Here is a 226,694-nt window from a genome sequence, read left to right as displayed (position 1 = left end):
CGTTGACGGGCGTGACGGCGAGCACCAGGGCGAGGGCGGTGGTACTGGCCCAGGAAATGGCCATGTAATGGGATTTTGCCGGTCTTGGACGGCAAGCCGGATTCCGTTCCAAATTCTTTGAAGTGAAGCCCCGGCATGGTCGGCGCGGGATACAGAAGGGATGGGCGCGGACCGATATCCGGGGAGAGATTCATGCCGACACCTGACGACGGCAGCGAGCGGGATGACACCAGGGACGGCCTCGGCCTCCCGAGAGAGCAGCGCATTGGCGTCGAGTCGGGCGAGGACGGGAGGGTCTACGAGACACAGCTGGACCCCATCAACACCGAGGAAGAGTACACCGACTACCTGCAGGATTACGGGACCGGAACATACCCGCCGACCGCCCGGCCACGGGTCTCCGAGACGACGCGCGATGAGTTGCTGACCCGATACCGCGTCGATCCGGGCACCGCGAAGAAGGAGATGTTCATCAAGATCGCCGACTTCGTGGACCCGGAGACCGGGAAACCGCGTCCCGACTCGCCCGTCGAGAAGCTCCGCGCCGACCTGGACCGGCTCAGGGGACTGGGCGGCACACCGAGCCTGGAGGTGCTCGTCACCCGCTCCACACTGACCGAGCGCGACCTGGGCACCTGGCAGGCCGCCACTGACCTGAAGCTGACCACCGACAAGGCGCAGAACAGCCTCAACGGCGCCGTCACCCAGCTCTGCTCGGTTTACGAGGCCATCCTGGAAACGCTCGACCAGACGGTGAAGGCGGCCATGGACGCCGACCAGGCCGTGGCCGACGGCCTGCGCGGGACGGCGACATGACCGGCAGCTATACCCTTTACCAGCTCAGGGACGGCACCCGTCCCTTGCCTGACGACATCGCCACGACCAAGGGTGACAGCGAGAACAGCCAGGGCATCGTCGACCTCATCCGCAACCACACCAACCCGCGGAAGATCGAGGACGCCGGCCACAACTACGACACCCTGGCCGCGAGCTGCGAGGAAGCGATGAAGAACCTGCAGACGGAGGCGCAGCGCATCGCCGCCTCCCTGGGCGGGGAACCCCTGGAGGGCGTCTTCAAGAAGATCGGCGAGCTCCAGAAGGACCTGGCCGCGGTGAACTACAGTGCCCAGACCATCGCCAAGCCCCTCATCTGGTACGGCCGTGATGTGCTGCCCTTCTTCCGGGACAACGTTCCCCAAGTCGGGAGCGCGGGCTGGGACGACGATCTCCGTGACAGTGTGTTCGGCACCGACGGCAACGCGCACGCCCTTGCCCGCCACCATCTGCGGCAGCTCAACAGGTTCATGGGCGTGGTCTACGACAGGATCGCCCCCGAGATGGAGCAGCGCGCGGCACCGCCACCCGGTGCCGGTGTCACTCCCGCGCACTTGCCTGGCCTCGACGGCCTGGGCGGCAACGGCCGGCTCGGCGGCGTCTCCGACCCGTACTCGGGCCTCGGCAGCCCGTACTCCAGCCTGCCCGGCATGGACGATCCCAGCCTGTCCGACGTCGGCGCCCAGAACCCGAGCCTTCCCGACCCCAGCGGTGCCCAGAACCCGAGCGTCCCGACCGTCCCCGGCCTGGACCAGCCCAGCACCAAGACCCCCGACCTCCAGACCCCCGACCTTCAGACGCCCCAGACCCCCGACCTCCAGACACCCCAGACTCCGGATCTGAAGAACCCCGGCGACCTCAAGACCCCGGCCCTGCCCGACACCAAGGCGAACCTGGCCGGCTTCCCGGACACCATGACCCCCGACCTGGCCAACCGGGTGAACACCGGCGTGCCCTTGACCGGCCCGTTGACCCCGTCAGGGATCGGCACCGCCACGACGGCCGCACAGGGCGCGGGCGGGCTGACGGGCGGCGGCGCGGGCGTGCGGGCCGGGGCCGGCGGCATGGGGATGGGCATGTACCCGCCGGGCATGGGCGGCGCCAACGGGCAGGAGCAGGATCGCGAGCGGACCAGGTTCCCGATGATCGAGGACGAGGCGTTCGAGACCGATGACCTGGGCGGTCCCGCAGTGATCGCATGACGGTGACGGAGAAGGTCCGCGGCTACCGGCTCCAGGAGCGGGCCGGGCAGGACGGGCCGTGGAGCGTGTACCTCGCGACGGCCGACCGCGACGGCGCCTCGGTGCTGCTGCGGACGCTGGCCTGCCGCCGGGTGGACAAGCGCAGGCTCAAGCCACTGCTGCGCGGCTTCCGCTTCCCCGACGCGCTCGCCGCCCACCCGAACGTGATCCCCGTACTCGACCTGGGCACCACCGCCGACGGCCGCCCGTACCTGGTGACCCACCTGCCCGGAGGCTGCACCCTGGCCGAACGGCCCGGCCGGAGCTTGCCCGCGCCCCCCGCCGAGGCACTGCGCATCGCCCGCGCCGTGGCGAGCGCGCTCGCCGCCACCCACGCGGCGGGCGGCGTACACGGCGACATACGCCCGGAGAACGTGGTCCTGCCCGAACACGGCGAACCCGCACTGACCGGGTACGGCATGAGCGGCCTGATGTCGCTGGCCGAACTGCCCGACGGCACGTCCGTCTCCGTCCACACCCCACCCGAACTGCTCGAAGGCCGCGCGGCCAGTCCCGCGTCGGACGTGTACGCGTTCGGGTCGATGCTGTACGAACTGCTGGCCGGGCGGCCCGCGTTCGCCCTGGACGGGCCGGACACCTCGGCCCGGTTCGTCTTCGGCGTCCTGAGCGAGGAACCGCCGCCCCTGACGCACCGCAGCCTGCCGCCTGACCTCGTGACCGCCGTCCACCAGGCAATGTCCAAAACCCCCGACACCCGCCCCACGGCCGCCGACCTCGCCACCCGATTCGCCCAGACGGCCCTCCCCACCCTCAAGCTGGTCGCCCCTCAGTCTCTCCTGCCACCGCCACAGACCGGACCGGGCCCTTCGTGTGGCGGACCGCCGCTCGCGCTGGGCCTGTCGCAGACCGGTCCCGGGCCCTTGCCGGGCGCCGGTCAAAGCGGGGCGGGTGCTCTGTCGGCCGGACCGGGACCCCTACCGGGCGCCTCGCAGGCTGGGCCGCCGACGCCGACGCCGACGCCGACGCCGACGCCGACGCCGACGCCGACGCCGTCGGCGCCGGTGGCCGCTGAGGCGTCGGTGCCGCGTGCTCTCGTGTGGACCGTCGACCCCGACCGCTCGGCGTCGCTTCCTGCCCCGCCCCGGCCGCTCTACCCGTCCTCCTACCAGCCTCAGCCGGGTACGGCGGAGCCCCAGACACCGGCGGAGCCACGGCGCAGGAGCAAGAAGGTCCCCCTGTTCATCGCCGGCACCTCCGGCCTGGCCGTACTGATCGGCGCGGTCAGCGTCGCCGCCGCCATGAACGGCCGCCCGCTGACCCCACCGCGGATCACCCTGGAGCCCCAGTCCGCCACAACCGGAGGCACCGCCCCCACGACAACCGCCAACCCACCCGACTCGACACCGCCACCCAGCGCCCTGCCTTCCACCGCGCCGTCCACCGGAGCTTCCACCGCCCGCCCCGCCAAGACCCTGGACGCGGCGGCGATGAGCGCGCAGCGGCCCAAGGACCTCACGCTGGTGACCGACAACGGCTCGACAGTGACGCTGTCGTGGAAGCAGCAGCGCAAGAGCGACTTCCCCATGGTCATCCAGCAGTCTCCCGGCGAGCGCATGATGTCGATGCGGAGCGGCAGCAGCACGTTCACGGTCGGCGGCCTGGACGCGGCCACGGGCTACTGCTTCAAGGTCGGCACGGTGGTGCGGCTCGGCCAGCCGTCGTCCGTCGCCTGGTCACCGTCCCTGTGCATCCGCGGCGCGGTCGAAACCGACCCAGGCAGCCGGTACGAGGAGGTCCAACCACCCATCGTCCTCCCACTGGCCACCCCACCCACCTGAACGATCGGCTTCAGCTATGTCGTCGGGCTGGTCAGGGCCGCCGCGAACGCGAACTCAACGGGCCGGGACCAGTAGCTGATCATGGTGCAGCGGTCGGCTCGCCGCCGGCTCGCTCACGCGCGAGGAGCCCGCCGAGGGCGGCGGCGAGGACGGGCAGCCCGACGACCACGGCCGCGATCGTCAGCCACGGAGTTTCGAAGGGTACCCGTGGTGGTGACTCCCATGTGCTCCTCGCCGTCAAGGGCCATATCAGCAACATCCCGATGGGGCACCCGGCGACCGCGCCCAACACCGTTCCGCACAGCGTGCTCAGCCCCGCATGGGAGGCGCCGAACCACCGGAAAGACGCGGCCGATCCGCCACCGGCCCGCCTCAGCACACGACCCGGTCGCGAACTCGTGATCTTGCCGACCCCGGCGGCCAATGAACCGCAGACGACGATGAGGAGCGCCGCCGCGGCGACGACCAGCCAACCGGTCGAAGTCTGGAATCCCCGCTCGACATAGGTGTTCGCGACGTCGCCCAGTCGGCTGTCGAGCCGCTCCTGCTCGCTCGCCGAGGTTCGATGGAGGGAGGGATCGACGATCAGCTCGTCTGGCTCCAACTGATAGCCGATGTCCCGGACGACCTTCGCCGGAACGAAGATCGTCTCCCTGTGGGGGTCGACGGTTCTGACGACGATCGCCGCAATGGTCTTGCTCGTCAACGGACCGTCGTTCCCGGTCACGTTGTAGTTGATCACGACCGAGTCGACCTTCACGTCGGCGGTCGTGACCACCACGGCCTTGCCCTCGTCGTACGGCGTCGACTGGTCACCCGTGATATACCGCAGCAGCGTCTCGTCACCGATGACCTGGGTCGAGTAGACGGACTCATCCGGCAGGTCGACGTTCTCGGCATACACCCCGAGGTATCGGTATTGACGCGGAATCTCACTTTGGGCGATGGGCACTCCTGGTAACTCCCGCTGGATCGCCGCACGTACGGCACCGGCCTGCTCCGCCGGGAAAGACCGCACCACGAGGGTGCCGGGCCGGGCGCTGGGGGAGTAGGCAGCCCTGTCCTGCGCCGTCATGCCGACCGCGACGATCGTCAGCGCAATGCCGAAGCTCGTCGCCATTGCGGTCATCATGATCGCGGGAGCCGTAGTCGCGCGACGACCGGCCAGGTCGCGGGCCGCCAAGCGAACGGGCAGCGGCAGCCGTTCCGTGCACCGGCCGAGGATTTCCAGCAGCCACGAGGCGAACGGGCCGAAACCGAGAAGGAGCAGACCTCCGCCTATGAGGATCACCAGCAGCAGCCCAATCAAGACGAGGCCGCCGTAGCGCGAATCTTCACGCGCCGACCACGCACCGAATGCCATCATCCCGACGCCGATGAACGACAGGAACAAACCTCCGACCACATATCGCCGGTGTATGCGCACGTGGCGATTCTGTGGGGCTGACAGCGCCGCGACCGTCACAGATGTGCATGCGAACACCGCGGGAATGGCCATGACCAGGCCGATTCGCAGGAGTACCGAAAGGTCGAAGATCATGGCCGAACAGTAGTGAGTTCCAGCCGGCGCCGTACGGGCGAGAAAGTCGAAATAAGGCGCGGCTCCCGGAGCCTGCTCATAAGAGCCGTACTCACGCGCCGAATGGATCCCACCTCCCACGATTACCGAGGCAGTCAGCCTGCCGGGTTCACCACCCGAGATCAATTACCCGGTCGAGGTTCAGTGGCGGGCCACTAGCGGGTGCCGGCCGTAGAGCCGGGCCCGGTTGCGGAGGTCCCTGACCCGTCCGATGTCGGCAGCAGGCCGACGAACATCGTCCGATGCAGGACGTCGACGTGCGCGCGGGCGATCCTGACGGCCTCGACAGGGTCCTGCCGTTCGAGGGCTGTCACCAGGGCCGCGTGCTCCCGGTTCGACTCGCGCAGGTAGTCGAGCGGGTAGGGCAGGTAGTAGCGGTAGAGCTGGTGCAGGACGGGAGCGTAGTGGTCGGCCGCGGAGTCCACGCCGATGGATGAGGCCAGCACCAGGTGGAAGCGTTCGTCGTTGGCGTGGAAATCGGCCCAGCTGGTGGCCTGATCCATGGTCTCGACCAGCGTCTTCAGCTCGGCGAGCTGTTCGGCTGTGACAGCGGTGGCGGCCAGGTGGGCGATGCCGCACTCCAGCATCAGCCGGTGGTCGATGAGGCGGTGGACCTCGGCGGTGGCCGCCCGGTAGGCCTCGATCTCGGCCACCTGCCCGACAGTGGGTGCGTCGGCGACCATGGTGCCGCCGGTCCTGCCGCGGCGCCGTACCAGGACACCCTCCTCGCACAGCGCGATGAGCGCGCGGCGCACGGTGATCTCCCCGACGTCCAGAGCGCGCGCGACCTCAGCCGTCGGCGGCAGGCGCTCGCCCGGTTTGAGCAGGTGCAGGTCGACGGCCAGCGCGATGCGCGCGCGGACGGTGTCGAGCGCGCTGAGTCGGCGAAGCCCCTCCAGGGCCTGGGAGTTGAGCGCGGTAAGGGCCTCCATGGCACTACCGTACGTTGCTTTAAAAGCTCAATATGAGCTATTTTGTCGCCACGGCATAGAAGTGCTGGTCAGAAGGCAGGTTGAGCAATGCGACAGCCACTACCCCTCGCGCTCGCGCAGGCCACTCCGGTTCCCGCCGGGGCACCGGTGTCCCAGTTCGCCGAGCAGGTGGAGGACCTGCTGGCCAACTTCCCCGGCACCCGGCTCGTGGTCTACCCGGAGCTGCACCTGACCGGCAGCCGGGTACGGCCTGCCGAGCGGGACGCCGAGCTGGCCGACGCCGCCGAACCGCTGGACGGACCGCGAGTCGCGGAACTCGCCGCGCTCGCCGGAGACCTGGGCGTCTGGCTGGTGCCCGGCAGCGTCTGCGAGCGCGGCGAGGACGGCGCGCTCTACAACACCGCGCTGGTTTTCTCCCCCGAGGGAAAGCTGGCTGCCTCCTACCGCAAGATCTTTCCGTGGCGGCCGCGCGAGCCGTACCGTCCGGGCGACCGATTCGTCGTGGTCGACCTTCCCGAGCACGGCAGGATCGGCCTGTCCATCTGCTACGACGCGTGGTTCCCCGAGGTGGCCAGGCACCTGGCCTGGCTGGGCGCCGAGGTGATCGTCAACCCCGTGCTGACCACCACCTCCGACCGCGCCCAGGAGCTGGTGCTCGCCAGGGCGAACGCGATCGTCAATCAGGTCTTCGTGGCCTCCGTCAACGTCGCCGCGCCCACCGGCACGGGACGCAGTCTCGTGGTCGACCCCGAAGGGCGGGTCAGGACGGAGGCCGGCGAGGCGAACACCGTCCTCACCGACGTGCTCGACCTCAGCGAGGTGAGCAGGGTCAGGCGGTACGGCACCGCCGGGCTCAACCGCATGTGGTCGCAGTTCACCGACAGCGACGTCTCCCTGGAGCTCCCCCTCTACCAGGGGCGCCTCGACCCCGCCCGATGGACTCCGGACGGCACCTTCCCACCCCCTGATAAGGAGTGATCGACATGCAACCCACCCTGAAGCGCACGCTGGGCCTGCGCTCCGTGGTCCTGTTCGGGCTGGCTTACCTGACGCCGCTGATCGTCCTGGGCATCTTCGGCGTGGTCGCTGAGACCACGAGGGGCGCCTCGCCGTCCGCCTACCTGATCGCGCTGGTCGCCATGCTGTTCACGGCGCTCAGCTACGGCCGGATGGCCGCCGCCTTCCCTGTCGCGGGCTCGGCCTACACCTACGTGCGGCGCACGGTCGACTCGCGGGTGGGCTTCCTGGTCGGCTGGGCGGTCCTGCTCGACTACTTCTTCCTGCCGATGGTCATCTGGCTCATCGGCGGCTCCTACCTGTCGGCGCAGTTCCCCGGCGTGCCCTCATGGCTGTGGATCGTCGCGTTCGTCGTGCTGACCAGCGGGCTCAACCTGGCGGGGATCAAGGTGGCCGACCGGGCCAACTCGGTGCTCATGCTCTTCCAGGTCCTGGTGCTGGCGTTCTTCGTGCTGCTGTCCGTCGGCCACCTGGTCGGCGGCAGGGGCGTCGGCTCGCTGTTCGACCTGGCGCCCTTCACCGGCACCGGCGCCACGCTCTCGACGGTCGCCGCGGGCGCCGCCATCGCCGCATACTCCTTCCTGGGCTTCGACGCCGTCACCACGCTGACCGAGGAGACGATCGAGCCGAGGCGGACCATCCCGCGGGCGATCCTGCTCGTCGCGCTGATCGGCGGCGGCATCTTCGTGCTGACCTCCTACGTGACCCAGCTCGTCCACCCCGGCGGCGCGTTCGCCGACTCCTCCGCGGCGGCCGCGCAGATCGCCGAGACCATCGGGGGCAGCCTCTTCGGCGCGATCTTCCTGGCGGGTCTGGTGGTCGCGCAGTTCACCTCCGGCCTGGCAGCCCAGGCAAGCACCACCCGCCTGCTGTACGCCATGGGCCGCGATTCGGTGCTCCCCCGTCGTGTCTTCGGCTACCTCCACCCGCGCTTCCGCACCCCGGTCTTCTCCATCCTGCTCACCGGCCTGGTCGGGCTGATCGCCGTGCGCATGGACGTGGCCACCTCGACCTCGTTCATCAACTTCGGCGCCTTCACCGCTTTCACCTTCGTGAACCTGGCCGTCATCGCCCTCTACCTGCGCGAGCGCCGTGAGGGCCGCAGGCTCGGGCCGGTGGCGTACGTGGTGGCCCCCGCGATCGGGGCCGTCATCGACCTGTGGCTGCTCACCCAGCTGGACGGGCACGCCATCACGCTCGGCTTGGTCTGGCTCGCCATCGGCGTCGTCTACCTCGCCTACCTGACCCGGCTGTTCCGCGTCCCGCCGCCCGAAATCGACTTCAGCGAGCAGCAGGGCACGGAGTCCGCCTCCCACGCCTGACCTCTCCCGGCGCACTGTGCCCTACGGCAGGTGCTGACGACGGTCTCACCCGAGCCGGGGCGTCGGCATCGCGGAAGTACCCGACGGTGATGGACAGCCCACTTGCGCGGTCCGTCACGTTCCGGCGCGCAGCTGCGGATCGGTGACCCCGCCGGGGCAGGCGAGCCGGGCGATGTCCCAGCCGACGCGCCGGGCTCCGGCCTGGTAGGCACTGTCGTAGAAGGCGAGGACGGCGGCGCGCGGATCGGCCTCGGACCGGGCGTCGGCGTGGCGCAGTACGGCCAGATGGCCGCCTCGCTGCTCGATCCACCGCGCGGCCGCGGGCTTCAGAGGCTCTTTGTCCAGCCCTTCCGGCTCGGGAGCGGTGTAGGAGTAGAAGGCCGGCTCCGTGAAGGCGTCGTCGCCGAACCAGAAGCCCGAGCTGATCACCTCCCGCGAGTACGCTTCCCGCGTCACCGGGTCGGCTCCGGGCGGCTGGTCGATCACGCGGTCGGAGAAGCGGGTGCAGGCGATGTCGAAGGTGTGCCAGAAGTGGTGCACCGGGCTGATCTTGCCCGCGAAGCCCGCGGCGAACTCCTCCAGCAGGAGGTTCACCTGGCTGAGGACCTGCCAGTAGCGGGTGACCTCGACCGGATCGTAGTGCGCGTGCTCGGTGTCGTCGGCGAACGGCCGGTCGGAGTCGGGCAGGTCGAACGGCCGCGGTACGGGGATGTCCACCCGCACGTCCAGGGCCGCCAGTGCCCGCATGGTCTGGTGGTAGAAGGACGCCACCGACTGGCCCGGGAGCGCGAACGACACCGCCCGGCCGTCCACCGTGGAGAGCAACAGCTGGTGGCCGACGAAGTCGAAGTCGATCGTGAAGATCGGGTTGCCGTCGGCCTGCCCCATCGGACGGGTGGTGATCCCTCGCCCGGTGACATGGAACGGCGCGTTCCACCAGTGGTTGCGCCGAGCCGCCGAGGCGAGCCGAATCTTGCCCACTACCTGGCAGAACCGGTGCAGAGTCGCCTTGGTGTCCTGCCACTCGGCCGACGGTACGGCGGTGAACAACTCCATGACGCCATCGTTCCCTCGCGTTCGCGACACTACCCACGCGATGGCAGGAGCCCGACCTGAAGGCAGCGACGCGCGTCGTAGGCGGTGATGCGGTGTCGTGTCAGCGGCCGCGTCAGGACGGCAACGGCCCGGTATCAGAGCGGTCGACGATGGTTGACCCATGAACGGTTCAGCGATCGCGGCCCCAAGGCCGGGCGACCTGACCTGAGCAACCTCGATACCCCTCCACCAGCCGTTCGTCCACTTTAATGTCAGCTTCGAAGGAGCACGCCACCATGTCCGTCACCCTTACCGACCAGGACAAGCTCACCCTGCGCACCGCCGCGTGGGGCGCCGTCTCACTGATGTCCGCCGCCGGTGCCGCCGGCTCGGCCCACAAGGTCGCCACCCACGGCTCCATCGCCCTGACCTCCGCGACCGGCCTGGTCGGGCACGTGCTCACCAAGGCGCCCAAGGGCGTGAAGTACGGCAAGACCGTAGCCGAACTCGCCGACCAGGTCCTGCCCGCCCTGACCGCAGCCATCAGCCTGCTCAAGCAGCAGGACCCGGCCGAGGCCGACAACTTCCGCAGCACCGTCACCGTCGCCATCGAAGCCGCCGCCCACACCCACCAGGGCCAGCCCAGCCCCACCCTGACCGACATGGCGCGCAAAATCACCGAAGCCCTCGACGCGGCTTGATGGGATGTCGACCCGCGCAGTTACACCTGGTCGCCGGGGTCCTGTTCGGACCCCGGCCCATCCCCACCGACCCCGAGTTGCTCGGCGGGCTCTTCGCCTGGCGCGGTTTGAGCCGGGGACGGACCAGAGCTACGCCAACACCTACTACCTTCAGCCTCCTCAGCGCACCAGGTCTGACCTGGTCAAACACAAGACAAAGCTCCAGCTCGCGGTCTAGATCGTGGGTCTGGGGCTTCCTGTTGTTCCGGCTTGATCGCGGGTGTTGTCAGCACCGGTGCTGACGTTGTACTGACACGGCCAAGGGCTACTTTGCTGGCACTCCCTTGACGGTGTTCGCCTCGACGTTCAGGCTCATGAGTGCAAGTTCGAGCACACTCGGAGTAGCGGAGGGCACCATGGCGCTACGGTTCATTGGCATCGATCCGAATACGGACGGGAACAACTGCCCATCCGTATGGGTGGACGAGACGGACGGCAGCATCGTCATCCAAGGGTGGGAACTGACCAATCCGGAAGATCTTGCCCAAGTCGCCGCCCGTAGCCCCATCCCCGACAATGAGAAGGTCGTCCGCGTCCCACGACGCATGGCCAATCTGCTGATGGAGGCGTGCAGTGGAAGCCCTCATGACCTTTGAGGAGATGCTGGCGAGCGCTCAGCGTTCAGCGGTTCACCTGGAGATGCGGGATGCCTACGTACCCGACGACCCGTCGTTCATCGCCTGGCAGGGAGGACCACCGTACGACCGTACGGAGCGAGAGCGTGACTGGCACCAACTCATAGGAAGCACGAGGGAAAGAGACGTCACGGTGCGCCGTGCCCGCATCGTGTCCGAGCCGGTCACCGACTACATCCGTTTCGAGCACTCAGTCACCGACTCAATGAACATCAAGGCGGGAGAACAGGTCAGGTGGCTCCCTCGACGGCAAGCGTCCGACCTACTGCTACCCGGAAACGATCTGTGGGTGTTCGATGACCACCTGATTCGCTTCGGGTTCTTCGCCGGGGATGGCCGCTATCTGGGTGATGAACTGGTCCGGAATCCAGACACGATCAAGCGCTGCCTGACCGCCTTTGAGGCGGTCTGGGAGCGCGCTACTGACCACGCGGAATACAGGCTCGTCTGAATCAGCACACATGCGCACCTCGCCATCTTCAAGTGCACAGCAGGCACGTCAAGGCATAGCTCAGCGCCTACGAGAGATCCGGCTCGACGCCGGGATGACGGCCCGTGCTGTCGCCCAGGCGGCGGGGTGGCATGAGTCCAAGGCATCAAAGATCGAGCATGGTCGAACGTTTCCATCCGAGACAGACATTCGCGCATGGTGCGCTGCTTGTCGCGCCGAGGATCAAGTTGCTGAACTGATCGCCGCCGCCCGCGCGGCGGACCTGATGTATGTCGAGTGGAAGCGGCTCCAAAGCACGGGCCTGCGGCAGCTCCAGCTCTCTAAGATCAAGATGTACGAACAGGTCAGGCATTTCCGCGTCTACTGTTCCAACGTCGTTCCTGGCCTGTTCCAGACCGCCGCCTACGCCGAGGCCCTGTTGTCATCGATCGCCGCATTTCGTGATGCCCCCAACGACATCGCGGAAGCGGTGACGGCACGGGTGGCACGAGCGCGATTCCTGCATGAAGGGGACCATCGCTTTGCAGTGCTGGTTGAGGAATGGGTGCTGCGCAGCCGTATCGGCGACGCAGAGGTGATGGCCGGGCAACTTGGACACCTGCTAGCGATCATGTCGCTTCCGTCCGTATCCCTGGGGATCATCCCCCAGAGCGTCGAACGCCGTATGTGGCCAGTCGAAGCATTCAACGTCTTCGATGACGCGTTGGTGCAGGTCGAACTGCTTGCTGCGGAGATCAACGTCAGCCAACAGTCAGAGATCGAACAGTACATCAAGGGTTTCGATCACTTGTCTGAAATGGCGGTGTATGGGAAGGCGGCCCGACAGCTCATCGCCGTCGCCATCGCTGAGCTTGCTTGATTACGAGCAAGTTCGAGCACACTCCTTGAGTGCTTCTGTAGCCCGTCCCTACGGTCAAGACATGGCAGTCACTCACACAACCGCATCAGCCGAAGACCTGTTGGGGGAGCCGATCCGGGAGGAGGAGGCGGCAGCTCAGAACGATGCCCTCGACCGGGTCCTTGAGCACTTGACGGGCGAAGGCGTGAACGCGCAGCTGATCAAGCGGCTTGTGATCGAGTGCGGTGCGCATCCTGGCCCGTTCGTCGAAAAGCTTCGGTATCCGCCTCAGCTCGTCATCTACGCGGATGCGGGTTGGCGGGTCGCCACGGTGACCATCGGGGTTCGTTCGGGCGCGTACATGGTCGAGCTGGCGCGTGGGGGGCCTGACTACGAGCTGCGGGCCGACCGGGTGGAGGTCGTAGCGGCGTCGGAGCCGGGCCGCGTTGCTCTGCTGGTCGCGCAGAACGCGGGAGAAGCCGCATGACCAGAGCCAAGGTCGGCCAGACGGCGTTCCGCTACCCGTACGTGATCGGGTGGACAGGCGAGACGCAGAACCCTCCACTGACGTGGGTGCCGCACCGTGGTGGGCTGCGGCTGGGCTACGTCGTGCCGCACCGCGACGACTTCCGCGATGGTGTGCTTCGGCTGCGGCAGGGCCAGAGCCGTGCTGGGCGGCCTGACTTCAGGACGGTCAACACGCTGAGGCAGTGGCGTGCCATGGAGAAGCGGCTGTGCCAGGTGTGCGCCCGTTCTGCTGTGGATCGGGCCACGGGGCGGATTTGGTGGCTGCTGTCCTCCGGTTGTGGCGGTGATGGCGACGGCTTCACCAATGCGCCGCCGACATGCCCGGCCTGCATCCCGGAAGCGATCTCCCAGTGTTCGCACCTGCGGCGCAACGCGGCTGTCTTTACCGTGGGCGACTGCTCGCCGTACGGGGTGCGGGCAGATGTGTTTGTTCCTTTCATGCCGCCGTTGGTTCCGGTCGAGCGCAACGCCGTCCTCAGATTCGAGGACTACGACATGCATCACGTGCTCGCCCGTGAGCTGTTGATGCGGCTGCAGGACGTGCAGTCGGCCGTGACAGAAGGTGATGCGTCGTGGACGGCGTAGGCGATGTCCGGATGGGCTTGCACATGCTGCGCATCGGTGTAGGGCCAGTTCCGCGTGTTCGCTGCGAAACGGTAGGAATGCCTTCCTACCGCGCGCTTACGGTGGATGCATGACCGCACGAAAGCTGTCGATCTCGGTACCGCCCGAGGCGGAAGAGATGATCAACGCGGCGGCAGCCGAAGAAGGCCAGCCGGTGTCGGCCTGGCTTGCCGAAAGCCGCTGTGGAGAAGGCTCAGGTCGCTGTCCTGCATGCCCAGGGTCGTGCCGCTGCGCGTGAGCTTGTGGCGGAGTATGAGAGCGAGCACGGCAAGCTGCCCGAGGAATCGAGGCAGCGCGCCCGTCAATTCCTCATTGAGGCAGGCTTGCTGGACGACGAGCCATGGCGAGCGGTCGGGTAGTGCGCACGATCGTCTATGACACCGGCACGCTGTTGGCCGCCGAGCGCCTCGATCTGGACTTTCTCGCCCTGCACGACGAGCTGATCACCGCGCACATCCGCCCCATCGTGCCGGTAGTCGTACTGGCCCAAGCCTGGAGAGGCGGACCGCAGCACCAGATCTCGCGCGTGCTCGAGGGCTGCGATCTCCTCGCCGACGACCAGCGCACCGGTCGTGCCGCCGGCGTCGCCTGCGGTGCCTCGGGTACCTCCGACGTGGTCGACGCGATCGTCGTCGCCACTGCCGCTCAGCACCAAGCCGCCATGGTCACCAGCGACCCCGACGACCTGACCCACCTCACCGACTCCATCGGCGTCAAGCTCCGCCTCTTCACCATCTGACCGCTGTGACGGCCGCCAGGCCGCCCGCACGTCACCATCCGCCTGACCGCCAAGAGGTTAGAGCAGGAAGGTGAACAGCGGTGAGCCAGGCGGGACGCGCTCCACCGTGAGCGGACTGGCCTTCATGCGGAACAGGAGACTGTCGAGATCACTCGCCCGCTCAAGTTCGATGCCGACGAGCGCCGGGCCGGTGTCGCGGTTGTTCTTCTTGACGTACTCGAAGGCGATGATGTCCTCGCCCTCACCCAGTACCTCGTCCAGGAAGTGCCGCAGGGCGCCGGGGCGCTGCGGGAAGGTCACCAGGAAGTAGTGCCGCAGCCCGATGTGCACGAGAGAGCGTTCCAGCACCTCGCCGTACCGGCTGACGTCGTTGTTGCCGCCCGACACCACGCACACCAGCGGCCCTGCGGAGGAGGAGTACGGCACCAGCTCACGGGCCGCTGCTCCCGCGAGAGCTCCGGCGGGCTCGGCGATGATGCCATCGGTCTGGTAGAGATCCAGCATCTCGGTGCACACGGCACCTTCATCGACCGCGACGACCTCGTCGACCAAGTCCTTGACTAGGGGGAACGTGGCGTCTCCCACCCTCCCGACAGCGGCGCCGTCCACGAAGGAGTCCAACTCGGGCAGGGCGAGGGGCCCGCCGTGGTCGAGGGCGGCGCGCATGCTGGCCGCTCCGGCGGGCTCGGCGCCGACGATGCGGGTGCTGGGTGAGTGCTCGCGGAGCCAGACGGCGATTCCGCTGATCAGACCGCCTCCACCTACCGGTACGACCACGGTGTGCGGTGCCTCCCCGGACTGCGCAAGGATCTCCAGGCCGACCGTGCCCTGCCCGGCCATCGTCCTGACGTCGTCGAACGGATGCACGTAGATCGCGCCGGTGTGCTCGCTGTCGGCATGCGCGGCGGTGCTCGCCTCGTCGTACGTACCGCCGACGACCACGACCTCCACCCGGTCGCCGCCGAGTGCCGCGATGCGCGCGCGCTTCTGCCGTGGCGTGGTGGACGGGACGTACACGCGCCCGCTGATCCCGAGACGCGCGCAGGCGAACGCTACTCCCTGCCCGTGGTTGCCCGCGCTCGCGCAGACCACACCGCGCAGCCGCTCCTCCTCCGTGAGCGAGGCGATCAAGTTGAACGCCCCGCGCACCTTGTAGGAGCGACAGACCTGCGCGTCTTCGCGCTTGAGCAGCACCTGCCCGCCGAGCAGGTCAGACAGTCGCTGGTTCGGCTCCAGCGCGGTGCGACGCACCACCGGCCGCAACCGTTCGGCCGCGTCGCTGATCATCGCGGTGGTGAGACGGTCGGTCATGCGTACTCCAGGCACAGCGGTTGATCCAAGGGATGTTAGCAAGGCGTCGCATTCTAGTGACGACGGCAGCCGAACAGAGGATCACTGGGGACGGCGCCCGTCGCCAGGCGAGCACATAGGTCACAACGATCCCAACAGCCCGGGCGATTCCCGCAGCGTCCGCCTTCTTTTCGCAGGTCGGCGGCAATCTACCGGTCCGCTGAAGTCCGTGGGAGTGCCCTGTTGTCCACCCCTGTTGCCGTCAGTATCGCCGTCGGAGGTCTAGATCTATCAGCCGCACAGGCGCCCGATGAAACCTCCGCGCGAAAACGGTAGGACCGCCTTCCTACCGTGCGCTACGGTGGATGCATGACTGCACGGAAGCTGTCGATCTCGGTCCCGCCTGAGGTCGAAGAGACGATCAAGGCGGCGGCAGCCGAAGAAGGCAAGCCGGTGTCCGCCTGGCTGGCCGAAGCCGCTGTGGAGAAGGCTCAGGTCGCTGTCCTGCATGCCCAGGGTCGTGCCGCTGCGCGTGAGCTTGTGGCGGAGTATGAGAGCGAGCACGGCAAGCTGCCCGAGGAGTCTAGGCAGCGGGCCCGTCAGTTTCTCATGGAGGCCGGCTTGCTGGACGACGAGCCATGGCGAGCGGTCGGGTAGTGCGCACGATCGTCTATGACACCGGTGCGCTGTTGGCCGCCGAGCGTCGCAATCCGGACTTCCTCGCCCTGCACGACGAGCTGATCACCGCGCACATCCGCCCCATCGTGCCGGTGGTCGTACTGGCCCAAGCGTGGAGAGGCGGACCGCAGCATCAGATCTCGCGCGTGCTCAAAGGCTGCGACCTCCTCGCCGACGACCAGCGCACCGGCCGTGCCGCCGGCGTCGCCTGCGGTGCCTCGGGTACCTCCGACGTGGTCGACGCGATCGTCGTCGCCACTGCCGTTCAGCACCAAGCCGCCGTGGTCACCAGCGACCCCGACGACCTGACCCACCTCACCGACTCCATCGGCGTCAAGCTCCGCCTTTTCACCATCTGACCGCTGCGGACGGCCGCCAGGCCGCCAAGGGCGGTGGAGCGGGCTTTGCTCGGTTCCTGCCCGGGTGGGGTCGGGCATGGCCAGGGGGCCGTACGCTGGCCCGGCGATGGGGTAGAACCTGCCTTGCCCGCCGTTCTGCCCCGTGGTCCCCTGGTCTTGCCCGACGCGGGCCCCGACCTGGGTAGGTGGTTGAGCGGGCCGTCGCGCTCGCCTAATCAGAGCAACGGCCGTGACGTCTGGCAGCAGCCCCAGCCCACGGGTCAGATGCTGGGTGAATAACTGAGTGACAATCGGCTCGGTAGGCCGAGAACGCCGCACGGCAGGGCGCGCATCGGCACTTTCCAGTTGTATGTGCCGCACGGGTGCTGTGCTTGTAGGAACGACCTGCTTCGTTCGGTCAGTGAAGCCGTGAGTGTCGGGATCGGGAAGGACATGGAGGCGGGGGCAGCTCAGCGGAGCAGGGAGCCGGGCGCCAGGCGGTGCGCGAGGCGGCGTGGTATCGCGACCTTCTGTCTGACCAGCACGTCGACGTCCGCGTAGTGCCGCCACGCCGTGTCCGCCACCGCCTGGTCCACGGGGGCGTCGCCGAATCGGGTGAGGTTCGCCAGGTTCGCCAGTTCCGTCAGCGGGTCGTTAGCGTGGGGGCCCAGTGCCGTCACTCCCAGTGTGGCCACCTCCCGGGCCGTCAGGACGCCCGACGAGGCGGGAATCCCGGCGGTGCGCAGCCGTATCACTGTCTGTCGCCACGCGCCGGCCACCCGCGCCTGCGGATCGCCCGCCCGGCGGCGTCGGCGGCGCAGGGGCGGCAGTACGGTCACCGCCAGCAGGTAGCCGCCCAGCAGGCCCCCGAGCAGTGCGCCCGCGATCGGCAGCCAGGCGATCTCCGTGTCGTGCCCGTCCTTGTGGGCGGACGGCTTTTGCGTGGGTTGGTGGGGCTTCGGTGTCGGGGCGGGTTTCGAGTTCTCGCTGCTGATCTCCTGTTCGACCGCCTGGCGCTGCTTGGACACGCCCTCGGCGACGTCGCCGCTCTCGCCCGCGTGGCTGCGCGCCGGGGTCGGGTAGAAGGGCACCCAGCCGATCCCCTTGAACTCCACCTCCGCCCAGGCGAGCACGTCGCCCGCCAGCACCTGCCGTACGCCGCCGCCCTGCGACTTGCCGGGGCCGAAGCCGACGACCACCCGGCTGGGCAGGCCGAGTGAGCGGGCGAGCAGCGCGTACGACGCCGCGAACTGCTCGGTCGTGCCCTTCTTCGCCTCGGTGAGGAAGAACTGGATACTGCGGTAGCTGTGCCCCGGCGGGGAGTTGACGTCGTAGTCGGCGTGCTTGCGGAGGTAGGCGGCCAGTCGTACGGCCTGCTGCATGGGGCTGGTGGCACCGGCCGTGGCCTTGCGCGCGATGGTGGCGAGGCGGGCCCGTTGTGGTGCCGTACGGCCGTCGGGGCCGTTGGGCAGCGCCAGGGCGGCCTGGTCGGGGGCGGGGACTGCCTCGCGTAGTTCCGCGGCGTAGTAGCGGCGGATGCCCGAGATCACCCGGTACGTGGAACCCTCGCGAGCAGCGGCGGCGGCACTCGCCAGCATCCCGGTCGCGGGGTCGGCCATCAGGCCGGTCGTGATCGGTGCGGTGAAGCTCACCTGCTGCGGACGGTCCGCCGCTGGCAGCCAGGGCCCGGCCAGCTTCTGTAGCGTGAACTGCTGCTCGACGACGTCGCGGGCGCCCGTGTCGCCGTCGCCGGGGACCCGGCCGCCCGTTGGCAGGTAGCCGGCGCTGGAGGTCCACGTGACGCCGTCGAAGCGATCCAGTACGGCCAGCCGCCAGTTCGCCTCGGCTGTGGATCTGACGGTGAAGAGCTGGCGGTAGGGGTTCTGGAGCCAGGCCGACACCTGGTCGAGCGGGCTCACCCCGGCGAGCGGGCGCGGTGGTGGCTGGGTCACCAACTGCCGCACGTCGTACGGCTTGGCGGCGAACGGCAGCACCGTCCCGGCCGCGACGGCGACCAGCACGAGGCAGGCCAGCAGTGGCAACCCCGCCACGATCGTCCTGACCGACCGGGCCGCCCGGACCAGTGCTAGCACGAGCGCAAGCCCGACGAGGATCGCCGCCGACGGCAGCCGCGAGCCGGGACCGGCCACGCCCAGGACGACGGCGGCGGCCAGCACCGGTACGGCCGGTGCGACCGGCAGCACCACCGCCCTGGTCCGCAGGGCCAGCTCGGCCCCGGCCACCGCCGCCGCCCACACCAGGAAGTGCGCCAGCACGATCGTCCTGCCGTCTCCCTCGGCCGGCAGAATGGTCGTGACCAGCGCCTTCCACGAGTCGCGCACGCCGAGCAGCGCGGCCCGCACACTGGCCGGGCTCGGCAGGAACCCGACCAGGGCCTGCGCCCTGAACAGGGTCGCCGACACCGCCGTCAGCCAGGCCAGCAGATTCATGGCCAGGGACGCCCACAGCGGCAGGACCCTGGCCAGCGCGTACGCCACCGCACCCGGCACGACCGCCGCCACGGCCACCACGGGGATCAACGCGCTCAGGGCGAACACCCCGTCGAACGCCAGCCCGGCCGTACCCGCCAGCAGGACCACGACGACGACCGACACCACCCGCCGCCACTCAGGCACCCGCGACAGCGGCGCGGCCTCGGTCGTCGCGGTCCGGACCCCCGGCGAACCGGACCGCAGGCCCAACGCGGACTGCACATCCGGCGTGGGTCGTGTGGGCGGTATGCCCGGCGGGGTGGGGTGCGCGCCGGGTTGTGTGGGTGGCATGTCTGGTGGGGTCGGTTGTGCGCTTGGCGGGGTGGGGTGCGCGCCGGATCGTGTGGGCGGTATGCCCGGTGGGGTGGTCAGCGCGGCCATGCCGCCGCCAGTTCCGCCAGGTCGCCGATTTCGATGACCGTCACGCCGGGCACCACCGGCGGGCCGTCGTCGGGGGAGGAGGCGCCAACCCACACGCAGACCACCTGGTCGAAGCGGCGGCGCACCGACGCGACCCCCGTCAGCGCCGTCCGCGCGCCGGTGACCAGCACCAGTGCCCCGCCGGAGCCCGCGCGGCGCACCGCGTCCACCGGCGCCTCCGCGTCGGCGGCGCGCTCGACCAGGGCCAGGCGGTCGAGCACCGTCTCGGCCTCCTCGGCGCCGCCCTTGGCGGACAGGAGTTCGCCGGCGCCGGTCAGCAGGCGTACGGGGAAGCGGCGGCGGGTCGCCGACCAGGCGACCGAGGCGGCCGCGTCCACCGCCAGCTCGAACTCGTCGTCACCCGCGTACGCCCCGGCGCGCGTGTCGAGGATCGTGGTCGTGTACGGCAGGCTGACGTCCTCCAACTCTTTCACCATGAGGGTCCCGGTGCGCGCCGTGGACCGCCAGTGGATGTGCCGCAGGTCGTCGCCGATCACATAGTCGCGGACCCCGTTGAAGGTGATCGTGCCGCTCGGCGACCGGGAGGCGGAGCCGTCGAGGTGGCGTTGCCGACCGGAGTTCAGCGGCTCCAGCGGCACCGTGCGCGGCCTGACCAGCAGCAGGTCGGCCTGGCCGTACGAGGTCGTGCGCCGGGCCAGGCCGAACGGGTCGGCCCGGTCGAGCCGCAGCGGGCCCACGGGCGTCTCGCCGCGTCTGCGGGTGGGCAGCCGGTACGACACGGTGCCGGTCGAGTTCCTGGCCAGCGGCGGTACGTCGACCACGATCGCGGTGTCCCGGCAGGTGTCGTGGGCCTCGAGGCCGTTGCGCCGCCAGCGGCCCCTGTTCGTGACGCGCAGCAGGGCGATGGCGGCCTCGCCCCTGGCGACCTTGACGGGCGTGACCTCGCGGCGTACCTCCAGCCGTGGCCGTCGCAGCGTCCACAGCAGACTGGCGCCGACGGCGGCGATCCCGCCGGCCGACAGCGCGCCCGCCTGCTGGTAGCCGAGCGGCGCCGCCACGGCGTACAGCAGCACGGAGGCGGCCAGGGTGCCCCAGCCCGCTCTGGTGATCATTCGCACTCCCAGAGGGGGGCGGCGGGGAATCCCCCCTTTGGGGTGTCCATCAGCACGTCATTGAGCCAGCCGCTGCCCGCGCTGGACTCCACCTTGTTCCAGACGTCGCTGCTCAGGCCCGTGTCGGTGTCGGTGTAGCCCGCGCCCTTGGTCTGGCAGATCACGGTCATGGTGATGTACTCGTGCACGGGGATCTTGCCCGACTCGCCGGAAGCCGACGGCCCTGGTCGGATGAGGGTGTTCCGATTGTCGTTGTGCGCGTTGCGGAACTGCGCCGACGGCGGCTGCAGCCCGGCCTTGGCCTCGGCGCGCTCCTGGCCCTCGCCGGCGTCGTTCTTGGCGCGCAGCGTCCAGGTGTAGTCCTGGCCGTTCTTCAGCCCGGTTACCTCGGCGCCGGTGCCGTCGAGCGTGCCGGGGTGCTGGCCGGGGCCTTCGAGGACGTAACTGACGCCGCCGTCCTTGGCGTTGTCGGGGGCCGACCAGGTGAGGTCGGCGCCGTGGTTCTTGCCCTTGGCCTCGAAGCTCGCCGGTCTGCCGGGTGCGACGCAGGGCCGCACGGGGATGGTGGGTTCGGAGACGGACTCGCCGCCGTCGTACTGGGCCGCGACCCGGAAGGTGTACTCCTGGTCGCACCGGCCCCCGGTCACCCGGAACTGGAAGGGGCCGTCGGACCTGACCCGATCCGGGGTCACGTTCGCGCTGCCCGGGGCGCCCTTCAGTGTGTAGCCGGTGGCCTTGCCCTGGCTCGACGGGGTGAAGACGATCTCCATCCAACCGGGCCCCGAGTTGGCGGTGACCGTGCCCGGCGGGCCGGGGGTCTGCGTCGGGGTCGGCGTGGGAGTCGGGGTCGGGGTCGGGGTGGGGGTGGGGGTGGGCGTGGCGGTGGGAGGCGGGCTGGGGGTCTCCGAGCGCTTCGTCTCGGTGGGCGTCGGTGTTCGGGTGACCGTCACCGTGGGCCTCGACGTGGGCTGCTGGTTGCTCTGCCGGGTCGGGACGGTCGTCGGGGGCACCAGGGTGGGCGAGCCGGTCGGTACGGGCAGCGGAGTAGGGGTGTCCTTCTGGCCGAGCGCCTCGTCGTACTTGCCGACCCGATGCGCCCTGCCGTCCTGCTCGATGACCAGCGCCGTCTCGCTGAACTGGTCGTTGACCCAGAGCAGCCCATCCTTGACGAACACCTCCAGCGGCCCCGCCTTGCCCGTGACCACCTTCTCGGGATCGAACCTCTTGGCCACCGTGTCGTACACGATGAGCCGTCCGGTGCTCTCGTCGGCGATGTACACGCGGCGGCCGAGCGCCTGCGGTGGCCCGAGCTTGCCGCCCTTCACCGAGACGGTGCTGAGCGCGCCGCTCGCGGTGTCCACGAGCACCAGCGCGCCCTGCTTGGGCGCGAGCATCGGGACGATCGTGGCCTCCGCGACGGCGGGCATCAGCATGCCGCCGCGCCCGGCCTCGGTCACCGTGCTGGGCAGGCTCACCGTGAGCCGGGTGCCCGTCGGGCCGATGACCATCGCCGAGGCGGCGGCGGAGTTGGTGACCAGCGGCACCCCGTCGGCCATGGTCAGCGTGAGCGGGTCGCCGGGCTCGCCCACGGTCACGGCCTTGCCCTGCTGCGCGCCGTTGATCTGGGCGAGCGTGCCTGCTTCCGGAACGGGCACCCAGAGGGTCCCGTTCTTGTCGATGCCCGCCTGGCCGAGCGGGGCCTTGAGCGTGATCGCGGCGCCGATCGTGTCCACGGTCAGCGGGTTCACCTGCTGGACGGTGCCCGCCCGTGGGTCGATCGCGTACGCCTTGCCCGCGCCCATCACGAGCTGCATGCCCCCGGCGCCCAGGCTCTTGCTCTGGGCGACCTCGAGCTGGGTCGGGTCGATGCGGCTGACCTGGCCGGTCGACTCGTCGACGACGAGCACGCTGTTGCCGTCCTGGACCACCTTGAGCTCGTCGCCCTTCGCGGCGGCCAGGTCCACCCGGCCGTCGACCTGGCCGGACAGGCCGTTGGCGTGGACGACCTCACCGTTGAGCGCGCTCGCGAGCCAGGCGCCGATGTCGGCGAGTTTGGGCCGGGCGCTGGACACCCCCGTGCCCAGGAAGAATCCGATGCCCGTGAGCACGGCGACGAGCGCGAGCGCGACGAGGCCCGCCATCCGCCGTCGTGCTGCCTTTTGCCACCGAATGGCCACCAAATTCACATCCCGCGACATTTGTGCACATGCATACCAGCGGACACCCTAGAACGGCCGGGTCCGCCGGGGGCATTCTTCAAACAACCTCGAAGTGTCGCTCAGGACGTGCCCCGGCGCAGCTCGTCGATGGCCTGGAACTGCTCGTCCATCGACGACTCGAAGGACTCCAGGACCTGGCTGAACCGGTCGTCGAGCGCGTCCTGTGACGGCATCGACTCGCCGAGCGTGCCGGCCATGACCTCCCTGACCATCCTGTCGGCCTCGTCCTGCGCCTGCTGGACGGCCCGCAGCAGCTCCCCGGCGAGCCGCTGGCTGTCCAGGCGCATCGCGCGCGGGGCTATGACCAGCTCGGTGAGCCGTCCGGTGGCGCCGGCCGCCACCTGGACCTGCCCGTCCGCGCCGGTGCCCCGGCCGACGACCGCGTCGATCTCCTTACGGCTCTCTTCGACGCGGAGCAGCATCTCCTCCGCCTGAGCGGTGATCCGTTCGAGGTCTTCGGGGCGGAATTCCGCAGCATCCATGCCAGGGATAATCGCCGACAGCGCACCCAATACGGCGATATTTCGGGAAAAGTCGAAGTGTAAATGGATTCGTTGATTCGGGTGGTTTGTTACGGCAAGGTGGCCAGCGGGTTAAAAAGAAGGGGCGGTTTCCGATGGGCGACGGGATCAGGATCGAGCCCGCCGTGCTGATCGCGGGCGGCCAGGCGTGCGACGAGGCCGCGGCTCTCCTGCGACCGGCCGTCGACACGTTCCGCACCTCGGCGGCGCCGACCCCCGACTGCTTCGGCCTGATCGAGCGGGGCTCGGAAGAGCTGGCCAAGTCCTACCAGGCGTTCTACGACGAACTGCTCGGCTTCGCCGACGACCTCACCGCCAAGCTGGGGGAGACCGCCGTCGGCCTGCGCGAGAGCGCGACACGACTGGGAAGTGGCTGAATGGCAGGACCGTTCGACCCGATCACCGACCTCGTCCGGACCCTGCGTAACGCGATCGCCTCCATGGGCGGAGACGAGCAGGAACAGCGCCTGCTGCTCATGGCCGACGCCTGCCTGGGATTCCAGGCGGCGCTCAAGGAGATCGACCCGAAACTCGCCCCCATCCCCAAGTCGCTCGACGGCTGGGTGGGCGACGACGCCGCCACCTTCCACGACAAATGGGCCCATCACCTGGACCAGCGGTTCAGGACGGCGGCCATCGACCATCTCGGCACCGCGGCCGAAGTGCTGAAACAGTCGGTCGAGGCGACCCGCAAGACCCGGAAGGCGCTCAACGATCTCATCGAGTCCCTGGTGATCTCGATGGCCGCGGGCGCCGCCGTCTCGGTCGCCGCCGCGGCCCTCAGCGGCTACGCCGCGTGGGCGGCCTCCGCGGGGATCGCCGCCCGCGGCGCCACCGTGGCGACGGGCATCCTGAGCAGGTTCTTCTCGCTGCGCAACGCCGCCACCGCGATCATGCGCACCCTTGAGGCCGTCGGGAAGTCGGGACTGGTACGCGGTCTCAGCATGTACGGCGGCGGCGGCTTCAAGGCGGTCGCGCTGAAGACACTCGGGAAGTACGGGCAGATCTACGGCTGGTCCCTCGGCGGCAACCTGCTGGCCGGCGGCGTGGCCAGAGGGGTCTTCGGCCAGAACCCGCTGGACATCTCCATCCTCTCGCTCGCCCAGACCGCCAACGCCTCGACGATCGCCGGCCTCACCGGCCCCCTCGGCGCGACGAGCTACTTCACCGGCCTCGCCGCCAGGCGGCCGCTCCTCACCAACGTGACGATGGGCGCGATCGCGGGCGGCGTACCCGCCTTCTGGAACGCCAGGATCGAGGGCAAGTCCTGGGGGCGGACGTTCGGCGACGTGGCGCTGTTCTCCGGCATCGCGGGCGGCTTCAACGGGGCCGTGGGGCGGGCGTTCAACCCGGCGGCGGGGCAGCGAGGCGTGCCGTCACCCCAGTGGTTCGGCGGCCTGCCGCCGATGGCGCAGAGCTCGCTGCTGGGCTTCGCGCCCAGCGTGGGCCTCAGACTCGCGGTCCCCTTCGCCCCCTCGGCCCCGCCGCTCCGCGCCCCCGACCCACCGGACCTGCCCGGCGGGAAGTAGCGGCGAACTCACTGCGCGAGGACCTCGCGCAGCCGGGCCGCGTACGCCCTGGGGTGCGAGGTGTTGCCGTTGTGCCCGCCCGGAAAGTGCACGAGGTCGGTGCCGAGCAGCCGCGCCAGCTCCTCGGCACACCGGTAGTCGAAGACCGTGTGCGGGGTGGCGCGACCGGCGACGGGCACGATCGGGGCGCCCTTCAACGTGGCCGGGTCCAGCCGGTCGGCGATGGCCGCCGTCCAGTCGTGCTCCACGAAATAGTGGAAGTTGGCGGTACGCTGCGGGGTCATCGGCTGCGGGGTCAGGTCCGGCTCGACGTCCCGGCTCGCGAGGTCGATGCCGAGCGCCCTGCCGATCTCCTTGAGCAGGGCGGGCAGGCCGTCGCGCCGATAGATCTCCTGGCCGCCGGCCAGCTCCCGCTGATGGTCGTGGCACTCGTCGGGAGGCAGCAGCCACGGCGCGACGGGCTCGTGCGCGATCAGCCTGCTCAGCCGGCCGCTCGCGACCAGGTGGAGCCCGATGGTGGCGCCGAAGCTCAGGCCCAGCATCGTCACCGGCTCGCCGGTCAGGTGGTCGAGCAGGCGGCGGACGTCGTCGACGTGCTCCTCGACGGTCACGCCCCCGGCCGGGTCGTCCGGGATGCTGCGCGAGAGCCCGCGCCGGTCGTACGTGATCACCGTGTGGTCGGCGACGAGCTGGTCCACGAGGTCGACGCTGCGTCCGGCGTCACCTTCGCCGCTCTGGGAGATCAGCAGGACGGGACCGGTGCCCCGCACCTCGAAGTAGAGGTTCGCGCCGTCCACCCGCAACATGCCTGTTTTCATGACATCAGCCTAATGCATCAATTTTGATGTATCAAGAATGATGTATCTCACCCCAGGGCATCCCCTCGAAGTAGCCGATCAGGCGGCCCACCGCCCTCTCGTCCACCTTCAGCTTCACGTCGTCGATCCGTCCCACGGGCGCGACGCCGCGCGAGTTCGTCACGAACACCGCAGGGAAGTCCCGCAGGTCCTCCACCCGCAACACCCGGCTCTCGTACGGCACGCCCGCCCGCGTCAGCCCCGCCTCCATGAGCTGCATCGTGATGCCGTGCAGCATGGGCGCGTCCGGCCAGATCACCCGGCTGCCGTCGAAACACCCCAGATTGGTGATCGAACCCTCGGAGATCACCCCGTCGTCCGTGGTGAGCAGGGCCTCGTCGAAGCCCTCGGCCTCCACCCGCCGCCCGAGGTAACCCTGCGGGAAGCCGCCCGTGTGCTTGATGTGCGGCAGGAAGCGCTGGTAGCGGACCGATCTGAGGCTCTGCGGGGCGGTGGACACCTCGACGGGAGCCGTGGCGGTCACCAGCACGTGCAGCTTGGCCACCTCGCACACGTACACCCGCACGGACGCGTCAGGCCCGCCCCCCGGCCTGCCCTCCAGGCCCAGAACCGACCTGATGGAGTCGACGACGAGCCCGCGGTCGAGCGGGCGGCCGAACAGCTCCTCGGTGGCCCGGTCGAGCCGGTCGAGGTGGCGGTCGAGGCCGCGTACCCGGCCCTGCCTGACCTGCATCGCGGTGAAGTGCCCGTATCTCGCCGACACGGCCAGCGTCACCTCCGGCGCCTCGGCGAGCTTGCCGTCGATCACGGTGCGTTCGATGTCGATCAACTCCCTTTCCGGCTAACGGCTGAGCGTCCTGGGGATGAGGCGCCGGGCGAGCTCCTCGAGCATGGCGACGGTCTCGGCGATGTCCTGCCGGTCGTCGGTGTCGAGGGCCGCGGCCACGGCGTCGTCCACTGGCGCGGCACGTACCTCTGAGACCCGCCCCGAAACCTGCGGCGACTCCCTGATCAGAGAGCGCCGCCGGTCCCGGGGGTCGATCATGGTCTCCAGCGCTCCCACGGTCTTCAGCCGGGCGACGGCGGCGGAGACGGCGCTCTGCGGCAGGCCGGTACGGGCCGCGACCTCGCCCACTGAGGTGTCGGGATGCTCCCGGATGTCGCTCACCACGATGAGGACGGTCCGGACGCTGGTGGAATGCTCGCCGATGCCCTCGGTGGGCATGGCCTCCTCGCCGATCTTCATCAGCGTCCGCCCGAGCAGGAACAACTCGACCCCGTTCACCTCAGGCACGATACCGCCGAACCGATCTAGGGCCAGAACTTCACTTCGGGCAAGTCCTTCGACGGCTTGTCCAGCAGCGGCTCCCGCTCCTGGCGCAGGTGCCGGTCGAGGAAGGCGCCGACGTACGCCCGGGTGATCGACACCGAGCGCTCACCGTCGAGCGCCGGTGCGGGCAGGCCCACCTGCGGCCTGAGCACCGCGTAGTCGGTGAACGAGCCGTGGTCCGTGCCCGCGACCGACAGCCAGCGCTTCCAGCCCTGCACCTTCGGCCACCAGCCGGCCCACGACTGGTCCCCGGTCGGCGTGTGGTTCTGCTCGGTGCCCATCATGAGGAGCGGCCCGCGTATCGCCGTTGTCGGCTGCTTCGGGTTGTAGCTCCCGTCGAGGTTCACCCCGGCCCGCACCCGCTTGTCCGCGGCCATGAGCTGCGGGGCCGCGTTGCCGCCCGCCGAGAAGCCGACCATGCCGATCCGCGACCGGTCGACCAGCCGTCCCCACCCGGTCTTCGCGGTGAGCCGGTCGAGCACGAACGACAGGTCCTTCACCCGGCTCTTGGCGAGCGCGATCCCCATCTCCTCGTTGTTCTCTCCCACGCACGCCGCGCAGGTGGTGGTCCGCCCGTCGGGGAACGTGGTGGCCACCGACTCGTAGGTGTGCTCGACGGCCGCGACCAGGTATCCCTTGCTGGCCAGGTCCTCCGCCAGCGAGGTCATCGTCGCGCGGGGGAAGGAGAAACCGGGCGACACGAGCACGAGCGGCAGGCCCTGGCGGCGGGTGAGCGGCTTGGCGTCCACCGTGGCGTACGTCCGGGTCTTGGCCAGCGAGTCGGCGGGGACGTTCGGATAGTCCTTGACGATCAGCGCCGACTCCTGCGGCGTCACGTAGGGCGCCGCCCGCGTGCCCGCCCGTGCGGCCGGATACCAGAGAGAGACCATGAGCTGCCGCGGCCCGTCCTTCGGCACCCACGGATCGGGACGATCGGCGTCCACCAGGTGCAGAGAAGCCAGCCCGACGGGATACTTGCCGGTGGGCGCGGGCAACGCGGTGCCGGTCGCGGCCCGCGCCTGTACGGACGGCGCCGCCAGCAGGGCGCCGGCCACGCCCAGGGCGACGAAGAGGTGTCGTTTCATGGGGGCCAGCCTGGGCCCGGACCCACCGGCCCGGCTTGCCCTGGAAGTCGACCGGCACCCCCTCCTTTCGTAGCGGTCCGGATCGACGATCGGCGCGGGTGGCGCCCCGGCGCCGGGCCGTACGCTGAAGAACATGCAGGTGAGCAGACGGATCGAGGGCAGCTTGCCCGTGGTGCTCGGGGTGGGCGTGTTCGCGGTGTCCGCGGTGCCGTTCGACCAGACGGGCGGGCTGACGTCGCCGGTGCTCATCGTGACGGCGGCCGCGGCGGGCGCGGCGGCGTGGTTCGCGCGGCGGTCGTGGTGGCCGCTCGCCCTGCTCGGTGCCGTCTTCTACGTGTGGCTGGTGATGTGGCCGCCGCTGATGGTCGCCTCCTATTACGCGGGTACGACGCTGCGCGGCGCCCGCGGCGTCGCGATCTACCTGGGCGGGACCGCCGTGGCGCTCGGCGCGGCCGTCATCGTCGGCGACCTGATCGGCGGGCGCCGGGAGATGGTCACGGCGACCGGCGCCAACGTGGCGCTGATGGCCATGGCCCTGGTGGGGCTGCCGTTCATGTTCGGGCTCTGGACCCGGGCCAGGCGCGACGTGCTGGCCGCCGCCAGAGAGCGGGCCGACCGGCTCGAACGCGAGCAGGTGATGCGGGCCGAGCAGGCCAGGGCCCAGGAGCGGGCGCGCATCGCCAGGGAGATGCACGACGTCGTCGCGCACCGGGTCTCGCTGATGGTGCTGCACGCCGGGGCGCTGGAGGTACGGACCACCGACGAGCCGACGGCCCGTACGGCGTCCATGATCGGCGGCATCGGCCGGGAGGCGCTGGCCAACCTGCGCGAGCTGCTCGGCGTCCTGCGCTCGAACCAGCAGCCCGCCGAGCTGAGCCCGCAGCCCACCCTGGCCGACCTCGACCGGCTCCTGGACCAGTCCCGCGCGCTGGGCATCTCGGTGCGCAGGCACGACCACGGCGAACCGCGCGCGCTGGGCTCGACGGTGGAACGGACCGCCTACCGCGTGGTGCAGGAGGCGCTCACCAACGTGCACAAACACGCCCGCGACGCGCACACCGACGTCCACGTCCGCTTCCTGAACGGCACTCTCCAGGTCGAGGTGCTGAACCGGGGAAGCGCCAATGGAACGGAACATGCCCTGCCCGGAGCGGGCTGGGGGCTGGCGGGCCTGCGCGAGCGGGTCGAGCTCCTCGGCGGGTCGCTCCAGGCGGGCCCCCGGCAGGAGGGCGGCTACGGCGTCACGGCCGCCATCCCCGTACGGGCCACGGCATGATCCGGGTGCTGGTCGTGGACGACGAGGCCCTGGTCAGATCCGGGCTGCGAATGATCCTGGAGACGGCCGACGACATCGTGGTGGTGGGCGAGGCCAGGGACGGCGAGGAGGCCGTCGGAGCGGCGGCCCGGCTGAGGCCGCACGTGGTGCTCATGGACGTGCGGATGCCCGGCACCAACGGCCTGACCGCCGCCGCCCGCGTGCTGGCCACCCCGGACCCGCCCAAACTGGTCATGCTGACCACGTTCGACCTGGACGAGTACGTCCACGAGGCGTTGCGGCTCGGCGCGGTCGGCTTCCTGCTCAAGGACACCCCGCCCAGAGACCTGACCGCCGCCGTCCGTACGGTGGCCGCCGGCCAGGCCATGCTCTCCCCGTCGGTCACCAGGCGGCTGATCGACGCGTTCGTCGACAAGGCGCCCTCGCGCTCGGACTCGGCCCGCAGGCGGCTCGCCTCGCTCACCGGCCGGGAGGAGGATGTGATCAGAGCGCTGGCCCGCGGCCTGTCGAACGCCGAGATCGGCCGCGACCTCCGCCTGTCGGAGGCGACGGTCAAGGCGCACGTCAGCCGGGTGCTGGCCAAGCTCGGCCTGACCAACCGCGTCCAGGCCGCCATCCTCGTCCATGACGCCGATCTCTGACCCGCCCCGATGAGCCCGCCCCGATAAGGTCGTCAGGCGTGACGAACGAGTTGGGACCACTTGCCGAACGGCTGCGGGAGTTCGCGCGGGCGCGCGACTGGGAGCAGTTCCACACACCGAAGAACCTCGCCATGGCGCTGGCCGGGGAGGCGGGGGAGCTGCTGGCGGAGTTCCAGTGGCTCACCCCCGCCGAATCCGCCGACCTCGACCCCGAGACGCTCGCCAGGGTGCGTTCGGAGCTCGCCGACGTGACGCAATATCTGGTCCGGCTGGCGGACGTGCTCGGCGTCGACCTGGTGGCGGCCGCCTACGCCAAGCTCGACGAGGGCGAACGGCGCTACGACGCCGACCTCTATCGCGGCTCCGCCAGAAAGGCCCCGCCCCTCAACCCGTAACGCGCCCCGGCTCTTTACCGACTCCATACATGCAGGTGCCTAAAGTACTAGAGCACTAGATAAATGGAGTAGCCGGTGATCGAGTTTCATCTGGATACGAAGTCAGGCGTCTCTCCGTACCTGCAGCTGGTCCAGCAGGTACGGCACGCGCTACGGCTCGGCGTGCTGCGCGAAGGCGACCAGCTGCCGACCGTCAAGGAGGCCGTGGCGCAACTGGCGATCAACCCCAACACCGTCCTGAAGGCCTACCGGGAGCTCGAGCACGAGGGCCTGGTCGCCGCCCGGCCAGGGGTGGGGACGTTCGTGACGGCGACGCTCACCGACACCTCGCTGGCCGCGCACGGTCCGCTGCGACTGGAGCTGCGGCGCTGGCTGGCCAAGGCCCGCCGGGCCGGTCTCGACGACGAGAGCATCGAGGCCCTCTTCATGACCACCTTTCGGCACACCGCTCAGGAGGACATAGCGTGAAGACCGTCCTGCAGGCCCAGGGTCTGGGCAAGAGATACGGCAGGCGCTGGGCGCTGCGCGACTGCACCATCGACATCCCCGCCGGGCACGTCGTCGGGCTGGTGGGTCCCAACGGAGCCGGCAAGACCACGCTGCTGAAGCTGGCCAGCGGCCAGTTGGAGCCCACGAGGGGCGGCATCAACGTGCTGGGCGGCCGTCCCGCCGAAGGCCCCGCGCAACTGGCCAAGGTCGGATTCGTCGCCCAGGACACCCCCGTCTACGCCGGGCTGAGCGTCGCCGACCACCTGCGATTAGGAGCCCGGCTCAACCCCGGTTGGGACGCCGCGCTGGCACGGGAGCGGATCAGACTGCTCGGTCTGGATCCCAACCATCGGGCGGGGAAGCTGTCGGGCGGCCAGCGCGCCCAGCTCGCCCTCACCCTCGGCCTGGCCAAGCGGCCCGAGCTGCTGATCCTGGACGAGCCGGTCGCCTCGCTCGACCCGCTGGCCCGCCGTGAATTCCTGCAGGGCCTGATGGAGGCGGTCGTCGAGCACGAGCTCAGCGTGGTGCTCTCCTCCCACCTGGTCGCCGACCTGGAACGGGTCTGCGACTTCCTGATCGTGCTCGTCGACTCGCGGGTCGAGGTGGCGGGAGAGGTCGACAAGCTCCTGGCCACCCATCACCGGCTCACCGGCCCGCGCCGCGACCCCGACCGGCTCCCCGCCGACCAGGATGTCGTCTCCGCGCGCCACACCGACCGGCAGAGCACGCTCGTGATCCGTACCGACGCCCCGATCCACGACCCCGCCTGGACGGTCAGCCGGCTCAGCCTGGAGGACCTCGTCCTGGCCTACATGGAGAAGCACACCGCCGACAACCGGCGAATCGCCCTGGAGGTGCGCTGATGATCTGGCTGACCTGGCGCCAGTTCCGAGGCGCGGCCGTGATGATGGCCGGCCTGCTCGTCATCCTCGCCGTCGTCCTGGCCCTGACCGGCCCGAAACTGGCCGCCGACTATTCCACCGGGATCGCCGGCTGTGTCCAGGACAACACCTGCGTCCGCTTCTACGACCGCTTCTTCGGCGCGTACGAAACGCCCTTCATGGCCCTGTCCCTGGTCGTGCTGCTCCTGCCCGCCCTCGCCGGGCTCTTCTGGGGAGCGCCGCTGATCACCCGCGAGCTGGAGGCGGGCACGCATCTGCTGGTGTGGAACCAGAGCATCACCCGCGCCCGCTGGCTGGCGGTCAAGCTCGGGCTCACCGGCCTGGTCGCCGCGGCCGCCACCGGACTGTGCGGCCTCGCGGTGACCTGGTGGTCCGATCCCCTGGACAAGTCGGCCCCGGGCGGTTTGGCCTTGATGGCTCCCCTGGTGTTCGGCGCGCGCGGCATCGCCCCGCTGGGGTACGCGGCCTTCGCCTTCGTCCTGGGCGTGACCGTGGGCATGATGGTGCGCCGCACGCTGCCCGCCATGGCCATCACCCTGGCAGTTTTTGTCGCGATCCAGCTCGCCATGCCGCTGCTGGTCCGGCCCCATCTGATGACCCCGGTCACCTCGACCTTCGAGCTCAGCGAGGCGAACGTGGACGGCTTCGGTATAAACCGGGACCGAGGCGGATATGTGGAGGTTCGACTGAATGATTCTGTTCCCGGCCACGCGGGCGCCTGGGTCCTGTCCAACAATCTCCTCGATTCGTCCGGACGTCCGGTCGCCGGCCCCGAACCCGGAGTCGGGAGCGTCCAGGTCTCGACGACGTCGGGACCCTGCTCACCGTCGGGACAGCAGGGCATGGGCATGTGCCCGGCGGAGATCAACCGGCTCGGCTACCGGCAGCAGGCGACCTACCAGCCCCTCGACCGTTTCTGGCCCTTCCAGTGGATCGAGACCGGGATCTACGCCCTGCTCACCCTCGGCCTCACGTGGCTCTCCTTCTGGTGGATCCGGAGACGGCTGTCATGACCGTCATCAGAACCGCGGCCGCCGGGCTCGCCCTCCTTCTGGCCGCGGCCTGCACAGCTCCGGCGCCACCGCGCGGCCAGGCGAGCGCGGCAGCCAGTACGGTCTGCGCGCCGCCCCAGCGAACCCCCGAAGCGGAGACGCCCACCACGATCGACGTCATCGAGCAGGCGTACTTCTGCATCCTCGGCACCTACTACAGCGGCGCCACGCTGGACGCCCGTTCGCTGCTGACCGCCGGATTCGTCGCCCTGACCCAGGAACTCAACCGCAACGGGCGCGACCTGCCCGAGGCCACCATGCCGGCGCTGACCGGCGACCGCAAAGCCGACTGGACCGCTTTCGAGAACGCCTATCGGAAGGTCACCGATCAGGTGCCCGGCCTGCGCGACAAGCTGGCCATCGTCACCCTCGAGGCCATCGTGTCCGCCCTCGGCGACAATCACGCCCGCTGGACGCACGACGCCAAGCGGCCGCCCGACTACTACGAGGGTGACGGCTACGGCCTGGGTCTCCAGGCGAACGTCAACGGCCCGCAGGTGGGCGGCAATCCCGGCGTCGCCGTCCCCCCGCTGTTCGTCACCACTGTCCAGGGTGGCGCGGCGCAGGCCGCCGGGTTGCGCGCGGGCGACATTGTCGAATCGATCAACGGATCGGCGCCCTTCATCGGGGGGAAGGCCACCCCCGCGATCAACGCCCTCTACCCGCAGTATCCGGAAGCGCGTCCGGTCCGGCTGCGGCTGCTGCGGCAGAGCACCGGCCGCCGCTGGAGCGTGACGCTCAAGCCCGGCCTGTTCCAGCGGGATCTGGCCGCCCTGCAAGTGGTGCGGTCGAAGCTGCTGGACGACAGCATCGCCTACGTACGGATGACCGGATTCGCTCCCGACTCCGCGAACAGGGTTCTCAAGGCCATCTCCAGGCTGCGCACCGGCCGGACCCTTACCGGCGTCGTGCTGGACCTGCGCGGGAACGGCGGCGGCAGCCCTTTGGAGGCGACCCGGCTGGTGAGCGCGTTCGTCCACGGCAAGGTCACCGCCTACCAGTGCACCGTGGACGGCAAGTGCGAGACCTCGCGGACCGACGACACCGTTGATCTGGTCAACCTGCCGCTGATGGTGCTCACCGACCGCAGTTGCGCCTCGGCCTGCGAGCACTTCAGCTCCGCTATCAAGGACCTGCGGGCCGGCCTGCTGGTCGGCACCAGAACCGCCGGCGTCATCTCCGGCCCGGCGCAGGGGTATCTGCTGCGCAACAACACGTTGCTGGGCTTTCCCGCCAGGCATCACCTGGGGCCCAACCGCGAGGTGATCGACCGGATCGGCGTGCCGCCCGACCACTACGTACCCCTGACCTCGAAGGACGCGGCCGCCGGACGCGACCCCGCCCTGGCCAAGGCCCTGACCTTGTTGAGCAAGTGAATGGACCTCTCCATGAGACAGCTCTTGGCAGTCGCCGCAGGACTGGCCGTCCTGGCCGCGTCCGCCTGCTCCGCACCCGCGCCGCCCCGGTCCGCTGCCAAGCCGTCGGCGACGTCGACCGGCCCCGCCACCCTGCCCGCCCCGACCGGCGCCCATCCGGTCGGCACCACCGCCCTGTATCTGAAGGACACCTCCCGTCCCGATCCCTGGAACCTCGACGTCGACGCCAGGGAGCTCAAGGTCACCCTGTGGTATCCGACCAAGCGACGGGACGGGCAGCGGGCGCCGTACATGACGCCGAAGGAATCAGAGCTCATGCTGAAGGGCTTGAGGATCAGTGGCGTGCCGGACGACACGCTGAGCAAGACGCGAACGAACGCCATCCAAGACGCCGAACCGGCGGGGCGGAAGTTGCCGCTGGTGGTGGTCTCCCCTGGCTTCACCAAGCCGATGAGCACACTCACGTCCCTGGCCGAGGACCTGGCCAGCCGGGGGTACGTCGTGGCCGGGATCGACCACACCTACGAGAGCTACGCCACGACCTTGTCCGACGGGCGGGTCGCGGAGTGCCTCGCGTGCGACAGCGACACGGACCCGGGCTTCGGCACGGGGGTGATCCAGGGCCGGGCGGCCGACGTCTCGTTCGTGCTCGACCAACTGCCGGCGAAGTGGGATGGTTCCGACCGGATCGACCGCTCCCGCGTCGCGATGGTCGGCCAGTCGATCGGCGGGGCCGGCGCCATGGCGGCCATGGTGAAGGACTCCCGGGTACGCGCCGGGATCGACATGGACGGCACCACCTACGCACGGATCCCCAAGAGCGGGTTCACCCGGCCGTTCATGTTCATGGGCTCTCCGCAGCACATCCCTGGCGGTCGTGACAATTCGTGGGACCGCGACTGGAAGCTGCTGACCGGGTGGAAGCGCTGGATCGTGCTGTCCGGCGCGGAACACCAGTCCTTCACCGACGGCCCGCTGATGTCGGGCGCCCTCGGCATCACGCCCCCCTACGGCATTCTGCCCGGGGCGCGCTCCGTCGAGCTCACCCGTACGTACGTGGCGGCCTTCCTCGACCAGCATCTGAAGTCGCGGCAGCAGTCCCTCCTGGACAAGCCGTCATCGCGCTACCCCGAGGTCAAATTCTGCCCCGCGACCTGTGGTCAATCGTGAGGCTCCGCGCATCTTGAGCTCCTCGGCGATCGGGCCGGACGCACCAGAACACCGGATCGGCTGCCGAGCCGGTCCGGTGCCTCACGTCTCATGCGACGGCCGACATCTCCCGCTCGGGGACATGGCGGTCCCCTTTCCGTTGCCTCCACCGTGCTGGAACAGCCTTTAGATCCACTTCTCGTGCGCTTAGGGTGGCTCCTATGCGCTTTGGGGTGCTAGGGCCGCTGGCCGTATGGACCGACCAGGGGGAGCCGGTCACGATCCCCGGGTTGAAGGTCCGTGCGCTCCTCGCCGACCTGCTGGTGGACGAGGGGCGGCCGGTGTCGTCCGATCGGCTCGTGGACGACCTGTGGGCCGGTGAGCCGCCGGGCAACTCCGTGGGTGCGCTCCAGGTGCGGGTCTCGCAGCTACGGCGCGCGCTGGAGGACGCCGAGCCGGGCGGCAAGAACCTGGTCATCTCACGTGCGCCCGGCTACCTGCTCAAGGCCGCCGAGGGTACGGTCGACGCCGCGCGCTTCGCCGAGCTGCTGGCCCGGGCCGAGACGGCCGAGAGCCCACGGACCAAGGCGGAGCTGCTGTCCGACGCGCTCGCGCTGTGGCGCGGCCCGGCGTTCGCCGACTTCGCCGACGAGGAGTACACCAGGTCCGCGATCCTCCGGCTGGAGGAGCAGCGGCTCTCCGCCCTGGAACAGCAGGCCGAGGCGCGCCTGGAGCTGGGCGAGCACGGCCTGCTCGTCGGCGAGCTCGGCGACCTGGTGGACCGGCACCCGCTCAGGGAGCGGCTGCGGGCCGTACACATGCGAGCGCTCTACCGCGCGGGACGGCAGAGCGAGGCGCTCGTGAGCTACGCCGACCTGCGCGAGCGGCTGGCCGAGGAGCTCGGCCTCGATCCCGCGCCCGAGCTGGTCGCGCTGCACCAGGCGATCCTCGGCCAGGACCCGGCCCTGAGCAGCCCCGCGCCCCGGCCCGCCACGAATCTGCCCGCCTCGCTCAGCGACCTGATCGGGCGGGACGGCGCGCTGGCCGAGGTCCGGACGCTCCTGGAGCACAGCAGGCTCGTCACCCTGACCGGCAGCGGCGGCGTCGGCAAGACGCGGCTGGCCCTGGAGACCGCCACCCGGCTCGCCGACACGTACGCCGACGGCGCCTGGCTGGTCGAACTCGCCCCCCTCGACCGAGGAACCCGCTCACCGGACGCCGACGAACGGGTGGTGGACCGCGCTGAGCGAGTTCGGTCGGGTGTCGACGAGCGGGTGGTGGCGGAGACCGTCGCGGCGGCGCTCGACATTCGCGAGGAGTCCGACGGGACGCCGCTCGCCGACCGGCTGGCCGGGGCGCTGCGCTCCCGGCAGCTCCTGCTCGTCCTGGACAACTGCGAGCACGTGATCGAGCAGGTCGCCGAGCTGGCCGGACGGCTGCTGCGGACCGCTCCCGGGCTGCGCGTGCTGGCCACCAGCAGGGAACCGCTGGCGGTGGCCGGCGAGGTGCTGTGGAGCGTGCCGCCGCTGGACGTGCCGGTCGGCACCGACCCGGGCGAGGTGGCGCGGGCCGACGCGGTCCGGCTGTTCGTGGCGCGGGCCGCCGCCTCGGCCCCCGGCTTCACCCTCGACGCGGGCAACGCCGGGGCGGTCGCGCAGCTCTGCCAGCGGCTCGACGGGATCCCGCTGGCCCTGGAGCTGGCGGCGACCCGGGTGCGCGCGCTCGGCGTACAAGGGGTGGTGGCCCGGCTCGACGACCGGTTCCGGCTGCTCGCCTCCGGGCAGCGCGGCGCGCCGCCGCGCCAGCAGACGCTGATGGCGGTGATCGACTGGAGCTGGCAACTGCTGACCGAGCCCGAACGCGCCGTCCTGCGCCGCCTGGCCGTCCACGCGGACGGCTGCACCCTGGAAGCCGCCGAGGAGACCTGCGCGGAGGACGGGCTCGACGTGCTCGACCTGCTCGCGCGGCTGGTCGACCGCTCCCTGGTGGTCGTGGCCGACGGTACGGCGGGCATGCGGTACCGGTTGCTGGAGTCGGTGGCGGAGTACTGCCTGGAGCGGTTGCCGGAGGCGGGCGAGCTGGATCGGGTACGGCAGGCGCACGCGGCCTACTACACGGCGCTGGCCGTACAGGCTGAGCCGTTCCTCTATGGGCACTCCCAGCGGGAGTGGCTGCTGCGGCTGGACGCGGAGGCCGCGAACACGCGGGCGGCGCTCGACACGGCGGCCGGGGCGGGCGACGCGGCCGGTGCGCTGACGCTGGTGAACGCGCTGGCCTGGTATTGGGTGCTGCGCGGCCGGCTGGCCGAGGGGCGACGGTCGCTGGAGTCGGCGCTGGCCATCGCGGACGGCGCGGCTGTTGAGCATGACGCTGTTGAGGGCGGCGCTGTTGAGGGCGGCGCTGTGGCGGTCGCGAGGGCGAGGGCGGGGGCGTGGCGGGCGGGGTTCGCTCTCAAGCTTGGGGAGGATGTCGACTGGCGGTCCGCTCTCGATCGGATCGAGGATTCGGGTGGGCGGGCCAGGGCCGAGTGGTTCCTCGGGTGGGCGGTGCCCGACATGCTGACCGGGCAGGAGCTGGTGTCGAGCGCGCTGGCCACGTTCAGGGCCATGGGCGACCAGTGGGGGATCGCGGCGGCGCTGAGCCGGCGGGCGCGGGACGCCTTCACACAGCGGGACTTCGTGGCCCTGGAACGCGACGGTGAGGAGAGCGCGCGGCTGTTCCGGCAGCTCGGCGACCGGTGGGGAGTGCTCCAGGCCACGGAGTGGCTCGGCGGGCTGGCCGAGATGGGGGGCGACGCGGAGCGGGCCAGGCGGCTGTTCGCGGACGGGCTGCGGATGGCGGAGGACCTCGGGCTCTGGCCGGAGGTGGCCGGACGCACCGCCTGGCTGGGCTGGATGGCGCTCGGGGTGGGCGAGTACGAGCGGGCCATGGAGCTGTGCGGGCAGGCCCTGCGCATCGCCTCCGGGCAGGGCCATCGAGAGATCTCGATCATGTCCGAGATGGGCCTCGCCTACGCCGAGCGCCGGGGCGGCCACCTCGACCTGGCGGAGCAGCACCTGAACCACCTGCTCGAAGGGATCCCCCGGGGTCCCGGCGTCGAGCCCGCCCTGCACCTGCCGGACACGCTCGTCGAGCTCGGCTACCTGACCGAGCTGCGCGGCGACGCCGCGACCGCCAAGAACCTGCACCTGGAGGCCCTGACGGCCGCGCAGCGCATCGGCGACCCGCGCTCGGCGACGTGGGCCGTGGAGGGCCTGGCCGCCGCCGTGGCCGCCGGAGGTGACCACGAGCGCGCGGCCCAGTTGCTGGGGCTGGCGGCGGGAGTCCGCGAACACAACCAGACGCCCGCCGCTCCGTCGGAACTGGCCGAGATCACGCGGGTCACCGGGGCGGCCGTGGAGGCGCTGGGCGAGGCGGAGTTCGGCGCCGCGTACGAGCGGGGCGGCAGACTGAAGCTCGACGACGCGGCCGGCCTGGCCTGACGCGTGTGGGTCCGGGTCACGCCCGGGTGAGGTGCTCGGAACCACTGGGAGAACTCTTCGGGACGGGTCCAGGCGGCGTACACCTGCTCGCGGGAGGCGTCGTAGATCCGGGTGATCTCGATCTCGGCGGTCTGGCTCATCGTGGTGCCCTTCTCCGCGGTTCAGCTTCCGACGAGATCCACGATGCCGGTCGGTACTTACGATCTCCTTCAAGCGGTCTTAAGGCGAGAGGCGGCGGCTCAGCCAGGCCAGGGCCAGCGGGTAGCGATACTCGATCGCGCCGTGCCCGGCGTCGAAGAGTTCGAAGTAGATCCGCTCGTCCGGCACCCCCGCCGCCTCCAGCGCCCGCCGGAACGCCGTGGCGCCGAAGTCCAGGTAGTACTCGTCCTTGGTGCCCGCGTCGACCCAGATCGCCCGCATCGACCGCAACGCTTCGGCGTACCCGGGCCGGGTCGCCATCACCACCGGGTCGCGGGCCAGCCAGCGCTCCCACACCTCGGGTATGACGGCGCCCGTGTCGTCGAACGGCAGACGTACCGTGCCGTCCGCGTCGGCCGAGTACGCCGCCGCGTAGGCGTACATCTCCAGCAGTTCGAGGTCGCCTTCCCTGGTCCCGGCGATCCTGCTGCGGAAGTCGGCCAGGAACTTGTCGTACGAACCGCCGTACATGTCACGCAACAGCCGCACGACCGGCGGCAACATGGCACGGACGCTGACGTCGAACAGCGAGTCGCCCGCATGAGTGGCCAGCGCCCCGAACACGTCCGGCCGCAGCATGGCGGTGACCATCGCCCCGCCGCCCCCGCTGGACTTGCCGGTGACCGCCCGGTGGTCGCGGCCGGCCAGCGTGCGGTAGCGGGCGTCCACCCACGGCACGACCTCGTCGCACAGGTAGGAGTGGTAGCGGCCGGTCGCGGGCGAGTCGAGGTACTGGCTGCCAGCCAGCGAGGTCCACGCGTCGACGTACACGACGATCGCGGGCGGCACGTCACCGGCCGCGAACACGCCGTCCGCCAGCTCCGGATACGTCCGGCGGAACGGCGTCCGGTTGAACCACATGGCGACATGCCCGGTGTAGCCCTGCAGCACGTAGATGGTCGGGTAGCGCCGGTCGGGGTGGTCGTCGTACCCCGGAGGGACGTACACGTACAGGGGCCGCTCGTGCGGGTCCCCGAGGGGGTTGCCGCGCAGCAGCTCGCTGTCGATGACGTTGGGGTCGAGGCGGCCGGCGAGCTCGTCGGACCAGGGCAGCATGGATTTTCTCCCGTTCTCGACCCCGCATGGACTCGTGAGATCAGCCTGCCATCTCCGCCCCGGCGGCGCGCGGCCGTCCGGGGCGTCGGGAGTCGCTAGGCTTCGTCCGTGGACAGCGCAGAACTGAAGAACCGGGTACGCGAGCTGCGAGCCGAAGGCCGGTCTCCGAAGGAGATCGCCCGCACGCTGGGCGTGTCGCCGTCGGTGGTGGCGCCGCTCGTACGCGCGGTGGCGGCCGAGGGCAGCGCGGCGGCGGGGGAGCCCGAGGTGGCCGGCTGCTGGATCAACGTCGGCTGGAGCACCGGCCTCACCATCGACCCCGCCCGCGACTGGACCGACGAGAAGCCGTCGGCCGAAGGGCTGGACGGCAGGGTGTCCGTGCTGGTGGCCCGGCGCCACACCTGGGACCGGATGACGGTCTGCGGCTACCTGGCCGACGTCTACTGCACCGGCGTCAAGGACCTGATCGGGCCGGACATCATCGACGACCGGCAGCTCAGTCGCTTTCGCGAATACTTCTTCAGCGACTACGTGGGCTGGCAGGAGGCGCCGATCGAGCTGGCTCAGCATCTCGTGTTCGGCGCGGTCGACTATGCCCGCACGATGGACCTGGAGCCGTTCGTGACCTTCGACTCGGCCTCCCACGTCCTGGGCACCTGGGAGGGCGGCCCGTCGGCGATCACTTTCGGCCGCGACGGGAAGCCGTACTACGTCCCTGGCCCGAACGACGAATCCGGCAAGATCGTTAGAATCTTGGAGAGAAAACTCGGGCCGTCAGGCTTCGACTCTTCCGTTGGGTGACCCGGCGTGACGGTAGCCCCAATAGCTAGATCTTGTCCGGTTCCCTTTCCCGGACGCACCAGAAGCCCCCAACTCTTCGGAGGCGAGGGCTTCTTTCTTTTACGCAGTGTGCAAGTCGAGTAAGGGCTCTCCCCGGTATCCGCTATTGAGCTGCCTTGTACTTCTCTACGATCGTCGCGGCGATGCGGCCTCGCTCGCTCACCGGCAAGCCGTGCGCCTTGGCCCAGTTGCGGATCTCGGAGGACTTCTCACGGTTCATGGCCCGGGACGCGGAGTCGGCTCCGTGGCCGCCACGCCCGGGGCGCTCGGCCCGGATGGGGCGAGCGACGGTGATGTAGGGGGCGAGTGCCTTTTCCAGATCCTCCCTGTTCCTGCCCGACAGGTCGATCTCGTAGCTGGTGCCATCGATGGCGAACGTGGTGGTCTTCTCCGCTTCGCTTCCGTCGATGTCGTCAATGAAAGACTCAACGATCTGCTTGGCCATGCTGGCACTCCAATATGTGTTATGGGGTTTCGGGTACTGTATCGCCTTTTAGGGGTGCGTTGGGCAGACATCTGATGTCGGGTTCAATTGTTACAGAATAGGCGCCCTTTGAGGTCGGCTCGAACGCCTTGTGTCAGGGTAATTATCCAGCCACGTAGTCTGGCGCGGAATGAGATCGCGAAGAGGCTCGTGGCCATTATCGCCCTTCGTCGAGGCGGTCTCACGCTGAAGTCCTGTTTGGCGGCGGCTGCCACTCGAATCGCGTAGAGCAGACGGTCGAGCCCCTGGGCTGCGATTTCCAAGTCATCGTGATGGAACGCGCCGACCTGAATGACGAACCCTTTCCGCAGTTCGGTCGAAGACCGGTGGGGACGCAGTGACGGTAGGGCACTCGTGCCGCACGACTGGATTACGGAAGACATCGAGGACCGCTGATGAACAGGCACGCTCATGCAAAGAGGAGCCGGACAGCAGCCAAGCGGCGCCACTGGCGCCGAGCATCGCGATCTGGGTGCCGTCGGCGCTGGAGTTGTGCGTCTTGCGGGGAGTGGGCGGGTGCGGCGTACGGCCCGTCGATGTGAGTCAGCGCGGACGATGGCGTGGATGCAGTGGGCGATCTTGGTCGGGGCGTGCAGGGTGGGGGCGTGCGCTGAGGCGAGTCGCGCTGCATCAGCGCAGCCAGCCGCGTGCGTACGTAGGCCTACTCGCGCCGCAGCGCGTTGCGGGCGGTACCGAGCCGAAGTCGGGTGCCGGCTGGCTGTGATCGAAGCGTTATGGGTGTTGCGGCGGCCGTTTGTTTTCCGCTTGAGGGCCAGGGCAGTCGGGAGTCATGGCTACTCTCCTGTGGATCATCGCCGTCGTCCTCGTCGTCGCTGGCATCTATGTGCTCCTGGCCCGGCGCGACATTCTGTGGGGCATTGTCCTCATCGTGGTCGGGCTGCTGGTCGGCCCCGGTGGGGTGAGCATCTTCAACGTCTAAGGCCCAGTCGCGACCGGGACACCCCTGCCCAGGGCTGCCCGAGGTGATCGCGAACTGGCTGACCGACATCGGGCTCCTGCGGACTTGTTCCGCAGGAGCCTGCGGTGCGCCCGCGGCGCCTCCGGCTCGAACGCGTCGGCCGGCAGCGGCACACGACCGGCGAAGGGTAAGCACCGACCCGCACGGGCAAGAGCGGGGGTCCTCAACGGTTCAGGAGCGCGCCAATGTCTCGTGACAACCCCTCTTCCGTCGGCCCGGACGGCCCCCACCCAGACCCCGGTGAACATGGCGCGAGCGAGTCAGCCGCAGCACCTGCCACCGGTTGGGACGCCCATCCGGACGGCCCCAGGCAACGAGCCGACGCAGCGGACGCGCTGCCCTTCGGCAAGCCCGGGCGACCGTTCGGCAGCACACCCTTTACCTTCGGATTCACCGCCGCGCTCGGCGTGCTGACCGCCTGGCTGCTGGTTCAGGCGCTGACCGTCACCGCCTCGATCCTCATTCTGATCACCGTGTCGCTGTTCCTGGCCGTCGGTCTGGATCCCGCCGTACGCTGGCTGCAACAGCGTGGCCTGCCGCGTTGGGCCGCCATCGCCGCGGTGTTCGCCGCCGTGATCGCCTTCTTCGCCGGGTTCGGCCTCGCGGTGATCCCCGCGCTGTCGCAACAGGCAGGCCAGTTCGCCCAGCAGCTGCCCACCTACATCCAGCAGCTACAGAACAACTCTCAAGTACGCGAGCTGGACCAGCAGTTCGGCCTGCTGGAACGACTGCAGTCGTACCTGATCAGCGGAGACCTCGGCCAGCAGGTGTTCGGCGGGCTGCTCGGCGCGGCCGGCATCGTGGTCAGCGCCGTCTTCTCCACGCTGACCGTGCTCATCCTCACCCTGTACTTCCTGGCCGCGTTACGCAAAATCACCCGCACCAGTTATCGGCTGATCCCCAAGAGCCGTCGCACCCGCGTACAACTACTCGGTGATGAGATCTCCAATCGGGTGGGCGGCTATGTCGCCGGCAACCTGATCATCTCCCTCATCGCAGGCGTGACCACGTTCATCTTCCTGTCGGTCGTGGGCGTGCCCTACTCTCTCGCCTTGGCGATCATCGTCGCCGTCACCGACCTGATCCCGCTCATCGGCGCGGGCATCGGCGCCGCCATCGCGATCCTCGTCGCCCTGTTCGTCTCACTGCCCGTGGCCATCGCCACGCTGGTGTTCTTCGTCATCTACCAGCAGATCGAGAACTACGTGATCGCGCCGAAGGTGATGAAATCCTCCGTCGACGTGCCCCCCGCCGCCACCATCGTCGCCGCCCTGATCGGCGGAGCCCTCCTCGGCATCGTGGGCGCCCTGCTGGCCATCCCCGTCGCCGCCGCCATCCAACTGATCGTCAGCGAGGTCATCCTGCCCCGCCAGGAACGGCACTGACCATTCTGACGTGGTGACGCGACGAGCAGTGGCTGGCGTCGATCTGTCGCTGAAGTACCTACTCACCTGAGACGGGGCTCACGGGGTCTGTTCCTGTTCGTGGCAATGTCCTTCATGGTGACGCCGACAGGCGAGCCGCAGCCTGGCTGATGACCTTCTCGGCTTCGGCGCGGGGCTCCCAGCCCCGGGTGTCGGTGCTCTTTTCCGGCTCGAGATCCTTGTAGACGTCGAAGAAGTGCCCGATCTCGTTGAGTACGTGGGCGTCCACATCCGTCAAGTCCTGGATATGGGCATAGCGGGGGTCGTTGGCCGGCACGCAGAGGATCTTGGCGTCAGGCCCCTGTTCATCGAGCATCCAGAACACCGCGACCGGCCTTACCTCGATCACGCAGCCAGGGAAGGTCGGCACCTCGCCGAGCACCATCGCATCGAGAGGATCGTGGTCTTCGGCCAGGGTGTCTGCCACGAACCCGTAGTCATAGGGGTAGGCGGTAGCGGTGAACAGCAGCCGGTCCAGCCGGATCCGCTGCTTGGCCGGGTCCATCTCGTACTTGTTGCGCGATCCTCGCGGCGTTTCCACGATCACGTCGAAGCGCATTACAGCCCCCCTCCGCTGAGGACAGGAACCATTGGCCAGTACGGCAAAGCGCCTTCAGAGGCGGCCTCGGCGAGGTCCACCACCGAGCACTCTCATGATATGCCGCATCATCCCGGCCAACCGTGAGCGCCCCCGCGTACTCTGCGCGTGAGCGCTGGCCGCGTGCGCGGGCATCGCCGCGGTCCTGGCCGCCTCCACCGTGGCCTTCATCGTGCTCAAGCTGGCCGGAGCCGCCTACCTCGGCTACATGGGAGTGCGCATGCTCTGGCGGTCCTGGCGCGCGAACGAGGAGACCGCGAACCCCGCACCGGGCACCGCGACGGCGCCCGCGTCGTTCGCGGTGCTGTTTCGTCAGGGGCTGACCACCAACCTGCTCAATCCCAAGGCCGCGGCGTTCTTCACCGCGTTGCTGCCGCAGTTCGTCACCGCCCACGACGGTACGGCCGTTCCCGTGATCATCGGCCTGACGCTCATCGCGGCGGCGGCCAACCTGGCAGGTCAGTGCGTCTTCGCGGTCACCGCGCACCACACCGCTCGGCTGGTCGGGCGCCGCCGCTTCGAAAGAGTCCTGGACGGCCTCGTCGGGTCCGTCCTCCTGGCCCTCGGCCTCAAGATCGCCACCAGCGCCCAGCCCTGAGCTGCGCTCTTCAGGGCTGGCCCGGTGACGGTCAAGCCCCCGCACGAGCCGTTGGCCGGGCCTAACACGACAGCTCACGCCGGCTATCACGCCACTCCCGTCGCCGAGGTCGCCGAGGCGGCACAGGTGTCGCCCGCCTACGTGTTTCGCCTGTTCCCCGGCAAGCTCGGCCTTTTCGTTGCGACGGTCGATCACTGCTATGAGCAGGTCGCCGCCGCGCTCGTCAAGGGCGGGGAGGCGGCGGAGTCTTCCGCCCCCGACGATGTGCTGGCCGCGATGTCGGCCGCGTACACGGAGTTGATTCGCGATCGAAATCTGATCATGTTGCAGGTGCACGCCCAGAGTGCGTGCGATGTTCCGGAGATCCGGGACGCCGTTCGCCGAGGGGTCGCGAGAGTCGTCAGCGCGGTCTCGAGGGTGTCCGGTGCGGACCCGAGTGCGGTGCAACGCTTCATCGCGTACGGGCAGCTCTGCCACCTGATCGTCCAAGCCGACCTCGGAGCCGTTAACGAGAGCTGGGCGCGCACCGTGAGCGCCGGAATCAGCCACTGACGCGCGGCCTTCCACCGGTCACGTCCCCCGCAAAAATGCGCCGCCCACTCGCGGCGCGCCATTTTCGCCCAGTTATGTGACTGATCAATCAGTAACTTACAGAAGGGAACCTCCGATGAACGCCAAGAGGGTCGTTCTGCCCGGTCTCGTGGAGCCCGAGGGCTTGGTGATCGAAACCGGTCCGTTGGACGCCCCGGGGCCGGGGCAGATCCTGGTCGCCGTCGAGGCGACGGGCATCTCGTACGCCGAGCAAGCGATGCGCCGAGGCCGTTACTTCGGGCAGCCGAAGTTCCCCTTCGTCCCGGGATACGACTTAGTCGGCACCGTCCTTCAAGTCGGTCCTCAGGCGGACGCATCGCTCGTCGGCGAAAGGGTCGCGACATTGACGAAGACCGGCGGCTGGACCAGTCATGCGGTGGTCGAGGCACGCGACAGCGTCATCGTGCCGGCCGGCATCGATCCGGCCGAGGCGGAGACCGTCGTGGTCAACGGAGTGACCGCATGGCAAATGCTGCACCGAGCCGCGCGCGTCAAGCCCGGTCAGACCATCCTCGTCCACGGCGCCAACGGCGGTGTGGGCGGAATCCTCATCCAGTTGGCCCAGCACGCGGGAATCCGCGTCATCGGGGGAGCGTCCCCTCGACACCACGACGCACTCAGAGCAGCCGGCGTCGAACCCGTCGACTACAACGATCCGAACCTCGCCGACCGCGTCAGGGAGCTGTCCCCCGGGGGCGTGGACGCGGTGTTCGACAACATCGGCGGGCCCATGACGCGCGTCTCGTACGGGCTGCTGGCGCCGCGAGGGGCTCTTGTCTGCTACGCCATCATCGCGGGGGTCGGTGGCACCGGCGGCCTGGTGATGCCGTTCATGGAAGCCCTCAGCCGGGTGCTGCTGTGGAACGCGCTGCCGAACGGGCACCGTGCGTCCTTCTACGATCTGTGGGCAGGGCACAAGAGGCGGCCGGCCCGGTTCCGCAAGCACCTCGAAGAGGACCTGGGACACGTGTTCGCGCTGCTCGCTGATGGGAGCCTGAAAGCCAACATCGCCGCGCGCTTCCCGCTCGACGATGTGGCCGCCGCGCTGACCCTCGCCGAATCCCGCACGCTCAACGGCAAGGTGATTTTGCTGCCCTGACCGCACCATTACGTAGTCTTTTGCCGTACGTTCTGCCGGCGAATTTACGTGATCCGGCGGCCTGGAGAGCCGGGCGGCGGGCGTTTCCAGGGTCAGGCGGCGACGGTCGAACCGCGTATGACAAGTTTGGTGGCGAGTTCGATGTGGCTGGATTCGATTTTCTCGCCGGCGGCCAGGCGCAGCGCGGTGCGCAGGGCGACCGCGCCCATCTCGCGCAGCGGCTGGCGTACGGTGGTCAGCTGCGGCGAGGTCATGGTGGCGATCTCGGTGTCGTCGAAGCCGACGACGCTGAGGTCTTCGGGGATGCGCAGTCCGCGGGCCCTGGCGGCCTGTATGGCACCCAGGGCGCTCTCGTCGCCGGCGGCGAAGATGGCCGTCGGGGCAGGGTGCAGGTCGAGCAGGACGGCCCCTTCTTCCATGCCGTGGGGATAGCAGAAGCCCGGGGTGCGGACATATTCGGTGGGTACGGGCACGCCCGCGGCCTCCATGGCGGCGCGGTAGCCATGCATGCGTGCTTGGTTGGTGGTCGACGTCGCCGGGCCGCCGAGATAGGCGATGCGGCGATGGCCGAGGTCCAGTAAATGCTGGGTGGCGGACAGGCCGCCGGTGAAGTTCGTGGAGCCGACGCTGGTCACGGGGGTGTCCGGCAGGTTCAGTGGATCGACGACAACCACCGGGATACGGGCCTGGGACAGTGCGGCGAGCTGGGCCGAGGTCGGCACGCTGGAAATGGTGATCATCGCTCGACGTCCGGCCGCGACCAGGTCGCGAGCCCAGGAGACGCCCACGCCGGCCGCCACCTTCATATAGGTGACGACGACCGCGACGCCCAACTCGGCTCCGGCCTCGACCGCGCCCTTGATGACTTCGGTGGAGTATGAGCACAGATCGTCCACTCCCAGCTCGACCGTGGCCGTCACCTGCGCTTGGTCCCGGCGTGACGCGAGCGGCACGTAGCCCTGTTCCAGCAGGAGAGACTGCACCAGCGAACGAGTGGCCGGTGCGACGTCGGAGCGACCGTTGAGCACTTTGGACACTGTGGCCACGGACACACCAGCCGAGGCGGCGACGGTGGCCAGCGTGGTACGCCCAGGATTGCTCGGCATCGATTCCTCTCTAAGGCCCGGCACCTACTTTAAGGGAGCAACGCTCAAGATCTGTGGATCGGCCTCGGGTTGGGACGCGAAAGGGCGTACCTTCCCGAGTGATCGATAGGTCACCGAGTAGTCGATCAGGGAACCGGACGCGGGGCGCCTGGTGGTTCGCAACGGCCACCACCGGCCCCGCACTGTAGTCACCGCGGCAGGGCCCGTGGAGGTCACTGCGCCTCGGGTGAACGACCGGCGCGTCGACGAGGCCACCGGCGAGCGCAAGCGGTTCTCCTCCAGGATCCTGGCCCCGTGGTGCCGCAAGTCGCCGAAGATATCCGAAGTGCTTCCCCTGCTTTACCTGCATGGACTGTCCTCGGGGGACTTCGTGCCCGCGCTGGAGCAGTTCCTCGGCGGCTCGGCCTGCCTTCCGTGACCCGGCTGACGAAGCAGCGGCAGGACGACCACACCGTCTTCCAGCAGCGCGACCTCAAGGACCGCGACTTCGTCTACGTGTGGGCCGACGGCGTGCACCCCCAAGGTCCGGCTCGGACAGGCCCACTCGTGCGTGCTGGTCCTGCTCGGAGTGCGGCTGGACGGCACCAAGGAGCTGATCGCTCTCGCGGAGGGACTGCGAGAGTCCACCGAGTCATGGGCCGACCTGCTACGCGACTGCCGCCGCCGCGGCATGCGCGACCCCGAGCTGGTGGTCGGCGACGGCGCGATGGGTCTATGGAAGGCCCTGGCCGCAGTGTTCCCCGCCGCCCGTCATCAAAGGTGCTGGGTCCACAAGGCCCGAAATATCACGAACGCCCTTCCGAAGTCCGCGCAGCCGGGCGCGACGAAGGCCATGCAGGAGATCTACAACGCCGAGGACCGCACGCACGCCGAGAAGGCCATCGAGGCGTTCGCGAAAACCTACGGCACGAAGCGACCCAAGGCTGCCGCGAAAATCACCGACGACCGGGACGAGCTGCTCGCCTTCTACGACTTCCCGGCCGAGCACTGGGTCCACTTGCGGACCACGAACCCCATCGAGTCCACATTCTCCACGGTCAAGCTGCGGACCAAGGTCACCCGCGGGGCCGGCAGCCCGGCCGCCGCCCTCGCCATGGTATTCAAGCTGGTCGAGTCCGCCCAGGAACGCTGGCGCGCGATCACCGGCGCCTCGCTCGTCGCCCTGGTCCGCTCCGGGGCCAAGTTCGAGAACGGCTTCCTGGTCGAGCGCGACGAGACCGTCGTAGCCTGATCACACGTCACCGAACCACAGCGATTGACAATTGCTCTCGCCGCGCTGGCCTTCTTGGCTCCCGGCTTTTCCAACGCGGGACATGTTCGCCTACTTGGAATCGGCCACGCTCGCGTTCAGCGGCTTCATCAGATCCAGCGCCTGGCCGTCGCCGATGGCGGCCACCTGGTGAATACCTGCCCAATTAGCTAGGTTGCCCTCACCTCGTCCGATTCTCACAGGAGAGTGGCAGCCATGCGGCAACAGCACAAGACCTTCCAGGCGATCGAGGTCGGCGACGGCGGCGACGGGCGGTGGGCCGCCTACGCCCGGACCCTGTGGCAGGAGATGGAGGGCCTGCTGACCGAGGAGGGCCGGACTCCGGAGGGCGCGGATCGTGTTCGGGCGCTGTTCCGTGCGCACATGCCAGAACTGGTCCCGGTTCTGGACCGCCTGGCCGGCCAACTCGACCGGCCCGAGGCGGAAGTCTTCCTCACCCACGCGGCACTGCGGCCGTTCTCCCAGGCCTGCACCCAGATCGGCCAGAACGGCACTCTGCTGCGCAACTACGACCTACGACCCGATCAGTGCGAGGGGACCATCGTCTCCTCCTGCTTCCTGCGCCCCGTGATCGGGATGCAGGACATGCTGTGGGGCTTGCTGGACGGGATGAACGACGCTGGTTTCGCGGTCTCGCTCACCTGGGGCGGACGTTCTGTCTACGGACGTGGCTTCGCCATTCTCATCCTCGTGCGCTACCTGCTGGAGACGTGCGACACCGTCGATGAGGCGGTCGACAGGCTGCGGTCCCTGCCGGTCGCCGTCCCCCAGAACCTCACCCTTGTCGATCCCAAGAAGGCGATGACGGTGTTCGTGGGACCGGATATGCCGCCGACGGTGGCACCGGACGCCTGCGCCTCCAATCACCAGCACCTGCCGGTGACCGACGAGCAGGAGCGGGCCATGCGGACGCAGGAGCGGCTGCGAGCCATCCGCGCCGCGGGCGCGGACGTGGCGGCGATGCTCAAGCCGCCGCTGTATCGATCCGTCGACGAGCAGGGGACGGTAACGCTCTACACCGCCCACTACCGGCCCGTCGAGGGCCGTGTGACGTACTACTGGCCCGGTGAGTCCTGGCAACAGTCCTTCGGTGACTTCGCACCCGGAACCCGTACCGTGACCTTGGGCCGGGCCAGCTGAGAGGCTTTCCGGACGACGTCCGGCTGGTGGTCAGCGAGTTGGTGACGAACGCCATGGCGCACACCGAATCCGGCCAGCCGGGAGGGTTCGTCACGGTGGAGCTCACCTCCCTGGATGCCTTCACGGCCTACATCGAGGTGATCGATGACGGGGCGGTGACCATTCCAGAGGTGCGTAACGCCGACGCCGGCGAGTGTGGCGGCCGGGGTCTGTGGCTGGTAGAAGCGGTCGCGGCCAGGTGGGGCGTACGCGATGACGGCTATCGGCGGCGGGTGGTGTGGGCGGAGATGTCCACCAAGAACGGTACGTCTGCCTGTGCGGCAAGGGGCGATGGTGCGAAGTGAGGTGCTTCGGAGTGTCCTGGACGGTTGATCAAGCGTGGTTTCCTTCGCACTGCATCAGCCCGCACCCGTCCCCGGCGCAGTCGCATGCTGAGCGACCGAAATGGAACGTGCCAAACGGCGTCGGCCGTGAGGTGCGTGTCGTCGCGCGGACGTGCGAGTGCAGCAGCCCCTTCTATGAACTGTGTCAGTCGGGCGGCCAGCGATTCATCAGACGCACCCGTATTGGGCCGGAAGAGCGGATCGTCGATGAATGCGATCGATGGAATGCCGGGCAGACGGATGCGCAATGGAACGCCTTACTGCTCGGTCTCCTCCGATAGAGCTGTCATTTACGTGGAGAATCGCTTGGCCGCCGTCCCAAGGCCCCATGCCAGGCGTGAAAGAGACCCATGAGCAAGACGCCGAGCGACCCAGCGCCGAACGCCCACATGGGTGCTCGGCCCACGTCCGCCCAATGAACGCACAAGACGGTCAGGACGAGTCCTGCCCAACCGGCGATGAGGTTGGTGACGGGAGAGTCGCCGAAGACGGTCGGGTAGTGCTCCTTCGTTATGCCTTTCACGAAGTGCGGGACGCTGTTCGCGCCGATGAGGCCCGCGAGGAAAGCGAGGAGCGCTGTCTGTTCCATGCTCCCTTGCATATCGTGTCCTGTTCGGCCGAGGGCGGCGGTGCACGATCTCTCCACAATCCCTCCCCGCCCGCACTACGTACGTTATAGACCGGTTACTCGCATGGTGATGTTGAGGCGGCCTGAAGGCAGGCCGGTGGCGGGGTTTCCGGTGCCTGGATAGACCTTGGGGACGCCGTGATAGGCGAAGCGTGACGGGCCGCCGAAGACGAACAGGTCGCCGCTGCCGAGTCGTACATCGGTGTACGGCTTGCCGCGCGTCTCCGTGTTGCCGAAACGGAACAGGCAGTCGTCGCCGATGCTCAGTGACACCACAGGGGCGGCAGAACGTTCGTCTTTGTCCTGGTGCATGCCCATTTTGGCCTGGTCGTCGTAGAAGTTGATCAGTGCCGTGTCGGGGGTGTAGTCGTCGGCGGGCTCGCCGTATGCCGTGGTGAGGGCGCGGCGGCCCAGGGCGATCATCCAGGCGGGGAAGTCGGCGACCTGGAGGCCGTTCACGTCGCTCGCGACGCGTGTGTACGTGTACGGCTGCCAGTGCCAACCGATGCACACGGTCTGCACTGACATGACGCCACCTCTGGGCAGTACGGTGTGCCGGATCGGGACCGGGCCCGCCGCCCACTCGCGGCACGCGCGTACCAGGTGCTGTTGCTCGTCGAGCGTCAGCCAGCCGGGTGCGTGGACGGCGCCTGGGGCGATCTCTCGCGTCGGGAGCGGGATCATGTCGGGTCCCGGTGGATCAGGTTGCGGGTGATTTGCCAGGTGGTGCCGTCGGTGTCCGCTCCGCGCATGCCCTCCAGTGTTCCAGGGGCGGCGAGGGCGACGGCTTGCGCGGTGGAGGCGAAGCCGAACGTACGCCCGGGGTCCCAGTCAGTGCTCTGGCGGAGTCGCTCGCTCATCCGGGCCCAGCCCAGCGGTGCCCCCGCCACCACCCAGGCGTCCGGCGGACCTGCCGCGAACCGCCTGGCCTGACGGAGCCACGACGCCGCCTCCTCCGGCCAGTCGACGACCGCCAGCACGGTGCCTTGCCACGTGTCGCCGTCCCAAACACCGCCGTCCCGCACGGCGCCTTCCACCAGGCCGCTCTGCCGCATGCCGCCTTCCTGCGCGGCTTCCCAAACGCCGCCTTCCCAGGCGTCCGCGAACGCCTCCGCGGAGGGGCCGGCGTCGCGGCCGTGCCCGATCACGACGGTCTCCACGCGCGGCCGGGCCGCGGCCAGCAGTCCGAGCAGTCCGGCCAACTCGGCCGCCGTGTGCCCAGCCACCGCCTGTTCGCTCGCCGCGTTCCCCGCCGCTTGTTCGGTCTTCCAGAGCTGGTACGCCTGTGGCAAACACACCGCGCACGGCCGGTACCCCGCCGCGATGGCCGTCACCTCATCCGCGAAGAACACCCGCTCCTCCACATACCCCCCACGCGAGATCGCCCGCAGCGCCGACGGGCAGTCCAGCCGCCCGTACAGCCGTGCCCGCCGATGCCCGCCCAGCGTCCCGGGCACCGCGCTGGTGTACGGCCACCCGTCGGCCCCGATCAGCGTGTGCATCACGCGGCGTTGTGGAAGACGAGGCCCAGCGTGTGCCGCAGCCCCGAGCGGACCGTGCTGACCCCGTGCCGCACCGGCGACGCCGACCACCCCCGCGACGACTTCACGGGCCGGTCCCGGGTGGTGAAGATCAGCCCCCGGCTCTGCGGCAGCAGGGTCACCGTCCCGCGCGACTGGGCCCGTGGACGCTGCTCCACCAGCAGGAACTCGCCCCCGGCGTAGTCCTCGCCCGGCTGGTCGAGCCCGATGACCACCTGCAGCGGGAACACCAGGTCCCCGTACAGGTCGCGGTGCAGGGCGTTCCAGTCACCCTCCTGGTACCGCAGCAGGATGGGCGTCGGCTTGGTCTGTCCGGCTTCGTGGCACATGTCCAGCCACTCGTCGAAGCCGTCCGGCCAGGGCGCGGGCCGCCCCAGCCGGGCGGCCCAGTCGCGGGCGATCGGCAGCAGGTGCGGGTAGAACGCCGCCCGCAGCTCCGCCACCAGCGGTGGGAAGGGCTCGCGGAAGTAGCGGTACTGTCCGCGGCCGAACCGATACCGCTCCATGTCGATCGTGGAACGGAACCGGCCGACCTCGCCGTACAGGGCGGCGATCTCCTTGCAGTCGGCCGGTGAGAGGACTGGCGGCGTCAGCGCGCAGCCGTACGCGTTGACCTCCTCGGCCAGGGCCGTCCAGTCGGCCTTCATGATGTCCTCCATGTGGGTCAGATGAGCTGTGGCTGCAGCGCGCCTTCGAGCGTGAGCAGCGCGTGCTTGCGCTCGACGCCGCCCGCGTACCCGGTCAGCGAGCCGTTCGCGCCGACGACGCGGTGGCAGGGGCGGATGACGAGCAGCGGGTTCGCGCCGATCGCCGCGCCGACCGCGCGGATGCGGTCGCGTGGCGCGCCGACGCTCGCGGCGAGCTCGCCGTACGTCGTGGTGGTCCCGTACGGTACGGCGGCCACGGCGGCCCAGACCCGCTCCTGGAAGGTCGTGCCGGTGCTCGCGTGATCCAGGTCGAAGGCGGTCCGCTCGCCCGCGAAGTACTCGCGGAACTGACGCTCGGCCTCGGCGAACGCGCCAGGGTCGCGCCGCCACTCGGGCCGCAAGGCACCGCCGAACGCCACGCGGGTCAGCGCGGTGCCGTCGCCTACGAGCAGGATCTCGCCCAGCGGGCTGTCGATCGTTGTGTAGATGCTCATACCTTCTACAACACCGTCGCCACCCGGAAAGTCAGCGGTTTTCGGACCTCTGGGCAGGCCAATTCGGGGAGACCAGGCCCGCGTCGTAGGCCACGATGACCAGTTGCACGCGGTCGCGGGCGCCGAGCTTGGCGAGCAGGCTGGCCACATGCGCCTTGGCGGTGCCGGGGCTGATGTGCAGGTGGGCCGCGATTTCGGCGTTGGACAGGCCGCGGCCGACGAGGGTGAGGATCTCGTGTTCGCGTCCGGTGACGCCGTTGAGTTCGCGTGGCCGGGGAGTGCGGGGGCGGGTGGTGAACTCCGCGATGAGTCGGCGGGTGACGCTGGGCGCGAGCAGGGCATCTCCGGCGGCGACCACGCGGATGGCGGTCAGGATGTCGTCCAGCGCCATGTCCTTGACGAGGAACCCGGCGGCGCCCGCGCGCAGTGCGCCGTAGACGTTCTCGTCGTCGTCGAACGTGGTCAGGACCAGAACGTGAGTGGGCAGCAGCTCAGCCGTGATCATTTTGGTGGCGGTGATGCCATCCATTCCGGGCATACGGAGGTCCATCAGCACAATGTCAGGGCGCAGCTGTTTGGCCAGTTGCACGGCCTGCGACCCGGTCCCGGCCTCTTCGACGACCTCCACGTCCGAGGTCCCGTCGATGACCATGCGCAGCCCGGCGCGTACCAGCGGCTGGTCGTCTGCCAACAGGACACGGATCGTCATGAGATCGGCAGCCTCGCGGCGACCCTGAACCCGCCCTCGGGCCGGGACCCGGCGGTGAAATGCCCGTTCAGCAGCGCCACCCGCTCGCGCATCCCGGCGATGCCGTAGCCGCTGCCCTCGCTCGCGCTGTCCGCGCGGCCGTCGTCGACGATCTCGACGCTCAGTTCTTCACCCGCGTAGCCGATCGACACCCGGCAGCGGGCGGCATCCGCGTGGCGTACCACATTGGTCACCGCCTCCTGGACGATGCGGAACGCGGACTGGTCGACGGCGGCGGGCAACGGGCGGGGTTCGCCCTGCCAGCGGACGTCGACCTGGACGCCTGCGGCGATGGCCGTCGACGTGACCCGGTCGAGGTCGGCCAGCCCGGTGGGCGGCGGGTCGGGCCGGCGCAGGACGCCGAGCACCTGCCGTAGCCCCTTCAGGGTTTCCCGGCTGGTGACCTCGATGGCGTCCAGGGCGTCGCGGGCCTGCTCGGGGCGGGTGTCGATGACCCTGCGGCCCGCTCCGGCCTGGATGGCGATGCTGCCGATGCTGTGGGCGACCATGTCGTGCACGTCGCGGGCGATGCGCAGCCGCTCAGCCGTGACCGCGTGGACGCGCACGGCCTCGCCGTACTCGCGCCGCTGCCGGATGGCGGTGCCGGCCAGCCAGGCGAGCAGGACGCTGCCGGCCAGCAGCGCCGTCAGCGCCAGGAACCCGGGGACGAGGGCGCGCGGCCACAGGGCGGCCTGCCACGCCCCTTCCAGTACGGCGAGCGTGACAAGAGCCGCGGTTACCCCGGCGCGGACAGAGCGGGTAGCCGCGATGACGCAGACCAGGACGTCCGCGGCCAGGATGAGCGGCCAGAGCTGCTCGGCCGACATCCCCAGTGCCGTGGCGGCGGCCAGCTCCGCCAGCACGACGGCAAGCACAGGCAGCGGCCGGCGCCTTCCCCATGCCAGGGGCAGCGCCATCGCGACCGCGGCGCCCGCGAGCGGCAGCGCCCGCGGGTTCGCGTCGTCGCTGCCGCTCAGCAACGCGGCGAACTGCAGCAGCGCGAAGGCGGCCACCACACACCACGTGAGCAGTTCCCGCGTGAGCGGCGGCAGCCGCTCCAGGAGCGGAGGACGGGGCGGGTGGGCGAGCACGCCCCCGATCGTAGCCGCGACCCCATCTGACCAGCATCGGCCTGGAGGCTGACCAGCATCGGCCTGGAGGCGTATGCCCGCAGGCCAGTCTCCTGGCGCGGATTCTGGCCCGCGGCCAGATGTCGTGCGCCACGGTCTCCGGCAGCGTTGAGCGGGTGATCGAAGTCAACCGACTGACCAAACGCTACGGCGGCGTGACGGCCGTGAACGGCCTGACGTTCACCGTACGGCCCGGCCACGTCACCGGGTTCCTCGGCCCGAACGGCGCCGGCAAGAGCACCACGATGCGCATGATTCTCGGCCTGAACCGGCCCACCAGCGGAAGCGCGACCGTCGACGGGCGTCCGTTCGCGCGGCAGCGTCACGGGCTGCGGCATGTCGGCGCGCTGCTGGACGCGGGTGACGCGCATCCCGGGCGCAGCGCCGCGGCGCACCTGTGGGCGCTGGCCCGCGGCAACGGCCTGCCGCGCCGCCGTGTGGCGGAGGTCCTGCGGGAGGTGGGGCTCGAGGGTGTGGCCCGACGGCGGGTGGGCGGGTTCTCCCTGGGCATGCGCCAGCGGCTCGGCATCGCCACCGCGCTGCTGGGGGACCCGTCCGTGTTGCTGTTCGACGAGCCGGTCAACGGTCTGGACCCTGAGGGGGTGCGCTGGGTGCGGGGCCTGTTCCGGCGCCTGGCCGAGCAGGGACGTACCGTCCTGGTCTCCAGCCATCTGATGAGCGAGATGGAGAACACCGCCGACCACCTCATCGTGATCGGCCGCGGCGAGCTGATCGCTGACGAGAGTCTCACCGAGTTCGCGGCCCGTGGCGCCGGCGCCTGCGTCACCGTACGCACGCCCGACCCGGACGAACTCGCCGCCGTGCTCACTTTGGACGGGGCTTCCGTGCGGCGCGACGGTGGCGGGCTGCTCATGGTGACGGGGATGAGCGCCGGCCGGATCGGTGAGCTCGCCTTCGAGCGCCGGATCATGCTGCACGAGCTCGTGCCGCGCACCGCGTCGCTGGAAGAGGCGTTCATGGAGTCGACCGCCGGCCACGCCGACTACGTCGTGGGCGGCCGCCGATGAGCCTGCTCGGCGCGGAGTGGATCAAGCTGTGGTCTCTGCGGTCCGTCCGCTGGGTGATCGTGGTCGGCGTGCTGGTGCTGGTCGCGCTCGCCGTCCAGTCGAGCCTCGACACCTACGCCGAGTGGCCGAGCTTCCGGGCGCGGGAGAAGGCCATGTTCAACCCGATGACGGAGGCCTTCAGCGGGTTCAGCGCGATCGTGGTCATGATCGGCGCGGGGAGCGTGGGAGCGCTGACGGTCGCCGGAGAGTACGCCAGCGGGCTGATCCGCACCACCTTCACCGCTGTCCCGGCCCGTGGTCGTGTCATGGCGGCCAAAGTGGTCGTCGTGGCGGGGATCATGCTCGCCGTCGGCGCGGTCGTCGCGCTCACCACGTACGGCGCGAGCCAGGTCATCCTGTCCGGCCGGGGCGCCGGGGCCTCGATCGGCGATCCGGGCGTCGTGCGCGTCCTGGTCGCGAACGCCCTGCTCGCGCCCGTGTCGGCGCTGGTCGGCATGGGCATCGGCGCGCTGCTGCGGCACACCGCCGCCACCGTCGTCGCCGTGTGCGGCGTGCTGGTCATCCTGCCCACCCTCTTCAAGCCGACCGTGCACCAGTGGGCCAACGACCTGTACGCGATGTTCCCCTTCTACGTCTGGCGGACCTGCCTGTCCCTCATCCATCCCCGCGACGAAGCCGCCCTGCCCACGATCACCGGGTCGTGGATCGCCTTCGCGCTCTGGCCGCTCGTCGCGGCGGCCGTGACCTTCATCGTCGTGCGCCGCCGCGACGTGTGACATCTGAGAGAGGAAACCCTGTGAAGCACCACTACATCCGTGCCCGCTTGCCGTTCCTGGCGCTGGCTCTGCCGCTCCTGGTGACGTCCTGCGCGACCACAAGCGCCGCCGGCACGGCGAGCCCCACCACAAGTGCCGCCGGCACGCCCAGCCCCACGACGACCTCCGCCGTCAAGCTGGAACTGCCTCGCCCCACCGGCCCGTACCCGGTCGGCCGCGACATTCTGCACCTGGTGGACAAGAGCCGCACGGACCCCTGGGTGCCCAAGGACGGCCCCCGGCAACTGATGGTGTCGATGTACTACCCGGCCCGATCCGCGACCGGTGCGAGCGCCCCGTACCTGACTGTCGAGGAAGCCCAATCGCTGCTGCAGCGCAAGGCTCCCGGCGCCACCGTCCCGGCCGAGGCCATCGCCGCCACCCGCACCTACGCCCACACCGGCGCCGATCCGAAGAAGGGCCGATACCCGCTGGTGGTGCTCTCACCCGGCCGTGGCCTGCACCGCGCCAGCCTCACCTTCCTGGCCGAGGACCTGGGCAGCCGCGGGTACGTCGTCGCGCTGGTCGACCACGCCTACGAGTCCTCCGGCACCGCCTTCCCCGACGGCCGTGTCCTCACCTGCGCGCCCCTCTGCGACCAGCCCAGGCCGCCGGAGGGCGGGCAGGCGACCATCACCAAGAGCCGGACCAAGGACATCTCCTTCGTCATCGACGAGCTGACCGACCGGCCCCCGGCCTGGAAGAAGGCCCGCATGATCGCCACCAAGCGGATCGGCATGGCCGGACACTCCCTCGGCGGCGACGCCAGCGCTGCGACCATGGGCGTCGACAAGCGGGTACAGGCCGGCGCGAACCTGGACGGCACCTTCCACCCCGCCATCCCCGCCGGCAGCCTCGGTAAGCGCCCCTTCCTCCTGCTGGGCAGCCAGGCCGACCATGTCCCCGGCAAGGACGACACCTGGGACGGCAGTTGGCCGAACATCAGCGGCTGGAAGCGCTGGCTCACCGTCGCCGACACCAGCCACACCAGCTTCACCGACCTGTCCATCCTGGAGAAGGCAGTGGGCATGTCCACCCCCGGCGGCCTCTCCCCGCAGCGCTCTCTGCAGATCACCCGCGCCTATGTCGGCGCCTTCTTCGACCAGCACCTGAAGCACAAGAAGCAATCCCTGCTCGACGGCCCGGCTCCGGCCAACCCTGAAGTCGCCTTCCACAACCCCTGATCCGTAAAGGTATGACGGGAACGGTACGGTACGCGCATGTCTTCCACCCCCCGCCCGGACGACCGCGTCGCGTCCGCCTTTCGGTTCGCCACTGAGCTGGTCGCCTGGGTCGCGACTCCGTGGGCCCTGGCCCCCCGTTCCGTACTGCTGGCTGTCCTGTCGGTGGTGGTGCTGATCGGGTTGCCGACGCTGTTCTCGACTCCGGGTGACAAGCGGAATGTCATCGTTGCGGTGCCGGGGCCGGTCACGATCGCGCTGGTCGTCTTGCAGGTCGTGGCCGCCGTGGTGGCGGCGTGGGTCGCCTGGCAGGTGTTCGCCGCCGTGCTGGTGTCCGTGCTGGCCGTGGTCACCGTAGTGCTGGAGCTGCCGCGCTGGCGGTGGCTGGCCTCCCGGTGAAGTAGACGTGATATGTCGGTGTTGTATAGCCTTTCTGGAGGTTCTCCCGGGACTCAAGGGGCCCATGAACAGGCTGGCTGACGAGGACTTGGCGCTGCTGCTGCTGATCCGGTCCTTCGAACGGAAGCTGCTCGCGCTCTTCGAGCGGGGCGAGCTCAACGGCACCACCCACACCTGCCTCGGGCAGGAGTACGTCCCCGTGTCCCTGCGGCCGCTGCTGCGGGACGGCGACTGGATGTTCAGCAACCATCGCGGTCACGGCCACTACCTGGCCCGGTTCGAGGACCCCGAAGGGCTGCTCGCCGAGATCATGGGCCGGAAGGGCGCCGTGTGCGACGGGGTGGGGGGCAGCCAGCACCTGCGCCGCGACCGCTACCTGTCGACCGGGGTACAGGGGCAGAGCCTGCCGGTGGCCACCGGGGTCGCCCTGCACCTGAAGCGGCACGAGCCCGGCGGGCTCGCCTGCGTGTACATCGGTGACGGGACGTGGGGCGAGGGAGCGGTGTACGAGGCGTTGAACATGGCACAGCTCTGGCGCCTGCCGCTGCTCGTCGTGGTCGAGCACAACGGCATCGCCCAGTCCACGCCGACGGAGCTCCAGATGGCGGGCACCATCGCGGGGCGGGCGGCCGCCTTCGGGATCGCGCACACGCGGGTGTCCAGCTTGGACATCTCCGAAATAAGACGACAACTCGCGCCTTTGGTGGAGACCGTCAGGGGTGGTGCGCCGTTGGTGGTGGAGTTCGCCACGCACCGCCTCGGCCCGCACAGCAAGGGTGACGACACCCGGCCGCCGGAGGCCGTACGCACCGACTGGTACGCCTCCTACCAGGCCGAACACCCCGACCAGTCGGCCCGCCTCGAAGCGGCGGCCGGCTCCCGCATGGACGAGATCGCCGAAGAGGTGGCCGCCCGGCCCCCGGCCACCTGGACCGCCACGTGAGGGTCGGTGAGGACCTCAACCAGGCCCTGCACGGCCTGCTCGGCGACGACCCCAGCGTGTACGTGCTCGGCGAGGACCTCCTTGACCCCTACGGCGGCGCCTTCAAGATCACCCGTGGCCTGTCCACCCGCTTCCCCGACCGGGTCCTGACGACGCCGCTCAGCGAGGGCGCGATCGTCGGCGCCGCCTCCGGCCTCGCGCTGGCGGGGGAGAAGGCCATCGTCGAGATCATGTTCGGCGACTTCGCCGCCCTCGCCTTCGACCAGCTCGTGAACTTCGCCAGCAAATCCGTCTCCATGTACGGCCGACGCGTCCCGATGCCGCTGATCATCCGCTGCCCCTCGGGCGGCAACCGCGGCTACGGCCCCACCCACAGCCAGAACCTCCAGAAGCACTTCATCGGCGTGCCCGGCCTCTCGCTGTTCGAGATGTCGCCGTTCCACGACAACCGCGCCGTCCTCGACCGCATGCTCGCGCTGGAAGAGCCGTGCCTGCTCTTCGAGGACAAGGTCCTCTACACCCGCCGGATGTACGAGGTGGACGAGCTGTTCACCTGGGAACTCGTCGAGGACGTGGCCGTGGTGCGGTTCGACGGCGACCTCGACTACGTGGTGATCGCCCCCGGCGGCGTGGCGCACCGGGCCATCGCCGCCATGCGTACGCTGCTGCTCGCCCACGACCTCGCCGGAGCCGTGCTCGTCCCGTCGCGCCTGTACCCCTTCGACCCCACCGCGCTGCTGCCTCTGCTCGGCCAGGTGGGACTGGTCTGCGTGGCCGAGGACGGCAGCGCGGGCGGCACCTGGGGCAGCCACCTCGCCGCTGACCTGCACCCGCGGCTGTGGGGCTCGCTCCGGCGGCCGATCCGCCTCGTCAGCTCGGCCGACAGCGTGATCCCCACGGCCTCGCACCTGGAGCGTGCCGTGGTGCTGCAGGACAGCACGATCAGCAGGGCCGTACTGGAGGCGCTCGATGGGTGAGATCCGGGTCCCGAAACTGAACAACAACGACTCGGAGTACACGCTGCTGGAGTGGCTGGCGGCGGACGGCGCGCAGGTGCGGCGCGATGACCCGCTGGTGACGCTGGAGACGTCCAAGGCGGTGGAGGAGCTGGTCAGCGAGCAGGACGGGGTGCTCGCCCAGTTGGTACGCGCGGGCGCGTCATGCGCCCCCGGCCAGCTGATCGCCCGAATCGGCCCGGCACCGGCCGGTCGGCCGGAGCGGGTGCCGACCTCTCTCGATTCGGCGGACACTCCGCCGCCATCGGAGCCGGTCGCCGTCGCCGATGGCGGGCCGATCATCACGGCGCCGGCGCGTGCGCTGCTGGACGAACTCGGCCTCGATCCCGCGCTGGTGGCCGGGCTGGACGTCAAGGTGATACGCCGGACCGACGTGGAACGGCTCGCGGCGGCCACCGGCGGCAGCGAGCCCTCCGAGAAGAGCGGCGCACATCACGACGGCGGACAGACCCGCCCGCTGTCCAACCACCAGCGCGCGGTCGCCAGAACCGTGACCCTGTCGCACCAGACCATCCCCGCCGGCTACACCGCGATAAAAGTCGACGTAACCCCCGCTCTGACGACCGCCCGAGCCCTGACCAGACGCCTTCGCAAGCTGGTCGGCCTCCCCGACCTGCTCATCGCTGCCGTCGCCCGGCTGCACGCCGACTTCCCGATGTTCTTCGCCGAACTCATCGACGACGGAACCGCCCGCATCCCCGACCAGCCACGCGTAGGCGTGACGATCGACATGGGAACCGGCCTCTACGTGCCGGTCATCCGCGACCGCCTGGCCGTACCGGACATCGCCGAACGCCTGGCCGAATTCCGCGGGCTCGCCCAGCATGGCGGCTTCACCGAGGCCCACCTCACCGGCGGGAACATCGTCGTCACCCTCCACCACGATGCCGACATCATCATGGCCATCCCGATCATCTTCCCCGGTCACGCCTGCGCCATCGCGCTCACCTCACCGCAGCAGGAAGGCGAGCGCACGGTGGCGGCGATCGGCCTGGCCTACGACCACCGGCTGATCAACGGTCGGGACGTCGTCCTTTTCCTGCAGGCGTTGAAGGAGGTCCTAGAGACTTCGCCCGAGGGCCTGTAGTCCGACCAGGTCGTCCGGAGTGGCGTCGGCGCTCTTGTCGAGCAGCCCCGGCAGCCGCGACCGCAGCGCCACCGCCGCGAGCACCGCCATCGCCACGGCGAACAGCAGGTACATCAGCCCCACCCCACGTCCGGCGCCGGTCCCGATGAGCGCCCCGACGGTCGGGGCGAGCGGGCCGTCGGGGGCGAGCAGGGGGTCGAACACCGCCGCGCCGTACGGTGCCACGAGCCCGAAGCCGAGTGGCAGTGTGGACCAGGCGATCAGCGTGTTCAGCGCGAACACCCGCCCGTGGAACCGCTGCGGCACCTTGACCTGCACGATCGTGGCGTAGATGCCGTTCAGCAGCGTCACCCAGAGCGACATCCCGAACGCCCCGATCCCGATCGTCACCAGATCCGCCCGCAACCCCGTCACCAGGCAGAACCCCGCCAGCGCCAGCGTGCACCACAGCACCGCCCGCATCCGTCCCCGGCCCGGCCCGCCCCAGGCCGTCATGGCCAGACCGCCGAGGAAGACCCCCAGCCCGGACACGAACGAGATCCAGCCCACGTCGTCCAGCGTGCCGAAGGAGAGCACCAGCGGCGAGATCAGCAGGAACAGGGGTGACAGGAAGATGTTCAGCACCGCGAAGTAGAGGAGCATCTGCCGGAACCCCAGGTTTCCCCAGGAGTAGCGGAACCCGGCCGCCATCTCCGCCAGGACCGGCTCCTTCCGGCGCCAGGCCATCGCGGCGGGGAAGCGCACCAGCGACGTCACCCCGATCGCGAACACGTAGCTGGCCACGTCGAGCACCAGTATCCCCTCCAGCCCGATCACCGCCATCAGCCCGACGGCCGCGAGGGGGACGAGCAACTGCGTCATGCCACCGGCCATCTGGACGATGCCGTTGGCGTGCCCGAGGTAGCGCTTGGGGACGAGCTGCGGCACGGCCGAGGTGTAGGCCAGCCGCTGGAACGTGAGCGCCACGGACAGCAGCGCGAGGAGGGGGTAGATCTGCCAGGTCTGCAGGTTCCCGGTCCAGAGCAGCGCCCCGAAGACGAGCTGGGTGCCGACGGCGGCGGCGTCACCGCCGAGCATGACGGCCCGCCGGTTTCCCCGGTCGACGATCGCACCCGCCAGCGGCGCCACCACCATCCCCGGGACCAGCCCGACCACGGACAGCAGGGCGAACTGCGCCAGCGAGCCCGTGGCCAGATAGATCCAGATGGGGATGGCGAACCCGGTCAGCGCCGACCCCAGCAGGGACACCAGCTGACCACTGGCGACGGCCATGAACCGCTTCATGCTCGGCTGCGGCCCGGTCGCCACATCCCGCGTCCCAGGCCGCGACACCTCCCGCACCCGCCAGCTTTCACCGCTTGGAGGGTCCTCAAGGGCGGCGTGGGTACGGGTGACGATCTCGGCGAGCTCAGCCGCCCGATACTTCAGGAAGAAGTGTCCGGCCTCGTCCAGCTCCACCACCGCGGCCGTGGGCGTGAGGAAGTGCCACTCGCGATACCGCTCTTCGAAGTACTCGGTCGCCGGATCGTGCTCGCCCGCCACGCTGATGATCGGCGCCCGCAGCCGCTCCACCGAGCCCTCGAACAGCCCGGTGAAATACTCCTCCGCGGCCTCGCTGTCGCGCCGCATGTTCTTGATGATGTGCCGAGCCTGCCCCGGCTCCAGGTCGCCCATGTCCAGACCCATGGACGTCAGCCAGTTGACATAGCTCCGGTCGCTGCGCAGGAACTCGCGCCTGGCCAGCTTGGACAGCAGCGCCATGGGCCCGTTGCCCGGGCGGGCGAACGGGAAGATGGCCGCGATGTACACCGCTTCGAGCTCGCGCCCCTCGGCCTCCAGCCGCCGCGCGATCTCGACGATCAGGGCGGACCCCACGCCGCAGTGCCCGTACAGCGCCACGGGCCCGCGTACCTTCTCCTGGATCTCGCTCACGCACCGGGCAGCCACCTCGTCCAGCGGCAGCCGCTCCTCGTCCAGCCCGACGTCATGCCCGGGGATGGCCACCGACCACAGGGCGTACGTCCCGGGCAGGGCGTCGGCGAGCGGCTGATAGACCACCGCCGCGCCGCCGCCGTACGGGACGCAGACGTACGTGAGCTCAGGAGGGGAGGTCCGGCGCGGCGTCAGCTCGTGCAGCAGCCCGCGCGACGCGGTGGCGGTGCCGTCAACGAGCGCGGCCAGCTCGCGGATGGTCGGATGCTTGAACAGGTCCACCACGGCGATGGGGGCCGCACCGGGCGGCAGCACCCGGCGCAGCCTGGCCACCACCTTGATCCCCAGCAGGGAGTGCCCGCCGACGTCGAAGAAGTCGTCATCCACACCGAAGGCCACCCCGGAGTCCAGTACCTCGGCCCAGACCGTGGCGACCAGGAGCTCCGCCTCCGTGGTCGGCGGGATGCGTTCACCCGTGCTTTCCGCAGGTGACGTCGGGGCGGGGAGGCGGCGCCGGTCCACCTTGCCGTTGGCGGTCAGGGGCAGGTGGGGGAGGGGGACGAAGCGGGTGGGGATCATGTACGCGGGCAGGGTCTCGGCGAGGTGGGCGCGCAGGCGTACCGGATCCGGCCGGCCCACCACGTACGCCACGAGCTGGGCCTGGGTGCCCGTGCCATGGGTGGTGACCACGCACTCGGTCACGTCCGGGTGGCGGGCGAGGTAGGTCTCGATCTCGCCCAGTTCGATGCGGTAGCCGCGGATCTTCACCTGTGCGTCGGCGCGGCCGAGGAACTCGATCGTGCCGTCCGGGGCGTAGCGGCCCAGATCCCCGGTCCGGTAGAGGCGCTCGCCGGTGCGGGGATGGGTGATGAAGGCGGCGGCGGTCCGGTCGGGGTCGCGCCAGTAGCCGGTGGCCACGCCCGCGCCGCCGATGTACAGGTCGCCGGGCACGCCGATGGGCACGTCGCACAGGCCGCGGTCCAGGATGTGGAAGGACTGGTTGGCCAGCGGACGGCCGTACGGGATCGACGACCAGCCCGGCTGTACCGCGCCGATCAGGTGGAAGATGGACCAGATCGAGCCTTCGGTGGCGCCGCCCAGGCTGATGATCTCGGCCTCGGGGGCCAGGGCGCGGATCCGGTCGGGGAGGGTCAGCGGGATCCAGTCGCCGGACATCAGCACCAGGCGCAGCGAGCTCAGGTCGGTGCCCTCGTGTTCGGCGTGGTCGACCAGGAGCTCCATGAGGGCGGGGACGGAGTTCCAGACGGTGACGCGGTGCTCGGTGACCAGGCGGGCCCAGGCGGCGGGGTCCTTGTCGGCCGACGGCTCGCCCATGACGAGGGTGGCGCCGGTGGCCAGGGCGCCGTAGACGTCGTACACGGACAGGTCGAAGCTGAGGGCCGACAGGGCGAGGATCCGGTCGTGCGGGCCGAGGTGGAAGCGGTGGTTGAGGTCGCGGATGGTGTTCAGGGCGGCTTGGTGCTCGATCATCACGCCCTTGGGGGTGCCGGTCGAGCCCGAGGTGAAGATCACGTACGCGAGGTCGTGGGGTGCCGCCGGGCATTCGGCGGCGGTCAAGGGAGCCGTCGAGGGGGTCACCGGGACGCGGGTCACGTCGGCGGGCCAGGTCAGGTCCAGCCACGGCTGGGTCACCGCGACCCGGCACTCACCCCGTGCGATCAGCTCGAAGCGCCGCTGCTCCGGCAGGTCCGCGTCGATCGGCAGGTAGGCCGCTCCGGCCTTGTTGACGGCCAGCACCGCGACGACCTGCTCCCATCCCCGTTCCATCACGACCGCGACCAGCTCGCCGCGCCCCACGCCCGCCGCCGTCAGCTCGGCGGCCAGCAGCGCGGCCCGCCGCTCCAGCTCCGCGTACGTGATCGCGCCACCGGGGTGGGCGACCGCGATGGCATCGGGTGAGTACGGCACCCGCTCCTCGAACGGGCGGTGCAACAGGCCGGGGTCGCCCAGGTCGAGCCCGGTGTCGTTCCACCGCCTCCGTTCCTCCCGCTCCGGAGCCGTGAGCAGGTCGATCGTGGAGACGGGCGCTGACGGATCGGCCGCGATCCCCTCGAGCAGGGCGCCGAGATGCCCGGCCATACGCGAGATCCGCTCGGCCGAGAACAACGCGACGTTGTAGACGAACAGGAACGAACCATCACCACCGGTGTACAGCTCCAGATCGAACCGAGTGGCCCACACCCCCGGCGAGAACCCCTCCACGGTCAGCCCACCGGACGCCTCGCCGTCGCCGCCGTAGTTCTGCATCGCGAACAGGACCTGGAACAGCGGCGACCGCGACACCTCCCGTGGCACGTTCAGCTCCGACACCAGCCGCTCGAACGGGAGCTCCTGATGCTCGTAGGCGTCCATGGCCAGGTCCCGCACCCGGTGCAGCAACCCCAGGAACGATGGATCGCCCGACAGATCCACCCGCATCGCGAGCATGTTGATGAAGCACCCGACCAGCCCGTCCAGCTCCGGCAGCGACCGCCCGGCCACGGGCGAGCCGACCGCCACGTCCTCCTGCCCGGCGTACCGGCCGAGCAGCGCGGCGAAGGCCGCCAGCAGCACCATGTACGGCGTGGCGCCGTGCTCCCGCCCGAGCCGGTCCAGCCGCGCGACCAGACCGGGGTCGATCGCGAAAGAGTGGGCCGCGCCGAGGTAGGTCAGCTCCGGCGGCCGGGGGAAGTCCGTAGGCAGCTCCAGCGGCGGCAGGCCGGCCAGCCTTTCCCGCCAGTAGGCCACGTCGTCCGCGCCGCCGGGCCGCCCGCGCTGCCAGGCGGCGAAGTCCCCGTAGGTGACGGGCAGCTCGGGCAGGGGATCCCCGTCGTAGCCGGTCAGGATCTCGCGGAGCAGAACGTTCGCGGACCGGCCGTCGGCCGCGATGTGGTGGACGGCGATGGCCAGCACGTGGTCGTCGGCGGCCAGCCGTACCAGCAGGGCTCTGATCACCGGCCCGGCCACCAGGTCGAACGGCTCGGCGAGGAAGCGGTCGACCAGAACCCGAGCCTCGGCGTCAGCGTCGGCGGAGGCGATGGTCAGCGGGACCGTGACGTCGGCCGAGACCGTCACCGCAGGCTGCCCGTCGTCGCCGACCGGGAAGCGGGTCCGCAACGGCTGGTGCCGTGCGGCCACCCGGTCCAGTGCGGCACCCAGCAGCTCGGCGGAGAGCGGGCCGCGCAGCCGCCGGACGAACGGGATCGTGTGCGCGGGGTTCCCCGGCGCGTACTGCTCCATGAACCACAGCCGCTCCTGCGCGTAAGACAGCGGCGGCGCCTGACCGTCCGGCAGCGCCGGAATCGTCGGCACGCTCTTGCGCCGCCGCAACCGCTGGGTCAGCAGCGCCCACTGGGCCTCGGTCAGCTCGGTCACGACGTGCCCTCCGGGTCCAGCATGCTCAACACCTGTTCGTCGGACAGCCCGGCCATCTCCGCCACCAGCGCCTCCTCGACGGCGCGCGCCAGCTCGGCGACGGTACGGCGGGCGAACAGCGTACGGATCGGCAGATCCACCCCCGCGATCGCCCGCAACCGGGCCGCCACCCGGATGGCGAGCAGCGAGTGCCCGCCGAGCGCGAAGAAGTCGTCGAACGCGCCGACCTTGTCCGCGCCGAGCACCTCGGCCCACACGTCGGCGACCAGCTCCTCCGCGTCCGAACGCGGCGGCGTGGCGTCCGTCCCCGCCGCGCGGCCCGGCTCCGGCAGCGCGCCCCGGTCGAGCTTGCCGTTCGCGGTCAGTGGCAGCGCGTCGAGTACCACCCAATGAGCGGGGACCATGTACGGCGGGAGCCGCCCGGCCACATGTTCGGCCAGCTCGGCCGCCTCGCCCACGACATAGGCGACGAGCTCGTCGTCCCTGGGGACCACCGCGGCCTGCCGCACGTCCGGATGCGTGCGCAGGCAGTGCTCGACCTCGCCCGGCTCGATGCGGAACCCCCGCACCTTGACCTGCTCGTCGACGCGCCCGAGGAACTCCAGCAGCCCGTCGGGACGCAGCCGTACCCGGTCGCCGGTACGGAAGTACCGGCCGCCGTCGGGCAGCCGGACGAAGCGCTTGGCCGTCAGCTCCGGCAGGCCGAGGTAGCCACGGGCGACGCCGGGGCCGCCGATGTACAGCTCGCCGGGGGCGCCGGGCGGGGTGGGCGCGCCGTGGGGGTCGAGGACGCGGACCGTGGTGGCGTGGATGGGGCGGCCGATGGGCGGGTGTGGGTCGGGGTCGCCCGCCAGGTCGGTGGCGGTGGCGACGATCGTGGTCTCTGTGGGGCCGTACGTGTTGATCAGGCGTACCCGATCCCCGAAACGTCGCCGCCAGCGGGTCAGGGAGGCGGCGTGTACCTGTTCGCCGCCGATGACCACCAGGCGGAGGGCCGGCGGCCAGGCGATCTCGTCGATCAAGTCCACGAGGTGGTGGAAGTAGGCCGTCGGGAGGTCGAGCACGGTGATGTCCGGACGTTCGGCGAGCAGGTCGGGCAGGGTGGCGCCGCCGTCGGGCACCAGCACGACAGTGGCGCCGGTGGTCAGGGCGGGGTAGAGCTCCTCGGCGTGGGTGTCGAAGCTGAGGGAGGCCAGTTGGACGACCCGGTCGCCGGGCCGCAGGCCGTACTCGTGGCGCATCCACCGGACCCGGGCGGCCAGGCCGGCGTGCTCGACCGCCACACCCTTGGGGGTGCCGGTTGAGCCGGAGGTGTAGATGACATAGGCGAGGCCGGGGTCTCCGGTGCGCGGGCTGTCCGCGGTGGTCAGGTCGTCCGAGATGATCAGGCGGGCGCCGCTCGTGGTGATCATGTGCTGCAGGCGGGCGGCGGGGTAGGCGGGGTCGAGCGGCAGGTACGCGGCTCCGGTGCGCCAGATCGCCAGCATCGCCACCACCGCTTCGATCGACCGGCCGAGACGGAGGCCGACTATGTCGCCAGGCCCCGCGCCGCGCCCGGCCAGCTCGGCAGCCAGCCGGGACACCCGTTCAGCCAGCTCGCCGTAGGTCACGCTCTCGGACCCGCAGACGACGGCCGTCTCACCGGGGTGGGCGGCGGCGGCCTCCGCGATCATCTCCGGCACGTCGATGCCGGGCGTGGGGCTCCCATCACCACTCGCCGAAGCGATCAGCGCGGCGTCGGCGGTGGTGAGCATCGGCAGGGCCGACAGGCGGGCGTACCGGTTGTCCGGGTCGGCGATCTCGCGTAACAGCACCGCGAACCGCTCCGCCAGCCCCGCCACCGTCCCCGCGTCGAACAGCCCCGCGTCATACCCGAACGCCATCCGCAGCCGCCCCGGCGCCCGCCAAGCCTCCACCACCAGGTCGAACTTGGCCTGCCGATACCCATCGTCAAAGTACGACATTTCCAGATCGTCCCCGAGCCGATCCTGCTCCCCGTCGGCCGTCTGGCTGTTCAACGTGAGCATCGTCTGGAACATCGGCTTCCTACTGATGTCCCGCTCGATATCCAGATCCGCCAGCAGCCGCTCGAACGGCACGTCCTGATGCCCCATCGCGTCCAGCACCGTCCGCCGCGTCCTGGCCATCAGCTCGTCCAGCGTCGGATCCCCGGACAGATCGCCACGCAGCACCAGCGTCGTGCTGAGATACCCGACGATCGGCTCCAGCTCCACCCGGCCCCGCCCGGCGGTGGGCGAGCCGACCAGGATGTCCGTCTGCCCGGTGTGCCGCGCCAGCAGCACCTGATACGCCGTCAGCAGCACCATGAACAACGTGCCGCGCTGCCTCCGTGCTGTCGCGTCCAGCGCCCTGGCCAGATCGTCGGGGATGTCCAGCAGGTGGAAGTCACCCCGCGCGGGTCCCGGCGTGTGCGGCCGGTCGGTGTGCAGCGCCAGCGTGGGCGGATCGGCCAGCCGTTCCCGCCAGTACTCCAGCGCCGCGCTCCCGTCCTGCTCCCGCTGCCAACGCGCGACATCCCCATGCTGTACGTCCAGCGGCGCCAGGCCCTCTGACTCGGCGTACAGGGCGGCCAGGTCGTTCAGGAGGACGGTGATCGACCAGCCGTCGGCGACGATGTGGTGGAGCACCACGCACAGCACATGGTCGTCCCCGCCCAGCCGGATCAGCGTGATCCGCAGCGGCGGCGCCGTACCGAGATCAAGTGGGGCATTGGTGCGGGCGGCCACCAGCGCGCGGGCCTCCGCCTCGTCCCGCGCGTCGAGCCGCTCGACGGCGGCGGGCGCGGCGCGCTCGACGACGGCGACCGGTCGCCCGTCCACTTCGGGAAAGCGCGTGCGCAGCGACTCGTGCCTGGCGAGCAGCGCGGTCAGCGCCCGTTCCAGCGCCTCGGGGTCGAGCGGGCCGCGGAGCCTGCGCACGATGTACATGTTGTACGAGGCGTCACCGGGATCCAGCCGATGCAGGAACCACAGCCGCTCCTGGGCGGCCGACAGCGGCGGCAGCGAGCCGGACGGCCGGGGGACGAGCGGGCGTGGAGCGAGCGATTCGCCGGCCAGCCCCTCCAGCGTCGCCGCGAACCCGGCCACCGTCGGCTGCCCGAACAGCGTCCGCAACGGCACCGTCGTCCCCGCCGCCTCCAGCCTGGCGATGACCTGAGTGGCCAGCAGCGAGTGCCCGCCCAGGGCGAAGAAGTCGTCGTCCGCGCCGATGTCGCCGATCCTGAGCACGTCGCCGAAGATCCTGGCCACCTGCCGCTCCCGGGCGGTCCGCGGCTTGCCGCCCCGTCCCGCCACGGGCCCCTCCGGCTCGGGCAGCGACAGCCGATCGACCTTGCCGTTGGCCGTCATCGGCAACGCGTCGAGCCCCACCACGACCCCGGGCACCATGTAGGCGGGCAACCACCCGGCCGCGTGTTCAAGCAGATCCGCCGGGCACTCCGGCGGCGTGGTCACCACGTAAGCGACCAGTTCGTCCCCGCGGACGACGACGGCCGCCTGCCGTACGTCCGGATGCGACTCCAGCACGGTCTCGATCTCGCCCAGCTCGACCCGGTGCCCGCGCAGCTTCACCTGGCCGTCGCCCCGGCCGAGGAACTCCAGGGTGCCGTCGCGAAGCCACCTGACCCGGTCGCCGGTCCGGTAGAGGCCGTTCGCGAAGCGCTCGGCGGTCAGTTCCGGCCGGCCCAGGTAGCCGAGCGCGAGCCCGGCCCCGCCGATCGCCAGCTCACCGGGCACCCCGATCGGCACCGGCGCACCGGAGCCGTCGAGCACGTGGACGTGGGTGTTGGCGATCGGCCGCCCGATGCTCACCCGGCCGGGCTCGGCGGGGACCTCCCAGGCAGTGGACCAGATCGTGGTCTCCGTCGGCCCGTACATGTTGAACAGCCGCGCCACCCGCCGCCGCAGCCGCCTGGCCAGCGCGAGAGGCAGCGCCTCGCCGCCCGCCAGCGCCACCAGCCCGGACGCGTCGAGCCCGGCGGAGAGCAGCATGTTCCAGCCCGAGGGGGTCGCCTGTACGTGCGTGACGCCCGAGGCGGAGATCAGGCCGGCCATCGCGGCACCGTCACGAACGGTCTCGTCATCGGCCAGCACCAGCCGCCCACCGGTCACCAGCGGCAGGTACAGCTCCAGCCCCGCGATGTCGAAGGAGAGCGAGGTACTGCCCAGCCAGACGTCCGCCGGGCGGGCACCGAGCAATCGCTCCATCCCGGCCAGCAGGTTGACCAGCGCAGAGTGCGGCACGGCCACCCCCTTCGGGTGACCGGTAGAACCCGAGGTGTAGAGCACATAGGCGGTCGCCCCGCCGTCGGGCCCAGAGCCGACGGACTCGGGGACGACCGCGGGGTCGTCGTCCTCCAGCGTGAACCGGGCTCCCGAGTCCGCCAGCACGTACGCCACCCGGTCGGCCGGAAGCGCCGGGTCTATCGGCAGATACGCGGCTCCCGCCAGCATCACGCCGAGCAGGGTCCCGGGCAGCGCCACCGACCGCCGCCGGCGGACGGCCACCACGGATCCGGGCCCCGCCCCCCGTGCCCGCAGCTCACCCGCGACCCGCACGGCCTGGGCGGCGAGCGCCGCGTACGTGAGGTGGTGGTCGCCGCACGAGACGGCGACCGCGTCCGGCCGCAGCTCGGCCTGCTCCATGACCAGGTCCACGACGGTCGCGGCCGGCACCGTGAGGGCGGTGCTGTTCCAGGTCCGGTCGAGCAGCTCGCGTTCGGTGGCAGGCAGCAGGTCCAGCTCCGACAGCCGAGCCCCGGGGGAGGCGAGGATCGAGGCGAGCAAGGTCTGGAAGCGGGCCGCGAGCCGGGTCACCGTCTCCCGGTCGAACAGCTCGGTGCTGTAGAACAGCGCCCCGTGCCACCCCCCGCCCGACGGCCAGAGATCCATCCGCAGGTCCACCATGGCCGGCGGGGCCCCGTGCGCGAACGGCAGGCTCTCCATCCCGGCGAACGACTCCGCCTCCGCGTACCCGACCGCGGAGTTGTGCAGCGCCAGCATCGCCTGGAACAGCGGCGTACGCGACAGATCGCGCTCGATGTCGAGCGCGGACAGCACCCGCTCGATCGGCACCTCGCGATGTGCCATCGCCTCCAGCACGGTACGGCGAGTACGGCGCAGCAGCTCGGCGAACGGCGGATCCCCCGACAGATCCCCCCGCAGCACCAGCGTGGAGGCGAACAGCCCGACCATCGGCTCCAGCTCCGGCCGGTCGCGACCGGCGGTGGGCGAGCCGACCACGATGTCGTCCTGCCCGGTATGCCTGGCCAGCAGCACCTGGTAGGCGGCCAGCAGCACCATGAACACCGTCGAGCGCTCGGCCCTGGCCAGCCGCGAGAGCGCCCCGGCGAGCTCGGGCGACAGGTCGAACCCCACGTCGTCGCCCGCGCTGCTCCGCTGGGCGGGACGCGGCCGGTCCGTGGGCAGTTCCAGCGGCCGCGCCCCGGCCAGCCTGCCCGTCCAGTACTCGACGTCGGCGTCGGAGACCCGCTGGGCGTCGGCGTAGTCGGCGTAGCGGACGGGCAGCTCGGGCAGCGAGACCGGGACGCCCTCCGCGCGGGCGAGATAGAAGGCGGCCAGGTCGTCCATCAACACGTTCAGGGACCAGCCGTCGCCGATGATGTGGTGCAGCACCACGCACAGCACGTGATCGTCGTCCGCCAGCCGGACCAGCGTGATCCGCAGGGGCGGGGCGGCGGCGAGGTCGAACGGCGTGTTGGCCCGCGCTTCGAGCACCCGCATGACCTCATCGAGCACACGCCCGTCCGGTCCAGAGGGCCCGTCCGGTCCCGGCCGCTCAAAGGTCACGAGCTCCACCGGCACCGCCCCCGGCGGGTCGATCACCGCGACCGGCAGGCCGTCCTGGTCGGGGAACCTCGTACGCAGCGACTCATGCCGCCCCACCACATCCCCGAACGCCCCCGTCAGCGCCTCGACGTCGAGCGCCCCCCGCAACCGCCGCACCACCGCCACCCGATAGGCCGCGTCCAGCGGATCGAGCCGTTGCAGGAACCAGAGCCGCTCCTGGCCCAAAGAGATCATGGCCGCAGCCCGCCGATGGCCGCGGCCACCCCGGTGATCGTCGGATCGTCGAGGAACACGTCGAACGGCACCTCCACCCCGAGCCGTTTCCTGATCCGCGCGCTGATCTGCGTGATGGTCAGCGAGTGCCCGCCGAGGTCGTAGAGGTCCTCGTCCGGCGCGATGTGGTCCATCCGCAGGACCTCCATCCAGATCAGCCGTACCTGCTCGACCAGCTCCGCCTCGGCCTCGCCGCCAGGCACCGGCGCGGCATCCGGCACGACCGGGGTGGCGGACGCGGTGGTGACCTGGGCGGCGACCGGAAGCGGCAGATCGGCGACCCGTACGTCCGGGTCCGCGGCGACCGCCCGCAGCACCCTCCTGAGGTGCTCCCCGGCCAGCTCGACATCCGGCCGGGAGATGACCTCCGGGCTGTAGTGCAGCGTCAGCCGCAGCCCGTCGTCGCCGTCCACCGCCTGAAGGTGGAGGACGTTCCGCACCATGTGGTTGGACATCTTCCACTCCACCGACAGCTCCAGCCCGGGAAAGACCTGTTCGGGCGCGCGCCGCCGGAAGCTGATGGACACCGGCGCCAGCGCCACCCGGGGCTTGATGCCGCCCACCGCCCTGGCCAGCGGCACCGCGCGGAAGGCGTTCAGCTCGCGTAGGTCGCTCCTGAGGCCCAGGGCCAGCTCGCGAAAGGAGCCCCTGGACGACGAGAACACCGGCAGCTCGGTGGCGAACAGGCCGATGTGCTCCCGGGTCTCGGCGGTCCTGGTCGACATGGCCACCGCCACGGACGGGTCGGTGTTGCCGTACCGGTGAAGAAGCGCGTGCACTGCGGCAAGGAAGACCTCGAATCTGGTCACGCCGGATAAATCCGGCATGTCATCAGTCAGATCGAGCAGCACGGTCTCGCCCCGCTCGGCCAGCCGTGGCGTCCTGGCCACCCCGTTGATCACCACCTGCGGCACCTCGTGCCAGCGCGCCCGCCAGTACGCCTCCGCCTCCGGCGACGGCTTCTCCGCCGCCCCGTACGGCATCGGCAGCGGCGGCGCGGTCGCCCCGGAGTAGGCGGCGGCGAGATCCCGTACGAGCAGGTCCTTCGACATGCCGTCGAAGACGAGATGATGCCCCACGAACAGCAGCAGGTGCCGCGACGCCGAGACCTCCGCCAGCGTGAACCGGGCCAGCGGCCCGGCCGACAGCGAGAAGGGCCGCGCGATCTCCCGCTCGATCAGCGCCTCCGGGTCCGGCTCCACGACGAACGCGACCGGCGGATCGGCCTTGGCGGGCACCAGGTGCAGCAAGCCGTCGCGCTCCTCGAAGGCGCGGCTCAGCACCGGGTGCCGCGCGAGCACCGCCCGGCACGCCGCCAGCATCGCCTCCCGGTCCAGCGGCCCGTCGAACCACATGGCGAACGGCATGTGGTAGGCCGTGCCGGTGCCGTGCATCACCTCGGTGATCCACATCCCGTGCTGTGCCTGCGATGCCAGGACCATGCTCACTCCTCTGCCGAACTGCGCAGTTCTCGCTTGTTCACTTTTCCGGCGGCGTTCCTGGGCAGCGTGTCCACGCACAGCAGCCGGGTGGGCAGTTCGTGCTGGGCGAGCCGCTCGGCCAGGAAGGCCCGTACGCCGGCCAGCGTCACCGGCTCGCGGGACACGACCGCCGCCGCCACCGCCATGCCCATCACCGGGTGCGGCACCCCGAACACCGACGCCTCGGACACGGCCGGATGCTCGTGCAGCGCGGCCTCGACCTGGATCGTCGAGACCTTGAAGGCGCCCGACTTGATCACGTCGCTCTCCCGGTCGACGAGGTACAGGTAGCCGTCGTCGTCGAGGTAGCCGAGGTCGCCCATGCGTACCCAGCCGTCCTGGAAGGTGTCGTGCCGCTGCTCGCCGTAGTAGGCGCGGGAGTGCGCGGCGGCGCGCAGCCACACCTCGCCGGTCTCGCCCGGCGCGGCCGGTTCGCCGTCGGCGTCCGCGATCTTCAGGCTGCCGGCCGCGTGCCCGAGCGCGCCCGGCCGGTCGGGGTCGTAGATCATGATGGTCTGGGCGGGGGCCGCCTCGGTCGAGGTGTAGTAGTTCGCGACCGTCGCGTTCGGGAACGCCTCGGTCAGCTCGGCCGCGACCCTCGGCGGCAGCGCGGCGGCGGCCGAGCCGAGCAGCAGCACGCTCGACAGGTCGTGGCGGTCCTGGACACGCGCGCCGAGCAGCTCGATGGCCATCGCGGGCACCACGAACACGGTCCCGGCCGCGTACGACTCCACGAGCGCCGCGAAGCGGGCCGGCGTGAACAGCGGCGGGGTGACCACAGTGGGTGCGGCGGTCAGCGCGTGGAGCAGCATGACCTGGCCGGCGTTCGTGCCGATGGGGAAGGCGTGCACCAGATGCCGGGAGTGAGCGAACGGGCGGCGTTTGGGGTGGACGGGCGGGGAGGTGAGGTTCGCGTGGCTGGCCGCCACGCCCTTGGGCTGCCCGGTGGTGCCGGAGGTGTAGAGGATCTGGGCGAGATCGAGCGGATCGGCCTCGACGAGGACAGGGGTGGACGGGCCGCGGAATTCGTCGCCGCTTCGGATGGTCGTGGTCGCGCCGCAGTGCTCGATCAGATGGGCGAGCTCCGGGGCGGCCAGGCGGTCCGACAGTGGCACCGCGACGGCGCCCGCCTTCAGCACCGCCATCCAGCTCACCGCGTAGTCGAGCCAGTCACGGCCGCCGAACACCAGCGCGACCCGGTCACCTCGCCGTACGCCCTGGTCGAGCAGGCCGTGGGCGGCGGCGTTGGAGCGCTCGTCCCACTCGCCGAGTGTCAGGCCGCCCGTTCCGGCGACGATGAGGGCCTCGTGGTCGGGGTCGGTGGCCGCTCGTGAGCTCAGCAGAGCAGGGACAGGCAGGGCCGACTGAACCACCCCCAAAATTATTATCGGGCTGCCGCAAGACGCTAGAAAAAATGCACAAATGCGTCAACCCCTTACCGGCAGGCGCTTGCCGCCGTCTGGCCCCGCGTGACACACTCGCCCCGGATTTCCCTGAAAACGGGAGGGCTTTGCCAGGTGCAGACGGACGGAGAACTACGCGGACGGCTCGCCGACATGGTCGCCAAGGCCACCGACGGCGCGGTCGAGGCAGAAGAGGTGCTGGCCGGAGAGGCCAGGCTGGCCGATCTCGGCGTCACCTCACTCGGCTATCTCAGATTGATCGACGCGGTGGAGGCGGAGTTCGGCGTCGAGCTGGACCTGACCTCGGCCGACAGCCTGGACGAGCTGGTGAACTACTTACGGCTCCATGCTTGAGTCGCCGCTCACATGGGGGCAGCAGGACATCTGGCGGGCCGTCGTGGCGGCGCGGCCACAGGAGCACTATCTCAACATCGGCCGGATCTTCGCCGCGCCGAAGCGGCCCGTCACCGTCGAGCGCGCCGTCGCGGCCCTGGACGGGCTCGTCGAGCGGCACGAGGCGCTGCGCACCCGGCTCAGCGGGCCCCCCGACTGCCCCCGGCAGCGGATCTCGCCCATCGCCCGGCCGTACGTCGAGGTGACGGACGAATCCGCTCAGGTGGTGTGCGACCGGCTGTCGGCCGAGCCGTTCGACTACTGGGAGGAGTGGCCGCTGCGGGTGGCGTTCCTCGTGACCGGCGACTATGTCCGGCATGTCGTGCTGGTCCTCTGCCACCTGGCCGCCGACGGGCACGCCGCCGATCTCCTGGTGAAGGACTTCCGGCTGCTCCTGCTGCGCGACTCGCTGCCACCGGTGGAGAGCGCCACACCGCGTGAGCTCGCCGAGTGGCAGCGCTCGGCCGAGGGCAAGCGTATGTCCGACGAGGCCCTGGCCTTCTGGCTGTCCGAATACCGGCGCATGGATCCCATGGCCCTGTCGGACGTCCCGCGGCGCCCGCGGTACTGGGAGGCCACGATGACCTCCGCGGCCATCGCCGCGGCGGCGCAGGCCGTGGCCGCCCGCGAGCGGGTGAGCTCCTCGACGGTGCTGCTCACGGCCGCGGCCCGGCTCGCCGGGCGGCTCACGGGCCAGCGGTTCTGCGGCATGCGGGTGATCGTCAGCAACCGGTTCGCGGCCGAGCGCCGCGACGTGGTCTCGACGATCTCGCAGGAGGGGCTCGTGCTGCTCGACCTCGGTACGCCGGACTTCGGGGAGTTGGCCCGGCAGGGCTGGCAGGTGGCCTTGCGGGCCTACCGGCAGGCCCAGTTCGATCCGTACGCGATGGAGGAGGCGGTGTCGGCCGTGGGGCCGGGGATCAGGTCGTTCGGCTGCTTCAACGACCAGCGGCTGGTGCAGCGCGACGGGGTGACAGGTCTGGACGAACGGGCCGTACGCGCCTCAATGGATCGGACCGAACTGGTCTGGACGGACACCATGGACCGCAACATCTGCGACTTCCGGCTGCACGTCGGCGGCGAGCCGGGGCGGATGGAGGTGTCGCTGTACGCCGACACCGGGCTGCTCGCGCCGCCGGGGATCGAGCGGTTCCTGTTCGACATGGAGTCGACGCTGGTCGAGGCGGCGTTCGCATGAGCCTGTACGCGGCGGCCACGTCGTGCGCGCAGGGGGAGACGCTCCGGTTCCACCTGCTCGGGAGCGGGGGCACGATCTTTGTCGAGGACGTGCCGACGGGGCGGGTCGTGCTCCGGGACACGGCCGAGGGCGACACCTGGACGCTCAAGGTGGGCGCGGACTGGCCCAGCTCGCTCTATCGCGCCGTCGTCGGCAACGAGTCCGCATATTTCGTCGTACGTGCGAGTGTGCCTGCTTCGCCGGTGATGGTGGCGATTCCCTTTCCCACCTGGGAGGCGTACAACCGGCCCGGCGTGCCCGGTGAAGGGCTCTACCAGTCCGAGCAGCCCGATCGCGCGGTCAAGGTCAGCTTCGACCGGCCGGGCGCGGGGCCGCAGGTCGAGGAGTGGGAGCTCGGGCTGCTGCGCTGGCTCGGGCCGTCGGGGTACGCCGTCGACTACTGCTCGGGGCTGGACCTGCACGACGGTCTCGACCTGCTGAGCCGTTACCGGCTGCTGGTGATCAACGGGCACGACGAGTACTGGTCGTGGGAGATGCGGGACGCGGTGGAGGCGTTCGCGCGGGCCGGTGGAAATATCGCCATATTCTCCGGAAACACCTGCTGGTGGCAGGTCCGCTTCGAGGACGACCTCCGGACGATGGTCTGCTACCGCGACGCCGTCGCCGACCCCCTCTCACGCACCGACCCCGGCCGCACTACGGTCGAGTGGCCCAGCGACCCCGTCAACCGACCCGAGAACACCCTCACCGGCCTGACCTTCCGCAACGGCGCCGGCTGCTGGGTCGACTCGCGCGTGATGTCCCAGGAGTCCTACACGGCCCGCTTCACCGACCACTGGGTCTACGCGGGCACCGGCCTGCGGGACGGCGACACGTTCGGCAGGGGCGCGCTCGGCTACGAGACGGACGCCGCCGACCTGGAGTGGCTGGACGGCGTCCCCCGGGCCACGGGCCGCGACGGCACCCCGCCGTCGTTCGTCGTCCTCGCCACGGCGGACCTGTCGCACTGGCGCAGGTACGGCAGGGGCGGCGCGGCCACCATGGGCGTGCACCGGCTGGGCGCCGGGACGATCTTCAACGCGGGCACCATCAACTGGGGCAACACCCTGGCCACCGACCCAATCCTGTCCCACATCACCCACAACGTCCTGACCCACCTCTCCCGCCCCCTGGGCCCACCCCTGTGGGAGGACATCGGCCCGTCCGGCCCCGGGCGTCCGTCCTCGGAAGCCCCGCTGCTCCCGACTCCGGAATCCCGGCGTTCCACTCCCGCGATGCCCGCGATGGCCGCGCCTCTCGTGACGGCCGTGTCTCCTACGGCCCCTCCTGAGGAGTCCCAGCCGCAGCCGGTCGCGCTCGTCGTGTGTGAGAACCGGCTGTTCGCGGCCAGGGCCGACGGGGTGCTGAGCACGCGCGACCTGTCCGGCCAGAACCTGCCCTGGCGCCCGATCGACACCACCGACGCCCTGGCGCTCGCCGCCCCCCGCGAAGCCCACGGCGGCCCACCGGCGGGCCTGTACGGCCTGGCCCCCGACGGCACCATCCGCTACCGCGACCCCGTGCTCACCTCCACTCCGTGGGCGGATGTCAGCCGAGCCCCGGAGCACGCCACGGGCCTGGCCGCCGCCGACGAGGCCCTGTTCGCCGTCACATCGGACGACGAGCTCTGGCACCTCCCCATCCGCCGCCTCACGGACGCCACCTGGGCCCGGATGGGCACCGGGGAAGGAGCCACGAGCCTGACAGCGATGAACGGCCGCCTGTACGCCATCGCAGGCGACCGCGTACTGACGAGACCGGTCAACCGCCACAACACCGACTGGACCGACCTCGGCCCAGCCCGGCCCACGACCACCCCCGCACCGACCCTCTCCGGGCACGACGGGCCTACGCCGACCCTCTCCGGGAGCCGCATCGTGCTGGCCGCCGCCTCAGGGCGGCTCGTCATCGCGACCCCCGACGGGCGGCTCTACTGGCGGTCGCTCTCGTAGGCCAGCCACTGCGCACACGTGTGCAGGCCGTAGTCGAGCTCCACCTCCGGCCGCCACCCCAGCTCACTGAAGGCCCGCTCGACGCTCACCACCGCCCCGGCCACCGCCCCACCGGAGGCGGCGGCCTCGATCGGCACGGGCCGGACCGCCTTGGCCACCGCCTCCGCCAGCTCCCACCCACTCACCGGCTCCGGGCCGGCGATGTCGAACACCCCGGCCCCACGGGTCAGAGCGGCAATGACGGCAGCGGCGACATCCCGTACGTGCACGAGCCGCACAACCCCGCCACCGGCCCGCAGCGGCCGGTTCAGCGACGACCGCAGCACCGAGTCCGCCACGATCCCGCCCTGCGGCATCCCCGGCCCGTACGGCTCGCCGAGGCGCAACACCACCGCGCCCTCGACCTCCATCCCGCACGAGCCGACCAAGATCTTCCGCCCGCCGAAGCCCAAAGAGCCCGAAGAGCCAGAAGGGTCCGAAGAGCCCGAGAAGGCCGAAAAGGCCGCGCGCGCCAGTCGTACCTCCTCATCCGGATCGGCGTCCAGCGCGCAGACGTGCACCACCGCGTCGGGATCACCGGCGGCCAGGTAGCCCCGATCGGCGAGCGCCCACGTGAGCTGCTCGCGCAGCCACGTGTCAGCCCCGGTCACGGCCACCGTCGGCCGTTCCACAGCCTGTGGAGACGCCGCGAGCCCCGCCGAGAGCCCGGCCCGCGCCACGTCGAGGAGTTCGTCCGACAGCCGGGCCAGCTCGCGTGACCCGAGCTCATGACAGAGCCCGCCGGGCCCCATGGTCCCCAGTGCCCGATCCATCACCCGAGGGTCCCCGGAGCCTTCGCGTACCACGCCCATCGTGAAGGCCGTCAGCCAGAGCGGCCACCACGGGCTGTCGTACCGCGCCCGCAGAGCGCCGACGTCGAAGCCGCGCCCGTCCAGGTAGTCCTCGCACCGGATGTCCCGCCACCCCGAAGCGCCGGGCACCGCGCACTGCGCCACCCCTCGCTTGAAGAACGGGATCGCGGCCAAGGACCCGAGCACCCGATCCTCATCCAGCAGCGGATCGTCGGCGAAGAAGCAGGGCGAGCGCCGCAGGCCCTGGAAGTCGTTCTCCACCAGGCTCGCCAGGTCCTCGTGCTCGGCCAGGCTGGGCACCGCGACGTACACCGGCACGCCGGCCTGCCGGAGATAGCGGCCCATCAGCACGTCGTCCGGCCACGTGTCGCCCCGATCGCGGGCCCACTCCACGTACCCCTCGGCGACCCGCCGGGGGAGCAGCAGCGCCGCGACGGGCGTGTACTCTCCGGCCCCGCGCACCCAGCGCGCCCCGGCGAGCGCGCCCAGCCGTACGGCGGCGCCGTTACGCGAGTTCCAGAACGCGAACAGCGCCAGCGCCGCGTCCGGCATGGCCTGGGCGGCCATCGTCGCCCGTTCGAAGAACGTGTCGGACAGCACCATGTCGTCGTGCAGCAGTACGTGGTGCGTGGCCCCCTCGGGGATGCTCGACCAGGCCAGCAGCGACGTCCGGAACGCCGACGGCCGCCCGGCCGGATCCGGGTCGGTGACCACGTCCAGGACACCGCCCGCCAGCCTGATGGCCGCCTCCCTGCGCTTGGGATGCGCCATCACCGCCCCGGTGAGGGTTACGTCCCCAGGCATGTGCCGACCGCGAGCTCGCCCGCCTCCAAGAGGGACAGCGCATCACGCCGGCCGGTTCCCTCCCACTGCGCCTCGCGGACGATGAGCAGTCCGGAGCCGCACGCCACCAGCACCCCGGCGCTGCCGGTCGACCAGACCGGCGCCAGCACGGTGCCCGGCGGCTCCCGATGGTCGCCCCACTCGATGAGGTCGGCGCTGTGCACGAACAGCTTGCGTTCGTCGACGAAGGTGAAGGCTCCCGGGTACGGCGCGGCCAGCGCGCGTACCCAGTCGTAGACCTCGCTCGCGGACTTGGACCAGTCGATCAGGCCGTCCTCCGGCCGCCGCCGTTCCCAGACCGAGCCGCCCGGCGGCTGCGGGCGGGCCACCACCTGGCCGGCGAGCAGCAGCGGGACGTACTTGGCGAGCAGTTCGATGTTGATCTCGGTCACCTTGCGGTACACCTCGGTGACGTCGTCGCGACGGCTCACCGCGAACTCGCGCTGGGCGATCAGCTCGCCCTCGTCGGCACCCTCGTTCAGGAAGAACAGGCTGACCGCGCTCGACCGGATGCCCTTGATGATCGTCCAGGGCAGCGGGGCCCGCCCCCGGCCCTCGGGCAGCCGGGTGGGGTGCAGCCCGACGGAGCCGAGCGGGCACGCCGACAGGAGCGGTTCGCGGACCAGTTGCGACCAGCCGGCCACCACGAACAGGTCGATGCCCAGGCTGGTGACCAGCTCGTGCGTCCGGCCGTCGTTGATGTCGGCGGTCTCCAGGAGCGGGATGTCGTACTTCTCCGCCGCCTCCTGCAGCGGCGCGTAGCCCGAGCGGTGCTGTAGCTGGGGCGGGTAGCCGATGAGCAGCGACGGGGGAGTGCCCTGAGCGGCCAGCACGTCCACGGCCGGGGCCGCGAACTCCATACCGGTGCAGAAGGCGAACTTCTTCACAGGACCTCCCTAAGCACGCCGAACGCTTCGGCGTGGGTGACTCCGATCTCCGCCCCGCGCAGCGTCGCCAGCGCCGTCACCGACTCCTCGCTCCTGATGTGCGGAGAGGGCCGGTGCTGGCTCTGGTAGCCGCGCAGTGCCTCAAGCTTGCGTTCCATGTGGGAGCTGATGTCGCAGAAGGCGGTCGAGCGCGGCATTGGCTCGGCCGCCCACTGGATCTTCGACATCTCGTACAGCAGCACGGTCGGCACCAGCCACTTGCCGAACTGCTGGGCGATGGGCCGGGCCGCCGCGAACCCGGCGCCGAACACCGCCAAATGATCCTGGTCGTAGTCGGCGAAGCTCGGCAGCAGCAGCAGGTCGGGCCGCCGCTCGTTCAGCGCCCGCTCGAACAGGTCGACCAGCTCCCGGCGCGGCAGCGTGTCCAGCCGCTCGGTCAGGTCCATGTCGCCGTACGCGATCTCGTACGTGAAGCCCAGTGTGGACCGGACGGCCTCGATCTCGTCCAGCCGCTGCCGATAGCTGGTGGCGCCGTCGAGGCCGTAGTGCCGCATCCCGTCGACCGCCAGATACAGGACGTGGACCTCGGCCCCCGCCCCGACCTGGGCGGCGATCAGGCCGCCGCAGCCGAGTACCTCGTCGTCGGCGTGGGGAGAGATCACTAGCACCCGGTCAAAGCGGCGCATTCACTGCCCTCCGGTCCTCGCGGGCGCGGTAGTACTCGGCGGTGCTCAGGATCAGCTCGTCGAGCGCGATCCGGGGCTGCCAGCCGAGACCCGTCGCCGCCCGCAGCGCCGGGATCTTGTGGAACGACTCGGCCTCGGCGTAGTGCGGCCCGTGAACGCTCCTGCCGTCGACGCTGACGATGGGTGACGGGCTGCCGAGCAGGTCCCTCACCCGGTGGGCCAGCTCCATGATGGTGATCGCGTTCGCCGGGTTGCCGACGTTGATGATGATGTCGTCGCTGTCCAGCGCCGCGTCCATGTAGCCGATGAGGAACCCGGTCAGGTCGCTCGCCGCGATGAACGCCCTGACCTGCTCGCCGCCCGCGAACACGGTGATCGGCTTCTCGGCCAGCGCCTGCTGGACGAACGTGGGCATGACGAACCCGCCCGCCCGCGACTGCCGCGCCCCCGCCACGTTGAACGGCCGGATGACGACCCCGCGCAGGCCGTGCTGGCGGCTGTTGGAGACCATCGCCTCGGCCAGCGTCTTGGCGATCGCGTACTCGATGCGGGTGTTGTACTGCGTCGGTACGAGGATGTCGTCCTTCTCGTCGAGCACGCCGCTGCGGCCGTACACCTCGGCCGAGCTGAACAGGCACAGCGGCGCACCGGCGCCGATGCAGGCGTCGATGACCGGCGCGGTGCTGCCGATGATGTCGTGGCCGAGCCGGCCGGCCCTGGACAGGATGCTCGCGGGGCCGACGTACGAGGCCGCGTGGATGACGCGGTCGGCACCGGCGAAGTCGCCGCCCGCCGCCAGGTAGTCCTCCACCCGCTGCCGGACGACCGTGCAGCGGGGATCGGCGTCATAGTCCTCGCCGTCGATGACCGCGCCTGCGTTGGAGTCGATGATCGTTACTCGGTGGCCCGCTGCGAGATACGCGTCCACCAGATGTGAGCCGATGAATCCGAGACCGCCCGTGACGATGACTTCGCCACTTGGAGCTCCCACGGGCCTGCCTTTCCCCACGAAGCCGTGATTTCGAGGAAAAACGGTCACACGGGGCCTGTGCCGCCCCGGTGGCACCTAGCGTGGGATTAAAACAGTTTTCGCCACACTTGTCACGCATGGCAGTAATTTTTCATGGTTGGTCCTGATGCTGGACCGACCGGCCGGGTGGGGCGTACGCTCGCCGCATTCCGGACACACGGAGTGACATGGCCAGTTCGAGGGAACGCACGTTCACCGGCACGCGCGCCGCGATCGCGGTGCGCGAATGGCCGCACGATCAGCCGCGCTTCATCACCATCCTGGTCCACGGGTACGGCGAGCACATCGGCCGTTATGAGTACGTCGCCGACACCTTGGTCCGGCACGGCGCCGCGGTCTACGGGCTCGACCACGTCGGCCACGGCAAGTCGAAGGGCGACCGGGCACTCGTGGTCGACTTCGAGGACGTGGTGACCGACGTACATGCCGTGGAGGAGCAGGCCAGGGCCGACCACCCGCGCGTACCGGTCGTGCTGATCGGTCACTCGATGGGCGGCATGATCGCGGCCCGCTACGCCCAGCGCTACGGCGACGGGCTGGCCGCGCTCGTCCTGTCGGGCCCGGTGATCGGCGAATGGGAGGTGATCCCCGTCCTGCTGTCCCTCGACGAGCTCCCCGACATCCCCATCGACCCGGCCACACTCTCCCGTGACCCGGCCGTCGGCGTCGCCTACGCCGAGGATCCGCTGGTCTGGCACGGCCCGTTCAAACGACCCACGCTGGAGGCGTTCGCCACGACGATCGCCTCGATCTCCAAGGGCGGAACACTCGGCAGCCTGCCCACGCTCTGGATCCACGGCGCCGACGACCAGCTCGTCCCGCTGACCTCCAGTCGTACCGGCATCGAGACGATCCGCGGCGACGACCTGACCGAACGGATCTATCCGGATGCCCGGCACGAGGTGTTCAACGAGACGAACCGGGACGAGGTCCTGACAGACGTCACCACCTTCATCGACCGCGTCCTCGGCCACTGACTCATTTCACGGGTGACGGGCTCATTTCACGGGTGACGGGTTCATTTCACGGGTAGCCACAAGTGGCCCGATCCGCGGGTCCGCGTCAGGTCCACCCGGTAGCAGCCGGCCTTGGGGAAGACGAACCCCGTGCCCCACTCCTCACCCGGCCGCTGCCACGACGACCCGCCGTGCTGCTCGGGACCGAACGTGGGCCTGGCCCGCGTGCCATCGGCCAGCACGGCCGTGACCTTCAGCGGCCCCTCACCGGTCATCCGCCACACGATCTTGACCTCCTTGCCCCGCTGAAACGGAACCGGAGCGAACAGCAACCCCCACACCTCGGCGTCCCGCGAGACGCCCCGCACCTCGGGAAACCCATCGCCCTGGGTGACCACCGCCGTCCCATGACACGCCACCTTGGTGGAAGTGGTGGTGCCGGGAGTCTGCGACGGGGCCCGGCCGGTGGTGGCGGGCGCCGATCCCGGCTTCGCCACCTGGCCGCCGGCGGCGCACCCGGCAGTCACTATGAGCACCGCTCCGATCGCCATCCGCTTCATCGAACCTCCCTGCTCTCACGTCACGTACGCTGCCGAGCGGCGAGAGGTTCCCGAGGGCTATATCCAACGGCGAATGGCGTCGACCGTCGTCTCAGGTGTGGTGTTGAAGCAGAACCGGATTCCGGGTGTCGTCGTCACCAGTACGTTGATCAGCCGTTCGAACAGGAGGGTGTGCTCGGGCACCATGCGCACACCACCTCCGATCATGGCCACGCCGAAAGGGCCCTCGGACAACCGTTCACGGATGGTCTTCTCTGCTTCGTCCGGGTCGGTACCGATCAGGCACGACACCGCGTCGAAGCCCGCCGCCCGCAGAGCCGCATCGCCCCGCTCGATCCGTGCGGTGAGCGTCGCCTCATCAAGGCCCGGATGCTCGGTGTAGTCGATCGCACTCGGATGCAACCCAATGGTCAGAATCGTGGTCATCTTCACTCCTACCAGGGGACGGGACCGTTGGCGTCGAAAAAGCCTCCGGTCGGCCCGTCAGCGTCCAAGGTGGCCAACCTGATGATCGCAGTGGCCCCCTCGGCGACGGTGTGGATACCCGTGTGATGGTTCATGTCGGTGGCGGGGTTGCCCGGATCCGCGGCGTTGACCTTGAACGCCGGCAGCGCTCGGGCGTACTGGGACACGATCATGTTGAGTGCCGACTTGGATGAGGCATAGTCCAGGCTGAGGAAGCCGGACTCGGGGCGGGCAGGGTCGCCGGCGTGTGTCAGCGAGGCGAGAGCGCTGGACACCATGACGATGCGGGGCTGTTCCGACTTCCGAAGCAACGGCAGGAACGCGTGGGTGACGCGCACCTGACCGAACACGTTGACCTCGTACAGCTCCCGTAGCGTGTCGGCGTCCATGTCGGCCGGATCCAGCAACGGGCCACCGACGCCGGCGTTGTTGACCAGCACATCCAGGCGACCCACGCGCTCGGCGACGGCCTTCACGGCCGCCGCCACGGATTCGTCCGAGGTCACGTCGAGCTCGACGAACTCGACCTCGAGCCCCTCACCCGCCAGCGTGTCCGCGGCCTGCCTGCCCCGTTCCCGGTCCCGAGCGGCCAGGAGGACCAGCCACTGTCTTTCGGCCAGGCGGCGTACGGTCTCCCGGCCCAGCCCTTTGTTCGCTCCGGTGACCAGCGCCACCGTCTTCACGTCTGTCATGGAGCCGATCATCAGTGCCCGCGCCCGGTGCCCGCCAGGACCGCTGAGGCATGGGACCTGCGGTACCACCCGGTCGGCGCGGTCTGTGCGGCATGATCGGGGAGTGAACCGCCCCGAACTCGCCGAAGTACTCCGCACCGCCCGGGCAAGGGTGCGACCGCAGGACGTCGGGCTGCCGACGGGCATGCGCCGCCAGGTGCCAGGTCTGCGGCGGGAGGAAGTGGCCATGCTCGCGGGTCTGAGCGTCGATTACGTGGTCCGCCTCGAGCAGGGGCGCGGGCCACGGCCCTCGAGCCAGGTCATCGCCGCGTTGGCCCAGGCCCTGCGGCTCGACGACGATGACCGTGACCTGATATTCCGGCTCGCCGACCACGAGCCGCCGCAGGCCGGACGCATCGCCATGGTCGTACGCCCGAGCGTGTTCCGGCTGCTGGACCGCATGGCGGATCTGCCCGTGCTGGTGCTGTCGGCCAAGGGCGACGTGCTGGCCTGGAATCCCCTCGCGGCGGCACTTCAAGGCGACATGTCCGCATGGCCCCAGCGGCAACGCAACCTCATCTGGCAGCGCTTTCTCGGCAGTAGCCGCTGCCAGGTCGCCGCAGGTCCGGACGAAGACGACGCGGCGGCCCGCGCCTCGGTCGGCACCCTACGTGCCGCCCATGCCCGCTACCCCAACGACCCCGACCTGGCCCAACTGATCAGGGAACTCCGTCATGGCAGCCCGCGATTCGACGAGCTGTGGCGGGAGGGCCGATCCTCCCCATGGCGTACCGCGTCCAAGAGCATCAGTCACCCCAGTCTGGGAACGATCACGCTCGACTGCGACACCCTCCTGCTCCCGGACAGCAGCCAGACCATGCTCGTGTACTCGGCCGAACCGGGATCCCCCGAGGCCACGGCACTCGACCTGCTCCGGGTGACCGGGCTGCAGCATTTCTGAGTCGCCACGGACGCACCCGTGAAAGAGCCGCTAGGAGCGTTCCGTCCGGGGCTGCGGTGAGACGGATCGCACAGCGGGCGCGGTCAGGCGGTGCTGAAGCGGGCGAGCATGGCGGTGTGGGATGTTTCTGGGAACAGGCGGCCTATCAGCGGGGGGATGCGCCAGTTGGCGGGATTGCGCCTGGCCAGCCGGGAGACCAGAGAGATGTGCGGGTAGCGTGCCTTTTCGTAGGCGCGTAACCGTACCGACGGATCGTCGGTGACCTTGGCGAGCTCGAACTTTATGATCGTAAAAAGAAATACCAGATCGCGCCCAGGGCAATCAGCCAGATAATCGCGCCGATGCCACAGACCACCAGGCAGCCTGCGATGACTGTGCGTTTTCTGCCTCGATCGCCCCATTCGTGACGACCGCGATCCGGATCCATCTTCAGAGGCTACGACGTCCCTCCCGCCGCCGCTAATTGACCATGTTCGCGATAAAGGGGCATTTGTGGCTTTTATCCGAGAATTGGAAGGATCAATGCCGACGGATATTCCGGACCATGAAAGATTTCGAACGAGGTTCTCCGCGTGCGCACGGCCCCGCCCGCCGGCTCGCCGGTTCCATGGTTACGCGCGAACCTCGGGAACGCGCCCCCCGCCACCTGCACCCGCAGCCGGTGCCCCTTCCGGAAGCGGTACCCGGTCGGGTGTAGCTCGACCTCGGCCCGGGTCACGCCCTGCGAGCCTGAGGGCAGGCGGACGATGCCGTCGGTGACGTTCCGGGAGACGCCCGAGGGATCGACGTCGCAGAGCCGTACGAACAGGTCGGCATGCCCCGTGTCAGTCCGTACGTGCACGACGGCCGAAACCGGTCCGACCAGGTCGAGATCCCGGGTGAGCGGCGAGGCGGTGTGGACGAGTACGTCGGAGCGGCGCTCCACCTCCCGGTTGTCGCGCTGGCCGAGCTCCTTGGCCGACAGCATCGGACCGCCCGGCGACCGTGTGGGGTGTGCCGGATCGTAGACGAACGTGCCGGAATCGCTCTTGTCCGGCGCCTCCCAGCCGAGCCCCTGACCGTTGCGCAGATACAGCGGCGTCGGAGTGGACTCCGCGGGCGGCCACCGGTCGAAGTCCAGCCAGCGGTTGGCCTTCTGCAGGTAGAGGCGTACTGGCGCCTGGTAGAGCTGAGCGGTGTCGCCGAGCAGGTGCGCGGACAGCCACGACACCTGGTCGATCATCAGGGCGCGTATCGCGCCCAGGTCATGCCCCCACGGGCCGATCGTGATCCGGCTGTGCCGCCCCGCCTCCCGCAGCGCGGCGAAGTCACGTAGCTGCGCGGGCAGGAACAGGTCCCACCAGCCGGTCACCATGCTGGTCGGCGTGGTCATCCTGGCCACGGCCGCGCTGTGGTCGGTGGCCGCCCAGAAGTCGTCGCCCGGCTCCGCGTGCGCCGCCACCTCGCGCAGGAACGGCTCCGGCTTGCCGATCGCCGCCACGTCGGATGTGCCGATGGGGACGTGCGCCATGGCCCGCCGTACGCGCCGCTCCTGGCGGGGGTCGGGCAGCAGCCCGCCCAGCAGCGCCTCCTCCTGGGTGCCGATCAGCGCCGACCAGGTCAGCATGTTGTGCAGGCCCAGAACGCCGCCCGGATAGAACGTGCTGACGAACTCGCTGGCCGTGATCCCCAGCCCCATCGCCTCCAGCGGTGGATCCAGGTAGGGCCCGACCGCCCACTGCGTGTAGCCGAGATAGCTGGCCCCCGCCATGGCCAGCCGCCCGTCACACCACGGCTGCGCGCGCAGCCACGCCGCCGTGGCCAGGCCGTCGTCCTTCTCCTGATGAAAGGCGTGGAAGCGGCCGCCGGAGCCGAAGACGCCCCGGGTGTTCTGGACGACGACCTGCATCCCGCGCCTGGCCAGCACACCCGCGAGCGCCAGCACGTCGATCCGGTGCTTTCCGTACGGCGTGCGCATCAAGACCACGGGCAGCGGCCCGGCACCACGAGGCCGGTAGCGATCGGCGAGCAGCACCGCGCCGTCGGGCATCGCGACCCGCAGATCACGCGCGACCGCGACATCATCGGCCACCGCCTCCGGCAGCCCGAGGAACCTGTCGAACAGCCTGCCAAGCACGGTCATGAGGATTCCTCTCGCTCGCTGCCCAGCGTAGAGCGCCAAGGCCGAGGAGCGCGGGCTCGCGCGGGAGACCTTGGTTTTGACGAGTCGTCTGCCTCAAGGTCTAAAGTGCTATATAAGTAGATAAATGGAGGAATACGTGATCGAGTTCCATCTGGACGTCCGGTCCGGTGTCTCGCCGTACCTGCAGGTGGTCCAGCAGGTACGGCAGGCGCTGAGGCTGGGTCTGCTGCGAGAGGGAGACCAGCTTCCGACGGTCAAGGACGTGGTGGCGCGGTTGGCGATCAACCCCAACACCGTGCTCAAGGCCTACCGGGAACTCGAACACGACGGGCTTGTAGCCGCCCGCCCGGGTGTCGGCACGTTCGTGACCCGGACGCTGGCCGACGCCTCGCTGGCCGCGCACGGTCCGCTGCGGCAGGACCTGCGGCGCTGGCTGGCCAAGGCCCGCCTGGCCGGGCTCGACGACGAGAGCATCGAGGCCCTGTTCATGACCACCTTTCGGACCGCCGCTCAGGAGAACATAGCGTGACCGACCGCAGCGAGGGCCTCGATATGGAGGCTCCGGAGGAGACCTCATGACCGCGGTTCTGCGGGCCCGAGCGCTGGGCAAGAAGTACCAACGGCGCTGGGCGTTGACCGACTGCACCCTGGAGATCCCGGCCGGGCACGTGACCGGCCTGGTCGGCCCCAACGGCGCCGGGAAGTCGACGCTGCTGAACCTGGCCGCCGGGATGCTGACGCCGACGGCGGGCACGATCGAGGTGTGCGGCGGCCGCCCCGGCAGCGGCCCGGCGCAACTGGCGAAGGTCGGCTACGTCGCCCAGGACACCCCCACCTATGCGAGATTGACCGTCTCCGACCACCTGCGCCTCGGGGCCCGGCTCAACCCGAGCTGGGACGACGCCCTGGCGCGCCGGCGGATCGAGCGGCTCGGCCTGGACCCGAACCAGCGGGCCGGGAAGCTGTCGGGCGGTCAGCGCGCCCAGCTCGCCCTGACCCTGGGCCTCGCCAAACGACCCGAGTTGCTGATCCTCGACGAGCCGGTGGCCGCCCTCGACCCGCTCGCCCGGCGGGAGGTCCTGCAAGACCTTATGGAGGCTGTCGCCGAACACGGACTCAGCGTCGTGCTCTCCTCCCACCTGGTCGCCGACCTGGAACGCGTCTGTGACCACCTCATCGTGCTGGTCACCTCCCAGGTCGAGATCACCGGGGAGATAGACGGGCTCCTGGCCACCCACCACCGGCTGGTCGGACCCCGCCGCGACATCGCCACCCTCCCCGCGGACCAGCACGTCATCTCCGCCAGCCACACCGACCGGCAGACCACGCTGATCATCCGTACCGAGGCACCGATCCTCGATCCCGCCTGGACCGTCAGCACGATCGGCTTGGAAGACCTCGTCCTGGCCTACATGGGCCGGACCGCCCGCGTCGGCTCCGGCTCGGGCTCGGGCCGCCGCCCCGCCCTGGAGGTGCTTCGATGATCTGGCTGGCCTGGCGGCAGTTCCGCGGACAGGCCATGGCGGTGTACGGCCTCCTCGCCGTTCTCGTCGTCATTCTCGTGATCACCGGCCCGCCGCTGCCCGGCTCCGGCGTCGCGCGGCTCACCTCGGCCGAGGACAAGGTGTACAACGCCGGCATCATGCTGGTGTACGGGCTGCCCGCCATCATCGGCATCTTCTGGGGCGCCCCGCTGGTCACCCGGGAGCTGGAGGCCGGTACCTACCGCCTGGCGTGGAACCAGACCGTCACCCGCACCCGCTGGCTGGCCACCAAGCTCGCCCTCACCGGCCTGGCCGCCGCGACCGCGGCCGGGCTGCTCAGCCTCGCGGTCACCTGGTGGGCCGGTTCCATCGACGCTGCCAGCCAGCCTTCCACGCTCGCGCACGTCGTCAGCGTGACCGGGGCCGATGCCTTCGCCTCGCGTGTTTCGCCGCCGGTGTTCGGCGCGCGCGGGATCGTGCCCGTCGGCTATGCGGTCTTCGCCTTCGTCCTCGGGGTCGCCGCCGGGATTCTCCTGCGCCGCACTGTGCTCGCCATGGCCGTCACCCTCGCCGTGTTCGTCGCCGTCCAGGTCGCCGTCCTTTTCGCGGTGCGCCCGTACGTGATCCCCGCAGCGCAGGACACCATCCCGATCACCTCGGCGAACATCTCGAAGCTGGGTGTGAGCGGCTCCGGCGGGGTGGCGGAGCTGGCCGTGGCCGGACCGCGGGGCGCCTGGGTCCTGGCTGCCGAGACCGTAGACGCCGCCGGACAGGCAGTCACGGCGCCGCCCTGGACGGCCACCTGCGTGATGCCGCCGCGGCAGGTATCCGAGACCCATCCTGTGCCCAGCCAGGAGTGCTTCGCGAAGCTCAGCGCCCTCGGCTACCGGCAACTCGTGACCTACCAGCCCGCCAGCCGCTTCTGGGCCCTGCAAGGGATCGAGACAGCGATCTTCCTCACCCTCTCCGCCCTGTTGACCTGGCTCTGCATCCGGTGGACCCGCACCCGCCTGCCCTGACCACCAACCCCTAGCCCGGCCCGCCCAGGCAAGGAGCGGCCGACCTCCTGGCCGCCCGCCTCTCCGGCCTTGTACCTCCCCCGCAGCTGAGATCGGCGCCACGCTGACGCCTGTTCCGGGGGCACTCGACCCTGCCCGAAATCAGGCCGCCCACGGGAGCCTCCCGGCGCGGTAGCAGCCCCATCGAAAGGACAGACACCTTCATGAGTCATGCCCCCACAGACAGCGCCGGCACGGCCCAGCTTCGGCACCGGGTCACGCGCGACGGCCTGGCCGCTGTCGTCGGACTCCTCGCCCTGATCACGTCGGCCATCACGGTCCCCGCCGCGTCCGCATCCGTCGCGTCGGCATCCGCCACATCCGCGTCCGCCTCCGTCGCATCTGCCACGCCATCGGCCGAGGTCAGCGCTACGCCGTTCCTGCCCAAGCCCACCGGCCCTCACTCGGTCGGCGTCACGTCCCTGTACCTGAAGGACGCCTCCCGCCCCGACCCGTGGGTCCCCTCCATGAAGGCGCGAGAGCTCATGGTCTCCCTGTGGTACCCGGCCAAGTCACCGGGCCGTCAGCGGGCGCAGTACATGACGCCGAAGGAGTCGGAACTCCTCCTCAAAGACGGAAAGATCACCGGCGTCCCGCTCGACGCGCTGAGCAAGACGCGGACCAACGCGTTCACCGACGCGAAACCGGCAGGGCGTAAGCGCGGCCTGCCCCTGGTGGTGCTTTCCCCCGGTTTCAAGAAGTCCCGCAGCACGCTGTCCGGCCTCGCCGAGGATCTGGCGAGCAGGGGCTATGTGGTGGCCGCAATCGGTCACACCTACGAGAACGTCGGCCAGAGCTTCCCCGACGGACGGGTCACCACCTGTGTCCCCTGCGAGGGCGACCACGACGAATCCCTCTTCACGAAAATGTCGAAGGGACGGGCGGCCGATGTCTCCTTCGTACTCGACCAGTTGACCGGGCGGCACCCGAAGGGGAAGGGCGCCTCCCTGATCGACCCGTCCCGGATCGCGATGGCCGGCCACTCCGCGGGCGGTGCCAGCGTCGTCGCCGCGCTGCTCAACGACTCCCGGATCCGCGCCGGGATCGACATCGACGGCACCACGGATACCGGGATCCTCGACACCCAGCTGTCGCGGCCGTTCATGTTCCTGGGCAAGTCCGCCACGTACACACCGGGGACAGGCGGCTCGGCGGTCGCCACGTGGGAGCGCGACTGGAAGCTCCTGACCGGGTGGAAGCGCTGGATCCTGCTGACCGGCGCCATCCACGAGTCCTTCACCGACATCGTGGCGCTGGCTGACGAGCTGGGTCTCGACGTCGGCGCGGACGTGAAGGGCGCGCGCTCCATGGAGATCACCCGCAGGTACGTCGGCGCCTTCTTCGACCTGCACCTGCTGAAGAAGCCGCAGCCCCTGCTGGACAAGTCGTCGGCGACCTACCCCGAGATCAAGCTCTGCACCCCGGAAACGAATACTTGCGAGTAGCGGATCACTGCTACCGATCCCCAGGCGCGCCCCGCCGCCTGGGGATCCCCCGTGCCCGCCCACGAGCCCGCGGCGGGTCGGGGTCGCGGGACCGGTGACTTTCCACCCGCCGCCTTGTCTGCACAGGGGAGAGGGAGGCAAAGATGAGAGAGTCCCCACCCACGACCAACGCCGACACCACCGTTGATCCCCGCATGGGCGGCGTCGCTCTGCTGGGGCGGGCCATCGAGTACGCGCTGGGCTGCCTGAGCCTGGTCACGCCCGGCGATCTGGACCGTCCCACCCCATGCGATGGCTGGGATCTGCGCGAGTTGCTGGCGCACGCGAACGACTCGTTCACGGCACTGGAGGAAGCCGCAGCCTTCGGCCACATCACCCTCATCCCGCCGATCAGCGACGGCCACAACAAGCCCAACGCCATCACTCCGGCTGCCACCAACGCCACCACCACCCATGGCCCGCCGGTGGCAGGCGACTCGGCCTCGGGAGGTCCGGCGTTGGGAGGTCCGGTGGTGGTTGGCGGCGAGGGCGATCCTGTGATCGCGTTGCGGGACCGCGCCACCAGCCTGCTCCGCACCTGGGCAAACGCCCGGGCGGCCATCGTCTCCGTCGGTGGCTGCCCGTTGACGGCCGCGACGGTGTGCGGTGTCGGTGCCGTCGAGGTGACCGTGCACGCCTGGGACGTGGCCCGAGCCTGCGGTCACCAAAGCCCCATCCCGGCGCCTATGGCGGCCGAGCTCCTGCCACTGGCCCACCTCTTCGCCACGGACGCCGACCGCCCGGCCCGCTTCGCCTTACCGTTGCGCACCGCCCCCCAAGCCCCCGCACAGGACCGGCTGCTCGCCTACCTGGGCCGCGACCCCCACTGGACTGACAACAGCAGATAGCTTGACAGCATTAATTGTCGGTGTCAGCGTGGAGCCATGTACGAAGTCGCGGTGATTGAGGACCCGGCCGCCGCCGAGGTGTCGCTGGATCCGGTGCGCGCCCGGCTGCTGGCCGAGCTCGCCGAGCCGGGCTCGGCCACGATGCTGGCCGCCAAGATCGGTCTGGCCAGGCAGAAGGTCAACTACCACCTCAGAGCCCTGGAACGCCACGGCCTCGTGGAGCTCGTCGAAGAGCGGCGCAAGGGCAACTGCACCGAACGCGTCATGCAGGCGTCGGCCGCCTCCTACGTCATCTCGCCGACGGCCCTGTCGGCGGTCGAACCCGACCCGTCCCGCGCCCCCGACCAGCTCTCGGCCCGCTGGCTGCTGGCCGTGGCCGCTCGTCTGGTACGTGACGTGGGCACCCTCGTCACCGGCGCGACGAAGGCGAAGAAGCGGGTCGCGACGTTCGCCATCGACGGCGAGGTCCGCTTCGCTTCGGCCGCCGACCGGGCGGCCTTCGCCGAAGAGCTGTCCGGGGTGGTGACTTCGCTGGTCAGCAAGTATCACGACGAGCAGGCCGAGGACGGACGACCCCACCGCCTGATCATCGCTATCCACCCTTCCGTGGGGAAACAGCCCACCGATGGGTGAACTTGCGCTATAAGCGATCGACTCAACAGCCCAGCCGGAGGCTTCCGAGGTCACTGACCTGGCTTGACGGAAATTCTGTCCCGTTGCCGAAGCGGACGCTACGGCAGTGACTTTGGCCCACTGCCACGGGGAAGAGACCGAGATCTACTGCGAGTCAGAGTCAGGGCGAACCCTCTGATCAAGGCGCGGACGCTGATTCTCAACACTCCTCGGTCGGGGTGGTCAGAGATCGTTTGCCTAGAATCGGGGGTCGATCACTGGCCGAGGGGGAGAGGAGGCCGAGGGTGGAGCTGACCGGCGCGTTGGCGGAGGCCGACTGGGCATCGCATCGCCCTGCGGTCTTCGGGGCCGCCTACCGGATCCTCGGCACCGTGGCCGAGGCTGAGGACGTGACGCAGGAGGTCTGGTTGCGCGCCGCCGCCGCCGACCTGTCCGAGGTGCGGAATCTGCGGGCCTGGCTGGTGACTCTGGCCGCCCGGACGTCCTACAACGTGCTGAAGTCGGCGCGCGTCCGGCGCGAGTCCTATGTCGGACCCTGGCTGCCCGAACCGCTGCTGACCGGGCCCGACGCCGCCACCCAGGTGCTCATGGCCGAGTCGGTGAGCACCGCGATGCTGGTGGTCATGGAGAGGCTCATCCCCGCCGAACGCGTCGCGCTGGTGCTGCACGACGTCTTCGACTTCCCGTTCGGCCGGATCGCCGAGGTGCTTGGCGGCACCCCCGCCGCCAGCCGCAAGCTCGCCTCCCGTGCGCGGGCCCGGGTCGCCGCGGTCGAGGAGCAGCCCCGGGCGTCCAGGGCCGAGACCGAACGCGTGCTCAAGGCCTTCAAGGCGGCTGCCGAGGCGGGGGACATGGCCGCGCTCATTGAGCTACTGCACCCCGAGGCCGTCTACGTCGCCGACGGCGGCGGCAAGGTGACCGCCGCGCGCAGGCCGGTCCAGGGCGCCGAGCCGATCGCCCTGCTGACGGTCCGGCTGATCGAGATCAGGCGCCCTGACGCGTTCCAGATCATCGAGGTGAACGGCTACTCGGCCCTGGCGACCTACCGCGGCGGCGAGCTGGTCTGGCTCGACACCGTGGAGATCGCCGACGGGCGGATCACGGCGTTCAGGAGACTGGCCAATCCCGAAAAGCTCGCCCACATCGGTCACATCTGAGCCCGCCATCTTGACTCCCTGCCGAACCCTCCGATCCCCGGGGATGAGGCAGAGAGAGGACGACACGATGGCACACGTTGTGATCATCGGAGGCGGTTTCGCGGGTGTGTGGAGCGCGGCGGGAGCGGCGCTGGCACGCGGAGCGGCGGACCTGCGCATCACGCTCATCGCGCCGGACGAGCACCTGGTGCTGCGGCCACGCCTGTACGAGCCGGAGCCGGACCTGGCCAAGGTGGAGCTCAGCAGGATCCTCGAGCCGATCGGCGTCGAACACCTGCGGGCCTGGGTGAGCACGATCGACACCGACCGCCGCGTGGTGGTGGCCGACGGCGAGGAGGTCGGCTATGACCGCCTCGTGCTGGCGGCGGGCAGCAAGCTCGTCCGGCCCCAGGGCCTGCCCGGCGCTGAACGGCTCTTCGACATCGACACCCTGGACGGGGCCCGGCGGCTCACCGACCTTCTGCGCGACCGGGACGACTACTCCGTCGTGGTCGTCGGCGCCGGGTTCACCGGCCTGGAGGCCGCGACCGCTCTGGCCGCTCGGGGCCGGGTGCTGCTGGTGGACCGGTCGGAGGTGATCGGAGACCAGCTCGGCCCGGGCCCGCGCAGGGAGATCGAGACGGCGCTGGACGAGCTGGGCATCGAACGCCGCCTCGGGACGACGGTGACGGAGGTCGGCGACGGATACGCGGCCCTCTCCGACGGCACCAGGGTCGAAGCGGACGCGGTGGTCTGGTCCGTAGGGATCAGGGCCAGCGAGCTCACCCGGCAGATCTCCGACGAGCTCGACCCCCTCGGCCGGGTGCCGGTGGACCAGCGGCTGCGCGCCCTTCCCGAGGCGTTCGTCGCCGGGGACACGGCTGCGGCGGCGTTCGACGCCGAGCACACGGTCATGCAGGCCTGCCAGCACGCCACCCCGCTCGGCAAGGTCGCCGGGTACAACGCGGCGGCCGACCTGCTCGACATGCCGCTGCGCGACTTCACCCCCGGCCCGTACGTCACCTGCCTGGACCTGGGCGGCGCCGGTGGAGTCTTCACCCGGGGCTGGGACCGCAGGGTGATGGCTTCGGGCGCCGACGGCGCGGCCATCAAGAAGCGGATCAACCAGCAGATCCACCCGCCGGTCGACGACGCCACGAAGATCCTCGCCGCCGCCGACCGCGTCTACATCGAGCTCCCCTTCTTCCCCCGCGACGAGCAGACGCCTGCCCCCGCCGCATGAAGCCCGCACCCCGCAGAACGCGGCGGTCCACCTGGCCGCCGCGGCCCCCAGACGCCCGCTCGGAAACGCGCGGCCTCAAGGAAGACTCCCGCAGAACCCCTCCATAGTCACCGACGACATTGTTCGAGCCGCGCCCAATACCTCGTATGGCAGCGAAGATGGAGCACCATATAGCACTCAAAGTCACAGATCTGGTTGTTAATCGGGGCGCCGGCGACGGGTGATTCGCCCGAGATGCGGGTACGGATAGCGGCGCATGAGTGCGAGGGCGGTCCCGTACCCCGGGCCGTACCAGACGATGAGTGCATGTGCGGCCCTGTCGGCGTGGCGGTGAAGCCCAGCGCCGAGCCCAGGGCGAGCAGCGTGGTGGCGACGGCCGATCTTCGTGCGGCCGTCGCCATCACTAACCGGCCGCCACCTGCCACCTAGAGCCGCCTCAAGAGGCGAGCGTCTCCAGGACCTGGTCGCCGTACTTGGCCAGTTTGTTCTCGCCCACCCCGCTGACCGTCCCAAGCTCGGCCAGCGTAGAAGGCGACAGCGTCGCGATCTCCCGCAGCGTCGCATCATGGAAGATCACGTAAGCAGGCACCCCCTGCTCCTTGGCCGTAGCCGCCCGCCACGCCCGCAGCCGTTCGAACACCGGCTCAGCCGCCGCCGGCAGCTCCACCACGGGACGGTCCTTGGCGGCGGTCTTGGCACGGGCGGTCCGAGGGGCGTCGCGGCGCAGGCGTACCTCGCGCTGCCCCCGCAGGACTTCGGCGCTGGCGTCGGTGAGGACCAGCGCGCCGTAGTCGGACTCGACGGCCAGCAGCCCCTGGGCCAGCAACTGGCGCACCACCCCGTGCCACTCGGTGTTGCCCAGGTCGGCGCCCACCCCGAACACGCTCAGCGAGTCGTGGCCGTGCTGCAGCACCTTGGCTGTCTTCTTGCCGAGCAGGATGTCGGCGATCTGCCCGACGCCGAACTTCTGCCCCCGCTCGCGGCGCAGTCGCAGCACCGTGGACAGGACCTTCTGGGCGGGGACCGTGCCGTCCCACGACTCGGGCGGCGCCTGGCAGGTGTCGCAGTTGCCGCACGGCTTGGAGTGCTCCTGCCCGAAGTAGTCGAGCAGCATCACCCGGCGGCACTCGACCGTCTCGCACAGCGCGAGCATCGCGTCGAGGTGGAGCACCTGGCGGCGGCGGTGAGCGTCGTCGCCCTCCATGGCCAGGCGCCGGTGCTGGACCACGTCGTGCAGGCCGTAGGCCATCCAGGCGGTCGCGGGCAGCCCGTCGCGGCCGGCCCGGCCGGTCTCCTGGTAGTAGCCCTCGACGGACTTGGGCAGGTCGAGGTGGGCGACGAAGCGTACGTCGGGTTTGTCGATGCCCATGCCGAACGCGATCGTCGCCACCACGATCAGCCCGTCCTCGCGCAGGAAGCGCGCCTGGTGCGCGGCGCGGGTGCGGTTGTCGAGGCCCGCGTGGTAGGGCACGGCGGCGATGCCGTTGTCGACGAGATAGGCCGCGATCTTCTCGACCGAGGAGCGCGACAGGCAGTAGACGATGCCCGCGTCGCCCGGGTGCTCCGCGCGCAGGAAGTCGAGGAGCTGGCGCTTCGGCTCGTTCTTGGTGGTGATGCGGTAGTGGATGTTGGGCCGGTCGAAGCTGGCCACGAAGTGCCGGGCCTTCTCCAGCCGCAGCCGGGAGGCGATCTCGGCATGGGTGGCCGGGGTGGCGGTCGCGGTCAGCGCGATGCGCGGCACCTCCGGCCAGCGCTCGTGCAGCTCGGACAGCGCAAGGTAGTCGGGGCGGAAGTCGTGCCCCCACTGCGACACGCAGTGCGCCTCGTCGATGGCGAACAGCGAGATCTCGCCCTTGGCCAGCAGCCGCAGCGTCGCCTCGACCCGCAGCCGCTCCGGCGCGAGGTAGAGCAGGTCGAGCTCGCCCGCCAGGAATGCCGCCTCGACCCGTTGTCGTTCGTCGAAGTCCTGGGTGGAGTTGAGGAACCCCGCGCGCACGCCGAGCGCGGTCAGCGCGTCGACCTGGTCCTGCATCAGCGCGATCAGTGGCGAGACGACCACCCCGACGCCCGGACGGACCAGCGCGGGGATCTGGTAGCACAGAGACTTGCCGCCGCCGGTCGGCATGAGCACCAGCGCGTCGCCGCCCTCGACGACGTGATCGATGATCTCCTGCTGCCCTGCCCGGAACGAGTCGTAGCCGAACACGCGGTGGAGAGCCTCGGTGGGGGTATCCATGCGGCTACCTTACGTGTTCGCCGGAGGTCGCTCGCTCTGTTCGCCCACGGCGATCGTAGGCCACCAGGGACAGGGCGCCGAGCCCGCAGGCCGCCGCCACCGCGATCATCACCGTGGGGTATCCGGCGAACTGCGCCACACCGGCCGCGAGCAGCGGGGCGACGGCCTTGGCCACGGTGATCGGCAGGGCCAGGGCGCCGCTCAGCGTCGCGTAGGCGGCGGTGCCGTACCGGTCCGCGAGCAGCGCGGGACGGGCGATGGTGCTCACTCCGAACCCCAGCCCGAACAGCACCACCGCGCAGATCGCCCCCGCCACGCTCCGCCCGGCCACCGGCAGCAGCAGCGCGGCCGCGCCCTGCAACGCGAACACGGCCGCGGTGATCAGCGCCACCGGCCACCGCCCCTGCAGGCCGGTGGTCACCAGCCGGCCGGTCACCGACAGCACGCCGAGCAGGCCCGCGACGGTCGCCGCGAAGATGGGGGAGTGGCCGAGCGTGATCAGGTACGTCACGAGCAGCACGCCCATGACCGCCACGGCGCCCGTCTGCGTCAGGAACGCCGCCGCCAGCAGCCAGAACGGCCGCTCCCGCAGCGCCGCCCCGACGACGCGCCGGTCCGTGTCCACGGAGAAGGGACGGCTCCGCACGGCCAGGAAGTGCAGGGGTACGGCCGTCACGGCGTATCCGGCGGCCAGGATGACCAGCGCCTGCCGCCACCCGTACCGATCGACGAGGAAGCCCGTCAGGGGCAGGAAGATGCTGGACGCGAACCCGGCGACGACGGTCACGGCGAGCAGGGCCCGCGCCCGCCGCGCCGCGTCGAACCGGGCGACGATGACCGCGAACGCGGCCTCGTACAGCACCATCGCGGAGGCGACGCCGAGCACCGCGCACACCAGGTAGAGCTGGATCAGGTTGTGCACCTGCGACCAGGCGAGCACGGCCGCCGCGCCGAGCGCCGAGCCCGCCGTCATCAGACCGCGCCCGCCACGCCGGTCGAGCCAGCGGCCGATGGGCGGCGCCACGACCGCCGAGACGAGTACGGCCAGCGTTATCGCGCCGGTGAGTTCGGCGACCCCCGCGTGCATATCGCGGGCCATCGGGGTGATGAAGACGGAGAAAGCGTAGTAAAGGATTCCGTATCCGGCGGTCTGCGTGATCGCCAGTGCACCGATGAGACGAGCAGACGAGGCGATCACGAGTGGTTTCGTTCCCCTTCATCCCCCTGTGGACACTGTGACATGACTCCCACCTATGTCGTCACCGGTGGAGGCCGGGGCATCGGGCGGGCCGTGGTGGAGCGGCTCCTCAAGGACGGGGGCACCGTGGTCGCCGTCGAACGCGACGCCGCGGCGCTGGACTGGGCGGGCCCCCGGATTCTCCCGGTCGTCGGCGACGCGGCCGACGAGAGTGTCACCGAGCACGCCGCCGACCTCGCGCAGGCCGAGGGCAGGCTGTCCGGCTGGGTGAACAACGCGGCCGTCTTCAGGGACGCGTCCGTGCACACCGCCACGACCGCCGAGATCCGCGCCCTGATCGCCGCCAACCTGGACCTCGCCGTCGTCGGCTGCGCCACCGCCGTGCGGCGTTTCCTCAAGGCCGGTACGGCCGGCGCCATCGTCAACATCACCTCCCACCAGGCGCGCAGGGCGGTGCCCGGCAGCCTGCCGTACTCCACCGCGAAGGCCGCCATCGAGGGCCTGACCAGGGCGTTGGCCGTCGAGTACGGCAGGCGCGGCATCCGGGTCAACGCCGTCGCCCCCGGCTCGGTGGCCACGGAGCGGTACGCCGAGTTCCTGGCCGCCCAGCCGGCCGAGGTGGCGGCGGGAATCGAGGCGGAGATGGCCAGGTTGCACCCTCTCGGCAGGGTCGCCGGAGCGGACGAGGTGGCCGCCGCCGTGGTCTATCTCCTCTCGGACGGCGCCGCCTTCGTCACGGGCGCGACGGTCCCCGTGGACGGCGGCCGGGCGGCACTCGGACTCGACCCCGAATCCAGGGAATGAAAACCATTGTCGTACAGTTACAGGGGGCATGAGAAAGAACCTGCACCCCTCGTACCGGCCCGTCGTCTTCCGCGACCCGAGCGCCGGGTTCGCCTTCCTCACCCGCTCGACCCTGACGAGTGACAGGGCCATCGAGTGGGAGGACGGCCACACCTACCCGGTCGTCGACGTCGACGTCTCCTCGGCGAGTCACCCCTTCTACACCGGACGCGGGCGGGTCCTTGACACCGCCGGTCGCGTGGAGCGCTTCAAGCAGCGCTACGGCAAGGTCTGATCGCCACTTCCGCCCGGTGGAAGCGGTATGTGCCGGTTACTTCCGGGTACATGGCTTTCACCGGCGCGGAGTGATGGTGGTCACAATGAGTCTATCTGGAAGGGAACGCCGCATCCTCGGGGAAATCGAGCAGGCACTTGAGCTGGAGGACCCCGACCTGGCGCGGCGTGTAGCCGCAATCAACAAGATCGAGACAGGATCCGACACGGGTTTTTACCGTGCGCGGATGCAGTCGTGGGCTACGGCGCACATTTGGCTGATCGCACTGCTCGGAGTGGTCGTCGTGCTGTTGCTCCTGCTGGCGGTCATCACCGCCTGAGCTCAGGCCAGGCACCTCAGAGCCGAGGCGACCCGCGGGTCGAGCTCGTCGTCGGGCGTCAGACGCCCCACCGTCGCCTCCACGAACTCCGGGAAGGAGAGCGTCGCGGTCAACCCGGCCGTGTTCACCCGGATCTGCTCGGCCGTCTGCTCAATCCGGACCTCGGCCTCCTGCTCCGACAGGGCGAACCGGCCCACCGCCACCCGCCAGAGCGTCCGGGCGTCGGCCTCCTCCTTCGGCACCGGGGCACCGACGTCGTCGGCGTGCGTGGCGTACTCGGAGTCGTAGTGGAAGGCCTGCATCCCCACCGGGTACGGGCCGGCCATCGTGTCGAGCAACGCGTCCCGCCCGAGCTCCCGCATGCGGCGCCGGGTGTCGGCGTTCTCGGTCCGCCATTCCTGGAGCACCTGTTCGACGGGGATGTTCCGGCGCTGGCGTACGCACCACTCGTTGAAGTCGTGGAAGCCGTTGACCCCTTCTCTGGCGAGGCGGGCCAGGATGTCCTGCACGTTGCCGTCGAGACAGGCGTGGTTGTAAAGCTCCTCGCCCGCCAGATGGCCCAGGACGTCGCGGACCGACCACCCCTCGCAGCGTGACGGCCGCGCCCATCCGGCGTCGTCGAGTCCGGCGAAGAAACGGTCGAGCCGGGCCGCTTCGGCGTCGAAGACGTCGAACGGATCGAACTCTTTCAACAGGTTCTCAGCCATACCTCGAAGCTACCCGCCGGGTCGTGACTCTCACGGACGGCGCGGCGAAGGACGGTCAAGACAAGGCGAAGGGCCGCCCGGCTCAGGGCAAAGCAGAAGCCCGGCCCCCATTGCGGGGACCGGGCCTCTACTTAGATGTGACTAGTGGTGCCAGCGCGAGACGACACGCACGTAGTCCGTGGCGCTGGTCGCGCCCTCGAGCTCGTCGTCACCCGCGTAGACGGCCTTGAACAGGCCGCTCTTGTACGCACGGGTCTTGGCGTCGAACTTACCGTTCCAGCCGGTACGGTCGGAGGCGACCCACTTCCAGCCGCTGGAGCCGTTGGCCTTGTAGAAGATGCTGACCCGCTCGTTGCGGACGCTCTTCCAGCGGTCGTCGTCGTTGACCTGGAGACGACCGGAGAAGTAGATGCTCTTGCCCTTGCGGACCTTCGACGGGTCGGCGCTGAAGCGCGAGATGCGCGTCTGCGCCTTGCCCTTCTGGATCTCTACGGCGAAGAACGCGGTGTCGGTGTCGACGACCTTGCCGTCCTTGTCGTAGGCCTGGGCCGTGGCCTTCCACTTGCCGTCCTGGTCGGTCTCGGTGAACGGCACGGAGAAGCGCCAGCTCTCGACCTGCTTGACGTCCTTGGCCCGCAGGGTGCGGTAGCGCGGGTCGACCGGCGCCACACTGAGCTGGACCTTCTCGACGTCCGAGCTGGCGTCGACCTTGAAGAAGGCCTCCGTCTCGCTACCGGCCTTGACCACGACCGGGTTCGGTGAGATGTCCCTGATGTCGACGGTCGGAGCCTTCGTCGTAGCCGACGCGGCACCGGCGCCTGAGATCAGGAGTGTCCCGCCCACAAGGGCTGAGACGATTCCTACAGCGATGTTCTTCATGAGGGTGCTGATTCCTCTCATTCCCCGTTTGCTGAGGCCGGCTCGGGATCGCCAACCTCCTCTACTACTTTGATGCACAAGATGGGGACAATGTTCGTTAAAGTTACAGAAAATATTTGATCACGGCCGTGACCAGGAACGTTACTCAAAAATCCGATTTGTGATGTCGTGACCGACTACAGTCGGCCGCATGACCGACGTCTACACGCTCGGCGAGGCGCTGGGGGTCGTGTCCAGTGGCCGGGTACGTCATGAGACCGAAGCCCGGTTGGACGTCACCGGCCCGGAGTTCAACCTCGCCATCGCCCTGTCCCGGCTCGGACATCGGGCTGCCTACCTGGGCAAGCTAGGCAACGACGAGCTGGGCGCCAGGATCCTCACCGTGCTGAAGGGCGAGGGCGTCGACTCGGCCGACGTCCGGGTCATCGAGGGCGCGCACACCGGGCTGCTGCTCAGGGAATCACGGGTGGGCCGCGAGCAGCGCCTCACGCACTATCGCAGCGGATCGGCCGGGACGGCATTGACGCCGGGCAACGTGCCCATCGACAGGATCGGCGCCTCGAAGATGCTGCACGTCACCGGCCTGACGGCGGGCCTCGGCCGGGACACCCTGGAGGCGGTCCGCTCGGCCGTGAGCGCGGCCAAGACCGCCGAGGTGGTCATCTCCTTCGCCGTCGAGTACGTACCCGAGCTCTGGCCGTCGGTGCGCGAGGCCGAGGAGGTGCTGGGCGAGCTGGCCTGCGCCTCCCACCTGCTCTTCCTCGGCCAGGACGAGCTCGATCTGGTCAAGCCCGCGCTCACGCCCGAGCGCGAGGTCGTGGTGAACCGCGGCGCCAAGGGCGCGAGCGTCCGGGCGGACCGCATGCGGTACGACGCGGCCGCCCTGCAGGTGCCGATCGTCGACACCGCCGGCTCGGGCGACGCGTTCGTGGCCGGTTACATCAGCGCCGCCCTGGACGGGCTGACCCCGCCGGAGCGCCTGCACCGCGGGACGCTGTTGAGCGCCGCCGCGGTGACCAGCGCGAGCGACTGGCAGGGCCTGCCCACCAGAGCCGATATTTAGGGATTTACCGTGATGGTAAAGGTCGACGTCGTGTTCTTGATGTTCTGGGAGTTGTTGCTGAACCTCAGGTTGTTGAACGTGACGGAGCCGACGGCCGGGCCCTGACCCGGCTCGGGCAGCTCGTTGGCCCAGAGACCGAAGCCGGACTTGGCGTCGAAGGCGTCACCGCTCTTCTGGGCGCCGCTGATCGACACGTTCGTGAAGATCGTGTCCGTGATCGGGTTCTGCGGCTGCTGGCCCACGTAGTTCGTCTGGAACATGATGCCGTGGTAGGTCGGATCGACGATGTCCAGGTTGCTGACCCTGATCCCCTGGAACACCTTGGAAGCGGAGAACAACCACATCGCCGGGAAGGTCTGCTGGCCCCAGAAGTGGCCGCCGGTCCTGACCAGCGAGATGTTCTCGAAGCTCGTGGGCGGGCTGGCCCCGAAACCGAGCATCGGGATGCCGAAGTCCAGCGAGCTGATCGTGACGCCCGAGTAGACCAGCGTGTCGGCGACGTAGATGTTGCGGAAGGTGTTGGCGTACCCGCCGTAGACCGCGACGCCCGCGGCCCGCCAGGTGAGCAGCGACGTCAGGTTCTCGAAGACGTTGTCGCGCTGCTCGCCGTTGTTGTTGTCGATGGCGGAGAACAGCGCGAAGCTGTCGTCGCCGGTCGAGCGGGCCTCGATGTTCGTGACCAGGTTGCCGGTGCTGCCGTTGGTCATGTTGATGCCGTCCGCGAAGGTGTCGCGGATGCGTGAGTTCTTGATCGTCATGTTGTCGGTGTTGGAGCCCCAGAGCAGGCACATCTGGTGCTCCACCCAGATGTTGTCGATCACCATGTTCGCCACGCCGGCCAGGTCGAACACCTTGCCGGGCCCGTCGTTGCGCGAGGTGTAGTTGCCGAAGGAGGCGAAGTTCGCGAACGTCGACCCGTTGGCCGTGGCGTCCGCGCGGAAGCCGGTGTCGGTGTTCTCCTGGCCCGACGGTGAGATGAACCGGGTGAACCACGGCCCGGCCCCGACGACCTTGATCGCCTTGCCGTATACCTGGAACTTACTGGCGGTCTGGTAGTCGCCCGCGGGCAGGTAGACGCCGACGAGCGTGCTGTCCTGGCGCGCCTTGTCGAGCGCGTTCTGCACGTCCTGATGGGTGAAACCGGCAGGTACGGCATAGTGCGCCGGGTCCGGGTTGGCGATCTGCGTCACCTGCTCCAGGTCCACGAAGTCGATCGTGTACGTCGAGCCGTTGGCCGCGTCCTTCTGCAGCTTGATCTTGTGGCCCGCCTGGACCGTGGTGCCGAGCAGCAGGTTGGCCTCGTCGTAGATGTGCCGCGGCGTCCCGGAGCCGGGGGAGTTGCCGGGGCTCGCCTCGGCGCCGTACAGCCAGGCGTAGCGCGAGGTCAGGTCGATCGCCTTGAGGAAGGTGCCGTCGACGTAGACGTTCAGCGTCGAGCTGTTCCCGCCGCCGCCCGCCGCGTCCGGAATGGAGAACCTGGTGACCAGCGTGTTCGTGGACGCCCTGGTGGTGAACTCGACGTACGAGCCGTTCGTGCCCAGCGTCACCGCCCGGCGCCCGGACGCCTCGCCGGCGAGGTCGCCGACGGTCCGGTTCGGGCCGATCCGGGTGGCGCCGCCGCCGATGGCCGCGTCCTCCGCCTCATAGGTGTCGTACGGCATGTGCGCGCCGCGCCCGACGAACAACTGCTGCGTGCTGGTGTTGTTGGCCCGCTTGACCGGCAGCTCGTTGGCGTCGTCCGCCAGCACCACCTTGACCGTGTACTTGCCGTTGGCGGCGGTCCAGGTGCCGAGCCCGGCCGGTCCGGCGGTGGCGCCGGGGGCGATCGCGCCGCTCACTCCGCCGGTCAGCGTCTTGACGACCGTGCCGGACTCGTCGGCGATGGTCAGCGTGATGCCGTGGGAGCCGCCGCTGGAGGCGATGGTGCCCTGGTTCTTGATCCCCACCGAGAAGGTCACGGTGTCGCCCTGGGCGGGATTGCCCGGTGTCCAGGCCACCGGCGCGGCGATCAGGTCGGCGGTGTCGACGGGCTTCACGGTCAGCGACGCGGTGGCCGTGTTGTTGCCCTCGTTCAGCTCGACGACGTTGTTGTCCTCGTCGACTTTGGCGCTCACCTGGTAGGTGGCCGCGTCACGCGTGCCGATGGTGCTCGACACGGTGGCCGAGGCCCCGGCGGCCAGCGCGCCCACGTTTGCGCTGCCTGCCTTGACGGTGCCCAGGTAGAAGGTGACGGAGGTCGCGCCGGAGGGCGCGGTGCCGGAGTTCTTCACGGTGGCCGACAGCGTGATGGCGTCGGTCTCGACCGGAGCCGCCGGCGACGCGGTCAGCCCGCTGACCGTGAGGTCGGGGTTGGCCGACGGGGTGCCGAAGACCTGGAACTCGGCGACCTGCCCGCCGGGCGCCCCCGAGTTGGCGGTGATCTTGAGCTGCACGTCCGCGACCTTGGCCGTCACCGGGATCGTCACCGAGTTGCCGGTGGCCGGGTTGAAGGTGTAGACGGCCTGCGCCACCAGGTTGGACAGGCCGGTGGCGCTCTGCTCGCGGCCGAGCACCTGGATGGTCTGCGTACGCGTGGCCCAGGCGGGGTCCGGGTTGAGCTTGAGCACGATGGAGGTGAGGTCGGCGTTCGCGCCGAGCTGCACGGTCAGCGTGTTGGGGTAGGCGGCGCCCTCCCAGTACGTCTGGACGTTGCCGTCGTTGGCGTTGGCCGCCACGTAGGTGTGGGTGTGCGACGACTCGGTGATCGGCTTGCCGGTCGCCAGGTTCGTCCCGTCACCTGGATTGCCGGGGTCCGCCTGGCCGTACACCTCGAACTCGGAGAGCTGCCCGGCCGGCCAGCCGCTGTTCGCGGTGATCTGGAGCCGGACATAGCGCGTGCCGGACGCGCTGACGGCGATCGTCGCCGTGGGGTTGAAGGTGTAGGTGGCGGCGTCCTTGATCGTGCTGAAGCTCGTCCCGTTCGCGCTGCCCAGCACGGTGAGCGTCTGTGTACGGCTGGGCCAGCCGCTGGGCAGCTTGAGCGTGAGCTGGTTCACGGTGGCCGTCGAGCCGAGGTCCACCTGCACCCACTGCGGGAAGGCGTTGTTGGCCGACTCCCAGTAGGTCGCCTGGTTGCCGTCGGTGACGTTGGGCGCCGAGTAGACGTCGGTGTAGCTGCTCGCAGTGGCGGTCTTGCCGGCGGAGAGGTTGGTGTCGGCCGCCCACGCGGGGGTGGCCAGGAATCCGATGACTAACGCAAGGGCGGCTAGGACAGCTCTCATGGGGGATGGCCCTTCGAGGAAGACGTTGGCCGAACCATAAGATGTCGAGCAGATAGCAGCAATATTTCGACGAGATTTCGCAAACAATTGACTGACAAGTGACGGCTCGCGACCGTCTCCTTGGCTGGTCAGGAGCGTGAAGTGCGCTGGATATCCGCCAGAACCGCCCGCAAGAGGGCGACGTCGGATCCCCGTAAGCGGTTGCAAATATTTGCGTGATCGGCCTTATAGTTTGCGCATGACACGACGACTCGCAGAGGTGGCCAAGAAGGTCGGGGTGAGCGAGGCGACCGTGAGCCGCGTGCTCAACGGCAAGCCCGGGGTGTCGGAGGCGACCCGTGAGGCCGTGCTCACCGCGCTCGACGTCCTCGGCTACGAGCGCCCCACCCAGCTGCGCGGCGACCGGGCCCGGCTGGTCGGCCTGGTGCTGCCCGAGCTGCAGAACCCGATCTTCCCCGCGTTCGCCGAGGTGGTCGGCGGCGCGCTCGCCCAGCAGGGCTTCACCTCGGTGCTCTGCACCAGGACGGTCGGCGGCGTCTCCGAGGCCGACTACGTCGATCTGCTGCTCGGGCAGCAGGTCAGCGGCGTGGTCTTCGCCGGGGGCCACTACGCGCAGGCCGACGCGTCGCACGCCCATTACGCGCTGCTGCACGAGCGCAAGCTGCCCACGGTCCTGGTCAACGCGGCCGTCGCCCACCTCGACTTCCCGCAGGTGTCGTGCGACGACATCGTGGCCGCCGAGATGGCCCTGGCCCACCTGCGGGCGCTCGGTCACGAGCAGGTCGGCATGGTGCTCGGTCCCAAGGACCACATGCCGTCGCGGCGCAAGCTGGAGACGTTCCTGGCCGGTGGGGGCGATCCCGAGCTGGTCGAGCACACGATGTTCTCGCTGGAAGGCGGGCACGCGGCCGCCGCGCGGCTGGTCAAGCGGGGGGTGAGCGGCGTCATCTGCGCCAGCGACCTGCTCGCGCTCGGCACGGTCAGGGCGGCCCGGCGCGCGGGGCTGTCCGTGCCGGCCGACGTGTCGATCATCGGCTACGACGACTCGGCGCTGATGAACTGCACCGATCCGCCGCTGACCACGGTCCGCCAGCCGATAGACGCGATGGGCCGGGCGGCCGTGGACCTGCTGGTCGCCCAGATCGACAAGGCCGTGGTGCCCGCCGACGAGCTGCTGTTCGAGCCGGAACTGGTCGTACGGGCCTCCACAGCGAGGAAGACGTAATGCAGTCGTTATCTTGCAATCCACAGTCGTAATATTGCGGACTTCGGTCGGTGAACCTATGGTGTGGGCACCTCGCATTTAGAAGGGTCAGCCCATGCAGAGATCCACAGGACTGTTAGTCGTCACCGTTCTCGGCCTGTCCGCCACGGCCTGTGGTTCGGGCGAGCCCGCCAAGTCCACGTCGGGCGGTGCCGCCCCGGTGTCGATCACGGTGGCCTGCCAGCCGGCGAAGTCCGCGCCCAAGGAGCGGCAGGCTTGGGACGACGACGTGGCCACGTTCATGAAGGCGCACCCCGGCGTGACGGTGAAGAGCACGGACCAGCAGCCGTGCTACGACCCCAAGACGTTCGGCCCCAAGCTGGCGGGTGGCCAGATGGAGACCGTCTTCGTGGTGCCCGTGACCAACTACAACGACGTTATCGGCCAGGGCCAGGCGCTGGACATCACCCCGTACACCAGTGAGATCAAGAACTGGAACGATCTGCGCTCCGACGTCAGGGAGCTGGTCACCAAGGACGGCAAGGTGTACGGCGTGCCCAACGTGCACTACGGCGTGGGCCTGGTCTACAACCGCGCGCTGTTCACCAAGGCCGGGCTCGACCCCAACACGCCGCCCAAGACGTGGGCCGAGGTCCGTGAGGCGGCCAAGAAGATCGCCGGACTCGGCGCCGGGTACGTCGGCTACGGCGAGTACTCCGGCGGCAACACCGGCGGCTGGCACTTCACCCAGGCCATCTACGGCCGCGGCGGCAGCATGGTGACCGACGACGGCAAGAAGGCCGCGTTCAACTCGCCCGAGGGCAAGGCCGTGCTGCAGAACCTGCATGACATGCGCTGGGTGGACAACAGCATGGGCAACAAGCTCCTGGTCGGCTGGGAGTCGCTGATGATGGCGATGGGCAGCGGCAAGGTCGGCATGATGCTCGGCGCTCCCGACGTGGTCACCGACGTCGTCAACAAGTTCAAGGGCAGCGTCGCCGACTACGGCATCACCGGCTTCCCCGAGGCCAAGGCGTCGCTGAGCGGCGGCGAGGCGTTCATGGTCAACCCGAAGGCCACGCCCGCCGAGGCCAAGGCGGCACTGGACTGGATCGACTTCCGCTTCGACACCGCCGGCAAGGGCCGGTTCGACTTCGCCCGCGGCAAGACGCTCGGCAACCCCGTCGGCGTACCCGACAACGACGTCTTCGGGGACTCGGCCACCGGCAAGGCGATCCAGCAGGACCGCACGGCGAACGCCACGCTGCCGGTCGCGAACTACCAGCCGTACGTGGACGCCGCGGCCACGGTCCCGCCGAAGGCCGAGCCGGTACACGCCCAAGAGCTCTACGCCATCCTCGACGTGGCCATGTCGGGTGTGCTGAGCCGCCAGGACGCCAACATCGACAGCCTGCTCTCCGACGCCGAGACCAAGGCCAACTCGATGCTGGCGACCAAGGGCTGACCTGCATGCGTGTTCTCAGGCGCAATCTGACGGCCTACGGGTTCCTGTGCGCGGCGCTGGCGTGCTTCGCGGTGTTCGCGTGGTACCCGATGATCAGGGAGTTCGTCCTCAGCTTCCAGAAGACCACCCTGGTCAACCCGCCCAGCTGGGTGGGGCTGGACAACTTCCTGACCGTCGTCCAGAACCCGGCGTTCGGCAAGGCGTGGCTGAACACCGTGGAGTTCACGGCACTCGCCCTGCTCTGCGGCTACGCCGTGCCGTTCGTCATGGCACTGGTGCTCAACGAGTTGCGCCACGCCCGGGCCTACCTGCGGTTCGTGGTCTACCTGCCGGTGATGCTGCCGCCGATCGTCGCGGTGCTGCTGTTCAGGTGGTTCTTCGATCCGGGGCCCGGGCTGTTCAACCAGTTGCTCGACTTCTTCCACCTGCCCGCGCTGGCCTGGCTCGACTCCTCGTCGACCGCGCTGATCTCTCTGGTCATCGTGGCCACCTGGATGAACATGGGCAGCGCGACGCTGATCTACCTGGCCGCGCTGCAGAACATCCCGTCCGAGCTGTACGAGGCGGCCGAGCTCGACGGGGCCGGCATTTTCAAGCGGATCAGGCACGTCACCATCCCGCAGACCCGGCTGATCCTGCTGCTCATGCTGATGCTGCAGGTCGTGGCCACCATGCAGGTGTTCATCGAGCCGTACATGCTCACCGGCGGCGGCCCGGAGGACGCCACGATGACCGTGGCCTTCCAGATGTACCAGTTCGCGTTCACGCTCCAGGACTACGGCGCGGGTGGCGCGCTCGGCATGATGCTCATGATCGTGCTGCTCGCCTTCGCCGCCGTCCAGCTCCGGTTGACCCGGGAGGACAAAGCATGATCTCCCGGCGAGGGAGTGCCGTCGCCTGGAGGAGGAGCGGCGGGAGCGAAGCGACCAGAGCGACGGGGGAAGGCGGCGGCATTGGGCGACCGAGCCCGCCTCACGGAGTGAGGCAAATGAGCACGCGGGAGAAGAGGGCACCTAAGCGGATCGAGGTGCAGTTTCGCACCATTGTCTCGCCGCACCAGCTCAACAGCAGGTGGGGACGGCGCATCTACTGGACCGTGCTGATCGCGGTCGTCACCGGCTCCACCCTGGTCTTCGTCTTCCCGCTCTACTGGATGATCACCGGCGCCATGAAGACGGGCGAGGAGATCGCCCAGATGCCGCCGACCCTGTTCCCCGCCCACCCCACGTTCGACGCCTTCATCGAGGCGTGGGACCTGTTCGACATCGGCGTGCTGCTGAAGAACACCGCGTTCTACGCGCTGGGCGCCTGGGTGTTCTCCATGGGCGTGGACGTCGCGGCGGCGTACGCGCTGTCGAAGCTCCGGCCGATGTTCGGGAACGTGGTGCTGGGCGCGATGCTGGCCACGCTGATGATCCCGCCGATGGTGGTGATCATCCCGCTGTACGTCACGATCGTCGACCTGCACCTGCTGAACAACGCCTGGGGGCTGTGGTTCCCCGCGGCGGCGAACGGCTTCAACATCTTCCTGCTCAAGCGCTTCTTCGACTCCATCCCGCGGGAACTGGTCGAGGCGGCCCAGATCGACGGCGCCGGACCGCTGCGGGTGCTGTGGTCGGTGATCCTGCCGATCTCCAGGCCGATCCTCGGCGTCGTCTCCATCTTCACCATCGTCACGGCCTTCAAGGACTTCCTGCTCCCGCTGCTGGTCATGACCGACAGCGAGAACATGACGGTCAGCGTGGGCCTGTCGCAGACCGCCGGTGCGGTGTCCCAGAACCAGATCATGGGTGGTCTGGTCATCTCCAGCATCCCGATGATCATCGTTTTCTTCATCTTCCAACGGCACATCATGGCGGGCCTCACCGCCGGGAGCATTAAGGGATAGCGCATGTCGCAAACGTGGTGGCGGGGGGCCGCGATCTATCAGGTCTACCTGCGCAGCTTCGCCGACGGCAACGGTGACGGGATCGGCGATCTCGCCGGGCTGCGCTCGCGCCTGCCGTACCTGAAGGATCTCGGCATCGACGCCATCTGGCTGAACCCGTGGTACCCGTCGCCGATGGCCGACGGCGGCTACGACGTGGCCGACTACCGGGGCATCGAGCCGGTGTTCGGCACGCTGGCCGAGGCGGAGAAGTTCATCGAGGAGGCGCACGAGCTCGACATCAAGGTCATCATCGACGTGGTGCCGAACCACAGCTCCACGGAGAACACCTGGTTCCAGGAGGCGCTGACCGACCGCGGGGCCAGGGACCGGTTCTGGTTCCGCGACGAGCCGAACGACTGGCAGTCGATCTTCGGCGGGCCCGCCTGGACACAGGTCGCCGACGGGCAGTGGTACCTGCACCTGTTCGCCCCCGAACAGCCGGACTTCAACTGGGACAACCCCGAGGTCCATCGCGAGTTCGAGGACGTGCTGCGTTTCTGGTTCGAGCGGGGCGTCGACGGGTTCCGGATCGACTCGGCGGCTCTGCTGTTCAAGTCGGAGACCTCCTACGAGGACCTCGACGAGGTGCACGCGGTCTACCGGCGCTGGCGCGAGATCGCCGACGAGTACGGCGAGCGGGTGCTGATCGGCGAGGTGTGGCTGCCCGACCAGGAACGTTTCACCCGCTACCTGCGCCCCGACGAACTGCACACCGCCTTCAACTTCGACTTCCTGTCCTGCCCCTGGGAGCCCGCCGAGCTGCGCCGGGTCATCGACCTCACGCTGACCACGCACGCGCCGGTCGGCGCCCCACCGACCTGGGTCCTGTCCAACCACGACGTCACCCGCCCGGTGACCAGGTACGGCCGGTCGGACACGACGTTCGCGCACGGCGGGCGCCTGCACGGCGTGCCCTCCGACCCGGAGCTCGGCCACCGCCGGGCCAGGGCGGCGGCTCTGCTGGCCATGGCGCTCCCCGGCAGCGTCTACGTCTACCAGGGCGAGGAGCTCGGCCTGCCGGAGGTCGAGGACCTGCCCGACGACCAGCGGCAGGACCCCATGTACCACCGCTCGGGGGGCACCAACCGGGGCAGGGACGGCTGCCGCGTGCCGCTGCCGTGGGCGGGCGACGAGCCGCCGTTCGGCTTCGGCGGGACCCCTACCTGGCTGCCACAGCCCGAGAGCTGGCGCAAGGTCACGGCCGAGGCCCAGGCGGCCGACCTCGGCTCGATGCTCAACCTCTACCGCACCGGGCTGGCCCATCGCCACGACCTGCTCGGCGACGGCACGCTCACCTGGCTGACGATGGGTCCCGACGTGCTGGCCTTCACCCGGGAGTCCGGCCTGACCTGCGTGTCCAACCTCGGCGCCGCTCCCGTACGGCTGCCGGCGGGCCGGATACTGCTGGCCAGCGGCCCCCTGGAGGACGGCGCCCTGCCGTCCGACACGACCGTCTGGCTAACATCGCTGGAATGAAGCGCCTGCCATCCATGCCACCGGCCCACCTCGACGCCGACGCCAGGGCCCTCTACGAGAAGATCACCGCGGGCCCGCGCGGCACCTCGATGCTCGACGACGAGGGCGGGCTGGTGGGCCCGTTCAACGCCATGCTGCTCAGCCCGCCGGTGGGCGACGCGCTGCAGGAGCTCGGGGCGGCGATCCGTTACCGCTCCGGGCTGAGCGCCCGGGCCAGGGAGATCGCGATCCTGGTCGTGGCCGGTCACTGGGACAGCGCCTTCGAGCAGCGGGTACACGAGGAGATCGGGCGCGGGCTCGGGCTGACCGACGACGAGCTGGCGGCCCTGCATACCGGGGCTCCGCTGGAGCTGGCCGATCCGGGCGAGGACGCGGTGCTCCGCGTCACCAGGGCGCTGGTGACGCGGGCCGACCTGGACGATGCGGAGTACGCGGAGCTGGGGGAGAGCGTGGTGTTCGAGCTGACCACGCTGGTCGGCTACTACACGACGCTCGCGCTCCAACTACGCGTCTTCCGCGTCTAGTCCCTCTCTCTTGAGGTGCCGTTCGGGAGCCCTCCCGAGCGGCGCTCCTAGACTCCATCGCAGGGTCTGGTCGTACGGAGAGAACAAGAGAGGGACAACATGCATCGGATGGCTACAACTTGCCTGGCAATGGCCTTCGCCGCCGTTGCCGCCGTGCCCGTCGCCGCGGTTCCGGCCTCGGCCTCGGCTGCGAAGACGCCGAACGTCAAGGCGTGCTTCGATGGGAAGTGCAAGATCACCATCACCAAGGCGGTGAAATTCCGCATCTCCAGCCGGTTCGGCTTCACCCGGCTGTCGATCGCCCGAGTCGGTTCCAGCGCGGTGAAGGTGCAGGGGACGGGACCCGGTGTCTCCTCGGCCACGACGCTCGGCGCGGGTGGCCACGGGTCGGTCAACAACCTGTCCGTGAAGGTGTCGTCGATCACCGACAAGTCGGCGACCATCCACCTCGCACCACGCTGACCCGTGCTTATCCCCTTCCATCCGCCGCTTGCCGCGAATGCGGCATCGAACGCTTCGGGTTGACACCAAGTTTCGGGCAGGGACGGGGAGTCCCTCCCGGCAGATCGGCATCCTTCCAAGAGGCTCGGCACCGGTGACCGCAGGACGTTCGTACGCCGCGGTCCCCAGGCCGGTTCCGGCCTATCCGGAAGGGGATAGCACGTGCCTCAACCATGCCCACGCCAGATCGGGGGCGCCATAGCACTGACACTGGCCGCGTCCGGCAGCGCGGCGGTGATCATGCCGGTGCCCCCGGCCACGGCCACCCGGGTGGACGCCACCTGCGCCAACACGGTCGGCGACGCCAGGATCATCCAGGCCGCCATCGACGCTTCCAAAGAGGGTGGTGAGGTCGTCGTCAAAGGCCCGTGCCTGATCAACAAGACCATCACCCTGCGCGGCCGCCGGACGTACCGGGGCGATGCCAAGGCCGGGACGGTGATCAAGCAGGCCGACGGCGCGAACCTGCCCGCCATGCTGGCCTCCGAGTCCTGGGTCACCAACCAGCCGTACAGCTCCGACCCCGTACGCATCGAGCGGCTGACCCTCGACGGCAACCGCGACCACAACACCGGCACCGTGGGCCTGATGCTGCGTTCGTGGGACACCCGCGTCTATGACGTGGACATCCTCGGCGCGCCCGCCGACGGCATCCGCATCAGCAACCCGTCCAAGAACGGCACCACGCTACGCAACACCATGGTCAACAGCGTGATCAGCGACGTCTACATCGAGCGGTCGGGCGGCTCCGGGCTCAAGGTGGTCGATCCCGGCAACGCCGTGAGCGACTGGACGTTCCAGCGCTCCTGGATCGGCTTCAGCGGTGCGAGCGCCATCGAGACGGACAACGCGGCCGGATGGACGTTCAGCGACCTGCACGTGTACGCGACGCCGAAGAACGCGATCGACGCCCACCGCTGCTTCGGCACCTCCATCCGGAACAACTACATCGAGGACTTCGGTACGAAGGCCACCGGGAAGCAGACCTATTACGGCATCCGCTGCGACCTTCAGGGCGAGGCCGGCACCACGATCTCCAACAACCGGATCCACAAGTTCGGCGCCGACACGCTGACCCAGTCCAAGAAGACGCACCAGGCACCCACCGGCCAGCAGGCGGACACCCGCTTCGTCTATCTCGCCCTCGACGCCGTGAACTACGGCGCCGGCCACGCCACCGTGACGGGCAACACCATCCTCGGCCACGGCACCCGACAGGAGACCGGCCTGCTGTTCAGGAGGGGCAAGGGCGACAGGATGTCCATCGTCTCGACCGGCAACCTGGTCGATGACGTCGGCATCCCGCGTACGACCGGCCCCGGCGTACGGCTCACCAGCGGCTACTGACCCGGCAGGCAGATGCGTCAACGCCAGGTTGACGTAGTCTCAATCGTCAACCTATGGTTGACGCATGGCATCCGCTAGTCGATTACGTTCCTCATGAGGGGTACGCGCCCGGCGTTCTGCCTCGCCCTCGTAACCCTGATCCTGGTCGCCGTGGTGATCGGAGCACTGTGACCGAACGGAAGGTTCCAGGCATTTCGAAGTGGGCCGATCGCGGACCGGGTCTGGATAGCGTCCTTCTCGCTTGATCATCCACACCTATGGGGGAGCAAGATGAGAAGGACATTGGGATATGTCGGTGCGGTGGCGCTGGCGAGCGTGGTGGCCGCGGCCTCGGTCCCGTCGGCGGCCTGGGCGGAGGCGAAGCACTCCACGGCGGTGGTGAGTGCCGACCGTACCGTGTGGCTGAACCCCGGTCAGACGCTGAAGGCCGGCGACTCCGTACGCTCGTCCAACGGCGCCTATGTCCTGCACCAGCAGGAGGACGGCAACCTGGTGCTGTACCGGGGGACCACGCCGCTGTGGAGCAGCCAGACCGGTGACAGCCCCGGCGCGTTCGCCGCCATGCAGAGCGACGGCAACCTGGTCGTCTACCGGGGTAGGACGCCCCTGTGGGCGTCCAACACCGGTGACAGTCCTGGCGCCCGCCTCGCGGTGCAGGACGACGGCAACCTGGTGATCTACGACGGCAAGACGCCGCTGTGGAACCGCCATGCCACGATCGGCGTGCTCGCCCCCGGCTACCCGCTCAAGCCCAACCAGTACGTCCGCTCCCGCAACGGCGACTACCAGTTGGTCCAGCAGGAGGACGGCAACCTGGTGCTCTACCGCGCCCGCCGGGCCCTGTGGAGTTCCAAGACCGGCGGCAACCCCGGCGCCGTCACCCAGATGCAGAAGGACGGCAACCTGGTCGTCTACCTGGGCACGACGCCGCTGTGGGACTCCAAGACCGGCAAGAACCCGGGAGCCCGGCTCGAAGTCCAGGACGACGGCAACGTCGTCATCTACGACGGCAGCCGTCCGCTCTGGTCCACGAAGACGGGCTCGTAGCCGGGTCCTTGGACGGTCAGTTCCGGAAGGCGTCGGCGTGGTCGGTGACCCACTCGGCGTAGGTGCGCGGGGGGCGGCCGAGGATCCGCTCCACCTCGTCGGTGATCGGGGCCGGCTTCCCGACGCTGTCCGCGAAATAGCGCAGCATGGAGTCGAACTGCTCGCCGCGCATCCCCGGGCTGTGCGCCATCATCGCCTGCTTCGCCAGGTCCGCGCTGATCTCCTCGTACCGCAGCGACCGGCCCAGCACCGAGCCGATGATCTCCACCTGCTCGGCGAAGGTCAGCCCCTGCGGCCCGGTCAGCGCGGGCGCCTGCCCCAGCAGTTCGTCACCGAGCAGCGCCCGGACGCCGACGGCGGCGATGTCCGCCTCGTGGATCGGCGAGGTGCGGGCCTCGGCGTACGGTCCGCGGACGACGTCTCCGGCCCGGAGCTGTGGCACCCAGCGCAGGGAGTTCGCGGCGAAGGCGCCGGGGCGCAGATGCGTCCATTCCTGGACGGCGGCCTCCACCGCCTCCTCCAGCGCCCGGTGGACCGCGGCGTTACCGCCCTCCTCCGGGTCCGCCTCCTCGGCGACGACCAGGGCCGAGACGGTGACGACCCGCCGCACCCCCGCCGCCCTGGCCGCCTCCAGCAGGGCGACGGAGCCGCCCGTGATGTTCAGCACGAGGGCGGACACGCCGTCGAAGTCGGGACGGCCGCTGTCACACGCCTCGACCCCTTCGGGGAAACGGGCCGTATCGGGGGTACGGGTCAGCGCGCGTACCTTCACACCCTTGGCGGCCAGCTCGGCGATGAGCGGCCGGCCGATGTTGCCGGTGGCTCCGGATACCAGAATCATACGGTGCCTCTTTCCAGGTGGGAGAGTTTGTCAGGGTTCGTCACGGCGTAGATGCCGCATACCTGATCGCCGTCGGGGTCGAGATCGAGGACGATGACCGCGAACGGCGTGTCACCGGACAGCAGCAGCGCCGACGGATCGCCGTTGACCGTACGGAAACGGATGTTGAGGTCAGAGACCGGCCGCCGGGACGCGTTGCCGACGATGATGCGGGCGATCTTGTCCCGCCCGTGGACCGGACGCAGACCGGCCGCCCGCGCCTTGCCCCCGCCATCGGCCCACATGATCACGTCCGGCGCCAGCACCCGCATGAGCGCGTCGAGGTCGCCACCGGCGACGGCCGCGATGAACCGCTCGGTCACCTCCTGCCGAACCTGCGGGTCGGCCTGGTAGCGCGGGCGCCGGGCGTGCACGTGCTCGCGGGCGCGATGGGCGAGCTGGCGGATCGCCGACGGGCTGCGGTCCAGGATGCCGGCGATCTCGGTGTGGGCGTACCCGAAGACCTCGTTCAGGACGAACACCGCCCGCTCCAGCGGCGTGAGCGTCTCCAGCACCACCAGCAGCGCCATCGACAGCGATTCGGTCCGCACCGCCGGATCCACGGTGTCGGGCCGCTCGGTGATGAGCGGCTCGGGCAGCCAGGGGCCGACGTAGTCCTCCCGGCGGCGGCTGATGCTCTCCTGCCGGGCCAGCGCCCGGTTGACCGCGATCCGCACCAGGTACGCGCGCGGGTTGACGATCTCCTCACCCGCCGCGCTCCTGGGCGCCCAGGCCAGCCAGGTCTCCTGCAGGACGTCCTCGGTGTCGGCGACGCTGCCCAGCATGTTGTAGACGATCGAGAACAGCAGCTCGCGATAACCGGTGAAGACGCTCGTCGCCTGCTCGCTCATCGTGTGCTCCTCCTTCCGGGGTGCGGGTTCATCAACTGAGAGCGGCGCCGCACCCCGGAGTGTGACCCGATCCCGGCAAATGTGACCGGCGTCTCACCGAGTATGTACAGAATGAGAAGACGGCTCCGACTCTTCCGTGAGCGGCGCGAGACGAGCGCCGGAACGTGGGAGGCAGTGAGATGAGCAAGGTCACCTGTGACATGGCGATGTCCCTCGACGGCTTCGTGGCGGGACCGAACCAGACCCTGGAGAATCCGCTCGGCGAGGGCGTGGAGGAGCGCCTGCACCGCTGGATGTTCGACGAGCCCGAGGCGCACGCGGCGATCATCGAGGGCATCACCGCGGCCGGGGCCTTCATCATGGGCCGCAACATGTTCGGCTCCGGCCGAGACGCCTGGGACCTGGACTGGAGCGGCTGGTGGGGCGACGAGCCGCCGTACCACGCGCCGGTCTTCGTCCTCACCCACCACCCGCGCGCGCCGCTGCCGATGAAGGGCGGCACGACGTTCAACTTCGTCACCGAGGGGATCGAGGCGGCCCTGGCCCAGGCACGCGAGGCCGCCGGCGACCGCGACGTCGCCATCGCGGGCGGCGCGCGGACGGTGAACCAGTACCTGGCGGCGGGGCTGATCGACGAGCTGCGCCTGCACGTCGCGCCGGTGATCCTGGGCAGGGGCGAGCGGTTGTTCGACAACGTCGGGGACATCACCCTCGAACCCGTCGGCGACGTGTCGGGCACCGGCCTGGTCACGCACCTGAAATACCGTGTCATCCGGTAGCCAGGCCGCGGTACTGGCGGACTCCTGTTGGTCGTGCTTGCGTTGGGGGCGATGGTGCAGCGCTCTCCAGGAGGACTCCATGAGTATCGTCAGGAGGATGCGGACCTGGGCCAAGCGGGTCCCGCAGGAAGCAGCACCCACGGGGGACCGGAATGAGGCCGAGTTGGCCGCCACTCGCGAGGCGGCTGAGCGCTATGCCACCGCGCAGGCCAACATTGAGAAGCTGGTCGCCGAGGGAGAGCAGCGCGCGGCGAACGCCGAGCGACGCGCCGCCAAAGCGATGAGCCAGTTCAAGGCTCCCCGTCTCGCAGCCGAAGAAGAAGCCGCCAAAGTGCTGGCTGATGCCCGCAGGCAGGCTGATGAGATCGTCTCGGTCGCCAGAGCCGAGGCTGAGCAGGAGCAGATCACCCGGAGCGCGCTGGAGGGTGAGTTGGCCGCGGCCCGAGCGGAAATCGCCCGGCTCCGTTCGGAGATCGAACGCGCCCGCTCCGCGGAAGGCGACAACTCTCAGGATGACACTCCGTAGCGGGCGGCGATCGCGGCGGCGCGGTTGTGCAGGGAGGTGCGCAACCACTGCGGGGCCAGGGCTTCCGCGTTCGTGCTGAGCTGCCACAGCGCCCATTCGGCGTGTCTCGGATCTTGGAAGGTCACCTCCAGCCGCAGCCAGCCGTCCGCGTCGGTTTCTTCGACGTAGACCGCCAGCGCGGTGCCCACCAGGTCCTCCCGCCGCGCCGGGTTCACCCGTACCAGCACGGTGACCTGGTCGCCACCGGTCCGGAACCGCGTGCTGCGTTCGTGCCAGGCCCGGTCCAGATCGACCCGGTCTGGTCGCTGTGCGGGTTCGGCGAGTTCCTTGGCGGCCAAGACCCGGGACAGCCGGTAGGTGCGGTCCGCGCCCGACCTCGTGGCCAGCAAGTAGCCCCGGTCGCGGATGGTGACCAGGCCGATCGGGTCCACCGTGCGCCACTTCGGGCTCTGGTCCACAGCCGCGTAGTGGATCTGCAGCTTGTGTCCGGCGAACACCGCGCGCAGGACCTCGGCCGCTATGGCATCAGGCACCTCCTCAGCGACCAGCCGACGCGAGAGGAGGTCGGTCTCCGGGTCGATGAGCAATCGCTCGGCCGCGCCGGCCGCGGTGTCCCGATAGCTTTCGGGTAGCGCGTCCACCACCTTGAGCATCGCCGAAGCGAGCGCCGAGCCGAGGCCGAACGCCTGTGCGCCGCGCCGCGATCCGGCGACCAGCAGGGCAAGGGCCTCGTCGGGGTTCAGTCCGGTGAGCTCGGTCCGGAAACCGGGCAACAACGCGAATCCGCCGTGCCGGCCGCGTTCGGCGTAGACCGGGACGCCGGCCGCGGACAGCGCCTCGATGTCGCGCAGCACGGTGCGGGTGGATACCTCCAGCTCGCGGGCCAGCGCGGTCGCGGACAGCCGACCGTGCTGCCGCAGCAGCAGCACCAGCGAGACCAACCGGTCGGCGCGCATACGAGAACGCTACCGAAATACACGACACAGGATGTCGTGATTTGTTGGGAGGCTCATTAACGCGACCAAGCCGATACGAATCGAATGGAGCTGATGTGGCAATGGAGCGAACTGCGGTCAACCCGTGGGCGTGGTCGGTGGAGATGGGGTACAACCAGGGTGAGATCGTCTCCGGACACACCCGGACCCTCTACTGCGCCGGGCAGACCGCGATGAGCGGCGACGGCAAGCCCCAGCATGCCGATGACATGGCGGCGCAGTTGGCGCTGAGCCTCGACAACCTGGAGGCCGTGCTCGGCGAGGCCGGCATGTCCCTCGCGAACCTCGTCCGGCTCAACGTCTACACCACCGACGTCGATCGGCTCTTCGAGCACTACGGCGTGCTGGCGTCGCGGTTGGGCGCCGCCGGGGTGGCACCGTCCACCACGATGCTCGGAGTGACACGGCTGGCGATCCCCGACCTGATGGTCGAGCTTGAGGGGACCGCCGTCGCGTAATGCGACCTCGCCGCCTCCGGCAGGGCTGCCGGAGGCGGCACGAGTAGGAGGCAAGGGGGTGATTTAGACGCCGTCACCGACATCTCCCGCGGCCACTTTCCCGCCATCAGCGACCAGCCCCTGGCCATCTCAGCCGCTGCGCAAAGCTGCACCGCCGGCTTCCAGGCTGACGGCTTCGAAGCGGCCGCCGTTACCTCCTTCGGCGCCGTGGCGTCCGGCGTCCCTCCCCGACCTCACCACCGCACCAAGCGGATCAGCGTCGCGTTTGACCGACCCTTCGGCTTCCTCAACATCGACCGCAGAACACGCCTCATCCTCACCGCGGGCTGGATCGCCGAACCACCGGCCTGGACTGAGCAATGGTGAGGTTCAAGATCTGACACCTGCATGTGTCCGCAGACCTGGACGTCTCGCCGTACGCTCCCTGGACCGCTACACCCGGCCCGCCGTCCTTTCTCTCCGACACTGCTCATGCGTCGCCCCGGTGGCACGCTGCTCGACTTCAATCGCCATGCCGCCGAGCCCGAGACGCGGCACCCCGCCATATCGGCCGCGCAGATATCCGCGCTCCAGACTCTCGCCCGCGCGCACGCCCACCGAAGTGAGCGGGTAGAGCTCGGACTCGCCGGTCTTTTCTTTCTCCGTGATCCACACCTGCTCCCGGTCCAGTGGGCGCTCGACGTGAGCATTGCTCAGCAACGTGGCATCGTGTCCGGTGAACACGAGTTGCGCGCCCAAAGGACTGGCGACAGGGTCCTTGAACAGCCGGACTACCTCGGCAACCACCAGCGGATGCAGGCTGGAGTCGAGTCCGTCGACCAGCAGCACCGCTCCGTCGTTGAGTGCTTTGAGCAGTGGTCCCAAGAGCGCGAACCAGGCGCGCGTGCCGAAGGACTCCTGGTGGTGGAGGTCAAACGGCACCGGGCCGTCCTTGCCGTGATGGAGGAGGGTGACCCGGTCTTTGACCTCGACCCCGCTCACTCCCAGGTCGGTGACAGCCATCAGTCCCTCGACACGGTCACGGAACTCGGGATTCAGGAGATGGAATCGGGGGCAGGGGTCGCGGTTGTCACCCGAGCCGACCAACCACAGGTTGTCCTTGAACCAGTCGTGCACCGGCATCAGTTGCTTCATCTGCAGCGATCCGGCTGCTGTGAGGAACAGCGCGTTGGGCCGGGTGTATTCGACCACCGGCTCCTTGGCGCCCTTCAGCCGGTCGCTGGGAAACCGGTACTTGTCCCCGTCACGGTCGAACCACACTTGCCGGCGGGGGCTCCCCTGCGGGAAAGCATGCAGCCATTCGGTCTCCACCCGCTCGTCGGACACCTCGAACCCATAGACGTATCGGTCCTCTCGAATGACCATGTCGACCTCGAACAATGAGGTTTCGTTCTTCGCCTTGCGATCCAGGGCGAATGGTCGCCGTGGCACGCCTTTGAGCCGTGCCCAGTCGGCCACCGAATCGAGAACGGCGTGGCGCATCCAGCGCATGGCATCGAGCACATTCGTCTTGCCGGAGGCGTTGGCGCCGAAAACAGCGGCTACCGGGGAGATCCGAAGGCCCTCGACGGTGCGGGCCGAGCGGTCACCTCCGTCGGGAACCAGTAGTGACAGCTCGAACTCTCCGCGAAACGACAGGACGTTCGCCGCTCGGAACCTTGCCAGCATGTCCGAGCCTCCCACGTTGATGACATCGTCATGGCCCGAGGCCGCCTGATCCGGGGCATGGGTAATCAAGGTTCCCTGGAAGTGGTCAACCGCCGGGGGCGCGGGGGCCGGCAGGCCCCCGCCGGATGGCGAAGCCCCGAGGGAGACAGCCCGAGCGAAGAGCGAGGACCATGCTGGTAAAACGGGGGGCGTCAGCCCCCGGCAACACAGCCCGACTCCCCAAGGCGCGAAGCGCCCGATAGAGGGGAGGTCCTTGCTTTTAGGCGGACTCGCGGACGATCAGCTCGGTGGGCAGGATGATGGGCTCGGCGGAGCCGCCGGTGAAGAGGCCCAGCAGCAGTCGCACCATGGCCGCCGCCTGCTCGGCCACCGGGTGTCGCACGGTGGTCAGCGGTGGTTCGGTGTACTTGGCGGCCTCTATGTCGTCGAAGCCCACCACCGCCACGTCGTCCGGCACCCGCCGTCCGGCCAGGCGGAGTGACTGCAACGCCCCCACCGCCATCAGGTCGTTCGCCACGAAGACGGCGTCCAGCCCGGGGTCGTCGCCCAGGAGTTGGCGCATGGCCACGGCGCCGGACTCGCGGGTGAAGTCGCCTACCGCGACGATGGAGCGGCGGTCGGAGTCGCGCAGGATGTTGCGGTAGCCCGTCAGGCGGTCCTGGCCGCCGATCATGTCCTGGGGGCCGGCGATCGTGGCGATGCGGCGTCTGCCCGACTCGACCAGGTGGCGGACCGCTGACTCGGCGCCGCCGACGTTGTCGTTGTCGACGTACGGGATGTCGATCGGTACGGCGGGTCTGCCGTACGAGACGACCGGGACGCGCAAGCGGGACAGTGCGGTGGGGAGCGGGTCGGCGCCGTGCATGGAGATGAGCATGACGCCGTCCACGTGGCCGCCCGCGATGTAACGCTCCACGCGCGCGTGGCTCTTGGCGGAGGAGGCCAGCATGAGGACGACCTGCTTGTCGGCCGCCTCCAGCTCGACGCTGGCCGAGCGGATGGCCGTGGCGAACATCGGGTCCTCGGAGAACACCCTGGTCGGTGGCTCGGAGACGACCAGGGCGATCGAGTCGGTGCGCTGGGTGACCAGGCTGCGCGCCGCCGGGTTGGGCAGGTAGCCCAGCTCGTCGATGGCGCGCAGCACGGCGTCGCGGATGTCCGGCGCCACCGTCGTCTGCCCGTTGACGACCCGGGACGCGGTGGCGCGCGAGACCCCCGCACGTGCGGCGACCGCCTCCAGCGTCGGCCGCCTCATGGCCGCGCCGAATCGGTGTGGGCGGTCGCATGGTCTTGCGCCATGTGGGAGAGCACGGAAGGAATCTACAGCCCGTTCCTGCCGATCACGTCCCGATACCACAGCGCACTGTCCTTGGGCACCCGGGCCAGCGTCTCGTAATCCACGTGCACGATCCCGAACCTGCGCCGGAACCCCTCCGCCCACTCGAAGTTGTCCAGCAGCGACCACACCAGATAGCCCCGCAGGTCGGCCCCCGCCGCGATGGCCCGGTGCACCTCGCGCAGGTGTCCCTCCAGGTAGGCGACCCGGTCGGTGTCGTGCACCCGGCCGTCCTCCACCACGTCGTCGAAGGCCGCGCCGTTCTCGGTGACCATCAGGCCGACTCCCGGGTAGTCCTGCGAGAGACGAACCAGCAGCCTGGACAGGCCGTCCGGCACGATGGGCCAGCCCATCGCGGTGGTGGGCGCGTCGGCGGTACGGAAGAGCACGTCCTCCGAGCCCGGCCACGCGGGGTCGGCGGGGGAGCCGGGGCCCGCCTCCACGACGCAGGGGTTGTAGTAGTTGATCCCGATCTGGTCGATCGGGGCGTTGATGATCTCCAGGTCGCCGTCGAGGATGTGGTCGGTGCCGCCGTTGCGCGCGGCCGCCTCCAGCACCTCGGCCGGATAGCTGCCCTGGAGGGCGGGGTCGAGGAACTGCCTGGTCAGCAGCGTGTGGATGCGGTGCACGGCAGCCGCGTCGGCCGCGTCGGGGGTCGCCTGCGGGTCGTTGACCTGGGCGGGGGTGAGCACGGGGGCCGAGTTGACGACGAGCATGATGTTCTCGGCGCCCAGCGAGCGCAGCCGCCTGGCGGCCAGGCCGTGGCCCAGGAGCAGGTGGTGCGCCGAGCGCATGGCGTCCCCGGCCCGCCTGCGGCCGGGCGCGTGCACGCCGTTGCCGTAGCCGAGGTAGGCGGCGACCCACGGCTCGTTCAGCGTGGTCCAGTGGGCGACGCGGTCACCCAGCTTCTCGTGTACGGCCTGCGCATATTCGGCGAAATAATACGCCGTATCGCGATTTGTCCAGCCGCCCTCATCCTCAAGCGCCTGCGGCAAATCCCAGTGATAAAGCGTGACATAAGGCGAAATGTCGGCGGCCAGCAGTGAATCCACCAGCCGGGAGTAGAACCCGAGCCCCTGAGGATTGACCTTTCCGCGACCGTCCGGCTGGATGCGCGGCCACGCGATCGAGAACCGGTAGGCCGCCAGCCCCAGCTCCCGCATCAGCGAGACGTCATCGCGATACCGATGGTAATGGTCACAGGCCACATCCCCGGTGTCGCCGTCCGCCACGTTCCCGGGGCTGTGGGAGAAGGTGTCCCAGATGGACTGGCCCCGCCCGTCCTCCTTGACCGCCCCCTCGATCTGGTAGGAGGCGGTGGCGGCCCCCCAGACGAAGTTCTCCGGGAAAATCATCCCTTAACAGCTCCTTGCATGATTCCGCCGATGATCTGCTTACCGAACAGGGCGAAGACCAGCACCAGCGGCAGGGTTCCCACCGCCGTGCCGGCCAGCCCCAGGACATAGTCGTTGACGTATCCGCTGGCCAGTGTCGACAAGGCGACCTGCACTGTCGGGTTGTCCGGGTTCAGGACGACCAGCGGCCAGAAGTAGTCGTTCCAGGCCGACATGAACGTCAGCATGCCGAGCACCGCCCCCGCGGGCCGCGCGACGGGCAGCACGACGTGCCAGAACAACCCCCACGTCGTGCACCCGTCCACCCGGCCCGCCTCCAGCAGCTCGGTCGGCAGGGCCCTGGACAGGTACTGCGTCATGAAGAACACGCCGAAGGCGTTGACCAGGGCCGGCACGATCAGCGCGTAGTTCGTCCCGGTCCATTCGAGTTTCACCATGAGCAGGTAGAGCGGGATGATGCCGAGCTGCGTCGGCACCATCATGGTCGCGACCGTGACCAGCAGCATGATGTTCTTGCCCCTGAAGCGCAGCTTGGCGAAGGCGAACCCGGCCAGCGTCGAGAAGAACATCACCGCGAGAGAGATCGACCCCGCCACGATGACCGAGTTCGCCAGCGCGAGCCCGAAGGGCACGGTGTCGAAGACCCGGGCCACGTTGGCGAAGAAGTTCCCGCCGGGCAGCAGCGGCGGCGGCACCTCGGCCAGCGCCGAGTTGTGCCGGGAGGCCACGACCACGCTGTAGTAGAGCGGGAACGCGGAGAAGAAGGCCACCGCGGTCAGCGTCAGGTAACGCAGCCTCATAGCAGCCCGCCCTTCACCCGCCGGGTCAGCAGGTAGTTCACGCCCGCCACGACCACCACGGCCAGGAACATCAGCCAGGACGCCGCCGAGGCGTAACCGAAGTCGAACTTGGTGAACCCCTGCTCGTACACGAACAGCGCCAGCGTCTGGTACTGCCGGTCGGGCCCGCCGCTGACGGCGCCGCCCCCGGCGCCGCTGCTCGCCCCGAACAGCAGTGGTTCGGCGATGATCTGCATCGCGCCGATCGAGGAGACGATGACGACGAAGATGATCGTGGGCCGGATCATCGGGATGGTGATCCGGCGGAGCTGGGTGAAGCCGGACGCCCCGTCGATGGTGGCGGCCTCGTACAGTTCACGCGGTACGGCCTGCATCGCGGCGAGAAAGATCAGCGCGTTGTAGCCGGTCCAGCGCCACATGATCATCGTGGACAGTGCGACGTGCGAGCTCGCCGTGCCCGCCGCCCAGTCGACGCTGCCGGCCCCGAACCAGGACAGCACCCAGTTGATCATCCCGAAGTCCCGGCCGAACAGCTGGCTGAAGATCACCACGACGGCCACCACGCTCGTGACGTTGGGCAGCAGCAGCGAGATCCTGAACAGCGTCTGCATCCGCAGCCGCCGGTTCAGCAGGTGCGCCAGCCAGATGGCCAGCAACAGTTGCGGCACGGTCGACAGCACCCCGATGGACAGCGTGTTGAACGTCGCGTTCCAGAAGTAGCCGTCGGCGAGCAGCGTGCCGAAGTTCTTCAGCCCGACGAACGTGTGCTCATCGGACAGCAACGTCCAGTCGTGCAGGCTCACCCAGGCCGTGTAGGCGAGGGGGAACAGCCCGAAGGCGCAGAACAGCAGGAAGAACGGGGCGACGTAGGCGTACGGCGACACCCTCACGTCGAGGGTGTGCCGCACGCTTCGCCCGCGCCGCCGGGTGGCGGCCAGCGGAAGGGAGCTCATTTGATCTTCTTGACGTCCTCGAGAACCTGGGCCCACGCCTGGTCGGGAGTCTGCTTGCCCTGCTCGACCCGGCCGAGACCGTCCCCGATCACCGTGCGGACGTCAGCTTCCTTCGGGCCGAGATGCTGCGGCTTGAGCGACTTGGCGGCCGCGGAGTAGATCTTGCCGATCGGCGCGTCACCGAAGAACGGCTTGGTGAAGTTCTGGATCGACGGGTCGTCGTACAGCGCCGGGATCGACGGGAACGTGCCCTCCTCCTTGAACACCCTGGCCTGGTTGTCCTTGGAGGTGAGGAAATCGATCAGCTCGGCCGCCTCCTTGGGATGCTTGCTCTGCTTGGGGATCATCAGATGTGAGCCGCCGCTGTTGCCCGAACCACCAGGTACGGGAGCGATGTCCCACTTGCCGGACGCATCCTTGGCCTGTTCCTGGATGAACCCGGTCATCCACGCCGGGCAGATGATCGTGGCGAACGACCCCTTGGCGAAGCCGGTGTTCCACGGCGGCGAGAAGGCCGCGAGCTTGGCGGTGAGCCCGTTCTGGGTGAGCTGGTTGGACAGGTCCCACGCCTTCTTCACGTCGGGGTTCGTGGCCACGATGATCTGGTCCTGGGCGTCATAGAGCCCGACCGGCGCCTGGTTCACCATGGCACGGAAGATCTCACCGGGGGCGTCCACGAACTTGGTGCCCGACACGCCGGCCGCCGCGAACTTCTTACCGGTCTCGATGTACTGCTCCCAGGTCGGCCAGAGCCCGCCCACCTCGGTACGGTCGGTCGGCAGCCCGGCCTTCTTGAACAGGTCCTTGCGGTAGCACATGGCCAGGCCGCCCACGTCGGTGCCGAGGCCCAGCACCTGCTGCCCGTCCTTGCTCAGGCCCTGCTGCCACTTCCAGTCGAGGTAGTCGCTCTGCCGCTTGTCGAGCCCGTACTGCTTGAGGTCGACGAACTTGCCGGGCTGGGCGGTGAACGTGCTGATGTAGCCCACCTCGACGGCCTCGACATCACCCGCCCCGGCGTTCGTGGCCAGCCGCTTGACCAGGTTGTTGTGGTGGTCGTTGAACTGGGTGACGCTCTCGACGATCTCGATGTTCGGGTGGGTCTTCTTGTACTCCTCGTAGAGCGGCTTGAAGCCGAAGTCGCCGAAGAGGCCGACGGTCAGCTTGACCTTCTCTCCGGGTGCGGCCGCCGGGCCGGCGGTGTTGTTCGCGGCGCCGCCACCACACGCCGATGCCAGGGCGAGGAGGGAGGCGGTGAGCAGGGGTACGGCGAGCTGCCGGAAGCGGGGGGTCATGGAGCCCTCCAAGGTTTGGGGAATACTGAGAGAGCGCTCTCTCGACAGATTCGCGGCGATAACATGGGCCTGTCAACGAGTGTTAGATAACGATCCGAGCTATTGAGAGAGCGCGTTCACAATGGGGCCGCGCACTTTGGCCCGTCTGACGCTCCTCCGCGTCCGCGCGGTCGCGCGGCGAAGGCATGTGGCGGATCTATGGCGATTCTGTGGCGAAAATGTGGTGGCGTGAAGGAGATTGATCACACGAACCCCGAGAGGAGGATTCATGAAGATCGAGGTCCGCAAGGTCGAGCCCATCAAGGCCACCACGAACGGCACTGTCTGACGGCTCTTCCCGGGTGGGGGCGCGCCGCCGCCCTCACCCATCCCCCAGAACACGGAGGAGACGCGGTGCGGGTTGCACTGAAGGAATGCGCGTGGGAGCCGCTGGGCGAGGACGTGCTCGTCCTCGTCGACCCGCGCGAGGTGATCACGCTCGGCGATGAGGAAGGCCAGGTGGCGGCGCTCTTCGCGGCGCTCGACCGCGGCCCCTGCACGGTGGCCGAACTCCGCGGCCGGCTGGCGGACACGGGAGTGGATCTCGACGAGGCCGACGTGCGCTCCGCGATCGAGGCGCTCGACGCGCTCGGTCTGGTCGAGTGCGAGAGCGACCGTACGCTCGGCGACCCCGACCTGGACGCCAGGCACTTCTCCAACCTCGCCTTCTTCGGCGGGTTCGCCGGGCTCGACAAGCCGCGGGCGGCCTTCGTCGGCAAGCTCAGGCGTTCGCACGTGCTCGTGCTCGGTGTCGGCGGCGGCGGCTCCTCGCTGGTGCAGTGCCTGGCCGGGCTCGGCGTGGGCAAGCTGACGCTGGTCGACAGAGACGACGTGGAGCCGCGCAACTTCGCCAGGCAGTTCCTGTACCACCACGCCGACATCGGCAGGTCCAAGGTGGAGTGCGCGGCCGAGTGGGTACGCGCCTACGACCCGCGCATCGAGGTGCGCGCCGTGGACCGCTGGATCTCGGGCCCCGACGACCTGAAGGACCTGGTCGACGGCGTGGACCTCGTGGCGGGCGGCCTCGACGGACACCCCGAGGCCCACCTGTGGGTGAACGAGGCCGCGGTAGGCGCCGGAGTGCCGCTGGTGATGGGCGGGATGACCCGTTCGCAGGTCAATTACTACTCGGTCGACCCGGGCCGCAGCGCGTGCGTCCAGTGCGACTGGAGCGACCGGCCGGCGCTCGACGAGCCGACCGCGGGCGGCTTCGTGGAGCGCAACAGGGCCAAGCTGATGCAGCAGAACACGCTGATCGCCCCGATCGCCATGCAGATCGGCTCGCTGCTCGCCTACGAGGCCCTGCGCTATTTGACCCGCTTCGAGGAGCCGCAGGCCGCCGGCGCGTTCATCAAGGTGGACCTGCGCAACGGCCTGACCCCGGAACGCCAGCCCTTCACCGTCGACCCCCATTGCCGGGTGTGCGGGCGATGACCACCCAGCCGGTACGGCTGCGCCGCCTCAGCCTGGTGGACGAGGGCGAGGAGGTGCTGGTCGGAGACCCGGAGGCGGGCACGTTCATCTCGATCCCGGCCGTCGGCGGCGTGGTGATCGCCGCGCTCATGAACGGCGCGACCGTCGAGGAGACGGCCAGGCGGGCCGAGGAGTACGCGGGCGAGCCCGTGGACGTGCCCGCGTTCGTGGAGACCCTGCGCGAGCTGGGCTTCCTCGACGAAGACGACCCCGGCGACGAGCGGATGCCCGTCGCCACCGCGCCCATCCAGGGCCGCCGCTGGCTGAGCGGCCTGCGCCCCGAACTGGCCAGACCGCTGTTCGGCCGCGTCGCCTGGTTCGGGTACGGCGCCGCCGCCCTGTTCAGCCTGGCCGCGCTGGTCCTCGTCCCCGCGCTCAGACCCGACCCCGCCGGCGACGCCTTCGCCGTGTCCGACATCGGGCTCGGCGCGTTGCTGGTCTACCCGATCACGCTGGTGCTGGCCGCGGTGCACGAGGGCTGGCACTGGCTGGCGGCCCGCGCGCTGGACCTCCCGGCGCGGTTCGGCATCGACAGGAGGATGGCGTTCCTGGTCTTCGAGACCGATCTGTCGCTGCTCTGGTCGGTGCCCAGGAAGCGGCGTTACGGGCCGCTGCTGGCCGGGCTCGCCATCGACTCCGTGATGCTGGCCGTGGTGCTCGGCTGGCGGATGGTCGCCGACAACACCGTGCTGGGCGCCGTGGCGTACATCCTGGTCTTCCAGATGGTCTGGCAGTGCATGGTCTTCCTGCGCACCGACCTGTACGCGGTGCTGATCACCTGGCTGCGCTGCAAGGACCTGTGGCGGGTCAAGACGCTCCTGCTCCGCCGGGCCTTCGGGCGGCTCCGCGAGGGCGAGGCGGCGGAACTGGCCGCCGCCGACCCGCGGGACGTGCGGGCCGGGCTCTGGTTCCGCTGGCTCTGGCTGGCGGGGCTGTTCGTGGTGGCCGCCTGGCTGGCCTTCTTCGCCCTGCCCGTGCTGGTGAGCCTGCTGCGGTGGACGGCGGCCGAGGTGGCGGCCGGGCCCGCCGCCTGGCGGTTCTGGTACGCGCTGGCGTGTACGGCCCTGCTGCTCGGGCCGTGGCTCGCCGTGGCCGGACTGGCGGTCAGGAGCCGCCTCACCCGCGAGCGGTGAGCCTCGGACTAGCCGCTGAGGACGCGGCCGACCATCCGGGCGTACATCCGGCCCGGGCTCGGCGACCTGGTCAGGAAGCCGGGCAGCATCGGCAGGCCGACCGCGAACGGCTCCAGCCGCTCGTACAGCGTGTCGGCGTCGGCGGGCCGGTCGCCCGGCTTCTTCTCCAGCAGCCCGGCCAGGAGCGCGCCCAGCGCCTCCGGCAGGTCCGGGATCGCGGGCGGCCGCTCTTTGACCTGCTTCTCGAAGACCACGTAGTCGGTCGGCCCGGTGAAAAGCTGGCGGCCCGTCAGCATCTCGTGCAGCACGCAGCCCAGCGCGTAGAGATCGCTGCGCGGCTCGGCGATGCCGTGCTGGATCTGCTCGGGAGCCATGTACGCGGGCGTGCCGAGGATCTGGCCGATCCTGGTGAACGTGGTGACGTCGGCGTCCCGCAGCAGGGCCAGGCCGAAGTCGAGCACCTTCACGCTGCCGTCGGGGCAGAGCATCAGGTTGGTCGGCTTGAGGTCGCGATGGCAGATCGACAGGGCATGCGCGGCCGACAGGACCGCGCACGCCTGGGCGGCGATCGCGGCGGCCCACGGCACCGGCAGCGGGCCGTGCTCGCTGACCACGTCGGCCACCGTGACACCCTCGATGAACTGCATCACCTGGTAGAGGCGCTGCTCGTGGGTGCCGAAGTCGTAGAGCACCGGGGCACCCGGATGCTCCAGCCGGGCCAGGATGCGCGCTTCGCGGATGAAGCGGCGCTCCAGCTCCTCATCGGGGCCGCTCGGCAGGTGGAGCAGCTTCACCGCCACCCGGCGGTCGAGGTGGCGGTCGTGGCCCGCGTAGACGGCCCCCATGCCGCCCTGGCCGAGCGGGAGATGGTCGAGCACATATCGGTCACCGATGACCATTGGCCCCTCCCCGCTGCCCCTTTTCGGGAAAAAATACACCGTCAAGACTGCGGGTGCAGGTGGCCGTCGGTCAGACCGTCGAGGCCGAGCCGGATGAGTGTCTGGCCGAGCGCCGAGGTCTCGCGCAGCGCGTCTTCGAGCACCGCGAGCTGTCTGAAGGCTTCACCGTACGACTTCTGGTCCTTGAGCGGGAGGCGGGGCAGGCGGGTGCGGCGCACGTCGAAGCGGCTGGAGCCGGTGGTCGCGCGCCCGCCGGCGGCCCGCAGGTGGCCGGCCAGGAAGTCGGGGTCGAGCCGGCGCGCGTCGACCCGGTAGAGCGTCAGATGCGGACCGAGCACGCAGCCGCCCTCGGCCATCACCCGCACGCTGGAGTAGGACGCCACCACGTCGCCCGGCTGGACCAGGACGAGCCCCTGCTGCGCCGGGGCCCGGCCGGAGGCCGTGGCGCCGCTGGTCACGTCGTCGGCGGTGAGCATCGAGACGTCGCCGCCGCCGGTCGCCATCTTGGGCGGCGCCTGCAGCGTGGTCAGCAGGCCCTCCTTGATCAGGTCGCCGACCGTGGTGACGGGCTGGTCGAGCGGCTCGTCGAGCACCTTGAGGTCGGGCGGGGTGGCCGCCGCGGCCAGAAACCGGTCGCGTGCCTCGGTGAACGCCCGCCCGAGGTCGTCGCGCCGCTGGTGGCGGGCCGGGGTCATGTCGACCTCGTCGGCCAGCAGGTCGATGATGCGTACGGTCTGGTCGGAGCGGTCGTCGAGATAGGCCCGCCACGCCGGCCCGACGACGGAGTGGTCGGCCGTGGCGTCGACGATCAGCACGTCGGACGGCGGGCGCTCGCCCGCGGCCGGGCGGCGCAGCAGCCACAGGTCGGAGCCCGCCAGCGCGACCACGCCACGCAGGGCGCCGGCGCGCAGCAGGTTGGCCCGGATCCGCCGGCCCGCCTTGCGGCTGGCCGCGGCCGGGGGCATCAGCATGGCCACCATGCCGCCGGGCCTGACGTGGGTGAGGCAGTGCTGGACCCAGGCCAGCTCGGGCTCGCCGCGCGGCGGCAGGCCGTACTCCCAGCGGGGGTCGCCGGTCAGCTCCTCGTAGCCCCAGGCCCGCTCGTTGAACGGCGGGTCGCAGATGACCGCGTCGGCCTTCACACCGGCGAAGCCGTCGTGGCGCATCGAGTCGCCGGGCACCACCTCCGCCTCGGCGCCGCGCAGCCGCAGCCGGGCGGCGGTGATGAGCGCCGAGGTCTCGCTGAGGTCCTGGCCGAGCACCTTGGCGGCCCCGGAGTTGAGCAAGAGGGTGCCGACGCCGCAGGCAGGGTCGAGGATCGTCGCGCCGTCGGTGTGGACGAGCCCGACCATCAGCTCGGCCACGTCGTCACGCGTGACGGAGAGCTGCCGGGAATGCGCCTCCAGGTAGCGTTCGCAGAGGAATTCGTAGGCGGTGAGCGGATCATGCTGCTCGGCCAGCTCGGCCAGCAATCCGGCCAGCTCGGGCTCCAGCTTGCTCTCGCCCGTGGTCAGCAAGAGGCCGGCCTGCGCCACCAACTCGCCCAGCCGCAAATCGCCGGCGGCTTTCAGGCGTTGCCACACACGATCTCCCAGCGAGACCTGGTAGGACTTCCCATAGCGCCGCAACCATGATTCGACCTGGCGCAGCGAGAACAACGGCTGATTGGTGGTGCCGCCGATGGGCAGAGGGAAGTCGTCGTGGCGGCGGCGCCAGTTGCTCACCGCGGCCCGCCCGACACCGGCGAGCCGGGCTATGTCCCCGGCGTTCACGGTCGGGTCGTGGGTCATGGAGCCCACAGTAGTTCACAAGAGTCTTCAGTGCATCTGCTTGTGAAGTCTTTCAACCAATGATTTACTGCTGGGTATGAAGCACAACATCCGCTATGCCGCCGGATCAGACGTGGGCCGCCGCAGGGAGCAGAACGAGGACTCCGGCTATGCGAGTGGCCGCTTGGTTGTGGTGGCCGACGGGATGGGCGGACACGCGGCCGGCGAGCTGGCGAGTTCGGCTGCGATCGCCGTCATGCGCGAGCTGGATGCCACGCTTCCCGAAACGGGCTCGGATCTGGAGGCCGCCCTTGAGGGCGCCGTGCACGAGGCGGCCCGCAGGCTGGTGGAGCTGGCGGACATCGACCCCGCGCGCAGGGGGATGGGGACCACGGTGACCGCCATGCTGTGGGACGGCTACCGGTTCGCCCTTGCTCATCTCGGTGACTCCCGCGGATACCTGCTGCGCGATGGTGCTCTCTACCAGATGACCAAGGATCACACACTTGTGCAGTCCATGGTGGACGAAGGACGGATAACAGAGGATCAGGCCGCGGTGCACCCGCGGCGGTCGATGGTGCTGCGCGTGCTGGGCAGCGAGGGCCGGGCGGAGCCGGACATGGCGCTGCGCGAGGCCGAGCCGGATGATCGCTATCTCCTCTGTTCTGACGGGCTCACCACCGTGCTCGGGCCCGAGGTCCTGCACGAGGTGCTGACCACGGTGACAGACCCGGCGGCGGCCGTCCAGCGGCTGATCGACCTGGCCAACGAGGGCGGCTCGCCGGACAACGTGACCGTGATCGTCGCCGACGTGGTGGCGCCGGGCGCGGGCGACGAGCAGATCTTCCGGGTGGGCGCGGGGGCCTGAGTACGGTCCCGCATAGTAGCCAGACCATCCAGTCCCACCAGCCTCACCAGTCACATAACCGAAATTTCGGCTCATAGGTAGACACTTTCCTAGTGTTCGGCGCGCGAGCGCGATGTCGCTACTACAGTCCATCGTGATCTGCCGGTTTTTCTGGAGGAGTGGATCCTGGACTCGATCGCGGCAAGTCTGCTGAAAGAGGTGCGTGGGGAAGTCGGCTACCGCGAGAAGGGTGGCCAGCTCACCAAGTTCGGGCAGTGGTACGCGGAACGCGTCAAGGATCCGCAATACCGGGACGCGCCGTGGTGCGACATGTTCATCGCCTGGGCGGCCGACAAGGCCGGGGTCGGTGACTACGTCGGCCAGTTCGCCTGGACCCCCTCGCACGCGGCCTGGTTCATCAAGCAGGGCGCCTGGTCCCAGCAGCCCGAGCCCGGAGCCCTGGTCTTCTTCGACTGGGGAGGCGGCAAGAGCTACAAGGGCATCGACCACGTCGGCATCGTCGAACGGGTCGACGGCAAGAAGATCCACACGATCGAGGCCAACGTCGACAGCGTCTGGCTCAAGCGCAAGTCCCGCGACATGCACAAGGACGTCGTCGGGTACGGCCTGCCGCGCGTGGTGCAGGCCAACGCCACGCTGAACGACATCCGGTCCACCGAGCACCCGCTGGCCCGCCAGCCGCAGCCGATGCCGCAGGGGTCGCCGATGGACGTCCTGGGCTCCCCGCTGGCCCTGCTCACCGTGATGGTGCTCACCACGGTCCTGGTCTCCTTACGCCTCGCGGGCCGCCGCCGCGGCACCCACCGCCGCTTCACCTGGCCATGGAAGGCGTCCGGAAAGCCCGCGGCCACCGAGCCCGCGCCCGCGAAGCCGCAATCCGGCAACGCCAAGCCGCGCCCGGCCACCGAGAAGCCGGCGCAGTCCGCCAAGTCCGCCTCTGCCAAGCGGGGGTCGGCCAAAGCGGCGTCGCGTACCGGTACGAAGGAAACGAGATCCGCCAGCTACGCCGAGGCGCCTCTCGAGCCGGTCCGGGTGGGTGGCCCGCCCACTCCGGCCAGGGCTCTCGTGCCCGCGCAGACCCCCCACCACTCCACCACCCGCCGCAAGCCGTACGAACCGCGTTCCTGACCGTCACAGGTCGATGACGACCTTGACGTCGCCGGCGCCCGGCTGGAAGGCCTCGAACGCCCGCTCCAGCGGCAGCCGCCGGGTGATCAGCCGCTCCAGCCACCCGAGATCCGCCGCGGCCAGCGCGTCGGCGGCGAGCCGGAAGTGGCGCTGGTTGCCGTTGACCGATCCGAAGACCACGCTGTTGGTGAGCACGAGGTGGCGGTTGATCCCTTCCACGTCCATCGGCAGCGGCGCGCCGGAGGGGGAGACGCCGGTGAGGCAGACGATGCCGGCGGCGGCGGTGCGGGTCATCGCGTCGACGATCAGCCGCCCGGCGCCCGTGGCCTCGATGATGACGTCGGGCCGGAGGTCGCCGACCGCGTCGAGCGCCGAGCCGCTGTGGTAGGTGCCGCCGAGCGCGGCCACCAGCTCCGGCTTGAGCCCGCCCGTGACCCGGTCGAGCACATGCACCTCCAGCCCGCGCTGCCTGCCGAGCAGGGCCGCGAGCAGGCCGATCGGCCCGGCGCCCGTGATGAGCACCGAGCGTGGCTCGAACCCGGCCCGCGAGCCGATGTGCTCGATGTGCTCCCAAGCCTTGGCGACCACCGACGCCGGCTCGATCAGCATGCCGACCGGCTCCAGCGCCGGCTCCAGCGGCACCGCGTAGCCGGTCTCGACGGTCCAGCGCTCGCTGCCGTACCCGTCGAGCTCCTTGATGCCGCGTTCGGTGTAACGGCCGTTGCGGCACATGTCGAACTCATCCCTGGCGCACGCCGGGCACGGCTCGGGATCGGGGCGGCGCACCACGCCGACCACGAGATCGCCGGGGGAGAAGCCGGAGTCGGCGGGCGCCTCGAGCACCCGGCCGAGCGACTCGTGGCCGAGGATCATCCGCCGGTCAGACGGCCAGCCGAAGTCGGCCGCGGCGAGTTCCCTGTCGGTCCCGCACACGCCCACGGCCAGTCCCCGCACCAGGAGTTCGCCCGGCTTCGGCGCTGGATCGGCGACTTCTTCCACCGCGAGAGATCCCTTTTCACCCGGCTGCAACGTCAGTGCTCGCATGCCCGGATTACTACCCCGCCGGGAAACGTTGGGAATTAGTAGGACGTCCTAGTATCTTGGTAGGCGAGCCCCCACAAAGGAGTGATCAGGCGTGCACGTACCGGTGAACCCTGTCCGTTTCGTGACCGCCGCGGCGCTGTTCGACGGCCACGACGCGGCGATCAACATCATGCGGCGGATCCTCCAGTCGCAGGGGGCGGAGGTCATCCACCTCGGGCACAACCGTTCCGTGGACGAGATCGTCACCGCCGCCGTCCAGGAGGACGTCCAGGGCGTGGCGATCAGCTCTTACCAGGGCGGCCACGTGGAGTTCTTCAGCTACCTGGTGGACCTGCTGCGCGAGCGCGGCGCGGGGCACGTGAAGGTGTACGGCGGTGGCGGTGGCGTCATCGTCCAGGACGAGATCGACCTGCTGCACTCCCGTGGCGTCACCCGCATCTTCTCGCCGGAGGACGGCCAGCGCTACGGCCTGCCCGGCATGATCAACAAGCTGATCGAGGAGTGCGACGTTGAGCTGGACGGCGTCCCCTCGGTCGAGGCCGTCGGCTCCGGCGACCAGACGGCCCTGGCCCGGGCGATCACTCTGATCGAGTCGGGCCGCGCGCCCGCCGCGCTCCTGGACGGCCTGCGCGCCGCCGGTGCCCGCCAGGGTGAGGGACGCGCCCCGGTGCTCGGCATCACCGGTACGGGCGGGTCCGGGAAGTCGTCGCTCACCGACGAGCTCGTCCACCGCCTCCGCGTGGACAACGACGACAAGCTACGCATCGCCATCATCGCCATCGACCCGACCCGCAGACGCGGCGGGGGAGCGCTGCTCGGCGACCGCATTCGGATGAACAGCCTCGGCCCGCAGACCTACTTCCGCTCGCTGGCCACCAGGGGCGCCGCCAACGAGGTCCCCGTCTGTCTCGACGACGTGATCACCGCCTGCCGGGCCGCCGGCTACGACCTGGTCATCGTGGAGACCCCGGGCATCGGGCAGGGCGACGCCGGGATCGTGCCGCACGTGGACGTGCCGATCTACGTCATGACTCCGGAGTTCGGCGCGGCGTCCCAGCTGGAGAAGATCGACATGCTCGACTTCGCCGAGGCCGTCGTGATCAACAAGTACGAGCGGCGCGGCGCGGAGGACGCCCTGCGCGACGTCCGCCGTCAGCTTGTCCGCAACCGTGAGGCGTTCGGGGTCGCGCCCGACGACATGCCGGTGTTCGGCACGATCGCCGCCCGCTACAACGACGCCGGAGTCACCGCGCTCTACCACCACCTCAAGGAACTCCTGGTGGACAAGGGCATGCGGACCGAGCCGGGCCTGCTGGCGCCGGTGCGCGGCCGTACGTCCCAGGTCGCCGCCGCGATCGTCCCCCCGGCGCGCGTCCGCTACCTCGCGGAGATCGCCGAGACCGTCCGCGACTACCACGCGGAGACGCTCGCCCAGGCGGCGGTGGCCCGCCGCCGACAGCAGCTCACGGCCGTCCAGGCCCTGCTGACCGACGGTACGGCGGCCGGAACCGGCGACGGTCACGCCGACACGGGCCAGGCCGGCCCGAGCCGGACCGACGGCAGGCTGGCCGAGCTAGCGGCCACGGCCGAGAGGGAGCTGAGCGACGAGAGCCGCACGCTCCTGGACGGCTGGCCCGCCATCAAGGAGCAGTACACCGCCGACGAGCTGGTCGTGAAGGTACGCGACCGGGAGATCCACACCCCCCTCTGGCGCGAGACCCTCTCGGGCAACCGCATCCCCCGTGTGGCCCTGCCCCGCTACACCGACCACGGCGAGCTGCTCAGGTTCCTGCGGAGCGAGAACCTACCGGGCAGCTTCCCGTTCACCGCCGGGGTGTTCGCGTTCAAGCGGGACGACGAGGACCCCACCAGGATGTTCGCCGGAGAGGGCGACCCGTTCCGCACCAACAGGCGCTTCAAGCTGCTGTCCGGGGGCCAGTCCTCGACCAGGCTGTCCACCGCGTTCGACTCGGTGACCCTGTACGGCCACGACCCCGACCTGCGGCCCGACATTTACGGCAAGGTGGGCACGTCCGGCGTGTCCATCGCGACACTCGACGACATGAAGGTGCTCTACGGCGGGTTCGATCTGACCAGCCCCAGTACCTCGGTGTCGATGACGATCAACGGCCCGGCCCCGACGATCCTCGCCTTCTTCCTCAACGCCGCGATCGACCAGACACTCGAACGGTTCGAGACCGAGCACGGGCGCCGGCCGTACGAGGAGGAGGAGCGCGAGCTGCGCGCGCGGACCCTCGCCACCGTCAGGGGGACCGTCCAGGCCGACATCCTCAAGGAGGACCAGGGCCAGAACACCTGCATCTTCTCCACGGAGTTCTCGCTGCGGATGATGGCCGACATCCAGGAGTGGTTCATCCGCAACAGCGTCCGCAACTTCTACTCGGTGTCGATCTCCGGCTACCACATCGCCGAAGCCGGGGCCAACCCGATCAGCCAGCTCGCCTTCACCCTGGCCAACGGTTTCACCTACGTCGAGGCGTACCTGGCGAGGGGGATGCGGATCGACGACTTCGCACCGAACCTGTCGTTCTTCTTCTCCAACGGCATGGACCCCGAGTACAGCGTGCTCGGGCGGGTGGCCCGCCGCGTCTGGGCGGTCGCGATGCGGGAGAAGTACGGCGCGGCGGAGCGGTCGCAGAAACTCAAGTACCACGTCCAGACCTCGGGCCGCTCCCTGCACGCCCAGGAGATGGACTTCAACGACATCCGCACCACCCTGCAGGCGCTGATCGCCATCTACGACAACTGCAACAGCCTGCACACCAACGCCTTCGACGAGGCCGTGACCACGCCGTCGGCCGACTCGGTGCGCAGGGCGATGGCGATCCAGCTCATCATCAACCGCGAGTGGGGCCTGGCCCGCAACGAGAACCCGCTCCAGGGCTCGTACATCATCGACGAGCTCACCGACCTGGTGGAGGAGGCGGTGCTGCGGGAGTTCGAGCGGCTGTCGGAGCGGGGCGGCGTGCTGGGCGCCATGGAAACCGGCTACCAGCGGGGCAGGATCCAGGACGAGTCGATGCTGTACGAGTCGCGCAAGCACGACGGCTCGCTGCCCATCGTCGGCGTCAACACCTTCCGCAACCCGCGCGCCGACGAGCCCCACCAGCAGAAGGTGGAGCTCGCCAGGGGAACCGAGGACGAGAAGCGGTCCCAGCTCGACCGCCTGCACGCCTTCCACGACCGCAACCGGGCCGAGGCCCCCGCGGCGCTGGCCCGGTTGCGGGACGTCGCCATGTCGGATGGCAACGCGTTCGAGGTGTTGATGGAGGCGGCCCGCGTCTGCTCACTCGGCCAGATCACGGACGCGCTGTTCGAGGCCGGAGGACAGTACCGCCGCAACGTCTAGTCAGCAGTACTTCGCGCCGTCGAACGTGCGGACGCCCCTGGGCACCTTGCTCCAGATGGTCCCCTTCGGGGCCACGGAGTGGCAGGCGCCATCGGAGCCGTGCGCCCAGACGATCTTCATGTTCATCCAGCGGCCGCACCCGTTGTAGGCGTAGCCGGTCTTGGTGACACTGCCGGTCTTCTGCCAGAGGCTCACGCAGGACGGGACCTTGCCCAGCGTGCTGGCCTGGGCGGGGGCGGCGGCCACCAGGCCGGCGGACGCGGCTCCGGCGATGACCAGGCCGGCGAGCGACTTGCGGAGGGTGATGTTCATTGTCGTGTTCCTCTCTCGATGTGTTCGATGTGCTCGATGAGAGGAAAGTAGGTCCGCGGGTGTTGAGGATCTGTTGAGGTTCTGTGCGGTCCCGTGAGCGTCGATAGGATTGCAGGTCGGGGCACTATCGCTAACTGGAGGCATTCATGTCCGACGTCACTTTCAAGGGCAACCCGATCACCGTGGGCGGCACGTTCCTGAAGCCCGGCGACCAGGCGCCCGCGTTCCAGCTGGTCGGCGGGGACCTGAGCGACACCACGCTGGCCGGTTTCGGCTCCGCGACCAAGGTGCTCAACATCTTCCCGAGCGTCGACACCGGCGTCTGCGCCGCCTCGGTGCGCAAGTTCAACCAGGTGGCCGCCGAGCACCCCGGCGTCGCGGTGCTGTGCGTCTCGGCCGACCTGCCGTTCGCGCAGAAGCGGTTCTGCGGCGCCGAGGGGCTCGACAACGTGACCATGCTGTCGCTCATGCGGGGGCGCGAGTTCCTGCGCGATTACGGCGTGGCGCAGGAGACCGGGCCGCTGGCCGGCCTGGCCGCGCGCGCGGTGATCGTGCTCGACGGCGACAACCGGGTCATCTACGCCGAGCTGGTGCCCGAGATCACCCAGGAGCCCGATTACGAGGGTGCGCTGAGCGCGCTCAAGTAAGCCGTAGTGCGGAGACCCCGGGTCTCAGCTCTTCCTGCCCACCCCGCAGAGGATGAGCGACGACTCGGGGTGGTCCGCGAAGTCGATCAGGTCGGCCTGCTCCGGGCGCCACTGCGGCAGCCAGGTCAGGCCCGGCTCGACCAGCTCCCACCCCTCCAGCAGCTCCTCGATCCGCTGGCGGGTACGCAGGGTCAGGGGCGCGTCGGTCCGGCGATAGACCTCGGTGCCCTTGCTGACGACGGCGGCGCGGGCGTCGCTGGTGCCGTGGGACATGACGAGATAGCTGCCCGGGGCCAGGGACTCGCGGATGGCGGTCATGATGCTCAGGGGATCGTCGGCCTCGCCGATGAAGTGCATGATCGCGACGAGCAGGACGCCCACCGGCTGGTCGAAGTCCAGCGCCGCCACCACATCCGGATTTTTCATGATGTCGTGGGGATCGCGGAGATCGCCCTCCACCACGGTGGTCTGGCCGCTCCCCGCCAGCAGCGCGCGGGCATGGACCAGCACGACCGGGTCGCGGTCGACGTAGACCACCTTCGACTCGGGCGCAACCGCTCCGGCCACCTCGTGCACGTTGTCCCGCGTCGGCAGGCCCGTACCGATGTCGAGGAACTGGGTGACGCCGAGGCCGGCGAGGAAGCGTACGGCACGGCCGAGGAAGGCCCGGTTGGCGCGGGCGGCGGCACGCACTTCGGGAGCCACCCGCAGAATCCGCTCAGCGGCTCGCCGATCGGCAGGGAAATGATCTTTCCCGCCGAGATAGTAGTCGTACAGCCGGGCGACGTTGGGCGTGTTCGGCTCGAAGCCCAGCGATTCTCGCTCCAACCAGCGATCCCCCGATCGATAGTGAACGATCTTTACTCGGGATTCTACGGATTTGTGACCTCACTTGGGGCGGTATTTCTGCACGCTGGGCGTTACTTGGCTTTAGTCACTTTTGTCCCTCGGGCGGCGGTCTAAAGTGCGAGTGTGAGCCTCGACGACACCGGTGCGCCCGTCCACGTGCCCTCGAACGTCCGGCGGATCGTGTCGCTGGTGCCGTCGCTCACCGAGTCCGTGGCCGCGACCGTCCCGGAGGCGTTGGTCGGCGCGACCGACTGGTGCTCGCACCCGGCGGACCTGGACGTGGCCAGGGTGCGGGGGACCAAGAACCCCGACCTCGACGCCATCCGGCGCCTCGCCCCCGACGTGGTGCTCGCCAACGCCGAGGAGAACCGGCAGCCGGACATCGACGCGCTGCGGGAGGCGGGCATCGCGGTGTGGGTCACCCGGATCGAGACCGTGGCGGAGGCGTTCCGATCGCTTGACCGGATGTTCCGGGACGCCTGCCGGACCGCGCGGCCCGCATGGCTCGAGCGGGCGGAGTCGGTGTGGGCCGAGCCGGTGGAGGTAGGCCGGACCGCGATCATCCCGATCTGGCGGCGGCCGTGGATGGTGGTGGGGCGCGACACGTTCACCGGCGACGTGCTCGAACGGCTCGGTGTGCGCAACCTCTATGCCGGTCATGCCGAGCGGTATCCCAAGATCGCACTGGCCGAGCTGGTGGAGCGGGGCGCCGACCTGGTGGTCCTGCCCGACGAGCCCTATGCGTTCAGTGCCGACGACGGGCCGGAGTCGTTTCCCGGCCACAGGTGCGTGCTGGTGAGCGGGCGTGATCTGACCTGGTACGGCCCCTCGCTCGTCCATGCGCGTGACCGCCTTCTCCGGGCTCTGGGTTGACAAGCGGAGCGCCGCTCCGCATATGCTTGCGGAGCAGTGCTCCGGATCGTGCCCGCGATCCACCGGAAGAGGGGACGAATGATGATGAAGGCTGTGCGGCTGCATGCGTTCGGCGGCCCGGAGGTGCTGACGTACGAGGAGGTCCCGCCTCCCGAACCCGGGCCCGGCGAGGTCCTGATCCGCGTGCACGCGGCCGGGCTGAACCCGCCCGACTGGTACGCGCGCGCCAACTTCGCGAACATCCCGGAGGCGATGCGGTTGACGCCGCGCCTGCCGTTCACCCCGGGCTCGGACGTCTCGGGCGTCGTCGTCGCCCTCGGACCCGAGGCCACCGGGCTGGCCGAAGGTGACGCCGTGTTCGGGCTGGTCCGCTTCCCCGACCTCGACAACGGCGGCCGGGGCTACGCGGAGTACGCGACCGCTCCCGTGGCCCATCTGGCCCGCAAGCCCGCCGGGCTCGACCACGTCCACGCCGCCGGTGTGCCCATGGCGGGGCTCACCGCGTACCAGTACCTCTTCGACCACGTACGGCTCGAACCAGGCAAGACGGTGCTGGTCAACGGCGCGGCCGGCGGGGTCGGGCACTTCCTCGTCCAACTGGCCAAGACCAAGGGCGCGTACGTCATCGGCGTCGCCTCGGGACGCCATGAGGCGTTCCTGCGCGAGCTGGGCGTCGACCGGTTCATCGACTACACCACCACCGCGGCCGAGGACGTCGTCCGCGACGTGGACCACCTCTTCGACACGGTCGGCGGTCCCCAAGGCCACCGGTTCCTCCCGGTGCTCAGGCGCGGGGGCACGCTCAGCCCGGTCTTCTTCGGCGAATACCACCGCGAGCGCGCCGCCGAGCTGGGCATCGCGTTCGTGTCGGGACAGGTCCACTCCGACGGCGGGCAAATGGCCGAGCTGGCCCGGTTGATCGAGGCCGGCCACGTGCGCGTCGGCATCGACAGCGTCTTCCCGCTCGCCGAGGCCGCCAAGGCCCACGAACGCGCCGAACAAGGCCACATCCAGGGCAAGATCGTCCTACGCGTCGCCGAGGATTAGGGCGTCACACCGCGTTCGTCCGTGGCGGGCCGGCGAGGGCGGCGTCGACGGCGGCGGGGGACAGGACGTGCTCGATGACGAGGACCGCCGTCCCCACGATCCCCGCGCGGTCACCCAGCGAGCTGTTCACGATCTCCAGGTTGCGGGTCGTGTACGGCAGGCTACGGCGGTACACGCTCTCCCTGATGCCCGTCAGGTAGTGCTCCCCGGTCTCCGCCATGTCGCCCGCCAGCACCAGGACGGCGGGGTTGAGCAGGCTGACCGCGGTGGCGAGGACGACGCCGACCGTGCGGCCCGCCTCCTGGGTGAGGGCGATGGCCGTCGGGTCGCCGGCCTGGACCAGGCGGACGACCTCGCGACTGGTCTGTTTGCCGAGGTTGGAGGCGAGGGCGTGGCCGCTGGCCAGCGAGGCGACGCAGCCCCGGGAGCCGCAGGTGCAGACGCGGTCGTCGCTCTCCTGCAGCCGGACGTGGCCGATGTTCCCGGCGGCGTCCTCGACGCCGCGATAGATTTGGCCGTCGAGGACGATGCCGGTGCCGATGCCCGTGGAGACCTTGAGCAGGAGCAGCGACCGGCTCCGCCGCCAGTAGGACCACCACTCGCCGAACGCCATCGCGTTGGCGTCGTTCTCGACCAGGACCGGCAGGTCGAACGCCTCCCGCAGCGCCGCGCCGATCGGGTAATCGTCCCAGCCGGGCATCAGGAACGACCTGATCACCCGGCCGGAGTTGTGGTCCACCGAGCCCGGCAGGTCCATGCCGATGCCGCACACCTGGGCGGACGTCCGTCCCGAGCGGTCGAGCAGGCGCTGGAAGGCCTGCCGGATCCAGGAGAGAACGGCCTCGGGGCCGCGGTCGATGCGGATCTCGGCGTGCTCCTCGGCCATCGGCCGGGCCGCGAGGTCGGTCAGCGCCACGCGCGCGTGGCTGGCGCCCAGGTCGGCCACCAGCACCAGGCGGTTGGTCGCGTCGACGTCGAGCACCGAGGGCGGTCGCCCGCCCCCGGAGGTGCCGACGCCGGACTCGTGGATGTATCCGGCCTCGATCAGCCGGTCCACCCGTTCGGTGATCGTCGATCGGGACAGGCCGGTGTAGGCGATGAGCTCCTTGCGGGTACGGCAGGTTCCATGGCGGATCAGCTGGAGGATCTGCCCTGCCGTCAGCATGGTCTATCCCTTCTCCGCTCCTGCCGTGAGTCCCTCGGTCAGGAGCCGTTCACTGGCGAAGAACACGATCACGATGGGCAGTGTCAGAACCACCGATCCTGCCATGAGAACCGTCGTCGGGATCTCGATACTGCCCGCCAGCTGGGAGAGTCCCAGCGAGACCGTCCAGCTCTCCCGTTTCTCGACGAGGAAGAGCAGGGCGAACAGGAACTCGTTCCAGGCGATCATGAACGCGTAGAGGCCGGTGGCCATGAGCGCGGGCTTGGACAGCGGCAGCACCACCCGCCAGATGGTCGACAGGCGGGTGCAGCCGTCGATCGCAGCCGCCTCCTCCACGCTCTGCGGCACGGTCTCGAAGTAATTGCGGAGCATGTATACCGTGACGGGCACCGTCTGCGCGCTGTAAACCAGGATCAATCCCAGCAAAGACCCCCGAAGTCCGAGCATCGTGAAGAGCACGAACAGCGGGATGGCCAGCACGATCGCCGGAAACAGGTACACGGCCAGGAACAGGAAATGCACCTGCCGCCGCCCGAAGAACCGCAGCCTGGCCACCGCGTACGCGCCCGGGATCGAGATCAGCAGCGTGATCGCCACCGACGAGACCGCCACGATCGCGCTGTTGCGCATGAAGCTCAGGAAACCCTGCTTGGTCAGCACGTTCGCGTAGGTGTCGAAGGTGAAGTCGCGCGGCCAGAGGGAGCCGGGGTCCAGGATCAGCTCCTGGATGTCGCGCAGCGACAGCGTCACCATGTAGAAGAACGGGAATGCGGTGATCACGAACAGAAAGGCGATCACCAGCGGCTTCAGCACCCGGAACAGCCCGCGCTCGAACCTATCCCTGCTCACGCTCACCCCCCGAGAAGAACCTCAGATACAGGACCAGGAACACGACCAGGACGACCGCCAGCACGATCGCCTGGGCGGCCGACGCGCCGATGTCGTCGCGCGCGGTCAGGAAGTTGTAGACGCGCACGCTCACCACCTCCGTGCCGGCCCCGCCGCCGGTGAGCAGGTAGACGTCGTCGAACTTGGTGAAGGTGAACACGAACCGCAGCACCGACAGCAGCGCGATGATCCTCCAGAGCTGCGGCAGGATCACGTACCGGAAGCGCTGCGTCGGCGTGGCACCGTCGACCACGGCCGCCTCGTCCAACTCCGCCGGCAGCGCCTGCAACCGGGCCAGGATGAACAGGAAGGCGAACGGGAAATACCGCCACGCCTCGAACGCGATCACCGTGAGCAGCGCCACCGGCACCTGGATGCCGAGGAAGGTGCCCTTGGCCTGGGTGAGGAAGGCGATGGGCTCGCTCAGCCAGGAGTTCACGATGCCGTACTGGGGGTTCAGCATCGTCTCCCACAGGAAGGCCACCGCCACCACCGGCGCCACGTACGGCACCAGGATGGACGCCCTGACCAGCGTGCGGCCCTTGAAGCGGTCGCGCAGCGCCAGCGCGGCCACCAGCCCGATCGCGATCGACAGGCCGGTGCCCGCCACGGTGTAGACGAGCGTGTTGACCAGAGCCGTCCAGAAGCCCGGCTCGGACACGACGTAGCTGAAGTTCTCCAGCGTGAAGTGCCCGAAAACGCCCACCCGGCGGATGTTGATCAGCCGGACGTCCTGGAAGGCCAGCATGATCGCCCAGAACAGCGGCAGCACCACCACGACGAGCGTGATGACCAGCGTCGGGGAGATCAGCGCCAGTCCCGCCCTGCCCTCCTGCTCCCGAAGTGTCCCGCCACGCCGGTCCGTCACTGCCGGATCCCGCGCTTGATGGTCTCCACGTCCTTCTTGGCCTGCGCCGCCGCGGCCTGCGGGGTGAGCGAGCCGTCCACGATCTGGCTCAGCGCCTTGGGCACGGGCAGCTCGCCCATCGTGGCCCCGACCAGCTTGCCCTGCCCCTGGGGGATGCCCCAGCGGGCGAACGTGTCCGGACTCTTACGCAGCGCGTCGAGCACCTCGGCCGGGTAGACGTCCGCGAGCGGCTTCTTGGTGTCGACTCCGGCGGGCAGCTTGTTCCACTTCTCCGCGAACCCCTTCCGGATCGGAAACTTGCCCTCGGGCGCCATCCCGATCCACCGCTCGTAGCCCTCGTTCATCATGTACGAGACGAACTGCGCGGCGGAATCCTTGGCGGCGTCGCGGGTGATGGCCCAGGAGACGATCTCCCCGTACTGGGCGGGCGTGCCGTCGGGGCCCTTCAGCGCCGTGACCACCCCGGTGTTCTTGGCCAGCCACTCGGGATCCTGCCGGCACTCGGCGCAGCTGGGCAGCGCGTCGTTACGCAGCCCCGCCAGCTCGTCCAGGATGAACGACGACCAGATGGTCATCGCCGCCTTGCCGGCGAAGTAGGTGGCCCTGGTGGAGTCGACGTCCTGCTTGCCCTTGACCGAGTAGTCCTTCGCCAGCTTCGCGTAGTACGCGAAGGCTTTCACGCACTGCGGCGAGTCAAGGGTGACATTTCCGGAATTGTCGACCAGCTGGCAGCCGTTGGCGAGCGCCACGTGCTCGAAGCTCTGCGCGGTGAACGAGTCTTTCGGCGCGATGGCCAGCGTGATGCCCGCGACCCCGCCGGTATTGAGCTTCGCCGCCGCCGCCTCCAGCGCCTCATAGGTGTCGGGCCGCTCCAGCCCGGCCTTCTGGAACAGGTCCTTGCGGTAGAGGATCAGCTGCGCCCACGCGTCACTCGGCACGGCCAGTAGCTTCCCGCCCGACGTGTCGAGCTCCAGGGCCCGCGCCGAGAAGCCGCTCTTGCCCAGCTTGTCGACGACCTGGCCCGGCGTCTCCGTGTCGAGCAGGTCGTTGGCCTCCAGCTCCCTGATGGACGCCAGCGGCAGGGCCCCGATGACGTCGGGCAGGTTCCCCGCGGCCGCGGCGGAGGTGACGACCTGGCTGAACTGGTCCTCGGCCACGCCGACCAGCTTGACCTTGATGCCGGTCTTCCGGGTGAAGTCGGCGATGATCTGGTTCTGCACGGTCATGCGGTCCTCGAGGTTCTCCTCGGTCCAGACCGTGATCTCGTTGGCGGCCTTCCCGGCGTCGTCGCCACACGCGGCCAGCGAGGCCGCGGCCAGCAACGCGACGGAGAGGACGGCAGCTACCTTCTTCGGCATGGCACGCTCCTCCGAAACGGGGATACGCCGCACTTACCCTGAACCGACACGACACAACTAGCGGTGCGATACCGAGACCCGTCTGTACCCCTGCCGTGTTCGTTCACGGCCTTTCTGGGCGCGCCGATCAAGGAATGCCACCCCGGGGCGGGTTATGTCGGTAAGATCGCTTACCGGAAGACACTCTGGTAAAAACCCAAATTTAGGTAGTCCGCTCTGGCGGAAGTCGTAGACTTAAGAGTGTTCTGAGCACGACTATGGTGTGCAAACGACTACTAAACCTTAAACTTTTGTCTGATCATAAAGCGTAAGTGTGGAGAATGCGCGTCATCACATTTGAAAAGCCAGGCCGTGTCCGCGTCGGCCTGGAGTCGCCCGCCGAGCTCGAGCCGGGTTGCGTGCGTGTCCGCACGATCTACTCGGGCGTCTCCGCCGGCACCGAACTCACCGCCTATCGCGGCACCAATCCCTATCTCACCCGGAAGTGGGACGCGGAGCAGCGGCTGTTCCTCGAGGGACAGACGCACGCCTACCCGCTGACCGGCTGGGGCTACCAGGAGGTCGGCGAGGTGGTGGAGGCGGCGCCCGATGTGGCCGACCCACCCGTCGGCCACCTCGTCTGGGGCATCTGGGGTCACCGGGCCGAGGCGGTGGTGCCCGCGGAGAAGCTGGTCGGCCACGTGCTCCCGCCCGGCGCCGACCCGCTGGGCGGCGTCTTCGCCCGGGTGGGCGCGATCGCGCTCAACGCCGTGCACGCCGCCGACGTGCATCTGGGCGACCAGATCGCGATCTTCGGGCAGGGCGTCATCGGCCTGCTGGCCACCCGCCTCGCCGTGCTGAGCGGTGCCCGGGTCGTGGCCGCCGACGCCATTCCGGCCCGCCTCGAGCTCTCCAGGCAGTACGGCGCGGCCGAGACGTTCGACATCACGTCCGGGTCCGTGGCCGAGTTCATCCGCAAGCGGATCGAGGGCGCCGACACGGCCATCGAGCTGAGCGGCAGCCACCTGGGCCTGCACGAGGCGATCAGGACCGTCCGCAGGGGCGGCAGGGTCGTGGCCGGCGGCTTCTACCAGGGCGACGGCATCGGGCTCCGGCTGGGCGAGGAGTTCCACCACAACCAGGTGCAGCTCGTCTCCTCCCAGATCGGCGGCGTCGCCTCCTGGCTGTCCCAGCGCTGGGACGTCGAGCGCCTGCAGCGCACGTTCATGGACCTCGTCCACGCGGGTGAGATCGACGTGCGCAGCCTGGTCAGCCACATCGTGCCCGTCGATGGCGCGCCCAGTGCCTTCGACCTGATCGACAAGCACCCGTCCGAGGTGCTCCAGCTCGTCTTCGAATTCGAGGATTCACCGATCCAAGATTCGCCGAAGGAGGAGTCACCGTGAAGCTCGCCGTACAAGAGCAGCTTCTGCCCGGCCGTTCCCTGCAGGAGAAGTTCGCGTTCGCGACCGACGCCGGGTTCGACGCGATCGAGCTGCGCGGGAAGGGGGACTTCCACTTCGCCAACCGGCTGACCGAGCTCAAGCGGGCGCTGGCCGACGGCGTGGTCATGCCGACGGTGTGCGTGGACATGCCGCACTTCATCGGCGACTTCGACCCCGCCAAGCGCATGGACGCGATCCAGCAGCTCAGGTCGCAGCTCACGGTCATCGCCGAGCTCGGCGGCATCGGGGTGATGACGCCCGCCTCCTGGGGGCAGTTCTCGCGCAGGCTGCCGCCGTTCGAGCCGCCGCGCGGCGCCGACCAGGACCGCGAGGTGCTGACGGAGGCGCTGGGCGTGCTCGGCGAACACGCGCAGCGCAACGGCGTGCTGATCATGCTGGAGCCGCTCAACCGCTACGAGAACCACATGGTCAACACCCTCGCCGAGGCCGTGTCGTACTGCTCGACGGACTCCATCAGGGTCGTCGGCGACACCTACCACATGAACATCGAAGAGGACGATCCCTGCCGCTCGCTGATGGATGCGGCACCATACCTCGCGCACATGCAGATCAGCGAGTCGAACAGGAACGAGCCCGGCACCGGCCACCTCGACTGGGGCGCGCAACTGGCCACGCTCGACGCCCTCGGCTATGAGGGCTATCTCGCGCTCGAATGCCGTCTGCGCGGCGAGGCCGAGATCGTCCTTCCGCAGACGGCGGCCTTCATCAGGAAGTTCCTATGATCCTCCGTGACGCCGTGCGCGTGCTGGTCGCCAACTGGGACGGCAGCTACACGGTGCCCTCCCGCCGCCTCTATCCCCACCAGTGGAGCTGGGACTCCGCCTTCATCGCGATCGGCAACGCCCGCTGGTCACCGCGCCGGGCCAGGTCGGAGCTGCTCGCCCTGTTCGGCGCCCAGTGGCGCGACGGCAGGGTGCCGCACATCGCGTTCAACCCCAAGGTGCCCGAGGGCGCCTACTTCCCCGGCCCGGAGTTCTGGGAGGCGCGGGCCCCGTCCGGCTGGGCGACCTCCGGCATCGTGCAGCCGCCCGTGCACGCCCTGGCCGCCTGGCAGGTGCATCTCGCCGAGCCGAACCCGGCCTTCCTGCGCAGGATCTATCCCCGGCTGGTGGCGCAGCAGCAATTCCTGCGCACCGCGCGGCGGTCGCCCGAGGGGCTGATCTCGATCGTGCATCCGTGGGAGTCGGGGATGGACAACAGCCCGGCCTGGGACGCCCCGCTGGCCGCCGTCGAGACCGGGCCCGCCGGCGTCACGCGCAGGGACCTCACCCACGTCAGCGCCGACGAGCGGCCCACCGATCTCGACTACGAGCGCTACACCGAGCTGGCCCGCGCCTACCGCGACACCGGCTACCGCCGGCCTGGGGCGTTCTGCGTCGAGGACCCGCTGTTCAACGCCGCCTACGGCGTGGCGGAGCTGACGCTGGCGAAGATCGCGAAGGTGTGCGGCGGCGACCCGGAGCCGCATCACCGCGAGGCCGCCGCGGTCACCGCGGCCATGGTCGAGCATCTCTACGACGACGGCCTCTTCCAGGCCCGCGACGTGCTCACCGGCTGCCTGATCCGCTCCAACAGCGCGGCCGGGCTGGTGCCGCTCATGCTGCCCGACCTGCCGCGCGACATCGTCAACGCGGTGATCGGCACGGCGCTCGACCGGTTCGGGCTGAAGGACGGCGTGCTGCCCAGCTTCGCGCCCGCCGCGCCGGAGTTCGACCCGGCGCGCTACTGGCGCGGGCCGAGCTGGATCAACCTGACCTGGCTGGTCTGGCAGGGACTGCGGCACCGCCGCCCCGACCTGGCGGCCCCGCTCGCCGACGGCATGATCAGGGCGGTCACGGAGTCCGGCTTCCGCGAGTACTTCGACCCGTTCAGCCTGCAGGGTCACGGCTGCCACGACTTCAGCTGGTCAGCCGCGCTCATCCTCGACGTGGTCGCGGAGCACGGCCTGGACGGAGTGCCTCCGGCGCGCGGCGAGATCGGCCAGGAACTGGGGGGCCTCGGCGAAGCCGACGACATCGGTGATCACGTGCTCACGTAGCCCGTCGCCCCGCTGCCTGAGCAGCGCGATCGTCTCGTACGACAGCCGCTCCCGATCCCAGGCGTGGGCCAGCCCGCGCGGCACCCGGCCGATCTGGGCGCAGCGCAGCGAGAGGCCGTTGTGGTGGAACTCCTCACCCAGCCGCACCTCATCGGCGCCGTCGGTGTAGAAGGCCAGGTCGATCACCGTGCCCTGCGGTCTGATCAGCCTCAGCGCCAGGGCGAGGGCGCGCGGCCTGCCGCGACATTGGAAGACCACGTCGGCGCCGCGGTCGCTGGGCGCGTGCCGCCAGCGTCGCTTCAGTTCGACGGCCGGATCCTCGTCGAAGGTCAGGACCTCGGTACCGAGCGCCTCGGCGATGTCCAGCCTGGCCGGGGTCTCGTCCACGACCACGACCTCCGCCGCGCCGTACGCGAGGGCGAAGGACGCCGTCAGCAGCCCGACCACGCCCGCGCCGACGACGGCCACGCGCCGCCCGCGTACGCCGTCACCGAGATCCCTGACGCTGGGACCGTGCAGGTCGGTGGCGGCGTGCAGCAGCCCGTTCGCGCAGATCGGCCCCATGTGGGCGACGAAGACGCCGAGCATCGGGTCGAGGTCGCCGGGCAGCTCCACGAACCGGTCGGTCATCGGATCGGCCACGTAGCCGGTGCGGTGCCCATAGGCCATCGCGACCAGCGCTCCCTCGCGCACGGCCCGCGTACGCGTCTCCACTACCCTGCCCACCTGCATGTATCCGATGCCGCGCACCGGATAGCCGATCGACGGGGTGCCCTCGGTGAACAGCCCCAGCGCCGGATCCCAGGTCGCGGACAGGTAGGGGTTGCTGCCTTTGACGTAGGTCAGTTCGGTGCCCGCCGAGATCCCGCTGTACGTGGTGGCCACCCGGAACCCGCCGTCGGGCACGGCCGGGAGCTTCTCCTCGACCAGCGTGATCTCCCCCGGCGCCTCGATGCTCAGCACCTCACACATCGGGTGTCGTCACCGGCCTTCCTTCGGCCGCGGACCGCGCGAGGGCGAGCGCCAGCCGGTGGGTCTTCAGCGCCTCCCGGTACGGCACGCGCACATCGGCCTCCTTGCCCTGAACGGCGTCGATGAAGGTCCGGTCCACCCGCACCTTCGCCTCCCCGCCGTCCTGGACGGTGGTCTCGCCGTCCACCAGCAGCCGGTCCTCGCTCAGGTCGAGCGAGACGCCCTCGGCGTGCACCTCCAGCCCCGCCCGGTGCTTGCGCGCGAGCAGGCTGGTCGCGGCGAGCAGGCCGGCGGCGCCGCCCGCGAACCGCAGCACCGCCGCCGTGGCCCGATCGACCTCTCCGTCCGTGGCGTTCTCCGCCGGCACGGCGTGCACCATCGTCACCTCGCCCACCAGGACCCTGGCCAGGTCGAGGACATGGACGGCCTGCTCGACCAGTTGGCCGCCCGACATCTCAGGCTTCAGCCACCAGCCGACCGGGGGCACTTTGTCCAGCCAGTGGCCCAGTGCCAGCCGTACCGGACGGTTGGCCAGCACCTCGCGGGCCTGGTCGACGATGTCCAGGTAGCGCCAATGGTGCCCGACCGCCGAAGGCAGGCCCCGGCGATCTATTTCGGTGGCGATCTTTTCCGCTGTGGACAGGTCAAGCGAAAGCGGCTTTTCTACAAAAATCGGGAGATTGCACGATAGAACATCCTGTTCCGGGTTACCGTGCGCGAAAGGAGGCACGCAGATATAGACAGCGTCCAAACCGCCGGCGTCCAGAAGATCGGAATGGTTGCCGTAGGCAGGGCAGCCGTGCCGCTCGGCCAGAGCCCCGGATCTTCGGGGATCTGTGTCGGCGACTCCCGCGATCGTCACGTCGGAGAAACCGGACAGCACGTCCGTGTGACGAGCGGCGACATTTCCGGCACCGATGATGCCGACCCGAGTAGTAGTGGGGAACACAGTCCGGCTTATCCCACAATTACGTGGAATGAAACAAACATGTTCGAAGATGTATTGACGGGGCAGATGTCGCCGACCTGACCAGAAGAGATCGGGGCTAACCGCATGGAGACAGATCTGCGCGCATTGGCCAAGGTCCAGGAGTGGTACGGGCCGCACTCGAGCGTCGCAGCCGAGTGGCCGGTCGACGCCCTCCTCTTGGCCAAGGGAAGGACCACGGTAAGCGTTGTCTTGCCTGCCCGTGACGAAGAGCGGACAGTTGGCAACATCGTCGGCGTGATCCGTCGCGATCTCGTCGAGCGGGCGCCGCTCGTGGACGAGATCCTCGTGGTCGATTCGAACTCCACCGACACGACCGCCGCCCGGGCGGCCGCGGCGGGGGCCCGGGTGGTGGCGCAGGACGCCGTGCTCGCGCATCTGCCGCCGCTGACCGGCAAGGGAGAGGCGCTGTGGAAGGGGCTGGCGGCCGCCAGCGGGGAGCTGATCGTGTTCGTGGACGCGGACCTGCGTAATTTCGGCGCGCACTTCGTCTCCGGGCTGCTCGGGCCGCTGCTCGTCGACAAGCGGATCCAGTTCGTCAAGGCCGCCTACGAGCGGCCCTACACCGGCGCCGACGGGGTGCTGTCGCGCGGCGGGGGCGGGCGGGTCACCGAGCTGGTCGCGCGGCCGCTGCTCAACATGTTCTGGCCGGAGCTGGCGGGGTTCGTCCAGCCGCTCGGCGGGGAGTACGCGGCCCGCCGCGAAGCGCTGGAGAAGGTGCCGTTCGTCACCGAGTACGGGGTGGAGTTCGGGCTGCTGGTGGACCTGCTGGAGCTGGTCGGGTTGGACGCGATGGCCCAGGTGGATCTGGGCGTCCGGGTGCACGGGCACCAGGCCATGCCCGCGCTGGGCCGGATGGCCGGGCAGATCATGCTCACCGCCTGGTCGCGGCTGGAGCGCCAGGGCCGCGTGCTGTCCGCCATTCCCCCCGAACACCGGCTGCTGCAGTTCGGGCTCGACGGGCAGGCCGACCTGGTGGACATGGCCGTGGCGGAGCGCCCGCCCCTCGCGTCCCTGGCCGTCGAGGACGTGGCATGAACGTCCTGGTGAACGCCGGACCGTGGCTGCCGGTGCCGCCTCCGGGCTACGGCGGGATCGAGAACGTGGTGGCCACGCTGGTCCCCGCCCTGCGCGAGCGCGGGGTGCGGGTGGTCCTGGCCTCGGTCGGATCGAGCACGCTCGAGGTGGACGAGCTGATCAGCGTCTTCGACGAAGGCCAGTTCGCCGAGCTGCAGAAGCCGTACAACCAGGTCATGGGCCTCGCCCACGCGCACCAGGCCCGCGTGGCGCTCGAACTCGGCCGCCGCGACGACCTCGACCTCGTCCACGATCACCTGGAGGTGGTCGGCCCGGCCGTGCTGTCCGCGCTCGGCGGGCCGCCCGTCCTGCACACCCTGCACTGGGACCTGCGTAAGCACGCCGCCTTCTACGGGGCGTTTCCGCAGTCGATCGCGGTCAACGGCGTCTCGCACTCCCAGCTCGCCCGCGCGCCCGCCGCGCTGCGTGCCGCCTCGCTCGGCGCCATCCACCTGGCCACCCCGCTCGCCGACCGCGACCTGCGGACCGAACGGGGCGAGCACTTCATCGCGATGGGCCGGATCTGCGGGCTCAAGGGCACGCACGTGGCGGCCAGGATCTGCCAGAAGCTCGGCCTCCCGCTGGTCCTCGCGGGCCCGGTGAGCGGCCTGAACACCCCCGCCGAGCTGGAGGCCGTCGTCCAGGACCCGGACCATCCGCTGAACGGTCACCCCGACGTCCGCTACCACGTGCACGCGGTCACGCCCTACCTCGACGGCGACCTGGTGAGCTGGGTCGGCTCGGTGGGGGGCCAGACCCGCGACGAGCTCTACGCCTCGGCCCGCGCCGCCCTGTTCCCCATCCAGTGGGACGAGCCCGGCGGCACGGCCGTCGTCGAGGCCCTCGCCCTGGGGGTGCCGCCGGTGGGGCTGCGCCGCGGCTGCCTGCCCGAGATCATCGACCACGGCCGGACCGGGTTCCTCGCCGACACGGAGGAGGAACTGGCCGAGTGGATGCTGCGGGTGGACGAGCTCGATCCCGAGGAATGCCGCAGGGAGGCCCGCCGCCGCTTCTCGCCGGCCGTCATGGCCGACCGCTACCTGGAGCTGTACGGGGAGGTCAGGAGAACCCGCGCGGCAGCACGGTGACGGGACAGGAGGAGGCCCGCAGCACCTTCATCGCCAGCTCCCCGAGGAACACCCGGTGCGGCTGCGCGTCCTCACTGGCCGCGCAGATCAGCAACTCGCCGGGCTGCCATGCGAGCGTCTCCAGCGCCGCGGCCACGTCGTGCCCGTCGGCGATCTCCGCCTCCGCCTCGATCCCGGTCGACTCCCAGGCCAGCCGTACGGCCAGTGCCAGGTCGTCCCCGAGCCGACCCGGATCCTCCGTACGCAGGTCGAGCGTGATCAGCCGGAGCGGCACGCCGAGCCTGAGCGCGGCCTGCGCGACCCGCTCGACGGCCTCGTCGCACTGCGGGCGGTGGACGTAGGCGAGCGTGAGCCGGGCGGGCTCGTCCGGCGGCTGGTAGCCGGCGGGCGCCAGCATCACCGCCTCGGTCGACAGGTGGAGCAGGTGGTCGGAGGTCGCCCCGATCGAGATGCGGCCGTTCTGGCCGCCGTCCGCCGAGCCGACCACGATCAGGTCGGCCCTGATCCGGCTGGCCAGCACGGACAGCCCGCGCCCCGGACCCCTGCTCTCGAACGCCATGTACTCGGCCGGCGCCCCGCCCAGCTCCTCCGCCGCGTGCGCCAGGTTGGCCTGCGCCTCGACCGCCTGCCCCGGGCTGCCCGGCGGGTAGATCGCGGCCACCGTGAGCTCGCCGCCGGTGACCCGCGTGATCGCGGCGCCCAGGGCGAGAGCGTCGCGTCCCCCTGACTCGCCGGTGTAGCCGACGATCACGTGCTCTCCGATCACGACTGCCTCCCTACCCGATCTGAACTGGGAATACGCGGGGCCTGCCGGTCCTGTCGGTCGGCGGCGATCTTCGGCCCGTTGGCCTCTCGGACTTTCGGCCGAGGCGCCGGGCGATGATCGTTCGTAAGATTGTGTCCATTACCCGTTCATGGATTGGACATGTGTGTACCGCGACATCGTCGACTTCGCTCTCACCACGCCCGCGTGGCTGCATACCCTCGCCGAGGTGGGCACAGACGCCGGGCTGTTCGTCTTCGCGGCGCTGTTCGCGCTGTGCTGGTGGCGGGCGAGGAACGCGCCGGCGCGCGACCTGGCGATCCCGATCGCCGGACCCGCCGGTGTGGTGTGCGCGTACGTGCTCAGCGAGGTCCTGAAGACGTTCGTCCAGGAGGAGCGGCCGTGCCGGGGCGGGATCGCGACGATCGCCGAGTGCCCGCCCCCGAGCGACTGGTCGTTTCCGAGCAACCACTCCGTCATCGCCGCCGGCGCCGCAGGGGCGCTCATCCTGGCCTGGCGCGCCCTGGCCTGGGTGGTGCTCCCGCTGGCGGCGGTCATGGCGTTCTCGCGGGTGTTCGTCGGCGTGCACTATCCGCGTGACGTCGCCGCGGGCCTCCTGATCGGCTTGGTGCTGGCCCCGCTCTGCACGCTGCTGCTGGTGGGGGCCGTCACGCCGATGGTACGGCTGGCGCGAAGCCGTCTGTCGCCGCAACGAGCCGGCTGACGATCCCCGGCTCGGTGGCGGCGTGCCCGGCGTCGTCCACCACCTCGAAGCGCGCCTCCGGCCACGCCTTGTGCAGGTCCCAGGCGGTGGACATGGGTGTGCACACGTCGTGGCGGCCCTGCACGATGACGCCCGGGATATGGCGGATCCGGTCCACGTTCTTGATCAGCTGCTCGGGCTCGAACCAGCCGAGGTGCGTGAAGTAGTGGTTCTCGATCCGCGCGAACGCCAGCGCCATCTTCGCCTCGCCGAACTCCTCCACCAGCTCGGGATCGGGCCGCAGCGTGACCGTCTTGCCCTCCCACTGCGCCCACGCCTTGGCCGCGGCCAGCCGCTCCTCGGGATCGTCCCCCTCCAGCCGGGCGCGGAAGGCGGCGATCAGATCACCGCGCTCCTCGACGGGGATCGGCGCGAGGAACGACTCCCAGGCGTCCGGGAAGAGGTGGGAAGTGCCCTCCTGGTAGAACCAGTGGAGTTCGCCGGGGCGGAGGGTGAAGATACCGCGCAGTACCAGTTCGGTGGTCCTGTCCGGATGCGTCTGCGCGTACGCCAGGGCCAGGCTGCTGCCCCACGACCCGCCGAACACCTGCCACCTGTCGATGCCCAGGTGCTCGCGCAGCCGTTCCATGTCGGCGACCAGATGCCAGGTGGTGTTGGCCTCGAGCGAGGTGCCCGGATCGCTGGCATGCGGCAGGCTCCGGCCGCAGTTGCGCTGGTCGAACAGGACGATGCGATACAGCTCGGGGTTCCACTGGCGGCGATGCCCCGTGCCGCAGCCACCGCCGGGGCCGCCGTGGAGCATGACCGCGGGCTTGCCGTCCGGGTTGCCGCAGACCTCCCAGTAGATCTGGTTGCCGTCGCCGACGTCGAGCAGGCCCGAGTCGTAGGGCTCGATGGGCGGGTACAGGGTTCTCATTTGGTGCATCGGTCCTCTTTCCCCCCACCTGTCATCGATCACCGAGAACGTATGGTGGGCGTATGGAGCTGGTAACGATCGACGATATCCGTGCGGCGGCCGAGCGCATCAAGCCAGTCGCGGTGCGGACCCCGCTGGTGTCCATGGGAGAGGTCTGGGTCAAGCCGGAGAGCCTGCAACGGGTGGGATCGTTCAAGATCCGCGGAGCCTACAACGCCGTCGCCGCGCTGCGGCCCGACGGGGTCGTCACCCACTCGTCCGGCAATCACGGCCAGGCGCTGGCGTACGCGGCCAAGCAGTTCGGCGTGCCGTGCGTCGTCGTGGTGCCCGAGGGGACGCCCGAGATCAAGGCGGCGGCGATCAAGGGACACGGCGCCGAGCTGGTCGTCGTACCGCCCGAGCAGCGGATCGTCGCGGCCCTGAAGCTGGCCGAGGAGCGCGAGCTGACCATGGTCCCGCCGTACGACCATCTGGCGGTGATCGCCGGTCAGGGCACGATCGGCCTGGAGATCGTGGCGGATCTGCCCGACGTCGAGGTGGTGATGGTGCCGGTCAGCGGAGGCGGCCTCGCCTCGGGCATCGCCGCGGCCGTCAAGGCGCTGAAGCCGGACGTCACCGTGCTGGGCGTCGAACCGGAGCTCGCGGCCGACGCGGCCGAGAGCCTGGCGGCGGGGCGGCTGGTCAGCTGGGAGCCGGCCAGGACCTTCCGTACGATCGCCGATGGGTTGCGGGCTGAGCTGTCCGAGCTGACGTTCGCGCACCTGCGGGAGCACCTCGACGGCATCGTCACCGTGTCGGAGGACGAGATCCGCCACGCCATGGGCCACCTGGCCCGGTCTGCCCGCCTGGTGGCGGAGCCGAGCGGAGCGGTCACGACGGCGGCCTACCTGTCGGGCCGCGTCCCCGAGGGCCGGACGGTGCTGGTGCTGTCCGGCGGCAACGTCAACCCGGACCTGTTCCGCCAGGTCCTCTGATCCGCTAGGCGGTCCAGTCGTGGCGGGCGAGGAACGACCGGTCTCCGGTGGCGTACTCGTGGAAGGCCCGCTGGACCTCCGCCAGCTCGGCCACCATCGTCCGCGCCAGCGTCTCTTCCTTGTACTCCAGCTCGTAGCCGGGGGACACCTGGATGAAGTGGCGCCCGAAGTTCACCAGCGTGACGAACGGGTTCTGCGGCGACATGGTGGCCAGCACGTCATGCACCAGGCCGAGGTCCGGATCGTGCACGATCATGCCGTTGCCGGTGTGGAGCTGCATGCCCTCATAGACGCCGAGCGGCGCCACATTGTGCACGAGATCGCGCTGCGGGTCGTAGCAGACGAGCCCGTGAGCCCGCGCGACGGTGAACACCTGGGCCGACATCTCGTCCATCGTGTCGAGGTCCATCGTCACCAGCACATGTCCCGGATAGACCGTGACCACGCCGGGCAGCTCTTTGGCGACCTCCGGCACGACGTCCGCGACGGGTTCGCTCTTCTTGACCGCGAGGTAGGCGGCCCGCGCCTGATCCCTGCTGATCGGCGCGGACTCGTCCCAGACCATCAACTCAACGCTCACCCGCTCATCTTGTCGGATAGAGCCGGACTTGGTGCCACTCACCCCCGGACAAGCGGGTACGCCCATCTTCATGACCGCGTCTAGCGCGGCTTCTCGGACTGCGGAACCAGTTCTGCGGTGCACTGGGCGCATCGGCGCGCCTCGATGGGGATCTCGCTCAGACATTCCGGGCACGGCCTGGTCGTCGCGGCCTTGTTCTTGTCGAACAGGCTGACCAGCCGGGTCATCGGCATCACGATCAGCCAGTAGACCACCGCCGCGATGATCGCGAAGGTGAGCAGGTGGTTGAGGAAGTCGCCGTACTTGAACTGGCTCCCGTTGACGGTGAACGAGTAGTCGGCGAAGTTCGGCTGCTTCCCCCCAGCGATCGCGCCGATCAGCGGTGTGACCAGATCGGAGACCAGCGCCTGCACCAGGCCGCTGAAGGTCGCGCCGATGATCACCGCGACCGCCAGCTCGACGATGTTGCCACGTAACAGGAAACTCTTGAAACCGCCCATGGCATCGGTAAGTAGCCGGGCAAGGAACGGTCAAACCTTGTGGCTAGATGGTGTCGAAAGTCCCGGCTTTGATGCCGTCTCGGAAGCCTTCCCAGTCGTGCCGGGTCAATGACAGATGCGCTCCCGTGGAGTCTGTGCCGACTCGGAGGAGGACTCTGTCGGCTTGGTTCGCTACCTCCACGCAATTGCCGTTGTTGCACGAGTGCCAGGTCAGATCGCGCGGAGCCTGGGGGGAACTCATGCGGTACCTCGCAGGGGGTCGGCGGCAGGGCATGGTGCTCCGCCATGGTAACCCGACATCTCGCCCATACTGGGAGTGATGGGGCGGATGTCACGCAAGGGGCAGGCAGCTTCCGCCCGCCCCCGCACGTTGTCGAGCGCTACCCCTTGATGCTCCCGATGAAGCTGGCCCACTCTTCAGGAGAGAACTGCAGGATGTCGCCCCCAGCCACCTTGGTGTCGCGGACGGCGATTCGACCGTTCGGAAGCTCCGCCACGGCGACACAACTGCCGTTGTTGCAGCGGGAAGAGACCCGCCACTTAGGCTCCAGCTGAGGATGCGAGGTCATTGTCACTCTCCTGCCTAGGAACGGCGGGTCTCCTAGCAGGAGCGCGCCGTGTTGAATACGACGCATGCTAAACCCCGCTTGGCAAGTGCCGTGGGTAATTTCGGTGAAACGTTTTCAACCTTTGTGAGCTGCGAAGACATCGCGCTGCTCCAATATCCGTTTCCGGGAGTCGCCGGGGTCGAGTGCGGCGGCGCGAAGATGGTTCAGCACCTCCTCGAAGCGATCGAGCTGGCTGGGCTTCTCCAGGAAGATCTGGCCGGCGAGGGTGTCGAAGTAGACGGTGTTGGCCACTCCGGCGCTTTGGGCGAATCTCAGCAGCATGAACGCGCTGTCGAATCCCATGTGAGCGCCGATGGTGTAGGGGACGACCTGAATGGTGACATGCGGCAGGTGGCTCAGCTCGGCGAGCTGGGTCAGCTGCGCCGCCATGATCGGTGGGCCGCCGACATGGCGGTGCAGCGCGGACTCGTCGAGCAGGACCCAGTAGCGCGGTGGCGACGGCTTGTGCAGGGTCTCCTGGCGCTTCATGCGGACCGCCACGCGTTCATCGAGCACGTCCGCCCCGATGCGCGGCAGGAATCCCTGGATCACGGCCCTGGCGTAGTCTTCGGTCTGGAGCAGCCCCGGAATCGTGGTGGTCTCATACTCGGCGATCTCGACGGCCTCGGTCTCCAGCCCGATGAGCGGCCGGAAGCCCACGTCCTCCGAATCCTGCCACCAGCTCAGCTGTTGCGCCTCGCGGGCGAGCGTCATCAGCTCTGTCGGATCGGCGACCTCGTAAAGCCGGCACAGGTCGCGGACGTCGCGCAGGCTGGCCCGTCGCTGGGCCGTCTCGATGCGGCTGACCTTGGCGGGGGAGCAGAGCAGTTGCTCGGCGACCTCGGCGATGCTCAGTCCGGCCTCGGCGCGCATTTCGCGTAGCCGCTTGGCCAGTTGCCGCTGGCGCAGGGTGGGGTTGGCCATCATCCCTCATCCATCTGGGCGGCGCGGTCGGAAATCGCCACGCGCAGAGACTCGATGATCTCGCGGAAGCGGGGTGATTGCCCACCCTCCGGAGGGAAATGGGCTATCTGATATTCGATATCCGGAAATGTCGGATTCGCTGATCATCGCCGATCACCTCTTCGTGACGCCGTGCCGAGATCCTATGCCCAGGTGATTGCCTGCGGCATGTGAGTAAGGCAAACGTCACCGACATGTTCCTATGGCAATTGCCATAGGCATGCGCATTTCGGGTAAACAACCACTGAGAAGAAGGAGGACGTGATGCCCGTAGGAGGACCCGCCCGGTCCCGGAGGTCGGCTTCGACCCGCGCAGGGACCAGGACACGGAGCTGGACCGGTGTAGCCGCACCGGCCCAGCTGAAGAACGATCATCCCCCACTGCCAAAGCAGAAGGACGATCCACCATGGATGTTAGCAACATAACTAGAACATCGACCGTTCGTAATCCCGTCCGTCGCCTTCTGGCCGGTCTGCTCGAAGTCCTCGACGCCTGGGCGTTCGCCGAACTGGACGCCAGGGCCAGGGGGCGGGGCTGGCAGGTGCGCCGGCCGGCCCCGCTCATGAGGGTCTATCGCGCCCCGGAGTTCGACACCTACGTACGTTGCGCCGCCTGCGAGGGCGAAGGCGTCACCAGGCAGGGTCTGTGCCGCGCCTGCCTGGGGTTGGGCAGAGTGCGGCGATGAACCGGCGTCTCCTGGATGAGCTGAACCGTGCCACCACCCCCATATCACGGCCGAATCCCCTGGTCGTGCTCTGGCGGTGGCGGTATGAGGTCGTGACGGTCGTCTGCCTGCCACTTCTCGCGTATCTGGCGGTCACCTCGTTCGGTCCCATCTCCCTGGCGGCGGTTGCCGTGCCCGCCGTGATCGTCCTCTGGCCGCCCGCGCGGTCAGGGGCGTGGGGGCGGATCCGGTGCGTGGTCACCGCGCACCGGATCCGTGTCGGCCTCGTCGAGGCGTACGTCGTCAACAGGCGGGGCAAGATCCCGGTCATCGTGTGGTGCGCGCCGGCTCCGTTCGGCGAGCGTGTCTGGGTGTGGTGCCGGGCCGGGACCACGCCTTCGGCCATCGGGCAGGGCCGGGACGTCATCGCGGCCGCCTGCTGGGCGAGCGAGGTGGTCGTGCGGCCGCGCTCGGGCAGTCCGCACTGGGTGCTGCTCGAAGTCATCCGGCAGGGGCGTTCCGTCCGAACCCTGCCTGAGGAGTCTCAGTCCGCCAGAGGCATGCTGTGAACGTGGGCCGCTTCTGATACCGCGCCGTCAGAGGCGGCCCGCCGGCAAAAAGCGTGCAAAGCCGTCTTATGGGAAGGACCTGGTGATTCGCCAGGCCGGACGCCTCCTTCGAGGCTGGGCTTGTCCGGCGGAGCGAGGGAACGGAACATAGGACAGACGGCAAGGGAGCCTCGATGATCGAAATCTGGCCGGGAGACCCCTATCCTCTCGGGGCGACCTATGACGGGGCGGGCACCAACTTCTCCCTCTATACGGAGGCCGCCTACAAGGTTGAGCTCTGCCTGTTCTCCGAGGACAACACCGAGTCCAGGGTTCCGCTCACCGAGGTGGACGGGTTCATCTGGCATGGCTACCTGCCGGGCATCGGGCCGGGCCAGCGCTACGGCTATCGCGTCCACGGACCCTACGAGCCGGCGAACGGGTTGCGGTGCAATCCGGCTAAGCTGCTGCTCGACCCGTACGCGATGGCGATCGAGGGCGGCGTCACCTGGAACGAGGCAGTGTACGGCTACCCTTTCGGACAGCCCGACGCGCGCAATGACGCCGACTCGGCGCCCTATATGCCGCGCTCGATCGTGATAAATCCATTCTTCGGCTGGGGGCACGACAGGCCGCCCGCGACGCCGTACCACGACACGGTGATCTACGAGGCGCACGTGCGCGGCCTGACCATCAGCAACCCGAAGATCCCCGAGCACATACGCGGCACATACGCGGCACTCGGTCACCCGGAGATCATCGATCACCTCACCAAGCTCGGCGTGACGGCGATCGAACTGATGCCCGTCCATCAGTACGTCACCGACGACATCCTGGAGCAGCGCGGGCTGGCCAACTACTGGGGCTACAACTCGATCGGCTTCTTCGCGCCGCACAACCGCTACTCCAGCCAGGGGCAGCGGGGCGGCCAGGTGCTGGAGTTCAAGGCCATGGTGCGGGCGCTGCACGAGGCGGGGATCGAGGTCATCCTCGACGTCGTCTACAACCACACGGCCGAGGGCAACCATCTCGGCCCGACGCTGTCGTTCCGGGGCATCGACAACCCCGACTACTACCGGCTGGTCGACGGCGACAAGCGTTACTACCTGGACACCACGGGCACCGGCAACAGCCTGCTCATGCGCTCGCCCCACGTCCTCCAGATGATCATGGATTCGCTCCGCTACTGGGTCATCGAGATGCACGTCGACGGGTTCCGCTTCGACCTGGCCTCGACCCTGGCCAGGGAGCTGCACGAGGTCGACCGGCTGAGCTCCTTCTTCGACCTGGTCCAGCAGGACCCGGTGCTGTCGCAGATCAAGCTCATCGCCGAGCCGTGGGACCTGGGGCCGGGCGGCTACCAGGTCGGCAACTTCCCGTCGCGATGGACGGAGTGGAACGGCCGCTACCGCGACACCATCCGCGACCTGTGGCGCGGACAGCCCGCGACGCTGCCTGAGTTCGGCTCCAGGTTCACCGGCTCCAGCGACCTCTATCTGGACGACAGTCGCCGTCCCGCCGCCTCGATCAACTTCGTCACCTGCCACGACGGCTTCACCCTGCAGGACCTGGTCTCGTACGACGGCAAGCACAACGAGGCCAACAAGGAGGGCAACCGCGACGGCACCGACGACAACCGGTCCTGGAACTGCGGCGCGGAGGGTCCGGCGAGCCTGGCCATCGAGTCGCTGCGCGAGCAGCAGAAGCGCAACTTCCTGACCACGCTCTTCCTGTCGCAGGGCGTGCCGATGCTGTCCCATGGCGACGAGCTGGGCCGTACCCAGCACGGCAACAACAACGGCTACTGCCAGGACAACGAGCTGACCTGGGTCGACTGGTCCGACGTCAGGGAGAACTGGCTGCTGCTGGAGTTCACGCAGCGCCTGGCCGCGCTGCGTAAGAAGCATCCGGTGTTCCGGCGCAGGCGCTTCTTCTACGGCAAGCCGGTGCGTGGCCTGAACGACATCGCGTGGCTCACGCCGACGGGGGAGGAGATGACGGACGACGACTGGAATGTCGGATACGCCAAGTCGCTGGCCGTCTTCCTCAACGGCGAGGCGATCACCGAGCCCGACAGGCGCGGCCGGCCGATCAGGGACGACTCGTTCCTGCTGCTGTTCAACGCCCACAACGAGACGATCCAGTTCACGATCCCCAAGGATTATGGCGAGATGTGGCAGACCGAGATCGACACCGCCATGCCGATCTTCCTCGACGTCCGGATGTGCCGAGCCGGGGAAGGGATCGCGGTGCCTGGTCGCAGCGTGCGGGTGCTCCGGCGTGTCTAGGCCGGTCTCGACCTATCGGGTCCAGCTGACGCCCGACTTCGGGTTCGCCCAGGTGGGGGAGATCGCCGGTTATCTGCGGGATCTGGGCGTCAGCCACGTCTACCTGTCGCCGATCTTGCAGGCGACGCCCGGCTCGCTGCATGGCTACGACGTCACGGACCACTCCCGGATCCGGGAGGAGTTCGGCGGCGCCAAGGGGTTCCGCGAGATGGCCGGGCTGCTGGCCGCGCAGGATCTCGGCATCGTGCTCGACATCGTGCCCAACCACATGAACACCATGAACGCCCAGTTCTGGTCCGTGCTCGCCGAAGGCCCCGCCTCGCCGTACGCCCGCTGGTTCGACATCGACTGGGACGGTGGCAAGGTGACGCTGCCGGTGCTCGGCGACGACGTCGAGCCGGTGGTCGACGGCGACGTGCTGCGCTACCACGAGCACGTGTTCCCCCACCCCGGGCACTATCGACTGGTCGACTGGCGTCAGGGGCCGGGCTACCGGCGCTTCTTCGACGTGTCGTCGCTCATCGGGCTGCGCGTCGAGGATCCGGAGGTGCTCTTCGCCACCCATGAGGTGATCTTCTGGCTGCTCGACGAGGGCCTGGTCGACGGGCTGCGCGTCGACCATCCGGACGGGCTGGCCGATCCGCGCGGCTACCTCGAACGGCTGCGTGCCAGGTCAGGCGGCGCCTGGACGGTCGTGGAGAAGATCCTCATCGGCGAGGAACGGTTGCCCGAGGACTGGGCCTGCGAGGGCACCACCGGCTACGAGGTGCTGAACCGGATCAACGGCCTGTTCGTCGACCCGGCCGGCGAGGCGCCGCTGGTCGAGCTGTTCACCCGGCTGACCGGTCAGCCGGCCGACTTCCGGCCGGTGATGGCCGAGGCCAAGCGCGAGGTGATCGAGCTGTTCTTCGGCGCCGAGATCCGCCGCCTGGCCCGCGCCGCCGACTGCGCACCCGCCGCGGTCGCCGAGCTGCTCGCCGCGATGCCGGTGTACCGGGCGTACGTGGCGCCGGGCGAACCGCCCCCGCCCGAATCGGTGGAGATCGTCGAGCGGGCCGCCGCCGAATGCTCGCCCGCCGTGCGACCGTTCGTCCAGCAGGTCCTGTACGGCCCGGCCGACGTGATCACCCGTTTCCAGCAGACCTGCGGGCCGGTCATGGCCAAGGGGGTCGAGGACACGGCGCTGTACCGGTGGTTCCCCCTGTCGTGCCTGAACGAGGTCGGCGGTGATCCGGACCTGTTCGGCGTTCCGGTGGCGGAGTTCCACGCGTTCTGCCGCGATATGCGGCCGCACACGATGACCACGCTGTCCACCCACGACACCAAGCGGTCGGAAGACGTACGCGCCCGGCTGTCCGTGCTGTCGGAGCTGCCCGGCGAGTGGGCGCAGGCGGTGTCCGAATGGTCGGCGGCCGTGAGCTTCGATCCGCGGCTCGACTACCTGGCCTGGCAGAACCTCATGGCGGCCTGGCCGATCTCCGGTGAGCGGTTCGCCGAATACCTGCTCAAGGCGGCTCGGGAGGCGAAGACCGCCATCTCCTGGATAAAGCCGGATCCGGGGTACGAGCAGCGGCTGCGCGACTTCGCGGGCGCGGCCGTGAAGCTGCCGGTGGGTGAGTTCACCGAACGCATCGACGCCTTCGCCATGGCCAACTCGCTCGGGGCCAAGCTCGTCCAGTTGATGATGCCGGGGGTGCCGGACGTCTACCAGGGCAATGAGATGACCGATTTCTCGCTGGTCGATCCGGACAACCGGCGCCCCGTGACGTTCGGGCGGTCGCCGATGTCCCGCTGGGACGCGGCCAAGCTCGCCGTGACGACCCAGGCGCTGCGGCTGCGCCGCCGGCTCGACCCCACCGCGCCGTACACGCCGATCCTGGCAGACGGAGAGGCGGCCGAGCACGCGATCGCCTTCGCCCGCGGCGACGACCCGCCGCGGGTGGTCGCGGTCGCCACGCGGCTCCCCGTCCGGCTGGCCCGCCGAGCACAGGCCGAGGAGGTACGGGCCGGGGAGCGGGAGATGTGCCTCGGCTGGGGCGGCACCACGCTGACCCTGCCGGCCGGCACCTGGCGTGAGCTGCTCACCGGCGGCCTCTACACGGGCCGCATCCCCCTTGCTCACCTGCTCGCCCGATACCCTGTCGCGCTGCTGGAGAGACATGATCTTTGAGGTGTGGGCACCGAACGCCGCGACCGTGGAGGTCGACGTCTTCGACGGACGCCGGGCGATGAGCGCCGGTCAGGGCGGCTGGTGGTCGGCCGACGTGCCCGAGGCCGGGCACGGGACCCTTTACCGGTACGTACTCGACGGCGAGGGCCCCTACCCCGACCCCCGCTCCCGCCGCCAGCCCGACGGCGTCTTCGGGCCCAGCGCCGTCTACGACCACGCGCACTACACGTGGGCCGACTACGAGTGGACCGGCCGTGACCTGCGCGGCGCGGTGCTCTACGAGCTGCACATCGGCACGTTCACCCACGCCGGCACGTTCGAGGCGGCCATCGAGAAGCTGCCGCACCTCGTCGAGCTGAGCGTCGACTTCGTGGAGGTCATGCCGGTGGCCCCGGTGCCCGGCGGGCGCAACTGGGGCTACGACGGGGTGGACCTGTACGCGGTCAACGAGACGTACGGCGGCCCCGACGGGCTCAAGTCGTTCGTCGACGCCTGCCACCGCGCCGGCATCGGCGTCATCCTCGACGTCGTCTACAACCACCTGGGACCATCCGGGAACTTCCTGCACCCCTTCGGGCCCTATTTCGCCGGATTCGAGGGGAGCTACTGGGGCGAGGCGGTGAACCTCGACGGGCCAGGGTCCGACGAGGTGCGCCGCTACTTCATCGAGAACGCGGTGCAGTGGCTGCGTGACTACCACATCGACGGGCTGCGGCTCGACGCCGTGCACGCGCTGCACGACAGGCGGGCCACGCACCTGCTGGCCGAGCTGTCCGACCAGGTGGACGCGCTGTCCTGCGCGGTGGGCCGGCCGCTGTCGCTCATCGCCGAGTCCGACCTGAACGACCCCCGCATGGTCCGCTCCCGCGACGCGGGCGGACTGGGCATGACCGCGCAGTGGAACGACGACGTCCACCACGCGCTGCACTGCGCGGTGAGCGGCGAGAGCCACGGCTACTACGCCGACTTCACCAACCTGTCCACCCTGGCCAAGGCGCTGACCAGCGGTGTCGTACACGACGGCGGCTGGTCGAGCTTCCGCGACCGCACACACGGCGCGCCGTACGCCGGAGTGCCTGGTCACCGGCTGGTCGCCTGCCTGCAGAACCACGACCAGATCGGCAACCGCCCCCTGGGCGACCGGCTGCCGGTCTCCGCGCTCAAACTCGGCGCCGGGCTGCTGCTGACCTCGCCGTTCACGCCGATGCTGTTCATGGGGGAGGAGTGGGGGGCCGGTACGCCGTTCCTGTTCTTCTCCGACCACGTCGACGCGCAGCTGCGGGAGAGTGAGGGCGGGCGGCGGGAGCGGGAGTTCGACGGGTTCGGGTATGACTGGGACGCGCCTGATCCGTCGCGGGTGGAGACGTTCCTGCGGTCCAAGCTTGATTGGGATGAGGTGAAGCAGGAGGTTCACTGGTCGTTGCTCTGCTGGTATCGGGACCTGATCGCGCTGCGTAAGGCGCTGCCTGAGCTGTCTGATCCGCGCTTTGATGGGGTTCGGGTGGAGTTCGATCCGTTGGGGAAGTGGCTGGTCATGTGGCGGGGGTCGCTGTGCGTCACCGTCAATTTCGGGGCGGATTCTGTGACTTTGCCGGTTTCTGTAGGGGCTGTTCTGTTGGCCTCTGACGAGCCTGTTGCTGCTGGTGAAGACGGTGTCTGGCTGCCGGGGCAGACTCTGGCGATCTTCAGATCGGAGCCCTGACCGGTACCGTTGTCCACAGCCCTGAGCCGACTGCCGACGGTTATCCCCAGAACGCCGTTCGCCTCCACGCACCCGCCTTCCGATCGCCGATCCTGAGTGCCTCACTGCACTCTGGAGGCCCTCGTGAAGATCACTCTCCCCTTGCCTGACCGTCTGACGTCCCACTTCATCGTCCCCGTTGAGCGCGTCCCCTTCGACATCGAGTCGTTCGTGCCATGGCGCGTCGGCAGGCCGTACAGACGGGCGGTGAGCGCGGCCCTGGGCAGCCCGCTCCTCACCGTCACCCATCACCGCACCTCTTGGCGACCGGCCGGCGTCACACTCGCGGTCGAGGAGCGCCACCTCCTCCGCCGATCCCAGCAGCACGTCATGATCTCCTCCACAGCACCTCCACACGCACTGCCCACCAGCGTCCAGGTGGCCCGTGCCACAGCCCGCGCGGTCGCCCAGGAGTGCGGCGGCCTGGTCATCGACCCACTGACCGGCATCACGCTCCTCACCTGCGAGCGGCCCACCAACGATCCCCCCGCTTCCTCGCGGCCACCCAGCTCCAGCGGCTCCCGTTCGGCCGCCTCGGGATCGCCTTCCGGGCCGATCGGTCGTCGGCGACGGGATGAACCGACCACCTTCCGGGGACCTGGCGAGCAGGCCAGCTATCGGGCAGGTAGCGAGCCGGCTGGTTTGCGGACGGCCGATGAGCCGCCCGGTGTCCAGGCAGTTAGCGTCCTTACTGCGGGTGAGCCGCCCAGATTTCGGACCGCAGGCGAGTCGCCGCATGGCTTTCGGGCTGGCAGCGAGTCGCCCGCCTTCCGGCTGGCCGACGATTGGCTGGGCTGGGACGTGCAAGTGCACGGGGACGCCACCTGCCCGCCGTGGGACCCGGCCGACACCGGCGCCTGCGACTGCCTACGCGTCACGTCCAGGGGGCTGAACCGCTTCGCCCTGCCCGAGATCACCCTCGACGGCGCGGCCTGCGCCCACAGTCTGTGCGCCACGCGCCTGCTCCGCAGAGTGGCCAACCACCTCGTCACCGATCACCTGGCCTTCCTCGCGACCCACCCGGACGCCACCGAGCGCGTGATCGACGACCACCAGCGAATAGAAGCCTCAGCCGGCCACGGCGGCTCACCGTTCACCGTCCACCTCACCCCCTGCGACGCCGACCCGACCGGCCACGGCCGCATCGGCCGGCTCAAGGTCGGCCCGTCTCCTGGCGCTGGCCAGATCGCTTACCTCAAGGCCAGCCCACCTCCTGGCGCTGGTCAGGCCGCCTACCTCAAGGCCGATCCACCTTCTGCCATGGGCCAGGCCGCCTGCCTTGAGGCCAGTCCGTCTCCTGGCGCTGGTCAGGCCACCTACCTCGAGGTCGGCCCACCCTCTGCCATGGGCCGGGCCGCCTCTCCCAAGGCCGGTCCACCTCCTGGCGCCGCTCTTGTCACTCACCTCAAGGTAGGTCCGCCATCGGATTTCACCGGCTCGCTCAACGACTGGCTGTGCGCCACCCAGCGCACCGCCAACGACGTGCCAGTGGTCATCGGCTGTGACTTGAAGGACCCGTCCCGAGCCCTCGTGGCCTAAATCGGCCACACCCCTCCGGGAGGAACCCCACATGCTCACCGTTCGTAAAACCCATGTGGACGCTTTCGCAGACGTTGACCGTAAATTACGCGAGTCCCGCGAGCAGATTCGCCGATTCGATCACCTGACCACCCGACGGAAGACGATAACCGTCCAGATCCGGGAGGTCACCGAGCTGACCAGCCAGTTGGAGACACAACTGGCCAAGGAACAGCGCGACGTCACCCGCCTCGAAGGCAGGCTCGGCGGCTTCCTGGCCGTACTCGCGGGCCCCATCGCAGGCTCCAAGGAGGAGCGGCTGGCCAGGGAACGAGCCGAAGCGGAGGCCGCCTGGGAACGGCTACGCGGCCAGCGCCGCAGGCTCGACGACCTGACCGCCGACCTCAGGCCACCGAACGAGAACTCGCCACGATCTCGGGGGCCCATCAGACGTACGAGAAACTGCTGGCCGACAAGGAAGGCCTCCTGATCGGGCTGGACAACGAACGCGGCCAGAAGCTACTAGAGACCTCGAAGAAACTGGCCAACACACAAGCCGACCTCAGGGAATACACCGAAGCCCGGCACGCGGGCACGGCCGCGGGCGAGGCACTGGGCATCGTCCTGACGCTCCTGAACAAGGCACGCGGCGCGTCGACCTGGGACCTGCTCGGCGGTGGCGTGCTGGCCGACGCGATCGAACACGGCCATCTATCAAGAGCGGATCAAGCAGCTTGGCACGCCCAGCGAGCGCTAGACGTCTTCTCCCGCGAACTGGCGGACGTCGGGTGGGCCGCCGACCTCCAGATGCCCAAGGTGGACACGCGGTGGTTCGTGGACTCGTTCTTCGACAACATCATCACGGACGCGCTCAAACACCAGCGCATCAACAAGACCCGCGACGCGGTGGCCTCGATCTACCAGTGGGTCGCCAAAACCGTGGAGGCCTTGACCAGACGCAGAGAACAACTGGAGGCCCAGCACAGGGCACTGCTGGCAGAGCGGGAGCAACTAATCGCCAGCTGACCACCCTGACGGGGAAGGATCGCGTGAGTCGGCTTCTGACCAGGAGAATCGCGGCTCGCGAGGGGTCGTGGGGCGGGAGGTTCGGCCGGAATGCCAGAGCGGTCATCGCCGGCTCTGGTGACGAGGAGCCGGCGATGATCCGGCTCGGCGTCCCGCGCCGGACCGACGGTCGCCAGGGGCGTGTGCGGGATCAGGTAATGGCTTCGGTGGCTGTCAGTGCCTCGGTGATGGCGGCCGGGATGTCCAGTACGGGGAAGATGACGTGGCGGATCACGCGGAGGCGGTCCACGACCAGGATCAGGCGCTTGAGCCGCAGGGCTTGACCGGCGCGGAACGTGGGAAGGCGGAGGGCCGCCGCGAGCCGCAGGTCCATGTCCGAGAGCAGGGGAAACGGGATGTCTTCCGCGGCGGCGAAGGCGGCTTGCTCGTCGGATCGCTGAGTGCTCACGCCGTGAATGGCGATGTCACGGGCGGCGAACTCGGCGTGCCGGTCGCGGAAGATGCGGTTCTCGATCGTGCAGCCCGCTGCTCCGGGGACTTGACTCCAGCCTGGCGGTAGTGGGGCGGGCATGCCCGTCGACGGATAGCCGAACAGGACCGTCGCCCGCGCATCTGCCACGACATCGAGCAACGGCGTTCGCTCACCCACCGACGCTGGTCGACCGACGGTGGTCAGTGGACGGCTGGCGGTCTGGCCGGGAGCGGTCAGTGGATGGACGGCGGCGCCGGTTTGGTTTGTGGTGGTGGGCAGATGGTCGACGGTGCCGGGCCGGTCGGTGGTGGCTAGGGGACGGCTGCTGGTGCTGGTGCTGGGCAACTTCAGAGGGTCGGGGACGCGAGTGCCTACCAGGGCGTGGACGCGGGCGGCTTCCGCGCTTCGTGGTGCCGCCGCCCCCGTGAGGGTGCCGTCGCCGAGGAGCCAGCGGTCAGCCCAGTCCTGCATGGTGATCAGCATGGGTGCCAGTGCCCACCCCGCGTCCGTGAGGACGTACTCGTACCGCACCGGCCCGCTCTGATACGGCTCCCGTACCAGCACCCCGTGTTCCACCAGGTGCTTGAGCCGTTCCGTCAGCACCTTGCGGGAAATGCCCAGTTCGCCCAGCAGGTCGTCGAACCGGCGGTGGCCGCGCGTCACCTCGCGGACGATGAGCAGGCTCCACCAGTCGCCCACCACGGCGGCCGCCTGGGCGATCGAGCACTCGGCGTCCTGCGAGCGCAGCTCTCTAGCCATATCAGGACTTTACCGCCAAGTGAGTCTCTGATAGAAACTCAGTCAGTTCCCAAAGGAGACTCATGAGCGTGGCATGGGCGACCCTGAGACGGTCGTGGTTGGTGACCAGGCGGGCCTACCCGTGGTCGTACTTCATCGGCACCCTGTTGCTGGGTGTCTTCACCATCGGGCTGGCCTATCTGGGGCTGCGGGCCGTGGCGGGTGGGGAGATATCTGCGGAGTTCCGCGGGAAGGCGGGCACCGGCGACTATCTCGGATACATCGCCGTGGGCGCCGCCGCGTACATGTTCGTCGTGCACGGCATCCTCTGGACCGGCAAGGCGATGATCCAGGAGCAGCGCGAGGGCACGATGGGCGCGCTGATCGTGGCTCCGGCGCGGCGCCTGCCGTACCTGCTGGGGTTCTCGGCGTTCGCCTTCACCGCGGTGGCGGTCGAGGTGGCCGTGTTGTTCGGGTGCGCGGCATTGTTCGGGGTACGGCTGGCGCCGACGGGGGCGGCGGACGCGGTGCTGGCCGTGGCGGGGCTGGCTCTGGCGGTGTTCGGGATGTCGGCCGTGCTGAGCAACGTGATGATCGTCGCTGGCGAGGCGCATATCGCCCAGAACAGTGTGTTCCACGCGATTGCCTTGCTGTCCGGGTTCACCTTTCCGAGGGAGTACCTCCCTGAGGCGTTCCGGTGGCTCGGCGAGGCAGTGCCGGTCACGGCTGCCATGGACGTGATCCGTGGCGTCTTCACCGGCGGCACCGGGCTGGATCCAGGCCGCCTCGCCGTAGCCGTCGCCCTCGGCCTCGCCTACACCGCCGCCGGATTCCTCGCGATGCCCTGGGCGGAGCGCAGGGCCATGGAACGGAGTTATTGATGATCGAGACCGTGAACCTGCGCAAGGAGTTCGGGGCGAAGGTGGCCGTCGACGGCTTGAACCTGTCGATCCCCAGCGGCCGCGTCACCGGGCTGCTCGGGCTGAACGGCGCCGGCAAGACCACCACCATCAAAATCCTGGCCACGCTGCTCCGGCAGACGTCCGGCACCGTCAGCGTGGGCGGCCTCGACCCGGTCAAGCAGCCACATGCCGTACGGAAGAGGATCAACCTGATCGCCGGCGGCGAGCGCATGGTCTACGCACGCATGACCGGCCGGGAGAATCTCTGGTACTTCGGCCAGCTCTACGACATCCCCACCAAAGTGCTCAAGCCGCGCATCGGCCAACTGCTCGAACTCGTCGGGCTGACACATGCCGCCGGCACGCGTGTCGAACAGTACTCGCGCGGCATGACCCAGCGGCTGTCCATCGCGCGAGGCCTGATCAACGACCCCGACTACCTGCTGCTCGACGAGCCCACGCTGGGGCTCGACGCGCCGATCGCCCGTGACCTGCGCAAGGTCGTGGCCGGGCTGGCCGAGCAGGGCAAGGGCGTGCTCCTCACCAGCCACTACCTGGCGGAGGTCGAGCAGCTCTGCGAGCACGTGTACGTGATCGGCGACGGCCGCCACCTCGCGGCGGGCTCGCCGGCCGAGCTGATGGCCCAGACCGGTTGCCATCGCACGGTCCGGATCACGGTCACGAACCTGTCGCCCCAGATCGAGGCCGCCGCGCTGGCCTTCGACAGCCGCGTACGGCTCGCACCGGGCGGGGTGGTCGAGCTGAACCATCCGGACGACCTGACCGGGGCACTGACCACGACGATCATCGAGTCGGGCGGCGCGCTCGGCGGGCTGGAGATCGTGGAGCCCTCCCTTGAGGACGCGATCCTCGCGCTGAGCGACCGCTCGCTGGAGGTGATCGCGTGATGGGGCCGCACGAGGGGACGGGCACGGCCTGGTCGCCGTGTCGTACAGGGATGGGCGTGACCGCGACGTGGTGCCGCCTGCGGCTGGGTGTCACTCCGTTGTGGGCTCGGTCGGAGGTGGGTTCGACTCCGTCGTGGTGCCGCACAGAGACCGGCACGGGCTGTACGGCCTGCGCGCTCGGCAACCGCACGAGCCGGTGGCAGGTGATGACGTGAGGCACGCGGCGAAGGTCATGCGGGCCGAGGCGCTCAAGCAGCACCGCCAGATCTTCGGCAGCAAGCTGGTCCTGTTCTCGATGCTGGTCTGGCCGTTGCTGAAGCTCGCCGAGACCTACTACACGCTCCGGCCGCTGGCCGCGACGCCGGGCATCGCCGAGCGCTGGCCGCTCGCCGCCGACCCGGAACGGCTGCTCGCCTTCCTGGCCACGGGGGCGCTGGGGTTCACGTTCTTCTTCTCGCTGGTGCAGTCGGCCTGGCACTTCTCCATCGAGCGCCAGACCGGCACGCTGGAACTACTCTTCCTGTCACCCGCGAACCGGCTGGCCGTGGTCGTCGCCAACGGGTTCGCCGCGCTGGTGCAGAACGCCTGGCTGTTCGCCTGTTTCGCGGTGGCGATGTTCACGCTGCTGGACGTGGTGAACGTGGCGCATCCGGCCATGTACGCGGTGGTCTTCCTGGCCATGCTGGTGCCCGCGGTCGCGTGGGGGGCGTTCCTGAACAGTGTGCTGATCTTCTCCAGGGACGCCGCCTTTCTCTACACGCTGCTGGACGATCCGATGTGGTTCGCCAGCGGGGTGCGGCTGCCGGTGTTCGCGCTGCCCGGCTGGATCCGGGCCATCGGCTCGGTGCTCCCGCTCACCGGCAGCCTGGCGGTCGTGCGCGGCGCGCTGCTCGACGGGCAGGGCATCGGCGACCTGGCCGGGGAGCTGGCCGGGCTGACCGTACTGTCCGGGGTCTTACTGCTCGCGGCGGTCGGGGCGCTCCGGCTGGGAGAGGCCCGAGCCCAGCGAACCGGGCAGTTGCGCCTCTTCTGAGGCGGGTTGCCGGTGCCACTTTGACAGCGGCTCGCCTTTTCTGGGCGCCGCCAGCGTGCAGAGGTGGGACGTAACACAGGCGGTCGCGGGCTCGCTGTCAGCGTGCTGAGGTGGGATGGCACACGGGTGGTCGCGGGCCCTCTGAGTCGCCGTCAGCGGTTGAGCATCTGCCTGAGGGCCCGTTCGAGGGTGGTCGCGGGGTCCGGGTCGGTGTCCGGGGAGCGCCAGGCGACGTAGCCGTCAGGGCGGACCAGTACGGCGCCGCCCCTGCCCACGCCGTACCTCTCCGCCCAGCAGCCGTCGACGTCCATCAGCTCTTCGTCCACCAGTACGCGGGTGAGCTGGATGCGCAGCCGCTCCTTGACCAGCCGCCCCGCGTCCATCCAGGCCCGCCCCTCAGGCCCGGCGATCAGTACGAACCCGAATCCGAACAGGTCGATGGTCGAGATCAGCTGGCCGTCCCAGTCGAGCGCCACGTGCGGGGCGCGGCTGCCCGGACGCCCAGTCGGTACGCGCGGATCCTCCAGGAGCGCCCCGTCGTCACCGGGCTCCTCCAGGATCGCCGTCGAGTGGTAGCGGTATCCGATGATGGCGCTCATGGGGTCTTCGAGTGGTTCCGGGTAGTCGGTACGCATCGCGGGAGGCATCCGGACGCCGAGATTCGCGAGCTGGGCGTCGGCCGTCAGCGTGCCGATGGGACGCCGTTCGGCATCGTAGCTGTCGAGGAAATCCGGTCCGGCCTGCCCGGTCGCCACCAGCCAGAGCCGCCATGCGATGTCGCAGCCGTCCTGCAGCGCGGTGCTCCCGCCCTGCCCGCCGGTGGGCGGCATCGTGTGCGCCGCGTCGCCGGCCAGGAACACCCGCCTGTCGCGGTAGCGGTCGGCCAGGATGTGCGCCATGGCGAAGGTGGTCTTGTCGAGCACCCGTACGTCGAGGTCGGGCACGCCGATCGCCACCCGTACCAGCTCGACGCAGCGTTCCTCGGTGAAGTCGGCCTCGCTCTCACCCTTGGCGGGGTCGTAGTTGACGCCCACCACATGCGCGCCCACGCCCGTGCCGGTCACGATGACGCCGGTGAAGACCTCATTCTGCAGGTACCAGAGCGTGACCTCGCGCTCCCGTACCAGCTCGGTCAGGTCGGCATCGAACATGATCGAGCACATCAACCCCAGCTCGCCCTTCCCCGAGGTGGGGATGCCCAACTGGGTGCGCAGCGGGCTGCGGAAGCCGTCGGCGGCCACCACGTAGTCGGCCCGTACGACGCTGTCGACGCCGTCGGCGCGGATGACCGCGGTGACACCCTCGGCGTCCTGCTCCAGCGAGATCAGCTCGGTAGAGAACCGCAGGTCGGCGCCGAGCTCCTCGGCCTTGGCCCGCAGCACCCGCTCCACCTCCGACTGTGGGGCGCCCACCTGCGCGGCGGGTGTGACGTCGGCGAGAAAGGCGAACTCGTCCCCCTCGTTGGTCATGATCATGTGCGGGTTCGGGTCGGCCAGGTTCGGCGCGATCGCGATGCGCATGCCGTCACCGATGCCCTGCCAGATGTCACGCAGCGACTGCTCGATCCCGGGCACCGGGCGCAGTAACTCGACGGCTCTGGGCCCCACCCCGAACGCCTTGGGCTGGACCGACGTACTGGCGTGCCGCTCGACGAGCATGACGGGCACTTCACGCCACGCCAGCAGCGCCGCCGCGCTCAACCCGGCGTAGCCTCCGCCGACGACAAGAACGGGTACTCGCTCGTGCACTCAACCCACCTCCGAGAACGCGTAATATCGCGTTATTGGTCGAGCAACACGATATGTCGCGTCTAGCGAACGGGTCAAGACATATCTCGAAATGGGGGATAGACGATCAATCCACGGGGCCAGGAGGTGCACGCGCCGCTGAGCGGTAGGCGCCGTTACAGCGGCCGACCCCGCGCTGGATCAGCGACCGCCTCTCAGGAGGTCCCGGTCGTGGTCGGCGGCAGCGACGCGCCCCGTGCTGGTCTGGGGGCTGTCTTTCCGAAGGCCGCGGTTGCGTGTCGTCGGCGGGCGTCTCTTGGGGCGCTCGGTCGTCGCGACGCGCCCCCTGCCGGTCGGGGGCCGTCTTTTCGGAGGCGTCGGCCCTGGGGGGCGATGTGTCCCGTGTCGGTCGGGGGCGGTTTTTCGGGGGCAGCGGACGCGGGCGGCGACGTGCCTCGTGCAGGTCCGGCGGCCGTCTCGGGCCGTGGTCGGCGGCGGTGCGTCCCGCGTCGGCCGGGGGATGACCCACCATGGGCCGACGGTGACCCGCCCTGCGCCGGTCAGAGGCCGACCCTTTAGGAACCCCAGTCAGGGTCGGCGGGAAACCGGCGGTCAGGACAGGTGGCGCTCGAGGGACTCGATCTTGCTGGTCATGCCGTCAGAGACCCCGGCCCGCAGATCGGCCTTCAGCACCAGGCTGACCCGGGGCGCCACCTCGGCCACCGCGTCAACAGCCCGCTTGACCACGGACATGACCTCATCCCACTCACCCTCGATGGTGGTGAACATGGAGTCCGTCCGGTTGGGCAGCCCGCTCTCCCGCACCACCTTGACGGCGCGCGCGACCGGCTCGGCGACCCCTTCGCCGACGCCCAGCGGCGTGATCGAGAATGCGACGATCAAGTGAGTGTCCTCTCAGAGCACTGGGAACTCACAGTGCGGGCCACGGTGCCCGGAAAGCGACGCCGCGGCCCGCACTGGACTCAAGCGTGCTCGTGGTCGTCCTCTTCCTCTTCCTCGCTGGGACCGTCGGACGGCTCGACGCCCAGCACGGCCTCACGAGGCTCGATCTCGTCGATGTGGTCGACGAGCTGGAGGACGTGGTCGGGCTCGATCAGCCACTGCAGGGCCGACGCGCCGGTGTCGTCCGACTTGACGAGCTCGGCCTGCTCGACGCGCTCGTCATCGGTGAGTTCGGCGTCGGGGTGCCGGATTTCGGCCAGCGCCGCGGCCTGAAGCGCATCCACGTCGAGCACCTCGACGGTCAGCTCGACCGTCAGGCGCAGGAATTTTTCGTTATCACTCATGGCGAAGATGCTAGGGCAGCTTCCACTCGACCGGACCGGCGCCTTGCTGGACGAGGAGCTCGTTGGCGCGGCTGAACGGCCTGGAGCCGAAGAATCCGTTGCGTGCCGACAGCGGCGACGGGTGCGCGGACTCGATCCGCGGCACGCTGCCGAGCATCGGTGCCAGGTTGCGCGCGTCACGGCCCCACAGGATCGCGACCATCGGCTTGTCCCGGGCCACCAGCGCGCGGATGGCCTGCTCGGTGACCTCTTCCCAGCCCTTGCCCCGGTGGGAGGCGGGCTTGCCGGGCATGACGGTGAGGACCCTGTTGAGCAGCAGCACGCCCTGGTCGGCCCAGGGAGTCAGGTCGCCGTTGGACGGCCGCGGCAGCCCGAGGTCGGTCTCCATCTCCTTGTAAATGTTGAGCAGACTGCCGGGCAGCGGCCGCACGTCGGGGGCGACGGAGAACGACAGCCCGATGGGGTGACCGGGTGTGGGGTACGGGTCCTGGCCTACGATCAGCACCTTGACGTCGTCGAAGGGCTGGTTGAAGGCGCGCAGTACGTTGGCGCCCGCGGGGAGATACTGCCGGCCTTCGGCGATCTCGTTGCGGAGGAACTCACCCATCTGGGAGACACGCTCGGCGACCGGCTCAAGGGCACCGGCCCATCCGGCTTCGACGACTTCGTTCAAGGGACGACTGGCCATGGCCGTTGAGCTTAGCCAGGTCTGCTACGGCTTGCGGCCCGAATCCGGCCGCTCGCCGTACCAGAATGATCACAGCGTGGGCTTGCCCCGCTGGAACAGCCAGAGGTCGAAGAGCGTGCCGAGATCCCGGCCCGAGACCCGCTGGGCCAGGGAGATGAAGGCGGCCGTGTCCGCGTTGCCGTACTTGTGGTCGTTGACCCAGGTCCGGAGGATGGTGAAGAACGCCGCGTCGCCGACCGTGCTCCGCAGGACGTGCAGGGTCATCGCGCCGCGGTCGTAGACGGGGTCGTCGAAGAGTTTGGCCGGGCCGCCCGGGTCGGCTGTGGGCGTCTGCCAGAACTCGTCCTCCGGGGTACGGCTGTAGGCCTCGTCGAAGGAGTCCTGGAGCTTCTTGGTGCCCAGCTTGTCCTGCCAGAGCCATTCGGCGTAGGTGGCGAAGCCCTCGTTGAGCCAGATGTCCTTCCACCGCGTCGGCGTCACGGCGTCGCCGAACCACTGGTGGGCGAGCTCGTGGGAGAGCAGCGGCTCGCTCGGCACTTTGGGGTAGATCGGGCGGGTCTGCGTCTCCAGGGAGTAGCCGACGTCCGGCGCGTGGTCGATGATGCCGCCGGTCGAGGAGAACGGGTAAGGGCCGAAGAGCGAGCTGAAGTAGTCAAGGATGGGTTTGTGGCGCTTGGCGAAGTCCCCGGCTTTCGCCGCGTCCCGTGGGTCCACGGCGGTGATTACGCGGAAATTTCCGATCTTGGTGTCGAAAAGTTGGAATTTTCCGATGGTGACGGTGGCGAGGTAGCTGGCCATCGGCTCCCTGGAGTTCCACACGTACGTCGTACGACCGCCTTGGGACGTCCTCGACACCAGGTCACCGTTGGCCACCGCCACCCGCGTGCTCGGCACGGTCACCGTGAAGCGGTACGTGGCCTTATCCGTCATGTGGTGATTGCCGGGGTACCAGGTCATCGCGCCCTGCGGCTCGTTGGCGTTGAACACCCCGTCGTCCGTCCGGATCCAGCCGTCGCGCGAGCCGTCCGGATCGAGGACGGATGCCGGCTTGCCGTCGTACCGGACCACGACCGAGAAGGGGCGCCCCGAGGCCAGCGTGCCGGGCGGGGTGACGACGAGTTCGGGGCCGCTGCGCTTGAACGCGGCCGCCGCGCCGTTCACCATGACGGACCGCACGGCCAGAGTGTCGACGAGATCCAGATCGAAGCGGCTCAGCTCCTGCGTGGCCCGGGCGGTGATCGTCGCCACGCCGCTCAACTGGTTGGGACTCGGGTCGTAGCCCAGCGCCAGGTCGTAATGCCCGACGTCGTAGCCACCGTTGCCCTGTTGCGGGAAGTACGGATCGCCCGCCCCCGGCGCGCCGGGCGCGGCGCCGAGCACGATGGAAGTGGCGACCGACAGCGCGAGGAGCTTCATGCCTGATTTTCGGGTCCGTGAGAGGGAGCGTTACGGGCACCCGCCTGCCTCCCTCGGCAGGCGGGCGCCCATGCCCCCGCATCGGGTGGGCTTGTGTGTGTCTACTTCACCGAACCGGCCATCATGCCCTGCACGAAGTAGCGCTGGAAGGCGAAGAAGAGGACCAGCGGGATGATCAGCGACAGGAAGGCGCCCGAGGAGAGGATGTCCACGTTCGACCCGAACTGCCGCATCTGAGACTGGAGTGCCTTGGTCATCGGCTGGTTCTCCGGGTTGGCGAAGACCAGCGCGATGAGCATGTCATTCCATACCCAAAGGAACTGGAAGATACCGAGCGACGCGATCGCCGGCTTGCCCAGCGGGAACACCACCCGCACGAAGATCTTCACCTCCGACGCCCCGTCCATCCGAGCCGCCTCCAGCAGGGACGCCGGGATGCCGACGAAGAAGTTCCGGAGCAGGAAGATCGCGAACGGCAGCCCGAACGCCACGTGGAACAGCACCACGCCGGGGATCGTGCCGAAGATGCCGACGCCGCCGTAGAAACTGGCGACCGGGATCAGCGCGATCTGGATCGGCACGATGAGCAGCCCGACCACGATGAGGAACCCCAGGTCGCGGCCCGGGAAGTCCATCCACGCGAACGCGTAGGCGGCCATCGCGGCGATCCCGATCACCAGGATCGTGGTGGGCACCGTGATGAACACGGTGTTCCAGAACGACGAGGTGAAGCCGCTCGCCAGCAGGTTACGGTAGTTCTCGATGGTCAGCTCGGCGGGCTTGGTGAAGATGGTCCACCAGCCCTCGGCGCTGTTGACCTTCACCGAGCGCAGCGAGACGACCATCAGGCCGAGCGTCGGGACCAGCCAGAACAGGCCGAGCAGCACCAACGCGACCTGGACGGCGCCGCCGCCCAGACGGTCGACGATCCGCGTGATCACGGTCCGGCGGGGAGCTCCCGCGTGCACCTCTGCGGGCGCCGCGGCGGTTGCCGTCGTCACGTGTCCTCCCTCCTGAACCGGCGGATATTCATGATCATGAAGGGAAGGACCAGGATGAGCAGGAAGATCGCGAGCGCGCTGCCCAGCCCCTGGTTGTTCCCGCCGCCGAACGAGACCCGCCACATCTCTAGCGCGACCACGTTCGACTGTGGCTGGACCGATGGCGGCGCGATGATGAAGACCAGGTCGAAGACCTTCAGCGTATTGATGATCATCGTCACGAAGACGACGAGCAGCACCGGCGACAGCAGCGGCACGGTGATCCGGCGGAACACCTGCCACTCCGTGGCGCCGTCGATGCGGGCCGCCTCCAGCGAGTCACGCGGGATGGCCGCGAGCCCGGCGGCGATCAGCACCATCGCGAACCCGGCCCACACCCAGATGAACGCGCCGATGATCGCGGGTGTGATGAGCGTCGGGCCGAGCCAGGTCAGGCCATGGTAGGCGGCCTGGAAGTTCGACTGCGGCAGCCGTACGACATAGGAGCCCGCGGGCAGCCCGTCGAAGCGGAAGGTGCCGTCGTCGGCCGTCGTGGCGGTGCCCGCCACCGTGCCGTCCTTGACCGCTTCCACGGTCATACCGGGCAGGCCCTTCTCGCTGGCGTCGACGGCGCCGTTCTTGCCGCCGCCGCCCGCCGTGAAGTCGAACCACACCGTTCCGGACAGGTCGTTGCCCGGTGGCGCGGCCTTAGCGGGTTGCGCGTCGCTCGGCATGATCTGCGGCTTGATGCCGACGATCGGGATCAGCACCGGCTGGCCCACCTGGACGGGCTGCTTGGTGACGACCGCGCCCTTGTCCGCCGCGACCGCAGACTGGTCGCCCTCGCGCGGGCGCGCCTCGGGGTAGCCCTGCGAGGAGGAGAAGGTGTCGTGGATGGTGGTCAGTACGGCGTTGGCCACGCCCTTGTCCGGGTCCTCGTCGTACACGAGCCGGAAAATGACGCCTGCGGCCATGAGGGAGACCGCCATCGGCATGAACACGATCAGCTTGAACGCGGTCGCCCACTTGATGCGCTCGGTGAGCACCGCGAAGATCAGGCCCAGCGTGGTCACGATGATCGGGGCGACGACCACCCAGATCAGGTTGTTCCTGATCGTGGTGAGCATGCTCGGATCAGTGAAGATCGTCATGTAGTTGCCCAGGCCGACGAACCCGCTACCGGCGGCGTCGAACAGGCTGCGGAAGATCGAGTAGACGATCGGGTAGACCACCCAGATCCCCAGCAGCACGGCCGCCGGGAGGAGGAAGACGAGGGCGACCGTCGGCGAGGGGCCGATGAGGCGTTGCTTTCGGGGGGTTTCATCAGGTCCGGAGGCGGACCCGCCCGAGGTGTCGTCCTCGAGCGGGGCCTGCGGGCCGTCCAACCGTTCGGTCACGGCCTTACCTCTTTACTTCCAGGCCTTTTTGGCCTCGTCTTCGAGCTTGCTCTGAGCGCCCTTGACGTCGGTCGGGGTGCGCAGGAAGTCCTGCAGCACCTTCCATTCGCCCTTGCCGTCGGTCCCGCCGAAGGCACTGGGCGCGAGGTCGGACATGTCATACCGGACGGCGTCGCCGGCCGAGATGATCGTCTGCCCGAGCGCCTTGGTCAGCGGGTCCGGGTAGTTGTCGGGGGAGACGTTCTTGTTGGGCGAGAGGTAGCCGGGCAGCTTGGCCCAGATCTCGCCACCCTCCTTGGAGGCCAGGAACTGCAGCAGCGCCATGGCGCCGGGGGAGTCCTTCATCGCGACCGCCACGTCGCCGCCGAGCACGACCGGAGCGGTGTCACCGGCCTTGGGGAACGGGAAGTACTTCGCCTCCTCGCCCACCTTGGCGCCGTCCTGCGTGGCCTGGGTGGCCACGAAGTCGGCCTCGATGACCATGGCCGCCTTCTTCTGGCCGAACACCTTGGTCACACAGGTCGGGAAGTCGGTCTGCAGCGCGCCGGAGCTGCCGTCGAGGACGAACTCCTTCTTGCCCGCGATCTGCGCGATCTTCTCCAGGGCGGTGGCCACGCTGGGGTCCGTCCACGGGATCTCGTGCTTGGAGAGCTTGTCGTAGTTCTCCGGGCCCGCGGTGGACAGGTAGACGTTCTCGAACAGGTCGGTGAGCGTCCAGCCGGAGGCGCCACAGAAGGAGAACGGGGCGGTGCCGGAGTCGGCGATCGTCTGGGAGGCCTTGACCAGTTCGTCCCAGTTCGTCGGCGCCTGCACGCCGGCGTCGTCGAACGCCTGCGAGCGGTACCAGATCAGCGACTTGTGCGCGGCCTTGATCAGCACACCGTAGGACTTGCCGTCGGCGGAGCCCAGCTCCTTCCAGTACGGCGTGTAGTTGGTGTCGATCTCCTTGGTGACCTCATCGGTGAGCGGCTTCAACGCGTTCTGCTTGGCGTACTGCTGCACCAGGCCCGGCTGCGGCAGGATCGCCACGTCGGGCGGGCTGCCGCCCTGGATGCGCGGGCCGAGGTAGGCGCCCGTGTCTTCACCGGTGGAGGCATAGGTCACCGTGGCGCCGGTCTTGTCGGAGAAGGCCTTGAGCACCTGCTCGAAGTTCTTCTGCTCTTCGCCGGTCCACTTGGCGGCGACCTCGAGCTTGACGCCCTGGAGCGTCTTGCCAGCGGTGGTGGCCGACGCGGAACCCGACGCCGCGGGCTGCGTGGTCGTCGGTGCGTTTCCGCAGGCGGCGACCGCTACCGCGAGCCCTGCCAGGACCGCTGCTGCTCTGGCTTTTTGCATTGCTGCCTCACTGTGTTCTGATGATCTCTTGAAGTTCGGACTTCATGGAGGCCGCGACGTCGTCGGCGGACTCGTTGTATGGCGGGCTGAGCGCCTTGGCGACCGTGCTCGCGATCACCAGGCTGATCTGGTTGTAGTTCGCGCTCACCGGCCGCGGCTTGGCGGCGAGGATGCTCTCCTTGAGCACCGGCAGGTAGGGGAACCGCTTGATCAGGTCCGGGTCGTCGTAGAGCTCGGTCCACACCGGCGGGAACGAACCGTCGGTGAGCACCCGCCGCTCGTTCTCCAGACCGGTGAAGTAGCGGATGAACTCCTGCGCCGTGTGCTGGTGCTCGGAGTAGGCGCTGACGGCCAGATTGACGCCGCCGAGCGTGCTCGATCCCGGGCCGTCCAGGCCGGGCAGCCTGGTCACCGCGAACTTCTTGCCGAGCTTGGCCGTCGCCGGCCCGTACGCGTGGGGCCAGTTACGGGCGAAGGCCAGGCGACCCTCCTGGAAGGCCAGGCGGGACTCCTCCTCCTTGTAGCTCAGCGACTCCTTGGGGATCCAGCCCTCGCGCAGGCCCTGGAGGAGGAAGTCCAGCGCGATCGTGGCCTTGGCCGGGTCGAGGGTCACCTCCGTGCCGTCGGGGCTGAGTATCTGCCCGCCTGCCGACTGCACGGCCTCGGAGAAGTTCACGGTCAGTCCCTCGTACGCGAGGAACTGCCCGGCGTAACCACCAATATCATGCTTTTTCGTTACTTCTAGGGCTTGCTGGCGAAGGTCCGCCCAGGTGCGGGGCGGTTTCTTGATCAGGTCTGTGCGGTAGTAGAGCAGGCCGGCATTACTCGTGTACGGCACGGCCCACAGCTTGTTCTTGTAGACCGCCGTGTCCACAACGGGCGGCAGGAGCCTGTCGAGCGGGAAGAACCCGCGCTCCAGGGGGATGATCCAGCCGTTCTCCGCGAACTCGGCAGTCCACACCACATCCAGCCCGAGCACGTCGTAGCGGTTGCTCCGGGCTTGGAGGTTGGCCACCATCTGAGCGCGTTGCTCGTCGGCGGCCTCGGGTAGTTCGAGGAGCGTCACCTTCTCGGCCGGGTGGGCCTGGTTCCAGCGATCCAGCAGGGGTTGCAGGTACGCCGTGGTGTCGCGTCCGGTGGCGAAGGTGATCGGGCCTGTTCCGCCCGTACCGGTATCGCCACCGCCCTCATTGCCCGTCGCCGTGCACGCGGCCGCCAGGAAGACGGCCAGCACGATCGGCAACGAGCGAAGCACCCTGTTACCTCCCTGTTCAGAATGATTACATTCGTGTTAGGTAGATGCATTCATGTTATGCACACATGTAATGTGGCGGTCAACGGATAGCCGCGTAACGCATACGTAACGCAAGGGGGAGGTGAGGTGTGCGGCCGCACCTGCTGGCGCTCCTGGCTAAGGAGCCTGCCCATGGTTACGAGCTCAAACAGGCTCTTGAGCAGACCTTCGGCAGTGCTTATCCCTCTCCCAACATCGGCCAGATCTATGTGACGCTCGGCAGGCTGGAGAAGGACGGCCTGGTCAGGGCCGTGGATGTCGAGCAGTCTAACCGGCCGAACAAGAAGGTCTACTACCTGACCGCCAAGGGCCGCGAGTCGCTCACCACCTGGGTGGAGGAGCCGACCGAGGGCCCGCGAGTGCGTGACGAGTTCTTCATGAAGCTCGTCCTGGCGCCGCTCACCGGCATCGCCGACCGGATGGCGCTCATCAACCGGCAGCGGCGGCACTATCTTTCGCTCATGAGCGATCTCAACGACCTCCTCGCCCGCACACCGGCGGCCGACCGTGTGGCGCTCCTGCTCATCGAGGGGGCCATGCTGCATCTGCAGGCCGACCTCGAGTGGCTGGAACGCTGTCAGGAGGACCTGGCATGAGCGTGATCAAGGCCGTCAACCTGGTGAAGATCTACTCCGGCGGCGCGGTGCCCGTGCCCGCCGTACGCGGTGTGGACCTGCAGGTGGAGCCGGGCGAGTTCGTCGCGATCATGGGGCCGTCGGGGTCGGGCAAGTCGACGCTGGTGCACATGCTCGGCGGGCTCGACGCCCGCACCAGCGGCGAGATCTGGCTCGACGACAAGCGGGTCGACACGCTCTCGGAGAGCGCGTGGGCGCTGCTGCGGCGTAAGAAGATCGGCTTCGTCTTCCAGTTCTTCAACCTGGTCGCCAACATGACCGTGGCCGACAACGTGGAGCTGCCCGCGCTGCTCGCCGGCGCCTCGCCCCGCGAGGCCCGTGAACGCAGGCAGAACCTGCTCGGCGCCCTCAACCTCAGCGAACGCGCCGACGCCGCGCCCGGCCAGCTGTCCGGCGGCGAGCAGCAGCGGGTCGCGCTGGCCCGCGCGCTGGCCAACCAGCCGAGCGTGCTGCTGGCCGACGAGCCGACCGGCAACCTCGACAGCCGCAACACGCGCGACGTGCTCCGCCTGCTCACCGAGGTGCACAAGGACGGCCAGACCATCATCATGGTCACCCACGACGCCCGCGTGGCCGCGCTCGCGGACCGCCTGGTGTCCCTGTTCGACGGCGCGATCGTCGATGACGGCCGGATCGCCCGCAGGCGTACGGGGACGGCGGGCGAGGTGATCGACCTCAGATGAGCACGGCCAGAGCGGGCAGCCGGTGGGTCAAGGCCGACCTGCGCGCCAGGCGGGGCCAGGCGCTGCTCACCGTCCTGGCCGTGGCCGGGATCGTGGCCGCGCTGATCACCGCCGTCACCCTGCTCGAAGACGGCACCAACCCGTGGCGCAGCCTGTTCGCCCAGACCGACGGCGCCCACGTGTGGTTCTACACCAAGGACAGCCCCCAGGTGGCGCTGGGCGGCATCGACGGCGTCACCCAGATCGCGGGGCCCTACCGGGCCGCGCCCGTCACCGTGGTGCAGAACGGCAAGAAGGAGCCCGCCGCGCTGCACGCGATGCCCGCCACGCCGCCGCGAGTCGCGCACCCCGTCGTGGCGGAGGGCCGCTGGCTCGACCCCGCCCAGTCCGACGGCGTGGTGGTCGAGCACTCCTTCGCCGGCGCGCTGCGGCTGAAGCTCGGCGACGCCTTCTCGATCATCGCGCTGAACGGCGAGCGCCACACGCTGTACGTACGCGGCATCGCCGACTCCGCCGAGCAGGGCTTCTACCCCGAGTGGACGCCCGGCCTGGCCTGGGTGCTGCCGGAGACGCTCGACCAGATCGAGCCCATGCTCGGCCGCAGCGAGTGGGTGACCGGGCTGCGCCTGGCCGACCCCGATGCCACCCAGGTCGTCTCCCAGCGCGTCGTCGTCATGCTGGAGGGCCAGCTACAGCGTGTCTACAACTGGCGCGAGGTACGCGCCGCGATGGAGCTCGACAACCGGCTGCTCGGCACTCTGCTGGCGCTGTTCGGCGTGGTCGGGCTGGTGGCCGCCGCCCTGGCACTGGCCAACGCGGCCGGCGGCCGGGTGCTCGGTCAGTTGCGCGACCTGGCCACGCTCAAGTCGATGGGCTTCACCAGAGGCCAGGTCGCCCTGCTGCTCCTGGTCGAGCACGGCGCGCTCGGCCTGCTGGGCGTCGGCGTCGGCACGCTCGCCGGGTGGGCGGTGACGGTGGCGGTGCTCGGCACCACCTCTGTGGCGCCCGTACCCGTGCTGGCCATCGTCGGCGGCACCGCGCTGACCGTGCTGGCCGCGGTCGGAGTGCCCGCCTGGCGTGGCGGGCGTACCCCGCCCATCCCCGGCGCCCCCGCGGCGCCGCCGCGCGGCCACCTGTCGCGACTGGCCCGGCTGGCCCTGCTCGTACGGCTGCCACCCGCGCTGATCCTGGGCACCCGGGACGCCTTCACCAGGCGGCTGCCCGCGTTCCTGACCGCGTTCGGCCTGGCCGTGCCGATGATGATGATCACGATCGGGCTCGGCGTCTGGTCCACGCTGGACAACTTCCTCAGCCACCCCGAGCAGGTCGGCCAGCACGCCAGCCTGTACGTCAGGCCGGGCAAGCTCGACGCGGCCGAGGCCCAGCGCATCGCGGAGGCCGACAAGGACGTCCAGACCGTCTACCCGGGCACTGACGTCAACGCTCTGGCCCCCGGAGAGGCCCGCTCGGTCAGGGTGCGGGCCCTCGGCAGTTCGGCCGACCCGTACCCGTTCCCGGTCGTCGAAGGCCGTATGTACGGCCAGCCCGGCGAGGCCGTCGCCGGGCAGGGGCTGCTCGATCTGCTGGGCGCCAGGATCGGCGACCGGATCCGGCTGACCGTCGGCGGCTCGCCGCTGATCGTGCGGATCGTCGGCCGCACGGTGGAGCCGGATCTCGACGGCGAGGTGCTCTCCGTGGGGCTCGACAGCCTGGCGGCCAAGGACTCCGTGCCCCCCGAGTTCTACGCCCTCGCGCTGCGTCACGGCGCCGACCCGGGCGAGGTGCGCGGCAGGCTGCTGGCGGCGTCGGCGGAGGGCCTCGACGTGCAGCGCGTGGTCAACCCGGCCGACCGGCTGTCGGTCATCCGGGTGGTGATCGTGTGGCTGATCGTGGTGCTGGCGCTGATCGGCCTGGCGAACCTGCTCACGGCCAGCGCCCTAGGGCTGCGCGACCACGCGTTCGATCTGGCCGTGCTCAAGGCGATGGGCCTGACACCGCGGCAGGTGATGGCCACGTTGGTGACGGGCACCGGGCTGCTCGTCGTGCTCGGCATCGTGGCCGGCACGGTGGCCGGGGCCTCGGTCGTGACCGGGCTGATCGACCTCCAGGGCTACACCAGCGGGGTCGGGGCGGGCATCGGCCGCCCGCCCTCGCCCCTCACACTCGTCATCGCCGTGCTGGTCGCCGTGGGCGCGGCGCTCGCGGTCGCGCTCATCCCGGCCCGCCGCGCGGCCCGCGCCCAGGTGCCCGTCACCTCACGCTGACGGGATGTTCTTCAGCGCGAACCAGTAGAACCCGTGGCTGGGCAGCGTGAGCAGGTAAGGCAGCTCACCGATCAGCGGGAAGTGCACCCCGCCCCGTGCCTCCACCGGCGTCATGCCCGTGAAGCGGCGCAGGTCGAGCTCCACCGGCTGCGGGTACTTCGACAGGTTGTTCACGCACAGCATGATGTCGTCGCCGTCCTCGCGGACGTAGGTGAGCACGCTGTTGTTGGACGACCACATCTCGGTGTAGGCGCCGGTGCCGAAGACCGGGTGGTTGCGGCGGATCTCCAGCATCCTGCGGGTGAAGTGCAGCAGCGACCCCTCGTGGCGCTGTTGCGCCTCGACGTTGACGGCCTGGAACCCGTAGATCGGGTCCATGACCGCGGGCAGGTAGAGACGCCCAGGGTCGGCGGAGGAGAAGCCGGCGTTGCGGTCGGGGCTCCACTGCATCGGCGTGCGCACCGCGTCGCGGTCTTCGAGCCAGATGTTGTCGCCCATGCCGATCTCGTCGCCGTAGTACATGACCGGCGAGCCCGGCAGGCTCAGCAGCAGGGCCGTGAACAGCTCGATCCGGTCCCTGTCGTTGTCCAGCAGCGGCGCGAGCCGGCGGCGGATGCCGAGGTAGGCCCGCATGCGCGGGTCCTTGGCGTACTCGTTGTGCATGTAGTCGCGCTCTTCCTCGGTCACCGTCTCGAGCGTGAGCTCGTCGTGGTTGCGGAGGAAGATGCCCCACTGGGCCGTGTCGGGCAGCTTGGGAGTGCGCGACATGATCTCCGAGATCGGCTCGCGCGTCTCCTTCTTGACCGCCATGTAGATGCGCGGCATGAGGGGGAAGTGGAAGGCCATGTGGCATTCGTCGCCGCCCACGGTGGGGTCGCCGAAGTACTCGACGACGTCCTCGGGCCAGCCGTTGGCCTCGGCCAGCAGCACCCGGTCAGGGTAGAGCCGGTCGACCTCGGCGCGGACCTTCTTCAGGTACGCGTGCGTCTCGGGCAGCCCCGAGCACGACGTGCCCTCCCGCTCGAACAGGTAGGGCACCGCGTCCAGCCGGAAACCGTCGATGCCCAGGTCCAGCCAGAACCGCAGCACCTCCAGCATGGCCTCCTGCACGGCCGGGTTGTCATAGTTCAGGTCCGGCTGGTGATGGAAGAAGCGGTGCCAGTAGTACTGCTTGCGCACCGGGTCGTAGGTCCAGTTGGACTCCTCGGCGCCGATGAAGATGATCGGGGCGTCGGGAAAGCCGGTCGGCTCGTCGGACCACACGTAGAAGTCGCCGTACGGCCCTTCCGGGTCGTGCCGCGACGCCTGGAACCAGGGATGACGGTCACTCGTGTGGTTCATCACCAGGTCGGTGATGATCCGCAGCCCGCGCTCGTGCGCCGACTCGATCAGATGTACGAAATCCCCGAGGTCCCCGAAGTCCGGAAGGATCTTCATGTAGTCGGAAATGTCATACCCACCATCGCGCAGCGGCGACTCGTACAACGGGAGCAGCCAGAGGCAGTCGACGCCCAGCCATTCCAGATAGTCGAGCTTCTCCGTGAGACCACGCAGGTCTCCCGTGCCGTCGCCGTTGGAGTCCTTGAACCCTCGGACAAGAACTTCGTAGAACACCGCCCGCTTGTACCAAGAGGGATCCTCCGAGATGAAAGCCTCGGATATCGGCTCCGGTGTTGGGGATGCGTTGATCATATGTCGCTCACAGAAGGAGATGTGGGCAGGACGGAGTCACCGGTTTCCCCGGCGTTACTAGCTGGTGACCGCGCCGCCTGAGGTCGTCATCCCTGCGAACCTCATGCCCTGAACGGACCGGATTTGTGACCCGGTGCCCGCTTGTGCGGCGCTTACGGGCCGAACACTACCAGCCCGTTGGCTTTCCGGAACCCGCTTGTGCTGTGCTCGCTGTAATACCCGCGAGATCACTGCGTAACCGTGATGTTACCGAGAGTTCATCAGAAAGGGGATGACACATCACCTAGATCGTTCTCGAAGTCGCCCAGCCAGAGCCCGAAGAGCACCAGCCCGCGGACCCAGAACCGGTCGTTCCACCCGCTGAACCGGGTCAGCGCGTCGGGGCCGCCCGCGATCACCATGTGCAGTTCGTCCGACAGCAGGTCAGGCACCCGTGCGGCCACCGTCTCCAGCATGCGGTGCGCGTACGCCCGCGCGGGCGCGGCCGTGGACCGCAGCGGGACCCGCAGCAGCGGCTGCTTGACCACGTTCGTGGACGGCAGCGCCGCCACCCGCGGGTTGGCGGCGTGCAGCACCTCTCGATAGAAGCGGCCCTTGTCCTTGCGCGCCACCCCTACCGACAGCGCCGCGTCGAAGAAGTCGGGGTGGATGAACGGCGCCGCGAACGACGCCTCGGGCCCGACCAGGTTGACCGCCGAGCGGGCGATGCCCCGCACGGTGCGGGTGTGCAGCACCGACAGCGACAGCTCGGCCCGGTGCCCGTGCAGCATGGAGGTCGCGGCGGCGAACTGCTCGCGCACGGCCTCCTCCATCCAGGCATTGGCCGCCTCCGACAGGAACGGCTGCGACGGGGCGCCGAGGCTGAGCGACTTCAGCACCGCGGCCGACCGCTCGGCCTGCGAGTCGGCCTCCAGAGCCGCCGTGCTCACCATGAAGTTCTTCAGCAGCGGCCCGCCGGCCAGGCCGTCGACCAGCACCCGGCCCGACCGGTGCACCTCCTTGGCGAACGGCGCGTACCAGGCGTGATGCGGCGTCAGATATTCGAGCCGGCGCGCCACCTCGGCCGCGTCGCCCGGGTAGGCGTCGGCGGACTGGGTGATCACCCGGTGGGAGATGCCCAGCTCGCGGGTGATCGAGCGGGCGAAGGCGATGTCGGTGTCGGTGCCGTCGTCGGGGCTGGTCGTCCAGGACTCCACGTCGAAGCCCCGCGCCCGCGCCACGCTCGCCAGCAGCCGCGAGTCGTAGCCGCCGCTGACCGGCACGAGCAGCTTGCGCCCGTCATAGTCCTTGTAGACCTCGTGCAGGAGCTCCACGATCTCGTGGGCACTCGTCCACGTCTCGTACGGCTCGCTGCGCAGCCAGCGCGGCAGCCCGCGCTCCGTGGCCAGCCGCTCGCCGTCGAACAGCAGCGCGCTCGACCCCGGCAGCCGCTTGATCCGCTGGTAGGGCGTGGCCTCGCCGAGCGGGAACGTCACCTGGAGGATCGAGGCCCAGGCCGACCAGTCGATCTCGATCGGGACCAGCGACAGCAACGGCTGGATCAGGGACGAGAAGTAGATCGCATCGCCATGCCGTACGTAATAGACATCGACCAGCCCGAGCGCGCCCGCGTGCAGCGTGACCCGCGAGCCGTCGCCGATCAGCCCCGGCGTCTCGTACGTCTCGGCGACCGTCATCCAGCTGCCGAGAGCCGACGGCCGGCGCTCGCCCCAGGAGAACGCGAACGAGCCCCCGGCGCGGTGATAGGGCGGCAGGGGCGCGGAGCTGAACAGCGCCGCCTCGGCCGTCTGGAGCGCCGGCCTGACCCGCGGGCCCGCGGCGGCGAGCTTGCCGAGCACGACGGTGTCGATCCGGCCGAGGCCGCCGCAGACATAGGGCCGCACGTTGAACTGCACCGGATCTCATCCCTTCAAGCCGCTTCCCGCAAAAGAGTATCCTTTGCCGGGCTAGGAATCGGAGGTCTCGGTGAGCACTGAGCTGGAGAGCACTAGGCGAGCGCTACGTGATGCGATCGTCCAGGCCGAGCACGCGGCCGAGCTGGCCAGGCTGCTGGACGCGGCCCAGGCGCGGCTCGTGGAGGCCGAGCACCACGCCGCTGAGGCCAAGGCCCTCACCGAGCGGCTCACCGACGCGGAGGAGCGGCTGGAGAGCGAGCGCGCCACCGCGGAGAAGCTCCGCAAGGAGCTCGCCGAGCAGCGCTTCCAGGCCGAGGTGGCCAACTGGAAGCTCTCCTCGATCAAGGTGGCCCGCTGGAACAGACTCGGCGACGCGATCAAGACCGGCAAGAGCAACCCGGTCCGCCTGGCCAGAGGTCTCAAGGGCGCCGCCAAGCCGGTCAAACGGCCCGTCGCGCCCAAGCGCAAGCCCATCGCCGTCCTGGCCCAGGACAAGGACGAGCGGCCCGGCGCCGCCTATCAGGCCACCACCTCCGTCCGCACGCTCAACGGCGCCTCGTTCAGGCTCAAGCCGTTCCGCGTGCCCACCGGCCCCAACACCCGCCCGCACCTCACCGCCGCGGTGATCGCCGACCCGCACACCGAGGCGCTGCTGCGCTACGAGTGGCGGCAGACGACCGGCTTCACGCCGCGCGACTTCGCCAGGGTGCTGCCCCTGGAGGTGCCCCACCTGCTGGTGGTCGAGTCGGTCACGCGGGGGCCCTGGGCCGAGGAGATCACCGGCGAGCCGGGTGAGGGGCTCAAGGGCCTGCTGGCCTGGTGCGCCGAGCGGGGCATCCGCACGGTGTTCTGGCACACGCAGGGCGACGCCGCCCCTTACGCGGCCGCCGCGGAGCTGTTCGAGCACCGTTTCACCAACGACCTCACCGTGGGCTGGCCGCGCCTGCACTTCGGGGTGCAGCCGCGCGTGCACAACCCGATCCCGCTGGCGGGTGGCCGGATCGACCGCGTGCTGACGCTCGACCAGCTCCTGCCCGAGCACCTGACCTATCCCGACGTGCTGACCTCCTACCGGTGGCCGGCCGCCGTCGACTGCCCGCCCGGCACCCCGCAGTGGGTGCTGGCCGAGCTCGCGGCGTGCGGCACCTCGATCGGCACCGAGCCCGACGCTCGCCGGGCCCACGTCGCCCTGCGCCGCGCCCACGCCACCGGCACGATGTCCGAGCGGACCGACGAACTGCTGGAGGCCATCGGCCTGCCCGCCGTACGCGCCACCCTGAACACCTCGGTGCTGCTGCCCGTGCCCGACTCGGCGCTGCTGGAGCACGCGCTGGCCCAGGTGGCCCGGCAGTCGGGGGTCACCCAGGTGGTGGTGTTCGCCTGGCGCGGGGCCGAGCAGCGCGTCCGCGAGGTCCTGACCGGCGTCGACGTGGTCTTCCGCGACCTCGATCCGGCCGCCAGCACGGGCGCCATGCTCAACCACGGCCTCGACCTGTGCGAGGGCGACCTGGTCGCGGTGATGGACCCGCGCGACGTCTACGGCGCCCACTACCTGGCCGACCTGCGCAGGGCGTTCCTGTTCGGCACGGCGGACATCGTCGGCAAGGCCGCCTTCTACGCCCACCTCCGCAAGCCGCAGGTGACGCTGCTCAAGCAGCCGGACGCCGAATACTCCTACCTGCCGGAGATCGCCGGGGCCACGCTGCTGGCGCGCCGCAACACGCTGCGGGAGCTCGGGTTCGCCGACCTCACCGACGGGTGGGACGAGGTGCTGATGCGGCAGTGCCGGGCCGACGGGATCAAGGTCTTCTCGGCCGACCGGTTCGGCTACGTGCGGGTGCGCGAGGAGGACCGGTGGCTGCTGGGGGCCGCGCAACTGGTCGAGTACGGCTCGGCTGAGCCGCACGCGCTCATCTAGCTGTACTGAGGTACGAGCCTCATGACGCCGGAGCAGCTCGCTGAGGTGCTGGGGGAGCCGCCGGTGCCGGAGGGGACGTGGGAGCGGGAGGCGGTCTACGTCTCGGCCGCCGCGCTCCGTCGCGGCGTCCCGCCCGCCTTGCTGGCGGCGCGGCTGCGTGGTGTCTCCTCCGTGGAGGTGCTGGACAACGGGTTTCTGCGGATCGTCGTGGAGCTGCCGGGGGCGCTGGTGGACTCGGTGGAGCCGGTCGACGTTCCGGACCCCTGGCCGGATTTCCCTCGTACGTGGGCGAACCCGGGCTTCGTCGTCCGCTACGGGCACGCGCGTGCGGCGGCCGTCCAGCGGTGGGCCCGTGACCTGGGCGTCCCCGCCGGGCCCTTCCAGCCGGAGCTGCTCGCCGATTCACGCGACCGCGCCGTGCTGCGGGTGCTGGCCGAGCTGCCGGGGCGGCGGCTGAGCAGGGCTCCGGGGTGGGAGACCTATCTGGTACGGCTGGCGACGGCCTACCACGACGCCCATGAGCTGGCGCCCGCCGTACCCGTGGGAGACGATCGGCCCGCACCGGTGCACACGGCGCGCGTCCGGCTGGCGGCGGCCGTGCTCAAGGTGTTGCCGGGACCGGACCGGCTGTGATTGGCAAAATATCCGGCCAAATGGCGAAAAATCGTAAAAATATCCCTTCTGGAGCTTGATCGCGTCTCGATACGTGGGCAGCGGGTCCGGGGGGTTCGACGGGTCCGATAGCCTCGATCGGGTGAGTCGATTCGTCCATCCCGCCGGGGACCGGCACGCTGAGATGCTGCCCCATGAGCGCCCTCCGCTGGCGCCTGCCGACCTCAACCGGATCAATCCCGCGATCTGGCCGCGAACGTCGAGCCGGACCGATGGCGCGCTCACGATCGGCGGCGTGGACGTCCGCGATCTGGCCGTCGAGCACGGCACGCCCCTTTACGTGCTCGACGAGGACGACGTGCGCTCCCGCATGCGCGACTACGCCACGGCCTTCGCGGGCTCCGAGGTCCACTACGCCGGCAAGGCGTTCCTGTGCAAGGAGATCGTCCGCTGGCTCCAGGACGAGGGCCTCGGCCTCGACGTGGCCAGCGGCGGCGAGCTGGCGGTCGCGCTCAGCGTCGGATTCCCGGCCTCGCGCATCACGCTGCACGGCAACAACAAGTCGGTCGCCGAGCTGTCCAGGGCGCTGGAGGCGGGTGTCGGGCACATCGTCGTCGACTCCTACGAGGAGATCGCCCGGCTCGGGTTCCTCGCTGAGAAGTACGGCACGCGGCCCAAGGTCATGATCCGGGTGACGACCGGGGTCGAGGCGCACACGCACGAGTTCATCGCCACCGCGCACGACGACCAGAAGTTCGGGCTGTCGCTCAACAGCGGGGCCGCCGCCGAGGCCGTACGCCGCATCCTCGCGCTGCCCGCGCTGGAGCTCGTCGGGCTCCACTCGCACATCGGTTCGCAGATCGTCGACACGGCCGGGTTCGAGGTGGCGGCGCGCCGCCTGGCCACGCTGCTCGTGCAGATCAAGGACGAGCACGACGTGGTGCTGCCCGAGCTCGACCTGGGCGGCGGCTACGGCATCGCCTACATCGAGGGCGACGAGGCCCCCGACATCAAGGAGATCGCCGACGGCCTGCGCGGGATCGTCACCAAGGTCTGCACCGACGCCGGGCTGCCGGTGCCGAAGCTGACCGTGGAGCCCGGCCGCACTATCGTCGGGCCTGGCGGGATCACGCTCTACGAGGTCGGGACCGTCAAGGACGTCGAGGGGCTGCGCACGTACGTCAGCGTCGACGGGGGCATGAGCGACAACGTGCGCACCGCGCTCTACGGCGCCGAATACACCGCCGTGCTGGCCAGCCGCGACAGCTCCGCCGAGCCCATGCTCAGCCGCATCGTCGGCAAGCACTGCGAGAGCGGCGACATCATCGTGCGCGACTGCTTCCTGCCCGCCGACCTCGCGCCGGGCGACCTGATCGCCATCGCGGCCACCGGGGCATACTGCCGGTCGCTGGCCAGCAACTACAACTATCTGCCCAAGCCCGCCGTGGTGTCCGTCACCAACGGCGAGGCGCGCGTCATCGTGCGGGGCGAGACCGAGGACGACCTGTTGAGGGGGCAGTTGTGAAACCGCTGAAAGTGGCCCTGCTGGGCTGCGGGGTGGTGGGCTCGCAGGTCATCCGGCTGATGCACGAGCAGGGCGACGACCTGGCCGCCCGCATCGGGGCGCCGCTCGAACTGGCCGGTGTGGCCGTACGCCGGATGGGCCGCAAACGCGACGTCGACGTGGCTCCCGAGCTGCTGACCACCGACGCCGAGTCACTGGTCACCCGCGACGACGTCGACGTCGTGATCGAGGTCATCGGCGGCATCGAGCCCGCCCGATCGCTGATCGTGTCCGCCCTGTCCGGGGGCAAGTCGGTGGTCACCGCCAACAAGGCCCTGCTCGCCGAGGACGGCGCGACCCTGCACGAGGCCGCCCGCGTGGGCGGCGCCGACCTCTACTTCGAGGCCAGCGTGGCCGGCGCCATCCCGCTGCTGCGCCCGCTGCGTGAGTCGCTCGCCGGCGACCACGTCAAACAGGTCCTCGGCATCGTGAACGGCACCACCAACTACATCCTCGACAAGATGGACTCCACGGGCGCCTCGTTCACCGACGCCCTCGAGGAGGCCCAGACGCTCGGCTACGCCGAGGCCGACCCCACCGCCGACATCGAGGGCTTCGACGCCGCCGCCAAGGCCGCGATCCTGGCCGGCCTGGCCTTCCACAGCCGGGTGACGGCGGCGGAGGTGCACCGCGAGGGCATCACCGAGATCACCGCTACCGACGTGGCCTCGGCCAAGGCCATGGGCTACGTCATCAAGCTGCTGGCCATCTGCGCCCGCTCCGACGACGGCCGCTCGATCGGGGTCCGGGTCTACCCGGCGATGATCCCCCGGACACACCCGCTGGCCGGGGTACGTGAGGCGTACAACGCGGTCTTCGTGGAGGCGGCGTCGGCGGGGCAGCTCATGTTCTACGGCAAGGGCGCGGGCGGCGCACCGACGGCCTCGGCGGTCCTCGGCGACCTGGTGGCAGTGGCCCGCAACCGCCTGGCGGGCACCCGCGCCCCCGCGGAGTCGACGTACGCCGACCTGCCCGTGCATCCCATGGGGGAGACCGTGACGCGGTGCCATGTGGCGCTGGACGTGGCGGACAAGCCGGGCGTGCTGGCTCGGGTGGCCGACCTGTTCGCCAAGCATGACGTGTCGATCCAGACGGTGCGGCAGGAGGGGCACGGGGACGACGCCCAACTCGTCATCGTGACCCACCGAGCCACTGACGCGGCACTCTCGGCGACCATGGAAGAACTCCGGGACCTCGACATCGTCCGGGCCGTGGCCAGCGTGATGCGGGTCGAAGGCGACCTCTGACAAGCAAGGTCCTCCCAGGAGGGCGCTCCGCGCTTTCGGAAGCTCGGGCAGTGCTTTGTGGGGGGGCTCGGCGCCCCCCACACCCCCACAAAGGCATGGTCCTTGCTACGCTCGGGCGCCCTTCTGAACGCAGGCGGACCCTTGGCCTGAGCGCGTCCACTGGCAGGCAGGGCAGCGGCGGCCGGAATGATCGCAATCTTCGGGCATCGGAATTCATGCCGAAGTAGAGTGCGGCATGGCCACACCTACCGTGTCTTTCCGCGATCTCTCGAAGCACTCAAAACGCGCACTGGTCACGAGCGATGAGGGGGCTTTGGCGGTGGTCTTCCCGTGGGTTCGCCATCTCTCGGACGTCGAGCGCCAGGAGTTCGTCCGCGACATCGTCGACAGCACTCGCGATGTCGTAAACCTCGATGTGTATGCCACATTGCATCGGATCACCGCTGAATGGCGAGCGACCGCCCGAATCCTCGCCGATCCGGCTTTGGCCGCGCAGGCGGGCCGGCCCTTGCCCGAGGAGGATTACGGCGAGGTATTCGCGCCGTGAGCCCAGAGCCCGGTAGCACCGTCATCGGGTGCGAGCTGCAGGTCCAGTAACGGGCGGCGAAGGCCAAGGTCGCGTTGGCCGGGGTCCTTCCGGCCAGGTCTGGACGGCGAAACACGCAAACCGGTTTGTCTAGCGCGTTTATTGACGAGTAATTCCGTACAAACTTGGTGTGACCGAATATTCCTTTCGCCGCTGTCCGCGTGAAGTAATGGTCGTAACCGTGATACTGCGCTTCACCGGACGCTCAGAAAGGGAACTGCAATGTATGTTCTCGCTCAGGTCTCTGGCAACGTCACTGCGATCGGTTACGGTCTCGCCGCCATCGGCCCTGGCGTCGGCGTCGGCATCATCTTCGGTCAGGGCGTGCAGGCCATCGCGCGCCAGCCGGAGGCGTACGGCCTGATCCGCCAGAACATGCTCCTCGGCTTCGTTCTCACCGAGGCCCTCGCTCTGCTCGGCCTGGTCGCGCCGTTCATCTTTAAGGTCATCGAGTAAATCGCGCGACTCTGTGATGAGCGATGAGAATGTCTTTCCATGGCATCGGATCATCGCTGAATGGCGAGCGACCGCTGTGCGAGGTTGGCTCCGACAGGCTGACGACACCGTGACGACAGCGTGTTATGTCACGCTCCTAGAGCAATCGATCCGCAGTGACATCCTCTCTAGGAGGAACTATGCGCATGCAGTCGAAACTCGCAGCCAAAATCGTTCTCTCCGCGCTGCTCACAGCTCCCTTGACCGTCGGCATGGGCGCGGCGGCCGCGAGCGCGTCCGTGAAGGCGGATGCCGAAAAACTCCCGAGCAATGGCGCGATCGCCGGCGGAGATACATACCGTTGCGGTTTTTACAAGCAGGATTGCATCGACGTACGGAACGCCATGGCTGACAGCGGATATACGGTCGGTCCCATTATTTACTCTCCTGTCAGCGGCTACTCCTTCGACTATTGGTGGTAACCACCGCACGACACCCCGCTCATCGTTCGCGTGCTCTGGGCGGCCCGGCGGAAGATCGGCGCACTCGCCTTCACAGGCCCGGACGAGGCGTGAGTGGCGAGAGAGCGCACCGCGGGGTCGCTATTTCACGCTGATCGTCGTCATCATCCCCATCGAGCGGTGATTGTCCACGGGACACCACAGCTCGTACGTTCCCTTCTTCAGTGCGACAGTGAGCTTCGTCGTCTTTCCGCCTGCGATGATGCTGGAGGTGGAGTTGACGCCAGGCCCCTTGATCGACAGGCCATGCGAGGCGGTCCCCGCATTGTTTATCGTGAATATGTAGGTCCCTGGGGTGAAGGTCTTCGTCGAGAGCGTGAGAGAGAACTCCCGCTCGGTCACTGTGACAGGCGTATCGATTGCCCAGGCCCTGGGCATCGCCGCGGCAGTTGTGCCCCCGCCGACCGCCAGTGTCAGCGCGGCGGCGACGAGCCCTATCGCCAGACGGGGCATACCTCTGGAACGAATCGCAGCGGACATGATCGCCATCCCTTCATCGTGGCATCGATGTCAGCCATGGCAGATGCCCTCTCCGTATTCCCGGGCACGTGTAACGCTAGACCCGCGAGATCCTCAGGACCGTGCCGACTGTTCGCCACAACGGCTTTACGGTTGCGTGGACTTTGGTGTGCTTTGGTGCCACCCTGCTGGGCAACGTCTAGGGTGAATGATCGTGACGACGGAACGATGGGCATTGGGCGGCGACCTGAGCGTCGCGCGGGTCGGGTACGGCGCGATGAAGCTGACCGGTTGGCCGAGAGGCGACAACCGGCCCAGCCGGGAGACGGCCCTGGCCATCCTGCGCCGGGCCGTGGAGCTCGGGGTCAACCACATCGACACCTCGCACTACTACTCGCATGACGGGGTGGCGGCCAACGAGCTGATCCGGGAGGCGCTGCATCCCTACCCGGCCGACCTGGTGATCGTGACCAAGGTGGGGGCGCTGGTCGAAGGCTCCGACATCGCCCTGCCGGCGGCGGAGATGACCGGCCTCACGCCCGACGGCCTGCGACGTGGCGTCGAGGCGAACCTGCGCTCTCTGGGCGTGGACCGCCTGGATGTGGTGAACCTGCGGATGGGCGACCGCGACCGCAGCCAGACATCTCTGACCGCGCCCTTGGAGACCTTGCTCGCGCTGCGAGAGGAGGGCCTGATCCGCCAACTGGGCATCTCCAACGTCACTGCCGAGGAGTTCGCCGAAGCCCGCAAGGTCGCGCCGATCGCCTGCGTCCAGAACCTCTACAACCTGTCCCGGCGCGATGACGACCCACTCGTGGACGCCTGCGCGGAGGCCGGCATCGCGTACGTCCCCTTCTTCCCGGTCGGCGGGTTCCAGCCGCTCACAGCCGAGCGCCTGGACGCCGTCGCCGCCCGCCACGGCGCGACCGTGCCGCAGGTGGCCCTGGCCTGGCTGCTGGCCCGATCGCCGAACATCCTGCTCATCCCCGGCACCGGCTCACTGGCCCACCTGGAAGAGAACATCGCCGCCAGTGCGCTGAAGTTGAGCACGGAAGACGTCGCCGAGCTCGTCGAGTAACGGGTTCCCCACGATTGAGACGGGGTGCAGCCCAGCCCACCCGATCGCCCTCCTGGCAAGATAGCGGCATGGAACGTGTGCTTGGAATCGGTGGATACTTCATGCGCGCCGCCGACCCGGCGGCCCTGAGCGCGTGGTATCGCGATTGCCTAGGCCTGGACGCCGATGACGTCACCGATCCTGAAGGCAATCGGATCGAGCTCTGGCAGCCCGTCTGACCGCGTCTTCATGGGCTCGGAATTTTCAGATCGGCCCATACGACGCGATGGCCCGATGATTTGATGAACGTTCCCCAGCTGTTCTCGGACAGCTCCATGACAATCCGAATGCCTCGCCCCGATTCAACTTCCAGTGGCGGATAATCGGGAATGTGGGGTTCGGAGGCGAAAGCGCCGGGATCGGTGACTTCAATGCGAATGAAGTCGGAGCCGAGGCTGAGGCTTACCGCGACCCACTCGCGATCCGCGCCGCCCTCCACGTGTGTGCAGGCGTTCGTGACCAGCTCGCTGACGACCTGTTGCGCGTCCGGCAGCACGGGAGGACCAGTCGCGAGCCACCACGCGACGGCCGCTCGTGCCTGCTTCGGTGCTTTGTCGCCGCGGCGCAGTCTGGTCGCTCCAATGAGCGTTACGTCCTCTGTTCGGATAAGCATGGGGAATCACCGACTTTGTCCGGTCGCTTTGCTTGTCGCCTTGCGCACAAGATTGCGTGTCTGGTGTAAGAACTGACCTCTCACGCAGATGTCTCTCGGAAGTCACCTCTCACAGTGCCAGCGAACGGCTACGTTAAGTGAGAGGTCCGCAGGACAATCACCGCACAGATTAGGCACATGCTGTGTGTGTCGGCGTGTGTGGTTCCGTGGCGACAGAACGGCGGAGGTGCTGAATGAGCGTCAAGAATTTGGACCCGGACGCTGGACCACTGGCTCGGTTCGGCTGCGAGTTGCGGAAACTCCGTATCGACAAAGGGCTCACCCTCGAACAGCTTGCGGACAGAGTCGGTTTCAGCCCGAGCCTCGTCGGCAGCGTCGAGCGGGCCGCCAGAAACCCGAGCAAGGACTTCACCGAACGTTGCGAGGAGGCGCTGGGCCTATCCGGTGAGCTTCTCGCCCGGTGGCCAAGCATCAGCCGGGAGCGCAGCCCGAAGTGGTTTCGGCCCTGGCTGGAGATCGAGCAGAGCGCCACGGTCTTGCGGACGTGGCAACCGCTCATCGTCCCGGGACTGCTTCAAACCACCGACTATGCTCGCGCGATTTTCAACGGCAAGCCAGGTACGACAAAGGAGCAGGCGGAGGAGGCGCTGACGGCTCGGATGGAGAGGCAGGCCATCTTCGCCCGCTCGAACCCGCCGATGTTCTGGGCTGTTTTGGATGAAGGAATCCTGTACCGTCCGATTGGAGGCGAGGCCGTGACTCGTCATCAATTCGAACATCTTATCGCATTGGCCGAAAGCACTCGAATCACCATCCAGGTGCTGCCCTACTCAGCCCTCTCCACTACCGGCCTCCTCGGCGGGTTCGTACTGGCACAAGCCAACGGAATGCCGGACGCTGCCTATCTGGAGTCGGCGGGGCAAGGCCAGGTGCGGGATGCGCCGGATGAGGTTGCCGACCTGAGTGTTAGATACGAGGCGATACGTGCGGAGGCCCTTCCCCAGCACGTATCGCTGAAGCTGATCAAAGAGAGGTTGATGGCGGCATGGAATTGAGTGAGGAACTGAGGACGGCGGCATGGCGTAAGTCGTCGTTCTCGGGCGATAACGGCGGAGACTGCATCGAGGTCGCCCCGCTGAGCGGTGGGCGGGTCGCGATGCGGGACACCGAGCGTCCTGAGATGGAGCCGTGGGTGGTCAGTGGTTCGGTCTGGGCCGCGTTCGGCAAGGGCTGGCGAAACGGCGAATTCGACTTCTAGCGGGCTTCGATCTCGAGTACCGCCTTGCCGTGCAGGCGGCGGCCAAGGAGGGCCGCGGTCGCCTGGGCGGCCTCCTGCCAGGAGCCCCGCCACGAGATCTGCGGGTCCAATCGACCGGCGGCGAGGCGGCCGGCCAGCCAGGTCAGGTCGGGCGCCAATCCCTGGCAGCCGAGCAGGAAGAACGTGACGATCGAGCGATCGTGCCGCCCCTGGTCGCCGAAGAAGGCGCCGAAGGGGAAGTTCTCGCCGTTGTTCGCCGAGTGACCGACGGCGACCAGGGTGCCGCCCTCGGCCAGCCGGTCGTATGCGGACACCAGTTGGTCACCGCCCACCAGGTCCACCACACCGTCCACGGGCTCGGCGATCTCGTGCGGCCCGGACACCACCTCGTCCGCGCCGAGCGCTCGCAGGCTTTCGTCGTGCGCGGCCGGGTCGCCGGTGGAGGCCACCACCTGGGCCCCGCCGAGGTGGGCCAGCTGTACGGCGTACCGCCCGACCCCGCCGGTGGCGCCCGTGACCAGCACGCGCCTGCCGAGGATCGGGCCGATCCGGTGGAGTGCGCGGAGCGCGCTGGCGCCCGCGACCGGAACGGTGCTGATCGCGCCGAGGTCGGCATTCTGCGGCACGGTGCCGATGAGGTCCGTGTCGACGGCGCGGAGTTCGGCCCAGGCGCCGTCGCCGGCGAGCGTGACCACCCGCGTGCCGGCGGCCGGGCCGGATCCGTCGGCGGCGGCGCGTTCCACGATCCCCGCCGCGTCCCAGCCGAGGACGGTCCCCTCCGGGGCGTTCTGGATGCCGAACGCGACCTCGCCGTAGTTGAGGGAGGTCGCCGTCACCCGTACCAGCGCCTGGTTCTGGGCGGGTACGGGATCGGGCGCTTCACCGAGCCGCAGGCCGCCGGGCGCGGAACGGTCGACGAGCAGAGCGCGCATGGGTTCTCACCTTCACTGAGAGGTTTATGCCACTGAGTGGCATAAGACTATAGGAGGCGTTCGCGCACGAGATACACTCGGGGTGATGAGCACCGAGATCCTCAGTGGACTGCCGCTACGCGAGCGCAAGAAGCTCCGCACCCGCCAGGCGCTGATCGACACCGCGCTGGAGCAGTTCACCGAGCGGGGTTTCGACGGCACGACGCTCGATGAGCTCTGCACCGCCGTCGAGGTGTCCAAGCGCACCTTCTTTCGCTACTTCGACAGCAAAGAAGACGTCGCGATGGCGCCCACTCAGGATCTGTGGGCCGCCTTTCTGGACGATCTCCAGACCCGGCAGCCGACCGGCGGCACGCTTCTGGTGCTGCTCCGGGACACGCTGTTCACGGCGCTTGACCGGATGCCCGCCGAGGGCTGGGCGGAGCGTGTTCTGCTCTCCCGCCGGCTGGCAGCCAGGACGCCGTCGATGAACGCGCACGGGCTGCAGTTCTGCGACCGCACCACCCGTACCGCGATCACTATCCTGCGGGAGCGCTTCGGTCCGGCCGACCCGCACGACCTGCGGCTCCGGCTGGCCCTCGACATGATGATCTCGGCTTTCCACTGTGCGCTGGAGGAGTGGACGTTTCAGCCCGGACCCGCGAGCCGTGACGACCTCTCCGCTCGCCTTCGCGACGCGTTCGCCGCGATCCCGGGCAGTGTCACGATGACGGTCTCCGCTTAGCAGCCTTTTCTGAACGGCCGGCCGGGCAGGTAGCGGGTCCATTCGGCCTCGGTCAGCGTCCGTCCGGCCCGCGCGCAGACCGCCTTCACCAGCGGTTCGACGGCTATGGGAAGCCTGGTCAGCCGTCCCGCCCTGCCGATGGCCAGGAGTTCGGCGGAGTCGGCCGAGAAGGCGATCGACCTCGCGCTGTCCGGAAGCTGGGCCGCGGGCCCGATCCGCTGGCCCTGCCGTACATCCCAGACGGTCAGCGACTTCTCCTGGGACGCGAACGCGAACAACCGGTCATCGGCGGAGAACGTGGCCGACCACGACGCCTCGCCCACCCGCAGCCAGTCGCCGACCCGCACGCCCGTGCTTGTGTCCCAGATGCCCACCTTGCCGGTGAAGTCCGCCGCGACCAGCTTCAGGTCGGCGCTGAACCAGACCTCGTCCGCCTTGCCGGGGAACGGCAGTCGTGGTCCGAACGGGCGCCCGGATGCGAGGTCGATCAGGCGGAGCAGGTTCGCCTCCAGGCCGATGAGCCGGCCGTCCGCGGCGACCGTCCAGCCGAGCAGGCGTGGCCTGGTCACCTGCTTGAGCCGCTTGCCGCCGGGGACCTGCCAGAGCGTGAAAGCCTTCTCGCCGGCCGTCCAGAGTCCGGCCGGGGCCAGTAGCGCGCCGTCCGAACCGTCAGGGGTCGGCACCTTCGCCAGCTCGTGCCAGGCGGCGGTATCCCGGACGGTGACATCGTCGCTGCGTCTGATCGCCAGCCGCCTGCCGTCCCGACTGAAGGAGAGGTCGCTGTCATAGGCCTCGAACGTCCCCGCCTCGAACTCCCTGCCGTTCAGCGCGATCTTGGTGGAGTCCAGCGCGTGCGTGGCGAGCAGGTGGCCGTCGGCGCTGAACTCCACCTCGTCCTGGGAATCCGCCGCGGTGACGTACGGCTGGAGCGTGATGACCGTGTCCTCGCTCAGGTAACGCAGTCCGGCCGGGCCGAAGGCGACCGCGGACACGGGGTCCGTTATGTCGCGCTCGAGAATCAGCGGATCGTCGGCGTACAGCTGATAGAGCCTGATCGTCGAGCCGATCCCCGCGAGGACCTTGCCGTCCGGGCTGAACGCCGGTGCCGCCATGGGCTCCCAGTCCGTGATCGTGGTGATCTCCTTGCGGGTTCGGGCGTCGAAGACGACGAGGCCGTCGTCGTCGGCGATGGCGAGCAGCCGCCCGTCGCGGCTGAACGCCGAGTTGGACGCGCAGCTCGCGCAGATGTCGGGGAAGCCGCGCTGAGCCTTGCCCGAGGGCAGCGCCCAGCGCTCGCGACCGGCCACGGCGTAGTCGCCGCCCGGGTGGATCGCGGTCTTGACGAGCGCGGGCAGCGCGGTCGTCTTTCCGGTACGCGGGTTGTAGACGTTCTTGCCCTGCCCGAGGTCGACGAGAAGGAGGCCGCCGCTGAAACTGATGTCCAGGTCGAACTCCTCGTAGGCGGGCAGGCGCCGGCCCGTCGGCTTGCCGGTGGCCAGTTCCCAGAGGCCGACGCCCTCGCTGTCGGCGACGGCCAGCAGCCGCCCGTCCTCGCTGACCGCGGCCTGGCGCAGGCGCCGGCCGGTCAGGCCGAGCCCGGTGAAGCCGCCCGTCCGCCTGCCGGTCGCCACGTCCCACACCCTGACCTCGTCGAGACTGACGCTGATCAGCGAGCGGCCGTCGGCGCTGAGCGCCCGCACCACGTCGGGCCCGGTGTCGGGGTCCTGGAAGGCCGCGCCGCCCTGGTCGACGACCGAGGCGAACAGGCTCGACCTGGCCTCGGCCGTGGGGGACAGCCGCGCGGCCGCGGCACTGAGCAGCATGCCCAGCACGGGGTCCTTGCCTCTCACCGTGTCGGCCACCCCGGCCAGCCGCGCGGACTCGGCCACGTCGCGTTGTTCGGCGAGCATGATGCTCTGCCGTACGGCCAGACCTCCGGCGACCAGGGCCAGCACCAGGAGCCCGGCCAGTCCGATGGACAGGAGCCTGGTCCTGCGGGATCGGCGCCTGCCGAGCGCGGTGGCCGCCGAGAGGAAGTCCCGTTCGCCGGGGGTGAGCGTGATGTTCCTGCGGTCGGTCGCGGCCCAGCGCAGCGCGTCGTCCAGCGAGCTGCCGTGGAACAGGTCGGCGTCCTTGCGCCCGTGCTCCTCCCAGCGCTCCGCGGCCGTCCAGATCCGCCGGTGCACGATCAGCCCGTCCCGGTTCGCGGCGATCCAGGCGCGCAGCCGGGGCCAGGCCAGCGGTAGCGCGGGGCGCAGCAGCCGTACCGGATCTCCCTTCGAGACCAGGTACGTGAAAGCGTCCAGCACCCGCTCGATGCCGTCGGGGAGCTCGGACCTGCGTAGTTCGCACAGCGCCAGCTCGTCCTCGGCGGTCACCGTGACCAGCCGCAGGAACAGCTCGGGGACCAGCTCCTTGTCGGCGGGACTGAGAGCGGCGTAGGAGTCCTCGGCGATGACGCCGAGCGCGGGGTCGTCGGCGGTGGTCCCGATCCGCTCGCCGTCGCCGGCGCCCTGCTCGAGCAGCCGGGCGGTGTCGAGCCTTCCGTCGCTGTTGACCAGCCCGAGCAGCAGTTCGCGCGCGGTCGGGCGGCGGCCGGGTTCCTTGGCCAGCGCCGCGCGCACCAGGCGGCGCAGCGGGTCGGGCAGCGCGGCCAGGTCGGGTTCGTGGGAGAGCACGCGGTGCATGACCGCGCCCAGCGCCTCCGCGGTGAACGGATCCTCGCCCGTGGCGGCGTACAGGATGATCGCTCCCCAGGCGAACACGTCCGCGGCCGGCCCCGCCCGCTCGCCCGAGAACACCTCCGGCGCCATGTAGCTGGGCGTGCCCGCCACCTCTCCCGTGGCGGTGAGCGACATCTCCAGCGTGCGGGCCACGCCGAAGTCGATCACGCGGGGCCCGTCGGGGCCGAGCAGCACGTTGTCGGGCTTGAGGTCACGGTGCACGACGCCCGCGTCATGGATGGCGGTCAGCGCCGTGGCGATCGCCGTGGCCAGCCTGTGCACGTCGTCGCCGCGGAACACCCGCCCGGCCGCGCGCAGGCTCGGGCCTTCGACGTACTCGCTGACGATGTACGGCCTGGACCCCTCCAGATGGACGCCGAGCACCCTGGCCGTACAGAACGAGGCCACCCGCTGCGCCGCGACCGCCTCCTTGGCCAGGCGACCGCGCAGCTCGGACCGGCTGACCGGGTCGCCCCGGAGCACCTTGACCGCGACCCTGGTGCCCGCCGGATCGTAGGCCTCGTACACGACGCCTTGCCCACCCGCTCCGATCCGGCTCGCCAGCCAGTACTCCCCGAGCCGCTGTGGGTCGCCGTCGATGAGTGTGCTGCGCATGTCCGGTTGGACTACCGGTGCGACCAGATGGTTGCGCGGCGCTACGCGGCTTGACTTGAACCCCAGTTCATATACGAGCCTTGAACGATGACAGAACACAGCGAAGAAGTGCTCGACAGCCCGACCGGCTGGGTGGCCGACCACATCCGCCGCTACGTGGAGACGGACGGCCGGGACGGCCACCTCTACCAGGAATGGCCGACGCTCCTGCTCAGCACGCGCGGCCGGAAATCCGGCAAGCTGCGCCGCACGGCCCTGATCTACGGCCAGGACGGTGACCGGTACCTTCTGGTGGCGTCCAACGGCGGGGCCGACAGCCATCCGGCGTGGTATCTCAACCTCGTCGAGCATCCCGAGGTGACGGTGCAGGTTCTGGCAGACGTGTTCAGCGCGCGAGCCCGTACCGCCACGGGCGCCGAGCGGGCGGCGCTCTGGGGCACTATGGCGGCGGTCTTCCCGCTTTACGATGATTATCAGCGCAAAGCCGAGCGGGAGATCCCCTTGGTGATTCTGGAGCGTGCCTGAATTCGCTTCATCGAATCGAAGCGGGCGTCAGGTGTCCGGGAAGGCCAGTTTGCGGACCCGGCGGACGGCGCGTTTGAGAACCGTGCGGTCCTGGTCCTGGGTGCGGGACAGGCGGACGGCCTCGCGGCGCCACGACTCGGCCTTCTCGCGCCACCGTTCCGCGTCCCTGCGGCCCTTGCCCGCCTCCCTGCGGAGCTGGGCGAGTTCGGCCTGCATGAGGGCGGTGCGCTTGCGGAGGCGGGTGATCTCCTTCTCGTACTGGGTGGTGATCCGGTCCAGTTCGGGGACCGGGCGGCGGCGGGGCGGGTAGATCGGGGGGCGGCGGGTGAAGCCCCAGGTGTCGCCGTCCAGCCACTCCAGGCCGAAGACCTCGTCCAGGACGGTGTCCAGGTGCTCGCCGGGGTGGGATACCAGGGCGGCGCGGGAGAGGGCGGCGGTGCGTTCGAGTCTGGCCACGGTGACGCCCTGGTCGGTCTCGTCGAGGGCGACGCAGAGGGCGCCGCCGTCGTGCTCTTCCAGGTGGTCGACCAGGCGTTGCAGGGTGTCGCGCGCGGGCACCCAGCCAGGAGGCATGAGGAGGCGGAACGGCGGCACCACCCCGGGAGACCCCGAGGTCTCGGCCAGCCGTACTCGGGGATCGTGTTCGAAGGTGGCGTGGATGAGGCGGAGGTCCAGGTCGGGGTCGCGGAGCGGGGAGCGGCGGCCGTTCCCCAGCGCGGACCAGGGGCCGGTGATGGTGATCGCGACGTCCGGCACCGAGCTCGCCAGCAGGCCGTCGACCGTCGCGCGGACGTCCTCGTAGCCCGCCGCGGGGACCGTGGCGTCCACGTACGGGACGAGCCACTGCCGGCCCGGGTCCGTGCGCAGGTAGCGCCGGTACGGCACGCGGTCCGCCACGTAGGGGTCGTTGTACCGCTTCAACGAGAGAAAGTCGCGCATGGCGGTCGGCAGCCCGATGTGCCACACGCGCGAGTCCGGGTCCGGTACGTACACGGCGCCCGCCTGAGTGAGCCGGTAGCCGAGCTCGGTGTCCTCCGCCAGCACCAGCGAGGTGTCCAGGCCGCCGATCGAGCGCAGCAGAGAAGCGGGGTAGGAGACGGTGGCGCCCACGTGGATGCGGGTGGCCAGGGAGTTCGGGGCGGTGCGCAGGCCCTCGTGGTCGAGGATGATCTTCTCGGCCCAGTCGTGGCGGTGCGGTGAGAGGGGGAACAGCTTGTCCTCGTGGCCGTCTTCGAGCGCCTGGCGCACCTCGCGGGGGGTGGGCAGCACCTCGCCGGCGGTGAAGTCGATCCACCCCAGCACGACCAGGTATGGAGCCAGGTGGTGCCAGCGGAGCTGGGCCTCGACGTGGCGGTGATGGGGGACCATGTCCGCGTCCAGCACGAAGATGATCTCACCGGTGGCGGCGTCGATGCCGGTCTGTACGGCCCAGGCGCGGCCCCAGCCGCCGGGCGGGCTGGTGATGAGGCGGGTGCGGGCCGGGGTGAGTTCGGGCAGGCGTACCGGCACCGCGCTGCCGTCGTCCACGACGATCACGTCGAGCAGCTCGGCCGGGTAGCTCTGCGCGGACAGGGCGGCCAGCGTGAGGTCCAGCGTTTCCTGGCGGTCATGGGCCGGGACGACCACGGTGACGGTCAGCTCGGGTGTCCACTGGCCGAGGAGGGGCGGGGTGAGCACGCCGTAGTCGTTGCGGCGGATACGAGGGGTCACGGCTGCGCGCTCCCTTCGAGTTCCATCAGGGAGCTGGGGCGGAAGCCGCGCCACTGGTTCCTGTTGCGCTGCAGGAATGTGCCGATCGGCTCCTGCCAGGTGTGGTTGGCTGCGGGGCCGCGGCGCAGGATGTACCCGAGGCCGTGCGTACGGTAGATCTGCCCGCCGGCCGCCTGCAGCGCCTCCTGGAACTGGGTGTCGACCGACCGGCGCAGCGGCCGGAAACCGCCCACCGCCTGGAACGCCGAGCGTTCCACCAGGATCGTGCCGCCCGCGACGAAGCTGGTGATCTGCTCGGTGATCTGCTTGCGGTGCACGGTGACGTCGATCGACGACAGGTAGACGAACTCGGGCACGGTGCCCACCACCTGGGCCCCCGAGTAGGAATGCGCCAGCAGCAGGTCGGCCAGGAAGTCGGGGCCGTACCAGTCGTCGTCGTCCATCTTCAGCAGGAACGACCCCGAGGCCCGCGCCGCCGCCTCGTTGAGCACCTCACCGAACACCGCCCGGTGGTCGGCCTCCAGGATGGTCAACGGGCCGTCGAAGGCGGCGATGGCCGCGGCCACGTCCGGATGGCCCGGGGGTACGCCGTGCAGGGCGAGGATCACTTCGAGCTGGACACCGCGCTGGCGGCCGACCTGCTCGAGCGCGAACCCGACCATGTCGGCCCGCCGCGTCGCCAGCAGAACCGAGGTCAGCGGGGGAGCGGGAGCGGGGGCGCCGAGCTGCTCCCAGCGGGCGGCGACGCCATGGGTGCGCAGCGCCTCGCGGCGTAGCCGGATGCTGTGCTCCTCGCGGCCGAGCTCGTCGGAGAGATCGGGATCGCTGAGCAGCAGCCGGGCGAGCTCGTCGCCGAGTGCGCCCGCCCAGCGCGGCACCGTGTGCGCGGTCAGCGGTACGCCGGCCGCGGCCAGGCCCGTGAGCACGCGGACGGCGGCGAGCGGGCCGCTGTGGGCGTGGTGCCAGTCGATCTCCACGCCGCGGATCTGCCGGAGCCTGCCCACGTCGGCGTCCGTCACGCCGCCCGACTCGGCGAACGCGGTCACCACCTTCCCGTCGAGCACGACCGACCAGCGGCCGTCGCGCTCCACCAGGGACGCCGGGCCGCGTGACGGGGTGGTGACGAAGCCCTGCGGGTTCACCAGCCGCTCGTCGACCGGTGGGATCATCGACGGCTCGCCGAGCACGTCGGGGTCGACCAGCGACAGCCCGGCGCCACCGGGGCGGCCGAGCCGCTCCCAGCTCGCGGACCGCGAGGTCGGCCGCTCGATCGGTGTCTGGGACCCGGACCAGTCGGCCGGGTCGCTGTCGTCAACGCCCTCATCGGCCGAATCCTGGCCGATTCCCAAGGCTCCCAAGGCGTCGGGCGTGCGCATTCCTGTGGCGTCGAGCGTGCGGAGCACGACATCGCTGCCCGGGGCGCCGACCCGTTCCGGCACCGGCCCGGCCAGCTCGGCGGGCGTCGCGTTCGGGTCGCCGGGACGCCAGGCCGCCGCGCCGACGCCGGCGATCGCCGCCGCGGGCGCCGTGATCACGTCGAGCCGGTGCCCGGCGAACGCCCGAGCCGTCGCGGCTACCGTACGGCCGGCCGGGGTGGGCGCCGAGAACCGCGCGTCCACCACCCACACCCTGTCCTTCGGCTGGTAGACCCGCAGATCCGTGAGCGAGCGCCAGCGGTGCGCGGGCGTCGGGGTGGGCACGGGCGCCGGATGGGAGGCGGGCGAGTCGAGCACGGCCACGACCACCCGCCGGGCGTCCGGCAGCAGCTTGTGCAGCGTGGCGGCCCGGCGCAGGTCGGCAGGGGTACGGGCGATGATGAGCACCTCGTGCACCCGTTCGGCGTCCGCGAACGGCTCCAGCAGGTCCCGGTCCAGGTCCACGGCGTCGACGTCGTGCTCGACCCCGGCCAGGAAGATCCGGGCCTTGGGCATCTCGGCCAGCAGTTCGCGGATCATCCGGCGCTCCGCAGGTGTCTGATGAGCGAGGTCAGCGGCCCGGCCGAGTCGTCGGGGACGGGATCGGCGGACAGCCGGTCCACCTCGGCCGTCAGCCGCTCGATCTCCGCCTTCAGCTCCTTCACCTCGTCCTGCCGCTTGCCCGCCAGCGCCCGCCACTTGGCGGGGTCTCCGGCCAGCGGTTCGGCCTGGTCCTCCGGGGCGAAGCCGTACTCGGCCCCGCTCACCCAGATCGATCCGAACATCTCATCCACCAGATCGTCGGTCCCGCCGTGGAACAGGGCCGCGCGGGAGAAGGCCGCGGTGCGCTCCAGCCTGGCGGCCACGACTCCGGCCTCGCCCTCGTCGAGCACGGCGCAGACGAGTCCCAGCGTGTCCTGTTCGGCCAGCCGTACGAGCCGGGAGAGCGTGTCGGCGCCCAGCACCCAACCGGACGGGAGCGTGAGCAGGAAGGGGGCGGGGGCCGCCGAGTCGGGCGCGGACGTCACGAACGTGACGCGCGGTTCGTGCCGGTAGAGGTTGTGGATGAGGCGCAGGTCGAGCAGCGGGTCGTCGAGGCTGTCGCGGCGCTCGTCCGTCAGCTTGTCCCAGGGGCCGACGATGGCCACGGCCGTGTCGGTGATCGTCCCGGCGAGCGCGGAGTCGGCACTGGCGCGCGTCCGCTCGTAGCCGGCCGCCTCCACGACGACCTGGACGTACGGCACCAGCCAGCGGCGTCGCGGATGGTTGCGCAGCCAGCGCAGCTCGGGCAGCAGATCGCCGAGGAACGACCAGTTGTGCCGGTGCACGTCCTTCTCGCGGCGCATCACGGTGGACGGGCCGACATGCCAGGCGCGAGCCTGCTCGTCGGGGATGAACACCGCCCCGGCCTGCGCCAGCCGGTAGCCGAGTACGGTGTCCTCGGCCATGTTCAGGCTGGCGTCCACGCCGCCCGCGGCGCGCAGCAGGTCGGCGCGCACCGAGGTGGAGGCGCCGGTATGCAGCAGGTACGCGCTCGAACCCGCGTCCTTGAGCATCCTGGTGGACTCCAGGGTCATGCGCGTGTACTCGGTGCGGGTGCCCTCCTCGCCCAGAGCCGCCACGAACCGGGTGTCGCTGATCACGACGGCGTGGTCGATGAGGTGGTGCCAGCGCATGTGCGCTTCCAGGTGATCCGGGGCCAGGACCATGTCCGAGTCGAGCCAGTGGATCACATCGCCGGTCGCGGCGAGCCGGCCGGTCTCCCTGGCCGCGCCGCGTCCCCAGCCCTCGCGCACCCGGACCACCCGGACGCCGGGTAGGTCGAGGGGCGGCTCGCTGCCGTCGTCGGCGACGACCACCTCGACCAGCTTGGCGGGGTAGGTCTGCTCCGCCAGCGCGGCCACGGTCCGGGCGAGCGCCGGTGCGCAGTTGTAGGCGGGAATCACCACGGAAACGGTCAGAGCGGGCTGCCAGGCGCCGATGGCCGGCGGCTCGAGCGTTCCCCAGTCGTTGTGCCTTATCCGCGTCATACCGGGTCCTTGGCCAGCGCGCGGACCTCCTCGCGCAGCTCCTCCACCTCTCGCGCCCGCGTCATCGCGTTGACCCGGTCCTCGCCCAGCGAGGCCAGGATCGCGCCGAGATCATCCTCGCGCCGCGTGGCCGACTGCTCGACGGCCTCGGCCAGACGGTCCAGCCGCGCCTCGATGCGCTTGAGCGCCGTGGCGGTCTTGGCCAGCTCGGCCTCGTGCTTCTTGGCTCGCAGGTCGATGCGCTGGGCCTTGCCGTCGATGCGCCGTACGGTCAGCACGAGTACGGCGAGCCCGGCCAGCGTGATGGCGAACGCCCCCGTAGCGGCGGCGGCGCCGAACGTGAGCAGACCGGCGAGGACGAGCACCACGAGCACGGCAACGGCCAGAACTCCGAGGATTGCGGCGGTCGCTGCCAGTCGGCGGGGCGAGAGCATCCGCGCATACCTTTCGTAGTCATGACATTTCAGGCGTCAATGGGGTATTGACACCTTAATAAACATTTGCCACTACCGTGCCACAGGTTCCTGGACAAAAACTGGGAGAATCCTGCTGGTTCGGCCTACGTTACCTTCACACTGGCCATCCACCCCAAGGTGAACTCAACGTCTCAAGGGGTGTCAGACCGGCGTAAGGTGGGCGCCTGACTGAGTCCCCGTCGGTCGAGGAGCACCATGCCCGTCACCCCCTGTGGCTTCGCGCGTACGCCGGAAAAGGGGCTCGCTCGCCTGCATTGGAGCGATGGCCACCCCGCCGAGCTGCCCGGTGCCTTCTCCGGGTGGGCGGTGGACGGCCACGAGCCCGACGTGCCGGCGCTGCGCCCGCTGCGCGGCCTGGAGATCGAGTGGCCCGAGCGCGAGGTGCCGCTGGCCGGGCTGGTCCGGCTCGCGGCGGCGGGCGTGCCGCTGACCACGCACGACGCCCCCGCCTGGGTCCCCGCCGAGCTGGCGGCGCTGCTCACCGACCGCGACTGGCTCGGCCACACCGGGACCGGCCCCAGGTCGCTGGCCGACCTGCGCCGCGAGGAGCACAGCGTGCGGCTGCGCCGCCTGACCCACCGCCTGCCGCCCTCGCGTACGCCGCGGATCAGCGTGGTCATGTCCACCAGGCGCCCGGCGATGGTCGCCGGCGCGCTCGCCCAGATGGCCCGCCAGCGCGACACCGACATCGAGGTGCTGCTCGGCCTGCACGGCGTCCCCTTCGACGCGGTACGGCAGGCGGTCGAGAGCTGTCCCCTGCCCGTGACCTGGATCGAGGCCCCGGCCGAGACGCTGTTCGGCGAGGTGCTGAACGAGGCCGCGGCCCTGGCGTCCGGCGACTACCTGGCCAAGTGGGACGACGACGACTGGTACGGCCCCGACCACCTGGCCGACCTGGTCATGGCGGTGTCCTATTCGGGGGCCGACATCGTGGGCACCACGGCCGAATTCTTTTACCTGGAGCCGTTGCACGCCACGATCAGGCGCACCACGTTCGCCAGTGGCGCCGCCTATCCGAGCGAGGTTTCCAGCGATCACGTAGCAGGCGGCACGATTCTCGCCACAAAAACGATATTTCAGGACGTAGGGGGATTTCCGGCTCAGCCGCGGGCGGTGGACCGGGACTTCCTCAAGGCCGCCCACGAGGCCGGGGCGAGCATCTACCGCACCCACGGCCTCGGCTACGTGCTCCGGCGCACGCTGAGCGACCAGCACACCTGGCAGCTCCCGCTCGCCCACTTCCTCAAGGTCGCCGCCAACCAGTGGCACGGCTTCCGCCCGAGCCTGCTCTTGGAGACGGTATGAGCAGGGTTCGCGGTAACGACTACCGGATGCTCGAACCTCCGGAGACGTACTCGCCGACGCTGCGGGTCAGCGTGGTCGTGCCCGCGTACGGCGGCCAGGACAAGCTCGACCTGGTGCTGGCCGCGCTCGCCCGGCAGACCTACCCCGCCGGGCTGATCGAGGTCATCGTCGTCGACAACGGCAGCTCCCCGCCGTTGCGGCTGCCGGAGGAACGCCCCGAAGACACCCGGCTGATCGTCTGCCCGGAGCCGGGCCGGGCCGGCGCCCGCAACGCCGGGCTCGCCGAGGCCACCGGCGACGTGATCCACTGGCTCGACTCCGACGTCGTGCTCACCCCCGGCTCGATCGAGGCGCACATGCGCTGGCACCACGCCGCGCCCTACCTGGCCGTGACCAGCTACATCAGGTTCACCGAGTCGCCGGTGCCCGCCGAGCTGCCCGACGACCTGGAGAAGGCCTTCGAACCCGCCGAGCCGCACGCCTGGATCGTCGACCTGATCGAGCGGACGAACGGCCTCACCGACAACACCCAGCGCCCGTTCAGCCTGCACGTCGGCGGCGCGACCTCGGTCAACGCCCGGCTGGTCGCCGCCGCCGGGACGATGGACGACGAGCTGATACTCGGCCAGGACACGGAGATGGGTTACCGGCTCTACCAGGCCGGGGCGGTGTTCGTACCGGAGCCCAGGGCCCGTGCCTACCATCTCGGGCCGACCATGCGGATGCGCGACCAGCGGCCCATCGACCGCGTGAGCTACGCGTTCGTCGCCGACCGCATCCCCGCCTACCGGTGGCTCCGCTCGCACCCCTCACGCCAGTGGAAGGTCCCGTACGTCGCGGTCGTCGTCGACGGCACCGCCGGTTACGAGCAGGTCCGCGCCACGGTCGACGCCCTGCTGGCGGGCACCATGCTGGACCTGTCCATCGTCGTGGTCGGCCCCTGGGACTCCCTCGAGCGCGAGCGCCGGGCGCCGTTGAAGGACCCCGCACTCGACCTGGTGCTGGTCCACGGCCACTATCTGCACGAAGGCCGGGTACGGCTGGCGGTCTCCGGCGAGGTCGACCCGGCCGTGCCGTACGTGCTGCGGCTGCCCGGCGGCTGGGTGCCGGGGGAGGACAGCCTGGCCAGGCTGCTCGATTTGGCCCGCGCCGAAGGGCTCGGGCTGGTGAACGTGCTGCTCCACGAGTCGCCGGACGGCGTCGTGGGCGCGCGGCTGGAGCGCGCCTCCGCCTTCGCCCGCGCGCGGATCGTCGTACGCCCCGGCGAGGATCTCGACGACGCGGTGGACGACGTGTCGGGCGTCTCGTGGGTGGAGGGCGAGACGTACGGGTTCGCGACGGAGCCGGCGGAGCTGCTCGGCCGCCGCAGCGCCTACCGGGCCCGGCTCAAGGCGGAGGCGGAGGCGGCGCGGCTGGCCAGGGAGGCCGAACGGCTGCGCGCGCAGGTGACCAAGTGGCGCGACGAGGCCGGGCGCTGGCGCAAGAGCGCCGTGGAGCTGCGGCGCGACGTCAGCACGCTGCGCCGCCAGTTGGCCGCCGCCAACCGCGCCCAGCAGAGCATGCGGGTGCTGCTGGCCACCACGGTCAAGCGCGCCCTGGGCAAGCGGCTGCGCGGCTAGCTGGGGCGGAGGGCTGACTTCAGTCGGCCCAGAAGGCTCCGTTCCTCGGCGGCCGAGGTGGGGATCGTGACGATCGGCGCCGCGGGCTTCGCGGCTGGGCCGTCCAGGGGTTTCTGGGCTGCGGGCTTCGGTGGTGCGGCCGGGGGCCAGTAGCGGTCCGGGGGCTCGTGGCGTACGCCGTGCGTGGTCTCGATGATCTTGTCGAGATCGTCGCCCGGCGTGGTGAGCAGCAGGGCCCGGCCCATGGCGGAGGTGCGTTCGAGGCGGGCCGTGCGGCCGTCGGGCAGGTCCACGACGAGCACGCCCGTCAGGTCCTTCTGCACCGTCTCGATCATCCGCTCCAGCGTCGCCTTGTGCAGCGGCACGTCCACCGGTCCCCGATAGCGGAACGGCGCGGGCGCCGGCGTCGGGGCCGCCTCGTCGATCAGCCGGATCCGGTCGTCGTGCGCGAACAGATCACGCATCAGCCGCATCTCGAAGCACGGGTCACTGAGCACGGCCCGCCGCCCGTCGTGCAGCCGCGCCCACGGTCCCACCAGCGTCACCACGACGTCCTGCAGCTTGCCGTCGAGCGCCGCCGCCGCCGCCTGCCGGACGACCGCTTCCGAGGTGTCCGTGACGTCCAGGACAATCTCGACGTACGGTACGAGCCAGCGGCGGCCCTGGTCCTTGCGCAGGTCGCGGCGGAGCGGGATGCGGTGCGCGAGGTACGGCTCGACGGCCCGCACGGCGCGTTCCCGGTCACGGTGCTGGGCGGGCAGCCCGAGGTGCACCGCCTGCGCCTCCATGTCCGGGATGAACACGACGCCGTGCATGGCCAGCCGGTAGGCGAACTCGGTGTCCTCGCCGCGCACGACGTTCGGGTCGAGACCGCCCACGGCGTGGAAGACCTCCCGGGGAAGGGCGAAGGTCGGTCCTGTGCACACGTGATAGGGATTGCGGCTCTTGCGCAGCCCGTCGGTCTTGGCGATCGTCGCCTCGGTGGAACTCGACACCCCCGACGCCAGGTCGAACACGTCTCCCAGGTGTCCCGCCCGGAAGACCTGCTCGGCGGTGAGCGCCGGCACCTCGACGAACCTCTTCATCCCGATCGTGACCAGATAGTCGGTCACGTGATGCCACCGGGCCAGGGCCTCGATGTGCTCGCGGCAGGCCACCATGTCGGCGTCGAGCCGCTGGATGATCTCGCCGTCGGCGGCCTTGGCGCCGGTGTTGACGGCGTTCGAGATGCCCCAGCCGGTCTTCACCGGGACGATCCGGGTGTTGACCGGCCGGATCTCCGGCAGCCGGATCGGCGGCTCGCTGCCGTCGTCCACGACCAGGACCTCCATGAGGTGATCCGGGTACGTCTGAGCGGCCAGCGCGGCCAGTGTCAGCTCCAGCTGAGGCCCACCGTGCGCGGGTATCACCACGCTCACGGACAGGGCCGGTGACCAGGCGCCGAGCTCCGGCGGTGTCAGCGGAGAATAGTCGTTCTGCGTCATGGCAGGACGCGCGTTCATGGTGATGACCCCCCTGCCGGGGACCATACCGGGAGATGCTGAAAATTTCCCGAATTGTTGGTTGTTGCGGCCACCACTCGGCGACCCGGGACTCGGCTCGGCGCCTACTGCCAGGACCCCGTACACTCGGTGGCCAAGACCGCAGGTAGGGAGTCAATATGAGCAGGTCGTGGCGTGGCCTCATCGAGGAGTACCGAGAGCGCCTTCCGGTCACCACGAAGACGCCCGTCATCACGCTGCTGGAGGGCGGCACGCCGCTGGTGCCCGCGCACCGCGTCTCCGCGCTGACCGGGTGTGAGGTCTACCTCAAGGTGGAAGGCGCCAACCCGACGGGCAGCTTCAAGGACCGCGGCATGACGATGGCCATCAGCAAGGCCGTCGAAGAGGGGGCCAAGGCGGTCATCTGCGCCTCGACCGGCAACACCTCGGCCTCGGCCGCCGCCTACGCCGTACGGGCCGGGCTCACCTGCGCCGTGCTGGTGCCGCGCGGCAAGATCGCGATGGGCAAGCTGGCCCAGGCGCTCGTCCACGGCGCCACGCTGCTCCAGGTCGAGGGCTCGTTCGACGACTGCCTGGAGATGACCCGCAAGCTGTCGTCCAGCTACCCGATCGCGCTGGTCAACTCGGTCAACCCGTTCCGGCTGCAGGGCCAGAAGACGGCCGCCTTCGAGATCGTCGACACGCTGGGCGACGCGCCCGACATCCACTGCATCCCGGTGGGCAACGCGGGCAACATCTCGGCCTACTGGATGGGCTACCGGGAGTACGCCACGGACGGGATCGCCACCAAGACCCCGCGCATGTTCGGCTTCCAGGCCAGCGGCGCGGCACCGATCGTCAACGGCGCGCCCGTCGCCCACCCGCACACGATCGCCACCGCCATCCGCATCGGCAACCCCGCCTCCTGGCAACTGGCCACGGCGGCTCGCGACGAGTCCGGTGGCGCCATCGAGTCGGTCACGGACCGGCAGATCGCGACCGCGTACAAGCTGCTGGCCCAGGAAGAGGGCGTCTTCGTCGAGCTCGCCTCGGCGGCCAGCGTCGCCGGCCTCCTGCAGGCGCACGGGCAGGGGCTCATCGCCCCCGGGCAGCGCATCGTCTGCACGGTCACGGGCAACGGCCTCAAGGACCCCGACTGGGCGATCGCCGGCGCCCCGGCTCCGGTCACCATCCCCATCGACGTCCACGCAGCCGCCGCCGCCCTCAACCTGGCCTAGGAACGCCGCTCGCGCCCGTAAGAGCGGGACTGTGTGATTCCCCACACCGACCGGCCACACCGACCGGCCACACCGGGCGGCCACACCGGGCGGCCGGCCTCGCTGGGCAGCCCGGCGCGCTGGGCCGCGTGGTGCGTGCTGGACCGCGCGTGCTGGACCCGACACGCCGGACTGTGTGGTGTGTGCTGTGCGGTGGGGTGTGTGCCGGGTCGTGTGGCGGGCGCCAGGCCGTGCGGTGCGTTCCGTACGTGCGGTACCTGCCAGGCGGTGCGGTGCGGTGCGTGGCAGGTCGTGTGGTGCGTGCCAGGCCATGAGGCGGGCGCCAGGCTGTGTGGTGTGTGCCGTGCCGTGCGATGTGTGCCGGGCCGTGTGGTGCGTGCCTGGCCGTGCGGTGGGCGCCAGGTTGTGCCGGACCGGCCGGTGCGTTCGGTTGGGACGGTCCGGCACTCTTGCGGGACCCAGCGCCGGGTCGGCGGGATGTGGTGAGGTGGGGGGCGGCGCAATGTGCACGGCGCCTGGGCTGGGCCACGGCAGGCGGCCAAGCGGCAAGCGTTCCGGCCTTGCCGCACGACAAACCGGCTCCGCCGTACGAGAAACCGACAAACCGACAAACCGACTCTGCCGTACGACAAACCGCCGTGCGACAGGTCGGCTCCGTCGTACGACAAGCCGCCGTACGAGAATCCAAGCCCCGGCCGTACCAGAAAGCAGCCTTGCCGTACGAGAAGACAGCCCCGCCGGCACTGACGGCGGTGGCGGGAGAGAGACAGGCGAATGAGCACCGTTGACATCCGCGTACCGGCCACCTCGGCGAACCTGGGCCCCGGCTTCGACTCCCTGGGCCTGGCGCTGGACCTGTACGACGAGGTCCGAGCCACGCTGACCGGCGAGCGGGGCGTCCACGTCACCGTCGAAGGAGAGGGCGCGGGCCAGGGCGAGCTCGATCTCGGCGAAGGACACCTGATCATCAAGGCCATGCGCAGGACGTTCGACCGCATGGGGGTCCCCCAGCCCGAGGGCATTCGGCTGCACTGCCGCAACCGCATCCCGCACGCCCGCGGCCTGGGCTCGTCCTCGGCCGCCGTCTGCGCGGGCATCCTCGCCGCCCGTGCGCTGGCGGGTGCCGGGCCAGGTACCGAAACACATACCGAATCGCGAACGAAAACTGACTCGCGTCCGGAATCGGCGCCACGGACCGCCGGATCGCACGCGGAGGCGAGCGAGGGCGGGCCGCACGCGGGCGGATTCTCCGACGGCGTAGGGCTTTCGGACGACGAGGTGTTCGCGCTGGCTACCGAGATGGAGGGGCATCCGGACAACGTGGCGCCGTGCCTGGCCGGAGGGCTGACGATTGCCTGGACCGACCACTCCGGATCACCGCGTATGGTGAAACTGCTCCCGGATGTGCGCATCCGGCCTGTCGTGTTCGTTCCGGCGACACGGTTGGCCACGGAGACCGCACGGGGGTTGCTGCCGAAGGACGTGCCCCACAAGGACGCCTCTTTCAACGCCGGCAGGGCTGCGTTGCTGATCGCGGCGTTGACCCAGCGGCCGGAGCGCGGGTTGCTGTTCGCCGCCACGGAAGACCGTCTTCACCAGGATTACCGTGCGCCTGCGATGCGGGCCAGTGCGGATCTGGTAGAACGTCTCCGTGCAGTGGGCGTGCCCGCGGTCGTTTCGGGAGCGGGTCCCACAGTTCTTGCGTTTTCTACACCGGATTCGCAGGATTTGATCGCGCCAGAAGTGGGTAATGACTGGCACATCCAGCTTATGGACGTCGACCCAGTTGGTGCGAACGTTCAGTTCCCCGAGACACGCTGATGCCTCTTTAGACCTTCAGGGAATAGCCGTGTGCGCTGGTGATGTTAGGCTGATAGCCGCACCAGATGCCCCCTTGTTGGGTGCGTGCTTGTCAGCCACACATCGCTGCATCATGCTGCACGTCGCGAGGCGTGTGCAGCGCGGCTGTCTCCCCGGAATCCGTTGCCTCCGGTTGGCCCACACCCGGTTGGCCCAACGTGAGGCGGCGACGACGGGGGTCTGCGCGTTCGAATCACCTCGACATCTGGCTGGCGACAGCAATCTGAGGGGTGTCATCCACGCGTCACTGTCCTGTGGTCGCTTGGACGCGCCTCTCCCAAGAGTGGCGGCCGTCCCCAGCGGCGGCCGAAGATCGCAACGTGCACCCCGACCCGGTCTGTCCCGCCGGATCGCAAGCACCTCCGGGACGCCCGGCAGAACAAAAACCGGCGCCCGACCCCTGGGAAGGACCTTTAGTTGAGCGACACCACCGAACTCCTCTCCGACGCACCAGGCTCACCTGCGCAGCCCGCGTCCGGCGACACCCCCACCCGCGCCGCGGCCAAGCCCCGTGCGCGTCGCTCCGGCACCGGCCTGTCCGCCAAGGTGCTGCCCGAGCTGCAGAAAATGGCCGCTGAGCTGGGCATCAGCGGCACCGGGCGCATGCGGAAGAGCCAGCTCATCGCGGCCATCCAGGAGAAGCAGGGTGGCGGCACCGGGGAAGCCGCGCCCGCTGCTGTTGCCGAGGCTCCGGTCGCCGCCGAGGCGGCACCCGCCGCGGAGCGGCCCACCAGGACGCGCCGGGAACGTTCCCGCCCCAAGACCGTTGAAGAGCCCGTCGCGCAGGCCCCCGAGCCGGTGGCCGTGGCCGCCGAGCCCGTGGTCGCCCCGGCCGAGCCGGTCGTGGAGCAGGCCCAGCCGGCCGAAGGCCAGCTCGACTCGCGTGCCGACCGTGGTGAGAGCCGCCGTGAGCGGCGCACCAGAGGCGAGCGCCGCGACCGTGGTGACCGTGGCGGCAGCGATCGTTCCGGCAACGACCGCGGCGAGGGCGGCCGTGGCGAGAGCAGCCGTGATGGCCGCGACAGCCGTGGCGAGAGCAGCCGTGACGTTCGTGACGCCCGTGATGTTCGTGACGCTCGTGGCGAAAGCAGCCGCGACATTCGCGACAATCGCGACAACGGTCGTGACATCCGTGACAACCGTGACAACGGCCGTGACAGCGGCCGCGCCGACCAGCGTGAGCGTGTCGCCGACGGCGGCCGCGGCGGTGACCCGCGTGGCGGCAGCGACCAGCGCGGTGACCAGCGCAGCGACCCCCGCAACGATCAGCGGGGCGACTCGCGCAACGATCCGCGGGGCGACTCGCGCAACGATCCGCGCGGCGGCAGCGACGATGACGACCGCGGCGGTCGTGGCAGGCGGGGCCGCTTCCGTGAGCGCAACCGCGGCCGTGGCCGTGAGCGCTTCGAGAGCAACGAGCCCGTGATCGGCGACGACGACGTGCTCATCCCGATCGCCGGCATCCTCGACATCCTCGACAACTACGCGTTCGTCAGGACGAGCGGCTACCTGCCCGGTAGCAACGACGTCTACGTCTCGCTCGCCCAGATCCGCCGCAACGGCCTGCGCAAGGGCGACGTCATCACCGGCGCCGTCCGGCAGCCGCGCGACGGCGAGCGCCGCGAGAAGTTCAACGCCCTGGTCCGCCTCGACACCGTCAACGGCATGGACCCGGAGCAGGCCCGCAACCGGCCGGACTTCAACAAGCTCACGCCGCTCTACCCGCAGGACCGCCTGCGTCTCGAGACCGAGCCGAACATCCTCACCACGCGGATCATCGACCTCGTCTCGCCGATCGGCAAGGGCCAGCGTGGCCTCATCGTCTCGCCGCCCAAGGCCGGTAAGACGATGGTCCTCCAGGCGATCGCCAACGCGATCACCCGCAACAACACCGAGTGCCACCTGATGGTCGTGCTGGTGGACGAGCGGCCTGAAGAGGTCACCGACATGCAGCGGTCGGTCAAGGGCGAGGTCATCCACTCGACCTTCGACCGTCCCGCCGAGGACCACACCACGGTCGCCGAACTCGCGATCGAGCGGGCCAAGCGCCTGGTGGAGCTGGGCCACGACGTGGTCGTGCTGCTCGACTCGATCACCCGGCTCGGCCGCGCCTACAACCTCGCGGCTCCCGCGAGCGGGCGCATCCTGTCCGGTGGTGTCGACTCGACCGCGCTCTACCCGCCCAAGCGCTTCTTCGGCGCCGCCCGCAACATCGAGAACGGCGGCTCGCTGACGATCCTCGCCACGGCCCTGGTCGAGACCGGGTCCAAGATGGACGAGGTTATCTTCGAGGAGTTCAAGGGCACCGGCAACATGGAGCTCAAGCTCAGCCGTTCCCTGGCCGACAAGCGCATCTTCCCCGCGGTGGACGTCGACGCGTCCAGCACCCGTAAGGAAGAGATCCTCATGGCCAAGGACGAGCTCCAGATCGTCTGGAAGCTGCGTCGCGTGCTCCACGCGCTCGACATGCAGCAGGCGCTCGAACTGCTCCTGGAGAAGATGAAGGAGACCAAGTCCAACGCTGAGTTCCTCCTGCAGGTCCAGAAGACCACGGTGAGCAACGACCGCGACTAGGTCCGTTGAAGAGGGGCGGTGGGGGTTCTCCCTGCCGCCCCTTTTCCTTTTTCGGCTCTTGTACGGCACAGCCTGGTCGGCGCCAGACACCGACCAGGGCTGGGGGCCTCCAGGACTCTGTTGGTTGATTTGGTTGCTGGGTGTTAGGCGGCCAGGCCGTAGGCGTGGGCCAGGCGCATCAGGCGTGTGGTGCGTCTGGCTGTGGCGGGCTTGCCGGGATGCTGGTTTTGGAGCCAGG

Annotated in this window: 206 protein-coding genes and 3 pseudogenes (1 of these 209 running past the window's edge); 119 read left to right on the top strand and 90 right to left on the bottom strand. The window is 69.5% G+C overall.

Annotated elements, in window-relative coordinates; all coding sequences use genetic code 11:
• A protein-coding gene (mycP, locus tag KLK06_RS31105) for a type VII secretion-associated serine protease mycosin (RefSeq protein WP_214639216.1) crosses the window boundary here: on the bottom strand, positions 1 to 64 show its start. Its footprint begins 1,064 nt before the window's first position; 64 of the gene's 1,128 nt are visible here — the first part of the coding sequence; it begins with the start codon at positions 62 to 64; its stop codon lies off the left edge, out of view.
• A 128-nt stretch (positions 65 to 192) separates the two neighbouring features.
• Here mycP and KLK06_RS31100 point away from each other — a divergent pair, with 128 nt between their 5' ends.
• Genes KLK06_RS31100 through KLK06_RS61760 form a run of 3 tightly spaced genes read left to right on the top strand, consistent with a single transcriptional unit; the run spans position 193 to position 3,874 of the window.
• Positions 193 to 816 (top strand): hypothetical protein, encoded by a 624-nt coding sequence (locus tag KLK06_RS31100; RefSeq protein WP_214639215.1) that lies wholly within the window; start codon positions 193 to 195, stop codon positions 814 to 816.
• Positions 813 to 2,036, top strand: a complete 1,224-nt coding sequence (locus KLK06_RS31095; RefSeq protein ID WP_214639214.1) for a hypothetical protein — start codon at positions 813 to 815, stop codon at positions 2,034 to 2,036. The genes KLK06_RS31100 and KLK06_RS31095 overlap by 4 nt, the downstream gene beginning before the upstream one ends.
• On the top strand, positions 2,033 to 3,874 hold the full coding sequence (locus KLK06_RS61760; RefSeq protein ID WP_214639213.1) for a protein kinase: 1,842 nt from the start codon (positions 2,033 to 2,035) through the stop codon (positions 3,872 to 3,874). Before KLK06_RS31095 ends, KLK06_RS61760 begins: the two co-directional genes overlap by 4 nt.
• 79 nt (positions 3,875 to 3,953) lie before the next feature.
• On the opposite strand, the gene KLK06_RS31085 is transcribed toward KLK06_RS61760, so the two are convergent.
• Both KLK06_RS31085 and KLK06_RS31080 read right to left on the bottom strand, forming a co-directional pair.
• Entirely contained in the window at positions 3,954 to 5,414 is a 1,461-nt protein-coding gene (locus tag KLK06_RS31085; protein ID WP_214639212.1) for a hypothetical protein, read from the bottom strand.
• Between the two features lie 194 nt (positions 5,415 to 5,608).
• Positions 5,609 to 6,385 (bottom strand): FadR/GntR family transcriptional regulator, encoded by a 777-nt coding sequence (locus KLK06_RS31080; RefSeq protein WP_214639211.1) that lies wholly within the window; start codon positions 6,383 to 6,385, stop codon positions 5,609 to 5,611.
• 87 nt (positions 6,386 to 6,472) lie between these two features.
• On the opposite strand from KLK06_RS31080, the gene KLK06_RS31075 reads away from it, so the two are divergent.
• Positions 6,473 to 7,363, top strand: a complete 891-nt coding sequence (locus KLK06_RS31075) for a carbon-nitrogen hydrolase family protein (protein ID WP_214639210.1) — start codon at positions 6,473 to 6,475, stop codon at positions 7,361 to 7,363.
• A gap of 5 nt (positions 7,364 to 7,368) precedes the next feature.
• Positions 7,369 to 8,724, top strand: a complete 1,356-nt coding sequence (locus KLK06_RS31070; RefSeq protein WP_250906278.1) for an APC family permease — start codon at positions 7,369 to 7,371, stop codon at positions 8,722 to 8,724.
• Between the two features lie 114 nt (positions 8,725 to 8,838).
• On the opposite strand, the gene KLK06_RS31065 is transcribed toward KLK06_RS31070, so the two are convergent.
• Complete coding sequence (locus tag KLK06_RS31065) at positions 8,839 to 9,780, bottom strand: DUF5996 family protein (RefSeq protein WP_214639208.1); 942 nt, start codon at positions 9,778 to 9,780, stop codon at positions 8,839 to 8,841.
• A 275-nt stretch (positions 9,781 to 10,055) separates the two neighbouring features.
• Between KLK06_RS31065 and KLK06_RS31060 the strand changes: the two genes are divergently transcribed.
• The 7 genes from KLK06_RS31060 to KLK06_RS31030 all read left to right on the top strand — a co-directional run bounded on the left by KLK06_RS31060 (position 10,056) and on the right by KLK06_RS31030 (position 14,314).
• A complete protein-coding gene (locus tag KLK06_RS31060) occupies positions 10,056 to 10,460 on the top strand; it encodes a hypothetical protein (RefSeq protein ID WP_214639207.1) in 405 nt (134 codons plus the stop codon).
• A gap of 395 nt (positions 10,461 to 10,855) precedes the next feature.
• Positions 10,856 to 11,095 (top strand): hypothetical protein, encoded by a 240-nt coding sequence (locus tag KLK06_RS31055; protein WP_214639206.1) that lies wholly within the window; start codon positions 10,856 to 10,858, stop codon positions 11,093 to 11,095.
• A complete protein-coding gene (locus KLK06_RS31050) occupies positions 11,073 to 11,585 on the top strand; it encodes a DUF6879 family protein (protein ID WP_308168526.1) in 513 nt (170 codons plus the stop codon). Before KLK06_RS31055 ends, KLK06_RS31050 begins: the two co-directional genes overlap by 23 nt.
• Positions 11,586 to 11,595: 10 nt before the next feature.
• On the top strand, positions 11,596 to 12,444 hold the full coding sequence (locus tag KLK06_RS31045) for a helix-turn-helix transcriptional regulator (RefSeq protein ID WP_214639205.1): 849 nt from the start codon (positions 11,596 to 11,598) through the stop codon (positions 12,442 to 12,444).
• Positions 12,445 to 12,505: 61 nt separating this feature from the next.
• Positions 12,506 to 12,910, top strand: coding sequence for a hypothetical protein (locus KLK06_RS31040; protein WP_214639204.1), 405 nt, complete (start codon positions 12,506 to 12,508; stop codon positions 12,908 to 12,910).
• Positions 12,907 to 13,536 carry a hypothetical protein gene (locus KLK06_RS31035; RefSeq protein ID WP_214639203.1) on the top strand — a complete coding sequence of 210 codons (630 nt, stop codon included), beginning with the start codon at positions 12,907 to 12,909 and terminating at the stop codon, positions 13,534 to 13,536. The genes KLK06_RS31040 and KLK06_RS31035 overlap by 4 nt, the downstream gene beginning before the upstream one ends.
• Positions 13,537 to 13,915: 379 nt before the next feature.
• Positions 13,916 to 14,314, top strand: a complete 399-nt coding sequence (locus KLK06_RS31030; RefSeq protein WP_214639202.1) for a hypothetical protein — start codon at positions 13,916 to 13,918, stop codon at positions 14,312 to 14,314.
• Positions 14,315 to 14,371: 57 nt separating this feature from the next.
• Here the strand turns inward: KLK06_RS31030 and ilvA are convergent, their stop codons facing one another.
• The gene (gene ilvA / locus KLK06_RS31025) at positions 14,372 to 15,625 is read right to left on the bottom strand and encodes a threonine ammonia-lyase IlvA (protein WP_214639201.1); all 1,254 of its coding nucleotides are present in this window, start codon (positions 15,623 to 15,625) and stop codon (positions 14,372 to 14,374) included.
• A 348-nt stretch (positions 15,626 to 15,973) separates the two neighbouring features.
• Between ilvA and KLK06_RS31020 the strand changes: the two genes are divergently transcribed.
• Together KLK06_RS31020 and KLK06_RS31015 are read left to right on the top strand one after the other, a co-directional pair.
• Positions 15,974 to 16,261, top strand: coding sequence for a DUF1778 domain-containing protein (locus KLK06_RS31020; RefSeq protein ID WP_214639200.1), 288 nt, complete (start codon positions 15,974 to 15,976; stop codon positions 16,259 to 16,261).
• Positions 16,243 to 16,641: a PIN domain-containing protein gene (locus KLK06_RS31015; RefSeq protein WP_214639199.1), complete on the top strand. Its 399-nt coding sequence runs from the start codon at positions 16,243 to 16,245 to the stop codon at positions 16,639 to 16,641. Before KLK06_RS31020 ends, KLK06_RS31015 begins: the two co-directional genes overlap by 19 nt.
• A 449-nt stretch (positions 16,642 to 17,090) precedes the next feature.
• Here KLK06_RS31015 and KLK06_RS31010 read toward each other — a convergent pair whose 3' ends face one another.
• The 4 genes from KLK06_RS31010 to KLK06_RS30995 form a co-directional block, all read right to left on the bottom strand.
• A complete protein-coding gene (locus KLK06_RS31010) occupies positions 17,091 to 19,403 on the bottom strand; it encodes a transglutaminaseTgpA domain-containing protein (RefSeq protein ID WP_214639198.1) in 2,313 nt (770 codons plus the stop codon).
• Between the two features lie 77 nt (positions 19,404 to 19,480).
• Complete coding sequence (locus KLK06_RS31005; RefSeq protein WP_214639197.1) at positions 19,481 to 20,605, bottom strand: DUF58 domain-containing protein; 1,125 nt, start codon at positions 20,603 to 20,605, stop codon at positions 19,481 to 19,483.
• On the bottom strand, positions 20,602 to 22,746 hold the full coding sequence (locus tag KLK06_RS31000) for a hypothetical protein (RefSeq protein ID WP_214639196.1): 2,145 nt from the start codon (positions 22,744 to 22,746) through the stop codon (positions 20,602 to 20,604). The genes KLK06_RS31005 and KLK06_RS31000 overlap by 4 nt, the downstream gene beginning before the upstream one ends.
• 137 nt (positions 22,747 to 22,883) lie before the next feature.
• Positions 22,884 to 23,306: a YbaB/EbfC family nucleoid-associated protein gene (locus KLK06_RS30995; protein ID WP_214639195.1), complete on the bottom strand. Its 423-nt coding sequence runs from the start codon at positions 23,304 to 23,306 to the stop codon at positions 22,884 to 22,886.
• 134 nt (positions 23,307 to 23,440) lie between these two features.
• Between KLK06_RS30995 and KLK06_RS30990 the strand changes: the two genes are divergently transcribed.
• Together KLK06_RS30990 and KLK06_RS30985 are read left to right on the top strand one after the other, a co-directional pair.
• Positions 23,441 to 23,722 carry a hypothetical protein gene (locus KLK06_RS30990; RefSeq protein WP_214639194.1) on the top strand — a complete coding sequence of 94 codons (282 nt, stop codon included), beginning with the start codon at positions 23,441 to 23,443 and terminating at the stop codon, positions 23,720 to 23,722.
• Positions 23,723 to 24,874: a hypothetical protein gene (locus tag KLK06_RS30985; protein WP_214639193.1), complete on the top strand. Its 1,152-nt coding sequence runs from the start codon at positions 23,723 to 23,725 to the stop codon at positions 24,872 to 24,874. It abuts the gene before it with no gap.
• 8 nt (positions 24,875 to 24,882) lie between these two features.
• Here the strand turns inward: KLK06_RS30985 and KLK06_RS30980 are convergent, their stop codons facing one another.
• Genes KLK06_RS30980 through KLK06_RS30965 form a run of 4 tightly spaced genes read right to left on the bottom strand, consistent with a single transcriptional unit; the run spans position 24,883 to position 28,107 of the window.
• Positions 24,883 to 25,692, bottom strand: a complete 810-nt coding sequence (locus KLK06_RS30980) for an alpha/beta fold hydrolase (protein ID WP_214639192.1) — start codon at positions 25,690 to 25,692, stop codon at positions 24,883 to 24,885.
• Positions 25,693 to 25,723: 31 nt separating this feature from the next.
• Complete coding sequence (locus KLK06_RS30975; RefSeq protein WP_214639191.1) at positions 25,724 to 26,521, bottom strand: aminotransferase class IV; 798 nt, start codon at positions 26,519 to 26,521, stop codon at positions 25,724 to 25,726.
• Between the two features lie 12 nt (positions 26,522 to 26,533).
• Complete coding sequence (locus KLK06_RS30970; protein WP_308168525.1) at positions 26,534 to 26,977, bottom strand: helix-turn-helix domain-containing protein; 444 nt, start codon at positions 26,975 to 26,977, stop codon at positions 26,534 to 26,536.
• 26 nt (positions 26,978 to 27,003) lie between these two features.
• The gene (locus tag KLK06_RS30965; RefSeq protein WP_214639190.1) at positions 27,004 to 28,107 is read right to left on the bottom strand and encodes a dienelactone hydrolase family protein; all 1,104 of its coding nucleotides are present in this window, start codon (positions 28,105 to 28,107) and stop codon (positions 27,004 to 27,006) included.
• A gap of 133 nt (positions 28,108 to 28,240) precedes the next feature.
• Between KLK06_RS30965 and KLK06_RS30960 the strand changes: the two genes are divergently transcribed.
• The 9 genes from KLK06_RS30960 to KLK06_RS30920 all read left to right on the top strand — a co-directional run bounded on the left by KLK06_RS30960 (position 28,241) and on the right by KLK06_RS30920 (position 38,869).
• Positions 28,241 to 29,383, top strand: coding sequence for a sensor histidine kinase (locus KLK06_RS30960; protein ID WP_214639189.1), 1,143 nt, complete (start codon positions 28,241 to 28,243; stop codon positions 29,381 to 29,383).
• A complete protein-coding gene (locus KLK06_RS30955) occupies positions 29,380 to 30,024 on the top strand; it encodes a response regulator transcription factor (RefSeq protein WP_214639188.1) in 645 nt (214 codons plus the stop codon). Before KLK06_RS30960 ends, KLK06_RS30955 begins: the two co-directional genes overlap by 4 nt.
• A gap of 38 nt (positions 30,025 to 30,062) precedes the next feature.
• On the top strand, positions 30,063 to 30,419 hold the full coding sequence (locus tag KLK06_RS30950; protein ID WP_214639187.1) for a nucleotide pyrophosphohydrolase: 357 nt from the start codon (positions 30,063 to 30,065) through the stop codon (positions 30,417 to 30,419).
• 75 nt (positions 30,420 to 30,494) lie between these two features.
• On the top strand, positions 30,495 to 30,887 hold the full coding sequence (locus tag KLK06_RS30945) for a GntR family transcriptional regulator (protein WP_214639186.1): 393 nt from the start codon (positions 30,495 to 30,497) through the stop codon (positions 30,885 to 30,887).
• Positions 30,884 to 31,771 (top strand): ABC transporter ATP-binding protein, encoded by an 888-nt coding sequence (locus KLK06_RS30940; RefSeq protein WP_214639185.1) that lies wholly within the window; start codon positions 30,884 to 30,886, stop codon positions 31,769 to 31,771. The genes KLK06_RS30945 and KLK06_RS30940 overlap by 4 nt, the downstream gene beginning before the upstream one ends.
• Positions 31,771 to 32,823, top strand: coding sequence for an ABC transporter permease (locus KLK06_RS30935; protein WP_214639184.1), 1,053 nt, complete (start codon positions 31,771 to 31,773; stop codon positions 32,821 to 32,823). Before KLK06_RS30940 ends, KLK06_RS30935 begins: the two co-directional genes overlap by 1 nt.
• Positions 32,820 to 34,238, top strand: a complete 1,419-nt coding sequence (locus KLK06_RS30930; RefSeq protein ID WP_214639183.1) for a S41 family peptidase — start codon at positions 32,820 to 32,822, stop codon at positions 34,236 to 34,238. Before KLK06_RS30935 ends, KLK06_RS30930 begins: the two co-directional genes overlap by 4 nt.
• A gap of 12 nt (positions 34,239 to 34,250) precedes the next feature.
• Positions 34,251 to 35,408 carry an alpha/beta hydrolase gene (locus KLK06_RS30925; protein ID WP_214639182.1) on the top strand — a complete coding sequence of 386 codons (1,158 nt, stop codon included), beginning with the start codon at positions 34,251 to 34,253 and terminating at the stop codon, positions 35,406 to 35,408.
• A 200-nt stretch (positions 35,409 to 35,608) separates the two neighbouring features.
• Positions 35,609 to 38,869 (top strand): BTAD domain-containing putative transcriptional regulator, encoded by a 3,261-nt coding sequence (locus KLK06_RS30920; RefSeq protein WP_214639181.1) that lies wholly within the window; start codon positions 35,609 to 35,611, stop codon positions 38,867 to 38,869.
• Positions 38,870 to 38,907: 38 nt separating this feature from the next.
• Here KLK06_RS30920 and KLK06_RS30915 read toward each other — a convergent pair.
• Both KLK06_RS30915 and KLK06_RS30910 read right to left on the bottom strand, forming a co-directional pair.
• A pseudogene (locus KLK06_RS30915) lies at positions 38,908 to 39,009 on the bottom strand (SRPBCC domain-containing protein); the annotation flags it as partial.
• Positions 39,010 to 39,088: 79 nt separating this feature from the next.
• Positions 39,089 to 40,123, bottom strand: a complete 1,035-nt coding sequence (locus tag KLK06_RS30910; RefSeq protein WP_214639180.1) for an alpha/beta hydrolase-fold protein — start codon at positions 40,121 to 40,123, stop codon at positions 39,089 to 39,091.
• Positions 40,124 to 40,231: 108 nt separating this feature from the next.
• Between KLK06_RS30910 and KLK06_RS30905 the strand changes: the two genes are divergently transcribed.
• The gene (locus KLK06_RS30905; protein WP_308168523.1) at positions 40,232 to 40,924 is read left to right on the top strand and encodes a helix-turn-helix domain-containing protein; all 693 of its coding nucleotides are present in this window, start codon (positions 40,232 to 40,234) and stop codon (positions 40,922 to 40,924) included.
• Between the two features lie 142 nt (positions 40,925 to 41,066).
• Here the strand turns inward: KLK06_RS30905 and KLK06_RS30900 are convergent, their stop codons facing one another.
• A complete protein-coding gene (locus KLK06_RS30900; protein WP_214639179.1) occupies positions 41,067 to 41,408 on the bottom strand; it encodes an Lsr2 family protein in 342 nt (113 codons plus the stop codon).
• Between the two features lie 829 nt (positions 41,409 to 42,237).
• Between KLK06_RS30900 and KLK06_RS30895 the strand changes: the two genes are divergently transcribed.
• Both KLK06_RS30895 and KLK06_RS30890 read left to right on the top strand, forming a co-directional pair.
• Entirely contained in the window at positions 42,238 to 42,387 is a 150-nt protein-coding gene (locus KLK06_RS30895) for a GPGG-motif small membrane protein (protein ID WP_214639178.1), read from the top strand.
• Between the two features lie 224 nt (positions 42,388 to 42,611).
• A complete protein-coding gene (locus KLK06_RS30890) occupies positions 42,612 to 43,811 on the top strand; it encodes an AI-2E family transporter (RefSeq protein WP_214639177.1) in 1,200 nt (399 codons plus the stop codon).
• 112 nt (positions 43,812 to 43,923) lie between these two features.
• On the opposite strand, the gene KLK06_RS30885 is transcribed toward KLK06_RS30890, so the two are convergent.
• On the bottom strand, positions 43,924 to 44,409 hold the full coding sequence (locus KLK06_RS30885; RefSeq protein ID WP_214639176.1) for an inorganic diphosphatase: 486 nt from the start codon (positions 44,407 to 44,409) through the stop codon (positions 43,924 to 43,926).
• A gap of 154 nt (positions 44,410 to 44,563) precedes the next feature.
• Here KLK06_RS30885 and KLK06_RS30880 point away from each other — a divergent pair, with 154 nt between their 5' ends.
• The 3 genes from KLK06_RS30880 (at position 44,564) to KLK06_RS30870 (ending at position 46,736) form a co-directional block, all read left to right on the top strand.
• Positions 44,564 to 45,046, top strand: a complete 483-nt coding sequence (locus KLK06_RS30880; RefSeq protein ID WP_214639346.1) for a LysE family translocator — start codon at positions 44,564 to 44,566, stop codon at positions 45,044 to 45,046.
• Positions 45,047 to 45,070: 24 nt separating this feature from the next.
• On the top strand, positions 45,071 to 45,598 hold the full coding sequence (locus tag KLK06_RS30875) for a TetR/AcrR family transcriptional regulator (protein ID WP_214639175.1): 528 nt from the start codon (positions 45,071 to 45,073) through the stop codon (positions 45,596 to 45,598).
• 115 nt (positions 45,599 to 45,713) lie between these two features.
• Positions 45,714 to 46,736 carry a medium chain dehydrogenase/reductase family protein gene (locus tag KLK06_RS30870; RefSeq protein WP_214639174.1) on the top strand — a complete coding sequence of 341 codons (1,023 nt, stop codon included), beginning with the start codon at positions 45,714 to 45,716 and terminating at the stop codon, positions 46,734 to 46,736.
• 92 nt (positions 46,737 to 46,828) lie between these two features.
• On the opposite strand, the gene KLK06_RS30865 is transcribed toward KLK06_RS30870, so the two are convergent.
• Entirely contained in the window at positions 46,829 to 47,842 is a 1,014-nt protein-coding gene (locus KLK06_RS30865; protein ID WP_214639173.1) for a LacI family DNA-binding transcriptional regulator, read from the bottom strand.
• A gap of 145 nt (positions 47,843 to 47,987) precedes the next feature.
• On the opposite strand from KLK06_RS30865, the pseudogene KLK06_RS60285 reads away from it, so the two are divergent.
• From KLK06_RS60285 to KLK06_RS30845, 3 genes and pseudogenes are all read left to right on the top strand, one after another.
• Positions 47,988 to 49,073 (top strand): annotated as a pseudogene (locus KLK06_RS60285) (IS256 family transposase); the annotation flags it as partial.
• Between the two features lie 234 nt (positions 49,074 to 49,307).
• Positions 49,308 to 50,252, top strand: coding sequence for a C45 family autoproteolytic acyltransferase/hydolase (locus tag KLK06_RS30850; protein WP_214639170.1), 945 nt, complete (start codon positions 49,308 to 49,310; stop codon positions 50,250 to 50,252).
• A complete protein-coding gene (locus KLK06_RS30845) occupies positions 50,249 to 50,596 on the top strand; it encodes an ATP-binding protein (protein WP_308168533.1) in 348 nt (115 codons plus the stop codon). Before KLK06_RS30850 ends, KLK06_RS30845 begins: the two co-directional genes overlap by 4 nt.
• Positions 50,597 to 51,308: 712 nt before the next feature.
• Here the strand turns inward: KLK06_RS30845 and KLK06_RS30840 are convergent.
• Genes KLK06_RS30840 through KLK06_RS61755 form a run of 6 tightly spaced genes read right to left on the bottom strand, consistent with a single transcriptional unit; the run spans position 51,309 to position 55,784 of the window.
• On the bottom strand, positions 51,309 to 51,947 hold the full coding sequence (locus tag KLK06_RS30840) for an alpha-ketoglutarate-dependent dioxygenase AlkB (protein ID WP_214639168.1): 639 nt from the start codon (positions 51,945 to 51,947) through the stop codon (positions 51,309 to 51,311).
• Entirely contained in the window at positions 51,944 to 52,765 is an 822-nt protein-coding gene (locus KLK06_RS60280; RefSeq protein WP_250906277.1) for an Ada metal-binding domain-containing protein, read from the bottom strand. The genes KLK06_RS30840 and KLK06_RS60280 overlap by 4 nt, the downstream gene beginning before the upstream one ends.
• A complete protein-coding gene (locus KLK06_RS30830) occupies positions 52,765 to 53,463 on the bottom strand; it encodes a 2OG-Fe(II) oxygenase (protein WP_214639167.1) in 699 nt (232 codons plus the stop codon). Before KLK06_RS30830 ends, KLK06_RS60280 begins: the two co-directional genes overlap by 1 nt.
• Before the next feature lie 5 nt (positions 53,464 to 53,468).
• Complete coding sequence (locus KLK06_RS30825; RefSeq protein ID WP_214639166.1) at positions 53,469 to 53,945, bottom strand: methylated-DNA--[protein]-cysteine S-methyltransferase; 477 nt, start codon at positions 53,943 to 53,945, stop codon at positions 53,469 to 53,471.
• A gap of 31 nt (positions 53,946 to 53,976) precedes the next feature.
• The gene (locus KLK06_RS30820; protein WP_214639165.1) at positions 53,977 to 54,654 is read right to left on the bottom strand and encodes a response regulator transcription factor; all 678 of its coding nucleotides are present in this window, start codon (positions 54,652 to 54,654) and stop codon (positions 53,977 to 53,979) included.
• Positions 54,651 to 55,784 carry a sensor histidine kinase gene (locus KLK06_RS61755; RefSeq protein ID WP_214639164.1) on the bottom strand — a complete coding sequence of 378 codons (1,134 nt, stop codon included), beginning with the start codon at positions 55,782 to 55,784 and terminating at the stop codon, positions 54,651 to 54,653. Before KLK06_RS61755 ends, KLK06_RS30820 begins: the two co-directional genes overlap by 4 nt.
• 155 nt (positions 55,785 to 55,939) lie before the next feature.
• Here KLK06_RS61755 and KLK06_RS30810 point away from each other — a divergent pair, with 155 nt between their 5' ends.
• The 7 genes from KLK06_RS30810 to KLK06_RS30780 all read left to right on the top strand — a co-directional run bounded on the left by KLK06_RS30810 (position 55,940) and on the right by KLK06_RS30780 (position 62,292).
• Positions 55,940 to 56,851: an ABC transporter ATP-binding protein gene (locus tag KLK06_RS30810; RefSeq protein WP_214639163.1), complete on the top strand. Its 912-nt coding sequence runs from the start codon at positions 55,940 to 55,942 to the stop codon at positions 56,849 to 56,851.
• A complete protein-coding gene (locus KLK06_RS30805) occupies positions 56,848 to 57,627 on the top strand; it encodes a hypothetical protein (RefSeq protein WP_214639162.1) in 780 nt (259 codons plus the stop codon). The genes KLK06_RS30810 and KLK06_RS30805 overlap by 4 nt, the downstream gene beginning before the upstream one ends.
• Positions 57,628 to 57,647: 20 nt before the next feature.
• A complete protein-coding gene (locus tag KLK06_RS30800; RefSeq protein WP_214639161.1) occupies positions 57,648 to 58,850 on the top strand; it encodes an alpha/beta hydrolase in 1,203 nt (400 codons plus the stop codon).
• A gap of 36 nt (positions 58,851 to 58,886) precedes the next feature.
• The gene (locus KLK06_RS30795) at positions 58,887 to 59,246 is read left to right on the top strand and encodes a hypothetical protein (RefSeq protein ID WP_214639160.1); all 360 of its coding nucleotides are present in this window, start codon (positions 58,887 to 58,889) and stop codon (positions 59,244 to 59,246) included.
• 64 nt (positions 59,247 to 59,310) lie between these two features.
• The gene (locus KLK06_RS30790; protein WP_214639159.1) at positions 59,311 to 60,189 is read left to right on the top strand and encodes a thiamine pyrophosphate-dependent dehydrogenase E1 component subunit alpha; all 879 of its coding nucleotides are present in this window, start codon (positions 59,311 to 59,313) and stop codon (positions 60,187 to 60,189) included.
• Complete coding sequence (locus KLK06_RS30785; RefSeq protein WP_214639158.1) at positions 60,186 to 61,166, top strand: alpha-ketoacid dehydrogenase subunit beta; 981 nt, start codon at positions 60,186 to 60,188, stop codon at positions 61,164 to 61,166. Before KLK06_RS30790 ends, KLK06_RS30785 begins: the two co-directional genes overlap by 4 nt.
• The gene (locus KLK06_RS30780; RefSeq protein ID WP_214639157.1) at positions 61,159 to 62,292 is read left to right on the top strand and encodes a 2-oxo acid dehydrogenase subunit E2; all 1,134 of its coding nucleotides are present in this window, start codon (positions 61,159 to 61,161) and stop codon (positions 62,290 to 62,292) included. The genes KLK06_RS30785 and KLK06_RS30780 overlap by 8 nt, the downstream gene beginning before the upstream one ends.
• On the opposite strand, the gene KLK06_RS30775 is transcribed toward KLK06_RS30780, so the two are convergent.
• From KLK06_RS30775 to KLK06_RS30760, 4 genes are read right to left on the bottom strand one after another with little or no spacing between them, the layout of a single operon-like run.
• Positions 62,266 to 67,599: a non-ribosomal peptide synthetase/MFS transporter gene (locus KLK06_RS30775; protein WP_214639156.1), complete on the bottom strand. Its 5,334-nt coding sequence runs from the start codon at positions 67,597 to 67,599 to the stop codon at positions 62,266 to 62,268. The two genes, KLK06_RS30780 and KLK06_RS30775, sit on opposite strands and share 27 nt — an antisense overlap.
• On the bottom strand, positions 67,596 to 73,661 hold the full coding sequence (locus KLK06_RS30770) for a non-ribosomal peptide synthetase (RefSeq protein ID WP_214639155.1): 6,066 nt from the start codon (positions 73,659 to 73,661) through the stop codon (positions 67,596 to 67,598). The genes KLK06_RS30775 and KLK06_RS30770 overlap by 4 nt, the downstream gene beginning before the upstream one ends.
• Positions 73,658 to 75,142, bottom strand: coding sequence for a condensation domain-containing protein (locus tag KLK06_RS30765; protein WP_214639154.1), 1,485 nt, complete (start codon positions 75,140 to 75,142; stop codon positions 73,658 to 73,660). Before KLK06_RS30765 ends, KLK06_RS30770 begins: the two co-directional genes overlap by 4 nt.
• A gap of 2 nt (positions 75,143 to 75,144) precedes the next feature.
• Positions 75,145 to 76,554 (bottom strand): AMP-binding protein, encoded by a 1,410-nt coding sequence (locus KLK06_RS30760; protein ID WP_308168522.1) that lies wholly within the window; start codon positions 76,552 to 76,554, stop codon positions 75,145 to 75,147.
• Positions 76,555 to 76,698: 144 nt separating this feature from the next.
• Here KLK06_RS30760 and KLK06_RS30755 point away from each other — a divergent pair, with 144 nt between their 5' ends.
• Genes KLK06_RS30755 through KLK06_RS30745 form a run of 3 tightly spaced genes read left to right on the top strand, consistent with a single transcriptional unit; the run spans position 76,699 to position 80,166 of the window.
• On the top strand, positions 76,699 to 76,938 hold the full coding sequence (locus KLK06_RS30755; RefSeq protein WP_308168521.1) for an acyl carrier protein: 240 nt from the start codon (positions 76,699 to 76,701) through the stop codon (positions 76,936 to 76,938).
• Positions 76,931 to 78,175: a condensation domain-containing protein gene (locus KLK06_RS30750; protein ID WP_214639152.1), complete on the top strand. Its 1,245-nt coding sequence runs from the start codon at positions 76,931 to 76,933 to the stop codon at positions 78,173 to 78,175. Before KLK06_RS30755 ends, KLK06_RS30750 begins: the two co-directional genes overlap by 8 nt.
• Positions 78,172 to 80,166, top strand: coding sequence for a N,N-dimethylformamidase beta subunit family domain-containing protein (locus KLK06_RS30745; protein ID WP_214639151.1), 1,995 nt, complete (start codon positions 78,172 to 78,174; stop codon positions 80,164 to 80,166). Before KLK06_RS30750 ends, KLK06_RS30745 begins: the two co-directional genes overlap by 4 nt.
• Here the strand turns inward: KLK06_RS30745 and KLK06_RS30740 are convergent.
• From KLK06_RS30740 to KLK06_RS30725, 4 genes are read right to left on the bottom strand one after another with little or no spacing between them, the layout of a single operon-like run.
• Complete coding sequence (locus KLK06_RS30740) at positions 80,145 to 81,821, bottom strand: NAD(P)-dependent oxidoreductase (RefSeq protein ID WP_214639150.1); 1,677 nt, start codon at positions 81,819 to 81,821, stop codon at positions 80,145 to 80,147. The genes KLK06_RS30745 and KLK06_RS30740 overlap by 22 nt on opposite strands.
• A complete protein-coding gene (locus tag KLK06_RS30735) occupies positions 81,806 to 82,747 on the bottom strand; it encodes a methionyl-tRNA formyltransferase (RefSeq protein WP_214639149.1) in 942 nt (313 codons plus the stop codon). Before KLK06_RS30735 ends, KLK06_RS30740 begins: the two co-directional genes overlap by 16 nt.
• Positions 82,744 to 83,433, bottom strand: coding sequence for a PIG-L deacetylase family protein (locus KLK06_RS30730; protein WP_214639148.1), 690 nt, complete (start codon positions 83,431 to 83,433; stop codon positions 82,744 to 82,746). Before KLK06_RS30730 ends, KLK06_RS30735 begins: the two co-directional genes overlap by 4 nt.
• Positions 83,420 to 84,424 carry an NAD-dependent epimerase/dehydratase family protein gene (locus tag KLK06_RS30725; protein WP_308168520.1) on the bottom strand — a complete coding sequence of 335 codons (1,005 nt, stop codon included), beginning with the start codon at positions 84,422 to 84,424 and terminating at the stop codon, positions 83,420 to 83,422. Before KLK06_RS30725 ends, KLK06_RS30730 begins: the two co-directional genes overlap by 14 nt.
• A 206-nt stretch (positions 84,425 to 84,630) precedes the next feature.
• Between KLK06_RS30725 and KLK06_RS30720 the strand changes: the two genes are divergently transcribed.
• A complete protein-coding gene (locus tag KLK06_RS30720) occupies positions 84,631 to 85,440 on the top strand; it encodes an alpha/beta hydrolase (protein WP_214639146.1) in 810 nt (269 codons plus the stop codon).
• Positions 85,441 to 85,481: 41 nt separating this feature from the next.
• On the opposite strand, the gene KLK06_RS30715 is transcribed toward KLK06_RS30720, so the two are convergent.
• Genes KLK06_RS30715 through KLK06_RS30705 form a run of 3 tightly spaced genes read right to left on the bottom strand, consistent with a single transcriptional unit; the run spans position 85,482 to position 87,136 of the window.
• A complete protein-coding gene (locus tag KLK06_RS30715) occupies positions 85,482 to 85,979 on the bottom strand; it encodes a hypothetical protein (protein ID WP_214639145.1) in 498 nt (165 codons plus the stop codon).
• 57 nt (positions 85,980 to 86,036) lie between these two features.
• Complete coding sequence (locus KLK06_RS30710) at positions 86,037 to 86,405, bottom strand: hypothetical protein (protein WP_214639144.1); 369 nt, start codon at positions 86,403 to 86,405, stop codon at positions 86,037 to 86,039.
• Positions 86,406 to 86,413: 8 nt separating this feature from the next.
• Entirely contained in the window at positions 86,414 to 87,136 is a 723-nt protein-coding gene (locus tag KLK06_RS30705) for an SDR family oxidoreductase (RefSeq protein ID WP_250906275.1), read from the bottom strand.
• A gap of 103 nt (positions 87,137 to 87,239) precedes the next feature.
• Here KLK06_RS30705 and KLK06_RS30700 point away from each other — a divergent pair, with 103 nt between their 5' ends.
• On the top strand, positions 87,240 to 88,076 hold the full coding sequence (locus KLK06_RS30700) for a helix-turn-helix domain-containing protein (RefSeq protein ID WP_214639142.1): 837 nt from the start codon (positions 87,240 to 87,242) through the stop codon (positions 88,074 to 88,076).
• Positions 88,077 to 88,159: 83 nt separating this feature from the next.
• Here the strand turns inward: KLK06_RS30700 and KLK06_RS30695 are convergent, their stop codons facing one another.
• Together KLK06_RS30695 and KLK06_RS30690 are read right to left on the bottom strand one after the other, a co-directional pair.
• Entirely contained in the window at positions 88,160 to 88,477 is a 318-nt protein-coding gene (locus tag KLK06_RS30695) for an NAD(P)-dependent oxidoreductase (RefSeq protein ID WP_214639141.1), read from the bottom strand.
• A gap of 98 nt (positions 88,478 to 88,575) precedes the next feature.
• Positions 88,576 to 90,198 (bottom strand): CocE/NonD family hydrolase, encoded by a 1,623-nt coding sequence (locus tag KLK06_RS30690; RefSeq protein WP_214639140.1) that lies wholly within the window; start codon positions 90,196 to 90,198, stop codon positions 88,576 to 88,578.
• A 136-nt stretch (positions 90,199 to 90,334) separates the two neighbouring features.
• On the opposite strand from KLK06_RS30690, the gene KLK06_RS30685 reads away from it, so the two are divergent.
• The 9 genes from KLK06_RS30685 (at position 90,335) to KLK06_RS61750 (ending at position 98,513) form a co-directional block, all read left to right on the top strand.
• Positions 90,335 to 90,727, top strand: coding sequence for a GntR family transcriptional regulator (locus tag KLK06_RS30685; RefSeq protein ID WP_308168519.1), 393 nt, complete (start codon positions 90,335 to 90,337; stop codon positions 90,725 to 90,727).
• A 46-nt stretch (positions 90,728 to 90,773) separates the two neighbouring features.
• Positions 90,774 to 91,682: an ABC transporter ATP-binding protein gene (locus KLK06_RS30680; protein WP_214639138.1), complete on the top strand. Its 909-nt coding sequence runs from the start codon at positions 90,774 to 90,776 to the stop codon at positions 91,680 to 91,682.
• Entirely contained in the window at positions 91,679 to 92,701 is a 1,023-nt protein-coding gene (locus KLK06_RS30675) for an ABC transporter permease (protein WP_214639137.1), read from the top strand. Before KLK06_RS30680 ends, KLK06_RS30675 begins: the two co-directional genes overlap by 4 nt.
• Before the next feature lie 203 nt (positions 92,702 to 92,904).
• Positions 92,905 to 94,185, top strand: a complete 1,281-nt coding sequence (locus KLK06_RS30670) for an alpha/beta hydrolase (RefSeq protein WP_214639136.1) — start codon at positions 92,905 to 92,907, stop codon at positions 94,183 to 94,185.
• A gap of 143 nt (positions 94,186 to 94,328) precedes the next feature.
• Positions 94,329 to 95,072, top strand: coding sequence for a maleylpyruvate isomerase N-terminal domain-containing protein (locus tag KLK06_RS30665; protein WP_214639135.1), 744 nt, complete (start codon positions 94,329 to 94,331; stop codon positions 95,070 to 95,072).
• A gap of 36 nt (positions 95,073 to 95,108) precedes the next feature.
• On the top strand, positions 95,109 to 95,705 hold the full coding sequence (locus tag KLK06_RS30660; protein ID WP_214639134.1) for a helix-turn-helix domain-containing protein: 597 nt from the start codon (positions 95,109 to 95,111) through the stop codon (positions 95,703 to 95,705).
• 284 nt (positions 95,706 to 95,989) lie between these two features.
• On the top strand, positions 95,990 to 96,862 hold the full coding sequence (gene sigJ, locus KLK06_RS30655) for an RNA polymerase sigma factor SigJ (RefSeq protein WP_308168518.1): 873 nt from the start codon (positions 95,990 to 95,992) through the stop codon (positions 96,860 to 96,862).
• Positions 96,863 to 96,929: 67 nt separating this feature from the next.
• Complete coding sequence (locus KLK06_RS30650; RefSeq protein ID WP_214639133.1) at positions 96,930 to 98,084, top strand: NAD(P)/FAD-dependent oxidoreductase; 1,155 nt, start codon at positions 96,930 to 96,932, stop codon at positions 98,082 to 98,084.
• Between the two features lie 306 nt (positions 98,085 to 98,390).
• Entirely contained in the window at positions 98,391 to 98,513 is a 123-nt protein-coding gene (locus tag KLK06_RS61750; RefSeq protein WP_284735176.1) for a hypothetical protein, read from the top strand.
• Between the two features lie 7 nt (positions 98,514 to 98,520).
• Here the strand turns inward: KLK06_RS61750 and recQ are convergent, their stop codons facing one another.
• Complete coding sequence (gene recQ / locus KLK06_RS30645; RefSeq protein ID WP_214639132.1) at positions 98,521 to 100,320, bottom strand: DNA helicase RecQ; 1,800 nt, start codon at positions 100,318 to 100,320, stop codon at positions 98,521 to 98,523.
• A 4-nt stretch (positions 100,321 to 100,324) separates the two neighbouring features.
• Entirely contained in the window at positions 100,325 to 101,518 is a 1,194-nt protein-coding gene (locus KLK06_RS30640) for an MFS transporter (protein ID WP_308168517.1), read from the bottom strand.
• Positions 101,519 to 101,560: 42 nt separating this feature from the next.
• Here KLK06_RS30640 and KLK06_RS30635 point away from each other — a divergent pair, with 42 nt between their 5' ends.
• The 3 genes from KLK06_RS30635 to KLK06_RS30625 all read left to right on the top strand — a co-directional run bounded on the left by KLK06_RS30635 (position 101,561) and on the right by KLK06_RS30625 (position 102,915).
• Positions 101,561 to 102,322 (top strand): SDR family NAD(P)-dependent oxidoreductase, encoded by a 762-nt coding sequence (locus KLK06_RS30635; protein WP_214639131.1) that lies wholly within the window; start codon positions 101,561 to 101,563, stop codon positions 102,320 to 102,322.
• 28 nt (positions 102,323 to 102,350) lie between these two features.
• Positions 102,351 to 102,596 (top strand): type B 50S ribosomal protein L31, encoded by a 246-nt coding sequence (locus tag KLK06_RS30630; protein WP_214639130.1) that lies wholly within the window; start codon positions 102,351 to 102,353, stop codon positions 102,594 to 102,596.
• An 85-nt stretch (positions 102,597 to 102,681) separates the two neighbouring features.
• Positions 102,682 to 102,915, top strand: a complete 234-nt coding sequence (locus tag KLK06_RS30625; RefSeq protein ID WP_214639129.1) for a DUF3040 domain-containing protein — start codon at positions 102,682 to 102,684, stop codon at positions 102,913 to 102,915.
• A 2-nt stretch (positions 102,916 to 102,917) separates the two neighbouring features.
• Here KLK06_RS30625 and KLK06_RS30620 read toward each other — a convergent pair whose 3' ends face one another.
• Both KLK06_RS30620 and KLK06_RS30615 read right to left on the bottom strand, forming a co-directional pair.
• Positions 102,918 to 103,622: a maleylpyruvate isomerase family mycothiol-dependent enzyme gene (locus KLK06_RS30620; RefSeq protein ID WP_214639128.1), complete on the bottom strand. Its 705-nt coding sequence runs from the start codon at positions 103,620 to 103,622 to the stop codon at positions 102,918 to 102,920.
• 141 nt (positions 103,623 to 103,763) lie between these two features.
• Positions 103,764 to 104,501 carry a hypothetical protein gene (locus tag KLK06_RS30615; RefSeq protein WP_214639127.1) on the bottom strand — a complete coding sequence of 246 codons (738 nt, stop codon included), beginning with the start codon at positions 104,499 to 104,501 and terminating at the stop codon, positions 103,764 to 103,766.
• 190 nt (positions 104,502 to 104,691) lie between these two features.
• Here KLK06_RS30615 and KLK06_RS30610 point away from each other — a divergent pair, with 190 nt between their 5' ends.
• The gene (locus KLK06_RS30610) at positions 104,692 to 105,564 is read left to right on the top strand and encodes a sugar kinase (protein ID WP_214639126.1); all 873 of its coding nucleotides are present in this window, start codon (positions 104,692 to 104,694) and stop codon (positions 105,562 to 105,564) included.
• On the opposite strand, the gene KLK06_RS30605 is transcribed toward KLK06_RS30610, so the two are convergent.
• Complete coding sequence (locus tag KLK06_RS30605) at positions 105,561 to 108,824, bottom strand: discoidin domain-containing protein (RefSeq protein ID WP_214639125.1); 3,264 nt, start codon at positions 108,822 to 108,824, stop codon at positions 105,561 to 105,563. The two genes, KLK06_RS30610 and KLK06_RS30605, sit on opposite strands and share 4 nt — an antisense overlap.
• Positions 108,825 to 109,062: 238 nt before the next feature.
• Here KLK06_RS30605 and KLK06_RS30600 point away from each other — a divergent pair, with 238 nt between their 5' ends.
• From KLK06_RS30600 to KLK06_RS30560, 9 genes are all read left to right on the top strand, one after another.
• Complete coding sequence (locus tag KLK06_RS30600; RefSeq protein WP_214639124.1) at positions 109,063 to 110,049, top strand: LacI family DNA-binding transcriptional regulator; 987 nt, start codon at positions 109,063 to 109,065, stop codon at positions 110,047 to 110,049.
• A 94-nt stretch (positions 110,050 to 110,143) separates the two neighbouring features.
• A complete protein-coding gene (locus KLK06_RS30595) occupies positions 110,144 to 111,493 on the top strand; it encodes an ABC transporter substrate-binding protein (protein ID WP_214639123.1) in 1,350 nt (449 codons plus the stop codon).
• Between the two features lie 5 nt (positions 111,494 to 111,498).
• Complete coding sequence (locus tag KLK06_RS30590) at positions 111,499 to 112,365, top strand: carbohydrate ABC transporter permease (RefSeq protein WP_214639122.1); 867 nt, start codon at positions 111,499 to 111,501, stop codon at positions 112,363 to 112,365.
• A 116-nt stretch (positions 112,366 to 112,481) separates the two neighbouring features.
• Entirely contained in the window at positions 112,482 to 113,381 is a 900-nt protein-coding gene (locus tag KLK06_RS30585) for a carbohydrate ABC transporter permease (RefSeq protein WP_214639121.1), read from the top strand.
• A gap of 3 nt (positions 113,382 to 113,384) precedes the next feature.
• Positions 113,385 to 114,899: an alpha-amylase family glycosyl hydrolase gene (locus tag KLK06_RS30580; RefSeq protein WP_214639120.1), complete on the top strand. Its 1,515-nt coding sequence runs from the start codon at positions 113,385 to 113,387 to the stop codon at positions 114,897 to 114,899.
• On the top strand, positions 114,896 to 115,423 hold the full coding sequence (locus KLK06_RS30575) for a carboxymuconolactone decarboxylase family protein (protein WP_214639119.1): 528 nt from the start codon (positions 114,896 to 114,898) through the stop codon (positions 115,421 to 115,423). Before KLK06_RS30580 ends, KLK06_RS30575 begins: the two co-directional genes overlap by 4 nt.
• Positions 115,424 to 115,531: 108 nt before the next feature.
• Positions 115,532 to 115,885 carry a hypothetical protein gene (locus tag KLK06_RS30570; protein ID WP_214639118.1) on the top strand — a complete coding sequence of 118 codons (354 nt, stop codon included), beginning with the start codon at positions 115,532 to 115,534 and terminating at the stop codon, positions 115,883 to 115,885.
• A gap of 201 nt (positions 115,886 to 116,086) precedes the next feature.
• A complete protein-coding gene (locus tag KLK06_RS62540; protein ID WP_214639117.1) occupies positions 116,087 to 117,271 on the top strand; it encodes a right-handed parallel beta-helix repeat-containing protein in 1,185 nt (394 codons plus the stop codon).
• Between the two features lie 270 nt (positions 117,272 to 117,541).
• Positions 117,542 to 118,318, top strand: a complete 777-nt coding sequence (locus tag KLK06_RS30560; protein ID WP_214639116.1) for a hypothetical protein — start codon at positions 117,542 to 117,544, stop codon at positions 118,316 to 118,318.
• A gap of 16 nt (positions 118,319 to 118,334) precedes the next feature.
• Here the strand turns inward: KLK06_RS30560 and KLK06_RS30555 are convergent, their stop codons facing one another.
• Both KLK06_RS30555 and sigJ (KLK06_RS30550) read right to left on the bottom strand, forming a co-directional pair.
• Positions 118,335 to 119,159 carry an SDR family oxidoreductase gene (locus KLK06_RS30555; protein ID WP_214639115.1) on the bottom strand — a complete coding sequence of 275 codons (825 nt, stop codon included), beginning with the start codon at positions 119,157 to 119,159 and terminating at the stop codon, positions 118,335 to 118,337.
• Positions 119,156 to 120,049, bottom strand: coding sequence for an RNA polymerase sigma factor SigJ (gene sigJ, locus KLK06_RS30550; protein WP_214639114.1), 894 nt, complete (start codon positions 120,047 to 120,049; stop codon positions 119,156 to 119,158). Before sigJ (KLK06_RS30550) ends, KLK06_RS30555 begins: the two co-directional genes overlap by 4 nt.
• 179 nt (positions 120,050 to 120,228) lie before the next feature.
• Between sigJ (KLK06_RS30550) and KLK06_RS30545 the strand changes: the two genes are divergently transcribed.
• Together KLK06_RS30545 and KLK06_RS30540 are read left to right on the top strand one after the other, a co-directional pair.
• Positions 120,229 to 120,828 carry a dihydrofolate reductase family protein gene (locus KLK06_RS30545; protein ID WP_214639113.1) on the top strand — a complete coding sequence of 200 codons (600 nt, stop codon included), beginning with the start codon at positions 120,229 to 120,231 and terminating at the stop codon, positions 120,826 to 120,828.
• A 97-nt stretch (positions 120,829 to 120,925) separates the two neighbouring features.
• Entirely contained in the window at positions 120,926 to 121,354 is a 429-nt protein-coding gene (locus tag KLK06_RS30540) for a hypothetical protein (protein ID WP_214639112.1), read from the top strand.
• On the opposite strand, the gene KLK06_RS30535 is transcribed toward KLK06_RS30540, so the two are convergent.
• Positions 121,336 to 122,310 (bottom strand): YafY family protein, encoded by a 975-nt coding sequence (locus KLK06_RS30535; protein ID WP_214639111.1) that lies wholly within the window; start codon positions 122,308 to 122,310, stop codon positions 121,336 to 121,338. The genes KLK06_RS30540 and KLK06_RS30535 overlap by 19 nt on opposite strands.
• A gap of 101 nt (positions 122,311 to 122,411) precedes the next feature.
• On the opposite strand from KLK06_RS30535, the gene KLK06_RS30530 reads away from it, so the two are divergent.
• Together KLK06_RS30530 and KLK06_RS63160 are read left to right on the top strand one after the other, a co-directional pair.
• Entirely contained in the window at positions 122,412 to 122,807 is a 396-nt protein-coding gene (locus tag KLK06_RS30530) for a RidA family protein (RefSeq protein ID WP_214639110.1), read from the top strand.
• An 81-nt stretch (positions 122,808 to 122,888) separates the two neighbouring features.
• Complete coding sequence (locus tag KLK06_RS63160; RefSeq protein ID WP_214639342.1) at positions 122,889 to 123,173, top strand: serpin family protein; 285 nt, start codon at positions 122,889 to 122,891, stop codon at positions 123,171 to 123,173.
• 66 nt (positions 123,174 to 123,239) lie between these two features.
• Here KLK06_RS63160 and KLK06_RS30520 read toward each other — a convergent pair whose 3' ends face one another.
• The 6 genes from KLK06_RS30520 to KLK06_RS30495 form a co-directional block, all read right to left on the bottom strand.
• The gene (locus KLK06_RS30520; protein WP_250906273.1) at positions 123,240 to 124,544 is read right to left on the bottom strand and encodes an ATP/GTP-binding protein; all 1,305 of its coding nucleotides are present in this window, start codon (positions 124,542 to 124,544) and stop codon (positions 123,240 to 123,242) included.
• 190 nt (positions 124,545 to 124,734) lie between these two features.
• The gene (locus tag KLK06_RS30515) at positions 124,735 to 125,730 is read right to left on the bottom strand and encodes a LacI family DNA-binding transcriptional regulator (protein ID WP_214639109.1); all 996 of its coding nucleotides are present in this window, start codon (positions 125,728 to 125,730) and stop codon (positions 124,735 to 124,737) included.
• A 65-nt stretch (positions 125,731 to 125,795) separates the two neighbouring features.
• Positions 125,796 to 127,166, bottom strand: coding sequence for a GH1 family beta-glucosidase (locus KLK06_RS30510; protein ID WP_214639108.1), 1,371 nt, complete (start codon positions 127,164 to 127,166; stop codon positions 125,796 to 125,798).
• Positions 127,163 to 127,966, bottom strand: a complete 804-nt coding sequence (locus KLK06_RS30505) for a carbohydrate ABC transporter permease (RefSeq protein WP_214639107.1) — start codon at positions 127,964 to 127,966, stop codon at positions 127,163 to 127,165. Before KLK06_RS30505 ends, KLK06_RS30510 begins: the two co-directional genes overlap by 4 nt.
• Complete coding sequence (locus tag KLK06_RS30500; protein WP_214639106.1) at positions 127,963 to 128,919, bottom strand: carbohydrate ABC transporter permease; 957 nt, start codon at positions 128,917 to 128,919, stop codon at positions 127,963 to 127,965. Before KLK06_RS30500 ends, KLK06_RS30505 begins: the two co-directional genes overlap by 4 nt.
• Positions 128,916 to 130,211 (bottom strand): ABC transporter substrate-binding protein, encoded by a 1,296-nt coding sequence (locus KLK06_RS30495; protein WP_214639105.1) that lies wholly within the window; start codon positions 130,209 to 130,211, stop codon positions 128,916 to 128,918. Before KLK06_RS30495 ends, KLK06_RS30500 begins: the two co-directional genes overlap by 4 nt.
• 393 nt (positions 130,212 to 130,604) lie before the next feature.
• Between KLK06_RS30495 and KLK06_RS30490 the strand changes: the two genes are divergently transcribed.
• Positions 130,605 to 131,684, top strand: a complete 1,080-nt coding sequence (locus KLK06_RS30490) for a ThiF family adenylyltransferase (protein WP_214639104.1) — start codon at positions 130,605 to 130,607, stop codon at positions 131,682 to 131,684.
• A complete protein-coding gene (locus tag KLK06_RS30485; RefSeq protein WP_250906272.1) occupies positions 131,681 to 132,856 on the top strand; it encodes a hypothetical protein in 1,176 nt (391 codons plus the stop codon). The genes KLK06_RS30490 and KLK06_RS30485 overlap by 4 nt, the downstream gene beginning before the upstream one ends.
• An 8-nt stretch (positions 132,857 to 132,864) precedes the next feature.
• Here the strand turns inward: KLK06_RS30485 and KLK06_RS30480 are convergent, their stop codons facing one another.
• Positions 132,865 to 133,755 carry a serine/threonine-protein kinase gene (locus tag KLK06_RS30480; RefSeq protein WP_214639102.1) on the bottom strand — a complete coding sequence of 297 codons (891 nt, stop codon included), beginning with the start codon at positions 133,753 to 133,755 and terminating at the stop codon, positions 132,865 to 132,867.
• Positions 133,756 to 133,796: 41 nt separating this feature from the next.
• A complete protein-coding gene (locus KLK06_RS30475; protein WP_250906271.1) occupies positions 133,797 to 135,545 on the bottom strand; it encodes a class I SAM-dependent DNA methyltransferase in 1,749 nt (582 codons plus the stop codon).
• Between the two features lie 76 nt (positions 135,546 to 135,621).
• Here KLK06_RS30475 and KLK06_RS30470 point away from each other — a divergent pair, with 76 nt between their 5' ends.
• Complete coding sequence (locus KLK06_RS30470; RefSeq protein WP_214639100.1) at positions 135,622 to 136,392, top strand: PP2C family serine/threonine-protein phosphatase; 771 nt, start codon at positions 135,622 to 135,624, stop codon at positions 136,390 to 136,392.
• 198 nt (positions 136,393 to 136,590) lie between these two features.
• Positions 136,591 to 137,520: a CHAP domain-containing protein gene (locus tag KLK06_RS60265; RefSeq protein ID WP_308168516.1), complete on the top strand. Its 930-nt coding sequence runs from the start codon at positions 136,591 to 136,593 to the stop codon at positions 137,518 to 137,520.
• Positions 137,521 to 137,523: 3 nt separating this feature from the next.
• Here the strand turns inward: KLK06_RS60265 and KLK06_RS30460 are convergent, their stop codons facing one another.
• The gene (locus KLK06_RS30460) at positions 137,524 to 138,564 is read right to left on the bottom strand and encodes a glucose 1-dehydrogenase (protein ID WP_214639099.1); all 1,041 of its coding nucleotides are present in this window, start codon (positions 138,562 to 138,564) and stop codon (positions 137,524 to 137,526) included.
• A gap of 91 nt (positions 138,565 to 138,655) precedes the next feature.
• Between KLK06_RS30460 and icmF the strand changes: the two genes are divergently transcribed.
• On the top strand, positions 138,656 to 141,934 hold the full coding sequence (gene icmF / locus KLK06_RS30455; protein WP_214639098.1) for a fused isobutyryl-CoA mutase/GTPase IcmF: 3,279 nt from the start codon (positions 138,656 to 138,658) through the stop codon (positions 141,932 to 141,934).
• On the opposite strand, the gene KLK06_RS30450 is transcribed toward icmF, so the two are convergent.
• Complete coding sequence (locus KLK06_RS30450) at positions 141,935 to 142,246, bottom strand: hypothetical protein (RefSeq protein WP_214639097.1); 312 nt, start codon at positions 142,244 to 142,246, stop codon at positions 141,935 to 141,937.
• Between the two features lie 146 nt (positions 142,247 to 142,392).
• Between KLK06_RS30450 and tpx the strand changes: the two genes are divergently transcribed.
• Positions 142,393 to 142,893: a thiol peroxidase gene (gene tpx / locus KLK06_RS30445; protein WP_214639096.1), complete on the top strand. Its 501-nt coding sequence runs from the start codon at positions 142,393 to 142,395 to the stop codon at positions 142,891 to 142,893.
• Positions 142,894 to 142,917: 24 nt separating this feature from the next.
• Here the strand turns inward: tpx and KLK06_RS30440 are convergent, their stop codons facing one another.
• A complete protein-coding gene (locus KLK06_RS30440) occupies positions 142,918 to 143,721 on the bottom strand; it encodes an SAM-dependent methyltransferase (RefSeq protein ID WP_214639095.1) in 804 nt (267 codons plus the stop codon).
• Positions 143,722 to 143,865: 144 nt separating this feature from the next.
• On the opposite strand from KLK06_RS30440, the gene KLK06_RS30435 reads away from it, so the two are divergent.
• Both KLK06_RS30435 and KLK06_RS30430 read left to right on the top strand, forming a co-directional pair.
• Positions 143,866 to 144,615, top strand: coding sequence for a helical backbone metal receptor (locus KLK06_RS30435; RefSeq protein WP_214639094.1), 750 nt, complete (start codon positions 143,866 to 143,868; stop codon positions 144,613 to 144,615).
• A gap of 78 nt (positions 144,616 to 144,693) precedes the next feature.
• Positions 144,694 to 145,662: an NADP-dependent oxidoreductase gene (locus KLK06_RS30430; RefSeq protein ID WP_250906270.1), complete on the top strand. Its 969-nt coding sequence runs from the start codon at positions 144,694 to 144,696 to the stop codon at positions 145,660 to 145,662.
• A gap of 4 nt (positions 145,663 to 145,666) precedes the next feature.
• On the opposite strand, the gene KLK06_RS30425 is transcribed toward KLK06_RS30430, so the two are convergent.
• Genes KLK06_RS30425 through KLK06_RS30410 form a run of 4 tightly spaced genes read right to left on the bottom strand, consistent with a single transcriptional unit; the run spans position 145,667 to position 149,941 of the window.
• The gene (locus KLK06_RS30425; RefSeq protein WP_214639093.1) at positions 145,667 to 146,827 is read right to left on the bottom strand and encodes an ROK family transcriptional regulator; all 1,161 of its coding nucleotides are present in this window, start codon (positions 146,825 to 146,827) and stop codon (positions 145,667 to 145,669) included.
• A 3-nt stretch (positions 146,828 to 146,830) separates the two neighbouring features.
• Positions 146,831 to 147,676, bottom strand: a complete 846-nt coding sequence (locus KLK06_RS30420; protein ID WP_308168514.1) for a carbohydrate ABC transporter permease — start codon at positions 147,674 to 147,676, stop codon at positions 146,831 to 146,833.
• Positions 147,663 to 148,583 (bottom strand): carbohydrate ABC transporter permease, encoded by a 921-nt coding sequence (locus KLK06_RS30415; protein ID WP_214639092.1) that lies wholly within the window; start codon positions 148,581 to 148,583, stop codon positions 147,663 to 147,665. The genes KLK06_RS30420 and KLK06_RS30415 overlap by 14 nt, the downstream gene beginning before the upstream one ends.
• Positions 148,580 to 149,941 carry an ABC transporter substrate-binding protein gene (locus KLK06_RS30410; protein ID WP_214639091.1) on the bottom strand — a complete coding sequence of 454 codons (1,362 nt, stop codon included), beginning with the start codon at positions 149,939 to 149,941 and terminating at the stop codon, positions 148,580 to 148,582. Before KLK06_RS30410 ends, KLK06_RS30415 begins: the two co-directional genes overlap by 4 nt.
• Before the next feature lie 320 nt (positions 149,942 to 150,261).
• Here KLK06_RS30410 and KLK06_RS30405 point away from each other — a divergent pair, with 320 nt between their 5' ends.
• The 3 genes and pseudogenes from KLK06_RS30405 to KLK06_RS63155 all read left to right on the top strand — a co-directional run.
• Positions 150,262 to 151,326 carry a zinc-binding dehydrogenase gene (locus tag KLK06_RS30405; protein WP_214639090.1) on the top strand — a complete coding sequence of 355 codons (1,065 nt, stop codon included), beginning with the start codon at positions 150,262 to 150,264 and terminating at the stop codon, positions 151,324 to 151,326.
• The gene (locus tag KLK06_RS30400; RefSeq protein WP_214639089.1) at positions 151,323 to 152,108 is read left to right on the top strand and encodes a sugar phosphate isomerase/epimerase; all 786 of its coding nucleotides are present in this window, start codon (positions 151,323 to 151,325) and stop codon (positions 152,106 to 152,108) included. Before KLK06_RS30405 ends, KLK06_RS30400 begins: the two co-directional genes overlap by 4 nt.
• Positions 152,039 to 153,283: pseudogene (locus tag KLK06_RS63155) on the top strand (hypothetical protein); the annotation flags it as partial. The gene KLK06_RS30400 and the pseudogene KLK06_RS63155, both read left to right, overlap by 70 nt.
• Before the next feature lie 9 nt (positions 153,284 to 153,292).
• Here the strand turns inward: KLK06_RS63155 and KLK06_RS30395 are convergent.
• Both KLK06_RS30395 and KLK06_RS30390 read right to left on the bottom strand, forming a co-directional pair.
• Positions 153,293 to 154,396, bottom strand: coding sequence for a zinc-binding alcohol dehydrogenase (locus KLK06_RS30395; protein WP_214639088.1), 1,104 nt, complete (start codon positions 154,394 to 154,396; stop codon positions 153,293 to 153,295).
• Positions 154,389 to 155,345 carry a Gfo/Idh/MocA family protein gene (locus tag KLK06_RS30390; protein WP_214639087.1) on the bottom strand — a complete coding sequence of 319 codons (957 nt, stop codon included), beginning with the start codon at positions 155,343 to 155,345 and terminating at the stop codon, positions 154,389 to 154,391. Before KLK06_RS30390 ends, KLK06_RS30395 begins: the two co-directional genes overlap by 8 nt.
• Before the next feature lie 105 nt (positions 155,346 to 155,450).
• Here KLK06_RS30390 and KLK06_RS30385 point away from each other — a divergent pair, with 105 nt between their 5' ends.
• Together KLK06_RS30385 and KLK06_RS30380 are read left to right on the top strand one after the other, a co-directional pair.
• A complete protein-coding gene (locus KLK06_RS30385; RefSeq protein ID WP_214639086.1) occupies positions 155,451 to 156,422 on the top strand; it encodes a glucosyl-3-phosphoglycerate synthase in 972 nt (323 codons plus the stop codon).
• The gene (locus tag KLK06_RS30380; RefSeq protein ID WP_214639085.1) at positions 156,419 to 157,549 is read left to right on the top strand and encodes a glycosyltransferase; all 1,131 of its coding nucleotides are present in this window, start codon (positions 156,419 to 156,421) and stop codon (positions 157,547 to 157,549) included. The genes KLK06_RS30385 and KLK06_RS30380 overlap by 4 nt, the downstream gene beginning before the upstream one ends.
• Here KLK06_RS30380 and KLK06_RS62535 read toward each other — a convergent pair.
• The gene (locus tag KLK06_RS62535) at positions 157,521 to 158,315 is read right to left on the bottom strand and encodes a universal stress protein (RefSeq protein ID WP_308168513.1); all 795 of its coding nucleotides are present in this window, start codon (positions 158,313 to 158,315) and stop codon (positions 157,521 to 157,523) included. The genes KLK06_RS30380 and KLK06_RS62535 overlap by 29 nt on opposite strands.
• Positions 158,316 to 158,478: 163 nt before the next feature.
• Here KLK06_RS62535 and KLK06_RS30370 point away from each other — a divergent pair, with 163 nt between their 5' ends.
• The gene (locus KLK06_RS30370) at positions 158,479 to 159,036 is read left to right on the top strand and encodes a phosphatase PAP2 family protein (RefSeq protein WP_214639084.1); all 558 of its coding nucleotides are present in this window, start codon (positions 158,479 to 158,481) and stop codon (positions 159,034 to 159,036) included.
• On the opposite strand, the gene pip is transcribed toward KLK06_RS30370, so the two are convergent.
• On the bottom strand, positions 158,981 to 159,952 hold the full coding sequence (gene pip, locus KLK06_RS30365; protein WP_214639337.1) for a prolyl aminopeptidase: 972 nt from the start codon (positions 159,950 to 159,952) through the stop codon (positions 158,981 to 158,983). The genes KLK06_RS30370 and pip overlap by 56 nt on opposite strands.
• 62 nt (positions 159,953 to 160,014) lie before the next feature.
• Here pip and KLK06_RS30360 point away from each other — a divergent pair, with 62 nt between their 5' ends.
• Positions 160,015 to 160,926 (top strand): threonine/serine dehydratase, encoded by a 912-nt coding sequence (locus tag KLK06_RS30360; RefSeq protein ID WP_214639083.1) that lies wholly within the window; start codon positions 160,015 to 160,017, stop codon positions 160,924 to 160,926.
• Positions 160,927 to 160,930: 4 nt separating this feature from the next.
• Here the strand turns inward: KLK06_RS30360 and KLK06_RS30355 are convergent, their stop codons facing one another.
• The 5 genes from KLK06_RS30355 to KLK06_RS30335 all read right to left on the bottom strand — a co-directional run bounded on the left by KLK06_RS30355 (position 160,931) and on the right by KLK06_RS30335 (position 163,541).
• A complete protein-coding gene (locus tag KLK06_RS30355; RefSeq protein ID WP_308168512.1) occupies positions 160,931 to 161,506 on the bottom strand; it encodes a hypothetical protein in 576 nt (191 codons plus the stop codon).
• An 80-nt stretch (positions 161,507 to 161,586) separates the two neighbouring features.
• A complete protein-coding gene (gene mscL / locus KLK06_RS30350; RefSeq protein WP_214639082.1) occupies positions 161,587 to 162,006 on the bottom strand; it encodes a large conductance mechanosensitive channel protein MscL in 420 nt (139 codons plus the stop codon).
• A gap of 43 nt (positions 162,007 to 162,049) precedes the next feature.
• Positions 162,050 to 162,247, bottom strand: coding sequence for a DUF397 domain-containing protein (locus KLK06_RS63150; protein ID WP_214639081.1), 198 nt, complete (start codon positions 162,245 to 162,247; stop codon positions 162,050 to 162,052).
• Positions 162,248 to 162,386: 139 nt separating this feature from the next.
• Entirely contained in the window at positions 162,387 to 162,575 is a 189-nt protein-coding gene (locus KLK06_RS30340) for a DUF397 domain-containing protein (RefSeq protein WP_214639080.1), read from the bottom strand.
• A 114-nt stretch (positions 162,576 to 162,689) separates the two neighbouring features.
• On the bottom strand, positions 162,690 to 163,541 hold the full coding sequence (locus tag KLK06_RS30335; RefSeq protein ID WP_250906269.1) for a helix-turn-helix transcriptional regulator: 852 nt from the start codon (positions 163,539 to 163,541) through the stop codon (positions 162,690 to 162,692).
• Between the two features lie 443 nt (positions 163,542 to 163,984).
• On the opposite strand from KLK06_RS30335, the gene KLK06_RS30330 reads away from it, so the two are divergent.
• From KLK06_RS30330 to KLK06_RS30295, 8 genes are all read left to right on the top strand, one after another.
• On the top strand, positions 163,985 to 164,263 hold the full coding sequence (locus KLK06_RS30330) for a hypothetical protein (protein WP_214639079.1): 279 nt from the start codon (positions 163,985 to 163,987) through the stop codon (positions 164,261 to 164,263).
• Positions 164,260 to 164,811 (top strand): hypothetical protein, encoded by a 552-nt coding sequence (locus KLK06_RS30325; RefSeq protein WP_214639078.1) that lies wholly within the window; start codon positions 164,260 to 164,262, stop codon positions 164,809 to 164,811. The genes KLK06_RS30330 and KLK06_RS30325 overlap by 4 nt, the downstream gene beginning before the upstream one ends.
• A 173-nt stretch (positions 164,812 to 164,984) precedes the next feature.
• Positions 164,985 to 167,078 carry a glycogen debranching protein GlgX gene (glgX, locus tag KLK06_RS30320; protein ID WP_214639077.1) on the top strand — a complete coding sequence of 698 codons (2,094 nt, stop codon included), beginning with the start codon at positions 164,985 to 164,987 and terminating at the stop codon, positions 167,076 to 167,078.
• Positions 167,071 to 169,248, top strand: a complete 2,178-nt coding sequence (treY, locus tag KLK06_RS30315) for a malto-oligosyltrehalose synthase (protein ID WP_214639076.1) — start codon at positions 167,071 to 167,073, stop codon at positions 169,246 to 169,248. Before glgX ends, treY begins: the two co-directional genes overlap by 8 nt.
• Positions 169,238 to 170,950, top strand: a complete 1,713-nt coding sequence (gene treZ, locus KLK06_RS30310) for a malto-oligosyltrehalose trehalohydrolase (protein WP_214639075.1) — start codon at positions 169,238 to 169,240, stop codon at positions 170,948 to 170,950. Before treY ends, treZ begins: the two co-directional genes overlap by 11 nt.
• 123 nt (positions 170,951 to 171,073) lie before the next feature.
• Positions 171,074 to 172,528, top strand: coding sequence for a hypothetical protein (locus KLK06_RS30305; protein WP_214639074.1), 1,455 nt, complete (start codon positions 171,074 to 171,076; stop codon positions 172,526 to 172,528).
• 31 nt (positions 172,529 to 172,559) lie between these two features.
• Positions 172,560 to 172,997, top strand: coding sequence for a hypothetical protein (locus KLK06_RS30300; protein ID WP_214639073.1), 438 nt, complete (start codon positions 172,560 to 172,562; stop codon positions 172,995 to 172,997).
• Between the two features lie 191 nt (positions 172,998 to 173,188).
• On the top strand, positions 173,189 to 173,533 hold the full coding sequence (locus tag KLK06_RS30295; protein ID WP_214639072.1) for a hypothetical protein: 345 nt from the start codon (positions 173,189 to 173,191) through the stop codon (positions 173,531 to 173,533).
• A gap of 190 nt (positions 173,534 to 173,723) precedes the next feature.
• Here KLK06_RS30295 and KLK06_RS30290 read toward each other — a convergent pair whose 3' ends face one another.
• Complete coding sequence (locus tag KLK06_RS30290) at positions 173,724 to 174,764, bottom strand: winged helix-turn-helix transcriptional regulator (protein WP_214639071.1); 1,041 nt, start codon at positions 174,762 to 174,764, stop codon at positions 173,724 to 173,726.
• A gap of 62 nt (positions 174,765 to 174,826) precedes the next feature.
• On the opposite strand from KLK06_RS30290, the gene KLK06_RS30285 reads away from it, so the two are divergent.
• The 3 genes from KLK06_RS30285 (at position 174,827) to KLK06_RS30275 (ending at position 177,586) form a co-directional block, all read left to right on the top strand.
• Positions 174,827 to 175,624 (top strand): ABC transporter permease, encoded by a 798-nt coding sequence (locus KLK06_RS30285; protein WP_214639070.1) that lies wholly within the window; start codon positions 174,827 to 174,829, stop codon positions 175,622 to 175,624.
• On the top strand, positions 175,624 to 176,553 hold the full coding sequence (locus tag KLK06_RS30280) for an ABC transporter ATP-binding protein (RefSeq protein ID WP_214639069.1): 930 nt from the start codon (positions 175,624 to 175,626) through the stop codon (positions 176,551 to 176,553). Before KLK06_RS30285 ends, KLK06_RS30280 begins: the two co-directional genes overlap by 1 nt.
• A 133-nt stretch (positions 176,554 to 176,686) precedes the next feature.
• Positions 176,687 to 177,586 carry an ABC transporter permease gene (locus KLK06_RS30275; RefSeq protein ID WP_214639068.1) on the top strand — a complete coding sequence of 300 codons (900 nt, stop codon included), beginning with the start codon at positions 176,687 to 176,689 and terminating at the stop codon, positions 177,584 to 177,586.
• A 152-nt stretch (positions 177,587 to 177,738) separates the two neighbouring features.
• Here KLK06_RS30275 and KLK06_RS30270 read toward each other — a convergent pair whose 3' ends face one another.
• The 9 genes from KLK06_RS30270 to KLK06_RS30230 form a co-directional block, all read right to left on the bottom strand.
• Positions 177,739 to 179,334, bottom strand: coding sequence for an FAD-dependent monooxygenase (locus tag KLK06_RS30270; RefSeq protein WP_214639067.1), 1,596 nt, complete (start codon positions 179,332 to 179,334; stop codon positions 177,739 to 177,741).
• 591 nt (positions 179,335 to 179,925) lie between these two features.
• Positions 179,926 to 180,216, bottom strand: a complete 291-nt coding sequence (locus KLK06_RS30265) for an MTH1187 family thiamine-binding protein (RefSeq protein ID WP_214639066.1) — start codon at positions 180,214 to 180,216, stop codon at positions 179,926 to 179,928.
• 80 nt (positions 180,217 to 180,296) lie between these two features.
• Positions 180,297 to 180,620, bottom strand: coding sequence for a hypothetical protein (locus KLK06_RS30260; protein WP_214639065.1), 324 nt, complete (start codon positions 180,618 to 180,620; stop codon positions 180,297 to 180,299).
• A gap of 10 nt (positions 180,621 to 180,630) precedes the next feature.
• Entirely contained in the window at positions 180,631 to 181,308 is a 678-nt protein-coding gene (locus tag KLK06_RS30255) for a uracil-DNA glycosylase (protein WP_214639064.1), read from the bottom strand.
• Between the two features lie 69 nt (positions 181,309 to 181,377).
• Positions 181,378 to 182,724: a M1 family metallopeptidase gene (locus KLK06_RS30250; RefSeq protein WP_214639063.1), complete on the bottom strand. Its 1,347-nt coding sequence runs from the start codon at positions 182,722 to 182,724 to the stop codon at positions 181,378 to 181,380.
• A 101-nt stretch (positions 182,725 to 182,825) separates the two neighbouring features.
• A complete protein-coding gene (locus KLK06_RS30245) occupies positions 182,826 to 183,725 on the bottom strand; it encodes a carbohydrate ABC transporter permease (RefSeq protein ID WP_214639062.1) in 900 nt (299 codons plus the stop codon).
• Positions 183,722 to 185,101 carry an ABC transporter permease subunit gene (locus KLK06_RS30240; protein ID WP_214639061.1) on the bottom strand — a complete coding sequence of 460 codons (1,380 nt, stop codon included), beginning with the start codon at positions 185,099 to 185,101 and terminating at the stop codon, positions 183,722 to 183,724. Before KLK06_RS30240 ends, KLK06_RS30245 begins: the two co-directional genes overlap by 4 nt.
• A gap of 12 nt (positions 185,102 to 185,113) precedes the next feature.
• A complete protein-coding gene (locus KLK06_RS30235) occupies positions 185,114 to 186,436 on the bottom strand; it encodes an ABC transporter substrate-binding protein (RefSeq protein ID WP_214639060.1) in 1,323 nt (440 codons plus the stop codon).
• Between the two features lie 7 nt (positions 186,437 to 186,443).
• A complete protein-coding gene (locus KLK06_RS30230) occupies positions 186,444 to 187,691 on the bottom strand; it encodes an ABC transporter substrate-binding protein (RefSeq protein WP_308168511.1) in 1,248 nt (415 codons plus the stop codon).
• Positions 187,692 to 187,819: 128 nt separating this feature from the next.
• Between KLK06_RS30230 and KLK06_RS30225 the strand changes: the two genes are divergently transcribed.
• Genes KLK06_RS30225 through KLK06_RS30215 form a run of 3 tightly spaced genes read left to right on the top strand, consistent with a single transcriptional unit; the run spans position 187,820 to position 191,312 of the window.
• Positions 187,820 to 188,326: a PadR family transcriptional regulator gene (locus KLK06_RS30225; RefSeq protein ID WP_214639059.1), complete on the top strand. Its 507-nt coding sequence runs from the start codon at positions 187,820 to 187,822 to the stop codon at positions 188,324 to 188,326.
• On the top strand, positions 188,323 to 189,048 hold the full coding sequence (locus tag KLK06_RS30220; RefSeq protein ID WP_214639058.1) for an ABC transporter ATP-binding protein: 726 nt from the start codon (positions 188,323 to 188,325) through the stop codon (positions 189,046 to 189,048). The genes KLK06_RS30225 and KLK06_RS30220 overlap by 4 nt, the downstream gene beginning before the upstream one ends.
• Entirely contained in the window at positions 189,045 to 191,312 is a 2,268-nt protein-coding gene (locus tag KLK06_RS30215; RefSeq protein ID WP_214639057.1) for an FtsX-like permease family protein, read from the top strand. The genes KLK06_RS30220 and KLK06_RS30215 overlap by 4 nt, the downstream gene beginning before the upstream one ends.
• Here the strand turns inward: KLK06_RS30215 and treS are convergent.
• Positions 191,304 to 193,004, bottom strand: a complete 1,701-nt coding sequence (gene treS / locus KLK06_RS30210) for a maltose alpha-D-glucosyltransferase (RefSeq protein ID WP_214639056.1) — start codon at positions 193,002 to 193,004, stop codon at positions 191,304 to 191,306. The two genes, KLK06_RS30215 and treS, sit on opposite strands and share 9 nt — an antisense overlap.
• Positions 193,005 to 193,264: 260 nt before the next feature.
• Complete coding sequence (locus KLK06_RS30205; RefSeq protein WP_214639055.1) at positions 193,265 to 194,899, bottom strand: asparagine synthetase B family protein; 1,635 nt, start codon at positions 194,897 to 194,899, stop codon at positions 193,265 to 193,267.
• 70 nt (positions 194,900 to 194,969) lie between these two features.
• On the opposite strand from KLK06_RS30205, the gene KLK06_RS30200 reads away from it, so the two are divergent.
• The 7 genes from KLK06_RS30200 to KLK06_RS30170 all read left to right on the top strand — a co-directional run bounded on the left by KLK06_RS30200 (position 194,970) and on the right by KLK06_RS30170 (position 201,743).
• Positions 194,970 to 196,817, top strand: coding sequence for a hypothetical protein (locus KLK06_RS30200; RefSeq protein ID WP_308168510.1), 1,848 nt, complete (start codon positions 194,970 to 194,972; stop codon positions 196,815 to 196,817).
• A 21-nt stretch (positions 196,818 to 196,838) separates the two neighbouring features.
• Positions 196,839 to 197,450, top strand: coding sequence for an anticodon-binding protein (locus KLK06_RS30195; protein WP_214639054.1), 612 nt, complete (start codon positions 196,839 to 196,841; stop codon positions 197,448 to 197,450).
• 121 nt (positions 197,451 to 197,571) lie between these two features.
• Positions 197,572 to 198,954: a diaminopimelate decarboxylase gene (gene lysA, locus KLK06_RS30190; protein ID WP_214639053.1), complete on the top strand. Its 1,383-nt coding sequence runs from the start codon at positions 197,572 to 197,574 to the stop codon at positions 198,952 to 198,954.
• Positions 198,951 to 200,240, top strand: coding sequence for a homoserine dehydrogenase (locus KLK06_RS30185; RefSeq protein ID WP_308168509.1), 1,290 nt, complete (start codon positions 198,951 to 198,953; stop codon positions 200,238 to 200,240). The genes lysA and KLK06_RS30185 overlap by 4 nt, the downstream gene beginning before the upstream one ends.
• A gap of 235 nt (positions 200,241 to 200,475) precedes the next feature.
• Positions 200,476 to 200,787, top strand: a complete 312-nt coding sequence (locus KLK06_RS30180; protein WP_214639052.1) for a hypothetical protein — start codon at positions 200,476 to 200,478, stop codon at positions 200,785 to 200,787.
• Positions 200,788 to 201,048: 261 nt separating this feature from the next.
• Positions 201,049 to 201,282 carry an ATP synthase F0 subunit C gene (atpE, locus tag KLK06_RS30175; RefSeq protein ID WP_214639051.1) on the top strand — a complete coding sequence of 78 codons (234 nt, stop codon included), beginning with the start codon at positions 201,049 to 201,051 and terminating at the stop codon, positions 201,280 to 201,282.
• A gap of 179 nt (positions 201,283 to 201,461) precedes the next feature.
• A complete protein-coding gene (locus KLK06_RS30170; protein ID WP_214639050.1) occupies positions 201,462 to 201,743 on the top strand; it encodes a hypothetical protein in 282 nt (93 codons plus the stop codon).
• A 120-nt stretch (positions 201,744 to 201,863) separates the two neighbouring features.
• On the opposite strand, the gene KLK06_RS30165 is transcribed toward KLK06_RS30170, so the two are convergent.
• Positions 201,864 to 202,271 (bottom strand): plastocyanin/azurin family copper-binding protein, encoded by a 408-nt coding sequence (locus KLK06_RS30165; protein WP_214639049.1) that lies wholly within the window; start codon positions 202,269 to 202,271, stop codon positions 201,864 to 201,866.
• Between the two features lie 178 nt (positions 202,272 to 202,449).
• Between KLK06_RS30165 and KLK06_RS30160 the strand changes: the two genes are divergently transcribed.
• Both KLK06_RS30160 and KLK06_RS30155 read left to right on the top strand, forming a co-directional pair.
• Positions 202,450 to 203,319: an oxidoreductase gene (locus KLK06_RS30160; RefSeq protein WP_250906268.1), complete on the top strand. Its 870-nt coding sequence runs from the start codon at positions 202,450 to 202,452 to the stop codon at positions 203,317 to 203,319.
• Between the two features lie 68 nt (positions 203,320 to 203,387).
• Positions 203,388 to 203,537, top strand: a complete 150-nt coding sequence (locus tag KLK06_RS30155) for a hypothetical protein (RefSeq protein WP_214639047.1) — start codon at positions 203,388 to 203,390, stop codon at positions 203,535 to 203,537.
• A gap of 8 nt (positions 203,538 to 203,545) precedes the next feature.
• Here the strand turns inward: KLK06_RS30155 and KLK06_RS30150 are convergent, their stop codons facing one another.
• Positions 203,546 to 203,971, bottom strand: coding sequence for an ATP-binding protein (locus KLK06_RS30150; protein WP_214639046.1), 426 nt, complete (start codon positions 203,969 to 203,971; stop codon positions 203,546 to 203,548).
• 233 nt (positions 203,972 to 204,204) lie between these two features.
• Here KLK06_RS30150 and KLK06_RS30145 point away from each other — a divergent pair, with 233 nt between their 5' ends.
• A complete protein-coding gene (locus tag KLK06_RS30145) occupies positions 204,205 to 205,026 on the top strand; it encodes a helix-turn-helix transcriptional regulator (protein WP_214639045.1) in 822 nt (273 codons plus the stop codon).
• Complete coding sequence (locus tag KLK06_RS30140; protein ID WP_214639044.1) at positions 205,017 to 205,229, top strand: DUF397 domain-containing protein; 213 nt, start codon at positions 205,017 to 205,019, stop codon at positions 205,227 to 205,229. The genes KLK06_RS30145 and KLK06_RS30140 overlap by 10 nt, the downstream gene beginning before the upstream one ends.
• Here KLK06_RS30140 and KLK06_RS30135 read toward each other — a convergent pair.
• A complete protein-coding gene (locus KLK06_RS30135; protein ID WP_214639043.1) occupies positions 205,226 to 206,161 on the bottom strand; it encodes a zinc-binding dehydrogenase in 936 nt (311 codons plus the stop codon). The two genes, KLK06_RS30140 and KLK06_RS30135, sit on opposite strands and share 4 nt — an antisense overlap.
• A gap of 85 nt (positions 206,162 to 206,246) precedes the next feature.
• On the opposite strand from KLK06_RS30135, the gene KLK06_RS30130 reads away from it, so the two are divergent.
• A complete protein-coding gene (locus KLK06_RS30130; protein WP_214639042.1) occupies positions 206,247 to 206,885 on the top strand; it encodes a TetR/AcrR family transcriptional regulator in 639 nt (212 codons plus the stop codon).
• Here the strand turns inward: KLK06_RS30130 and KLK06_RS30125 are convergent.
• Positions 206,882 to 210,223, bottom strand: coding sequence for a WD40 repeat domain-containing serine/threonine protein kinase (locus KLK06_RS30125; RefSeq protein WP_214639041.1), 3,342 nt, complete (start codon positions 210,221 to 210,223; stop codon positions 206,882 to 206,884). The two genes, KLK06_RS30130 and KLK06_RS30125, sit on opposite strands and share 4 nt — an antisense overlap.
• Before the next feature lie 87 nt (positions 210,224 to 210,310).
• Between KLK06_RS30125 and KLK06_RS30120 the strand changes: the two genes are divergently transcribed.
• Entirely contained in the window at positions 210,311 to 210,748 is a 438-nt protein-coding gene (locus KLK06_RS30120; RefSeq protein WP_214639039.1) for a nitroreductase family deazaflavin-dependent oxidoreductase, read from the top strand.
• Positions 210,749 to 210,775: 27 nt separating this feature from the next.
• Here KLK06_RS30120 and KLK06_RS30115 read toward each other — a convergent pair whose 3' ends face one another.
• The 4 genes from KLK06_RS30115 to KLK06_RS30100 are packed head-to-tail and all read right to left on the bottom strand — an operon-like array spanning position 210,776 to position 216,337.
• Positions 210,776 to 212,458, bottom strand: a complete 1,683-nt coding sequence (locus tag KLK06_RS30115; RefSeq protein WP_214639038.1) for a glycosyltransferase family 2 protein — start codon at positions 212,456 to 212,458, stop codon at positions 210,776 to 210,778.
• Positions 212,455 to 214,413, bottom strand: a complete 1,959-nt coding sequence (locus tag KLK06_RS30110; RefSeq protein ID WP_214639037.1) for a glycosyltransferase — start codon at positions 214,411 to 214,413, stop codon at positions 212,455 to 212,457. Before KLK06_RS30110 ends, KLK06_RS30115 begins: the two co-directional genes overlap by 4 nt.
• A complete protein-coding gene (locus KLK06_RS30105) occupies positions 214,410 to 215,903 on the bottom strand; it encodes a glycosyltransferase family 2 protein (RefSeq protein ID WP_214639036.1) in 1,494 nt (497 codons plus the stop codon). Before KLK06_RS30105 ends, KLK06_RS30110 begins: the two co-directional genes overlap by 4 nt.
• A complete protein-coding gene (locus KLK06_RS30100) occupies positions 215,900 to 216,337 on the bottom strand; it encodes a hypothetical protein (protein WP_214639035.1) in 438 nt (145 codons plus the stop codon). The genes KLK06_RS30105 and KLK06_RS30100 overlap by 4 nt, the downstream gene beginning before the upstream one ends.
• 237 nt (positions 216,338 to 216,574) lie before the next feature.
• Here KLK06_RS30100 and KLK06_RS30095 point away from each other — a divergent pair, with 237 nt between their 5' ends.
• Both KLK06_RS30095 and KLK06_RS30090 read left to right on the top strand, forming a co-directional pair.
• Positions 216,575 to 217,684 (top strand): glycosyltransferase, encoded by a 1,110-nt coding sequence (locus KLK06_RS30095; protein ID WP_214639034.1) that lies wholly within the window; start codon positions 216,575 to 216,577, stop codon positions 217,682 to 217,684.
• On the top strand, positions 217,681 to 219,303 hold the full coding sequence (locus KLK06_RS30090) for a glycosyltransferase family 2 protein (protein WP_214639033.1): 1,623 nt from the start codon (positions 217,681 to 217,683) through the stop codon (positions 219,301 to 219,303). The genes KLK06_RS30095 and KLK06_RS30090 overlap by 4 nt, the downstream gene beginning before the upstream one ends.
• On the opposite strand, the gene KLK06_RS30085 is transcribed toward KLK06_RS30090, so the two are convergent.
• A complete protein-coding gene (locus KLK06_RS30085; protein ID WP_214639032.1) occupies positions 219,300 to 220,805 on the bottom strand; it encodes a glycosyltransferase family 2 protein in 1,506 nt (501 codons plus the stop codon). The genes KLK06_RS30090 and KLK06_RS30085 overlap by 4 nt on opposite strands.
• 158 nt (positions 220,806 to 220,963) lie before the next feature.
• Here KLK06_RS30085 and thrC point away from each other — a divergent pair, with 158 nt between their 5' ends.
• The 3 genes from thrC (at position 220,964) to rho (ending at position 226,456) form a co-directional block, all read left to right on the top strand.
• Complete coding sequence (gene thrC, locus KLK06_RS30080) at positions 220,964 to 222,022, top strand: threonine synthase (RefSeq protein WP_214639031.1); 1,059 nt, start codon at positions 220,964 to 220,966, stop codon at positions 222,020 to 222,022.
• Between the two features lie 774 nt (positions 222,023 to 222,796).
• Entirely contained in the window at positions 222,797 to 223,843 is a 1,047-nt protein-coding gene (locus tag KLK06_RS30075; RefSeq protein ID WP_214639030.1) for a homoserine kinase, read from the top strand.
• 456 nt (positions 223,844 to 224,299) lie between these two features.
• Positions 224,300 to 226,456 (top strand): transcription termination factor Rho, encoded by a 2,157-nt coding sequence (rho, locus tag KLK06_RS30070; RefSeq protein WP_214639029.1) that lies wholly within the window; start codon positions 224,300 to 224,302, stop codon positions 226,454 to 226,456.
• The last annotated feature ends 238 nt before the right edge of the window (positions 226,457 to 226,694 follow it).

Source organism: Nonomuraea sp. NEAU-A123, from assembly GCF_018603905.1.
Classification (GTDB): domain Bacteria; phylum Actinomycetota; class Actinomycetes; order Streptosporangiales; family Streptosporangiaceae; genus Nonomuraea.
Note: the sequence above shows the minus strand (reverse complement) of the source record. Positions and strands in the feature narration are given on the sequence as shown.

Excerpts from the sequence above, each read along its gene's own strand:
- KLK06_RS30450 (WP_214639097.1), bottom strand. The coding sequence starts at position 142,246 with ATGAACATCACCCTCCGCAAGTCGCTCGCCGGCCTGGTCATCGCCGGA.
- KLK06_RS30380 (WP_214639085.1), top strand. The coding sequence starts at position 156,419 with ATGAACGTCCTGGTGAACGCCGGACCGTGGCTGCCGGTGCCGCCTCCG.
- KLK06_RS30955 (WP_214639188.1), top strand. The coding sequence starts at position 29,380 with ATGATCCGGGTGCTGGTCGTGGACGACGAGGCCCTGGTCAGATCCGGG.
- KLK06_RS30625 (WP_214639129.1), top strand. The coding sequence starts at position 102,682 with ATGAGTCTATCTGGAAGGGAACGCCGCATCCTCGGGGAAATCGAGCAG.
- KLK06_RS31080 (WP_214639211.1), bottom strand. The coding sequence starts at position 6,385 with ATGGAGGCCCTTACCGCGCTCAACTCCCAGGCCCTGGAGGGGCTTCGC.
- KLK06_RS30900 (WP_214639179.1), bottom strand. The coding sequence starts at position 41,408 with ATGGCCAAGCAGATCGTTGAGTCTTTCATTGACGACATCGACGGAAGC.
- KLK06_RS30545 (WP_214639113.1), top strand. The coding sequence starts at position 120,229 with ATGAGCAAGGTCACCTGTGACATGGCGATGTCCCTCGACGGCTTCGTG.
- KLK06_RS30110 (WP_214639037.1), bottom strand. The coding sequence starts at position 214,413 with ATGATCCGCGAACTGCTGGCCGAGATGCCCAAGGCCCGGATCTTCCTG.
- KLK06_RS30330 (WP_214639079.1), top strand. The coding sequence starts at position 163,985 with ATGGATGTTAGCAACATAACTAGAACATCGACCGTTCGTAATCCCGTC.
- KLK06_RS60280 (WP_250906277.1), bottom strand. The coding sequence starts at position 52,765 with ATGCACACGCTGATCGGGGCCGACGGGTGGCCGTACACCAGCGCGGTG.
- KLK06_RS30790 (WP_214639159.1), top strand. The coding sequence starts at position 59,311 with ATGAACAGGCTGGCTGACGAGGACTTGGCGCTGCTGCTGCTGATCCGG.
- KLK06_RS30895 (WP_214639178.1), top strand. The coding sequence starts at position 42,238 with ATGGCTACTCTCCTGTGGATCATCGCCGTCGTCCTCGTCGTCGCTGGC.
- KLK06_RS30910 (WP_214639180.1), bottom strand. The coding sequence starts at position 40,123 with ATGCTGCCCTGGTCCGACGAGCTCGCCGGCCGCCTCGACCCCAACGTC.
- KLK06_RS30515 (WP_214639109.1), bottom strand. The coding sequence starts at position 125,730 with ATGAGGCGGCCGACGCTGGAGGCGGTCGCCGCACGTGCGGGGGTCTCG.
- KLK06_RS30485 (WP_250906272.1), top strand. The coding sequence starts at position 131,681 with ATGACCACCCAGCCGGTACGGCTGCGCCGCCTCAGCCTGGTGGACGAG.
- KLK06_RS30170 (WP_214639050.1), top strand. The coding sequence starts at position 201,462 with ATGCGCATGCAGTCGAAACTCGCAGCCAAAATCGTTCTCTCCGCGCTG.
- KLK06_RS30600 (WP_214639124.1), top strand. The coding sequence starts at position 109,063 with ATGACACGACGACTCGCAGAGGTGGCCAAGAAGGTCGGGGTGAGCGAG.
- KLK06_RS31055 (WP_214639206.1), top strand. The coding sequence starts at position 10,856 with ATGGCGCTACGGTTCATTGGCATCGATCCGAATACGGACGGGAACAAC.
- KLK06_RS30255 (WP_214639064.1), bottom strand. The coding sequence starts at position 181,308 with ATGGCCAGTCGTCCCTTGAACGAAGTCGTCGAAGCCGGATGGGCCGGT.
- KLK06_RS30850 (WP_214639170.1), top strand. The coding sequence starts at position 49,308 with ATGCGGCAACAGCACAAGACCTTCCAGGCGATCGAGGTCGGCGACGGC.
- pip (WP_214639337.1), bottom strand. The coding sequence starts at position 159,952 with ATGAGAACCCTGTACCCGCCCATCGAGCCCTACGACTCGGGCCTGCTC.
- KLK06_RS30340 (WP_214639080.1), bottom strand. The coding sequence starts at position 162,575 with ATGACCTCGCATCCTCAGCTGGAGCCTAAGTGGCGGGTCTCTTCCCGC.
- ilvA (WP_214639201.1), bottom strand. The coding sequence starts at position 15,625 with ATGACCGACCGTCTCACCACCGCGATGATCAGCGACGCGGCCGAACGG.
- KLK06_RS30085 (WP_214639032.1), bottom strand. The coding sequence starts at position 220,805 with ATGAACGCGCGTCCTGCCATGACGCAGAACGACTATTCTCCGCTGACA.
- KLK06_RS30570 (WP_214639118.1), top strand. The coding sequence starts at position 115,532 with ATGGCTACAACTTGCCTGGCAATGGCCTTCGCCGCCGTTGCCGCCGTG.
- KLK06_RS30430 (WP_250906270.1), top strand. The coding sequence starts at position 144,694 with ATGATGATGAAGGCTGTGCGGCTGCATGCGTTCGGCGGCCCGGAGGTG.
- KLK06_RS30870 (WP_214639174.1), top strand. The coding sequence starts at position 45,714 with ATGAACGCCAAGAGGGTCGTTCTGCCCGGTCTCGTGGAGCCCGAGGGC.
- KLK06_RS30215 (WP_214639057.1), top strand. The coding sequence starts at position 189,045 with ATGAGCACGGCCAGAGCGGGCAGCCGGTGGGTCAAGGCCGACCTGCGC.
- KLK06_RS31045 (WP_214639205.1), top strand. The coding sequence starts at position 11,596 with ATGCGCACCTCGCCATCTTCAAGTGCACAGCAGGCACGTCAAGGCATA.
- KLK06_RS31085 (WP_214639212.1), bottom strand. The coding sequence starts at position 5,414 with ATGATCTTCGACCTTTCGGTACTCCTGCGAATCGGCCTGGTCATGGCC.
- KLK06_RS30195 (WP_214639054.1), top strand. The coding sequence starts at position 196,839 with ATGACGCCGGAGCAGCTCGCTGAGGTGCTGGGGGAGCCGCCGGTGCCG.
- KLK06_RS30680 (WP_214639138.1), top strand. The coding sequence starts at position 90,774 with ATGACCGCGGTTCTGCGGGCCCGAGCGCTGGGCAAGAAGTACCAACGG.
- KLK06_RS30480 (WP_214639102.1), bottom strand. The coding sequence starts at position 133,755 with ATGGTCATCGGTGACCGATATGTGCTCGACCATCTCCCGCTCGGCCAG.
- KLK06_RS31060 (WP_214639207.1), top strand. The coding sequence starts at position 10,056 with ATGTCCGTCACCCTTACCGACCAGGACAAGCTCACCCTGCGCACCGCC.
- KLK06_RS30605 (WP_214639125.1), bottom strand. The coding sequence starts at position 108,824 with ATGAGAGCTGTCCTAGCCGCCCTTGCGTTAGTCATCGGATTCCTGGCC.
- KLK06_RS30750 (WP_214639152.1), top strand. The coding sequence starts at position 76,931 with ATGCTTGAGTCGCCGCTCACATGGGGGCAGCAGGACATCTGGCGGGCC.
- KLK06_RS30690 (WP_214639140.1), bottom strand. The coding sequence starts at position 90,198 with ATGACCGTGCTTGGCAGGCTGTTCGACAGGTTCCTCGGGCTGCCGGAG.
- KLK06_RS30820 (WP_214639165.1), bottom strand. The coding sequence starts at position 54,654 with ATGACGATCCGTGTCCTGTTGGCAGACGACCAGCCGCTGGTACGCGCC.
- KLK06_RS30140 (WP_214639044.1), top strand. The coding sequence starts at position 205,017 with ATGGAATTGAGTGAGGAACTGAGGACGGCGGCATGGCGTAAGTCGTCG.
- KLK06_RS30150 (WP_214639046.1), bottom strand. The coding sequence starts at position 203,971 with ATGCTTATCCGAACAGAGGACGTAACGCTCATTGGAGCGACCAGACTG.
- KLK06_RS30595 (WP_214639123.1), top strand. The coding sequence starts at position 110,144 with ATGCAGAGATCCACAGGACTGTTAGTCGTCACCGTTCTCGGCCTGTCC.
- KLK06_RS30475 (WP_250906271.1), bottom strand. The coding sequence starts at position 135,545 with ATGACCCACGACCCGACCGTGAACGCCGGGGACATAGCCCGGCTCGCC.
- KLK06_RS30395 (WP_214639088.1), bottom strand. The coding sequence starts at position 154,396 with ATGTGTGAGGTGCTGAGCATCGAGGCGCCGGGGGAGATCACGCTGGTC.
- KLK06_RS31015 (WP_214639199.1), top strand. The coding sequence starts at position 16,243 with ATGGCGAGCGGTCGGGTAGTGCGCACGATCGTCTATGACACCGGTGCG.
- KLK06_RS30610 (WP_214639126.1), top strand. The coding sequence starts at position 104,692 with ATGACCGACGTCTACACGCTCGGCGAGGCGCTGGGGGTCGTGTCCAGT.
- KLK06_RS30805 (WP_214639162.1), top strand. The coding sequence starts at position 56,848 with ATGAGCCTGCTCGGCGCGGAGTGGATCAAGCTGTGGTCTCTGCGGTCC.
- KLK06_RS30715 (WP_214639145.1), bottom strand. The coding sequence starts at position 85,979 with ATGAAGCGGATGGCGATCGGAGCGGTGCTCATAGTGACTGCCGGGTGC.
- KLK06_RS30585 (WP_214639121.1), top strand. The coding sequence starts at position 112,482 with ATGAGCACGCGGGAGAAGAGGGCACCTAAGCGGATCGAGGTGCAGTTT.
- KLK06_RS30780 (WP_214639157.1), top strand. The coding sequence starts at position 61,159 with ATGGGTGAGATCCGGGTCCCGAAACTGAACAACAACGACTCGGAGTAC.
- KLK06_RS30675 (WP_214639137.1), top strand. The coding sequence starts at position 91,679 with ATGATCTGGCTGGCCTGGCGGCAGTTCCGCGGACAGGCCATGGCGGTG.
- KLK06_RS30930 (WP_214639183.1), top strand. The coding sequence starts at position 32,820 with ATGACCGTCATCAGAACCGCGGCCGCCGGGCTCGCCCTCCTTCTGGCC.
- KLK06_RS30285 (WP_214639070.1), top strand. The coding sequence starts at position 174,827 with ATGAGCGTGGCATGGGCGACCCTGAGACGGTCGTGGTTGGTGACCAGG.
- KLK06_RS30740 (WP_214639150.1), bottom strand. The coding sequence starts at position 81,821 with ATGCCTGGGGACGTAACCCTCACCGGGGCGGTGATGGCGCATCCCAAG.
- KLK06_RS30590 (WP_214639122.1), top strand. The coding sequence starts at position 111,499 with ATGCGTGTTCTCAGGCGCAATCTGACGGCCTACGGGTTCCTGTGCGCG.
- KLK06_RS30710 (WP_214639144.1), bottom strand. The coding sequence starts at position 86,405 with ATGACCACGATTCTGACCATTGGGTTGCATCCGAGTGCGATCGACTAC.
- KLK06_RS31070 (WP_250906278.1), top strand. The coding sequence starts at position 7,369 with ATGCAACCCACCCTGAAGCGCACGCTGGGCCTGCGCTCCGTGGTCCTG.
- KLK06_RS63150 (WP_214639081.1), bottom strand. The coding sequence starts at position 162,247 with ATGAGTTCCCCCCAGGCTCCGCGCGATCTGACCTGGCACTCGTGCAAC.
- KLK06_RS30830 (WP_214639167.1), bottom strand. The coding sequence starts at position 53,463 with ATGGAGGACATCATGAAGGCCGACTGGACGGCCCTGGCCGAGGAGGTC.
- KLK06_RS30615 (WP_214639127.1), bottom strand. The coding sequence starts at position 104,501 with ATGAAGAACATCGCTGTAGGAATCGTCTCAGCCCTTGTGGGCGGGACA.
- KLK06_RS30730 (WP_214639148.1), bottom strand. The coding sequence starts at position 83,433 with ATGCGCCGCTTTGACCGGGTGCTAGTGATCTCTCCCCACGCCGACGAC.
- KLK06_RS30840 (WP_214639168.1), bottom strand. The coding sequence starts at position 51,947 with ATGATCCCGCTCCCGACGCGAGAGATCGCCCCAGGCGCCGTCCACGCA.
- treZ (WP_214639075.1), top strand. The coding sequence starts at position 169,238 with ATGATCTTTGAGGTGTGGGCACCGAACGCCGCGACCGTGGAGGTCGAC.
- KLK06_RS30510 (WP_214639108.1), bottom strand. The coding sequence starts at position 127,166 with ATGATTTTCCCGGAGAACTTCGTCTGGGGGGCCGCCACCGCCTCCTAC.
- KLK06_RS30540 (WP_214639112.1), top strand. The coding sequence starts at position 120,926 with ATGCGGACCTGGGCCAAGCGGGTCCCGCAGGAAGCAGCACCCACGGGG.
- KLK06_RS30555 (WP_214639115.1), bottom strand. The coding sequence starts at position 119,159 with ATGATTCTGGTATCCGGAGCCACCGGCAACATCGGCCGGCCGCTCATC.
- KLK06_RS30325 (WP_214639078.1), top strand. The coding sequence starts at position 164,260 with ATGAACCGGCGTCTCCTGGATGAGCTGAACCGTGCCACCACCCCCATA.
- KLK06_RS30220 (WP_214639058.1), top strand. The coding sequence starts at position 188,323 with ATGAGCGTGATCAAGGCCGTCAACCTGGTGAAGATCTACTCCGGCGGC.
- KLK06_RS30990 (WP_214639194.1), top strand. The coding sequence starts at position 23,441 with ATGGGCGACGGGATCAGGATCGAGCCCGCCGTGCTGATCGCGGGCGGC.
- KLK06_RS61760 (WP_214639213.1), top strand. The coding sequence starts at position 2,033 with ATGACGGTGACGGAGAAGGTCCGCGGCTACCGGCTCCAGGAGCGGGCC.
- KLK06_RS30580 (WP_214639120.1), top strand. The coding sequence starts at position 113,385 with ATGTCGCAAACGTGGTGGCGGGGGGCCGCGATCTATCAGGTCTACCTG.
- KLK06_RS30535 (WP_214639111.1), bottom strand. The coding sequence starts at position 122,310 with ATGCGCGCCGACCGGTTGGTCTCGCTGGTGCTGCTGCTGCGGCAGCAC.
- atpE (WP_214639051.1), top strand. The coding sequence starts at position 201,049 with ATGTATGTTCTCGCTCAGGTCTCTGGCAACGTCACTGCGATCGGTTAC.
- KLK06_RS30470 (WP_214639100.1), top strand. The coding sequence starts at position 135,622 with ATGAAGCACAACATCCGCTATGCCGCCGGATCAGACGTGGGCCGCCGC.
- KLK06_RS30290 (WP_214639071.1), bottom strand. The coding sequence starts at position 174,764 with ATGGCTAGAGAGCTGCGCTCGCAGGACGCCGAGTGCTCGATCGCCCAG.
- KLK06_RS30105 (WP_214639036.1), bottom strand. The coding sequence starts at position 215,903 with ATGACGCGGATAAGGCACAACGACTGGGGAACGCTCGAGCCGCCGGCC.
- recQ (WP_214639132.1), bottom strand. The coding sequence starts at position 100,320 with ATGGATACCCCCACCGAGGCTCTCCACCGCGTGTTCGGCTACGACTCG.
- KLK06_RS30335 (WP_250906269.1), bottom strand. The coding sequence starts at position 163,541 with ATGATGGCCAACCCCACCCTGCGCCAGCGGCAACTGGCCAAGCGGCTA.
- KLK06_RS31020 (WP_214639200.1), top strand. The coding sequence starts at position 15,974 with ATGACTGCACGGAAGCTGTCGATCTCGGTCCCGCCTGAGGTCGAAGAG.
- KLK06_RS30260 (WP_214639065.1), bottom strand. The coding sequence starts at position 180,620 with ATGAGTGATAACGAAAAATTCCTGCGCCTGACGGTCGAGCTGACCGTC.
- KLK06_RS30980 (WP_214639192.1), bottom strand. The coding sequence starts at position 25,692 with ATGAAAACAGGCATGTTGCGGGTGGACGGCGCGAACCTCTACTTCGAG.
- KLK06_RS30155 (WP_214639047.1), top strand. The coding sequence starts at position 203,388 with ATGGAACGTGTGCTTGGAATCGGTGGATACTTCATGCGCGCCGCCGAC.
- KLK06_RS30500 (WP_214639106.1), bottom strand. The coding sequence starts at position 128,919 with ATGAGCTCCCTTCCGCTGGCCGCCACCCGGCGGCGCGGGCGAAGCGTG.
- KLK06_RS30360 (WP_214639083.1), top strand. The coding sequence starts at position 160,015 with ATGGAGCTGGTAACGATCGACGATATCCGTGCGGCGGCCGAGCGCATC.
- glgX (WP_214639077.1), top strand. The coding sequence starts at position 164,985 with ATGATCGAAATCTGGCCGGGAGACCCCTATCCTCTCGGGGCGACCTAT.
- KLK06_RS30120 (WP_214639039.1), top strand. The coding sequence starts at position 210,311 with ATGACAGAACACAGCGAAGAAGTGCTCGACAGCCCGACCGGCTGGGTG.
- KLK06_RS30705 (WP_250906275.1), bottom strand. The coding sequence starts at position 87,136 with ATGACAGACGTGAAGACGGTGGCGCTGGTCACCGGAGCGAACAAAGGG.
- KLK06_RS31065 (WP_214639208.1), bottom strand. The coding sequence starts at position 9,780 with ATGGAGTTGTTCACCGCCGTACCGTCGGCCGAGTGGCAGGACACCAAG.
- KLK06_RS30180 (WP_214639052.1), top strand. The coding sequence starts at position 200,476 with ATGGCCACACCTACCGTGTCTTTCCGCGATCTCTCGAAGCACTCAAAA.
- KLK06_RS30090 (WP_214639033.1), top strand. The coding sequence starts at position 217,681 with ATGAGCAGGGTTCGCGGTAACGACTACCGGATGCTCGAACCTCCGGAG.
- KLK06_RS30130 (WP_214639042.1), top strand. The coding sequence starts at position 206,247 with ATGAGCACCGAGATCCTCAGTGGACTGCCGCTACGCGAGCGCAAGAAG.
- mscL (WP_214639082.1), bottom strand. The coding sequence starts at position 162,006 with ATGGGCGGTTTCAAGAGTTTCCTGTTACGTGGCAACATCGTCGAGCTG.
- KLK06_RS30660 (WP_214639134.1), top strand. The coding sequence starts at position 95,109 with ATGTACGAAGTCGCGGTGATTGAGGACCCGGCCGCCGCCGAGGTGTCG.
- KLK06_RS30250 (WP_214639063.1), bottom strand. The coding sequence starts at position 182,724 with ATGAAGCTCCTCGCGCTGTCGGTCGCCACTTCCATCGTGCTCGGCGCC.
- KLK06_RS61750 (WP_284735176.1), top strand. The coding sequence starts at position 98,391 with ATGTGCGGCCCTGTCGGCGTGGCGGTGAAGCCCAGCGCCGAGCCCAGG.
- treS (WP_214639056.1), bottom strand. The coding sequence starts at position 193,004 with ATGATCAACGCATCCCCAACACCGGAGCCGATATCCGAGGCTTTCATC.
- thrC (WP_214639031.1), top strand. The coding sequence starts at position 220,964 with ATGAGCAGGTCGTGGCGTGGCCTCATCGAGGAGTACCGAGAGCGCCTT.
- KLK06_RS30560 (WP_214639116.1), top strand. The coding sequence starts at position 117,542 with ATGAGAAGGACATTGGGATATGTCGGTGCGGTGGCGCTGGCGAGCGTG.
- KLK06_RS31100 (WP_214639215.1), top strand. The coding sequence starts at position 193 with ATGCCGACACCTGACGACGGCAGCGAGCGGGATGACACCAGGGACGGC.
- KLK06_RS30920 (WP_214639181.1), top strand. The coding sequence starts at position 35,609 with ATGCGCTTTGGGGTGCTAGGGCCGCTGGCCGTATGGACCGACCAGGGG.
- KLK06_RS30095 (WP_214639034.1), top strand. The coding sequence starts at position 216,575 with ATGCCCGTCACCCCCTGTGGCTTCGCGCGTACGCCGGAAAAGGGGCTC.
- KLK06_RS30620 (WP_214639128.1), bottom strand. The coding sequence starts at position 103,622 with ATGGCTGAGAACCTGTTGAAAGAGTTCGATCCGTTCGACGTCTTCGAC.
- KLK06_RS30300 (WP_214639073.1), top strand. The coding sequence starts at position 172,560 with ATGCTCACCGTTCGTAAAACCCATGTGGACGCTTTCGCAGACGTTGAC.
- KLK06_RS30995 (WP_214639195.1), bottom strand. The coding sequence starts at position 23,306 with ATGGATGCTGCGGAATTCCGCCCCGAAGACCTCGAACGGATCACCGCT.
- KLK06_RS30825 (WP_214639166.1), bottom strand. The coding sequence starts at position 53,945 with ATGAGCATCTACACAACGATCGACAGCCCGCTGGGCGAGATCCTGCTC.
- KLK06_RS30885 (WP_214639176.1), bottom strand. The coding sequence starts at position 44,409 with ATGCGCTTCGACGTGATCGTGGAAACGCCGCGAGGATCGCGCAACAAG.
- KLK06_RS30695 (WP_214639141.1), bottom strand. The coding sequence starts at position 88,477 with ATGGGGCGATCGAGGCAGAAAACGCACAGTCATCGCAGGCTGCCTGGT.
- KLK06_RS31010 (WP_214639198.1), bottom strand. The coding sequence starts at position 19,403 with ATGCCACCCACACAACCCGGCGCGCACCCCACCCCGCCGGGCATACCG.
- KLK06_RS30865 (WP_214639173.1), bottom strand. The coding sequence starts at position 47,842 with ATGCCGAGCAATCCTGGGCGTACCACGCTGGCCACCGTCGCCGCCTCG.
- KLK06_RS31075 (WP_214639210.1), top strand. The coding sequence starts at position 6,473 with ATGCGACAGCCACTACCCCTCGCGCTCGCGCAGGCCACTCCGGTTCCC.
- KLK06_RS30075 (WP_214639030.1), top strand. The coding sequence starts at position 222,797 with ATGAGCACCGTTGACATCCGCGTACCGGCCACCTCGGCGAACCTGGGC.
- KLK06_RS30125 (WP_214639041.1), bottom strand. The coding sequence starts at position 210,223 with ATGCGCAGCACACTCATCGACGGCGACCCACAGCGGCTCGGGGAGTAC.
- KLK06_RS30280 (WP_214639069.1), top strand. The coding sequence starts at position 175,624 with ATGATCGAGACCGTGAACCTGCGCAAGGAGTTCGGGGCGAAGGTGGCC.
- KLK06_RS31000 (WP_214639196.1), bottom strand. The coding sequence starts at position 22,746 with ATGGCGGGCCTCGTCGCGCTCGCGCTCGTCGCCGTGCTCACGGGCATC.
- KLK06_RS31030 (WP_214639202.1), top strand. The coding sequence starts at position 13,916 with ATGGCGAGCGGTCGGGTAGTGCGCACGATCGTCTATGACACCGGCACG.
- KLK06_RS30795 (WP_214639160.1), top strand. The coding sequence starts at position 58,887 with ATGTCTTCCACCCCCCGCCCGGACGACCGCGTCGCGTCCGCCTTTCGG.
- KLK06_RS30495 (WP_214639105.1), bottom strand. The coding sequence starts at position 130,211 with ATGACCCCCCGCTTCCGGCAGCTCGCCGTACCCCTGCTCACCGCCTCC.
- KLK06_RS30770 (WP_214639155.1), bottom strand. The coding sequence starts at position 73,661 with ATGATCTCTTTGGGCCAGGAGCGGCTCTGGTTCCTGCAACGGCTCGAT.
- KLK06_RS30235 (WP_214639060.1), bottom strand. The coding sequence starts at position 186,436 with ATGCAAAAAGCCAGAGCAGCAGCGGTCCTGGCAGGGCTCGCGGTAGCG.
- KLK06_RS30145 (WP_214639045.1), top strand. The coding sequence starts at position 204,205 with ATGAGCGTCAAGAATTTGGACCCGGACGCTGGACCACTGGCTCGGTTC.
- KLK06_RS30385 (WP_214639086.1), top strand. The coding sequence starts at position 155,451 with ATGGAGACAGATCTGCGCGCATTGGCCAAGGTCCAGGAGTGGTACGGG.
- KLK06_RS30960 (WP_214639189.1), top strand. The coding sequence starts at position 28,241 with ATGCAGGTGAGCAGACGGATCGAGGGCAGCTTGCCCGTGGTGCTCGGG.
- KLK06_RS30765 (WP_214639154.1), bottom strand. The coding sequence starts at position 75,142 with ATGGTCCTGGCATCGCAGGCACAGCACGGGATGTGGATCACCGAGGTG.
- KLK06_RS30670 (WP_214639136.1), top strand. The coding sequence starts at position 92,905 with ATGAGTCATGCCCCCACAGACAGCGCCGGCACGGCCCAGCTTCGGCAC.
- KLK06_RS31095 (WP_214639214.1), top strand. The coding sequence starts at position 813 with ATGACCGGCAGCTATACCCTTTACCAGCTCAGGGACGGCACCCGTCCC.
- KLK06_RS30405 (WP_214639090.1), top strand. The coding sequence starts at position 150,262 with ATGCGCGTCATCACATTTGAAAAGCCAGGCCGTGTCCGCGTCGGCCTG.
- KLK06_RS30425 (WP_214639093.1), bottom strand. The coding sequence starts at position 146,827 with ATGCTGACGGCAGGGCAGATCCTCCAGCTGATCCGCCATGGAACCTGC.
- KLK06_RS30650 (WP_214639133.1), top strand. The coding sequence starts at position 96,930 with ATGGCACACGTTGTGATCATCGGAGGCGGTTTCGCGGGTGTGTGGAGC.
- KLK06_RS30630 (WP_214639130.1), top strand. The coding sequence starts at position 102,351 with ATGAGAAAGAACCTGCACCCCTCGTACCGGCCCGTCGTCTTCCGCGAC.
- KLK06_RS30745 (WP_214639151.1), top strand. The coding sequence starts at position 78,172 with ATGAGCCTGTACGCGGCGGCCACGTCGTGCGCGCAGGGGGAGACGCTC.
- KLK06_RS30985 (WP_214639193.1), top strand. The coding sequence starts at position 23,723 with ATGGCAGGACCGTTCGACCCGATCACCGACCTCGTCCGGACCCTGCGT.
- KLK06_RS30935 (WP_214639184.1), top strand. The coding sequence starts at position 31,771 with ATGATCTGGCTGACCTGGCGCCAGTTCCGAGGCGCGGCCGTGATGATG.
- KLK06_RS30925 (WP_214639182.1), top strand. The coding sequence starts at position 34,251 with ATGAGACAGCTCTTGGCAGTCGCCGCAGGACTGGCCGTCCTGGCCGCG.
- KLK06_RS30965 (WP_214639190.1), bottom strand. The coding sequence starts at position 28,107 with ATGAAACGACACCTCTTCGTCGCCCTGGGCGTGGCCGGCGCCCTGCTG.
- KLK06_RS30505 (WP_214639107.1), bottom strand. The coding sequence starts at position 127,966 with ATGAGGCTGCGTTACCTGACGCTGACCGCGGTGGCCTTCTTCTCCGCG.
- KLK06_RS30890 (WP_214639177.1), top strand. The coding sequence starts at position 42,612 with ATGTCTCGTGACAACCCCTCTTCCGTCGGCCCGGACGGCCCCCACCCA.
- KLK06_RS31035 (WP_214639203.1), top strand. The coding sequence starts at position 12,907 with ATGACCAGAGCCAAGGTCGGCCAGACGGCGTTCCGCTACCCGTACGTG.
- KLK06_RS31005 (WP_214639197.1), bottom strand. The coding sequence starts at position 20,605 with ATGATCACCAGAGCGGGCTGGGGCACCCTGGCCGCCTCCGTGCTGCTG.
- sigJ (WP_214639114.1), bottom strand. The coding sequence starts at position 120,049 with ATGAGCGAGCAGGCGACGAGCGTCTTCACCGGTTATCGCGAGCTGCTG.
- KLK06_RS30460 (WP_214639099.1), bottom strand. The coding sequence starts at position 138,564 with ATGCGAGCACTGACGTTGCAGCCGGGTGAAAAGGGATCTCTCGCGGTG.
- KLK06_RS30160 (WP_250906268.1), top strand. The coding sequence starts at position 202,450 with ATGATCGTGACGACGGAACGATGGGCATTGGGCGGCGACCTGAGCGTC.
- KLK06_RS30410 (WP_214639091.1), bottom strand. The coding sequence starts at position 149,941 with ATGCCGAAGAAGGTAGCTGCCGTCCTCTCCGTCGCGTTGCTGGCCGCG.
- tpx (WP_214639096.1), top strand. The coding sequence starts at position 142,393 with ATGTCCGACGTCACTTTCAAGGGCAACCCGATCACCGTGGGCGGCACG.
- KLK06_RS30530 (WP_214639110.1), top strand. The coding sequence starts at position 122,412 with ATGGAGCGAACTGCGGTCAACCCGTGGGCGTGGTCGGTGGAGATGGGG.
- KLK06_RS31040 (WP_214639204.1), top strand. The coding sequence starts at position 12,506 with ATGGCAGTCACTCACACAACCGCATCAGCCGAAGACCTGTTGGGGGAG.
- KLK06_RS30165 (WP_214639049.1), bottom strand. The coding sequence starts at position 202,271 with ATGGCGATCATGTCCGCTGCGATTCGTTCCAGAGGTATGCCCCGTCTG.
- KLK06_RS30575 (WP_214639119.1), top strand. The coding sequence starts at position 114,896 with ATGAAGCGCCTGCCATCCATGCCACCGGCCCACCTCGACGCCGACGCC.
- KLK06_RS30135 (WP_214639043.1), bottom strand. The coding sequence starts at position 206,161 with ATGCGCGCTCTGCTCGTCGACCGTTCCGCGCCCGGCGGCCTGCGGCTC.
- KLK06_RS30720 (WP_214639146.1), top strand. The coding sequence starts at position 84,631 with ATGGCCAGTTCGAGGGAACGCACGTTCACCGGCACGCGCGCCGCGATC.
- KLK06_RS30635 (WP_214639131.1), top strand. The coding sequence starts at position 101,561 with ATGACTCCCACCTATGTCGTCACCGGTGGAGGCCGGGGCATCGGGCGG.
- KLK06_RS30100 (WP_214639035.1), bottom strand. The coding sequence starts at position 216,337 with ATGCTCTCGCCCCGCCGACTGGCAGCGACCGCCGCAATCCTCGGAGTT.
- KLK06_RS30665 (WP_214639135.1), top strand. The coding sequence starts at position 94,329 with ATGAGAGAGTCCCCACCCACGACCAACGCCGACACCACCGTTGATCCC.